The following is a 230,686-nucleotide window of genomic DNA, read 5'->3' as shown; positions in this document are numbered from 1 at the left end:
TAAGATCTATTTTTTGAAGTTGCGGTTAGCCGAAAGTTGAATGATCTTGGCTATAGCAGGATCTTCCTCATTGAGGATCTGTTCAAAAGCAGTACTTCCGAACAATTGATTAGCCATGGCCGCTTTGAGATAAAGCTTGAGAGTGGCTCTGTAATTGTTGAAGCGCATGTCAAAATTCTCCCGCCTCATAAAAGCCCGGAAATCGTCAACAGTAGCATCTGTAATTAATTCCCGCTGTAGAAAATCTTCATAGCTTAAGGAATTATAATATTTCCTGTCTTTTTCAAGAACCTCGAAAACGAATCCGTCCATATAACCATTGCGTAGCATTAGGTTAAGACTCTGCTTCTCAAAATTCGTGTCCTTTGGGATGAAAACATCGGGAATGATCCCTCCGCCACCATAGACTATCTTCCCACCCGGAGTTTCATATTGCAGAGAGTCGGCAACCTGGATGCTGTCTGCACTTATCAGCTCCCCGTTCTTGTAACGGTTGAGGTAGTCATTGTGGTACTCTTCGCTGCCGTTGTCATAAGGCCTTTGAATTGACCTTCCTGTGGGAGTATAGTACCTGGCTATGGTCAATCTCACGGCACTGCCATCTCCCAAAGCCATTTCTCTTTGCACAAGGCCTTTTCCATAGGATCTGCGTCCAACTATAGTTCCTTTATCATTGTCCTGCAGCGCACCGGCAATGACCTCACTGGCCGAAGCAGAATTTTCATTGATGAGAACATAGAGATCCCCCTTTTCAAAATCTCCTTCTTTGGTCGCGAAGGTTTTTTCAACAGCACCTTTTTTATTCTTGGTAAGAAGCACAAGCTTATCTTCCGGCAGGAAATCATCCACAATTTTTGTGGCTTCAGCTAAATATCCGCCGGGATTATCGCGAAGATCAAGAACAATTTGAGAAGCACCTTCTTTTTTGAGCTTAACTAATCCTTCCTTGAATTCCTTATAAGTGGATTCGGCAAAACGATTGATCTTGATATAGCCCAGGTCATTAGTAAGCATGTAAGCCGCATCTACACTCTTTAGGGCTACTTTGCCCCGCTTCACATCAAATTCAAGCAGGTCGGGGGCACCCTTGCGGTAGACCTTAAGAACCACCCGGGTATTTTCTTCACCTTTAAGTTTGCTGGTAATCGAATCTTCATTGATGTTGGAGTCAAAAAGTGGTTCTCCATTGGCGTAAAGGATCCTGTCGCCTCCTTTTATCCCAACCTTCTCACTGGGGCCGCCTTCCATGGTTTGAATAACGGCAATAGTATCATTGATGTTTCTAAAGCTTACTCCAATTCCAACAAAATCACCTTTCATGCTGGCGCTTAGCTGTACATATTCTTCCTGCGGGATATAGACCGAATGAGGATCAAGATCTGTAAGGATCTCGTTTACGGTTACATCGACGATACTGTCCATATCTACTTCGTCTACGTACTCATATTCAATGTAGTCGATTAGGCGGGCCAGCTTCTCTTTCTTCTTATTGGGCTTAAGAAAGGAGCCCGAGGTATAGCTGGTAAAATCCAAAGCAGCGCCTAGCAGCACTCCGAGAGCACAGGCAAATCCTAAGAGGAGTGGCAGATATTTTTTGTTGGTATCCTTCAACCGTCCAGTTCAGTTATTTGTTCTATTTCAACCCCTGCTTTCTCTAAAAAATTAAGTCCGGAGTTGTCCTTATAATCTATGTTATATACCAGGCGGGTAATGCCCGACTGGTGGATCAATTTGCTGCATTCCTTGCAGGGTGACATGGTGATGTAGAGAGTGGCTCCTTTGCAGGATTGAGTGCTTCCAGCAACCTTTAAGATCGCATTTGCTTCGGCGTGCAACACATACCATTTCGTATACCCATCTTCATCTTCACACGGATTTTCAAAACCGGTAGGAGTACCGTTATATCCGTCAGAAATGATCATTCTATCTTTCACAATAAGTGCGCCAACCTGTTTTCTATTGCAGTGGGAAAGTTTGCCCCACTCCCTGGCGATCCTTAAATATGCTTTGTCAAATTTGAGCTGCTTGGTTCTTTGCATAATTCAAAAATGCCTGCAATATAAGAAGCTTTTTAAGCTGCTGAAAACTTGAGCTTTACTAAATTATTGCAAGACTGAAATTAATCCAATAAAGGAAAGTTAAATTTTTTAGAGAGCAAGATAATTTTCTTTTAGAATAGGTAAAATGATACCAATTACAATAGCTGAAACTACAAGGATCCAGTCCCGCCTTGCTACCCGAAGCACATTTTGCAACAGGAAACTTAGCAGCAGCACCGCTATTACCACAATGATCTGCGCTGCTTCAATCCCCAGTGCAAATTCAAGTAAGGGCAAGAATACATCTTCGGTACCACTGGCAATCATCTTGAAATACGTAGAAAATCCCAGGCCGTGAATGATTCCGAAGAAGGCTGTAGTAAAATAAAGAACACTTATGTTATTTTTATTCTCTCTTTTTTTTGCGTTCAGGATATTGAAAATGGCAGTAATCAGAATTGTTATTGGGATGAGGAATTCAACCCAGGCCGTATCTACCAGTACAATTTCATAAACCGACAGGAACAGGGAGAGGGTGTGTCCAAGGGTGAAGATGGTCACCAGCCAAAAAACTCTTTTCCAGGCCAAAAAGGAATATGCAGCCACAAGAACAATAAGAAAAAGGATATGATCATAGGCATTCCAATCCAGAACATGTTCCAAACCTAACCTGAAGTATAACCAGAATTGAGACATAAAGAAAGCAGATAAAGGCCGAAAATACGAATTTCTCTTGAAGATGAAGAGATTTCATTTAATTGTCCTGGAGCGGTGAGATAATTAAATTCTTTAATTTTATTAGCGAATAGAAAAAATTATTACTTTTGCCGTCCAGTTGCCTTGGTGCCTGCCTGCCGGCAGACAGGCGCGCTGGAAAACGTTCTAGTATGTTTTATGTTTATGCCCTATCAAGTCTGGAGAAGAATTACATTTATGTAGGTCTTACCTCAAATCTTGCCAGAAGATTTGAGGAGCACAATTCGGGAAAAGAGAAAACAACAAAGGGGTTTCGTCCTTTTAAAATAATTTTTACCGAAATTTGCAATTCACGAATCGAAGCCAGAGCCAGAGAGAAGTACTGGAAATCTGGGATAGGTAAGGAAAAATTGAAGGAGTATCGTAACAATTGAAATATTGCCTTGGTGGCGGAATTGGTAGACGCGCTGGATTCAAAATCCAGTGACTTCGGTCGTGTGGGTTCGATTCCCACCCAAGGTACTTGTTAAACCTGTAAGTGTGTTGTTAATCAATACTTTGCAGGTTTTTTTATGTCGTGTTGACAAATATTTGACAAAGGAAATTAAAAGTACCTCCTTTTTTATGCGTTTGAATAACAATTGAACCGGATCTTAATTCCCCCCTACTTTCTATGTAAAAGAACATTATTTTAGGTGTTGCAATCTGTAGTGATGCAAAAAATAACCGTGGACACTAAGTGCCAACGGTTAAAAGTATGAAATGTATATAGCATTAATCTCCCTCGCTAAGAGAAAAACTGCCATCTCCATTAAAAGAGGTTAAAGTAATAGTGACAGACCAAATACCAGGAGACCCTGCTGATGTTACACCTGAAAAAGAATCAGGCTCTGTAGCGCCATTTAAGGATCTATCCAGAACAGTTTTGCCGTCTGAATCTTTTACTACCATTCTAAACACTCCACTGGTAGTAGCAGTAATATCTGCATTATAATCGGCTGTACTTAATGAATTAGCCCAGGTAAATGTTCTGGCAACACTTCCACCAGAACCCGTAAAATCCCCATTTATGTCCCCAAAGAAGTCGTCATCGTTGCTAACTAAGGCTGTTCCATTGACTTTAACTATTGCTTCAGTAGTATCGTCGTCACTACTGCAGCCAACCATAATAAAAGCGCTTAAGAAATAAAAAAATAGGAGGCTTGATTTTAAAATTTGCCTAATTTTCATAATGTCTATTTTGAAGTTAAGTTGCTAATATAATGGTTTACCATAAACGTGATAAAATTTTTTATAATCCTAGTTACTGATACCCCCCCCTCAGATTTTCTGTTGGAGTAAAATATTTATTAGGTGGCGATGTAATTATCCAATTGCTCCAGGTGTTTTAACCCCTATTGCCCCTTTTGTAGGCTAATATGTTAAAAATTTCTTTAACTGTTTGAGAATGAAATTGGTAATTCTTAATTTTATTGCAGATCCCCCATCTAAAATTTGTGTTTCCCCTATCTGAATATCCCTTGGTACGGCAAGGGATTTTCGTTTAAAACAAATGGTATGGACAAAGATGGAATGGTAAAGGATTATTTTAGAATACTAAAAATTTTAATTTTATTGGGGAGTGTATTTTTGGCTGCTTATGTAGTTAATATTCTCCTCGGGTAATTTTGGTATTACTTTTTGATGTAACTTTACCTCTCTGTGATTAGATTAAAAGGGGTGAGAAATAGGGGCTTGCCCCTTTTTTTGTTCTCAAATTTCCAGTGGCTTGTTTTTAAGTAAACAATGTTATGCGGTTTCAATCTCCCACTAAGAATTGAGATAAATTTATAATCTTGATAAAAGTTGATTAATCAATTCTTCGCGCGCGTAGTTCCCGAAAACCTTTAGTGCATCCTTAGTGCATTCTTTACATACAGGTTAAAAATAACCTTGTGAAAAACGTTTGATTAATCAAAAGAATAATTAAAAAAGATCATTAATGATTTTTCGCGCGTGCGTGTAGTTGTTAAAAAACCTTTATTTGCTTTAATAGAGTTTAACCGGGTGCAGTTCCTCGCGCGCGCGTGCGTACTGTTCGGATTTTATTTGAGGTTGCTAATATGCGTGAACAGATAGTCGAATATTACCCGCGTGAACAAATATGAGATGTTCTTTTTTATGCGTTGGAGAAACAATAAACCTTGCAGTAACCTTGTTGTAAACCCTCGCCCTATTCGCGCCCTTTTTTATAGAGTCCGAAAACTCTATTCTACTTTTTATCCTTAGTGCATCCTTAGTGCGCGAACAGATAACAAAGAAGTTAAGTTTTGTTAAGTAGTGTGCGCGCGCATTATGGCTCCTAAATATGCGCGAACAGATACCAATGAAGTCTTTTAAATATCAGGTTTTATCAGGTTCTTACATGCGAACAGATACCCATATTTAACAGGTTGTATAATACGCATGAACAGATAGGGAGATATAAGAAACCTTGCAATAAACTACAGTATAGGAATTTGCTGAAGTTGCCGTTAGTATTAAGGTTGTGCGGTGTTTTTGGTTTTAAAGACTTTGAAGTATAACCGGGTGTTGATCTTACCGTAATTCGCCGTAATTATCGGTATTAATTCGATATTTTAAACTGTAAATAAACTGTTATGCCGTTGCCAGTTCAAAATAATGTCTGCTCCTGGTATCTTCCAGGGTTGTTAAAGTATCGGTTTCTTATCTGCTTTGAGATCATTGAATAAATATTCCTTTCGTAATGGTTCGGGTTGCCTGTCAAAAGTTGATCTTTAAGAAAATTAAACTTTGCCGGGTTTGTCTGTTGAAGATATTTTAAACCTGTATTTGATAAAAGAAAACTATCTTCTTTTTGCATATCAATTGGCAACCTGGTAACCGGACAAATCTTTGTTTCTAATTTAGTGCGGTTTCCCCTTATATAATTAGGTGAATATGCACTATTATTTAGCGGTTTCTTTGGTGGTGAATATGCACTAAATTGGAGGGTTTGAATTTTCTTTAAAATAGTTTGCCTTAAATTCTTATGAATATCTTTTTCAGTTTCCCCTAAGAGGGATAAATACTTCTTTTTGTGATATGCAAAGTTGTTTCTGCTTCTTTTATTCTGAAGTATTTTATACCAAGTATGAGTATTTAAATACTCTTTTAACGTCTGTTTTTCTTTCCTGGTTAAGTTGGTGAAATCTGTATTATTATCCAGTATTAAAACCTCTGACAATTCTTTAAGTAATTCTGTTGCCAGTCTGTTGTAAATTTGCGGGTTTAGAAGATCGGTAATATTATAAATCCCTAATTTATTTATATACCTACTTTTTTTACTTTTTACTTCAAATCGGAAAGTATTACGGTCGGTGTATTCCGGGAATTGTAAACCTTTGGCGTATGCCTTAATTATCTTGTATGTATTCTCTTTTCCATTGCTTGTGGAGGTGTAACTCCTTTTGCTGTAAGAAAGTCGTCTGTCGGTCTTAAAATCGTTTTTCTGGTGGTAAGTAATAAATGTTATTAAATCTTCAATTTCCATTTCAGGGATAACATTAACCCCGAATTCTAAATTAACAACTTTCAATTTCTCAACCTCATCAATATTAAGAATATCAATAAATTCTTGAACAACTTGAATGCAATTCTTGACGGGAAAATCATTTGCATTGTGTTTGTTGTAATTGAAATAGTAATGGGGTCGAAATAACACTTCTAAATAATTAGTATAGAAGCAAAATAGAATTCCTTTGCATATCCTCGTTTCCTTTGTATAAACTTCTTCAAAATCAAAATGAGATAAATTTTCTTCTTTTGAGTTCCAGGTCAACAAAGAATTACAACGTATTTTTTCAATAATTGCCCTATTGGTTATCCTTACTTTTATAAAGTCTGGTATCATTTTAATTCTTATATTTGAGTGTTGGGTATGCATTGCCGTATAACCGAACATTTGAACACTTAAAGAGGGGTTATGCGCCCCTCTTTTTGGTTTTTGTCGGTTCTCATTGTGTGAGTGGTAAAACGCGGGTTAAATCGGCTGTAAAGAAGTCTTTGAAGTAATAAACCGTAGCCCGGCTTTGATCTTCTGTAAACCTTAAAATTAAAAGGTGCTTTTTATAATTGCAGTCGCCTTTGTACAGGTTTTCTGTTGAGGTCTTAAATAAACCTGTTATTGGTCTGCTCCAGTTCTTACCCTCTTTGATCTTTAACCAATAATCGGGTGTTGAACGTGCAAATTTGCGGTCTTTACTTATGTTTATTTTTTCAGATAATAAACAGTTGCCGTTGGTAACCTGGTCTAATTGGTAGTGCTTAACACTTGCATATTTTCCCGGGTTAATTTCTTTGAAGTGGTGAACGGTGGGTGTTGGAGTCGTTGCCATTTGTCCGGGGTTTTACAGTTCAATAATTGCCTGTTCTACTTCCGAACGTTTATAATAAACCCGGTTGCCTAACCCATGCCTTTTAAGTTTCCCGGCTTTGCCCCAGTTGTGAATAGTTGAAATATCAACTTTAAGCAATTTAGCAACCTCCGAACGGCTCAAATATTCCTCCGGGTTCCGTGGTTGGTATTGCTTTTTAAGGTCTTCTAATTGCTGTTTAACCCCTTTTAAAATAGCATCGATTAACTGCTCCGGGGTCGAGTTGTGAAGTTGTGTTACATTGCTCATTGCAAACTGTTTTAAAGATTAATACAGGTGCAATGATATTGTGAGAGAGGGGTGTGTGTAAAAGGTGTGCAAAGGAATTATTGCACAAATACTACTTCTTTAGAGATGAGATATAAGCAGTTATTTGTTGTTTTCTAACTTTGTCCGTTCTTGTGCCATTAATTCTATTTCGAATATTATCCTTATCATTTCCCAGGATATATGCCATTAACTGATATTTTTCACTGTCTTGAATATTCAGTTCATTAATTATTTCAGTAAAATTTAAAAATTCATTTGCTAACATAATTCGTTCTGAAAGGTTCATTTTTTTACCATTGAACAAACTACTTTTATTAGCAGGTAAAGGTTTTAGTTCCATTCCTTCCTCCAGTGGTCGTGCCATTCCAATTCCTTCAAAAAGAAGTAAATTGTGGTATAAACTTGCAAGTGCCATTGCTTCAATAAACCTCTTGATTTTCTTTATTTGTTTACGCTTTCCTCCTAACCGGGTTTGCCATACATATTCCTCATTCTCTAGTATATTTTCGTCTAACTCTACTAATTCTTCAGACCAAAAAATTTCACTTATGTAATTATAACAAAGGGTTTTTAAGGTTTCATTGTCATCGTGAAAGGTGTCTTCATGCAATATTGCTTCTCTTAAAAAGCCTGCTAAATTTCCGTCGTATTCTCCTATTTGCTCTTTTACTTTTTCCAGTTTTTCAGTTGTGAATTTGTCTTTGCTTTCAGGGTCTTTTTTCCGCAAAGCATAATTCAATCTGAGATTGTCAATTTTTTTATCAATTGCAAATCTTACTTCAGTCTCAACTATTTCTGTAATGATTTGAAGGCGGTCTAAAACCTCTTGAGGGGTTTGATAGGTCATTTGAACAGGGTTTAAATTGCGTTGCCATTGCTAATATAAAATAAAAAACCCCTTGCTAGGTGCAAAGGGTGTTGAGGTGTTTAGTCTTTATTGGTTTGACGCGTTTTTAATAATCTTTAACTGCGGTTCTTTGTCTTTGTGTATGGTTTCATAAAACTGCATAAATAAGTCCGCATTGAGGTCTTTATCTTCGCGCCTGTTGATATACTCTAAAAACATGCTTTCTTTAGAGTGTCCGGTTATTCCAATTAAAACGGCTGTTGGTATCTTCTTATAATAATTAGTTGCAAATGATCTTCTGAAGGTGTGAGAGGTAACTAGTTGCCATTTTTGATAAGTTCCAGTTTTTTTGCGCCCGGTCTTTTTGTCGTACTTCTTGCCCTCTATTTCTTCCTCTAATTTTGCCAGTTTACATACCTGCTTAATATGTTTGTTTAACTTCTGTTGTGAGATCGGGTAAGGAAAGTTATTTTCAACAATATCAATTACGTGCGGTGCAATTACTCCAACGGTAACGGCTTTGCCTGTTTTCTGTTGTTCAATATCAATATAAATGCGGTTGCCTTTGTACCTTAAATTGTCCGGGGTTAACCTCAACAAGTCGCCTGCTCTTTGTCCTATTTCACAACCTAATAACAACCAATTACGCGCGTTTTCCTGTGCTTCAGATTCTAATTCTGCTTCGCGTATTTGCTCCAGTTCTTCAAAAGATAAGGTAACTATATACCTATCTTCTTTTTGTTCCTTAAAACTCTTTATATGCTGTGCATAAGGATTAACTTGAATACCTGCTTTGTCTGCATCCGCACAAATTGCCTTCAGGTTTTCAATAAACTTTCCTGCGGTGTTGGTTGCGTAGTTTTCTGAATTGATTAACCATATAACAAATTTGTCAACAAAGGTTTTATTTATATCCTGAAAGTGTATTTTCTTTTTAATAACTGTTTGATACCTGGTTATCATTTTTAAAAAGGTGTTATAACCTTTAATAGTGCGTTCAGATAATCCTAATTTAGTCTTTCCTGCAACTTTGCGCGTATTGGCATTGTCGATTATATATTGAGTATGGTTGACTAACAAACTGTGATCTGTTTTTTTCACCCGGTTAAAACATTCATCTATTTTCTCTTTTAACCAGTAAACATCTATTAATTGCCCTTGCCCCTGTGCGGTGTTTACCTCATCATAAATGAAATCTTGAAGGGTGTTTAATTTACTGTAGGTCTTTTTATTTGCTTCTGAATTTTGCTTAGGTCGTTTTGTAACCTTGCTCCAGTCTTTTGGGTGTACTGTGAAACCTGAAGGTGTAGATATTACATTGCCCTCTTCTAACGAAACATAAAGGAAAATAGAAACAGGTTTACTTGCCTTACTGCGAAGTCTATAATTAACGGTTGCCATAAATATAAAGTATTGAACATTTGAACAATACTAATTTACTTTAATTTGTCAACTTGACAAATATTTGACAAAGGAAAGTTAATGACCATTAAATACTATTCCACTTCATTAATAACCTGTATTTCTATAAAACCTTATAAATACTGGTGTTTGGCTGATCTTATAATGATTTTTAAAAGGTTGAATAAAATTAAAAAATAGAAGGTTTCTATTCCCACCCAAGGTACAAAGGTCTCAAAAATGCTTTTTTTGAGACCTTTTTCTTTTCTGATAAACCGCGGATATCCAAAGAATCCGGTCCAGCTAATCTCCTTTAAAAAGGAATTAATTTCTAAATTTGCAGGACAACAACACAAACAACACACAATGCCTGAAGTAACTACCGCAGTTAAAATCTTTTCCTGTAAACAGAGTCTGGATCTCGCCGAAAGAATAGCCGAATCTTATGGTGCCAAATTGGGAAATGTCATCACCTCCACATACAGTGACGGGGAATTTCAACCCTCTTTTGAAGAGTCTATAAGAGGTTCCCGTGTCTTCATCATTGGATCGACCCATCCCGGTGCAGACCACCTCATGGAGCTATTGCTTATGCTTGATGCCGCAAAAAGGGCATCTGCAAGGCACATTACCGCGGTAATGCCTTATTATGGCTGGGCAAGGCAGGACAGGAAAGACAAGCCACGGGTCCCTATTGCCGCAAAACTTATTGCAAAAATGCTGGAGACAGCAGGTGCTACCCGCATCATCACTATGGACCTGCACGCAGATCAAATCCAGGGCTTCTTTGAAAAACCTGTCGATCATCTGTTCGCTTCCACTGTTTTCCTGCCATATCTCCGCAGTCTTAATTTAGAGAATCTCACCATTGCGTCACCAGATATGGGTGGTTCGAAAAGAGCCTACGCTTACTCCAAAGCCATGGAAAGTGATGTAGTGATCTGTTACAAACAAAGAGCAAAGGCGAACACCATTTCTCATATGGAATTGATAGGAAATGTTGAGGGCCGGAATGTGGTGCTGGTAGACGATATGGTCGACACTGCTGGAACCCTTACCAAAGCAGCCGATGTTATGATGGAAAGAGGCGCCCTTAGCGTGAGAGCTATTTGTACGCACCCGGTACTTTCGGGAGAAGCATACGAAAGGATAGAAAATTCGAAACTTCTGGAACTTATTGTGACCGATTCCATTCCGCTGAAAAAGGAAAGCAAGAAGATACGCGTGGTTACCTGTGCCGATCTGTTTGCCGATGTGATGAACAGAGTTCACAACAACAGGTCCATCAGCTCAAAATTTGTCATCTAAACCCAAAGTTAGATCTTAAAAGTAAGAAGTACGGGAGATTTAATGCTCAGTGCTCCCTGTTCATGCAGAAGTGGACACCCGGTAATTACTAGGCAAAAGTCCTGGTTCTTGACTCCTGGCTCCTGATTCTTTCTATATCATAAATAATTAGGGCCGAAGCTTTTATTAGCTCAAAAAAAGATTTACTTTTGCAGCCTAAAATTTTTAACAATGAAATCAATTACGATCAACGGATCTAAAAGAGAAAGCGTGGGCAAGAAAGCTACTAAAGCCCTACGTAATGCTGGACAGGTTCCTTGCGTATTATACGGGGGAGATGAGCCATTACACTTTGCAGCAAACGAGATTGCCTTTAAGGACCTCGTGTACACACCAGATGTACATACTGTAGAGATCGCTTTAGAAGGTGGTGAGAAATTTAATGCTGTGCTTCAGGACATCCAGTTCCACCCGGTAACAGATGCAATTTTGCACATCGATTTCTACCAGATCTTCGAAGACAAAGAAATTACCATGGAAATTCCTGTACACACTACAGGTGTTGCACGTGGTGTGAAAAACGGTGGGGTATTGAGATTCAACCTTCGTCGTATGAGAGTGAAAGGACTTCCAGGAAATCTGCCTGACTTTATTGAAGCAGATATCACTCCACTTAAGATTGGTAACAAATTATATGTTACTGCTCTTAAGAGTGATAACTTCAAGATCATGCACCCTGATAACACTGTTGTTTGCCAGGTTAGAACTTCTCGTAACGTTATCGCCGATACCGAAGATGAAGAAGAAGAAACTGCAGCAGATGAAGTACCTGCAACAGAGGTTAACGAAACCGAATAAGCATCTCATTTCTTATTCAAAATATAAAGCATCCCGAAATGGGATGCTTTTTTTATTTTTACCAAAAAGACATGCATGCTATCTTTCTTTGGTAGATTATTGGCAAAGCCACCTAAAGAAGAAATTTCCCCTATGAAAAAGTTTCTCATTGTTGGGCTGGGTAATATTGGCCCCAAGTACCATAATACACGTCACAATATTGGATTTAAAGTGCTGGATCACCTCGCAGAAAAAGAGGGGCTCTCTTTTGAATCCCAAAAGTTAGGTGACATTACCACCTATAAGTTTAAAGGTCGCAGCTTTATTTTACTGAAACCATCCACCTACATGAACCTTAGCGGAAAAGCAGTAAATTACTGGTTGCAAAAAGAAAAGATTCCGCTGGAGCATCTTCTGGTGATCACAGATGATCTCAATCTGCCCTTTGGGACGCTTCGGGTGAAGACCAAAGGAAGTGATGGTGGCCATAATGGATTAAAAGATATCCAGGCGCAACTGGGCACTACTCAGTACAACCGGTTTCGCTTCGGAATAAGTGATGAGTTCTCTAAGGGCCGGCAGGTAGATTATGTGCTTGGAGAGTGGGATGAAGAGGAGACAAAAAAGCTTCCGGAGAGACTGGATAAATCGACTGAAATAATCAGGTCATTTGGGACGGCAGGAATAAATAATACAATGAATACCTTTAACGGGAAATAGGAACAGACTTGAAAGAACACAAAGGAGCAAATGCTTTTAATAGCAGTCACCATACAGTAGTCACTATTGGCACCTTTGATGGAGTGCACGTTGGCCATCAAAAGATCATTGAGAGGCTGGTCAATACCGCAAAAGCCGGAAATCTTGAGTCGGCGATCCTCACCTTTTTTCCACATCCCAGGATGGTACTTCAAAAAGATGCCAATATCAAGCTTATCAATACCATTGAAGAGCGTAAAGAGATCCTTGAGAAAAGCGGCATTGATCATTTGATCATCCATCCCTTTACGCAGCAGTTCTCGCGACTAACAGCACGGGAATTTGTAAGGGATATCCTGGTGAATAAGCTAAAGGCAAAAAAGGTAATAATCGGTTATGATCATCGCTTCGGGCGCAATCGTACTGCCGACATCAACGACCTGAGGGAATTTGGAAAGGAATATGATTTTGAAGTAGAGGAGATCTCAAAACAGGATATAGAAGATGTGGCTGTGAGTTCTACAAAGATCAGGAAGGCGCTGCTGGATGGAAGAGTAGAAAGGGCCAATCGCTATCTCAGCTATCCTTTTGCCCTGGCAGGACCTGTTGTCAAGGGAAGAGGCCTGGGAAAAGAATTCAGCTATCCCACAGCAAATCTCCAGATAGAAGAGGAGTACAAGTTGATCCCCAAAAATGGTGTTTACGTAGTGCGTTCTGTCATTGACGGGCAGGTGGTTTTTGGGATGATGAATATAGGCACGAATCCTACTGTTGGGGGTACAGAAAAGACTGTCGAAACCTATTTCTTCAATATTGAAAAGGATCTTTATGGTAGGTATCTCTCAATACAGCTGCTCACACGGATAAGAGATGAGAAAAAATTTGATTCTATTGATGGATTAAAGTTGGCCATGAAGCAGGATGAAGCCTTCAGCCTGCAATTCATTCGCGACAACTATGCTGAATAAATGGCTTTTTACCCGAATAGATAATTCTGCACTTATAGTGTTCAGGATCCTTTTTGGGATTTTGCTGGTTATTGAAGCTGTAGGTGCGATCTTTACCGGATGGGTGCGAAGGGTCTTCATCGAACCCGAGTTCACTTTTAATTTCATTGGATTCGAATTTTTGCAGCCCCTTCCGGGGAATGGAATGATCTGGTACTATGCGGTGATGGGGTTCTTCGGGCTTTTGGTAGCATTGGGCTACAAGTACAGGTTCAGCATCTTTATGTATGCCGTCATGTGGGCTGCAGTTTACCTGATGCAGAAAACATCCTATAACAACCACTACTACCTTTTGATGTTGCTGTGTTTTCTCATGATCCTGCTTCCGGCACATCGCTATGCTTCAATCGATGTATGGCAAAAGCCGGGTCTTAAGAAAATAAGTATGCCATGCTGGGTGTGGCTTTTGCTGGTAATTCAAATGTTCATTGTTTACACTTACGCAGCAATAGCCAAGATCTACCCGGACTGGTTTGATGCCACCCTGCCGGGATTGCTTATGGCTGCACGAAAAGATTACTGGCTTATTGGAGAGTTTCTTCAGCAAACCTGGGTGCACTATTCCATTGCCTGGTTCGGATTCTTCTTTGATCTCTTGATCATCCCGCTATTGCTCTGGAAAAGGACACGTATTCCCGCATTTTTGGCAGCTATATTTTTCCACATCTTTAACTCCATAGTTTTCCAGATCGGCATCTTTCCTTATTTAGCGCTTGCTTTTATTCTGTTCTTCTTTCCCGCGAAAAAGATCAACCGTTATTTTCTTTGGAAGAAGCCATATTATTCGGCAGGAGAGATAGAGGTTCCGCCGCAGCGGAAATTAATAATCGGTTTTATGACTATATGGCTGCTGGTGCAGGCAGCTCTACCGGTAAGGCACTGGTTCTTTGAGGATGATGTGCTGTGGACCGAAGAAGGGCACCGGCTTAGCTGGCGTATGATGTTGAGGTCGAAGTCGGGGAGAATTCAGTTTAAAGTGGTCGACAAGGCAAGGCCGCAGGATACTCTTTTCATTCAAAACAGTAAATATCTATCCCGGAAACAGCAGCGGGCAATAGGTTCCAAACCCGACATGATCTGGCAATTTGCGCAGCATCTTGAAAAGGAATTTCAACAGGTGGGTAAAGAGGTTGAAGTTTATGTTGACAGCAAAGTAAGCGTGAACGGGAGACCTTATAAGCCATTTATTGATCCTAAAGTCGATCTCGCAGCTCAAAAATGGGATCATTTTGGCCATGCTCCCTGGATTTTACCTTCCTCAATAGATTGATGTTTTCGGGCTTTTGCTATTTTTGCTCTATGATTCCGGAAATGCCGTTTCGGCAAATCTTCAAAAAATAAGACTATGTTACAGGTAGCCAATATCAGGGCGAATAAAGAGGCATATATTAAGGCCTTAAAAAAGAGAAATTTTGATGCTGAAGATATTTTTTCTGAAGTGCTTGAACTGGATGAAACCCGTCGTTCCACCCAGGCTGAGCTCGATGAAAAACTAGCTGAATCTAACCGCCTTTCCAAAGAAATCGGAATGCTGTTCAAAACAGGAGAGCACCTGAAGGCGAATCAGCTGAAGCAACAAACTTCAGACCTGAAGGAATCTACCAAAGAACTATCTGAAAAACTGGCGGCTACCACTATGGAGCTTAACCGGACCTTATACAATATTCCAAACATTCCAAACGACCTCGTTCCGGCAGGAAATTCGGGAGAAGATAACGTTGAGGTCTTCAAGGAAGGAGAGGTGCCGCAACTTGCCGAAGGTGCCCTGCCACACTGGGAACTCGCCAAGAAATACGACATCATTGATTTTGAACTTGGCAACAAGATCACCGGTGCCGGTTTTCCTGTTTATAAAGGAAAAGGCGCCCGACTACAAAGAGCTCTTATTTCTTACTTTTTAGACAAGAATGTCAAAGCAGGTTATACCGAATTTCAAATGCCATTGATGGTCAATGAAGCTTCCGGTTACGGTACAGGACAGCTGCCCGATAAAGAAGGGCAAATGTACCATGTGACCGAAGATAATCTTTACCTTATCCCAACTGCCGAGGTGCCTATTACCAATATGTTCAGGGATGAAATGCTTACCGAAAGCGACCTGCCTATCGCCTGTACAGGTTATACTCCTTGTTTTAGGAGAGAAGCGGGTTCTTATGGCGCGCATGTTAGAGGACTAAATCGCCTGCACCAGTTTGACAAGGTGGAGATCGTAAGGCTTGAAAAGCCCGAGGATTCCTATACTGCTCTTGACAATATGGTAGAGCAGGTAAAAGATATCTTGAGAGACCTAAAGTTACCTTACCGTATCCTGAGACTTTGCGGCGGGGATCTTGGATTCACTTCGGCTTTGACCTATGATTTCGAAGTGTTCTCTACAGCACAGGATCGCTGGCTGGAAATTAGCTCATGTTCGAACTTTGAAACTTTTCAGGCCAACAGGCTGAAGTTGCGATATAAGAACAAAGAAGGCAAAAAGGAATTGGTGCATACGCTTAACGGAAGCGCCCTGGCTTTGCCACGCGTTCTCGCCGGTATCCTGGAGAATTACCAGACCCCTGCGGGAATAAAAGTGCCGGAGGTGCTGGTGCCCTACACAGGTTTTGATATAATTGACTAGAAGAAATCATTCTTTTATATTAGACCTCACAGGTTTCCAAAACCTGTGAGGTCTTTCTTATTTAGGAATAAATAGCTCTCTTTCAGGTTCTAAAAAGAGCATTTTCTTATCTTTATAAAAATTAAACCGGGATGCGCGACCTCTACTTCCTTCTCATCCTTCTCTTCACAGTTATTTCAGGCTATTCCCAGTCAGAACAACTGGCGAAGAACTATTTCGATCGCGGGGAGTTCGCAAAGGCAGAGAACATCTACGAAAAGCTGCTGAAGCAGGAACCACATAACGCTTCTTTTTTCTACGGCTTAATAGCCACCTACCAGCAGCTCGAAAAATACAATCAGGCAGAAAAACTGCTGAAGGACAGGGTGAACAATACCGCCAATGCGCCGCATTATTTGGTGGAACTCGGCCATAATTATGAGCTGCAGGGAAATCCTGCCCAGGCCGATCAATTTTATGCCGAAGCTTTAAGGGCTATAGAATCCCGACCTAATTATGCTTTTTCCATTGCCCGGTCCTTTGAGAAGTACAGCAAACTCGACCGTGCTGTAACGGCTTATGAACTGGGAATGAAAATGAATCCCGATGCCGAATACAATATCCAGCTTGCGAGGCTTTACGGGGAACAGGGTGAGATCGAAAAGATGTTCAGCAACTATATAGATGTGCTGGGGAACAATCCGAATCTACTGCCGGGTGTGAGCCGCATTTACGGGCAGTTCATTACAGATGATCCCGCCAATGAAGCGAATCTTATCTTTCGAAGACTGCTTCTTAAAAAGCTTCAGGAAGATCAGAATCTTTTGTTCAACAGCATGTTGAGCTGGCTGTTTGTGCAGCAAAAGGAATATCAAAAGGCATTTCAGCAGGAGAAGGCGATCTACCGCCGGTCAGATCAGGGCTTGGGTGCTATTCTTCGGCTTACGGTGATGGCGCGGGAAGAGGGGCAATCTGCAACGGCACTTGAAGTCCTGGACTTTGTTATTGCCGAAGCGCCCAATGAAGACCTGAAACTACAGGCGCATCAGCTTAGACTGAATATCCTGCAGGAGACCCTTCCGAAGGAAAAATATTCAGAAATAGAAACAGGTTATAATGCCCTTTTTGACACCTATGGAAATGGTTCTCACATGTTGTCCATTTACATCGACTACGCGAATTTCCTGGCCTTTAAGCAACAAAAAATTTCCAAAGCTGAAGAAGTGCTTCGCAATTTTCTGAACCGCGAGCTAAAGAAGCTGGAAGAAGCAGCTTTAAAAATGGCATTGGCCGATATTCTTGTGCTGGACGAGAAATTCAATCAGGCGTTGATCTATTACTCCCAGGTACAGAACCTGGTGGAAAACGATGTGATCGCACAGATGGCGAGATTTAAGGTGGCAAAAACGAGTTATTATAAGGGCGATTTTGATTGGGCTACAATTCAGCTGGATGTTTTAAAATCGGCGACTTCCCAGCTCATTGCCAACGATGCCATGGAGCTCAGCCTGTTAATAAGCGAGAATTCTCAGGAAGACAGCACCAGGACTGCCTTGAAAAAATACGCACGGGCCGATCTCCTGGCATTTCAGGAAAAGAACAGCAAGGCGATTGAGGTCCTGGATGCTGTTTTGTCTGATCACAAAGGGGAGAAAATAGAAGATGATGCGCTTTTTAAACAGGCAGGACTTTATGAGCAGGCCCGGGAATATGCTAAAGCTGAAAGAAATTATCTCGCTATTATAGAGCATTACAAAAATGGTATTTTAGGAGATAATGCGCATTTTCATCTCGCCGAGCTCTATGCCGAAAAACTGGAACAACCCGGAAAGGCGCAGGAGTTTTATGAAAAAATTATCTTTAATTACGCCGATAGTATTTACTTTGTCGACGCCCGGAAAAAATTCCGGCAACTACGGGGGGACGAGCTGGAGTAGAAATTTACCTGATAGCCCTCCTGCCACAAAATAATAAGCATCTTATGTATATCTACAACGTCACTATAAATATTCAGGAAGATATCCACGATGAGTGGGTGGAATGGATGAAAAAAGAACACATTCCTGATATGCTCAACACCGGAAAATTCACAAAAGCCCTTATGACAAGGGTAATGGTGAATGAGGAAATGGGCGGCGTGACCTATTCGGTTCAATATACTACCGAGAGCAAGCAGATGCTGCAGCGATATTACGACGAAGATGCCAAAACGCTGCGGAGCAAAACAGCTCCTTTTGAAGGGAAATTCGTAGCCTTCAGGACCGAATTGGAGATCATTAGCGAGCAATAACATACCCACCTTCCATGAAGAAAAACTACAAAAAGAAAGGTGGGAAACACCAAACCTCTGCTGCGCATGCGCCTCAGGAAGGAGATGTAAGAGCCAAGAAACACCTGGGCCAGCACTTCCTTACCGATGAATCTGTAGCCGAAAGAATAGCCGATACTTTAAGCTACAAAGGTTATCCTCACGTGCTGGAGATTGGCCCCGGGATGGGAGTGCTCACAAAATATTTACTCAGAAAGGAGACGGATGTTCATGTCATTGAAATAGACACAGAAAGCGTGGCTTATCTTCATGAGCACTATCCTGCACTCGAAGGAAAGATCCATGAAAAGGACTTTTTGAGGTATGACATCAGCGAAGTTTTTAAGCAGGATCAATTCGCCATCATCGGGAATTTTCCCTACAATATTTCTTCACAGATAGTTTTTAAAATGCTGGAGCTGCGGGATTATATTCCGGAATTTTCGGGCATGTTTCAGAAGGAAGTCGCAAAGCGGATCTGTGAAAAGGAGGGCAGTAAAACCTACGGAATTCTCTCTGTCCTCGTGCAGGCATTTTACGAAGCCGAATATCTTTTTACTGTGCCGCCTACAGTATTTAATCCGCCGCCAAAAGTGGACAGCGGAGTGCTTCGGCTTACCCGAAAAGAAGAGCTTTCCCTGCCTTGCGATGAGAAATTGTTTTTTAGGGTGGTAAAGACTGCTTTTAACCAGCGAAGAAAAACCTTGAGAAATTCTTTGAAGATCTTTGACCTGCCCGAAGATATTAAAGAAGATAGTATCTTTGGCCTTCGCCCGGAGCAGCTGAGCACTGCACGGTTCATTGAACTTACACAAAAGATCCAGCCACATGCAATTTGAGGTAAGCGAAGAATATATCGAGCACATTCAGCATCTCATTGAAGAGAAGCGCGATGCCGAGCTCCTGCAGCTGCTGGATGAGGTGCACCATGCCGATATTGCCGAGATCATTGATGAACTTGACCTCGACCAGGCTACCTATATCATAAAGCTGCTTGACAGCACCAAAACTTCCGAGGCTCTTATGGAGCTGGAGGAAGACGTGCGGGAACGCATTCTCGACAATCTTTCGGCAAAGGAAATTGCCGAGGAGCTCGAGAATATGGATACCGATGACGCTGCCGATATCATCGCCGAACTTTCTGAAGAACGAAAGCAGGAGGTGATCCAGGAAATGAGCGACGAGGAGCATGCCGAGCATATTGTCGAGCTGCTGCGCTACGACGAGAATTCTGCCGGGGGTCTTATGGCAAAGGAGCTCGTGAAAGTCAACGAGAACTGGAGTGTTACCGGCTCGCTGGCCGAAATGAAGGCCCAGGGCGAAAATGTTACCCGCGTCCATTCCATTTATGTGGTCGATGACAAAGGCAAGCTAAAAGGTCGGCTTTCCCTAAAGGATCTGCTGACCGCTTCTAGCCGGGCGAACATCAGTGATGTTTATATCGATAAGGTAGATTATGTTACCGTGCACACTAAAGGCGAAGAGGTGGCGCGTATCATGCAGAAATATGACCTGGAAGCTATTCCGGTCGTGGATGAAATGGGCCGCCTGGTAGGGCGTGTCACCATTGATGATATTGTGGATTTTATTCGGGATGAAGCGGAAAGAGATTACCAGCTCGCTGCAGGTATTTCTGAAGATGTGGAGGCCGATGATTCCATCCTGCGGCTCACCCGGGCGAGATTACCCTGGCTTATTCTGGCACTTTTAGGAGGTTTCGTTTCTGTGACCGTGTTAGGAACTTTCGATGCCGCCATGCAGGAGCATGCTGCCCTGTTCTTTTTTGTGCCGTTAATTGCGGCCATGGCAGGAAACGTGGGCGTGCAATCTTCCGCAATTGTTTTACAGGGTCTGGCCAATCAAAGCCTGAGTGGTTCTCTTTGGAACCGACTCATAAAAGAAATTCTGCTCAGCCTCTTGAATGGTGCTGCGCTCGCACTGCTGCTTATCATTGGCGGAATTTTCCTTTTGGGCTTTGACTTCTGGTTTGGATTAACCGTCGGAATTTCTTTGGTTTCGGTGATCGTGATCGCTTCTTTGATAGGGACCTTTGTGCCCATTATTCTGGATAAATTCGGGATAGACCCTGCGATGGCGACCGGTCCTTTTATCACTACCAGTAATGACATTTTTGGGATCCTTATTTATTTCACTATTGCCAAAATGATTCTGGGTTTTTAAGTGATTTGCCAAAGTTTTTAAATTCCTGGAAACAAAGTCTGCTCAAAACTTCAGTAACTCTAGATATTAACTTTGGTAAATCTGAAGTTGTGTTCAATTTGGACAAACAGATTTGCCAAAGTTTTCAGCTTTGTAAGCTTGAGTCTTTTTCTATCCTAATTTAATATTTTAAAGGACTTTGGTAAATCTGAAGTTGTTTTTCTAATGATATCAAATTTACCAAAGTAAACTCCCTCAAATTTTAACTTTAGCCGTATCACTCTTCTTCTTTTATAGGGAACTTTGGCAAATCTGAAGTTGTGTTCAATTTGGACAAACAGATTTGCCAAAGTTTTCAGCTTTGTAAGCTTGAGTCTTTTTCTATCCTAATTCAATATTTTAAAGGACTTTGGTAAATCTGAAGTTGTTTTTCTAATGATATCAGATTTACCAAAGTACATCCGCAGGAACCTTTGATTTAATGAAGGTGTTTCTCTTTCATTAATGAGAACTTTGGCAAATCTGGTAAAAAGAATTTGGTGCTTGTAATTTGGTATTTCGGGCTTGATCTCTTTCAGACTTTTATTTATTAATTTAGTTTCTTCTTAATACCTCACAAAAATGTCATTTTTAAAACCCATTGATCCAAAGGAAAAACTAACTAAATTCAGCAACCACTGGCATCCGCGGCAAATAGGAGTCGTGAACGATATGCAGGTGCTGGTGGCGAAGGTAAAAGATGAATTTGTTTGGCATCAGCACGATGAGGAAGACGAGTTGTTCCAGGTGTTGAAGGGAACTTTGTATCTTCAGTTTGAAGATCGAACAGAGACTGTAAGAGAAGGAGAGCTCATCATTGTTCCTAAAGGCGTAAAGCATTGCCCAATGACCAAAGATGGCGAGGAAGTTCATATTATGCTTTTCGAGAAGCTGAGCACCAAACATACCGGAGACGTAAAAGACAGCCTTACCCAATCTGACTATCCAAAAATCTGATTTTTCATGATCATTCTGCACGCCGATTCCAATCATCCCACATTGATCCAACAACTCGAAGCAGCCGGGCATCACAATATCGAAGCCTATGACCAAAGTGAACAGGAGATCCTGGAGAATCAGCATCTCTATGACGGGATCGTGATAAGAAGCCGGTTCCATATTAGCAAAGCCTTTCTTGATGCCGCACCAAATTTGAAGTTCATCGCTCGCGTAGGCGCAGGGCTCGAAAGTATAGATGTGGAATACGCAGAGAAACGCGGAGTAAAACTCTTTTCTGCCCCCGAAGGCAACCGAAATGCTGTTGGCGAGCACGCTCTGGGAATGCTGCTTTCCCTCTTCAATAAGTTGAATCAAGCCGACAGGCAGGTGCGGGAAGGTCTGTGGTACAGAGAAGCCAACCGCGGCGTCGAGCTGGAAGGGAAGACCATGGGGATCATTGGCTACGGAAATATGGGTAAGTCCTTCGCAAAAAAACTGCAGGGTTTTGATGTAAAGGTGCTCTGTTTTGACATTTTAGAAGGGGTAGGAGATGAGTATGCTGAACAGGTTTCTTTGGAAGAATTCAGGCGGGAATGTGATGTGGTGAGTTTACATGCGCCATGGACTCCCGAAACCAACCGAATGGTGGACAAGGATTTTATTGCGGCTTTTGCAAAGCCCTTCTGGCTGCTCAACACGGCCCGCGGCAAAAGCGTGGTGACAGAAGATCTTGTTGCAGCTTTACAATCAGGAAAGATCCTGGGTGCAGGCCTTGATGTACTGGAGTATGAAAAAGGCTCTTTTGAAAGCCTGTTTTCTGAAGGCGCCGAAATGCCACAGGCGCTGCAGGAACTGCTGGTGATGCCGAATGTGCTACTGAGTCCGCATGTGGCGGGCTGGACCGTAGAATCACACCGCAAGCTGGCAGATACCATTGCTCATAAGATTATCACGCATTTTGAAGGGAACAATTAGGACACCATTAATGGATCGTTTTTTCCCTTTGGTCATTGAGGAAATTGCTTTTTTCATGATTGTTCATTTTTTTGCTTGTCCAAAAAAACGAACCAAAAAAAGGACACTTTTTTGATAGGTGTTTCCAATTTTGCTCCCGCAAATTGGAACCGTGCTCCCCCGGCTAAATTTTCTCCAAGGCTTCAAAAATTTTTAACGCCGGGAAAGCACTACACTTACAAAAAAGAACTTCCATTACAATATTCCGGTTCCTATTTCAGGAGTGAATTCTATAAGATAATTATGCGTATTCCTCGGTTAGGCTTTTATTATCTTTAAATCGGAACAAATAATATTAGAGTATGAAAAAAAGAGTAACCGGCATTGGCGGGATCTTCTTCAAAACCAAAGATCCAAAAACAACAAAAGATTGGTACAACAAACATCTCGGCCTTAACACAGACCAGTGGGGGAGCACCTTCTGGTGGAAGGATAAAGAAGGTAGCGACTGCTCCACCCAATGGAGCCCTATGAAAAACGACACCGACTATTACGAGCCTTCAAAAAAGCAGTTTATGATCAACTATCGGGTGGAAAATCTGGAAGAATTGCTGGAGGAGCTAAAGAAAGAGGGCGTAGAGATCGTGGGAGAGATGCAGACCTTCGAATACGGGAAATTCGGGTGGATCATGGATCCCGATGGCAACAAGATCGAGCTGTGGGAACCGAATGATAAGGCTTTTTTATAGCAGCTTTCCTGCCACTTTCTTTTCGTGCTTCATGATCTCGTCATTGAGGTATTCCTGGAAAAGCCTTAACAATCCGTCTTCCTCGCTTCTAATGAAGTGCATCAATCCCAGGATCGCAAGCGGAAAGATGGCAAATTGTATGAAGAAAATTGGCCATTCAAACCGGAAAATTATTTGAAGAAAAACAACAAGCAATGGTAGAACGACCAACAGCGTAGCAAGGAAAGTTTTGCTTCTTGTTTTCAGTTCGATCTTCGATTTGGAATTTTCTATTTCACTCAGTTTCCCGTAAAATATGATCTCACTTTTGGTATTTGGCCGGTTTACATCCCACACCAAATTGCTTCCGAAGGAAAAATTCAAGCTGATGATGAAACTGTTGTCCGTCAACCAATGGAAGTGAAATCTTTCCGGATCCCCATTCAACACTTTCTTCAACTCCGCAGGTTTCATGGATATTCCCAGGTTCTCGGTCCTGGCTTTATAAAGGGAGCGAAGTTTCATTTTTTAATGATAGCTATGCTCCGGAATAACTCAATTTGTAGCATTGGAAAAAGAGGTTTAGCCTAAACGTAATTTTTATTAGGTACTCAAAAATGTCATTTTTGGGTGCTATTGTCAATTTCTGTTATTCGTAAATATGTTGCAATTAATTGTCTGATTCCACGGATTTTAATATTTGACCATTCTTTAGTTTCCATTCTGTCAGCCCATTTGCGCTTCTACCCATGACCACCGCTGCCGCAGCCGAAGGGCTAGAGAATAAGTAGTCTTCCTTAAAAACTAATTTATCGTCAATTCTTGTTATTATTTGATCATCAATAAGACTCTGTCTGAATTTTTTCCAGTTTTCAGGAAATGAATTGGTCAATGTAGTGGCAACTTCTGAACTTTTTAGAACTACAAATCCTTCATTTGTCATTTGACCTTTTGCATTAGCTCCTCTCGCAGCATCAATATAGAAAGTACTTTGTATTTGTTCTTCTATGGTTTGATCTTTTCTTAATTCTTCAAATATTTTAAAACCTAGAGCATTTACTAAAAGTTTTATATTATCTAAGAATTCTTCCATTTCTGCTTTATCAGATTCTGATATTACAGACTTAGTTGGATTGTTTCCGTTTTCAATATCATATCTATTAACCTTTCTTGCTATTTCATACAGTCGACTCTCCAAATATTTAATATGAGCTTTATTTAAATTTTCATCTTTACTAACGAATACTAAGGCTTCATTCCAGAAATCTTTTGCCGCCAAATGTTGGTTTAATCTTTTATAAATTCCTTCAGCTTCTCCTATGTATGCTAGTTCTTTATTTTCTGATTTGTCAGATTTTCCAAATAAAATATAAATACCAGTATTTTCTAACTCTGGTCTGTCAGATGATTCTTTTATTTTTTTTCTCGGAATCTTCAATGCTTTTCCTGTCCAGTTTGATAATTCGCATGTCATTCTTCCGTTAGGTTCTCCATCTACTAGAAATATTTTTATTGTTTTACCAAAGTTTTTCATCAAGGAATTTTTGTTGAATTAAAATTATGTGTGCTGCACAACGTCTCGTATATGAAAAGTAGGCGATTTAGAAAACGAAATTTTCAAGGAAGCAGAAAGTTTAATATGAACCAAAATCCTTGATGTTACTGCTATTCCGCCTATTTTTTATATACATTGTTGGCAACAGTTATTTCATTTTTTTGTCAATGGTTGTTTTCATTGCGTAGTAATCCATTTCATAACAAACTCTCCCTAATAAGATTGCAGGATTGATTCTGTGTTCATCTCCTAAAGCTTTTATTTTCTCATCATTTAGAGGAAGATGGTTCTCCAAGATATCTCGCCATATGTTTTTAGGAATTAATTTTTCTTGAGCGTAATTATCTGCTTCGCTCTCACATTTATCCAGATTTTGCTTTCTGGTTAAATCTATGAATTTTCTGTCCTTATCATTTCTTAAATGCAAATCAATATGTCCAATTTCGTGCATAATTGTAAAAGCAAAATTGTCAATACGATTATACCTTAAAGTCAAGGCTATTGCTGGATTTTTATCGGACCAAAATGAAAAACCGTCAATGGGTGTTTTCTCGAGTTTATCAATGAGGAGCATTTTAATTCCAAATTGGTTGAGTGCAGCTTTAACTCTCTCTGGTGTTCCAGAATTTTCATAGAAAATATTATTTAAATTTATGCAGAGTTGATTTAAATTATCAAAATTGAAAGTATTCGTTTTTTGGTTTTTAGCTTCATATTGAGCTAGTGAACTCCAAGCGAACATATTTTTCTCATCAATTTTTAATTTATCTGATTTACGATAGTACGCCAATTTGTCTTTAGAAAATGAAGATACTAAACCATCAATAGTTTCTACTTCATATATCTTTTTGATTGTTTTTATATCAATTTCGAGGTCATCAATTAAATAGTTCTGTTTTTTAAAATATCGAACTGGAACATATTCTTTTATAATGCTCCAGAGTTCAATATTTCTAACTCTCCTAATGTTTTTTTGCTTTACTCTTGCCTTATCAATTTCGTACTGAGACTGAAATTTCATCCAATAATCCGCTGAGATTCCAAGAATCTTTTCTAATAAAATTGCAATATCTGCGGTTACTGGTCTTTTCCCTTTGATGATTTCATTTAAAAATGATGGTTTTACGCCTAATTCCTTTGCCAAAGTTCTTTGGTTCATTTCAGGTGTAGCATCTAATTCATCCTTAATTAAAACTCCTGGGTGAGTCGCTTGTGCCGGTGTTAAAACTTTGTTGTTTGCCATCTTTCCCCTGTTTACTTGTAGTGATTACTCAATTCAACAATTGAGCAGATTGTAATACTATTAGGTTCTTCTCCTTCTAGTGCAGTTATAAATTCTACTCGATATTTGCCATCCACTCGAACAGATTCTATTCCCTTCTTATCTCCGATTAGTCGTTCGTAATTTAAACTCCTGATGGGATATAACTCTTCTGTATTTTTTGCAACTCTTAATTTATCGATCGTTTGTATATATTTTTTAATAACGTTGGGTTGAAACCTATGTTTCTTGCTTCGAGCTTTTCCATTTTCATATAGTTCTTTTAGGTATTCTTTCTCGAAAATTATTTCCATAGCTTTCTTTTATCATAATGCAAAGATATGCATAAAAACATAAAGTTCACTAAATAAGTGAACTTTTAGATGTTATTAGTTTTCAATTGTTGCCAGCTTGTTATACCACAAATAAACCTACTGTTTCCAGTTTCTGTTTACCGGTTAAACAAACTCACCTGTTAGTAAATCTATTAAATTTCTGTTAATGAAGTTTATGGAAAACCGTAAAGGAGCCGGTTCTCAACCAACAAGACGTTTTCAATTCTTTTGAGAAAGTATACGCAATCCTTTTCTTTTAAAAATATCCTAAAGCGCAGCTAACTTTTTCCCGGCGGGAATAAGGCCTTACCTTTGCAGCTTCAAAAAAGGCAATTTGAAGGATTATTTTTATTTTCTAAAAGGAAATTTCAGGACCGTAAGCTTTGGCTGGCTGCTCACGCTGCTATCGGGCTTTGGGCAGACTTTCCTTATTTCCCTTTACGTACCGGAGATCATCAGGTCCTTCCGTATTTCTGAAGGTGCTTTTGGAGCGATCTATGCCGGGTGTACGGTTGCCGCTTCATTTATCATGCTTTCCGTGGGGCATACCGTAGACCACAAACCGGTAAAAAAGGTAACAGCCTTTACCATCACCGCCCTGGCACTGTCCAGCATCCTTCTGGGGATTTCAGAAAGTATCATCCTGCTAATAGTTGCAGTGACGGGCCTCCGGCTTGCAGGTCAGGGACTGCTCACGCACATTAGTATGACCATCATGTCAAAGCAGTACGTGAACGACCGCGGGAAAGCCCTGAGTTTTTCCTCCCTGGGTTTTTCAGTGGGGGAAGCTATTTTCCCGTTGATCATCGCCTTTCTCATCAGCTGGTTCGACTGGAGAGTTGCAGCAATTGCAAGTGGGGTTGCTCTTTTGATCTACCTCGTACGCCTAAAATTCACCCGACTGGAATATTTTGATGAGAAGCTGTCCACAAAAGGAAGCCCATCTCCCTGGTCTTTATTAAAGGATTATAAAACTGTTGTTTTCGACAGGAAATTCGGAGTGATGATGCCTGCCAGCTTCATTTTAAGCTTTGGTGCTACTGCTATTTTCTTTTATCAGTATGTTTTTGTGGAGGACAAAGGCTGGTCGGTTCAATTATACGCCACCTTCTTTACCGTTTACGCAATAACCCGCTTTCTTTTTTCCCTTTTTGGAGGGGTATGGGTGGATAAGTACACAGCGAGGAAAATGTTCAGGTATTATTTGATCCCTATCAACCTGGGGCTGCTGCCTTTTGCTTTTATGGAAAGCATTGTGGGAGCCCTGATCTTTCTCGTCACCGCGGGAATCAGCATGGGAGTGGCAGGAACTGTAAAAACTGCTTTAATAGCCGAGCTTTACGGCACCGAAAAAATGGGAGTGATAAGAAGTGTCTTTACGATGTTTTCCGTCATCAGTACCGCTCTTGGGCCTCTTGTTGTCGGCTTATTAATGGACGCCGGAGTTGGGTTTGAATATTTGATGGGAGGGATCTTTGTGGTCATGACAATGGTTATCATTAATTCTCAGCGTATCAAATCCTACCAGGACCAGGAGCTATCTGCATAATGCTTTATGTTCGATACAAATCTTTTCTTGCTTCGGCAGTACGAGATTCAGAACCATATATGTATCTTATGAGAATTCCCCCACATAAGTAGGAACAATGGTGTCAAGTTTATCCACGTTTCATAAGACCGAATGTTCTTTTTTTGCATCGCCCAAAAAAAGAACCAAAAAAAGTCTAGGCTTACGAAAGCTTCTCTAAATTTTTCATTCGGTGGCTAAATTTTAGGAACTCGCTAGAATATATGTCCTTGCGATAATAATCCGTTTCGCTCAAACAGCCTAAAATTTTTAACGCCCTTCTCATTTCAAATTTTACGAAAAGCTTTCGTAGGCCGGGGAAACACGTGGTCCGGAATTGACGACTGCAGTTAAAATTGTTTATTGATGAATGTTAATTGATCAGGCCTCATTCTCACAAATCTGTTCCTGCTATCGCAGTTCCAGATTTACTACCATTAGCAATTTCTTTTAAACATTGATTTCTCCCTTCGGTCGTTAGAAATTCCATTCTGTTTCAGGATTGTTCATTTTTTTGCTGTGCATTCCTCTCCCTCCGGTCGTCGGATGCAATAAAAACGAACCAAAAAAAGGACACTTTTTTGATAGGTGTTTCCAATTTGCTCTCGCAAATTGGAACCGTACTGCCCCGGCTAAATTTTCTCCAGGGCTTCAAAAATTTTAACGCCGGGGCAGCACTACACTTACAAAAAAGGAATATTACGAGAAGAATTCTGCAATAGTTGAACCAAATTAACCGATCAAGACCGAGGGCCTATCGAAAATTTTAGCAACATTTTCGTAAGCCTAGATTTTTTGGTCCTTTTTCATCAATGGAAAAAGAACAGAACTTCTTTTTTACGAATCCTTCCATGTTTTCCGAAGTCTTACATTGATGGCTGAAACGCTGCCAACTGCTAATTGTTCATTGATCATTGAAACTCACGCCAGTGAATCCTCGATCTTCTGAACTCTTCCCACTTCCCCTGTTTCCAAGCGCACTTTGATCCCGTGGGGATGCATGGGAGATTTGGTCAGGATATCTGCCACGGTGCCATAGGTCAGCCTGCCCGATCGTTGGTCCTGCTTCTGCACTATGGCCACCCGTGTTCCCGGGCCAATATCTTTTCTCGTAGGTTTCATCGAAATGTCTAAAGTCTAAGGTCTAATGACGAAGGTCTACCGTCTACCATCTAAGAGCTACCGTCTAAAGTCTACCGTCTACCGTCCAATCTATTCCCTGCTCAGTTCGATCATAGCCGACTTGATCGGCTCTTCACCTTCTATAGCCTCAAAGGTCATGTTCTTCACAAGAGGATCGGCAAGTGACATGATGAGTAAAAAAGCTACATCGTCCCGCGGTATTTCTCCGCTGCTATCAAGTTTTTCAGCCAGTTTCACCTTTCCTGTACCCATATCATCTGTAAGAGCTCCTGGACGGATTATTGTGTAATCGAGGCCGCTGTCACGCAGGTGTTGATCGGCTGCTGCTTTGGCTTCGAGATAGTGCTCCAGCTTTTTGTGCTTTGAAGGTTCATCGGCTCCCATGGAACTCAGCATGATGAACTTTTTTACCTTCGCCTTTTTGGCTGCATCGATGACTTTAATTGCACCTTTTTCATCTACTTCGGTAGTCTTCTCAGGACCTGTATCCCCGCCGGAACCTGCGCAGAAGATCACCTTTTTGACACCTTTCAGAGCAGGGCTTAGATCCTCCTGTTCGAGGTCGGCATGTACCCATTTCACCTCCATGTCGTCAAAGATCTGCTTCTGCTCTTCCTTTCTTATCATCGCAATGGGCTCGAAACTCTGACTGTTATTAAGGATTTCGATGATCCTCTTTCCAGTACTTCCGGTAGCTCCAACTATTAATATCTTTTCCATTTTTTAATTTTTTTTCCTGAAACAGCAAGTTAAGCATCAAAAAAGCGAATTCCAACCCCGTACTTTTTGTATGCAATCAGATTTATTTCGGCATTTCCCCTTTTTTTCGCATCTCGGTCACTTTGCGCTCCAATTCCTGCTGTAATTCCTCCATCACAGGTCTAACTGTACTTTCAGGAAGATCGGCTATTCTTATATACATGAGTCCGTCTACCGCGTCGTTGAAGAGGGGATCAACATTGAAAGCTACTACCCTTGCATTTTGTTTGATGTATTTTTTTATGAGTACGGGAAGCCTCATGCTGCCCGGTTCGACCTCGTCGATGATCTTATCAAACTTGTTGAGATCGGCTTTGGTCTCATCAAAAATCATGTCCTTGTCTCCATCCTTCAGCTTCACCTTAAATTCTTTCTTCGGTCTCACGTACTGCGCCACATAAGGGTCGTAGTAGTGAGAGCGCATGAATTCGATCATCAATGACTTGGAGAAATTCGAAAATTTGTTGCTGATGCTTACACCTCCAATAAGGTACTTGTGCTTCGGAAACCTTAGAGTGCAATGCACGATTCCCTTCCAAAGTAAGAATAAGGGCATGGGCCGCTGCTGATATTCCTTGATGATAAAAGCTCTTCCCATTTCAATGGATTCGCTCATCATTTTATGCAGTTCGGGTTCAAACCTGAAGAGATCCTGCAGGTAGAATCCGTTAATGCCGAATTTTTCAAAGATCTCGGCTCCCATTCCCATCCGGTAAGCCCCTGCGATCTTATTAGCCTCATTGTCCCATAAGAACATGTGGTAATAATAATCGTCGAACTTGTCCAGATCGGTTGACATATTTGTTCCTTCCCCTATAGCTCTAAAGGTGATCTCCCGCAGGCGGCCAATCTCCTTGAGAATATTGGGGATAATTTCCTTTTTTGCCAGGAAAACCTCATAGTTCTTGCTTTCCAGCAGGCGCTTGTCCAGTTTGCGGCAGGTTTCTACCTCCCCGAGCATCAAATCTCCGCTGGTCTCCTCCACGATCTTCTTTGGTGGCTTCGGAATTTTAAAGTTCTTCGGGATACCCTTCAAAAATGGCTTTTTTTCAAAGGCATTTGCCAACATATAGGTTTTGCGACGCAGAAAAGCAGTAAGGGATTCCACAGTAGTGATATCTGCAACATCCTGGGGAGAAATGGCATTGCCTATCCTTACCTTGATCTTTCGCTTCTTTTGGGAAAGCATCTCGCTCGGTAATTTGGCAGTCCGCAAAATATCGCTCACCGATGCTAACCTGTAAAAGAAGGTGCTGTTCTTCGCGTGAAAATAAATTGGAATCACCGGCACCTTTGCCTTTTGAATAAGCTTCATGGCAGCAGGATCCCAGGGGCGGTCTACAATTCTACGTTCATCCCTGTAGGTGGATACCTCTCCGGCAGGGAAGATCCCCAGCGGTTTGCCGTCCCGCAAGTGCATAATAGCTTCTTTGAGGCCTTTGGTGCTGCTCTGTGCCTCTTTGTGATCTTCAAAAGGATTTACCGGCATAATATAAGGCTGTACCGGCTCGATGCGTTGCAGCAGGAAATTTGCAATAACCTTAAAATCCTCTCTTTGACTCAGGAGAAGTTTAAGCAGTATCATTCCGTCTATTCCTCCCAGCGGGTGATTGGAAATAGTGATGAAAGGTCCGGTTTTTGGAATTCTTTTGAGGTCATCTTCAGGAATTTCGAAATCGATCTCAAAAGCTTTTAGAATGGAATCAATGAATTGTGGCGCAGTCATGTGCTTCCGCTTTTCGTATTCCTTATTTATCACAGAAAGCTTGGTGGTTTTAAGTACCACCCAACCCACTGAAGTTCCCAAAAATCCGAACTTCTCCAAATTCATGACCTTTGCAACTTCTTTTGCACTAACTATTCCCATTCAGTTATATTTTAAAGCCAATAATCAGGGAATTGCAACTATCTGTACCGTTTCCCGGGTGGTTTGTTTCAAAAGGATCTTTTTTTCTCTTTCCAGCTCCTGCACCGCCTTTTCATCAAAGTGCCTTATGGTGTACAGAGAAACTCCGGTGTTGTAAGTGACCCTGAAAGTAGCCTTTAAATGACTTATCAACTTTTCTAAGTTATTAAATTTATTGTCAATGCATACTGAAAAGCTGATGGCCGAATTCTGTATGAGATCGACTTTGATCTGGTATTTATGGAATAAGCTGAAGATCTCGCTGATGTTCTTTTCAAGAATAAAAGAGAAATCCAGAGAAGATAAGGAAATTAGAACCTGATCTTTCTTGACTATAAAACATGGTATCTTCGGAAGGATAGGCTGCCCCTTTCTTACTGCCGTTCCGGGATTTGCAGGATTGAGGAAAGACTTGACAAAAAGCGGAATTTCCTTTCGCTGCAACGGCTGAAGGGTCTTGGGGTGAATGACCGAAGCCCCGTAAAATGCAAGTTCTATAGCCTCTTCATAGGATATATGTTCCAGTAACTGGTGGTCTTTAAAAACCCGCGGATCTGCATTCAGTACTCCCGGCACATCTTTCCAGATGGTCACGCTGTGGGCATTGAGGCAATAGGCGAAAATTCCGGCGGTATAATCACTTCCTTCCCTGCCCAGGGTAGTCGAAAAGTTGTTAGGATCTGCACCAATGAACCCCTGGGTGATGGTGAGATTTTCAGGATTTACTTTCAGCCTTATCTGCGCCTGAGTTTCCTCCCACTGTACCTGTGCATCACGGTAAGTGCTGTCTGTGCGAATGCAGAAACGGGCGTCTAAAAAGTCATTTTTGACACCTCTTGAAGATAAGTATTGGCTTACGATTGTGGTGGAAAGCAGCTCCCCGTAGATCACCACCTGATCATACACGAAGTCGTAGTTCGTAGAACGGTTGTGGTTCAGGAAATTCTCCAGTTCCTGAAACAATTCTCTCACAGCATTAAAAGCTGAATGCTCTTTATTTTCGAAGAGACCGAGCATGATCTCGCGGTGAAATTCTTTTACAGGTTGAAGAGCATCATTAAAATCGCCTTTTTGGAGGTAATCTTTTACAACTTCTTCCAGCGCATTTGTCGTCTTCCCCATGGCAGAAATGACCACAAGTTTTTCACCAATTCCCTCACCCTGCAGCACCCGAAGCACATTTTTCACCCCGTCGGCATCTTTTACAGATGCACCTCCAAACTTAAAGACTTTCATGAGTTTGTTTCCACATATTTAGTGATGCCATTCTCGTCCATTTGTACCGTATACCAGTCCTTAAGGATGTTAGCGCCGCTGCGATGGTAAAAGTCGATTGCGTGCTGATTCCAATCCAGCACCACCCACTCTACGCGTTTAAGACCTTGAGCTTTGGCATATTCGATCACCTTCCGGTAGAGGGCATTACCGAGTCCTGTTCCTCGTTTCTCTTCCCGAACGATGAGGTCTTCAAGGTGCAGTGTACGACCTTTCCAGGTGGAGAAGCGGTAGTAGACCAAAGCCATTCCTTCAATTTTTCCGTCGACTTCTGCAACAAAGACATTGAACAGGGGGTGCTCCCCAAAACCTTCTTTCTCGAGGGTTTCCACGGTGGTGATAACGGCATCGGGCTCTTTCTCAAAGGCTGCCAGTTCTTTAATAAGTTCCAGCACTGCCGGCATGTCTTCTTTTCGGGCGTCGCGAATAATTGTTTTCATTGCTGCGGTTTAGAGACAAAAATAGAGAATTGATTTTAAGATTAAATTACGAAAACGTTGTAGTGGCTTAATATTATTTGGTTTAGTTTTGTTGGGTAAAGCATACCTACTATTTCAATGGTCAAGAAAAATCAGACATTAGGCGAATTCATTATTGAAAATCAGGCAGAATTCGCTTACTCATCAGGAGAACTTTCAAGATTAATCAATTCCATAAGACTTGCAGCAAAAGTGGTGAACCACGAGGTCAATAAGGCCGGACTGGTTGATATTACAGGAGCTGCGGGTGAAACCAATGTGCAGGGGGAAGATCAGCAAAAGCTGGATGTATATGCAAATGAAAAGTTCATCCAAACCCTTACCAACAGGGAAATTGTCTGCGGAATTGCTTCCGAAGAGATGGAAGATTTCATCACCATTGCCGGACAAAATGGTGATCATAAGAACAAATATGTGGTTCTAATGGACCCTCTTGACGGCAGTTCCAACATTGACGTGAATGTTTCTGTAGGGACCATCTTCTCCATATACCGAAGAGTTAGTCCTATTGGCACTCCCGTGCAAATGGAAGATTTTCTGCAACCCGGGAATAAACAGGTAGCTGCCGGTTATATTGTTTACGGAACTTCAACCATGTTGGTCTACACCACCGGCCACGGTGTAAATGGTTTTACGCTCAACCCTGCCCTGGGTTCCTGGTACCTTTCGCACCCGGACATGAAATTTCCTGAAACCGGAAATATCTATTCGGTAAACGAAGGAAATTACATCCACTTTCCACGGGGAGTGAAGAACTACATTAAATATTGCCAGGAAGAAAAGGATAACAGGCCGTACACTTCGCGGTATATTGGTTCCCTGGTTTCAGATTTCCACCGGAACATGATCAAAGGCGGGATCTATTTTTATCCCACAACTTCAAGTGCACCAAAGGGAAAGCTAAGGCTGCTCTACGAATGTAATCCCATGGCATTTATTGCTGAACAAGCCGGCGGAAAGGCCAGTGACGGATTTAACCGAATCCTCGACATAGAACCAACCGAGCTGCATCAACGGGTGCCGTTCTTCTGTGGAAACACAGATATGGTAGAAAAAGTTGAAGAATTCATGGCAAAGGATCCTGAATAAGATCGGACTCCAAAAAAGAATTTCCGAAGGAAATTAAGTAAGTCTTGGCTCTTGGCTCTTGGCTCTTGGCTCTTGGCTCTTGGCTCTTGGCTCTTGGCTCTTGGCTCTTGGCTCTTGGCTCTTGGCTCTTGGCTCTTGCAGTGAAGCGGTCTACTTTTCCCTGTTCAGCAGATAGCGGTAATCTTCGAAACTCATTCCGCTAAAGATCTGCATAGAGCGTTTGATGATGCCTTGAGAAACTTCAGGAGAGAACCCCAGGCCAATGGCGTATTTCCGAAGTAGATCCTCTTCCTCCTCTTCAATATCGTGATCTGCATAAATGATCCTGAAAAGATCATAAAGTCGCTCCAGCCGCTTCTCCACAGAATTTGTAGGGTGAATAGGAAAGGAAGTTGGATTTTTCAGCACTTTCGAATACTCTTCTTCGCCAATGTCGAGTTTTCGTGCGAATCTTTTTAACTGCGCCTCTTCCCGCTCGTTAATAGGTCCATCTGCGGCTGCAAGATTGACAATAGCGGCGAAATGCCCAAGATTTCGAAGGTGCTCTCCGGTTCCAAAAAGATCTGAAAATGACATATAGCGATGTTTTACTCAAATATAGCAAATTGAACCCAGATTTTTTACGATTATAAAGGGTTTCCCCTGCCGGCCGGCAGGCGAGTGCTACAATGGCTAACCTGTCAAAAAAGGGGTTTTCAGTTCTAATTTTTTCCTAATGCCACAGCTGCCCTGTAGAAATATTCCTAACTTGAATTCATGCCACTCAAAAAGAGAAAAAATCCCCTGCTTTGCTTCAATGATAAAGGGATCTATTGCGAACCCGCGGGAGTATACCTTGATCCCTGGAAACCTGTTGATAAGGCGATCATTACTCACGGTCATGCCGATCATTCCCGCTGGGGCCATAAGCAATACATCACTCATCATACGAACGTTCCTATAATAAAACACCGTCTTGGGGAGATAGAAGTTTCAGGGAAGGAATACGGTGAGACCTTCACAATAAACAACGTAAAATTTTCCTTTTTCCCGGCAGGGCATATCATTGGTTCTTCCCAGGTGCGGGTGGAGCATAAAGGGGAAGTGTGGGTTTTCAGCGGAGATTACAAAACTGAAGATGACGGGCTGGCGGTGCCTTATGAACCGGTGAAGTGTGATGCTTTTATTACGGAATGCACGTTTGGGCTGCCGGCATTCAAATGGCTGTCGCAGGAGCAGGTGATGAATGACATAAACAGCTGGTGGCACCAAAATCAAGCTGAAGGCAAATCATCTGTTCTCTTCGGATATTCCCTCGGAAAAGCCCAACGGCTACTGAAGTTTTTAGATCCGTCGATAGGAAAGATCTTCACCCACGGGGCCATAGAGAATATGACCGAAGTGGTGCGGCCTTTCGCTGAACTTCCTGAAACCATCAGAATTACTAGAGAGACGAAAAAGGAAGATATCAAAGGCGGAATGGTATTAGCGCCGCCCAGCGCCCACGGCAGCACCTGGATAAGGAAAATGGTTCCCTTCGAAACGGGAATGGCCAGTGGCTGGATGGCTTTTAGAGGCGCCCGCCGCCGCAGAGCCGTCGACCGCGGATTTGTTTTATCAGATCACTGTGACTGGCAGGGACTTTTGTCGTCCATAAAAGCCACAGGTTGCGAAAGAGTGATCTGCACCCATGGATATTCCGAAATTTTCAGCCGCTTCCTCAACGAGCAGGGTTACGACGCCCGCACCGCCGATACGCAGTATGAAGGGGAGCTGGCAGAGATGAACTCCAAATCAGAGGATAGGGATGATGAGAACGAACAAGATTAGTACAGACCTCACAGGTTTTCAAAACCTGTGAGGTCTTGTAGAGGAATAGCTCCCTATCCTCAGGAGAGGGCGGGGGAGAGGATTATAAAAACTAAAAATAACCTGTAAAAGCTCCCTCCCTTGTTATAAGGGAGGGCCGGTACAAAAAATAAAATTTAAAATAATTAAGATGTTCCCTCCCCTGTTAGGGGAGGGTCAGGGAGGGGTCATGAACGAATTCGCAGCACTCATAAGAGAACTTGACAGCACCAACAAAACTACGGTGAAGGTGGCGGCATTGACGCGCTATTTTCAACGGGTGCCGAATAAAGACAAGGTGTGGGCAATCGCCATCCTCTCGCACCGCCGTCCGCCACGGCCGGTGAATACAACCTTGTTGCGCCAGTTTGCTGCGGAGCTGGCCAATATTCCGCTGTGGCTTTTTGAAGAATCCTATCACATTGTGGGAGATCTTGCTGAAACCATTGCTCTGGTCATTCCTCCGGCTGAAGATTCCAGTGAAAAAAGCCTCACCCAATACCTGGAGGAGATCATTGACCTGAAGTCGGCCACGGAAGCCGACAAAAAAGAATACCTGCACGAGAACTGGACAGCTTTGAATTACTACGAACGCTTCGTTTTTACAAAATTGATCACCGGAAGTTTTAGGATTGGGGTGAGTCAGAAGCTAATGACCCGTGCGCTTTCGAAGGCTACAGATATTGATGAAGATGTGCTGGCTTATAAGTTGATGGGAGACTGGGATCCGCAAAAGATCACCTTCCAAAAGCTCATTTTAGAGGAGAATGAAGAGGATTTTCTTTCTAAACCCTATCCGTTTTACCTCGCATACGCTATAGAAGGCGAACCCGGCGATCTGGGCGATCCTGCCGACTGGAGTGCTGAGCATAAATGGGATGGAATAAGATCTCAGGTGGTGATTCGGAACAGGGAGATTTTCGTGTGGAGCAGGGGAGAAGAACTCGTCACAGATAAATACCCTGAATTTTCCTCTTTTTTGGAGATCATCCCCGATGGTACGGTGATAGACGGAGAGATCCTCCCATTTCCGGAAGGAGATATCGGTACTTTTAACGATCTGCAAACCCGCATAGGCCGCAAAACAGTTTCTAAAGCCCTGCTGAAAAAGACTCCCGTGATCCTGAAGGCGTATGATATGTTGGAATGGGAGGGAAAAGACATCCGGACTTTGCCTTTTATGGAAAGAAGGAAGATCCTTGAAAAATTGCATGAGTCTGTCGCAACTGAAGAATCTCCTTTTCACCTTTCCAAAACAATATCCTTCAATAAATGGGAAGAGGCGACCGCAGAAAGGGAGCGGGCGCGGGAGGTGAAGAGTGAAGGTTTGATGCTAAAGCGCTGGGATTCTCCTTATCTCGTAGGAAGAAAAAAGGGAGACTGGTGGAAATGGAAGGTAGAGCCATTGACTGTTGATGCCGTGCTCACCTACGCCATGCGCGGCCACGGTCGGCGTTCAAATCTTTTTACAGATTATACATTCGCCCTCTGGCAGGAAGATGAGCTGGTGACCTTTGCCAAAGCCTACTCCGGATTAACAGATGCGGAATTCCGCCAGGTAGATGCCTGGATCAAAAGAAATACCCTCGAGCGATTCGGCCCGGTACGTTCCGTAAAGCCCGAGCTGGTTTTTGAGATCGCCTTCGAAGGCATAGCCGAATCCACCCGGCACAAAAGCGGAGTTGCAACAAGGTTTCCAAGGATATTGAGGTGGAGGAAGGACAAGAAGATAGAAGAAGCGAATACAATTGAAGAATTGAAGCAGTTGATTCCTAAGTGAGATCGTGCTGCGACGGACCACCCCGTCTGCCTTCGGCAGCCACCCCTCCTTGAAATAAGGAGGGGAGCTTTTCGGGAACAGCTTTGCTGTTCCCGTGGACAAAATGTGTGTATATCGAAATAGTAAAAAAGAAATAAAAACTATAAATAGTAGCACGAATAGCTCCTTCCCTTTTTAAGGGAACCTGCCTGCCGGCAGGCAGGGGTGGCTCCGCCGCAGGCGGAGACGGAAGGGTCCGTGCTGGAAACGGGAGCTTCTAAGAAGAATAAAGCTAATTATGAAAAAGAAAATCCACAACCGAAAACCCCTCGAACCCTACCGCAAAAAGCTCCGCCACTATGGCACCTCAGCCGAGGCCTACCTGTGGATGCATTTGCAGCAAAAGAAGCTTGAGGGAAGGAAGTTCAGGAGGCAACATAGTATTTTGAATTTTATTGTGGATTTCTACTGCTCAGAAGAAAGGCTGGTGATTGAAGTCGATGGCCAGTACCATATGAATCCCACAGCAGAGGAAAAAGATGCAGCCAGGACTAAAAAGCTGGAAGAATTAAATATGAAGGTGCTAAGGTTTGAGAACAGGAGTGTATTTGATAATTTGGAGTGGGTGCTGGAGGAGATAAAAATAAATTTCAAAAGCGGACCACCCCGTCTCCGCTCCCGCGGATCCACCCCTCCTTAAAATAAGGAGGGGAGCTTTTGGCTCCACCGTCGGTGGAGCTGGATAAGGAAACAATAGCTGGTGCTGCACTTGTGCAGCGAAACGGAAACTCAATTTGAAGCACCCTCAAAAGCTCCTTCCCTTGCTAAGGGAACCTGCCTGCCGGCAGGCAGGGGTGGATCCGGCGAAAAGCCGGAGACGGAAGGGTCCAACCGGAGACGAAATCATGAATAAAACCCAACTCATAAAACTTGCCAATGACTGGTTCAAATCCCGGTCCTGGAGATCTTTTGCTTTTCAAAAGGAGTCCTGGAAGGCATTTTTGGATGGTAAACATGGGCTCCTCAACGCACCTACAGGAAGCGGAAAAACCTACGCCCTCTGGATTCCTATTGTGCTCGATTACCTCAAGCAAAACCCGGATTATAAAACCAAACACAAACCCGGATTGAAAGCCATCTGGATCACGCCGCTGCGGGCACTTTCGGTAGAGATCGAGCAGGCGGCAAACCGGTTTGCACAGGAATTAGGAAGTCAGCTAACGGTGGGTATACGCACGGGGGATACCTCTCAAAAGTTACGTGCCGCCCAAAAGAAACAAATGCCCGACCTCCTTATCACCACACCCGAAAGTCTGCAGTTGTTGTTGTCCTCTAAAGGTTATGAGAAGACGTTCAAGGATCTGAACGCTATCGTCATTGACGAGTGGCACGAGCTGCTAGGAACCAAAAGGGGAGTACAGATCGAACTTGCACTTTCCCGATTAAAAACGGTCTCTCCAAAAATGAAGATCTGGGGCATCTCTGCTACCATTGGAAACCTTCAGGAAGCACGGGAGGTGCTGCTGGGACCTGGATCGGAGGCTTTTGAAAATTCAGTTTTGATACGTGCCGATATTAAAAAGAAGATCACAGTAAGATCTATTATTCCGGAGAAGATGGAGACTTTTCCCTGGCGGGGGCATTTAGGTCTGCACCTGATTGATGAGGTAGTGCCCATCATCCGGAAATCAAGAACCACTCTCCTCTTTACAAATACCCGTTCCCAATGCGAGATCTGGTTTCAGCGGATACTTCAGAAATACCCTGAATTTGCCGGGGAGCTGGCCATGCATCATGGGAGTATCAACAAAGAAACTCGCCTGTGGGTAGAGCAGGCGATAAGAGATGAGCAGTTAAAGGCGGTGGTGGCTACTTCCAGTCTGGATCTGGGGGTAGATTTCGCGCCGGTGGAGACCATCATACAAATAGGCGGACCAAAGGGTGTTGCCCGATTTCTTCAGAGGGCAGGACGAAGCGGCCACCAGCCGGGAAAGGAGAGTGTGATCTACTTTTTGCCTACACATGCCATGGAACTTATAGAAGCTTCAGCCTTACAAAAAGCAGTGAAGCATACGGTGGTGGAGGACAGGATTCCATACTTGAACTCCTTTGATGTTCTGGTTCAGTATCTCACCACCCTCGCAGTTTCCGACGGATTTCTTCCGAAGGATATTTTTCCTGAAGTCAAGTCTACTTTTTGCTACCAGGCGCTTTCCGAAGAGCAATGGGAATGGCTACTAAATTTCATCACGCAGGGGAGTCAGACGCTGCAGGCATATGACGAATATAAAAAGGTGGAGATCGAGGAGGACGGGCTGTTCAAAGTGAATAACCGGGCAATTGCAATGCGGCACCGACTACAGATCGGAACTATTGTGAGCGATGCGGTGTTGGCGGTAAAATTTCTGGGCGGCGGGTATATTGGTACTATTGAAGAATGGTTCATTTCTAAGCTCAATCCAGGGGATGTTTTCACCTTCGCGGGAAAGAACCTCGAGCTGTACCAGATCAAGAATATGCAGGTGATCGTGAAGAAGTCGAAGGTGAAGAATTCCCGCTTCCCCAGCTGGGCAGGTGGAAGGATGAGCTTTTCGGCACAAATGAGTGAGCTGCTCCGGGAGGAAATGTTCACTGCGGCTCTTGTCAGTTCGAGCGGAGTCGAGAACCCGGGCACCTCGGCTTCGCTCGGCACAGGCTCAGTCGAGAGCTCTACCGAACTTCAGGCCATGACCAATATCTTTAAAAGACAAAAAAAAGAATCCATTATTCCGAAAAAGAATGAATTCCTGATCGAAACCTTCAAAACCCGGGAAGGATATCACGCCATTTTTTATCCTTTTGAAGGCCGGTTTGTCCATGAAGCCATGGCCAGTCTGCTCGCCTACAGGATAAGTCTGCTGTCGCCCATTACTTTTTCACTGGCCTTTAATGACTACGGATTTGAATTACTGTCAGACCAGGAGATCGATATGCAGCAGGTCTTTGACAATGATCTTTTTTCCGCGGAATACCTTATGGACGACCTGCAGAAGAGTTTGAACGCCACCGAAATGGCAAGACGGAAATTTCGCGATATTGCGGTGATCTCCGGAATGGTCTTCACCGGCTTCCCGAATAAGATGATCAAAACAAAACATTTGCAGTCGAATTCCCAGCTGCTCTTTAGTGTGTTCAGGGATTACGAGCCGGACAATTTATTGTTTCAGCAGGCGTTTAGAGAAACATTCGAACATCAGTTGGAAGAAGGAAGATTAAGATTGGCCATGGAACGAATTTCGGAACAGAAATTGGTTTGGAAACAATGCAAAAAACCTACACCTTTTGCCTTTCCAATTATTACCGACAGGATGCGCGAAAAATTATCTTCAGAAAAACTGGAGGACCGAATCAAAAAAATGATGGCTCAATGGGGCGACCTGTAGCTTCAAAAATGACAAGAACACTTAGTCTTTATAACAACACTTTTATTCTTCATCCCACGGGCGCTATGTTTTGGGAGGAAGAAGACTTGCTGGTGATAAGTGATGTGCACCTTGGCAAGGTTTCGCATTTCCGGAAGTTTGGGAGTGCTGTACCACAAAAAGCAATAGCAGGGAATTTTCAAAAAATGGATGAAGTAATTGCCTTTTTTGAGCCCTCAAAAATTGCATTTTTGGGAGACCTTTTTCACAGCTCCCTTAATAAGGAATGGCTATTATTTGAAAATTGGCTGGGAAATATTTCTGCTGAAGTTATTCTGGTAGAAGGAAACCACGATATCATTTCTCCGCTGAAGTACGAAGCCCTGGGAGTCTTTCTTACTCCTGAAATCATCTTAAAAAATTTCCTCTTCACCCACCATCCGGAAGAAAGAGCCGGATATTTCAACTTTTCGGGACATATACATCCGGGAGTTAAGATCAACGGACTCGGCCGACAACAGCTAAAACTTTCCTGCTTCTTTAAATCCAAAGATCAATTGATCCTGCCCGCGTTTGGGGAGTTTACGGGAAAGCATATCCTCATTCCCCAGGGAGATGATGAGGTGTATGTGGTTACAAAGGAGGAAGTGATTTGTCTTAGTTAGAGAGCTGCGCTTCTGGAACCAAGAGGCAAGAGGCAAGACTTTTTCAAGAACCCCAAAATTGGGCTAAAGCCCTGTCATAATCCTGATCCTTTAACCATTGGCTGAAGCCAGTGGCAATTTATGAATTGCATCCGCCTTCAGGCGGAGGACCTTGGGAAAAAATGAATTTTTGAAAAGGTTAGGAGATTAATAGGAATTGCCTCCGCCTTCAGGCGGGGGATTAAAAGGATATATAAAAAGGGCTTTAGCTCAATTCTCAATCCTCAAATTTTTTGAAATTGTAATTCTTTACAAATTCTTCAGATTCCTCCTGAAATGATTTCTTCCTGTGATGCTCCTCCTGATTTTTAATATAATTTCTCACCCTCTCAAGATTGGATTCAGAAACAGAGATAGCAAAATAGTCATTCTGCCATTCAAATTTTTCAGCAGTTAATTTGTTCTTGTTGACCCAATGGGAAGATTCTCCTTTGATCAAATGGACCACCTTTTGAATACTTTGGTCAACTCCTAAAGAAACAAGGCAATGGCAATGATCTGCATATCCATTTACAAAGTCTACAAATATTCCTTTTGATCTGGCATTTTCTGCTATATGCTGCCACACTTTTTTTCGGAGCTCAGGAGAATTGAGATAGAGCATTCTGTTTTTGGTGCTCCAAACAAAATGGATGTAGACCTTTATGTGCGGCATGATAACTTGCTAATTGGCTGATGATGAATTTAATGAATTAATTTTAGACAAAAATATTGGGCTAAAGCCCTTTTGTACTTTTTATTTTTAATTCCCTGGCTGAAGCCAGGGGTAATTCATAGGATGGAGAAAATTTATTTGCAATGATGAGTTGCCTCCGCATGAAGGCAGAGGATCAGGAGAATTATTTCAAAGACTTTAGACAAATTTAGATTCTGTTATGGCAGGAAATTTTTAAACTGCTGCCTTGGAAATTTGGGCTAAAGCCCTTGTACATTTTTTATTTTTAATCCCCTGGCTGAAGCCAGGGGCAATTCATAGGTTGGAGAAAATTGATCAGTTGCAAATGCATAATTTGCCTCCGCCTTTAGGCGGAGGATCATAGGAATTGTGGCAAAGGGGCTTTAGCCCAAATGGTCGCTCTATAATCTTGGCTCTTGCCTCTTGTAGCACAGCGGTCTTGTTTCTTTTTTTAACTTCTGTTTAAAACTCCCCTCCTTTAAGCATTGAACTTTAAACTTTATCTTTGCCCCAAATTTTTAATTTTTGAGTAAATCTTCTATTGCCCAAAGCTTTGCACAGTCGGCTCAACAGCTGGAACTGGGGAAAGCCCTTGCCCTGTCGCGAACTCATGTTCAGCTAAAAGGCCTTGTCGGGTCGGCACTTTCCTTTGTAGTGGCCAATGCTTTTGAAGAAGCTGAAAAGCCCTTTCTGCTGATCTTCAATGATAAGGAGGAAGCTGCCTATTATCTCAATGACCTTGAGCAGCTGTTGGGTGACAAAAATGTGCTTTTTTACCCCGGAAGCTATCGCAGGCCTTACCAGCTGGAAGAAACCGATAATGCAAACGTGCTTCTTAGGGCAGAAGTTCTCAACCGCATTAATTCCCGGAAGAAACCTGCTTTAATAATTACTTACCCCGATGCCCTTTTTGAGAAGGTAGTAACGAGAAAGGAGCTGGAGAAAAATACGCTTAAGATCAAGGTTGGTGACGAACTTTCCATCGATTTTGTGAACGAAGTGATGTTCGAATACAAGTTCAAAAGAGTGGATTTTGTGACCGAACCAGGCGAGTTTTCGGTAAGAGGAGGAATCCTGGACGTGTTTTCGTTCAGTAATGATGAGCCTTACAGGATCGAATTTTTCGGCGATGAGGTGGAAAGCATTCGTACTTTCGATGTGGAGACGCAGCTGTCTACAGATCAGGTGAAGAAGATAACAGTGATCCCAAATGTGGAGCACAAGCGGCTTCAGGAGGTGCGGGAGAGTTTCCTGAAGTACATTTCAGATAAGACCATCATCTTCAGTCAGGATCCGGAATTGTTGTATTCAAGAATTGATAAACTCTTCAGCAAAGCTGTGGAAGCTTTCAAAGATCTTTCCGAAGAAATCAAGCACAACGAACCGGAAGAATTGTTCTGTAATTCGGCTCTTTTGAAGGAGCAGATGCAGGAGTATTCGCTGGTGGTAACCAACTCCAGCCAGACCCGGAAACAAGTTGAGGGTGACGCAGAGTTTCAGCAGATACAATTTAACACCAAGCCTCAGCCTTCTTTCAACAAGAATTTTGAACTGCTCATTCAGAATTTGCGGGAGAATACTGAGGGTGGTTATACCAACTATATTTTTTGTGTCAGCGAGCAGCAGGCCAAGCGTTTTCATGACATTTTTGACGATATGGAAGGCGGGGTGGACTACAAGACCGTGGTGCTTTCCATGTACCAGGGTTTTGTTGCCGAGGATCAAAAAATGGTGTGCTATACAGATCACCAGATCTTTGAGCGCTACCACAAATTCCATCTTAAAAACGGTTATGCCAAGAAGCAGGCGATCACGCTGAAGGAGCTTACTAATCTTGAAGTGGGCGATTATGTTACGCATATTGACCACGGAATTGGAAAATTCGGGGGGCTTCAAAAGATCGATGTTGAAGGTAAAAAGCAGGAGGCGATCAAGCTCATCTACGGCGAGCGTGATATCCTGTACCTGAGTATCCACTCGCTGCATAAGATCTCAAAATACAACGGCAAGGACGGGAAACCGCCCAAGATCTATAAACTGGGCAGCAACGCCTGGAAAAATCTGAAGCAAAAGACGAAGGCGCGAGTCAAGCACATTGCCTTCAATTTAATCGAATTATACGCCAAACGTAGACTGCAAAAAGGTTTTGCGTATGGTCCCGATTCCTATTTGCAACATGAGTTAGAGGCTTCCTTCCTTTACGAAGATACGCCCGATCAAAGCACCGCAACATCTGCCGTAAAAACAGATATGGAGAATGAACGGCCTATGGACCGCCTGGTGTGTGGGGATGTCGGCTTCGGAAAGACTGAGGTTGCGATAAGAGCCGCGTTTAAGGCTGTAGATAACGGGAAGCAAGTCGCAGTTCTGGTGCCGACGACCATTCTGGCATTTCAGCATTATAAGACCTTCACTGAACGCCTGAAGGATTTCCCTGTGACTGTGGATTATTTGAACCGTTTCAGAACTGCTAAAGAACGAAAGACTACTTTGGAAGAGCTGGAAAACGGGAAGGTGGATATTGTTATCGGGACCCATCAACTGGTGAATAAGGCTGTGAAATTCAAAGATCTCGGACTCCTGATTGTGGATGAAGAGCAGAAATTCGGAGTAGCTGTTAAGGATAAACTGAAAACCATTAAGGAAAATGTGGATACATTGACGTTGACAGCAACCCCAATTCCGCGTACGCTGCAGTTCAGTTTAATGGCTGCGAGGGATCTTTCTACCATTACTACTCCGCCGCCAAACAGGTACCCTATTGAGTCGCATGTGATAAGATTTTCAGAAGAAACCATTCGTGATGCCGTTTCCTATGAAATTCAGCGGGGAGGGCAGATTTTCTTTATCCATAACCGGGTGGAGAACATCAAGGAAGTCGCCGGAATGATTCAGCGGCTGGTTCCAGATGCAAAGATCGGGATCGGTCATGGGCAAATGGAAGGGAAGAAGCTGGAAACTTTAATGCTGAAGTTTATGAACGGAGAATTCGACGTGCTGGTTTCCACTACTATTGTGGAAAGCGGACTGGATGTGCCGAATGCCAATACTATTTTTATCAACAACGCTAATAACTTCGGACTTTCAGACCTGCACCAAATGAGGGGAAGGGTTGGCCGTAGCAACAAGAAGGCTTTCTGCTATTTCATAACTCCGCCATACTCTGCCATGACCGATGATGCCCGCAAGCGGATCACTGCATTAGAACAATTCAGCGAATTGGGCAGCGGCTTCAATATTGCCATGAAGGATCTTGAAATTCGCGGTGCAGGTGACCTTTTAGGAGGGGAACAATCAGGATTCATTAATGAGATCGGATTTGACACTTACCAGAAGATTCTGAATGAAGCCATAGAGGAACTGAAGGAAAACGAATTCAGGGATCTGTATCAGGAGCAGGAGACAGAGGATAAAGAATATGTGAAGGAAACGCAGATCGATACCGATTTTGAATTGCTGTTCCCGGATGATTATATCAACAATATTTCAGAAAGGCTGAACCTTTATACACAGCTTAACAACCTGAAAGCTGAAGAGGAACTTCAGAAATTTGAAGCCGAACTGGTGGACAGGTTTGGAGAACTTCCTGCAGAGGCGGAGGATCTTCTGAACAGCGTTCGCATCAAGTGGATCGCTTCGAAGATCGGACTTGAAAAAATCGTAATGAAACAGGGGAAACTTATCGGCTATTTCATTGCCGATCAGCAATCGCGATTCTACCAGAGCAAAGCTTTTACACGGGTGCTGCAATACGTGCAGACGCACCCTCAGAGCTGCACCATGAAAGAAAAGAATACCCGCAGCGGGTTGAGGTTGTTGCTGACTTTTGAAAAAGTGACTTCGGTGGATAAGGCGCTTAAAGTGCTGCAGCCGCTGGATGTGAAGGCGGAGGTTGAGGTGGAGGAAAAATAATACCTCTCAAAAATAATATTTTTGAGAGGTATTTAGTATGAATGCGGTCATTATAGGTTGTTGAACTGTTAAATCTCATCTTACCACTTTGACCAGTTACATATTAAGAAACCACTCTATTTTCCAGTTGTCATTCTCTTTTTGAAGTAGTATTAGAGAATTTGAGTAATCTGCTACAGAGCTTTGTTCGAGAAAGACTAAACTTAAATTCTTTTCTTTGTTAAATAATGGTTGGGATAATTTCAATTCAATATCATAACGATATTTAAGACAGTTTTCCACTTTGACCGAAAATTTTTCTTTTTCCCATTCAAATCCATTGGTAATTTGGCTTTTCATATACTCCAACTCTTTTTTGTTCATTATATTTTCAATAGGTACAGCACCGCCTGTAGGAGTCCATTCTTGAAAATTTGTGATCAATTCGAGGTCTATTGCATCGGTTAAAGGTTTCCCTTGCGTTGTTATTGAATTCAAGTTGTAGTCCAATGGTTTCGAGCATAAAACAAAATCCAAACCCTCATATTCATTAAGAACAGTTTCGACCACTTGATAAAGATCTTTGGATCCTGCAGTTTCTTTTTCAGCTCTACATGTAGAGAGGTTGAAAACCATAATTAAAACAAATATTTTCATAGTGTAAGAATTTAACAGGCTTTCTTTCCTGCAGGTGAAACTCCATTCACAGTCCTATTGTCTGTTTCAGCTGAAATTCTGTTTTTTATTCTATCTCTATCAGCTTGATTAGGCACAAGATTATTGAAAATTGTATTAGTCGTATTCGAATTATACAATCCTCCGTAGGCCAAATCTAAATAAAATGAATGAGGTAAGTTATATCCCAATTTTATTCCCATTTCTTGCAAGGCATTAGCTAAGATTGATCCGCAGCTTTAGAAGAGCTTTTTGTGCTGGATTGATTAAACAAAAGATCCAGAGCTTCTTTTTGAGAAACAGTTCCAGAGGAAAGATTTTGGGGTTCTATTTGAAAAATTTCTTCTTTTTGACATCCCGTCAAAATAATTGTAACAAAAATGAGCAGGTAAATTTTCTTCATATTATTATCTCTTTGAAGATTAATTAAAGACCTGCATTTAAGGTAGGGAGGCAGTGTCGTGATGCGACAAAAATGCAATAGATGAGGCAATTTGTTTTTTTTTTGAATTGTGCAAGAAAAAGATTACAAATTTTTTCTTATATGATAAAGGAACAAGAAAACCCGCAGCGGGTTGAGGTTGTTGCTTACGTTCGAGAAAGTCACTTCCGTAGATAAGGCGCTAAAGGTACTGCAGCCGCTGGATGTGAAGACGCAGGTAGAAGTGGAGGAAAATTAAACCTCTCAAAAATGACATTTTGAGAAGAGATTTTAAAAGACCTCACAGGTCTCAAAGACCTGTAAGGTCTCATTCTTAATTACTATCTAAATTCTCCCGCTCATTTGTGCCTTGAGTGGTGTTATGATACAACTTTTCCAATGGCACACTAGTTAGTCCGTGGACAACAGTAGATGCAGCTACAATAAGACTAGGAATGATCCATGCTTCTTCAAAATGGGCTTTGTCTTTTGAGATCATAGCATAATAAAGAGCAGCGACTCCAATTGGACCAAACCAGCCCATGATCAAGACGCTGTACAGCTTTTTTCGGTATTTGGGCATTACGGGCATAAGAAGTAATAAGGCGGGTAATCTTCTAAACAAAAGGATAGCAATTACAATCCAAACAGCCGTCCATCCCAATTCCTGCCACTCCTGCCAGGGAAGCATGAGGCCCAGGATGAAAAAAACCGGCACCGTAGTAAGACGTTCCATGGTTTCCTGAATTCTTTCTTCTTTAAGATCCTCGTTTGCTGTAATGTCCTTGGCAAATGCAAAACCACCGACAAAAACCGCAATTATCGGGTTCATCTTGAGGAGGTGAAATCCTCCAAGGAGGAGTAGCGCCACAGCTATGGAAAAGGAGAGCAGAGTTTTGGTGTTAAGATATCCGGCTTTATGGGTTTTTTTCATGAGAAGACCGCAGCTATAGCCAACAGCATAGGCGAGAATGGCGCAGAGGATACTTTGGTAAAGTAATATCTTTGTGAACCAATGGCCAAGATCCCCACCGCCCTCTGCACCCAATAAATAAAGAGCTAAAAAAACTATGGGATAGGCAAAACCGTCGTTTACTCCTGCTTCAAAAGAAAGGGTATCCCGCAGTTTGGCCGGCAAATATTTTTCGGCTTTTCTTCCGGTGACCAAGGTAGATGCAACCACGGGATCTGTGGGAGTCACTATGGCGCCAAGGAGGAGGCATTCAAAAATGGAAAATTCCGGAAGAAGAAAATAGAAGACTCCGCTGCCCAGCAACCACATTAAGATCATTCCAAAAATGACAAGATTGGAAAGGGAAGTGGCATTTTTTCGAAATAGGTGGCTGGGAAGTCTTAGAGCGGTCGCCATTAATGCCATGGCAATTGTGAACTGGCAGGCAAGTTCCAGGATCTGGAATTCAGTTTCAGCATCCGAGGATTTTATGACTTCCATTATATCGGGGCCAAGAATCACCCCCAATAACAGGGCAAGTAGTGGCTCGGTAACCGATATATTCTGGATCTTCTTAAAAAAAGCCCCTGCTAATATGATCAATAAACTAATGAAGAAAATGATGATCATCAAATCCATAAATCCTGTCTTTGCCGGTGTCTTTTAAAGATAAGAAGTACCTGCTCCTATTTCCTTAAGAATTCTTTAAATCTGTCGTCTCAATACCTGTTTTCATCGATCTGCAGCTTTAGAACCCTTAAAGTTCCCTTAAGAGTACGGGGCATTTTAATGCTTTCATTTATCTTGTATAGCAGCCATTTAAAAAAAATTACAGGAAGTACCTTTTAAATCTGAAGTCTAAAAATGAGACAACTTATTCTTAAAATTCCAAAAGGTAATAAAGAAGAAGTCTTTAAGGCCGTTGAAGAATTTGAAGGAAAGAATACCATTTTTCTTCCCAATGAAGTGCAGGATGTATTCATTCTTTTTTTGCCAAACAGAAAGGTAAATGATTTCCTGAAACGGATTGACGAATTTGAAGAACCCGAGATCAATTTAATTCCCAGGGGAGTGATCACCCTGTATCCCCCTGCGTCAGAATCTCCCGATCAGGTAGCCGATGTGCAGCCTAAGAGTCCGCTGGAAATTTATTTGGGAGGGATCCAAAGTGTTGGTTCTGTAAAAGGCTTGATCGGTTATTCCTTTGCGGCGGGAATTATTGTGTGGATAGGGTTGTATACCACAACTGTTTACCTGCTCGTAGCTGCAATGCTCGTAGCGCCTTTCGCAGGGCCCGCTATGAATGCGGCCCTGGCTACTGCAGCAGGAAAGATGCCGTTGCTCAAAAGCAGTCTTATGAGATACGGTCTTGCTATTGGGATTGGTATTATTGCAAGTTTGTTAATGACCCTCATTTTTCCTCTTAATACCCTTACCCCGCTAATGGTCGAGATTAGCCATGTGTCAAAAGTGGCAATTTTTCTGCCTCTTATTTCGGGATTTGCAGGGGCAATAAATATTATTCAGTCCGAAAGGGACAGCCTTGTGTCTGGAGCAGCAGTAGGGATTCTCGTTGCTGCTTCCCTTGCGCCTCCTGTCGGGTTGATTGGGGCGGGGCTCTATCTCATGGACTGGGAAGTGGTGTGGAGCAGTGTTTTTAGAGTCGTACTGCAGCTTCTGGGTATTCATTTTGCCGCCACCCTGGTTTTCTATTTCTTCGGAAAGGTTACACCTAGTGGTGTAAGGTTCTTAAAGGGAAATAAGATTCTTACCTATGTTACCAGTGCAATTGTATTACTGGGAATAGGTGGGATGATGTTCTGGCAATTCAGTCAACCTCCATTTCTGCGGAAAGCCAGCATGAATACCGAGCTCACTGAGGAACTTGATAAAAAACTTAATGAGCTCGACTATATCGAGGTAATAGCGAAGGATGTGAATTTTACAAATACAATGATCAAAGGTCATCCAACTGTGAGCTACAATGTCACCGTCCTTCCGAAGGATTCCACCTTATCTGAAGCTGTTTTGAAAAAAAGAATCATTGAACATCTAAAACAAAACCTTAGACAGCAGGGAGATAATATCTACGAGGTCTTTCAAATAAATGTAGCTGAAGATTAGAAAATAAGTCAAGATTAAAGCATGGATGATACTACTTTTTTATGGAATGGGATTCAGCCTATCATCAGGATCGTGATTGTGGGGGTGACTGCCTATCTTGCCATTGTACTTATTCTTAGAGTATCGGGTAAACGAACTTTGGCCAGTATGAGCGCCTTTGATTTTGTAATTGCAGTTGCGGTGGGCGCTGTCTTTGGTCGTACCCTTACCACAAAGAATTTATCCATTTCTGAAGCCCTTACCGCTTTTATACTTTTGGCGGTGCTTCAGTTCATCTTTGCCTATTTCGAAGGTAAATCTAAAACCTTTAAAAGGATCTTTAATACTACCCCAACGATTCTGTACTATAATGGACATTTTATTGAAAAGAATCTTCACAAGGAACGGCTTGATAAAAGCAAAGTCATTAGTGCCGCCAGGAAAAAAGGATTTGGGAGTATGGATGATGTTGCTGCTGTTATTCTCGAGATCGACGCTCAACTTTCGGTTATTGGAAAATCAAAAGAAGGAGAGTCTTCGACTTTCAGGATCTTTTAGATAAAAACGATCTTTAAAAATGTAGAAAAGCATCCTCTATATGCTCCAGCCTGGTACCGGCTTTGTTCTTGATGATCGCGACAATATCAAAACGCACTTCCACATCGAGCTTGTGTTCGTTCACAAAATGATCAATTGCCTTTACGAGCTGTTTGATCTGTTTTTTCTTCACAAAGTCCTGGGGATCTCCAAAGTCGGGGGTGCTGCGGGTCTTTACTTCCACAACCGCGAGAATATTGTCTTTGCGGGCAATGATATCGACTTCGGCTTTCTGAAAGATGAAATTTCGCGCCACGATCTCATAGCCGGTGGCCAGAAGATGGGCGACTGCCATTTCCTCACCACGTTTTCCTAATTCATTGTGCTGTGCCATAATCCTAAATATCCTTCCAAAAATGAGCTTCTAAAATGCCTTTTTTGGACCACCTGTTCCGGTGTTGTTAAACCGACTTCTATTCTTCAGGAGTTGGTCTCATTCTGAAGAATTATGGCTCTTACCTTCAAATCCAGGTTCATGATATCTTCGGGATCTGCTTCAATGATCTGGTCGCCGTAGAAACTTTGGGGAGGTGCGGCTACAGGTGCCAGGAAGACTCTAACATTAGAATCCTTCATTTTTCCATCTTTCCAGTCTACTGCACCACTGTAGTCCCAGCCAAATCCATAGAAATCTATAGGCCCACCATTGATCTTTTCAAGTTGGGCATAAGGAGTTCCTACTTGAATGCCTTCTTCGGTTTTCCAGCGGCCTTCATTTTCCACATAGATCTGGTGTGGTCTGTTCCGGGTCTTATCATCCCAAATAATAAGCAGCTCGTCATCTGTATTGGGATAGAGGATGCTATAGGCACGCTCCACTGTACCCTCTTCAAAAAGGTCAATTCCTTCAGATATTTCTGCTTCAGGGTAGATCTTCTGCAGGTCGTTCTTGCTGATCACTTTCGCCAGATTCTCCATTTGGAATTTTTCCGCAGAATCTGATGACATTTTTCGGCTTTTACATCCCGAAGTCAGAACTATAAGGGCAAGGATCAATAATTTTCTCATGCTAAGTTTTTTACTAAAATGCAGAACATTTGCCGCACCCGCACTGCCTTTTACTAAAATTTAACGTGTAATCGCCAGTACTTGCTTAACTTTACAGCCTTTAAATTTTCACATGAATTCACCAGAAAGATATACGATCACAGCGGCTCTACCTTACACTAATGGGCCTATACATATTGGCCATTTGGCAGGAGTTTACGTTCCTTCTGATATTTATGCACGTTTCCAGAGAATGCAGGGAAAGGATGTGGCTTTTGTGTGTGGAAGTGACGAGCATGGAGTGCCAATTACTATCAAAGCAAAAAAGGAAGGAGTTTCTCCCCAGGATGTGGTGGATAAATACCACAAGATCATCAAAAAGAGCTTTGAAGACTTCGGAATTTCTTTCGATAATTATTCGAGGACTTCAGCCAATATCCATCATAAAACAGCTTCAGAATTTTTCAGAAAATTATATGAAGAGGGAAAATTTACTGAAGAAACCACGCAGCAGCTATACGACGAAAAAGCTGAGCAATTTTTAGCTGACCGGTTTGTTGTAGGTACCTGTCCAAAGTGCGGGTACGAAGAGAGCTATGGAGATCAATGTGAAAAATGCGGAACCAGCCATAATGCTACAGATCTAATAAATCCTAAGTCGGCTATCACCGGCTCAAAACCTGTTCTAAAGGAAACCAGGCACTGGTTCTTACCTTTGGATCAATATGAAGGTTGGCTAAAGGAATGGATCCTTGAAGGCCATAAGAAGGATTGGAAACCGAATGTTTATGGGCAGGTGAAATCCTGGATCGATGATGGATTGCGACCAAGAGCCGTGACAAGAGATCTGGACTGGGGAATCCCGGTGCCTGTGGAAGGAGCGGAAGGTAAAGTTCTCTATGTATGGTTTGATGCGCCAATTGGTTATATCTCTTCCACTAAGGAATGGGCAGAAAAAACAGGGAGAGACTGGGAGCCTTACTGGAAAAGTGATGACACCAAACTTGTACATTTTATAGGAAAAGACAACATTGTTTTCCACTGTGTGATCTTTCCCGCAATGCTAAAAGCTGAAGGGAGTTTTGTGCTTCCGGAAAACGTGCCCGCAAACGAATTTTTGAACCTGGAAGGTAACAAGCTTTCCACTTCAAAGAACTGGGCGGTGTGGTTGCATGAATATCTTGAGGACTTTCCGGGTCAGCAGGATGTGTTGAGGTATGCTTTGACTGCGAATGCACCCGAAACAAAAGATAATGACTTTACCTGGAAAGATTTCCAGGCGAGAAATAATAATGAGCTGGTTGCCATTTTTGGAAACTTTATCAACCGGGTGGTGGTGCTTACCAATAAGTATTACGACGGAATTGTTCCAAAACCGCGTGATTTTTCTGAAGTAGATGAACAAACCTTAGCCGAACTTAAAGCTTATCCTGCAGTTATAGCCAGTTCCATAGAGCGTTACAGGTTTAGGGAGGCACAAGGGGAACTAATGAATGTGGCCCGTCTCGGAAACAAATATCTGGCAGATGAAGAACCGTGGAAACTAATCAAGACAGATGAAGAAAGAGTGAAGACCATCATGTATGTTGCTCTTCAAATATCTGCAGCTCTTGCGAGCCTCAGCGAACCTTTCCTGCCGTTCACTTCACAGAAACTTAAATCGATTCTCGATTATGGCCGCTCAACTTCCGAAGCGGTGATCCATACCAGCGGAATAACATTTGGAGAGGACGAAGAAAGCGAGTGGGATCAAATTAGCACCGGAAAAGAGCTTTTAGAGCCGGGACATGCAATTGGAAAAGCAGAACTACTCTTTTCTAAAATAGAAGCCGAACAAATTCAGAAGCAATTGGAAAAACTTGAAGCCACCAAAGCGGCAAACATAGCCGACAATAAAAAAGCCGAACCACAAAAGGAAACTGCCACTTTTGAAGACTTTTCAAAAATGGACCTTCGCGTGGGAACCATCGTGGAAGCCCAAAAAATGCCTAAGGCAAATAAGCTACTGGTATTAAAGGTAGACACAGGTTTAGATGTTCGTACCATAGTTTCGGGAATTGCCGAAAGCTTTAAGCCTGAAGATATCATTGGGAAAAAAGTTACCGTTCTGGTGAACCTTGCCCCAAGAAAACTCCGCGGGGTAGAAAGTGAAGGGATGATCCTTATGACCGAGAACAAAGAAGGTAAATTAGTCTTTGTCAATCCCGATGAAGATGGGGTGAAGGAGGGGACGGTGATTTCTTAGGAGCTCCATGTTTTATATAAAAGCCTTACAGGTTTCCATACCTGTGAGGCTTTTTTTTGCCTTTTCAGGTCATATCTTGAAAGGGATTAGAAGAAATACAGGAGGTAATTTACTCTCAAAAAGGAGCTTTTTAAATTGAGTTTCAGCATCTTAGCCTTATTGGATGCTGCTGGCATAATTGTTGATGATTTTCACCAATGAAGTTAATTTATAATAAACTTCATAACATTTATAGCCATCTAACCACATTTTATGAAGAAATTTTACTTTTTGCTGTTTGTTTTTTCTTTTGCCTTTCAGCCATTGACAGCTCAAAATTCCACTGAAAAATTACTTGAAGATTTAAAAGATTATCACTCTATTCCCAGGGAGGTTGCATATCTGCATCTCAACAAATCGGTTCTTCTTCAGGGGGAGCAGTTAGGATTTTCTGCTTATGTAGTGAATAAAAATGATCTCAAACCCTCTAAAGAGACTACCAACCTGTATGTACAGGTGAAGAATGAAGCCGGGGAAATAGTTAGGGAAAAACTTTTGCTGGTAGAAAATGGAGTAGCTTCAAATTTAGTGGAAATTGATAATACCTTCCCTACCGGGAATTATACCATCACAGCATTTACCAACTGGATGAGGAATTTTAACGAACAAAATTTCTTTACAGAGAGTTTTAGAGTAATAGAATCTAATCTTGCTCATAAGGCCGACAAAGTCGTAGAACAAGGTGTAGATGTACAATTCCTTCCTGAAAGCGGACATCTTTTAAGTGATGTGGTTAACAGTATTGGGATAATAGCAAAGGACCAAACAGGGCATGGGATAGCTAATGCTACTGTTGTTGTTAGAGATAGTAAGAACAGAGATCTTGCAAATGTACAATTGAACAGATTTGGAATAGGTAAGTTTTCAATGATCCCCGATCCACAGGAGAACTATACGGCAGTTGTTGTCCAGGAAAATAACGAAATTCCTGTCGCTTTCGACACACCGGTCGAGCAGGAGGGGGTCATTCTCACGGCCACTCAAAGGGGAAGGGAACTGCGCCTATTGGTTTCTACCAATACTAGCAGTTTGAAAAACATTCAGAAAAAACCGCTGACTCTTACCATTCAGAACCGGAGCCTGGTAGATGCTCACGAGATCGAATTTAGGGAAAAGAAGACTATTCCTGTGATTGTTGATATGAGTACTCTGGCATCAGGGATAAATATAATTACACTTTTTGATGAGGACCGTAATCCAATAGCCGAGCGTTTGGTCTTTAATCATCACGAGCTTCCGGTAATGGGGATGCCTAAGACTCAAATAACTTCCCTTCAGGATTCCCTGCAGTTAAGATTTCCCTTTCAGAAAGAAGAAAAGGTAAAGTTCAGTGTTTCCATCCTGCCCCAAAATACGGTTTCAGCTAACCGACATCACAATATCATATCTTACAACCTGCTGCAGCCTTATGTGCGCGGTACAATCGAAAACGCAGGCTGGTATTTCGAGGAAAATACAGAAGACAGGAAATTTGAACTGGATAATCTTCTGCTCACCCAGGGTTGGAGTAGCTATGACTGGAATAAAATCTTTAATTCTGAATTTAAGCTCAACCACAGGTTTGAGAATTATTTTGAATTAAGAGCTACTATACATTCGAGAGATGTTGATAAAAGGGAACTTCGATACCTGGTTCATGCGACAGCAAATAATAATCCTTTAGTTGCTGAAATACCTTCAGAAAAAGAAGCTTTTGTTTTTGATGGCTTTAGGCCCGTAGAAGGGGAGCAAGTCTATATTTCAAGAATTAAGAGAAATGACAACCTGGTTCCTGCAAAACTTGCATTGCAAAGTTTCCCTCAAAATTTCCCCTATTTCCAATTTGAAGGGGATCTTCTTGAACAGCAATTACAGTATGTAAAAAATTCAGGAAATGGACTTATGCAGGTTTTTAGGTTCGGGAATGAAATTGAAGAATTGGGAGAAGTCTCTCTGGAAGCGAAAGTTGACAGATTAAAGGAGCGCGAGAGAAAACTTGGAGCACATAGTTTTGGAAGTGCATATGTAGTTGATAATGATGATGTGGCCCTATACGGAACTTTGGCAAACCTGTTAAGAGCAAAAGGGGTAAGGGTATATGAAGCTGGAGGGAATTTTTCGGTGGCTACAATGTTCTCTAATACAAGTAGCTTTAACCGGGGCAATTCGGGAATTACTTCCGGCTCGGTATCTGCAACAGATAGTGGAATTATAGAGCCAGGTAAAGGTGCACCAACCTTGGGTGAATCTCAAAGCGTAGCTGTATATCTTGACGGGGTTCTACAATATGATCTAAGTAGGTTTTACCAGTACTCTCTGGTTGATGTAGATTATGTTGAGATCAATAAAACAGGAATGGGCAATGGCTTTATAGGAAATAAGGGCCACATTAAAATTTATACTGTACCCGGCTCCCGCTATGGGAACAGAGATCGAGACAGGATACAGGAGTTTGATCTTCCGCTTGCTTATAGTCTTAAGAAGGAATTCTATGTCCCCAGGTATGAAAGTACCACAGATGATTTCTTCCAGGCATACGGAATTATAGATTGGAAAGCTGGTTTGACATCTGAAAATGGCGAGGCTGTCAGTTTTAAAATTGATAGACCTAAAGTTGATTACCAGATCATCACCGAAGGCTTTACAGAAGCCGGGAAGTTAATTTATGATGTGGAAAAGGTTTCTATAGGGAAATAGGTTTTTCTATCTTAGGGCCGCATGCTCAAGATAGCCTATCATCCAATTTACGTGCTGCCATTGCCGGAAGGCCATCGCTTCCCCATGGAGAAGTATGAGCTGGTGCCACAGCAACTTTTGCACGAAGGAACGTGTTCTCAAAAGAACTTTTTTGAACCGGAATATCCCAATGAAGCCGATGTACTTGCAGTTCATGACAAAGTTTATGTGGAAGCTTTGAAAAACCAGACGCTTAGCTACAGGGAAGCACGCAAAATAGGGCTTCCTCTAAGTGAAAGGCTGGTGGAGAGAGAATTCATCATCACTTCGGGAACTATTAAGGCAGCTGAGTATGCGCTTGAAAACGGGGTAGCAATGAACATCGCCGGCGGCACCCATCATGCTTATACTAATCAGGGAGAGGGATTTTGCATGTTCAATGATCAGGCGGTGGCGGCGAGATGGCTGCAGCGGAAAAAACTGGCTAAAAAGATCCTGATTGTCGATCTGGATGTGCACCAGGGAAATGGCACGGCAGAGATATTTCAGAATGATCCTTCTGTTTTTACTTTTTCAATGCATGGCAAAAATAATTATCCTTTTAAAAAGGAGAAAAGCGACCTGGACATTGAGCTGGAAAATGGTACGGGAGCCGAAGAATATTTGGAGATCCTAAAAGAGAATCTGCCGCGACTTATTGAAGAACAGAAACCGGATTTCATTTTCTATTTGAGTGGAGTGGATATCCTTAAGACAGATAAACTGGGAAAACTCGGTTGTACCGTTGCCGGGTGTAAAGAACGAGACCGGTTTGTGCTTCAGACTTGCCATGATCTCAATATTCCGGTTGAGGTGAGTATGGGAGGAGGATACTCCCCTCATATAAAAGATATTATCGAGGCCCATGCCAATACTTTCCGGTTGGCGCAGGAGATATTCTTTTAAGGTGATTTTGGTGCAGGAATAATGCTGATGATCTCATGCACAGGGATCCACACCTCGAAAGAAAAAGGTTCTGGGTCTTCGGGGATGAGATCAACATCAAATGCGATATGATACAGAGATTTGTTCCAGGCCATGTAGGGAGTGCCAACAAGGAAAGTATCATTACCGGTGGAAACGAATTTGGTATGACTCATAATCAGTATTCTGGAGTCATTACTAGCCATCGGTTCTGTTTCATACATGAGGGTGGTATTATCCGGATCATTTGAAAATCCGAAGCCTTTGGTCATCACCCGCACGAATCCGTCAAAGATTTGCTCCTCAGTCATGCTATTTCACTTTTAAATTGATTTGTAATTAATTGATTATCAATATACAACAAAATGATTTATTTGAGATAAGACAATTTCAAGTAATTAGCAGTCCTCTTTTAATAGAAGAAATCCCGCTCTGCAGCGGGATTTCTTCTATTGTAAAAGGCCGATTTTCAGTTACTTTTTTCCGGAAGCTTTAATTCCCGGCAAACCACCTCGGTCACATATTTTTTATTGCCGTTCTTATCCTCATAGCTGCGGCTGCTCAATTTGCCTTCGATCTCTACTTCCCTGCCTTTAGGAACTTGTTGTTCTACCATTTCGGCCATCTTCCCCCAGGCAATAATATTATGCCATTGGGTGTCGGTGACTTTTTCTCCTTTGTAGTTAGTATAGGTCTCCCGGGTGGCAATTGAGAATTTTGCCAGCTTCTTTCCGGTGCTAAGAGTGAGGATTTCCGGAGCTTTTCCTACGTTTCCGGAAAGCTGCACGTTGTTCTTTAATGTGTTCATAATTGTATCTATTACGGTTGACAATTCATTACTTTCCAAGAAGCAGGATCTCATTGCACACAACTTCTGTTATATATCTCTTGATTCCATCCTTATCTTCATAGCTGCGGCTGGTAAGTTTTCCTTCCACGCCTATCTCTTTACCTTTTGGAACATAGTTCTCAATGAGCTCAGCGGTTTTCCCCCAGGCCACCACGTGGTGCCATTGTGTATCGGTGATCTTTTCTCCTTTGTTGTTCTTGTAGGTCTCGTTAGTGGCGATAGAGAATTTGGCAAGTTTCTTTCCCGATTCCATTGTGACGATCTCCGGTGCGTTACCTACGTGGCCAATCAACTGTACTTTGTTTCTTAAGTTATTCATGATGTAAAGAATTTAGTTTAGCTGAAAATCATTCGTTCATTTCAACAGGACAAACCTACCACCGGCTTCAACTCTTATTCGGTTGATACTGATTTGTTTTCGTTTACATCCGCTTGTAAGCATTTGTACACGGATATGACTGCAGATTTATTTTTCGTATTATTACACAACCACGCTTTTTCGCTAGGAGAGCTGCCAATTCACGAACTTGATGAACCAAAACGCTTTTTGGAAATATTACCGGGATTTTAATTTTTTCAACCTGAGCTTTTCTGTCCTTTCGGGAATTTTCTTTGGACCTGTTAGCGCATTGCTCATCTTCCTTAGCTTCGGAATGGGTATTGGCTATCTTGGATATAACTTCTTTAGGAAGGATGAGTATTATTTGTATTACAACCTGGGTTTCAGTAAATCCTATCTTATAAAAAAGGTGTGGTTGTTTAACCTGCTTTTCATGGGGCCTGTACTGCTAATTCTGTTCCTGTTTTTATGAATCGGCTGCAGGTAAATCACCTAAACAAGAGCTTCGGAAAAAGACAAATTCTGGACGAGGTTTCCCTGACCTTAAAAACGGGAGAGATTCTTGGCCTTTTTGGAAGGAATGGTTCCGGGAAATCTACATTACTTAAATGTATAATGGGTGCTCTGAAGGCTGATTCGTTAACGATGAATATTGACGGGGAAGAGATAAATTCTTCCGAAGTCATTCCGCGTCAAAAGATTGGATTTCTACCTCAGGATACTTTCCTTCCGAAGGAAATGAAAGTGCGGAATGTCATTCCGCTTATCTTTCCAAAAGGGGAAAATCAGGATAAGATTTTTTATTCAGCAGGGGTGGCGGCATTTGACGGAAAGATCGTCGGAAAGCTGTCTGCCGGACAACTAAGATATCTGGAACTTCTTTTACTTGCCCATATGCCGCATCCTTTCCTGCTCCTGGATGAACCTTTTTCAATGCTGGAGCCCCGGGGAATTGAACTGGTAAAGGAATTACTGTTTTCTCTTAAAACTACTAAAGGACTTTTAATCACAGATCATTACTACCGGGATGTTCTGGAAGTGGCTAACCGCAGTTTTGTGCTGAAGAACGGAGCGTCCTTTGAAGTGAAAAATGAACACGACCTGGTGAGTCATAAATATTTAAAAATGAGAAAGGAATGAAACCAGCATCGGCTAAAGAAATAAAGGATGAATTAAAGCATCTCGATCGGGGAGAGCTCCTCGAGATCGTGCAGCGCCTTGCCCGCTTCAAAAAAGAAAATAAGGAGCTGCTAACATATTTGCTGTTTCAGACTCAGGATGAGGAGAAATTCAAAGCCGATATAAAAGCTGAGATGGACAGGGAGCTCTCTGGGATCAACAGGAGCAGCTATTACTTCATGAAGAAAAGCATGCGAAAGGTCCTTCGGAATGTGAAAAAATTTAGCCGGTATTCCGGAAAGAAAGAGACAGAAACAGAGCTGCTGATCTATTACCTTCAAAAAATGCATAATTTCAAACCATCTGTCCACCGCAACAAAACCTTGCAGAATCTATATGAGAGACAGCTGGCTCTCGTAAACAAGAATATGGAGAAATTGCATGAAGATCTACAATATGATCTGAAATTAGAGCTGGAGAAATTAGAAGATTAGAATTTAGAAATACGAGTGTAGGACTGTATTTTCAGCTCAATTGATTATTTATTATTAAATTGATAACATGGAAAAAGGCTGTCTTGAATGTGGGGAAAAGATAGTGGGCAGGACCGATAAGAAGTTCTGCAGCGATCATTGCCGCAATGCTTATAATAACAACCTCAATAAGGATAGTAAGAATATGGTGCGCAACGTCAATAACCAGCTGCGCAAGAACTATAGGATCCTTGAAGAATTGAATCCCGATGGCAAAATTAAACTTCCCAAGTCAAAACTGGCAGCTAAAGGATTCAACTTCGACTATTTTACCAGTATATACACTACCAAAACGGGAAATGTCTACTACTTCGTCTATGACCAGGGTTATTTGCCGCTGGAAGGGGATTTCTATGCGTTGGTCAAAAGGATCTAATAGCCCCAGCTCTGTCCTTTAAGTAAAAGTGCTGCGCGTAAAACATCGCTTTGACTTAATTGCCCTACTAATTTGCCGTTACTCACAATAGGAAAACGGCGGAATTTATGTTCGATGAATTTTTTGGCAGCGTCCAGGACGTTCATATCGGCATCTATGGTAACCGCATTACAGGTCATTCTTTTCTCTACTGAATTATCATCCATGGGCATGTTGTAATAGCGACTATCGGAAATATGTTTCATGCAATCTCCTTCAGAAATTACTCCCTGCAGGTTATTGTCTTCATCAACCACACATCCTCCAGAAATTTTATGCTTAAGCAGCTGCTCCATGACCTCCATTACAGTCTGTTCTTTTCTGAAGGTAACCAGGTCTGTAGACATATAATCTTTAACACAAATTGGAGCACTTGCAGCTTTTTCCGGCTCTGCTCTTCTTCCCTGAAAGCTCTTGATTCCCATGGTACAAGTATTTGATAGTGAGTTTTTAAAATAGGAAATTAATCCAATTAGGAAAAGCGTATTGGCAATACTTTAAGAATTTAATAAAGATAGCTTCAGGATTTGAAAGGCTTTTAAATATATTTGAGCTATGTCAAAAAATATACAGGCTCTCTTTGCTCTAATTATAATAGTTTCAGGTGTCATCTGGAGCTTTAACGGCACCCGTCCCCAGGTAGATCTGGACCGGGAAGTCCCGATGGATCAATTTTCAACCGCCCGTGCTTTTGAACATGTGAAGGCTTTAGCCCGGGAGCCACATTATGTTGGCAGCAAGGCCCATGCTTACGCTCGAAATTACCTCGTAGATGAACTTGAGAAGCTCGGACTTCTTGTGGAGATGCAGGAGGGATTCACTTTAAATAGAGGAGGGACACTGGTAAGACCTCAAAACATTCTGGCACGAATAGATGGGAAGGGTAACGGGAAAGCATTACTGCTTATGTCCCATTATGACAGCGCCATGCATTCTTCCCCCGGAGCCAGTGATGCCGCGAGTGGGGTAGCGACAATCCTGGAAGGGATACGGGCTTATCTAGCTGCCGGTAGAATTCCTGAAAATGACATCATCCTGCTTTTTACCGATGCCGAAGAACTCGGCCTTAATGGTGCCGAACTTTTTACTAAAGAACATCCCTGGGCAAAAGATGTAGGACTGGCGCTAAATTTCGAATCCCGCGGAAGTGGAGGCAATTCTTTTATGCTCCTTGAAACCAATGGAGGAAATAAGAAATTGATCCAGCATTTTGCCGAGTCCGGTGTATCATATCCGGTCACGAATTCCCTTGCCTACAGCGTTTATAAAATGCTGCCCAATGACACAGATCTCACTGTGCTCCGTGAGCAGGGAGATATCGACGGACTCAATTTTGCATTTATAGATGATCATTTTGACTATCACACGGCTACAGATACTCCCGAAAACCTCGATATCAGAACTCTGGCTCACCAGGGAAGCTACCTAATGCCCTTACTCGAATATTCAGCCACGGTTCCTCTCGATGATCTTTCTTCGGAAGATGATATGCTGTTCTTCAATATTCCTGGTTTTCGCCTGATTAAGTACCCATATACCTGGATCCTTCCAATGTTGATCATAGCAGGAGTATTGCTCCTGGTCGTCATCATCTTTGGTATGTCTAATAGGAGGCTTGAGATAAAAGCCATGGTTACAGGATTTGTGCCATTATTACTATCCTTATTCCTTACAGGACCTATAAGTTATTTCTTCTGGCAGTTCGCCCTTTGGTTCTATCCGGAATATGCAGAGATGGAACATGGTTTTACCTATAACGGTTATTGGTACATAGGAGCGGTGATCTTCCTTTCCCTGGCTATTTGTTTTTACATCTATCACAAATTCCGGAAGCCTGATAATTCCTGTGAACTGATGGTTGCACCACTTATTCTATGGATAATTATAAGCGCTTTGGCAGCAGCCTATCTAAAGGGCGCGGCCTATTTTATCATTCCTGTGCTTTTTGGGATCATTCAGCTGTTCATCTTGGTGAATGATCCAAAGTGGAAATTACCTGCAGTGGCATTCCTGTGTCTCCCGGCTATTTTTCTTCTCATGCCATTTATTGTCAGTTTTCCGGTGGCTTTGGGATTGGGAATGCTGGTGCTTTCGGCAATTCTTATCACCTTGTTGTTCAGCTTGCTGTGGCCGGTGTTTGGAGCCTTCAGAAATAACCAGCTGTTCGGGTTCTTCAGCTTTATAGTCTTTATCGGACTTTTCATCATTGCTCATTTTAAAGCCGATTTTAACGAGGAGCGCCCGCGGCCAAACAGTCTTGTTTACCTGGTTGATGAAGACAAGGGCGTTGCTACCTGGAATACCTATGAGGAGGTGCTTGATGATTATACCGCTCCCTATTTTGATACTGCTTTAGAAGCCCCAGAGGAAGATTGGTTTGGTAGCAAGAATGGTAGCAGTTTTAGAAAAACAGCTCCTGCCCCTCCAATAATGCTTCCCAAGCCTTTCATTTCTATTGAAAAAGCAGTGATCGAACCTGAAGGACAGGACCTTTATAATATAAAAATAGCGCCTAACAGGCCCATCAACCGAATAGAGCTTTTTGCTGATAAGTCAATTAATTTCAAAAGCTTTAAAGCCAATGATAAGGTAGCCGGAGATCTGCGGCCGGGGCAAAGCAGTTTGCATGTTCACAAGAATCGCTGGCGGGACAGGTTCTTATCTTATTACGCAGTGAGCAAAGATACCTTACGCCTGGAAGTAAGCGTGGAGGAAGGCTTGCATCCCGGGATCACGCTCCTGGAAGCCTCTTACGACCTGCATGAGAATCCGCAGCTGAATGTGCCACCACGTTCTCCCGATATGATCCCTCGACCGTTTGTAGTAAATGATGCCATTGTAATGAAAACAAGTTTCAAATTGGAGTAGATTTGCAAAAGAACCAAAAAATCAGATCCAGGGGTCAGGACGATTTAATCGAAAATTGGAATTTGGTGCTTGTGTTTGAAATTTTTTAATCCTTAATCCTTAGACATTAAACCTTTAAAAAACATTTCCATATTAGGAACCGGATGGCTGGGATTACCCCTGGCAAAAATGTTAATTGCGGAAGGTATTTCAGTAAAAGGGAGCACTACTTCTAGAGATCGGCTGCCTGTGCTAAAAGATGCCGGTATTGAACCTTTTCAAATCAAGGTTGCTGCGGAAGGAGTTCAAGGAAATATTAGTGGGTTTTTAGCTTCGGCTGAAGTTCTCATAGTTGATTTTCCGCCCGGTCTTAGAAAAGAGCCACAGCTTGACTATACGGGGGCTATAGAGAAACTTGCTGAGGCCATAGAAACATCAGGTGTTAAAAAGGTCATTTTTGTATCCTCTATTTCAGTCTATGAGGCAACGGAGAGCTTCAGCATTTATACTGAAGATTCAGAAGCGAATACGACTTCGGCTTCCGGAAAGGAAATAATTTCGGCGGAAAAGACCCTGCTCAAAAACCCCATTTTTGACACCACAGTGATTCGCTTCGGCGGACTAATTGGCGCCGGCCGACATCCCGTGAAGTATCTCGCCGGAAGAAGCGGAATCTCAAATCCATTGGGTCCTGTGAATCTGATACACCTCAAAGATTGCCTGCAGGTCATAAAAAAGCTGCTCGAAAATGACATTTTTGGAGAGGTATATAATGCAGTCTATCCGCTCAATCCGCCACGGGAGAAGTACTACACTGAAAAAGCCCGGGAAGCGGGGTTGGAACTTCCTCAATTCGATCATTCAAAGCCTTCAGTAGGAAAAGTGATTTCGGCCTCTAAAGTGATGCGGGAGCTGGGGATGGAATTTTCGGCAGGAATTTAAACAGCTAACAATTATCAATAATCAATGATCACCTGTAGGCTCAATGTACGGCCTGAACTTATTTTATTCGGACAAATAATTCCTGCCTGCTGTATCCGCACGGATTACAAATCCGCGCCATCCGTTTCCCCAACTTTTCCAAAGTTTTAATAATTGTATAGGACTTTAAATCTGAATGATGGCATTTTGGTCTGTTAACTTTGGAAAAGTTCTAACCGGTTTGGAATTTGGTAAAAGTTTCCTGGCATTCTCCGATCACTAATTAACTAATCTCGAATTAACCAATCTCCAACTAACCAATCTCAAATTAACCCTTTTTGTAATCTGGTACTTGGGATATGAAGTTTTTTCCTCTTGATAACTTTTAAAATTTTATGAGTGGCACCGGCCGCCTGTTTTTTTAGATTTGAGGTTTCGAATAATACAGGAGAGCCGATGAGTGCATTTGTCATTAGTAAAAGAGACACCGGAAATTATAAATTCACTTTTGCCTCCCGAAAGGGAAAAACCATCTTCACCAGCATCGCCTGCAGGGAGAAATCTGATTGTGAGAAGATCATCGAGACCATCCAGGGAGATCTGGAATCTTTTACCTTTAGAAAGGCCAGAACAGGATCTGGAAAATATTTCTTCAGGATCACCCGCGGCGGACTCGTCCTCGCTACCAGCCGCAAATTTTCTACAGAACTTATGCTGCAAAAAGGAATAGACCAGTTCCTCAAATATGTCCCTGAAGCTGAAACTCTTGATTTTTCAATGAGTGAGGATGTGTTTGCCGAGCTGGAGGAGGAAGAGTAAAATTATATTTTACATTCCTCACCTGCCAGTTGTTCGGGAGTTGGATTATATGCGTTATCCCTTACCTCAAAACTATTCCACCCGGAGACGCTGTGCTCCTGAAGTCCGCAAAAATTTTGTAAAGAAGAGTTTGAAATAACTCTAAGGGAAATTTTAGTAGTGTCTCCCAAATTTTCAAGGCCATCAAGGTTAGTAAGACTATGATTGCTGACAAGTTTTAAGTCGCTGACTTCTTCCAAACCCGTTAACCCATTAAGGTTTTCCAGGCTTGGATTAGCGCCAATGGATATAAACTGCGCTTTCTTGAGTCCGGGCATGTTTATTGACGTAAGACTGGAATTTCCACCAATTTCCAGCCATTTGACTTCAGGAATATTAGCTAAGCCCTCTGTGTTAGTTACTTCTGTATTAGTGAGATGAACATATTCCACCTTACTTTTTATGTTACTCAACGCCTGGATATTATTCAGGTTATCGAGATCGGAAAATGAAAGAATGTAATAAACGGAGGTTATGCCTTCCAGCCCATGAAGTGACTCTATTAAAGGACTACCTCTTAATTCTATTGTCGTGAGATCTGCTGTTATACTTTGAAGTGCACTAATATCTACAAGTAAAGGATTATTGATGATAGTTAACCACGCATCTTTTTCCAGATTCAAATTTTCCAGACCATTTAGATTTTCAAGCTGCGTTCCTAAAAAGCTAAGATCTCCTCTAACGCTTTTAATTGAACTCAGACCATTTAGATCTACAATAGGATCTGTGGTAGATTCCCCTGTAAAAGAAAGATTTCCTGTAATTACTGTAAATTCATTTTCTGCGAAGGCATCCACTTCTGCCTGCGATGAAAAATTTTTTGAGCTGTTATAATACTTTTCTGCAGGTTCAGGATTCGTCTTTTCTTTTTCTTCCGAAGGGCCATCAGAACTACAGGAGAACAGGAAAAAAACGAGGAGCAGTGGAAGAAAGGGAATTTTCATAAGAATTAAGGAATAGCTAAAAATTAGTGGGTAATATAGGTAAAACTTGTTATTTTTAGAAAAATTCAAAAAATTTCATACATAGCCACTATTTTACTAATTATCAGTCTTCTGTAGAAGGTTTTTTTTGAAAATAAATGTGAAGTATCGAAATATAAAGGATGAAAACCTCACGTTATGATAAAATACTTTCATTTACTCCTTCTTATAGCTGTTGTTTTAGGGTGCAGTCCCGACGGTAGTACAGATGACGAATCCAATTCAAAAGCAGGAATTGAAAGCTTCAAGATTGAAATTACTTCTCCAATTCAAACAAGAGATTATTCTTTTCATCATCCTACAAAACCTTCTGGAGGTTATGAGGGAGTTTTTTCTAACCCTGCAGGGGAATTGACTTTTACGGGTGAGATTAATGTAACATTTAATAAAACCTCAGAAGAAACAGAAATACCCGATTTTGAGGTGCTATGGCGAAGTAGTATCGACGGTATACTGCACCAGGGTAAGGCAGGGGAAGGACTTCAAACAGATATTAAAAGGAAATTATCTAAAGGCATACATACCGTATACCTCGAAGCTTCTATTCCCGGCACCCGGTTTGCGGCTAAAGACTCCCTAATTTTATCTAACACAATAGAACTTAAGGCTGAAAGCACCGGGAAGTCAATTGCTCTTAAGTGGTCCAAATATGAGGGGCAGGATTTTCTATCCTATTTGATCTACAGGCAGGACCATACTCCAGTAGTTGAGATCCAAGATATCAACACTTTAGAATATATGGTGGCCGGAAGTAATTCTTTCATTGCTGAACATGAATACCAGGTTATCGTTCGCACCAGTAATAATTATGATCATCCTGTTGGGAGCAATATTTCCCTGCAACACCAGGGTATTTTCGTTAAATTCCCCCATTTTATCCATAAAATCATCAAGGATCCTCTGAGGTCGAAGGTGTATGCTATTGTAGGCCCGGAGTATTCTCACTACGATTCTACTACTTTTGGGCTTCTTATTATTGATGTGGGGGAGGAGAACTTTCAGATCGATTCCCACATTTTACAAGACCAAAAATTTGCCGATCTGGATATTTCACCTGATGGGCAAAATCTCTTCCTCGTACAGAAGAATGTTGACCAGATCACTAAGCTAAACCTGGACCGGCTGGAAGCCGAAACTTTCGTCACCAATACAAATGGATGGGGCTTTCATAAAATAGAAGTGGGTAAGGATAATACGCTTTATTGTCACAGAAATCCTCCAACATCTGGAAGCACGGGATTCTGGATCTTTGACGGCAATAATGGAGATCTTATTAGAAGTCAGGAATCTGTTTTGAGGCATGGAGATATTGAATACAATAGTTCTTTTGATGCCCTTTATGGAGGGGAAAGCAATACCAGTAACGGAAGAATGTACAAATACAATGTAACGGCAAATTCAATCGTTCAGGTAACTCCGTATCCCGTTTGGCCCGATGGAATAACTTATCCATGGTCGCATATATTCGTCTCCGATGATGACCAGTACATACTTTGGGAGAACTTTCAGCTGGATCCAAACCTTAATGTTATTCGGACTTTCGAAACTACCATGAAAATAAGCAGTCCCGGAAATAAGTACCTGTCAAATTATGAGGAGCTCTACGACTTCAACAGTCTTGAGGCGGTTTATAAGTTTCCAATATTACCAATTACAGACAGGTCTACAATGGTCTTTATGGATGATGAGACCGTGGTAATGGCCAGGGCAGAAAATACGGGAATGAATCAGGAGGAGTACACTTACTTTTTCAGGATAAACCTGTAGTATACAGGTGCTGATTAATATAATTGTGATCACAAAAAAAAGCCTCTATAAAGAGGCTTAAAAATGTAACTTTTCGAAATCCTCATCTGAAGAGATTTCAGGAGGGTAAGACTAAAAGGTAAAGAGCTACCTGCCGGCAATTATCTTATTCAAACATTTCCGTTTTTAAAATTATCATTTCAGAATTTCCATAAATTATAATGTGCTCACCATCTAAAGAGGTGATAAGACCGCCTCTAAATGAACCTTTATTTCTTTGGTCTATAGGATATTTGAAGATTGTGCCACCGGTGTTATAGTCAATAAGCTCTATACCTGTATCTGTGTCGGCATTTATTGCGTAGATATGATTCGGCAATTCAGGGTCATACGAAAAATCTCCCATATAAAAGGGAGCAGATGTTTTTTGGCTTAGGTACGACATATCCTCTGAGATGATTTGTTGACTATTGCTGCCGGAAACGTAGATCCTCTTATCCAATTTATTAGGTGTTATTCTCACTGCTCCTGCTCCACCATAATAAGTTTCCTGTAGGTCTATTTTCTCAAAAGATCCATTTGGGTTCAGGACGTTGATGTGGGAAGAGAAATGACTAATGGCATATAATTTTGAAGCGTCGTAATTAAGTTTAAAGCTCTGTAGCTGCATATCATCCTCAATTGTGCTGTTGGGTTCGGTCATTTCATCGGCATTTGAGCTGTCAATGAATCTCCATGTCATACCCGATATATCTCTGCTTACCAAGGAGATAATACCTTTTCCAGCCTTGTTAAAGCCAATAGAATATGGATTCGTATAAGGGTGATCTGGATGGTCTGAACTTCCCGGTTCAATATGTATTTCTTTGATCAGCTCTCCAGATTGGGAATAAACCTCTACTTTTTCTCCGGACCAGTTGGGAATGTAGATAAGGTCATTATGTGGATTAATGAAAAAATCTCCTCCATAAAAGCTGGTAGGGGAGTAGTCAAGACCTGTTTCAAACCTCATTTCCTGTTCATAGTTGCCTTCCTTTTCTGTAAACTTGTAGATGTAACTTGCCTCACTATTTTCTCCCACACGAATTGAAAGAACCCACAGGTTATTCTCCTTGTCAAGAAGGATTTTACGCACAGAGCCGGGGAAGCTGAACTTTTGCGAATAAAACCTTAGACTTACCAGATCTTCCAGCTTTCTATTGTCCTTGTCTATTATGGAATACTTATATTTAAAATCCCCACCCAGTGGGGTAGGACCTTTGGTAAATTTTATACCACGGTTGTCATTAAAATATTCAACATCATCTTCCTCTATGAAAAAAGAAGTGGTCTCCGTTCCACTCATGATGTAATTAAGCTTGACAGGTCTATTGAATAAAAGGAATTTTGCTTCGTTCATTCGTAGGGAGGCATCAGATCCGGTGTAAGCAATCAGCCTTAGGGAGGCCTCTTCCTGGGTTAGCTCGATGCGAAGTTTCTTGGTGGCATATTGGAACATCAAATGGCCTTCCCGCGGTTCCCCATCAAAGTTCTCCTCTACTTCCAACTGCAGGTCACCGTCTCCGTCGCCTCCGGTCACTGAAGGATTCACCCAATCGGGATGAGAAAGTATTTCCCATTTAACATTTGTGCTTATGGAAAGATCAAAGTTTCTTCCTGCCGAGGAGGAGTGAAGCAAAGTCTTATTAAGTTCAAAATATGGTTCTTCTGTTTCTTTTGGTTCATCTTTACTGCATGACATGAAAGTTATCAAGAGTAACAGGTAAAATTTTTTCATTAGGAAATTTTTCGACTCAAGAGGAAAGAGTGGTTTTGTTAAAAAAGCGAAGATAATTTTTATTAAAAGATAATCATCTTTTTTAGGTAACTAAAGGAAGAGAAACAGTTTTATAATTTAATCACCATATCTAATTTTGGAAAATGATTTATCCTTTGATCTTCTATTAGAAAACGCCTTATTATAGATCAAACACCTCCAAAGCCATTCCAGCGGGCCGAACCTGAAAAAAGTTAGCGATTGTTCAACTCATATTTCCTACCAAAGAAATGGGTTAGTTTTTTTCAGTAGGACTAAAGACAAAAAGATCTGTGCTTACATCGCTTACATAGATATTTCCAGAGCTACTAAAAGGATAAACTCCAAAGGCACCATTGAATCCATCAGCAGATTCTCCACCGATGGCTCCATTAGTGTCATAGGTATATAATAACTCCGGGTTCTTCGGATTGGTTACATCAAAGATTTTTAGGCCGGCACTATAGTAGGAGATATAAGCCAGGTTACCTACAATGTATAGATTATGTACACGTGAGGAATTGTCATGAATTTCTTCTACCTGCACCGGATTTGATACATTGCTAATATCCCAGATCACAACATCGGGACCGCCTTCAGAAAGAAAATCGTGTTGAGTTGAAGCTGCAAGTTCATTTGTTACGAAAAGGAAATTTCCGTCTTCTGTGGCCCACCCACTATGGTCAAACCCCTCTCCTGATTGTGCTGCACCTAAAAGTGTGGGAGCAGATGGATTGGTGACATCATAGATAAAAGTGCCCATGCGGCCGTGAAAATCAAACATTCTAGTCCCAATAACCGCCACGTCATGAGATTCTGATAATTCCGAGCTCCACACAAGTTCAGGGTCAGTTGGAGAATTCTTCAGGTCAAATATTGTTATTCCTCTTTCCTGCTCCTCGCCGTTTACCATCACATGTCTTCCTGAGAGATACAGATACCCCCTGTCATCGATAAAAATATTATGAGCAGAGGGGAAATTGCCCACGGCAACCGGATCGTTAGGATCTGAAATATCATAGATCATCCCGCTGTTTTCACCGGAGTGGTCATGGGTTCCATCCACCACATACAAATAATTCTGCCATACCTTCATATCAAAAGCAGGGTAGGAGGTTGTAGATACTATTTCAGGATTGTCGGGGTCAGTGACATCAACAATTGAAAAACTCCCGTTGCTGCCAATATTTCCTACTATTGCATATTCCTTCCCTGCCTGCTCAAACCCCCAGACATCTGTGATAGAAGTGCCCGGAATATTTATCTCTGATCTCAGTTCAAAAGAAGATATTTCACCTGTTTCTTCTTCGGCTTCTCCATTATCCTCTTTGGAACAACTTATAAGAAAGAAGAGTGTCGATAAAATTAAGATAGGAAGGTTTCTTCTGCTCATATGATTATTTTAATGTGTAATATAAATCTAATAATCAATACTTTGCAAGTTATCGACCCGGGAAGAAGATCATATCAATGAATTTTTCTGAAGATCTCACTTATCTTCTTACTGTCTTTTTTCATCAATGGGAACAATTTTTTATAGGTCAAACACCTCCAAAGCCATTCCAGCGGGCCGAATTTGAAATAAGTTAGCCAAAGTTTACTGTACAATACCTGGAAAGCAAAAACGGCTATGGCTATTGAGGGTGTTAAGCTCATCCTGATTTATTGATTTTCCGTTTAAAGATATCGTCTTTCAATTTATTCAGACTATCAGTGAAATTTACCTATGTCCTTTTAGAGGTGATTTTGGTAAATAAAAAGCCCCTCCAAAAGAGGGGCTTAAAAATGTCATTTTTGAAAGGTCTTACCAGATCTTCACACGGTTCTCAGGCTTCACATACATTGCATCCCTTTCTTCAATGTTAAATGCTTCATAGAAAGCATCAATATTTTGAAGCGGCACATACGCCCTGAATTCTCCCGGAGAGTGAGGATCTGTCTTGATCCTGTTTCTCAAAGCTTCTTCCCGCATTTTGGTTCTCCAAACTGTGGCCCAGCTCATAAAGAACCGCTGCTCCGGAGTGAAGCCATCGATCTTTCCGGGGTTGCCGTGCTCATTGAGGTGAATTTGAAGTCCGTCATAAGCGGCATTCACACCTCCAAGGTCACCGATGTTCTCACCAAGGGTAAATTTTCCGTTGATAAAAACAGAGTCAAGCACTTCGATAGCGCTGTATTGATCGGCCAGTCTTCCGCCTAAGGTTTCGAATTGCTCCAGGTCTTTTTCTGTCCACCAGTTGTTCAGGTTTCCGTCGGCGTCAAAACGCGAACCGCTGTCATCAAAGCCGTGAGAGATCTCATGGCCAATTACAGCACCTATTCCGCCGTAATTGACGGCAGCATCGGCCTTATAATCATAGAAAGGCGGCTGAAGGATTGCAGCAGGGAACACGATCTCATTGTAAGCAGGATTGTAATATGCATTCACGATCTGTGGTGCCATGAACCATTCGCTTTTATCTACCGGTTTACCCAGTTCCGCAATATCTTCTTCGGTTTCCCACTTTGCAATGTTGAGAAGGTTCTGGAAGTAGGAACCTCCATCTTCGGGTTGTTTGATCTCTACTGTAGAATAATCTTTCCACTCATCGGGATATCCCACTTTTATCACCGTCGTATTCAGTTTCTCCTTAGCTTTCACTTTGGTGCTGTCACTCATCCAGGCCAGTTGATCAATACGATTCTCGAAAGCTTTAACTACGTTTTGGATCATCTCCTCTGCCTGGATCTTGGCTTCGGCAGGAAAATGTTCTTCTACATATAATTTTCCAAGAGCCTCGCCTATGGTTTGATTAATGGTGGCAAGGGCACGCTCATTGCGAGGAAGTGGTTTTTGTGCTCCGCGAAGTGTCTTTTCGTAAAATTCCCAGTTCGCATCTTCGATCTCTGTGGTCAACATACCCGCTGCATCATTGAAAAGCGTCCAGCGCAGGTACTCCTTCCATTCTTCGACATTCTGTGAAGCAAGAGTTTTTTGAATAGCCTGCATATATTTTGGTTGTCTAACGATCACCGTGTCAACATTCTTAGCACCAATAGCTTCGAAATAACCGTTCCAGTTTACAGCAGGCACTGTTTTTTGAAGTTCAGCAACGGTCATTGGATTATAGGTCTTACGGGCATCGCGACGCTCTACTTTATCGAGACGTGGTTTTGCCAGCGCTGTCTCAAATTCAAGTATCATTTTTGCCTTTTTTGCCGCCTCTTCTTCTGAATCTCCTAAATACTGAAGCATTCTGGTGATGTGGGCAACATATTTTTCACGCTTGTCTTTGGAGTCGGCATCCTGGGCGATGTAGTAATCCCTGTCCGGCAATCCAAGGCTTCCGGCTGCAAGATAAGCAGCATTCATGTTGGAATTCTTCGCATCGGCACCAACGCCAAAGCTGAAGAATCCGCCACCGCCATACATTTGCATCTCCTGAAGGTAATTCTGAAGATCTTCCTTTGTCTTGATAGCAGCGATCTTCTCGAGGTAGGGACGTATAGGTTCAATGCCCTGTTCGTTTCGTGCTACAGTATCCATGATGGTCTTGTATAGGTAAACCGCCTTAGCCTGATCGCTTGACGCATCAAGATCTTCATTATTTACTGCATCTTCCAAAAGAGCTAGTGCATCTTTATCTGTTTTTTCACGAAGTTCATTAAAACTTCCCCACACAGTTTTGTCTTCAGGGATCTCATTAGTGTCAAGCCAGCGACCATTCACAAACCTGAAAAAATCCTGCTGTGGAGCAACAGTGGTGTCCATATTGGCAAGGTTGATGCCACGCGACTCTTCATTTTCGGCAAAATCTTTATCATTTTTACAGCCTGTAACTACTGCGGCAGTCAAAAATGGTAGAAGAAATGCTTTTGTTATTCTATTCATAAGTAATTTTATTGAGGGGCGAAAAATAAGAAAAATGATCAATATTTTCTCCTTTTTCAGCAGTTTAGCGGGATCTGATTTCTAACATCAAAGCTTTATCAAAAGCAGCTTTTAGAGAGGTGACTGTATCTACATTCTCGTTTGGAATAGCAATGGAAAGCACATAGTGTTTTACCTTCCACTCTCCATTTTCTTTAACTACTACACCCGATCCGCGGCAAATGCCCATTTGTGTGTCCAACAATTCATCGAACCAGGCAAGCTGCTCATCTTCGGCAACAAAAGTATTGCGCTCCAGAGTTGTAAAACTCCAGGCTTTCCCGCGGTCAAAATAGGGTTTCGACCATTCCATAAATTCTTGTTTGTTCCAGTTTTCGGTTGCGTCTGTACCTATAAAAACCGATTCTGGTGCCATCATGCTGAAGTAATGGTCAAAGTTAGCTTCGGCGGCAGCTTGATGCCACTCCTCAAGGAGTTCGTTTATCTGTTCTTTTTCCGATTGAGCCTGAAGGATGCTTCCGAAGAAAAGTGCGAGAATAAGAAAGCTGATTTTATTCATTTTTTGAAATTTTTGCTCAAGATAGGTTATTTCAAAACTTACCTCTCAAAAATGGCATTTTTGGAAGCATTTTTTAGATTTTACTTTATTCCCACTGAAGAAAATTTTCATGGTCCTATACTAAAGCGCTGTCTTGATTGAGAAAAGAGAGCTGCAAAATTTTTAAAGCTCTTCATCTTCAGATCCCAGTGCAGTAAAGTTTTTTATTGCTGCGTTTGGTTCGATGATGTTGTGGCCACTCCAAAAGTCGGGATTGTAAACTTTGAAGGTCTGGTATTCAAAATCGGCAGCGGCAGATAGTTTTTCAAGCTCTCCGGGAGCAAGAGTTTCATTTTCGAAAACTACCAGTTGAAGTTTTTGCACCTGACTGAATTTCAGTTTTACATCCAGGTCGAGCTCGTTTTGCTTTCGGCGGCCGGGAACGTGCTTGTTCTTTTCAATAATGGTAAGCGGCCGGTCGATCCCAACTGTCTCGCCGGTTTCACGTTCCACATAGCTGAGATTATATTTTCCGGCTTCATCTTTTACAAAGATCATTTTTCCGCGGTAAACATCATCGGCTGTACTTATTCCAAAGAGGCGGAATTTCTTTAGAGGCTTAACATTCTCATATTCCAAACGGTGAACCCCAAAATCGGAGGTATTGACATAGATCCTTCCCTTAAAATCTGATCTCCATTTAGGTTCAAAATCTATAACATAAACGGCTGCATTGTCTATCCAGGCATAGCCGTTGAGGATATACTTGTACCTGTTTGACTTGTCAAAAAGGTTAAATGTGATGTCTTCTTTCCAGAACATCCCCTTCATGAGACGTTGGACTCTGGCATCTGATGTTTTTGCCAGGTTCTTCTTACTGTCAAGTCTGGCTTTCTCCTTTTCCTCGGGCGTTTTCTCCTTTTTCTTTTCCTTTACAACCAACTCCTCCTTAAGTTCATCTTCGTCGATCTTTACACCAAGGATCCCCGAACGCACTTTTAGGTAAGAGCGATCTTTCAAGGTGTTCATGAAAAGAGAGTTGAGGTGATCTGTGAGTTCATCAAGGGACTGGGTGCTTTGTGGATTGTGAAGATTAGCAGCTTTGATGATCTGCAGTTTTTGGGAATCAAAATTTCCGTACATATCTGCCAGTACTTCCTTATAGGAGTCTGATGCCTTTGGGATCTGTGAAGAGATCTCGTTCATAAGTCTTTGGTCGATCCCGGCGATGGTGCTTTTGTCTACATCAAGATCAAAACGTCGCACATAGTTGAAATCTGACTGTCTTAAAAAGACTCTTTTCCTGCTGTTGTCGAAATTGTAGTTATTGGCAACTTCTTCTTTTACCTTCTCTATAATTTCTTTTGCTGAAAGATTCTTGTTCGAAAGAAAGACTTCTCCCAGCTCGATGGATTTGGGAATAAGGTAAATGACGCCTCCAGAAATTTTTCCCGGAGCGACTTCCAGCTGCTCATATCCCAGGGAGGAGACTTTAATAAGTTCCGGTAGCTTTTCATCTTCTGAATTATAGCTGAAGAAACCTTCGTCATTAGTAACCAGTCCACGATTCTCTGCGAAGATCACATTGGCATATGGAATTGGCTGTTTGTTTGTAGCGTCCAGGACCTGCGCCTTTACTTCCTGGGCTTGAATGAGGGAAGTTTGTAGAGCTACGAACAGTAAAAGGAGAAATCTCATAATGGCAGTTTATTCTAAGACGAAGATCTGTTAATAATGTTACAAGTCATAAAAAGTTTACTGCAGGATTAACAAAAAACTAACGAAAAAGAATTGGCAGCAGGAAGATCGGTTATTAAATTTAATAGAAAAGCCAACCTATGACAAGATCTATCTGGAAATCAACAGCTTCAAAAACAAATTTCCCTGCGCTTAACGGAAATATAGAAACCGAAATTGCCATTATAGGAGGTGGGATTACGGGAGTAACTGCAGCTTATCTTTTGTCCCGGTCGGGTAAGAAAGTAGTGTTGCTGGAGGCCGGTACCATTAGTGGAGGTACAACAGGGGATTCTACCGGGAACCTCTACGCAATGGTAGACAAACGTTTGCACCACATCCAGAGTAAATGGGATAAGGAAACTGCATCCAGGGTGGCAAAGTCGCGGGCACGGGCTGTGAACCTGGTTGAGGAACTTGTGAACGAGCATCAGCTAGATTGTAGTTTCAAACGGGTGCCCTGGTACCTGTTCAGCGAGACAGATAAGAAAGATAAAACCATAGAACAGGAAATAGATGCCGCGTCAAGTTATGGTTTGCCTGTAGAGGAACTGCATGAACTGCCGATTCCCGTAAAAGTGAGCAAGGCGATAAAAGTAGAAGACCAGGCACAGTTCAATCCGGCTGCTTTTGTTCGAGGTTTGGCAGAAAAGATAGATACTTCAAATTGCCAGATCTTCGAAAATTCCGAAGTACATCATATTGAAAAGGAGGAGGAGTTGGTGCTTTCAACTTCTTCCGGAACAGTGACTGCCAAAAAAGTCATTTTAGCGACCCATACTCCCAAAGGAATTTACGGTCTGCAAACAGCTCTTTATCCTTATAGAGAGTACGCAATTGCCGCTAAATTAAAATCGGGCGATTTCCCTGATGGGATCTATTGGGACACCGAAGCCGATTTTCATACCTCGCTCCGAACTTACAGTAAGGGTGCCGACAATTATGTACTTGTACTTGGAGGGCACCACAAAGTAGGACAGGAGGATAATTACAGCCGCTTTTTCAAGAAGCTTGAGCATAACGCGAGACGCTACTTTGATGTGGATGAGATCGAATATAAATGGAGTGCTCAACACTATAAACCTGCAGATGGATTGCCTTATATAGGGGAAAGTTCAGACGACAATATATATCTGGCTACAGGTTTTTCTACAGATGGGCTTACCTACGGAGTACTTTCTGCAATGATCCTCGATGATCAGCTAAACGACAGGGAAAATGAATGGAGGGATCTTTACAAAGCTTCAAGATTTACACCGTTAAAATCGGCTAAGAACTTCATCAAAGAGAATTTCAATGTAGCCAAGCAGTATCTAAAAGATTTACCCGGAAAAGCTGAAGCTGACTCCTTCAAGGAGATAGCATTAGGCCAGGGTAAAGTAGTAGAAGTTGACGATGAGAAATGGGCTGTCTATAAAGATGAAACGGGGAAGCTGCATTGCCAGTCGGCAGTTTGCACTCACATGGATTGTATAGTAGACTGGAATGACGCCGAGAAATCATGGGATTGCCCTTGCCATGGAAGCAGGTTCCAGGCTACGGGAGAAGTAATCGAAGGCCCTGCCTTTTCTCCTCTTGATAAACGAAATATGAATCCAAAAAAATAGAGCTATGGTTATTACCGCGGTAGTACTTATTGCCATTGCCGTTTTTCTTGGCGGCTATTTACTCACCTATGTACTTGATCATAAGATCCCGCCCAAGGCAATTGTTTTTGCTCACGGCGCCGCCGCCATTATCGGAATCCTGGTCTTGTTGATTTTCGCTTTGACCACAGAACGCCACCATAAACACTGGGATAGTTTAATTGTATTTTCTATCGCAGCATTGGTTGGATTCTATATGTTCTCGCGGGATCTGAGACACAAGAATGTTCCAAAATGGCTTGCAGTAGTTCACGGAAGCGTGGGACTCGGTGGGCTGGCCTGGATCCTCATACATGTTTTGCACTAAATATTTTAATAATGATACGTTGGACTTATCCTGTATTAGCAGTTTTTATTTTACTCGTTTTAAGTTTTGGGATCTTACTAACCATTAAGGAAGGTGTTGATGTTGCGGGTTTGGTAAAACCGCATCACGATCCTGAAGAAGGCAGGCTTACTCTGCACATGAAGAACACAACCCGGCTAAAAGGTGGTGCAACGGCGGTCTTCTCCCAGTTAACAGAGAGTATACCCTATGAGGAAGCAAGAACGGCTTCTTTTGTTCCTACAGCTGAAAACTGGAAAGAATTTGTGAAACAAAGTATAACTCCAGATCCGCAGGCCAGGCATGTAGTTGTTATTTCCACCGACGAAGAAAATGCGTTGGCATGGGCCCTTCCGGCCATCTTTTATGCAGCATATAATAATTCTCCGCTGGTGTTTAGCGATGAATTGGAAGCGAATCTGGATCTTCTGCAAGGCCGCAAGATCTTTGCTGTGGGGTCCGGTAACTTCAGGAACCTGGAGGGAATTGGTGAAGTTGTGGAGATTTCGGCCTCGAGTCCGGCAGAATTAGCAGTAGAAATAGCTAAGTATCGTGATGAAGAAACGGAATTCGGGTGGGGGAGAAAGCACGAAAGGCGAAATGGTTACTTTCAATACGTAGTCACAACTCCCGCAGATGCTTTAAACGGACTCGCTGCACTAACTTTGGCAAAATCCAACTCTGCAGCTCTACTTTATGCCGGCGATAATGGAGGTCTTCCGGCAATAACTGATTCTTACATCTGGTCACAAAGATCGGACTGGTTTGTTACACCTTCCGAAGGTCCATTCAGGCATTTTTGGGTGGTAAGTGACAGGTTGAGCTACAAAGGACAGTCGCGCCTTGATTTTTCAGTAGAAAAAGCACCATATGCAGATATGGGGGCAGTGGCTCTGGGACCAATGGAAGCAATAGCTATTATTTTCATTGCTTTAGGAATTGCAGGCGCCTTTTTTGTCCTTATCCATTCCTCTTATACATTACCCGAAGTGATGGCGCCAATAAAGATCGCCTGGACGCTGGGTGCAGCACTGGTACCAATCCTGGGGGTAATTCTTTACCTTAATGCATATCGTCGCCCGGTTTATTTTGAAGGGATGATGACCCGCTGGTTAAGGCCACCGGGAGTTCAGGCTGCATCGGCCACCATGATGGGCTTTGGCTATGGAGCTCCTGCAATGATCGCAGTAGCCTATATTTTCGCCTACTTTGGCTTTCCGATTTTCTTTTCCGAAGGGATCAATGACACAATATTTTGGGCGGGTGCAGGGATGCCGATTATGATGTTTGGGATGTACCTGGGAGCTTTGATTCTGGTGATCTTCCTGGTGCAGTATCCAATGAAGAATGCAATGATGGAAATGAAAGACGGAATGATCTTGCTAAAGGGCCTAAAAGTGGCATTTTTAAGTATGACTGCCGTAAGTTTGGGAATGATGACGGTAAGCTGGTGGATGATGATGAGCCATATTCCCATGATGCCGAAAGAAGATGATATCCTGTGGTTTGGAACACTGTGGATCGCATCTTTTGTAGGATTTCTTGTTGCATGGCCGCTGAATTCAATAATGATAAGAAAAAATATCAAGCATGGTAACCGCTAGAAGAACAATATTAACAGCTCTTATTGCATTCGTTTTCTATTCCTGCGGAAAATCTGAAGGTCCGCCGGCAAATACCAACCTGCCGTTGCAGGAAGAGGCCTCGGTAACCGCCTTTACAGTAAGGCTGCCGGGAGGTGATCCCGAAACACAGGCGATCATTTTGACACAGACCGTATATCCGGCCACAAGGGAAGACAATGCCGTTGGTGCTATTATCCTTGTGCCCCAGGATGAAGAAATAGCCTTCACCACCATGCATCGGGTAACTCACATGCCGGTCAATGCTCCCATGCTTTATCTGAATGAACAAGGTAATATTTCTGAAGCGACCTTTGCTGAAATGAAACGCCTGAAGCCGGACGGAGTAATGTCCGATGGCAGAAAGCAGGTCTATGCTGTAAATGTGCCTCCGGCTGAAGTAGAGCGAATTAGAGAAGAATTGGGATATGAGGTACGAACTTTCTATAAAAACAATCCCATAATTCTAGCTGAAATTCTCGACCGCTGGCAGGCAGCATTAAAAGCAAATCACCCCGATGAGGTGGTGATCTCCGCTATTGATCATCCCGATGGAATTAAACATGGAATGGGAGCTATGGGTTGGAATGCGCATATGGGTCGCGGATTCGCCTGGGTCTACAGGGACAGTGTACCTGCGGCTACAAAAGAGATCCTTCGCAGACGCTATGGAGATCACGGGGCGTATATGTATGTTACAGGAAATTCTGAGGTAGTTTCAGATAAGGTAGTAAAAGAACTTGGACGTTTTGGACTGGTACGTAGAGTTGCAGGACCGAATGTTTACGCATCCAATACAGTAAATGCCGGCTACAAAGGTTATGGTAGAAATTTTGGCTGGGGCTGGGGTTGGGCACCCCGTGGTTTTGGCTGGGGAATCGCACAGGCAGGGCACAACTACATCTTTTCAAATGCCGAAAATGTACTGGGAACAATTCCTGCTGCTGTTTTAGGGCACATGGGTAAACACGGCCCAATCCTCCTGGTTGAGCAGGATAAGCTGCCCGATGCAGTAGTAAAATATCTGGAAATGGTAAAACCCTTTCCGGCAAATCCACAAGAAACCATACTTAATTTCGGGTGGATCATTGGAAATAACGAGATCATTTCCCGGGAGCTGCAGTTGCAAATAGATGGTCATTTGTCACCATTTGATCAAAAAGAAACACCTACACAGATGACCGATACGACCGTTGTAAATTCTGAACTATGAAAGAAACCGAGAAAAGAGAAAAAGACTTAAAAGCGGGTTTCACGAATGAAGGTCCGCACGCAGTAATCTATAAGCCAATAATTCTCCATGCTGCTTTAATAGGGGCGTTAATTGTTGGCCTTGCTCTTGGCGTAGTGGGTTATTTAATAGCTGAAGGATCCTGGGCGATAGTAGACCTGGGCCAGCTCTCTGCACCCTTTGTAGGAACTACAACCATAACCTTTGCCGGTGTAGGTGTTGCTCTGGGAGGCTTGATTGGCAGCCTTTTTGGAGTTCACCGAATATTAAAGGAAGACAGAAGCAGGCGCTAGGAGGAAATTAATGTCCTATATATCAACCTCTCTAAAAAGCGGGATTGTTCCGGTACTGTCGGGTTCCAGAGATTCCTCAAATTCCTCATCCAGCTCCATCTCGAAATTTTCGGGTGTTTTGAGAAATAGTTCGTTTAGCTGAAGTTTAAAATTATCGAATTCCACTACGAGGTCTTCGGCTACTTCAAAGATCTCGTCTGGATTCTTCTGTTTTTTATTTGATAGTTGCTGTAGCACCCGCGCCTTTGTATAAAGCACATTCACCCGCGCCTCTACTGCATTGCTTCGCAAGGTGTCGGGTATTGAACTTTGAAGAGTTTCCATGATCTGCACAAGGTTATTGGAGGATCCCATGATCTCCTGTCCTGTGCTGCGCTCCAGATTTTGGATCTCATTCTGTGCTGTGGCATAAGCAATCCATTCCCCCGCTAATTGTCTCGCCTGGGGGAGTAGATTTACTGTACGATTGGAGTTAACTTCCAGTTGGTCGGAGAAGGAAGTCTTACTTTGTATAGGTGCCTTTTGCGAACTATTCTCCTTTTCGTCACAGGCGAATAAAGAAATGATCACAAAAAAGGAAAGTATTTTTCTCATTTTTTAAAGGTATGCTTTTAAAGGAAAAAATCTGCATTATTATTCTTCCGGAAGGTGTGATTTAAGGCTGCGGAATTTTCCATCTATCCCGAAATAGATATCTTTGCTTCTACTCGAAAACAGAAAACTTTTATGGCTTCAAAGATATTGATAATTGGTGCTTGCGGGCAAATAGGAACCGAACTTACTATGGCATTGCGTGAAAAGCACGGCAATTCAAATATTATTGCCTGTGACATTCGTGAGGGAAATGCAGAACTTATGGCATCGGGCCCTTTCGAAATAGCCGATGCTACCAATTACAATCAAATTGAAGATCTTGTGATACAGTATGAGGTGGATGAGGTCTACCTAATGGCAGCTATGTTAAGCGCCACTGCCGAAAAATTTCCCATGAAAGGCTGGCACCTAAACATGGATTCTTTATTCCATGTTCTTAACCTGGCAAAAGACGGAAAGATCGACAAGGTTTTCTGGCCGTCCAGTATTGCTGTTTTTGGGCCCACCACGCCAAAACACAATACTCCACAAACAACAATTATGGAGCCTACTACAGTCTACGGTATAAGCAAACAATCGGGGGAACGCTGGTGTGAATATTATAACCGAAAGTTCGGAGTAGATGTGCGCAGCATTCGTTATCCCGGGCTCATAAGTTATAAAACCCTTCCGGGTGGGGGAACTACAGATTATGCTGTGGAAATATATCACGAAGCTCTAAAAACGGGAAAATATACCTCGTTCTTAAAGGAAGATACCGAGCTACCCATGATGTTCATGGATGATGCAATTAGAGCCACAATCTCATTAATGGAAGCTCCCGCAGAGAATGTAAAGATCCGTTCCTCGTATAACCTTTCGGCTTTAAATTTCACTCCCGAAACTCTTGCGGCTTCTATAAGAAACCATATTCCGGAATTCGAAATATCTTACAATCCGGATTTCCGGCAGGCTATAGCCGATTCCTGGCCTTCAAGTATTGACGATTCCAGCGCAAGGGAAGATTGGGGTTGGAAGCACGAATTTGATCTTGACAAAATGACTTCCGAAATGCTGGAAGGGATAAAAGAACTACATCACGTATAGACACAAAAAAAGTCCTGCACACCATGCAGGACTTTTTGATAGAATAAAAACTAATATGATTAGCTGATAACACGCACTCTAGTTGCGGTCAATCCTTTTCTTCCTTCTTCTTCAACGTACTCAACTTTATCACCTTCGTTAAGTGTTTCACCATTTAACCCGGTAACGTGAACGAAGATGTCTCTTCCTGTGTCGTCGTTGGTGATGAATCCGTAACCTTTAGACTCATTGAAAAATTTAACTGTACCTTCCATTGTAAAAAAATAATAATTAATAAAGTACAAACATAATCTAATAATTGAAATGGCCCTTAATCAAATTGTTATTTATTTCTAAAAATTTTAAAATGTGGCAGTTACTCCTTTTTTTTGTCTTTCATTTTTTTCAGGTTTTCGTCGGAAAGAGTGTAATCTTTTAATTTTTTCCCTCTCCAGCGAAGCACCAGGAACATAGGTAAAAGGATAAAGACACTGGCCAATACCGTGAGTCCAATAATCCTGTCTCCTAAAACTTCGTCATTCTCGACCTGCATGATATAAAATCCTATGAGGAAGGAAATTCCTATTAAAATGGCAACTATTTGAGTTAGAATTCCTAATGTTTTCATACTGTAACTTCAATTAATTTTTGTCTGTATGCAGTCAATAACTTCGATTTTGAAACAAATCCAACATATTTATCATCTTTTACGACAGGCAGATTCCATGCTGTACTTTGCTGAAATTTGTTCATCACATCGCTCATCCTGTCCCTGTCAAGATAAATAATTTCGGGCGCACTCTGCATGATCTCGCTTACTTTAACTTCGTCGTATAAATTCTGCTGAAACATGATGGGACGCAAGTCATCCAGAAGAATAATTCCTCTAAAACCTTTATCGTCGTCTAGCACCGGAAAAATATTCCGTGAAGATTTTACTACCCCCTCCTTTATAACATCTCCAAGATTCATATTAATATTTAAAGGAACAAAATTCTTTTCTATCACCTGATTGATATTCAGCAGGGTCAAAACCGCCTGGTCCTTGTTGTGAGTTATCAATTCGCCACGGGAAGCCAGGTCCATGGTATAGACAGAATGTGGTTGGAATTGATTTGTGATCGCAAAGGAAATTGCGGCAGTGATCATAAGTGGTACAAAAAGATCATATCCACGGGTAAGTTCGGCAATAAGGAAGATCGCAGTAAGAGGGGCATGCATGATTCCTGCCATTAGACCAGCCATTCCTACCAAAGTAAAATTACTCAGAGATAGGGGAGTTTTCAAGATCCCCAGATTATTAAAGATCAAAGCAAAACAATGTCCCATGGCACTTCCCATAAAAAGTACAGGGGCAAATATTCCACCCACCCCGCCTGCACCAATAGTAAAGGCAGTGGCGATGATCTTAAAAATTACAAGACCTGCAAGCAGTAATACTACTACAAGAACATTATCAAGATATTCATCAAAGAGGTTGCTGCCCAAAGCGGCCAGGTAATCTCCTTTTAAAAGGGAATTGATCACGTCATAACCTTCCCCGTAAAGCGGCGGAATAAAAAAGACCAGAATACCCAGGCCTGCTCCCCCAACCAACAACCGGAACAACGGGGATCCAATCTTATCAAATCTTCCTGTGAGCCTGAAATAGATCTTAGTAAAGTATACAGAACAAATGGAAGCAACTATTCCCAGCAGGATGTAGAACGGTACTTCAGTAATATCAAATTCATCTGTTAAAGAATAATGTAAAAGGATGTCATTTCCGAAGAAAAAATAGGAGGTAAGGATAGCGGAAACCGATGCCAGCAATAGCGGGATCATGGAAACCAGCGTAAGGTCAAGGGCGAAAATTTCAATGGCAAAGATGATCGCCGCAATGGGCGCTTTGAATAAAGAGGACATGGCACCTGCAGCCGCACAACCTATGAGCAGGGTACGGGTTGCCTGGTTCATCTTAAAGATACGGGACAGGTTGGAGCTGATTGCCGCACCCGTTATCACCGTTGGTGCTTCAAGTCCAACAGATCCACCAAAACCAACCGTGACCGGTGCAGTGAGCATAGAAGCGTAAGACTGAAATTTTCTTATCAAACCTTTACGCTGGGAGATGGCGTAAAGTGTGGTGGGAATTCCATTCCCGATCTTATTTCTTATTCCAAACCTAACAATGATATAAGTAAGCAGCAGTCCTACCAGGGGGAAGATAAAGTAGAAGGCGTCGTGATACCTGACGATCAACTCTCCCTCCAGGAGCAACTGAATAAAGTGAGTGAAATTCTTGAGAACCACAGCCACAAGACCAGAAAGGAAACCAATTACTGCGCTAAGGATCAACAAGAATTGCCGGTGCGAAAGATACTTTGTCCTCCACAGCAAAAACCTGAGTAATAATGATTTCCTCTTTTTACCCGGCATGGTTGGTTATGTAATATGTCTATAGGTGCAGCTCTATTGCTATAGTGTCACCTTCAAATTTAGCTCTTTAAGTTGGTCTTGGCTAATTTGAGCCGGAGCATCGATCATCACATCTCTGCCTGAATTATTTTTTGGGAAGGCAATATAGTCTCGGATGGTCTCCTGACCGCCAAGTATTGCGACCAGCCTGTCAAAACCAAAGGCTATTCCACCATGGGGAGGAGCTCCGTACTGGAAGGCATCCATCAGGAATCCGAACTGTGCTTTTGCCTCTTCAGGTGTAAAACCAAGGTGATCGAACATCATCGCCTGGGTCTTTTTATCGTGGATCCTTATTGATCCGCCGCCAATCTCATTTCCATTCAATATAAGATCATAAGCGTTAGCACGAACTTTCCCCGGATCGGTGTCCAGTAACTTGATGTCCTCAGGTTTTGGGGAAGTAAAAGGGTGGTGCATTGCGTGGTATCGGTTCGTTTCTTCATCCCACTCTAAAAGTGGAAAATCAACCACCCATAGCGGCGCAAATTCATCTGCCTTGCGCAATCCAAGGGCATTACCTAAATGCATGCGCAGCGCACTCAATTGGGTTCTGGTCTTATGTGCATCTCCTGCCATTACCAGGATAAGGTCTCCGGCTTTAGCTCCGGTTCTTTCTGCCCATGCTTTAAGATCCTCTTCTGAATAAAATTTATCTACTGAAGATTTAAGACTCCCATCTTCATTGTATTTCGCCCAAACTAATCCGTTGGCGCCAATTTGCGGACGCTTCACCCACTCGATAAGCTTGTCAATTTCTTTTCTTGTGTAGGAAGCAGCACTGGGAACAGCGATCCCCACTACCAGTTCCTGTTGATCAAAGACATTGAATCCTTTATTCTTTGCAAGATCATTCAGTTCTCCGAACTCCATTCCAAAGCGAATATCCGGCTTATCATTTCCATATTTTTTCATGGCCTCATCATAGGTCATTCTTGGAAATTCAGTCACATCAACTCCTTTAACTTCCTTTATGAGGTGACGGGTAAAATCTTCAAAAGTGTTTAAAATATCTTCCTGTTCCACAAAAGCCATTTCGCAATCGATCTGGGTGAATTCAGGCTGGCGGTCGGCCCGCAGGTCTTCATCCCTGAAACATTTTACGATCTGGAAATATTTGTCCATTCCGCCTACCATGAGCAGCTGCTTGAAAGTCTGCGGGGATTGTGGTAAAGCATAGAATTGTCCTTCGTTCATGCGGCTTGGCACCACAAAATCGCGGGCACCTTCAGGCGTCGACTTGATCAACACCGGAGTTTCCACTTCAATAAAGCCTTTTTCAGCAAGAAATTTTCTCACCTCCATCGCCACTTTACTGCGGAAGATCAACTTATTCTTCACCGGGTTCCGGCGAATGTCCAGATACCTGTACTTCATGCGCAGGTCTTCGCCGCCATCGGTCTCATCTTCGATAGTGAAGGGCGGAAGTTGTGCAGAGTTCAAAATATTTAATTCGGAAACCAGGATCTCCACATCACCTGTAGGCATGTTGGGGTTCTTCGATACTCTTTCAATAACCTCTCCTAAAACCTGGATCACAAATTCGCGACCCAGCTGAGAAGCCTTTTCCATCATCTCTTTTGCAGTGCGCTCCTCGTCAAAAATAAGCTGGGTAACCCCATAGCGGTCTCTAAGATCAACCCATACCATAAAGCCTTTATCCCTGATCTTTTGCACCCATCCGGAAAGTTTCACTTGCTTTCCCTTGTCTTCTAATCTTAATTCCCCGCAGGTATGGCTTCTGTACATAAAATTGATCTTTTTTGAAGCAGCAAAAATAAGAAGTTATCGCGGGATTGCGTGAAGATTAGAAAAGTTATTGGCCAAAAGTTAATTCGGAAATGAAAGGGGAGTCAAAAATGACATTTTTGGGAAGTATTGTAGAAAAATTTCGGCCACGAATTCACGAATAATTATTTGTATTTCTCTGTTGATATCAAAAAGACCTGTCAAAGTTCTACGCCGGCAAGATTTCCGTATGTATTCTCTTTTGATTTCCACACGATGAAAACTTTGGCAGGTCTGGCAAGGAGGCAGAATTCGAATATTTGTTGGCGCGGATTTTTAATCCGTGACGAGTGAACCAGGTTCAGCCATTATTCTTTGTGCTCTTAATTTTTGTCTTTGTGAGCTTTGTGTGAAATCTTTTGTTTCCTGCATTGATTGGCGCGGACTTGTAATCTGGACGTGTAAAAACCGATATGTTGTCCCTACGGGACATTATGAAACGAATATTTTCTGTTCTACCCACATTTTGTCCCTACGGGACAGGTGGCCAAATAGAAATTTGATGTTGAACTCTTATGAAAAAGATCTGCCAAAGTTCAAAAAAGCAAGGTGCTGAATGTTTTTATTCTATCAATTCCACAGATTGAAAACTTTGGTGGGTCTAAACTATATCGTAATTGGATTTTGGTGCTTGAAATTATGGGGTTTAAAAAAAAGGCTGCACATCTCTGCACAGCCTTTCATTCTTATTCTATTTCAATCAGATTCTAGTGATGAATCTTTGTAAAATGCACCTCGTCATTAATAGCATTTAAGATGAAATTATCATCCAGGCCATTTACGATCCAGGTTTCGATCTTCGCTTTCTGCGTAATTGCAGCAGCCGAAACTTTTGAGCTCATTCCGCCGGTACCGTGAGTGGATTTGGTCTCACTCATCACCTCTTTTTTCAACTCTTCCAGGTCATTCACCTTGCGAATTGTTTCAGGGGTTTTAGCCTCAATAGATCCCTTTTTATACACTCCATGCGTGTTGGTTGCGATAATAAAAAGATCTACATCGAGCAATGCTGCCGTTTGTGCCGCAAGATTGTCGTTGTCTCCAAACTTGATGGCATCTGTTGAAGAAGTATCATTTTCATTGATGATAGGAATATAATCATTCTCCACCAGCACATTAACCGTATTGACTATGTTCTGCCTTGAATCTTCATTGCTAAAGTCGTTTGGCGACAATAAACACTGCCCTATCAATAATCCAAGTTCCCTAAAGCTCTCCTGGAATATACGCATCAAGTGAGGCTGACCAATTGAGGCCAAAGCCTGTTTTACATCTATATTTTCACCACTGCGCTCAAGGTTCACGAACTGCTTGGCGACGGCTACAGCGCCCGAACTAATGATCACAAATTCGTAATCATCTTTAAGATCGGCGATTTGGCGGCCTATATCTTCGATCTTTCCTCTCGAAATATGGTCGGTTTCTTTGGTTAGTGTATTAGAACCTAACTTTAAAAGTATCCTCTTTTTCTTTTTTGGAGTATCCATTTCTATGTTATTCTGTTCTAAAATTTTATCTAGTTTGTCCATTTCCGTGTATATACCATTTATTGGTTACTAAATGCTGAAGTCCAATAGGACCTCGCTGGTGTAACTTATCTGTACTTATCGCCAGTTCTCCACCAAGTCCCAGCTGGCCTCCATCTGTAAATCTTGTAGAGGCGTTGTGATATACTGCTGCATTATCCACATTCTGCATGAAGTTCTGCGCAGCTTTATCGTCTTTTGAAATTATTGAGGCCGAGTGTCCTCCTGAGTATTTGTTGATCTTGGCAATAGCTTCGGTAACCGAATCTACTTCCCCTATCAAGGCTTTGTAGTCAAGAAATTCCTCATACCATTCATCTTCGCTCTTTAATGTTCTTGTGCCATCAAGCTCTTCAAGAGAACGATCTGCAATGATCTCAACATTATGTTCTTTAAGAGTGTCTAAAAGTTCATTTATAAACTCTTTTTTATTAGGAAGCCCGGAATCGATCAACACCTTGTCCACTGCATTACAGGCTGAAATTTTTCCTGTTTTTCCGTTGAGAATTACGTCAAGCGCTGTTTTCGTGTCAGCGTTTTCATGAACATAAACAAAATTATTTCCACGTCCACTTACGATCACTTGAGCTGAAGAATTGTCTTTTACAAATTTTATAAGGCGCTCCCCACCTCGAGGGACGATCAAGTCAACTCTTTGAGAAGGATTTTTCAGAAATTCCTGGGTTTCCTCTCTGTTGAACTGAAGATATTCTACCCAGTTTGGAGAAATGTTGTTCTCCTCAAGGGCTTTATGCCATAGTTCGACGATCTTCAGATTTGAATTTAGAGATTCTTTTCCACCTTTCAGAAGGATCTTGTTACCCGATTTGAAGGCGATCCCTGCTGCTTCTACAGTCACATCGGGCCGGGATTCGTAAATGATCATTACCGTCCCAAAAGAAGCAGTTCTGTTGTAGACCTGCATTCCGTTCTCATGCTTGAAGCTGAATCTCTCCACTCCCACAGGATCTTCCTGGGAAGCTAAATGTTTTAACGAAGCGATCATTCCTTCGATTTTGGAATCATCCACTTTTAGCCTGTCTTCCATGGCCAGATCGTCACCTGAATAATTATCCAGATCGATCTTATTGGTTTTTAAAATGTTCTCTTTTTCCTGTTCCACAAGATTTGCCATTGAAATTAAAACGGCATTGCGTTCATCAATGGTTAACTGAGTGTTCATTCGTTGTTTTTTAATTAAACTTATTTTTCTCGCCTATAGGTGTCCAAACACTTTGCCATAGTCCGATTTAAATAAAAAACCTCCGGAATTACTCCGGAGGCTTCTAATATATAGGTGTCAAAAATGCCTTTTTAGGCAAGTCTTCTCTCTCTCCTGTTTCGCAATCTCACGCGCCCCCTGTTCACCAGGTAAAGCATAGCGGGCACTACCACGAGAGTAAGGAAGGTAGCGAAGATCAACCCAAAGATCACCGTCCATGCCAGTGGTCCCCAGAAGATCACATTATCACCTCCAATATAAATTTTAGGATCATAATCTGTAAAAAGTGAAAAGAAGTCAATATTTAAGCCTATTGCCAGCGGAATTAGCCCTAATACTGTCGTTATGGCAGTCAAAAGTACAGGCCGCAATCTTGACTTACCTCCTTCTACGATCATTTCATAATACTGCCCTTTAGTCAGCAGGTCTGTATTGTCGAGACCAAGACTTTCTTTTTTCCGGTCAATGAGGATCTGGGTGTAATCCACGAGTACTATGGCATTATTCACTACAATTCCCGCCAGGGAGATAATTCCCATCATGGTCATGATAATGATGAAATCCATCTGGAAAACGACCATTCCAAGGAACACACCTGCCAGGGACAGGAATACGGCCATGAGGATGATCAATGGCTTTGGGATGGAATTGAACTGTGCAACCAGGATCAACAGAATTCCGCCCAGTCCTATTAAAAGAGCTTTTAATAAGAAGGACATATTTTCCTGTTGTTTTTCCTGTTCTCCCGTGAATTGAAGGGAAATATCCTGTGGAAGTTCGTATCCGGTCAATTCCGTCTGCAGTTGTTCTACAATAGCATTCCCATTATAACCTTCAAGCACGTTAGAATAAATTGTGATCACTCTTTTCAGATCTTTTCGCTTGATCGCACTAAAAGAGGAGGTAAGTTCCTTTTTAGTTACTGAAGAAATAGGCACCTGCACTAATGCTCCGGTATTCTGGTTCTTGAAGGTCACCGGCTGATTGAAAAGTGCATTTTCGTCATACCTGAAATCTTCATTGAACCTGATGTTTATAGGATAATCCTCATCTCCTTCTTTGTAAGTAGAGATCTCTTCTCCATAGATGGCACGTCTTAATGTTTGTCCAACAGAAGTAGTAGAAACTCCCAGCTGCCCGGCTTTCACCCGGTCTACAGTGACATTGAGTTCTGGCTTGGATTTGTTAACATCTATTTGAAGTTCCTCGATCCCGGGGATATTGAGCTCCTGTATGAAATTCACAAGTTGTTCAGCTTCAATAAGCATTTGCTCGTAATCTTCCCCTTTTAGTTCAATATTTACAGGGTAACCTACAGGGGGACCTGCGGCATCTTTCTCTACAATAATTGAAGCCCCGGGGAAATCCTGCACTGCCTCCCGCACTTCAGAAAGTACATGGCTGCTCCTTACTCCGCGACGATCTTTAAATTCCCGCATTGATAAGGTAACTTTCCCTTTGTGCGGCATCGCATTTTGCTGCCCACCATCTGTCTGCGGATTACCGGCTCCCTGTCCCACCTGTGAGATAGCCGACTCTACCATATAATTATAGCCATCCTCATCTTCATATTTCTCAATGACGTCATAGATCTGTTTTTCGATCTGCTTGGTCACTTCATTGGTCTTCCTTATATCGGTTCCTTCAGGGAATTCGATATATGTGATGATTTGGTTAGGTTCATTTTCCGGAAAGAACAAAACCTTCGGCTGTACAATTCCAACAAGAATGAACGAGAGGATCAACATACCCAAAGTTCCGAAGAAAACCACGTAAGAATTTTTTCCTTTCAGGGAGAAGCGAAGTGTAGATTCGTACTGCCTCTCCAGCTTTTTTAGGGCCCGGTACTGGAAAAAATCCACCCAGGTGCTAAGGAAATATTTATAGAACCAAAGCAGGAGAGCAAACAGGATAGCTAAATTTCCAATGGCCCTGAAAGAGCCAAAATCCAGAATGAAGCCGGCGATCACCAGGATCAAACCTGTACCTCCTAAAATGGCACTTATGCGGATCAATTTTTTCTTTGTCAACTCCTTTTCTTCAGTCTTCATATATTCCGAAGTCAGCATTGAGTTGATAATGAGCGCCACGAAAAGAGAAGAACCTAAAACCACAGAAAGGGTAATAGGGAAAAAGATCATGAATTTTCCAATGGTTCCCGGCCACAATCCAAGTGGGAAGAATGCTGCCAGGGTAGTGGCTGTGGAGGCAATAATGGGCCATGCGATCTCGCCCACACCTTGTTTGGCAGCCTTGAGACGGGGTACGCCCTGGTCCATAAGACTGTATACGTTCTCAACCACCACGATCCCGTTATCTACCAGCATTCCAAGTCCCATAACCAGCGCGAAAAGCACCATGGTGTTCAGGGTAAAGCCCATGCTGGAAAGGATGATGAAGGAGAGGAACATAGAAAGCGGGATAGCGAACCCCACGAAAAGCGCATTCCTAAAGCCAAGGAAGAACATTAGCACCACGACCACCAGGATCACCCCAAAAATTATGTTGTTCACCAGGTCATCCACCATGTTTTGAGTGATGGTTGACTGGTCATTGGAGTAGGAGATATGAAGATCTTCGGGTAGGTAAGTTTCTTGCTCGTATTCAATGATCTGCTTGATATTGTCAATAGCTTCGATCATGTTCTTGCCGCCCCGTTTCTTGATGTCGAGCATCACCACAGGTTCCCCGTACTCCCTTGCGAAAGTAGTAGGTTCCTGTTCCTGAAATCGAATCTCGGCTATATCTCTCAAAAAGACATTTCCGTCCTCTCTTTTTACAATGATGTTATTAAGCTCTTCAGGATCTCTTACCTCGCCGAGGATCCGGATGTTCTTTTGTATTCCGCCGGTGATCACGTTACCGCCAGAGATGGTTTGGTTCTCCATGCTCACGGCGCTAATGATGTCCTGAAAGCTCACTTTTGAAGCCGTCATCTTATAGATATCAACGGCGATCTCAACTTCTTTTTCTTCGGCACCCCTTACCGAGGCTTCCTTGATCTGCGGAAGCAGCTCGATCCTGTCCTGTAAATACTCTGCGTATTCCTTTAATTTCTGAACCGGATAATCACCCGTTAGGTTGACATTGAGAATAGGCATTTCTTCTGAAATGTTCAGGTCAAAAACATTGGGTTCCACTTTGGCACCATTATCCAATGTTGGCCATGTAGTGGCTGCCTTTTCCTGATCGACCTTGTCTTTTACCTTCTGCTTTGCTGCATCTACAGAAATATCTTCGTCAAATTCAACAATGACCAGGGAGTAGTCCTGAAGGGTGGTGGAGGAGATGTCCTGTACCCCTGCAATATTGTTAAATTCTTCCTCCAGAGGTTCGGTGATGAACTTTTCAATATCCTGGGCCGAGTTCCCCGGGTTTACCGAACTCACATATATCTTGGTCTCAATGATCTCGGGGAAAGACTCCCTTGGCATGCTGTAATAAGACATGAGCCCGCCCACGAAAATGATGGCGATGATCACGTACACCGTCATGCGGTTGTCAATGGCCCAGGATGAGAGTTTAAAATCTTTATCTAACTTCATAGTTGTTTATAAAGTGCTGTTAGCAATTTTTACCTTTTCGCCTTCGCGAATGCCGCGTACTCCACTTATGATAAGCAGATCTCCTGTTTCCAGACCGGAAAGAACTTCTACAGAATCCTCATAGGATAATCCCGTTTCCAGGACTCTTTTTCTGGCAACTCCCGTAGAATCTGATTCCTTTTCAAGAACATATGCGACTTTCTCTCCTGTGGCGTTTGTCTGCACCACGTTCTCCGGAATAATAATAGCTCCTTCTGAAGTGTAATCATTAAGCTTCACGGTAGCAATAAGGTTTGGCTTTACATTCTCTGCTTCCTGCGGAACAGCCACCTGTATCTCAAAAGTGCGGTTGTTAGGATTGATGAAATTTCCAACCTGTCTAACCTCACTTATAAAGGAAGTCCCCGTAGCACCAATTTCTACCATCACCTCTGTGCCTTTCTTGATCTTGTTGAGGTAAGATTCCGGCACTGCGGCAGAAATGTACATGTCCTTTAAATTGATCAACCTGAATAATTTGCTTTGGCCGGGAGCAACAACTTCGCCTTCTTCAGAAAAGGCTTCGTCTATGATCCCGCTAAAAGGTGCTCTTACCACAGTCTTTGCCAGCTGTGATCTCATTTGGTTTACAGAATTCAGGATCGCTTCATAATTGGCCTTTGCTTCGAGGTACTGGATCTCACTACCAATTTTCTGTTCCCAAAGCCTTTGTTGTCTTTCGAAAGTAGTCTTCGCAAGTGCAGCCTGAGTTTCCATTTGTGCCAGCTGACTTGATAAGCCGCCGTCATCGATCCTGGCAAGAATTTGCCCTTTTTGGACCCTGTCTCCCTCGTCAACTTTTACATCAACAAGTACTCCTGAGAATTCTGGATAAATAGTAATGTTCTGGTCCGTTTCAACGTCCCCTGGTATTTCGACGTAGTGCTTAAACAGGGAATCTGAAACAGGCTCTACTTCTACCAGTGTAAAGTTAGAATTGACATCCATCTTTGCAATGGCCGCATCCAATTTTGCTATTTCGGCAGATAGTTCACTTTGGAGGGAACTGAGTTCAGCTTTTTTTGCTCTTATTTCGGAAAGGTCTCCACTTTCAATCACCTTTTCCACAGACTCTCCTTTTCCACAGGAAACCATTAGTAAGAGTCCCAATATTAATAAGCTTAATTTTTTCATTTTTGACTGTTATTAGTTTAATTAGTCTTCTTCAGAATAAGTTCTTGTGCTCAGCACATTCTCCAGCTCTACTTTGGCGTTGATCACTTCCAGCATTGCTTCCAATAGATTTTGTTGAGCAGTATAAAGTTGTCGCTGTGCCTCACTCAATTCAAAGCTGCTGGCCAATCCTTCAAAGAATTTGATCTGGTTCTTGTTCTCAATTCTTTTAGCAAGGGCAAGACTTTCCTGCTGAGTCTCAAAATTTTCAAGGCTAAACCTGTAGTCGGCTTTGGCGGCGTCTATGGCGAGGGAAACACGATTGGTCGTTTCTTCGAGATCAAGCATTGCCTGCTCATATTCCAGTTGTTTCTGTTTGGTGCGGGATGCTCTCATCCCACTGCTAAAAATGGGAATATTAAGGCTTACTCCCAGGATTGATTGATTGAAATATTCCTGGTCATCATTTAAGAAGGTAAAGGAGTCGCTAAAGCCTGAGGTTCCATAATTTAAGAACCCGGTAAGTCGAGGTAAGGCTTTGGCCTTTTCCAGCCTAACAAAGATCCTTGCAGCCTCGGCTGAGTTTTGAGCAATACGCACATCAATGTTCTCCTCTACAGGAATATTCTCCTCGAGCAATTGCTCATCATAGAATTGCAGGGCAAGGGTGTTGAGATCATCTGTTGGAACGACTTCCTGATTTACCGGAATTCCCAGCGCCATGTTGAGCAACTGGTAGGAAATGTTCAGCATTCTCTGGCTGCGGTTGAGGTTGTTCTGTAGGCTAAGACGGGTGATCTTTAGTTGCTCAACATCCTCTTCTTCTGCCAGCCCGTTCTCGTAGATCTTCTGAGTATCACTGAGATTTTTACTGATGTTATCCAGGTTGTTCTGCAGGATTTTTACCGTTTCACGCGCCATAAGTATGTTACCGTAAGCATTGATCACAGCCTTTCGAACTTCAAGATCGGTCTTGGTTTTGGCATTTTTGGAGATCTGTAACAGAGTCCTGGCCGATTGTACTCCTACTATATAAGAGCCGTCGAAAATAAGCTGGGACCAGGTTGCCGTTGCAGTAACGTTTTGCTTGGTTCCAAATCGTACAGGAATAAATCCCTCGGGAGCGTTAACAGGTTGATCATTTCTTTGAACATCGAAGTAATCTTCGACGACATCTATTGTTGCCTGGGTGTTATCAAAAGCCGCTGCCGGTAAAAGGGTTACAGGCTGTTTCAGGAAATTCTGGTAATCTATATTTCCGTTGATCTGCGGGAGACCCTGTGAGATGATTTCCCATTTCTGAGCCAATGCTTTTTCTACTTCTTTTTCAGACTTAATGGAAGAATAATTGTTCTCAAGTCCCAAAGCCACAGCCTCTTCCAGAGAAAGTGCGAGAGGTTGAGGTACAGGTTCCTGGGCAAAAGCATTAATGCAGAATAAACCGCTTAATAAAAGGACTAATTGTTTCATTTTATGCTGCTTTTGTTTAAAAGAGACTCAAGTTTTTTAAGGCCTTTAGGAGAGACTATGGCCCGTAAATGATATTCTAGGTGCATTTCTGTCAGCTGGTTTGTAGAGAATTCGGGTTCAGGAAAATGATCGTCATCTTTTATCCCAAGGATCCCGATAAAGTAGATTCGGCTAATGAATTCCACCGGAAGATCGCTGCGATAAACTCCTTTATCAATACCTTTTTTAAGATTTTGCCTGGTAAGCTCTTCCAGTACTTTTTTCTGCTTCTCCCTTATGCTAAAGTATATCTTAGGATAATACTTTTGAAGTTGATACTGGGGAGAGGACTTTTCGTTTTTTAGATTTTGACAGGCAAAATCTTTGATCTCAAAAAGCTCCTCTATTGCATCCTTCTTTTCCTCTCTTATTTCCTGAATTCCTGTGGAAATTTGATCAAAAACAAACAGAGCAGTTGCTTCTATCAGTTTTGTCTTGGTAGGAAAATGGGCATAAATAGTTTTTTTTGAAATCCCCATTTCTGCCGCGATCTCGTCCATAGTAACGCTTTTTACTCCCAGGGTGAGAAACATATCGGCGGCCTTGGCTAAAATTTGTTCTTTCACATTATTTACTTTGAGGGGCAAAGATACGAATGGAAACTTTAAACACAGTAAAAGTTTCCATAGTTTTTTTGTGTAGAATTTCTGAAGCCTTAAAAAAGCCTTATTTTCTATATGTTTTGGTATTTTAGCGGAAAATTCAAATATGCTCCCACTAGACCGCTATCGCGAAGAATTTGAGGAATACCTCTCCCGGAAAATTGTGAAGCAGGAACCTTCCAATTTATATGATCCTATGGTTTATATACTTGGCCTGGGAGGAAAAAGGGTTCGTCCTGTCCTGGTTCTAATGGCAGCAGAGATCTTTGGGAGTGATTATAAAAAAGCCCTTGATGCTGCACTGGCCATTGAGGTCTTCCATAATTTTTCTTTAGTGCATGATGATATAATGGACGATGCGCCTTTGCGCAGAGGGAAGGAGACCGTACACGAGCGTTGGGATATTAATACCGGTATCCTCTCCGGTGACGCCATGCTTATTAAGGCATATCAACTCTTCGAAAACTATTCGGGAGAAACCTTCAGGCAACTAGCTAAACTTTTTTCAAAGACGGCTATTGAAGTATGTGAAGGTCAACAGTACGACATAGATTTTGAGGTGCGGGAAAAGGTGAGCATTGATGAGTATCTTAAAATGATAGAATATAAGACCGCTGTTCTTGTTGGTGCTTCCTTAAAAATGGGAGCTATAGTGGCAAACGCCTCCGAAGAGGATGGTAACAGGATCTACGAATTTGGAAGGCTGCTGGGTATTGCCTTCCAATTGCAGGATGATTATCTCGATGCTTTTGGAGATCCCGATTCCTTTGGAAAACAGGTGGGTGGAGATATTATTGAGAATAAGAAGACCTTCCTTTATCTTACTTCTTTACAAAAAACGGCTTCCAGGGAAGCGGTTCAGCTAGAGCATTTATATTCGATCAATCCACCAGATCCAACTGCTAAGGTGGAGACGGTAAAAGGCCTTTTTGAGAGTAGTGGCGCAGCCGAACTTACGCGACTGGAGATCGAAAAGTACACCCAAAAAGCTTTTGCTGTTCTCGGGGATCTTCATATAAGCGAGGAGAAAAAGGAATTGCTATTTAAGTTTGGTAAAGGATTAATGAACCGACAGGTTTAGAAATAGACACTTACAAAAGGCATGAAAGCATTGGCATAGATGCTTTTTTCGCTGTCGTATAATACATCGTATCTCACTCCTACCGTCACGGGCCCTGTGTTATAGCCAAGCCCGAGAAAAAGTGCGGGATACCAGTAGTGATCGGAGATATTTGCACCATCCAGTTTAAAATCTCTTGAAACATAATGCTCTTCAAATTCTGCTGAAAGCTGAAGCGGATTAAAGGGGCGCAGTAATCCTATTACACTTCCTCCGGCGGTATAGGAAGAGTAGCGGGAAGTATTGTTGTAGGAGCCGGCAAGTCCTACCCCTGCGGAAGTATATTTATTAAAATCATAGATAGCTTTAGGGGCTACGAATCCACTGAAGTATCCGTTGGTAAAGTTCAGGCCAAGGCTTCCGCCAAACCTAACATCCTCCCAAAATGCCCTTTTTGGCACCTCAGTGTTCTGTGCAACTGCATAATAATGAGAAGAATATAATAACACTGCAAATAGCAAAAGCTTTTTTGTACTGCTAAGAAATAGGTTCATGATGTTAAAAGTTTTCGAAGTATAAGGTAAATATATTAAATGCTCCCGCGCTTCTTTTTTAAAAATTGTACTTTTGTAGCGTTTTACAAAAAAGAAACAGGTAGTTTCAACTTATGGACAAATTTTCATTTTTAAATGCCGCACATACAGCCTATTTCGCTGAACTATATGATCAATATTTGCAATACCCCGACAGTGTAGAACCCAGCTGGAGAGCCTTTTTTCAAGGCTTCGATTTTGGCCTGGAGTCTTCTCAAAATGGGCAAACTGTTGTGGAACATCCTCAAAGTGGTGAGCCGGTAGAGATCTCAGATTCAGTATTGAAGGAGTTTCGGGTGGTGAAGTTGATCGATGGATATCGTACCAGGGGGCACCTTTTTACAAGGACCAATCCTGTGCGGGAGCGAAGAAAATATCGTCCTACCCTGGAGATCCAGAATTTCGATCTTGACGAGAATGACCTGGATACGGTTTTTAACGCAGGTGAGATACTGGGCATTGGACCTTCCACTTTAAAGCAGATCATCAAACACCTTGAGAAGGTGTATTGTGATTCTATAGGTATTGAGTACATGTATATTCGGAATCCTGAGCAGGTAAAATGGATCCAGGATAAGCTCAACATCAATGAGAATCAACCTTCTTTTGATGCCGCGCAAAAAAAGCACATTCTAAGGAAGTTAAGTGAAGCAGTCTCTTTTGAGAATTTCCTTCATACTAAATACGTGGGGCAAAAGCGATTTTCCCTTGAAGGAGGAGAAAGTCTTATCCCGGCCCTTGATGCGATCATTGAAAGGGCAGCCGATCTTGGGGTGAAGGATTTCGTCATGGGAATGGCTCACCGTGGTCGCCTTAGTACCCTCACCAATATCTTCGGAAAAAGTGCAAAAGATATTTTTACCGAATTTGATGGGAAAGATTATGAGCAGGATATTTTCGATGGGGATGTGAAATACCACCTTGGATGGACCTCCTGCCGTAAAACCGACAGCGGAAAAGAGATCAACATCAATATAGCTCCCAACCCTTCCCACCTGGAAACTGTTGGTGCTGTAGTACAGGGGATCACAAGAGGAAAGCAGGATCGTCATTACGGAGACAAGAATGATTCTGTCCTGCCCATTATAGTACATGGGGATGCAGCAATTTCTGGTCAGGGAATAGTTTATGAGATCGTGCAGATGGCTCAACTGGAAGGATATACCACCGGGGGAACCATTCATATAGTAGTGAATAACCAGGTTGGTTTTACCACCAACTATCTTGATGGCCGTTCTTCAACCTATTGTACAGATGTGGCAAAAGTGACACTTTCACCTGTGCTTCACGTAAATGCAGATGATGCCGAAGCAGTGGTGCATGCGGTGTTGTTTGCTCTTGATTGGAGGATGACTTTTGGAAGGGATGTGTTTATTGACCTTTTAGGATACCGTAAGTACGGTCATAACGAGGGAGATGAGCCAAGATTCACTCAGCCTAAGTTATATAAAGCAATTGCCAGCCATAAGAATCCGCGGGATATTTATTCAGAAAAGCTAAAGGCACAGGGAATCATTGATGATGCCTATGTCCAGAAGCTTGAGGAAGACTATAAAGCTAAATTGGAAGAGAATCTTGAAGATTCAAGAAAAGAGGAAAAGACAAGGGTAACGCCTTTTATGCAGGATGAATGGGAAGGATTTGAACATGTAGATGAATCCGGAATGATGGAAGAGGTGGATACTACAATTGATATGGAGATCCTTACCGAAGTAGCTCATGCTGTTTCTAAACTTCCTGAAGATAAAAAGTTCCTGAGAAAAATTAAGAAACTGGTGGATCTTCGGCAAACCATGTTCTTTGAGAATAATAGCCTGGACTGGAGTATGGCCGAATTACTTGCCTACGGTACTCTTATTAAGGAGGGTTATTATGTGAGAATGAGCGGACAGGATGTGGAAAGAGGAACTTTTTCTCACCGACACGCCGTTGTGAAAGTCGAGGACAGCGAAGAAGAAATTATCCTTCTCAATCAAATGGAAGGAACTTCCTGTGACGCAAAAGAAGGATCATCCTGCGACCTGAATATCTATAACTCTCTCTTGTCTGAATATGCAGTTGTAGGGTTTGACTATGGATATGCGATGGCCAGTCCTAACTGCCTTACCATTTGGGAGGCACAGTTTGGAGACTTCAGCAATGGAGCACAGATCATGATCGACCAGTACATCTCTGCAGCCGAAGACAAATGGAAGCTTCAGAATGGTTTGGTAATGTTCCTGCCACATGGATATGAAGGACAGGGCGCAGAACACTCTTCCGGAAGAATGGAAAGATATCTGCAACTATGTGCTAAAGATAATATGTTCGTTGCCGATGTTACCACTCCGGCAAATATGTTTCACCTGTTGAGAAGACAAATGAAGGTGAATTATAGAAAGCCTTTGATCATCTTTACTCCAAAGAGTTTGTTGAGACATCCAAAAGTGGTGTCTACAAAAGAAGAATTTGCAAATGGTACATTCCAGCCACTTATTGATGACACTGAGGCTAAAGCTGATAAGGTGAAATCTCTGGTATTCTGTACCGGGAAATTTTACTATGATCTGCTTGAACGCAGGGAGGAATTAGGGCGTGATGACGTGGCCCTGGTGAGGATCGAGCAGTTGTTCCCTTTACCGGCAGAACAGATCAAAGAGGCTATTGCAAAATACAAGAATGCCGATGATGTGGTGTGGGCGCAGGAAGAACCCAGGAATATGGGTGCTTACAGTCACCTGTTATTACATCTTGAAGAATCCAAATCCTTCAGGGTTTGTAGCAGGAGATTTTATGGATCGCCGGCTGCAGGAAGTTCTGTGAGGTTCAAGAAGCGGCATGAAAAGGTTATAGAATCTGTTTTTGATAAGAACGCAGAAGTTACTGTTTAATAAATTTGAAAAATTGCCGGCAGTAATTCCGGCGCTAAAAAATAAAAAGAAGAAATCATGGCTTTAGAAATGAAAGTCCCTTCTCCGGGAGAATCGATTACCGAGGTTGAAATTGCACAGTGGTTGGTTGCAGACGGTGATTATGTTGAGAAAGATCAGGCTATTGCCGAAGTTGACAGTGATAAGGCAACACTTGAACTTCCGGCAGAAGCAAGCGGTATTATCACCTTAAAAGCAGAAGAGGGAGATGCCGTTGCTGTAGGACAGGTGGTTTGTTTAATTGATACAGATGCTCCAAAGCCGGGAGGTGGAGAAGGAGATTCAAAAGAAGTTGCAAAGGAAGAAAAAGAAGCTACTTCGGCTCAAGAAGAACAGCTTGAGTCTTCTAATAAGGATAACAGGAAAGCTGAAGCCAAAACAGAAACTCCTTCGAAGCCAAGCACACCTTCACAAAAGCAGGATACCTATGCCACAGGAAGTCCTTCTCCTGCAGCTAAAAAAATCCTTGATGAAAAAGGAATGGATGCAAAATCTGTACAAGGTACAGGTCGTGACGGCAGGATAACAAAAGAAGATGCTGTAAAAGCAAACCCGTCCATGGGAACACCGGGACAGGGAAAAAGAGGAGAAGAGCGCAAAAAGATGTCCATGCTTCGCCGTAGGGTTGCAGAGCGTTTGGTAGATGTAAAGAATCAAACTGCCATGCTTACTACTTTTAACGAAGTGGACATGTCGGCTATTTTCTCCCTGCGCAAGCAATACAAGGATGAATTTAAAGATAAGCATGGAGTAAGCCTTGGATTTATGTCTTTCTTTACACTTGCTGTGGTGAGAGCACTGGATCTATATCCCGGAGTGAATTCTATGATCGACGGGGATTACCAGGTGAAGTATGATTATAAAGACATAAGTATTGCGGTCTCAGGTCCTAAAGGTCTCATGGTTCCGGTACTTAGGAATGTGGAGAATATGAGCTTCCGCGGAGTAGAGGCCGAGATTAAGAACCTTGCGATCAAGGTGCGTGACGGACAGATCACGGTGGATGAGATGACAGGGGGGACATTTACTATCACCAATGGTGGAGTATTTGGATCTATGCTGTCGACTCCAATCATCAATCCTCCTCAAAGCGGTATCCTTGGAATGCACAACATAGTAGACAGGCCTGTTGCCATTGACGGTCATGTGGAGATACGACCAATTATGTATGTCGCACTATCCTATGATCACAGGATCATTGACGGAAAAGAATCTGTCGGTTTCCTTGTGGCGGTCAAAGAAGCCCTTGAAAATCCCGAGGAGCTTCTTATGGATAATGATGTTAAAAGAGCTCTGGAATTATAGGGTTCTAAAAATGATAAAAAAGAAAGGCAATGATCCCGAGATCATTGCCTTTCTTTTTTTGTTCTAGTACGAAATAAAGGTGTGGATATTAAGTACTAGAACAAAAACAATTAACAGCGCCAATAACGCCGGAAACAACGGCAGGTGCTTAAGGTTTAGAAAATTCATAGCGGTAGATTTTTTGGTTACCCTGAAGATAAACCAACAACTGCCGCTGCGAAATGGGGTAAAACCCCCATTTTTTAAAAATTATTTGAGAAACAGACTCATCGATTTGTAATCGATAATAGCTTTTCCTTTTTTTAAGATATCTGCACCTATTATTCCCTGTACCTTTTCAGCTTTGTGTTTCACCAGCGCGTCATTCACATGCCTTAGATCGAAAAGGACCAGATCCACTTTTTTCTTTTTCCAGCCTTTTATCTCTATCGCGTTTTTTTGAGCGATTTGGGTCATCATATTTGTAGCTCCCGCCCCAGCGGCCTTTACATCGCTGTCCTCTGCCAAAAGTTCGAAATGGGAAACGGCTTCAAGACCTACGCAGGTGCTGGATGCACCGGTATCTAAAATAAAATTGCCTTCGATCTTATTAATTTTTGCCTTTAGTTCCAGGTGCTGGGTGGCGGTATAGGTGAGGGGAATTCTCTTATATCCTTTTTCTTTAAGTAACTTCTTGAGAGATGCCATTCTTTTCTTTTTTGCCAAAGATAGCTGTATAAAATAAATTATTTTTGCATTTATGACAATTACAGATACTCACACTCACCTCTATAGCGAATCTTTTGATGAAGATCGCAGCGAGATGATCAAAAGAGCTATAGATGCCAATATTACCCGGTTTTTTATTCCGGCAATAGATTCAGAATATGTGGAAGCCATGTATGCTTTGGAAAAGGAGTTTCCGGAGCACATTTTTCTTATGGCGGGTCTTCACCCAACTCACGTGAAGGAGAATTACAAGGAAGAACTGGAGCTGGTGGAAAGACAGCTGGAGGAAAGGAAGTTCTATGCTGTAGGCGAGACAGGAGTGGATCTTTACTGGGATAAATCCACTCTGGAAATTCAGCAGCGATCATTTCGGTATCAAATTCAGCTGGCAAAAAAGCATCAGCTACCAATCGTGATCCACTGCAGGGATGCTTTTGATGAAGTTTTTGAAGTGCTTGAACGGGAGAAGGGAGAAGATCTCTTCGGAATATTTCATTGCTTTACCGGCACATACGAACAGGCTCAAAAAGCGATTTCCTATAATATGAAGCTGGGGATTGGGGGAGTAGTGACCTTCAAAAATGGCAAGATCGACCAGTTTTTAAATAAGATCCCGCTTAGTGAGATCGTCCTGGAAACAGACGCTCCTTACCTGGCACCGGTGCCCTATAGGGGGAAACGAAATGAAAGTTCGTATCTTGTAGAAGTGCTTGAAAAGGTTGCAGAGATTTACCAACTTTCCCCGCAGGAAGTAGCTGAAGTTACAACCCGCAACTCCAGAGAGATTTTTGGGATTTGAACAGAGCATCTGCTTATAATTTTGTTTTTTTGCTAACTCTAACTAATAATAAGTGACAAATTACGACGATATTCGGTTCTATGATGATGCAGAAGTGCAGGAGGCTCTAAAGAATTATGTGAAGCATCCTATGATAAAAGGACTTTTGCAATTTACCTTTCCAAATGTCACTTTTGATAAAATTGAGGAGAAAGTCCTTGGTTGTAATTCTATAAGGGATTTTCAAACCCAGATCATCTATCACACGGTTCAGAAAGTATTGAGTAAAAGCTCGGAAGGCTTAAGTTATTCGGGCTTTGATGCGCTTAGTAAGGATGAATCTTACCTCTACATTTCAAATCACCGGGATATAGTTCTGGATACGTCCCTTCTGAATTGTGTTCTTTATGAAGCCGACCTTAAAATGACAGCTTCGGCCATAGGTGATAATCTTGTGCAAAAGCCATTTTTGCTGGCTCTTTCAAAACTTAACCGCAATTTCTTAGTTAAACGGGGGCTTGGTCCCCGTGAAATGCTGAAGAGCTCACAAAAACTTTCAGAATACATTAAAAAACTTCTTCTGGAAGAAAAACGTTCTGTATGGATGGCCCAAAGAGAAGGGAGAACTAAAGATGGAAATGATCATACACAGCAGGGGGTGCTAAAAATGCTTGCCATGGCAAAGGCGGAGGAATCTTTGGCTGAATACTTTGGGAAGCTGAAAATAGTCCCGGTCGCTATCTCCTACGAATTTGATCCGACAGATGTTCTGAAGCTGCCTGAAATTCTGGCAAAAAGAATGGAGCAGATCTATATTAAGTCGGCTAACGAAGATTTTAAATCTATTCTCAAAGGAGCTCTGGGTAATAAAGGAAGGATACACATTGCTGCAGGGAAACCCATTACAACAGAGGTGCTCCAACAGATAGAAAGTAAAGCCGGCTCTGTGAACGAACAGCTTCAAAGAATAACTGCAGGTATTGATAAGCGTATCCATAAGAATTACAAGCTGTGGCCTGCAAACTACATAGCTTTTGATCTGCTGAACAACAGCAGCATGTTCCAGGAAAAATACGACTCTAAGCAAAAGAGACAGTTTGAAAGAAGACTTACAAGAAGGGTGAATTTTAAAAATGCACTTGAAGTGAACAGCTACCTTCTAATGTATGCAAACCCCGTAATCAACCAGAAAAACCTTCATGAAAACCAGCGCTAATATTCTCCTTATCTACACCGGGGGAACCATTGGTATGGTAAAGGACTTCGAAACGGGAGCCCTAAAAGCTTTTAATTTCGATGAGCTGTTGCAAAATATTCCTGAGTTAAAACTCCTGGAACATCACATAGATACTGTTAGTTTTGAGCGGCCAATTGATTCATCTAATATGAAGCCGGCCTTTTGGTTGCAGATCGCCGAGATCATTGAAGAAAAATATGAGAGCTATGACGGCTTCGTGGTTTTGCATGGAAGTGATACCATGTCCTATAGTGCTTCGGCTCTTAGTTTCATGTTTGAGAATCTTTCCAAGCCTGTGATCTTTACCGGCTCTCAGTTGCCAATTGGAGATCTTAGGACAGATGCAAAGGAAAATCTTATCACCAGTATACAAATTGCTGGCCTGCAAAAAAATGGAAAACCTGTTATTACAGAGGTGTGTCTTTATTTTGAATACAAGCTTTATCGCGGCAACAGGACTTCAAAGATAAACGCTGAACACTTTCAGGCTTTTGCCTCCCCGAATTATCCGCCTCTTGTAAATTCAGGTGTTCATTTGGCGGTAAATGACAGCGCTTTGTGGCAGCCAAACCACAGGCGAAAGATGAAACTTCATAAAGGTCTGGAGGATGAAATAGTGCTCATTAAGATCTTTCCCGGAATAAACAGGAGCCTGCTGGAGCATATTTTGGAAAAAGAAGGGCTTAAAGGTGTCATTTTGGAGACCTATGGTAGCGGGAATGCTCCTACCGAAGATTGGTTTGTTGAACTATTAAGGAGTGCAATCTTAAGAGGAGTGGTGATCGTGAACGTCACCCAGTGCATTGGGGGAAGTGTATCAATGGGACAATATGAAACCAGTACGCAGCTTAAGAAAATAGGGATAGTATCGGGCAAAGACATTACAACAGAGGCAGCTGTGGCCAAAATGATGTACCTTTTGGCAAAGGAACTTAGCCCAAAAGTTTTTAAGACAATTTTCGAAACTTCACTACGCGGGGAAATGTCGTAAAAAATAGGGCTGTTACTTGACCAGCTTCTGTTTTTTTTCGTTATTTGGCGAACTGTTTAGAAATATCTTAACAAGCACATTTAAGCAGGTATTTAGAGAGGTGGCCGAGTGGTCGAAGGCGCACGCCTGGAAAGTGTGTATACCCCACAAGGGTATCGAGGGTTCGAATCCCTTCCTCTCTGCTAGTTATTTTTATTTGAATAAATATTTATATCTTTAACCCGTTAACTAATTAAATTAAGAGAAAAAGTAATGAAAAGATTATTTTCAATTTTGGTGATCGCTACAATTATGGTGTTCGGAGCCGTAGATGTGAATGCGACAAATAACGTGAATGCCCTGCCGGCTACCATGGTGAACTTTGTTCAGGATGAAGATCAGGCTGTAGCTGAAGAGACCGAAGATGTTGGATTTCACCAGGAGCTTAAAAGGCGCTTTATCGAGGGTGGTCCTGGATTCATGGGAATCGTACTTCTTTGTTTGATCCTTGGTTTGGCGATCGCGATTGAAAGAATCATTTACCTTAACCTTGCTACTACCAATACGAAAAAATTAGCGCAGGATGTTGAGGACGCTCTAAATACCGGTGGTATTGAGGCTGCTAAAGATGTTTGTCGTAATACAAAAGGACCTGTTGCTTCTATTTATTACCAGGGGCTTGATCGTGCCGATGAAGGTACAGAAGCTGCTGAAAAAGCGGTTGTAGCTTATGGTGGTGTTCAAATGGGACTTTTAGAGAAAAACGTATCATGGGTATCTTTATTTATCGCTCTTGCTCCTATGCTTGGGTTCATGGGTACGGTAATTGGTATGATCGAAGCCTTTGATAGAATTGAAGCTGCTGGAGATATGCAACCTTCACTTGTTGCGGGTGGTATTAAGATCGCACTTCTTACAACTGTATTTGGTTTGATCGTGGCTATTATTCTTCAGATTTTCTACAACTACATTATCGCTAAGATCGACCGTATCGTAAACGATATGGAAGATGCTTCTATCACGTTGATAGATATCCTTGTAGACTACAAGAACAAAAGAAGAGTATAACAATACCAAGATTTAATTATGACCTTACATAAAATATTAAAATATATAGCGCTCGTTATCGGTGTTATTGGACTTATTCTTTGGGGAAGAGTTCTAATGGCCGGTGATGATGCTATAGAAAACTCAGCCGATGTACAGGCAAGTGTGGTAACTCCATTTCTGTATGTGGCGTACTTAGTGTTTGCAATAATTGTGCTTCTGGTCTTGTTCTATGTTATTAAAGGACTTTTTTCTGGAGACATTAAGAGAACACTAATGGCTGTTGGGGCCTTCATTCTGGTAGTGGTAATTGCATACCTGCTTACCGATGGAACTGAAACCCAACTTAGTGACGGAACTATGCTTTCGGCAAGTGCAAACCACTGGGTAGGAGCAGGTCTTGTGACCTTCTACTTACTGGCAGGAATTGCAATTTTGCTGATGGTTGTGTCCGGAATCAGAAAACTTATAAAATAAATTAGCTATGGCCAGACGATCTACACCTGAAGTTAATGCCGGTTCTTTGGCCGACATCGCCTTCTTGCTTTTGATCTTCTTCCTGGTGACCACAACTATTGAGACAGATAGCGGTATCAGCAGAAAGTTGCCTCCAATGCAGGATGAAAACGTGGAACCGCCAATTATCAAGGAAAAGAATATTTTCCAGGTAATTGTAAACCGCAACAATGATCTGCTTGTAGAAGACGAGCTAATGGAGCTAAAGGACCTAAGAGAAGCTGCTATTGCCTTTTTGGACAATGGAGGTGGAGTAGGACCTGAAGCTTGTGATTACTGCCAGGGGGCAGGGGATCCAACTTCCTCAGATAATCCCATTAAAGCAGTTATCATGCTTGTCAATGACAGACAAACCGAGTATGGAACTTATATTGCTGTCCAAAATGAACTTGTAGGAGCCTACAATGAATTACGTGACCGTACTGCACAAAGGCTTTATGGTAAGTCATTCACTCAAATGGAAGCAGACTACAACAGCGTTACATACACAGGGAATAAGGACAGGTTAAAAGAACAGCTTGAGGAAATTAGAGATATGTGGCCTCAAAAGCTCTCTGAAGCCGACCCTAAAAATTAATCGCGAAAAAAAGTAAATTATGGCAAAATTCAATAAGAAAAAGAGTAGTGAACTGCCCGCGATAAATACCTCGGCCCTTCCAGATATCGTTTTTATGCTACTGTTCTTCTTCATGGTTGCTACTGTTATGCGTGAGAATACTTTAAAAATTCAAAACGTACTTCCTTATGCAGACCAGGTAGAAAAATTGGATAAGAAGGATCTCGTAATGTACATCTACGCAGGAAAACCGAGTGCAAGATTTCAGCAGAGTTTTGGTACCGAAGCCAGAATTCAGCTAAATGATAATTTCGCTGAGGTGAGTGAGATTCAGCAGTTCATTTATTCCGAAAGAGAATCTAAGAGAGAGGAATTAGTTCCTTTTCTCACTACAGCACTTAAAGTAGACCATGAAACCAATATGGGACTGGTATCTGATATTAAGATGGAGCTTAGAAAAGCTGAAGCTCTTAAGATCAACTACACTACCCGTACCGGTGAAGCGTCACAGAACTTTGAATAATCAAATTCATTATCTTTATAGAATCCCCTTTCAAATCATTGAAAGGGTTTTTTTTTTGTAGGTCCTTTTCTTCAGCTTAACTTTATCTAAAATTTTCAATGAACCTGTCTCCAAAATGGCTTTTTTGTCTGTTGTTTCTTTTGTCTCCTTTGATGAGAGCCCAGGAGGTCAATAATATACCCCAGGTCATCGATAGTCTTTACCGGGAAGATCAGGTTTATTTTAGCTTTACTTATAATATAGTATCAGGCGAGCCTGCAGGGATAAGGAGTTCCCAGTTTTCGGGAGGATTTCATACAGGATTTATAAGGGATTTTCCCTTAAATGAAAGACGTAATGTGGCTTTTGGTGCAGGGCTTGGCTGGTCAATCGACACTTATGGACAAAATCTATATATAGGTAAAACAACAGATGGATCAGCAACACGATTCGAGGTGCTGGATAGAAATCGCATAGATTTTGATGTGAACCGTTTTACAACGCATTCCATAGATCTTCCTTTACAATTGCGATGGCGTACTTCAACACCCGAAACCTACAAATTCTGGCGTATCTATGGGGGAATTAGACCGGCATATATCTACTATTTCAGGTCCAGGTTTGAGCAATCGGGGAATACCTACAAAGAATCTGATGTTCCCGAACTTGAACGCTTAAGACTTGGTGCTACTTTTACCTTTGGCTACAACACCTTTAATTTCTCCTTCTACTACAGTCTTAATTCCTTCTTTAAAGATGCCCTGGTCAATGACACAGAATTGGATCTAAAGACAATTCAGGTGGGGCTCACCTTTTATCTGTTATAGCCAAAAAAACGCTACTCCAATTTGTGGAAGCAACCCTATGAGTAAACCTAACGTGAGTTCATTGCCTGTATGTGCATTATAATAAAGGCGGGAGGATGCAGTAAGACCGGTGATTGCAATTAAAAAACTTACTGTGTAGATAAGATTGAGGTTGAAATGCAAACTTAAGAAGATCAGGAAAATAGTGAGGCCACCCAGACCCATCATGTGCAGACTGGCCTTGATATTGGCTAAAAGTAAGAATAGGGCCAGTAATGCGGAAAGCATGATCCCAACAAAGAAGTAGTACAGCGCCGGATAATCGAAATTATTGAGAACATACTTCAGTACCACGAAATCGAGTCCCGCATAGAAAAGGAGTGGCCATCTTCGCTCCTTCAATTCCTGCATGTAATGATCCTTAACCTTTCCCAGTGTTTTGAGCATGTAGACATAAACAACAGGAATGAAAATGGTCATAATGGCCACGGCCAATAACTTGGCTTTAACCACCTCGAGAGGGAAGAACCTTGGAGTAACCAGGAAATATATCAAAGTGCCCGCAAAAGGCATCCAAACGGGATGAAACAGGAAGGAGGCGGACTTTAGAAGGAGCTTCATTAAATTTCCTTTCGAAGGCGGGCCACCGGAATGTCCAGTTGTTCTCGATATTTTGCTACCGTGCGGCGTGCAATGGGATAACCTTTTTCTTTGAGCATCTTTGCCAGCTTCTCATCGGTAAGAGGCTTCCTTTTGTTTTCCTCTTCTATGGTCATTTCAAGGATCTTCTTGATCTCCTTGGTAGAGACATCTTCACCCTGGTCATTCTTCATGGACTCAGAGAAGAAATCCTTTATGAGTTTTGTGCCATAAGGTGTGTCGACATATTTACTGTTGGCCACCCTTGAAACAGTAGAAACATCCATATCAATTTCATCGGCAATGTCCTTTAGGATCATAGGCTTCAGGTTTCTTTCATCTCCTGTGAGGAAATATTCCTGCTGATAGTTCATGATCGCACTCATAGTTACGAACAAGGTGGTTTGTCGCTGCTTGATGGCTTCAATAAACCATTTAGCTGCGTCTAGTTTCTGTTTAATGAACATCACCGCATCCTTTTGTGCCTTGCTTTTTTCCTTGGACTCTTTATAGCCCTTCAGCATTTCACTGTAATCTTTGGACACGTGCATTTCAGGAGCATTCCGGCCATTGAGACTCAACTCCAGCTCTCCGTCAACTATCTTTATGGTGAAATCGGGGATCACGTGTTCTACGGCACGGGTGTTCCCGGCATAGGCGCCTCCCGGTTTGGGGTTGAGATGTTCTATAACATCAATGGCATTCCTTAGTTCATCTTCCGAGATGTCGTGCTTCGAAAGTAGTTTTTGATAGTGTTTCTTGCTGAACTGATCAAAAGACTTTTCAATAATGTCTTTAGCAAGACTTACAGGTCTGGTTTGCTCCTTTCGATTTAACTGTATGAGCAAACACTCCTGAAGGCTTCTTGCGCCAACCCCGGCAGGATCCAGTTCATGAACATATTTCAAAACTTTCTCCACCGTTTCTTCATCGGTATAGACATTTTGGGTAAAAGCGAGATCATCTACTATGTCCTGAACAGATCTTCTAATGTATCCGCTTTCATCCACGCTGCCTACCAGAAATTCGGCTATTTCTTTTTGAGATTCATTCAGCCTAAGGGTGCTGAGCTGTGTCTTCAAATACTGGGTAAAAGAAGTTCCCGATGCATAGGGAACCTGCTTGTCCTCATCATCTGCACTATAATTATTGGCTTGTAAGCGATAACTGGGTATCTCGTCATCGCTTAGGTACTCATCTACATCAATTTCGGCTTCGATGCTCTCATTACCGGGATCATCATCCTGATAATCAGGATTTTCGAAATCCTCTTCGTAATCGTCTTTGTCTTCCTTTCCACCTTCCAGCGCAGGGTTCTCCTCCATCTCTTGTTTAAGCCGCTGCTCAAAAGCCTGCGTAGGGAGCTGGATAAGCTTCATCAACTGAATTTGCTGAGGGGAAAGCTTTTGAGATAATTTAAGGTTTAACTGCTGTTTTAGCATATAATTCCGGGCTTTTCATAAAAATAAAAAAAACAATCTACAAACGTAAACGAACGCAGATTGTTTATGAGTACTTTAGGATGAGAGAGGGCGATTAGAACTCGGCATTTAATGGAGTTCTTGGGTAAGGGATAACGTCTCTAATATTTCCCATTCCCGTCGCAAATTGTACAAGTCTCTCAAAACCAAGACCAAATCCGCTGTGAACGCAAGTTCCGAATTTTCGGGTGTCCAGGTACCACCATAGCTCTTTTTCATCAATATCCAGGGCCTGCATCTTATTTCTTAACACGTCAAGACGTTCTTCCCGTTGTGACCCACCCACGATCTCTCCAATACCGGGAAACAGGATATCCATGGCGCGTACTGTCTTTCCGTCTTCATTTAAACGCATATAGAATGCTTTTATGTTAGCCGGATAATCAAATAAGATTACTGGACACTTGAAATGTTTTTCTACCAGGTATCGTTCGTGCTCACTTTGAAGATCGGCACCCCATTCTTCAATGATGTAGTTGAATTTCTTTTTCTTGTTGGGCTTTGAATTCTTGAGAATATCAATGGCTTCTGTATAGCTTACCCTTTTAAAGTTATTCTCAATAACGAACTTCAGCTTTTCAGTGAGGCTCATTGGGCTTCTTTCAGCTTCAGGCTTTACCTTATCTTCATTTGCCAGGCGCTGTTCAAGAAAGGCAAGATCATCTTTGCAATTATCCAATACATATTTAAGCACGTATTTTATGAATTCTTCAGCAATGTCCATGTTTCCGGCGAGGTCACAGAAAGCCATTTCGGGCTCCACCATCCAGAATTCCGCCAGGTGTCTAGAAGTATTTGAATTCTCCGCCCTAAAAGTGGGTCCAAAGGTATAGATCTGTCCTAGTCCAAGCGCATAGGTCTCTCCTTCGAGTTGTCCTGAAACAGTAAGATTTGTCTCCTTTCCAAAGAAATCTTCTTTATAGTCAACAGATCCGTCTTCTTTTCGCGGAATATTGTCAAGATCAAAGGAAGTCACTTTGAACATTTCTCCCGCACCTTCTGCATCACTTCCCGTAATTATGGGAGTGTTTACATAATGGAAATTGTTTTGCTGGAAATAGCTGTGAATAGCAAAGGAAAGTTTGGAGCGCAATCTCATTACAGCCCCAAAGGTATTTGTCCTTACCCGAAGGTGTGCCTGCTCCCTAAGCTTCTCTAAAGAGTGTCTTTTTGGAGAGAGAATGGTGTATTTCACTTCTTCGGGATCTGCATCTCCAAGAATCTCAACAGTATTTACCTGGATCTCTACCTTCTGTCCGCTTCCCTGGCTCTCAACCAAAGTCCCAACCACCTTTATGGCGGCACCAACAGTGATGCGCTTAAGAGTGTTTTCATTTAGTTTTTCAAAATCAACAACACATTGCAGGTTATTGATGGTAGAGCCGTCGTTTAGAGCAATGAATCGGTTGCTTCTAAAGGAGCGAACCCAACCTTTAACTTCAACTTCCTGTAAATATTTAGTGCTTTCTAAAAGTTCTGCAACTTTTCCTGTGATCATCTTTTTCTATTTGGACAGCAAAGATAATTTTTCCGCACTTGCCTTACAAGTAATTAAATAAAGGCCTCAGCCAAAAAGAGGTGTCAAAAATCACATTTTTGGATCCTCTTTTGAAAAGTTCTCTTCCGAATCCTCTTCTTCAGGGATGATATCTATGGCAGGCTCCAGGAAAACATCCTTGTTCGCGATCTCCTTCTGAAGGGATAGCAACAGCGCCGGTAGCAGCAAAAGGTTCGACAGCATGGCAAATAATAGTGTTGCTGAAACAAGTCCGCCCAAAGCCACTGTGCCTCCAAAACTACTTATCATAAACACTGAAAAGCCGAAAAAGAGCACAATGGAAGTATAGAACATACTTACTCCTGTTTCTCTTAGTGCAGCATAAACAGATCTCTTGATCTTCCAATTATTCGCCTTAAGCTCCTGCCTGTATTTAGCCAGGAAGTGAATGGTGTCATCTACCGAAATTCCGAAGGCAATGCTAAAGACCAGGATAGTTGAAGGTTTTATGGGTACTCCCAGGAAGCCCATCATTCCCGCTGTCACCAGTAGCGGAAGCAGGTTTGGAATGAGCGATACCAGGATCATTTTCCAGGACCTGAACATCCATGCCATGATAAGAGCAATAAGGAAAATTGCAAGGCTCAAAGAAATGATAAGATTCCTTACCAGGTAATTTGTTCCCTTTTGAAAGATCAATGCCTTTCCTGTCATTTCGACCGAGAAACGATCTTCCGGAAATATCTCCCTGATCTTTGGCCACAGGTCCTCTTCGATCTCCTCCATTTCTTCTGTGCCAATATCCTTCATAAAGGTAGTCATACGAGCATAGCGCCCGGTGCTGTCAACAAAGGAAGTGAGCAGATTATCACCTGCTGCATCCAGTCCCTGCGCATACGGAAGTATGAAATTTCGCTCCTGAGAGGTCGGCAACTGGTAATATTTTGGATTGCCATTGTAGTAAGCCTGCTTTGAATATTTTACCAGGTTGACAATGGAAACAGGAGGGGAGAGGTCTTCTTCTTCAGCAAGTAACTCCTGCAGTTCATCCATTTTTCTTAGGGTGGGGAGTTTCATCACTCCCTGCTCTCTCTGAGTGTCTATCAAGATCTCCAGCGGCATTACCCCGTCGAATTCCTCTTCAAAGAATTTAATATCCTTGAAAAAAGCTGCTTCCTGCGGCATATCCTCCAACAGGCTTCCGGAGATCCTTATGGTGTAGATCCCGATGATACTTGCTACCAGCAAAATAATAGAAACTATAAAGATCCCGATTCTGTGATCTTTCACCATTCGCTCCATCCAGTTCACAAAGCCACCAATCCATCTTTTATTGAGGTGCTTGAGGTGCTTTTCCCGCGGCACATTCATGTAGCTGTAGATGATAGGAATTATGAGGAGGCTGAGTATGAAAATAGCTATGATGTTAATCGAAGCCACGATCCCGAATTCCTTGAGCAGCGTACTTTCAGTAAGAATAAAAGTTGCAAAACCTGAAGCTGTTGTAAGGTTGGTCATTAAAGTTGCGTTCCCGACTTTAGTGATCACCCGCTGCAATGACTTGGCCTGATTGCCATGCTTCTTAATCTCCTGCTGATATTTATTAATGAGAAAAATACAGTTGGGAATCCCGATAACAATGATCAACGGCGGAATGATTGCCGTTAAAACAGTGATCTCATAATGCAGCAGTCCAAGAACTCCGAAAGCCCACATCACTCCAATAATTACTGTGATCATCGAAATCACAGTGGCGCGAATACTTCTGAAGAAAAAGAAAAAGATCAATGAAGTCACCAGTAAAGCGGCGCCAATGAAAAGTCCTATTTCATCAATTATGGTTTGAGCATTGAGAGTGCGAATGTATGGCATTCCCGAAACAAAGACATTCATGCCCTGTTCCTCCTCAAACTGCTCCACAATTGGGATGAGTTCTTCAACAACAAAAGTTTTTCGTTTTCCGGTGTTGACTATTTCCTTGTCCAGGTAGATGGCTGTTTGAACTGTATTTGAATGTCTGCTGTACACCAGACCTTCGTAAAAGGGCAAATTTTCAAACAGTTCTTCCCGGTATTCCTGTACCTGTTGGGCATCTGGTTCTTCTTCGGCAATGAAGGGAACCATTTCAAAGCGACCGGGATCTTCAAATTTTTCCAGCTTCCGAAGATTTCCTATAGCAACAGTGAATTCAACTTCAGGAAAGCTGTTCAATTTTTCAGCAAGGGCATTCCAGGCTACAAACTTTTCAGGAGTGAACAAAGCCGAATCATTAACGGCAAGGACTATGACATTTCCTTCTTCTCCAAATTTATCAAGGAATTCCTGATACTGCAGGTTTATGGGATCATCATCGGGCAGGAGGTTAGCTTCAGTGAAAGAGAACTTCATATTCTTCCACTGTAGACCTAGAAAAACTGTACATGCGGCGATCAACACCAGGATAAGGATCCTGTTCCTTAGAATTGTGCGTGCAACAGTATTCCAGAACTCAAAGCCGAGAAATTTTGACATGGGAAAAAATTGTGATGCAAAGGTAAGAAAGCATCTGCTCTTTTTCCAATGTATGCCTTTTCCAAAAAAAGGTAGAAAAAAAACGGCTTAAAAAGCCGCTTTTTGAAAGGTATATTTGATAGGAGTTAGACCGTCATGATCTCTTTTTCCTTTACAGCAAGGATCTTATCGATCTTTTCAATATAAGTATCGGTAAGTTTTTGAATATCGGCTTCAGCAGATTTCTGAAGATCTTCAGAAAGATCCAGTTTTTTGATCTCCTGATTCGCATTCTTGCGGTCGTTTCGTACCCCGATCTTAGCATCTTCAGCTTCAGCTTTTGCCTGCTTTGCTAGTTCACGACGACGCTCTTCTGTCAAAGGAGGTACATTTATAATAACGCTGTCCCCATTGTTCATAGGATTAAAACCTAAATTCGCCTGCATGATCCCTTTTTCAATAGCCTGGATCATGCTCTTTTCGAAAGGTTGAATGGTAAGCGTACGGGCATCGGGAGTATTTACGTTAGCGACCTGGTTTAGCGGAGTTTGGCTTCCGTAGTAATCTACCTTCACGCTGCCCAGCATGGCAGGAGTGGCTTTTCCTGCTCTAATATTCAGTAGTTGTTTTTCCAGGTGAAGAATGGCTTGATCCATTGCTTCTTTGGTACTATCAATAACAAAATCTAACTCGTCGTTCATTTCTAAAGTTTAAAGTTTTAAAGATTGTTCTTAATCCTATCCTTCTAAAAATTTACTTTGGTACCTATTTTTTCACCGGTCACCACTTTTTCAAGGTTTCCGGGTTTGTTCATATCAAAAACTATTATAGGCAATTTATTTTCCTGGCTCAGGGTGAAAGCGGTAGTATCCATCACTTTCAAGCCTTTTGTAAGCACGTCATCAAAGCTAATAAAATCAAACTTTGTAGCTTTTTTGTCAATTTCGGGGTCTGCAGTGTAAATTCCATCTACGCGGGTTCCTTTCAGGATGACATCTGCGTGGATCTCGATCGCTCTTAGCACAGCTGCGGAATCTGTCGTGAAATAAGGATTTCCGGTACCCCCACCAAAAATTACCACGCGACCTTTTTCCAGGTGACGCATAGCTTTTCTTCTGATGAATGGCTCTGCAACCTCATTAATCTTTACTGCCGATTGAAGCCTGGTCTGGATCCCTGCATCTTCAAGAGCCGACTGTAATGCCAAACCATTGATAACTGTTGCCAGCATTCCCATATGATCACCTGTTACCCGATCCATACCTTTACTCGCACCTGCCACACCTCTAAAGATGTTTCCGCCGCCAATTACTATGGCTACTTCTACACCTCGATCTGTAACTGCTTTGATTTCCTTTGCATATTCGGCCAAACGTTCAGGATCAATTCCATATTGACGGTTGCCCATGAGAGCCTCACCCGAGAGTTTTAATAAAATTCTGTTGTAATGCATCTATGTGATTTGATGGGTTGTGCAAAACTAAGGAATTTATCCTATAGATAGAGACTGCTAAAAATCAAATTATTTGTAAAAGAGGGTTAAAGAAAAATATTAATTTCCGGCTGTCGTTATACCGCTAACAATTTTTGAAGAAATCAAGATGAATAATAGCCTTTTGAAATCCGGATGTGTTTTGATGCTGTGCCTTGCACTGTTTTCCTGTTCTGTTGACAGGGATGATGAGGCTTCAATTTTGGGCACCTGGATAGAAACGGCGCCTGTTGCCAACAGGACAACTTTAGTATTTACTGCCGATAACCGACTTACCCGTATAGACGGAGATGGAAATTCTGAAATTTACATCTACCGTATTGAAGACAAGACGCTTTACCTGAGCCTGGCTTCAAGCACAGGGGGAACTTCAGAAATATTTATTGAACTTATCAATACCAATAAATTAAAAACGGGAAATTTTTACCCTTCCATTCCGGAAGCTGAGACGGTTTTTATCATTTTTGAGAGGTATTGAAAAAGAGACAAGACCGCTTCGCTACAAGAAACAAGAGCCAAGATTTGTTTTCTTTTCTCTGGCAAATCAGGTTTTAAATACTCAGGCCAAAGCCCTTATGTTTTTCTTTTATTTTTCACCACCTAATGGCGATGGCATTTCATTCATTCATATCGAAAATCGAATAGTTCTTAACATGAATTGCCTCCGACTTTAGCCGGGGGTCCAGGAAATTAATCTTTAGGGCTTTAGCCCAATAATATCTTAACCCCTTCAAGGTTCAGAGCCCTGAAAGGGTTGAATAGCATCTAATCAAAAAACCCGCTCCTTTTCAGAAGCGGGTTTTTCTTATATTATTTCCGAAGGAATTATCCCAGAGCAACTCTTTCGAAAGCTACAACCTTAAGGTTTGCATCTTCAGATTTTACATATTCAGCAACAGACATTTTGCTGTCTTTGATGAAATCCTGGTTTACAAGAGTGTTGTCCTTGAAAAAACGCTTGATCTTACCTTTTGCGATATTGTCTAGCATTGCCTCAGGCTTACCTTCCTGTCTTAGTTGATCTTTAGCGATCTCAACTTCTTTATCGATCACAGTCTGGTCAACACCTTCTTCGTTAAGAGCAACAGGATTCATAGCAGCTGCCTGCATAGAAACGTTCTTTGCAACTTCTTCGGCATTATCGGTCTTTCCAGAAAGACCTGTAAGAACAGCGATCTTGTTACCGGCGTGGATGTATGATCCTACGAATGGCGCCTCAAGAGTTCTAAAGTCACCGATCTCGATCTTCTCACCAATTACTCCGGTTTGCTCAGTAAGTTTCTCCTGAACAGTGATCCCTTTGTAATCTTTAGCTAATAGTTCCTCTTTAGAATTTACATCTAAAGCAAGATCTGCGAAATCCTGAGCAAGTTGGACGAAAGAATCGTTCTTAGCCACGAAATCTGTTTCGCAGTTAAGGGAAACGATCACACCTCTTGTGTTATCAGAATTCACAGTTGCGATCACAGCTCCTTCAGAAGATTCTCTGTCGGCACGGTTTGCAGCAACTTTTTGACCTTTCTTACGAAGAATTTCGATAGCTTTATCGTAATCTCCTTCAGCTTCAACTAGTGCCTTTTTACAATCCATCATACCGGCACCGGTAGCTTTTCTCAATTTATTTACTTCTGCGGCGGTTATATTAGCCATAGTCTTAAATGTTTTTTATTAAAAGAATAAGTCGTTTAGCTGAATTCAATTGAAAGCAACCAAACGACTCATAGATTAATTATATGAACTTCTATTCTTCTTCGTCGTTGGACTTTGCATCGGCTAAAGTCTCTTGTTTAGACTTTAGTTTTACATCTTCCTGAGCCTCCTTCATATCTTTTTGATCTTGTGGATCTTTAGATACAGCTTCGGCTTCTACTCTTGGCTTTCTTGCCTTAGGAGCCTTTTTTGCCGGCTTGTCTTCTGAAGCGTCTTCTTCTTTACCTTCTTTTCCTGAAGCCTTTCTTTCTGAAAGTCCTTCAACAATTGAATCAGCAACGTAAGAAACAACTTTACTTATTGATTTTGAAGCATCATCGTTTGCAGGGATCACATAATCCACATCTCTAGGATCTGAATTGGTGTCAACCATTGCAAAAATTGGAATGTTTAATTTTTGAGCTTCTTTAACCGCGATGTGTTCACGAGTGATGTCTACTACGAATAGAGCACCTGGAAGGCGGCTCATATCTGCAATAGAACCTAAGTTTTTATCCAACTTAGCTCTTAAACGATCTACTTGTAAACGTTCTTTTTTAGAAAGCGTGTTGAAAGTACCGTCTTTCTTCATTCTATCGATAGAAGCCATTTTCTTAACAGCTTTACGAATAGTAACGAAGTTTGTCAACATACCACCAGGCCATCTTTCGGTGATGTAAGGCATGTTAGCTTTTTCGGCTTGTTCAGCAACGATTTCTTTAGCTTGTTTCTTGGTAGCTACGAAGAGTATTTTTCTACCGCTGGCTGCAATTTTGCTAAGAGCCTCCCCGGCTTCCTGCATTTTAGCAGCACTTTTATAAAGGTTGATGATGTGAATCCCATTGCGCTCCATGTATATGTAAGGCGCCATGTTTGGATTCCATCTTCTTGTGAGGTGACCAAAGTGTACACCTGCATCAAGTAATTCTTTTACTTCTACTTTGTTTGCCATTTTTGTAATAGTTTACGTTCTGTTGAGATAGCAACAATCAGGTGGCGATATGATATCAGGCCCTGACCGTTTAGATGCTAAACTAACCACCGGCACTTCGACTAGCTCAGTGTGACCCCGGAGTAACAACAAAAATCTTATGATTTAAATGAACTTTTTGGTGCATTACACACCAAACAATATTAACGTTTAGAGAACTGGAATTTCTTACGAGCTTTCTTCTGACCAAATTTCTTACGTTCAACCATTCTTGGGTCTCTTGTAAGTAGTCCTTCTGGCTTAAGAGTGCTTCTGTTCTCAGCATCCAACTCTACCATAGCTCTGGAAAGAGCAAGGCGAATAGCTTCTGCCTGTCCTGTAATACCACCACCGTAAACATTTACTTTGATATCAAAGTTCTCATTGTTTCCGGTCATGTTAAGAGGCTGACGTACTTTGTACTGAAGCGTGCTTGTAGAGAAGTAATCCTTAACGTCTTTTTTGTTTACAGTGATGTTCCCGCTTCCTGTTGAAACGTACACACGTGCAACTGCCGTTTTTCTACGGCCAATTTTGTGAATAACTTCCATTACTTAAGATCGTTTAAGTTAATAGTTTTTGGCTTTTGCGCCTGAACGTCATGCTCAGATCCTGCAAAAACTCTTAGATTACGGAAAAGATCTGCTCCAAGTTTGTTCTTTGGTAGCATTCCTTTTACTGCATTTTCCACAAGTCTCTCAGGACCTTTTGTGAATAATTCCGTTGCAGTTAAACTTCTTTGACCCCCAGGATAGCCGGTGTGGCGAATGTACTCTTTCGAGTCCCATTTCTTTCCTGTTAAGTTGATCTTTTCGGCATTGATAACAACTACGTTATCGCCACAATCAACGTGTGGGGTGAAATTAGCTTTGTACTTTCCTCTTAGTAGCTTTGCCACTATAGAAGAAAGGCGGCCAAGGGCCTGTCCTTCAGCATCTACAACAACCCACTCCTTATTTACAGTGGCTTTGTTGGCAGAAACCGTTTTGTAGCTTAATGTGTCCACACTAATTAAATTTACTTAATAATTAAACATTCCATTCCCTGCATAAAACAGGGGTGCAAATGTACAATTATAAATTTATAATTCAAATGCCGTAATTATTAATTTATTTTCCCTGAAGGTTCTGATTTTCAGGCCTATCAAAACTCTGTTTTTCCGGATGCTTTTTGGCTTAAAAAATCCTTCTATAAAGCAAGCACCAATTTTATTTTTGATTAATTCTCTAAATAGCTTCCATGGCTTTAACAAATCTGTAATTTTACTGCCCGAAAAAGGGTAAATTGAACATTTCTTCTTTTTTAGTGTCACAAACAACTTTTTACCTAGTCTTTATAGAAACTATATTATCCATGCTATTCAAGAAGATCTTCTATTTGCTTCTCCTTACATTTTCTTTTAATGCAGCCTTCCCTCAGGCAAGTACTGAGCCGGATGTGAAACTTCCTTTTGCCACGCGCACCTACACAACTCAATCTGTAGCAGGACTGGAAACCATTAAAATTGATGGGATCATAGATGAAGATACCTGGGACGCGGTAGACTGGACCTCAGACTTTGTCGAATTTGAACCTGATAATAATACTCCTCCCAGTTATCAGACAAAGATGAAGATCGTATATGATGAGAAGTATCTTTATGTCGCCTTTAGATGTTATGAGCCAAATCCCGAAAAGATAGTACAGCGTATGGGGAGACGTGATGATTTTCCCGGAGATTGGGTGGAGCTGAATATTGACAGTTATAATGACGATCGCACTGCTTTCTCTTTTACCATTTCTGCCAGTGGAGTAAAAGGAGATGAATTCATCTCCAACAATGGTAATTTCGACCCAAGCTGGAATCCAATCTGGTATACAAAAACAAATATAGATTCTGAGGGTTGGACTGCAGAGGTAAAGATCCCTCTTAGCCAGTTGCGCTTCAGCGGAGAGGAAGAACAGGTTTGGGGTATTCAGTCTACCCGGCGATACTTCAATAATGAAGAAAGATCTACCTGGCAACCCGTACCGGCAAATCCGGCAGGATGGGTGAGTTCTTTCGGAGTCTTAAAAGGATTAAAGGGAATAGAGCCTCAAAAGCAACTAGAAATCCAGCCCTACTCAGTTGGAAGAGTATCCTCCTATGAAGCAGAAGCAGGCAATCCCTATAGGACTGGAAATGATGGGGAATTTGCTGCAGGGTTGGATGCAAAAATAGGTGTTACTAACGACCTCACTGTAGATCTAACTATTAATCCGGATTTTGGACAGGTAGATGCCGATCCCGGTGCAGTTGCCCTCGATGGGTTCGAGATCTTCTTTGAAGAACGCAGGCCATTCTTCGTGGAGAATAAAAGTGTTTTCGACTTCAGGTTTGCTAATGGCCAGGACAACCTGTTCTTTTCCCGCCGAATAGGGCGAACGCCACAAGGTTCAGCTTTTGGTCCTAATGTAGCCTACGTTGATCAGCCGGTCAATACTACAATATTAGGAGCTGCTAAATTCAGTGGAAAAACAGAAAATGGCTGGACTCTTGGACTATTGGAATCTGTTACTTCGAGAGAATTTGCCGGAGTTCTAAATAAAGATGGGAGTGAAGAGGATGTTCTGGTTGAACCGCTTACCAATTATGTGGTTGGAAGGGTGCAAAAAGACATGAACGATCGCAACAGCTATATAGGAGGAATGCTTACCGCTACACATAGAAACCTGGAAGAAAACCTAACCTTTTTACATGCTCAGGCATATAGTGGTGGATTGGACTTTAGGCATTCCTGGAAAAAAAGAACCTATTATATAGAAGGTAATGCTGTGGTGAGTAATGTTAGGGGGAGTGAAGAGGCTATATTAAATACCCAGACTTCCCTGGTGCATCTTTTTCAGCGATCAGATGCCGGGCATGTGGAAGTAGATTTTACAAGAACTTCCTTAACGGGTACCGGTGGAAAATTGGAATTTGGAAAAGAGGGTGGTGGTAACTGGCGCTACAACATTGGTGGGAAATGGCTTTCTCCTGAGTTGGAGATCAATGATATAGGATTTTTAAGACAGGCAGATGATATTAGGCAGTATATAAACCTAAGACGGCTCTTCAACAAGCCCACCGGTTTTTTCAGAAAAGCTATGATCGGAATGGAGCAAATGACTTCCTTTGATTTTGATGGCAATCACAACCGCACTCATTATGAACTAAAGGGATTTATAAATTATAAGAATAACTGGTGGAGTGAAGGTGGAGCTGCTCACAAGCCACGCATTTTCATAAATACCTTCTTAAGGGGTGGTCCACGCTGGAGATTCAATGAAGAGAACTTTTTCTATATTTTCTCGGGAAGTGATCAACGCAAGAAAATAGCAACCCGATTTGGTTGGGTGCATTCTGAGGCGACACAAAATAATTTTAGTGTGGACAGATTTGAAGCCGGCCTGCGGTATCAACCTATCAATTCCCTGAGTATGTCCATGGATCTTTCATATCAAACCAACCCAAATAAGACCCAGTATGTAGCTGAACGTGCATTTAATGACGATGCCAGGTATATATTGGGAGCAATTGACCAGGAAACGCTTAGCGCCACTTTAAGAGTGAATTATAATATCAATCCCAATCTCACCATTCAATATTATGGGCAGCCGTACATCTTTAAGGCTAATTATTTAGATCTTAATTATGTTGTGGATGCTACAGCCAAAGATCTTGACCAGAGAGTAGCCCGGTATGGAGAAGGACAGATCACTTTTGAAGACGGCGTTTACAAAATAGATGAGAACAGAGATAACATTATAGACTATACCGTAAACAATCCTGATTTTGCTTTTGTGCAATACCGTTCGAACCTGGTGGCAAGATGGGAGTACATCCCGGGGTCAGAGATCTTTCTTGTATGGTCGCAGGGAATTACCGGCCTTGGAGACGTGAACAATAAGTTTACTGGAATAGTAGACAATCAACTTTTAAGACAAAAACCGCAGAATACATTTTTAATTAAAGCGACTTATCGGTTTATTCTATAGATTCTCTTAAACTAAAAACCCTCCAAATGGAGGGTCTTCTTTTATAGCTTAAATCGAAATGCTTCTGAAAAATGTCATTTTTGAAGGGTGCTTTTTCTGAAGGTTACAGGAAGAAGGTGAAAGGCACAACCTTTAAAAGGTTTTCAGGATTGATTTCTACGACTACATTTTTAAAATATAGACCTACCGTCTATAGACTACAGACTATCGACTCACCTAATGTGCTTCCAGCCAGTTCTCGCCCACGCCTAATTCCACCTCTAGCGGCACATCCATTTTAAAGGCATTTTCCATTTCGTGCTTCACCATTTTCTGAATGTCCTGTAACTCGGGGCGGTAAACATCAAAGACGAGTTCATCATGTACCTGTAGGAGCATTTTAGTTCTGTAATTGCCCTCCTGTAGTTTTCTGTGAATGTTGATCATAGCCAGCTTTATAATGTCGGCTGCACTTCCCTGGATTGGCGCATTGACGGCATTTCTTTCAGCAGCACCGCGCACAACCTGGTTCTGGGAATTGATATCTTTTAAATACCTCCTTCTACCCAATACGGTTTGGACATAACCATGCTCTCTTGCAAAATCGATCTGTTCACTAATGAAATTCCGCAGTTTTGGATAGGTCTTATAATAGGTATCGATAAGTTCCTTTGCTTCCCCTCTGGAAAGGTTGGTTTGATTACTGAGTCCAAACGCTGAAACCCCATATACTATTCCGAAGTTTACAGTTTTTGCATTATTTCGCTGTTCCCGGGTTACCTCTTCAATTGGAACATTGAAGACCTTTGCTGCGGTAGAAGCGTGGATATCCTGGTTTTGCTGAAATGCAGAGATCATATTATCCTCTTCACTTAATGATGCAATAATACGCAGTTCGATCTGGGAATAATCGGCAGCCAGGAGGATGTGATCTGCATCTCGAGGCACAAAAGCCTGCCTTACCTGTCTTCCTCTTTCGGTACGGATGGGGATATTCTGGAGGTTTGGATTGGTAGAACTCAATCTTCCGGTAGCGGCAACTGTTTGCACATAATCTGTGTGAACCCGGCCTGTGGTTTCATCCACCTGCAATGGTAAAGCATCTATATAGGTGTTCTTCAGCTTTACAAGTCCGCGGTAATCGAGCACCTGTTGAACAATTTTATGCTGGGGGGCGAGGGCAGAAAGTATTTCTTCTCCTGTTGAATATTGGCCCGACTTTGTCTTTTTTGGCTTTTCTACAAGTTTCAGTTTTTCAAAGAGGATGATCCCGAGCTGCTTGGGAGAACCAATATTGAACTCCTCTCCTGCGGTCTCAAAAATGTCATTTTCGAGCTGCTTTATATCCTTATCCATTTCTTCTGAAAGGCTGGAAAGGAATTCCTTGTTGAGCCTTATACCTTCCAGTTCCATATCGGCCAGTACTCTTACCAGCGGGATCTCGATCTCATTAAAAAGTTTTTCAGTGTTTGCTTCTTTGAGCTCCGGCGTGAAATGTTGTTTAAGCTGAAGGATCACATCGCTATCCTCTGCGCTGAATTCCGTTTGTTTTTCCAGTGGGATGTCACGCATTGACCTTTGGTTCTTGCCCTTGCCTAACAATTCCTCCACAAAAACGGGAGTGTAATTGAGATAAGTTTCTGAAAGTACATCCAGGCTGTGGCGCATATCTGGATTAATAAGATAATGCGCGATCATAGTGTCGAAAAGTTGACCTTTGAACTTAATGTCGTATTTGGCCAGGACTTTTATATCGTGCTTCAGGTTCTGGCCCACTTTCTCAATGTTTTCGGCTTCAAAGAAGGGTCGCAGTTTCTCCATTGTTTCCTGAGCTGCTGTGCGATTTTCGGGAACAGGTATGTAAAATCCTTTTCCGGTCTCCCAGGAAAAAGCTATTCCTATAATTTCAGCAGAAAGTGGATTAAGCCCTGTGGTAGTAAACTCAAAACACACACATTTTTGCTTCATCAAATTCTGAAGAAAAAGTTCGGTGGCCATTCCAGTCGCTACGCTTTGATATACGTGCGGTACATCTTTAATGGTCTTTCTTCCTGAAAATTTTTCCACTCCTTCTGAAGCTTCGGCTCCAAAAAGGGAAAATTGACCTGCTCCTGCCGGCTGTGCCTGGGCTTTTCCGGTTGCAGTGCTCGTCACCTGCGTAGGACGGGCCGTTTCTTCCCCGGAAAACAACTTGAGAAATTGCTCTTTTAGGCGCCTGAACTCAAGCTCTTCAAATATTTCCTGCACCTTTTCTGCATCGGGTACAGAGAGCTCATAATCTTCGGCATGGAACTTCACATCACAATCGGTCATAATAGCGGCCAGCTGCTTTGAGACCATTCCCTGCTCGGCATGGGCTTCAACTTTTTCCCGCATCTTTCCCTTCAGCTTATCTGTGTTTGCCAGCAAATTTTCCATGCTGCCAAACTCCTTCAGGAATTTCTTAGCCGTCTTTTCACCCACTCCCGGTAATCCCGGGATATTATCAACAGCATCGCCCATCATTCCCAGGAAATCTATCACCTGCTCGGGACGTTCCACTGCGAACTTTTTCTGAACTTCCGGAATACCCCATATCTCAATACCATTCCCCATCCTCGCAGGGCGGTACATGAAGATATTTTCGGAAACCAGCTGCGCAAAATCCTTATCGGGGGTCACCATAAATACTTTATAGCCCTCTTTTTCGGCTTGCTTTGCCAAGGTTCCAATAATATCATCGGCTTCACAACCCGGCAGTACGACCACCGGAATATGCATCGCCTTTAGGATCTCCTGGATGTAAGGAATGGCTTTTAAAATTGGCTCGGGAGTCGCATCCCTGTGTGCTTTATAGGCTTCAAATAATTCTGTTCTCGCTACACTACCTTCCTTGTCAAAACATACAGCCAAATGATCTGGCCGCTCACGGCGTATCACATCAAACAGCGAATTCATAAATCCCATAATGGCCGAGGTATCTAGTCCTTTTGAATTGACAATGGGGTTATTTATTAAGGCGTAATACCCTCTAAAAATGAGAGCGTATGCATCAAGGAGGAATAAGCGTTTTTGTTCGGCCATGGATAATTTTTTAAGAAGGCTAAAATTACGAAACTTCTATTAGACGTGAGATTTTAGATATGAGATGTGAGAAATTAATGCGCCAAAATACAGGCACCAACGTACAAGCACCAAGCACCAAACACCAAGGCCCCGACCTTTACCCGCCGAAGGATCTCAGTGAAGGAGGCCCAAACGTTGAAACTAATTTCGATATGTGCTGATTAGAAGATCTCAGGATGTTTGGTGACTAGTTAGTGTCAACTTATAAGGTCCAAATTCCATTTTTCGTTAAGCGAAACGGGCAACGGGTGACAACCTGCAACCTAAAGCAGAACAGTAATCCTTATTCCCTAAACCTTAATCCTTTCTAAATCGTTACTTCTGTTGCTTTATGCTTGAATCCGAAGAACATGATATAGCCGTAGCACAACATTACAAGGATAAGTGCAAGGTTGAACCCGAAGGAGTCTGTCAGGTACCCAAAGGCAGGTGGGATAATGGCTCCCCCTACGATCATGGTACAAAGAACTCCCGATCCCTGCGGTTTGTTATCTCCGAGTCCGTCTAGTGCCAGACTGAAAATAGTAGGGAACATAATAGAGTTAAAAAGACCTACGGCAATAAGCGACCACATAGCTACCAGTCCAACGGTAAGATCGGAGATCAACACAAGACCAATAGCGCATGCCGCAAAGAACATTAGCACTTTCGCCGGATTCAGAATTTTAGTGAGGTAGGAACCAATAAAGCGGCCTATCATAGCACCGGTCCAATAGAAGGTTACAAACACTCCCACCACGGCCATATCGGTCGAGGTAGTTACGCCAGAGGTAAGGATCCATTCGGCAAGAGTTCGCATAAATGGAGTTTCCCGAATTACATCAGGTAAATTAAGACTTAAGAAATAATTTACCATGTAAGATCCTATGGCAACTTCGGCACCTACATAGAAGAAAATTCCGAAAGCTCCCATAATGAGGTTTCTGTTCTTGAGAACTACGCTGTAATCGTTTGAAGCTTCGGTATCTGTTACCTTCGGTAGGTTTACAAAAAGAAAAACCAGGGCTATTAGAATGATAAATATTGCTATTCCCAGGAAAGGGGTTTGCACAGCAGCAGCTTCAGAAGCATAATATTTCAGCTGTTCAGCCTCGGTCATAAAAGCGATCTCATCTTTGGTCATTACCTTATCGCTAAGGATAAAAAGTGCACCCAGTGCCGGAGCGATCGCTGTTCCCAATGAGTTAAAAGCTTGTGACAAGTTAAGCCGACTGGAAGCTGTACTTGCCGGACCTAAAATGGTCACATATGGATTTGCCGCTACCTGCAGGATAGTGATACCTCCTGCAAGTATGAAATACCCGAGCATAAAAATTCCGAAGACCCGGTATGATGCCGCGGGCCAGAACAGCAGGCAACCTGCAGCCATTGTAAATAGACCCAGCACGATCCCTTTTTTGTAACCTATCTTAGAAAGCAGCCATCCTGCCGGAATGGACAGAAGGAAATACGCACCAAAAAAGGCAAATTGCACCATCCCTGCCTGGAAGTAGGAGAGGGTGAAAACCTCCCTCAACCTTGGAATTAACGAATCGACCAATACGGTGATAAAGCCCCATAAAAAGAAAAGGACGGTAAGGAAAATAAATGCAGTGCGATAGGATTTTTTCTGTTCCATTTTTAGATGTAAAATTTACTTGGGATATTTTTGTTCTCACCGGTCCGGTATTCCATATAGGAAAAACCTTTTTGGATACAGTAAGAACCTACTTCTCCATTTTTGTTGATAGCAATAAAAGCTGCCTGAAAGTCTTTATAGTTCGAATTTTGTTTAATAATACGCAAAATAGCAATTTCACATGCTTCTTGAGGAGATTTTCCCTGGCGCATTAATTCCACGATTAAAAAGGAACCTACACTTTTGAGAATTGCCTCTCCCATTCCTGTGGCTACAGCACCTCCAATTTCGTTGTCAAGAAAAAGACCTGAGCCAATGATAGGAGAATCTCCAACGCGCCCGTTCATCTTGTAGGATAACCCGGAACTGGTACAGGCGCCAGCTATGTCACCGTTTTGATCAAGGCACAGCATGCCTATGGTATCGTGGTTTTCAATATTTATGATTGGCTTATACTCTTTCTTTTTAAGCCATTCTTTATATGCCTTTTTTGAAGCTTCAGTAAGTAGTTCCTCTTGTTCGAATCCGTGCTTACGGGCGAATTGATCGGCACCTTCTCCTGCCAGGATCACATGCGGAGTTTCTTCCATCACCTTTCTGGCTACGGAAACGGCATGAGTATTATTTTTTAGATAGACCACAGCTCCTGCATTTCCTGAAGGATCCATGATACAGGCATCAAGCGTAACGTTTCCTTCTCTGTCTGGCGCGCCACCACGGCCAACAGTGGTGTTGCGAATATCGGCTTCTTCTATCATCACGCCCTGCTCAACAGCGTCAAGGGCCGATGCACCTGCCTCGAGCATTTCTCCCGCCTTGAGACTGGCGTTGGGAAAATTCCAGGTGGCAATACAAACAGGTTTTGATTTTGTCATTTTTGGGAGGTTTAGGTAATCAAGAAAAGGAGCAGCTACTGCCACTCCAATTCCGCTAAGGGAAGTATTCTTTATAAAATGGCGTCTTTTCAAGCTTGATAAGAAACAGGTTTCGATAGTTGGGGTGTAAATGTATGAAAACTGATTTATAAATCGGCCGATGGATTCCCGCGGCTTGAGCTTTTCATGATATCAATCATCTCCGGGAAAAACTTGTAGATAACCGGTCTTGAAAAGGAATGATCGTAAAAAGGCATTTTTGGGAGGCGGGATATTCAGTGAACCTCTTATAGCACTATAGATTATTCAATTAGCACCAAAATCTTTTGGCAAGGCTTTAGCTGTATCTTTGCAGCTTAATTTTTCTACATGCGCTGGATCATTTTTGTCATCATATATATCGTACTGGACCTATACGCTTACCAGGCTTTTAAAACCATTACACGTCATTCCTGGATCTACTTCATTTATCTGGCCCTCTCTCTAGGGGTGCTGGGATATTTGCTTTACCAGTTCAACGTGCCCGAAAAAGAGGGGTTAACCGGGGCGCGGAGCTATGCTATAGGTTTTTTTCTTGCTTTTTTTGTTCCGAAATTGATCCTTTTCATTTTGCTCTTTGGAGAAGACCTCGTGCGGCTGGTGGTTAGCGGATTCCAAAAACTCGCTCATACCAATGACGCCTATTCGTTGCCTTCGCGGCGGAAGTTTGTTAGTCAAATTGCCCTGGGGATCGCAGCAATTCCTTTTGCTTCCCTTCTCTACGGAATGTATCAGGGGCGTTACAATTACAAAGTGCTAAAGTATGTTTTACATTTTAATGACCTGCCGGAAGCTTTTGATGGCTATAGAATTACCCAGATCAGTGATATTCATTCCGGAAGTTTTGATAATGCTGAAAAGATTAAATATGGAATCGACCTAATCAATGAGCAACAGAGCGATGCCATCATGTTTACGGGGGATCTCGTGAACAATACAGCTTCTGAAATGGAGCCCTGGAAAAAAATGTTCGCCACTCTTTCTGCACCCGATGGGGTTTATTCGGTTTTGGGAAATCACGACTATGGAGATTATGTGAACTGGGGATCTGCAGCGGCAAAAAAGGCAAATTTGGATGACCTTAAAAATGTCCACCGGGAGATGGGTTGGAACCTCTTGTTGGATGATCATAAGAAAGTCACCCGGGGCAATGACTCTATTGCTATTGTAGGAGTGGAGAACTGGGGAGCCGGCTTTAAACAGGTAGGGGATCTCAATAAGGCTGCTCAGGACCTTTCAGAAGAAGAGTTCAAGATCCTGCTCTCTCACGATCCTTCTCACTGGCAGGAAAAAGTAAAGAAGGATAACAAAAAATTTCACATCACCCTTAGTGGTCATACCCATGGGATGCAATTTGGAATTGAAATTCCAGGGTGGTTCAAATGGAGCCCAGTACAGTACAGGTATGAACACTGGGCCGGTATCTATGAAGAAGCAGGGCGTGTTCTAAACGTCAACCGCGGCTTCGGATTTTTAGCTTACCCCGGCAGGGTAGGGATTTGGCCAGAAGTTTCAGTTATAGAACTTAGGAAAGGCCCCAAACCTGTATAAATCAAACTTTTGATTATATTTGAAATAAGCTGCTAAGGAAGCAACTTTCCGCAGCTCTTCAAATATAACCGTTATGTCAAAGTTTGGGGAATTAATTGACCTGCAGGTGCCGGTTCTTCTTGATTTTTATACCGAATGGAATGAAGCTTCTGTAGCTATGCATCCGGTTCTTAAAGATGTTGCTGCAGCTCTTGGCGACAAAGCCAGGATCATAAAAATAGACGTTGACAAGAACTCTGAACTTGCTGAAGCCTTGCGTGTCAAAGGCTTGCCTACTTTAATGATCTATAAGGAAGGGGAGATGAAGTGGCGGCAAAGTGGCGAGCAGGATGCCAATACTTTAATTGGCCTCATCAAAGAATACGTCTAGAACAGGTCTCAAAAAGGACATTTTTGATGCCTCTGTTTTCCGGGTGTTTTAAATTATACCTTCTGAATCTATTATTTATTTCTCATCACCTCAGAACAAATTTTTCCATTACAGCCTAGCTATATAAAAAGCTGAAACTCCCGATGCTTTGGAAGTTTCAGCTGATCTAAGGTTTTAAAAAGCTGTTTTTTCTATTAGTTCTTTGTTTTATCGGGATATGGAGGACGCTTAACTTCTTTAGGCGGATTTTCCTTTAATTGCTGCATTACTACTTCAATTGCCTTTTGAAGTTGAGGATCCTTTCCTGCAATGACTTCTTTGGGAAGTTGTTCTACCTCAATATCAGGGGCAACGCCTTCATTCTCCACTTTAAAACCTTCTTCAGTATAAAATGCAACGTTTGGCGCAGTCACAATTCCGCCGTCGATGAATTCAGGGTAGCCCAATACTCCTACGAGTCCTCCCCAGGTTCTTTTTCCGATGATAGTTCCCATATTGAATTTACGAAACATCCATGGCAGGTAATCCCCTCCCGAACCTGCGGTTTCATCAATAAGCATTACTTTGGGTCCTTGTATCGATGCACTCGGGGATTTGAGGTCATCACCATATCTAAAGTTCCAGTTTGCCTGGTGAGGTCTTTTTAAGAGATCGATATAATAGTCTGCCAGTTGGCCGCCCCCATTAAATCTTTCATCAATGATCACAGCCTTTTTATTAGCCTGTGGAAAGAAATAGCGTTTGAAGTATTCATGACCCGCATCGGCAGTGTTAGGAACGTAAACATAAGCTACCTGTCCATTGGTTGCTTCGTTTACCTTTTTGATGTTCCCTTCAATCCAATCCCTGTTTCTTAGAGCCCATTCAGAATCAATAGGGGTGACTTTTTCTGTTCTGGAATTGCTCATAGAGGGAGAAGAACTCACGGTGAGGTTGACCAGTTTGCCTGCTGTATTTTCAAAAAAGCGGAAAAGATTGTCATTCGCTGTTACTTCTTCCCCGTTCACTGCAAGAATGTAGTCTCCTTCATTGACATCCACTCCCGGTTCGGTGAGCGGCGAGCGCATGTCCGGGTTCCAATTCAAGCCGCCATAGATCTTTTTGATCCTGTATCTCCCGTTCTCTACTTTATAGTCGGCACCCAATAATCCTCCTTTAATATTCTCCGGTTCTTCAAAGTCATCGCCTCTGCTGGAGAATCTATGATGTCCAACTCCCAATTCGCTGAACATCCACTCCATGACCTGGTAGAGATCATCGCGTGTGGTAAGATGCGGTAGGAACTGGCCGTACTTTTCTTTCATGGCGTCCCAATCCACCCCATGCATTCCCGGATCATAGAAATAGTCCCTGTTCACTCTCCAGGCTTCGTTGAAGATATTCTGCCACTCGTCCCGCGGATCTATCTTCACCTGCACTTCTCCTAATGCCAAAGCAGGCTTATCGGGTTTCTTGCCCAAAGTGGCTATTCCGAACTTATTCTTCAGCTGGTAGAGTACCTTTTCTCCGTTAGCCGAGACTTCAAAGTTCGATGCAGGCATAATAAGGGTATCCTTCTTTTCCTTTAGATCATACTTTCTTAGGCTTCCGGGGACATTTTCATGATACGGAAACTGGAGGTAGTACAACTGACCTTCGGCCGGGGCTTCAAGATTGGTATAAGCTCCCGCCGGAACCGGAATATCAACCATCCGGTACTCCAGGTCTTCAAAATCTATTTTTAGAGGTTTGACCTCAGGCTTCTTATCTGCTTCTTTATCCTTTTTCTTCTTTTTTTCTTCTTCTTCCTGTTGCTGAATTACCTCTACGTCATTCTCCTTAAAAAAGGGAGAAACTACATCCTTCTGAAGGGTGACCAGGTACATTGAACTACTCATCTCCATGTCCTGGTTAGACTGGTCGAACCAGTTGACCACAGGCCCGGCATCTGTAGAAGCCAGCATGTAAAGATATTTTCCGCTTGGGTCGAATTCAGGACTCGTCACATTCGAGAAACCATCGGAAATTGGCCAGGATTTATTTTCTGAAAGTGAGTAGACAAAAGCCTGCTCAAATTGTGTGTTTGTAATTGTAGTGTAGGTGATCCAGTTGGAGTCATGCGACCAGTCCCCAAAGAGATCCCGAAATACTCCGGGAGTGTAGAGAACATCTGAAGCTATTTTTGCAACCCTGTCTTTGTCCCGGTTGTATACGTAAAGACTGCGGCTATTATCAACAAAGGCTATCTTCTTACTGTCCGGGGACCAGTGCGGATATGCATAAAATCCTGCACCGTCTAACTTCACCTTCTTTACTACTTTGTTCTCGCTTTGGTCGTAAAGATGTAAAGCGTATTCTCCTGATTCATCGGAGAAGTAAGCTATGGTTTTACCATCGGGTGACCAGGCAGGGAATTTTTCGTGAACTCCTGTGGTATTAGTAAGGTTCATAGGATCGCCTTTTTCGGCCGGAACGGTAATAATGTCTCCTCTATAATCCATCACAACCCTCGCAGCCGATGGAGAGATTGAGGCGCTGCGAACATATTGATCTCCACTTACGAACCGGGGTCTAAGTTCCAGGAGATCTGTAGCGATGCCTACAGTGATTTTTTGTGTCTCCCCGGTCTGTGGGTCGAGCCGGTGAAGGTAACCGGCCTGCTCGAAAATGATCTCATCTTCTCCTGCTGAAAGGTCTGTAACAGGAAAATCCTTAAAGTCTGTATGTTTTAAGACAGCGCCCTCGGCTGGGTCGTAACTGTATATATTAAATTCTCCATCCCGGTCACTTCGAAAGAAAAGTTTTCCATCTAGCCATTGCGGCCTGGTATCATTACTTCCGCCTGCCGGTTTTGGTACCTCTGTCACCTCATAGGTTTCAGGATCATAGATCCAGATCCTGGTAGTGGTTCCGCCGCGATAGTGTTTCCATTGTTCAAAGCGGTCGCCAAGAGGAGTGTAGGCTATTTTGCTGCCATCACTATTATAGCTGGCCCAGTTGGCATGAGGGATCTTTAAAGGTTCAACATTCCCGTTTTCGATATCGACCTGGAATAAACTGCTGTAACGGCTGGTGAAAACATCACGCTGAGATGCGAAGAGAACTTTGGAACCATCGGGTGTGAAATCCCTGACAGCATCGGGATAAGGGTGCCAGGTTAGTCTTTTTGGCACCCCGCCTTCTGTGGGAACGACATATACGTCTATATTTCCGTCGTATTCGGCACTAAAGGCAATAGTCCTGCCATCAGGAGAAAATACAGGACTTCTTTCTACGCCTTCATCTACCGTAAGACGTTTGGGATTTGAGCCGTCCCTGTTTGCCACCCAAAGATCTTCAGCATAAATAAAAGCGATCTTATCTTCACTAGTGGCTGGTTGGGAAAGCAGGCGGGTGTCCTGAGTATTTATCTGGGCATTGCCCACTATTGAAAATAAAAAGAACAGACTGATCGGAAGGTTGATAGGGAATTTCATAGATGCCGGTTTATTATATAATAAATGCACCTGAAGATAAAGAATTTTGTAGGAAAAGAGGTGTCAAAAATGCCATTTTTGACACCTCTACTTTGGTAGAATTTTTTTTACAGGGATTTAAAGTTGTAACCCAGCCCGGAATAATGCTCCAGTACCAGTGGTAGAACTTCTCTTAGGTTTTTTTCGGCTTTATGACTGTCGTGAAAAACGATGACACTCCCGGGGCCGGCATTTTTGATCACGTTATTATAACATCTCTCTGCCGAAAGCTTATGATCATAATCCATGCTCACAATGCTCCACATAACAATCTTATAGCCGAGCTTTTGCAGCTTTTTGGCCTGTACATTCCTTATCTTTCCGTAAGGGGGACGAAAAAAGGGATTTTTAAGGCTCCTTCCTTGAGGCAGCTCACGCTCCATAACCTCCTGTGCCCTGGCTGTGTTCTGAAGATATTCAGCAATTGGGGTTCTCCAGCCATCAAGGTGGTTGTACGTGTGATTTCCCACCACATGACCTTCAGCTAAAACCTGCCGAAAGATCTCGGGATGCTTTTCCACGTTCTCACCAATACAAAAGAAAGTGGCTTTCGCGTTATAGGCTTTCAGCTGTTCCAGTACCCATTCTGTAGCCCCGGGAACAGGACCGTCGTCAAAGGTGAGGTAAAGACTTTTCTCCCCGGCAGGGCCTTCCCAGATCCTGTGGGGGTAGATCCATTTAATGATCCTGGGGATACGTTCTCTCATCTTTTCTGACTCTTCCTACAGCGAATCCTGGATCTCCTGTGGTAAAAGCTCTGCTTCGGTAGCAGGTAATTCTTCAGATGCTTCAGGACTTCCGTAGAAATGCTGGAATAACATGAGATAACGGTTGAATTTATCTGCTTCCTCGCGGGCAAACTCTTCAGTGTCATTCAGGATCAACAGGTCGACAAGGCTTCTGTAGCGTTCGATATCTGTAACCACTTCGCTGCCACGGGCAAACTGCCTGTCCAGATCCAGTGAACTGTAATATGTGAGATTTTCCTGATATTTTTCAGCAACCTGTAAGTATAAGTCTCTTGCCTTTTCCCTTTCGCCTACTTCGTAATACCCCTGTATGAAAGGTTCGAGCAGGGTGTAATACCCAAAATACTCCACCGGCATCTTTTCCATCGCCAGGTCAAGAATGTCTTCTGCTTTCTCCATCTTACCTTCATTGATAAGAGCTTCGGCAAGACGTGCTAAATTGCTGCGGTACGTGATGGCATTTTTACGGGTTTCGGGATCGTAATAAAGATCTGGATCACCCGAGTTCCCCCAGTACCAGTTCATCACGATATCATACATCTTATCTTCATCTATGCGCCCCATGTCAAACGGGTTGCGCGGATTTACAGGAGTCTCAATTGGCACCAGTTTATAAGCCACTCCATCTAACTGAAGGTAGTCTTTCATCCATAGATAATCATCATCCCCAAAGCTGCCACCGGTAAAATAGATAGGACGTTTCCAGTCATTCCCAGCAATGATATCAAGCATTAAAAGCCTGTTCTTGTACAGTATATCTCCTGAAAGCTCAATGATGATCTCGTCAACAATTTCATCTGCATTTTGGGGTTTTACGATCCCATTTTCCAGAACGTTCTCCTTATTTACAGGAATCCTGATGTGTTTTGTGGGGAAGGTGCTTACACTTTGTCCGCTCATCAGTTCAGCATTGGTGCGGGGATCATCACTTGCAATCCAGTTCATCCAGGTCCCAATATCCATAGTATCCTGGGTGATGGGCTGGAACCAAACGGCATCTCTTGTTCCATACCTGTATTGCTCGTGTTGCAGCTGGCCGGGTATAGGTTCGCTTTCCCATGCCTGTCGCTTCATCTGGTCTATATACCAATCGGTTGCAAAGAGGCTGGTATTCACGATACGTACATCGGTGCGATAGCCTTCCACCTGCTGAGCGTACCAGAGGGCAAAAGTGTCATTATCTCCAATGGTGAATAGAATAGCATTTTCATCCAGGCTATCCAGATACATTTTTGCCATTGCAAGCGCAGTGTAGCGGTTAGACCTATCATGGTCATCCCAGTTCTCACTAGCCAGTACTCCCGGCACAGCAAGAAGTGAAATAGAGATAACTACAGGAACTGCGATCTTTGGTTTAAGATAATCTTTCAGCATGTCAAAAAGGGCATAAGCCCCAAAGCCTATCCAGATCGCAAAAACATAGAACGAGCCAACCAGGGCGTAATCTCTCTCCCGTGGTTCAAAGGGTCTCTCGTTGAGGTAAATTTTTAGGGCTATTCCCGTAAAAAGGAAAAACACCAGCAACACCCAAAAGCGCTTTTTATCCCGGCTGTAATGGAAAACCACACCTAAAATTCCTAAAATAAGTGGCAGGAAGTAATAGGTGTTCCTCGCCGGATTGTTCAAAGCATCTGTAGGTAAAAGATCCTGGTTCCCCAGGCGTGCCTCGTCGATAAAGTCAATACCACTTAACCAGTTTCCATCCTGATCTGTGTATTTCCCCTGAATATCATTCTGGCGACCTGCGAAATTCCACATAAAATATCGCCAGTACATGTATCCCATTTGATACTCAAACAGGTAATTCAAATTTGATCCAAAGGAAGGTTTTTCTATATCCAGGTACTCCCTGAAACGGCGTAGGAAAGAGTCATACTGCTCGTAATCTACATTCCCCTGATTAAAGTTCCTTTTAAATTCATTCACAGCCTTTATAAGCTGCTCTTCTTGTTGATATTCGGGTTTGATAGTGAAGTCAAGCGGTCCGGTAAACTCCATATAATTTGAAGCGTGTTCTGTACTCCACATACGTGGCAGGACAGCTTTGTGGTCATCATCGGTATTTTGCTTGGCATTTTTGTAATCGTTCACAATCACATACTTTCCTGCAGCTTCATCCTTCTCGTACTTAGGCTTATCGTCTATGTAAGGATTGTTTTCATCAAGTCCGCTGTAGATCTCGGTGAACTGTGGTCCGTAGAACAAGTGGGTTTCGGGATATTGTTCGCGGTTGTAATATGCAAGAAGCTCCCGTGCGTTGTTCGGGTTGTTCTCATTTATGACAGTATTGGCATTGGCTCTAATCGGTAGCATTACCCATGAAGAGAATCCAATAAAAATGAACAGGATGCACAGCAGTAAGGTGTTTAGCTGATAGTATTTCTTGCTTCGGGTATACTTGAGTCCGAAGTAAAAGGCTGCGATCAATACCAGAGCGGTAAATATAGTTCCCGAATTGAAAGGAAGGCCCAGCGTGTTTACAAAGAAGATCTCTGTGGCCGAAAACAGGACGAGCGAATAGGGTAAAAGTAGCTTAAAAATGAACATAAGTACCGCTACTACCACGATGTTGGCAATGATGAAATTCTTGACCGTAATCTTAGAGAAGTTCTTAAAGTAATAAAGGAAGCCAATGGCTGGAATGGTAAGAAGTCCCATAAAATGGACTCCAAAAGAAAGTCCTATAATAAATGAAATGAGGATCACCCAGCGGTTGCCTCTTGGAGCAAACATATCCCGTTCCCAAAGCAGTCCCAGGTAAAAAAGTATAGCCATAAGGAAAGTCGCCATTGCATAAACTTCGGCTTCCCCGGCATTGAACCAAAAGCTGTCTGTAAAGGTAAAGGCAAGGGATCCAACCGCGGCGCTTCCAAGAACAGCAGCTTTTTTTGAAGAAGAGATCTCAGTCACAGGTCCGGAGATCTTCAGCAGTAATAGAACTATTGACCAGAACATGAACAAAATAGTAAAGGCACTGGCAAAGACCGACATGAGGTTCACCATATAGGCTACCTGCGAAGGTTCACTGGCAAAAATGGAGAAAAAGGCGCCCATCATTTGATATAAAGGTGCTCCCGGAGGGTGGCCTACTTCGAGGTTTGAAGAAGTTGCAATATATTCTCCCGCATCCCAAAAACTAAGGGTGGGTTCTACGGTGAGCCAGAATGTGGTAAGTGCTATAAGAAAAACTAACCAGCCCAGAATTTTATTCCACCTGGTAAAGTTGAAATTGGTCATAGAAATGAGTTTGAGAACTGTGGCGAATTTAAGAATAATTAAGCTATTGTAGGAAGAACGATTTTCAAAAGAAAATATTTTGAAATTACAGCTGCATAAGGCTTTAGGCTTCCCGGAAGAGTAGCGAAAAGAGAGGTCTTAAAAATGCCTTTTTTGAAAAGAATTTTTTTTCTGTGTTTTACCGAAAGAATTCGAAAAAAATATTTGTACAAGCCAAAGTTTGTTTTAAATTTGCATCCGCATTACAGCAATGGCCTATGGTGTAACTGGCAACACGTCTGATTTTGGTTCAGAAGAGTCTAGGTTCGAGCCCTAGTAGGCCAACTGAAATGAAAAACCCCGAACTTTTGTTCGGGGTTTTTGTTTTTATAAGAATTAACAGGGCGGGAAGCCTGTCCCGGGTTGTCTACGACAGGAGCTTATAGTAAAGGGAAGACGTGGTAGGCCGACTAAGTGAGGCCCATCGAAAGTTGGTTTCTTTATGCCTTATCTATTAGGGCGAAATGGGGAAGGATTTTCCGGTAAGCCAATTGAATGAAACCCTTCGTATAATTTTTTATGCTGTAAGGCTTTATAGCCGGACTGTGTCTAAGTCTCGACCTTTTAATTTCTCACCTGCACCATAAAAAAAGCCCCGGAAGTACCGGAGCTTAGATCGTAAAGCCACATTCCAAAATTTTTCTATGCCACTTGAGACAGTGCTACCGGGATATGATTATAATAATTCAGGGAGCTTTGGTAAAAGTTAAGGCTTCTTTTATCTTTTTTTATGCAGGATGAAAGGAAACGGTCCAGATCCTGGCATTCGAAATTCACGGTTGTATACTGGTGATCTGAAACAGGAATCTCTGCTTTTATAGTTTGAAGTTTGTAATCTATCTCCACACGACGAGCCCCAAAATACATTTTTATGATGCCCTTATGCAGGGAACTGAATTTCTCAATTTCCGTTTCACAACTGGTACAACTGCTATGTATGAAATTTTTAAATTCTTCTATTATTTGAGAGGGTTGAAATGATGTCATGAGGCTGATTGGTTTTGGTTAATTATTCTTCTTAACACCGCCTAAATTAAGGCTTGAGGTGTTAAAAATGTTCTAACAAAATGTTGATTAGTAAAGAATTAACAGCTTCCCCCTTTCCTTGTGAAAATATTGGGAGATTTGAAGTGGTAAAAGATCTCTCTCTGCAAAAATTATTTTAACAGATGAGGGAAATTTTCTTTGTAAAAAAATCCTTCAGGAATTATTGTTAATGGGCGTTTAGAGGAAAAGTACTATCTTCAAAAAAAAGGAATTCGTGAGTAGGAAAAAAAAAATTATCTGGATCCTTGGAGTTGTGGCCGGTTTGGTTCTTTTAATGTTCCTGGCCAATTTTTTTGTCAAACAGAAAATAGAACAGGCACTTGATGATCGTTTCAAATCATCTGCGTACGACGAATTATCGGTAAATATCTTCCTTAATGAATTTAGTCTTGAAGGTGTGGAATTCGATCTGGATAGGTTAACTCTTACTGCTGAAAAGATTTCGGCGAGTGGGATTTCCTATTCTAAATACGTATTCAGCAATAAAATTGAGCTTGATGAATTGGAATTTACTTCACCTGAACTGCAATTTTTTCCGGCAGATTCTGCTAAAGAAAACAAATCGGGAAAGGATAGGGAAGTTCTTATTAAAAAAATTTCGGTACAAGATGGAAGTGTGAGTAAAAAGGCTAATGATACAGCCACAGCCAGTTTTTTTGCACATATACCAAAAGCGGTCGTTAAAGATGTGAGGTCAGGAATGCAATTGACAGAGCTTAAGGATTATCATGTTGAGGTCGATACAGCTTACCTAAAGATGAATCCAGAGCATTACATCGATGTGGGGAATTTCTCAGCCAATAATGGACAAGTGGATATTTCCGGTTTTAGGATCTTATCATTCTATCCCAGAAGTGAATTTGATAAGGTCATCCCTTATGAAAAAGATCAGATCAAGCTTCATGTAAAAAGGATTACCCTTGACAGTCTCTCCTGGAAAAAGCAAAGCGATTCTCTCTATCTCACTAATCCCACTATGGTTGTTACTGATGCTGATTTAAATGTCTACAGGAACAAACTTGTTAAAGATGATGCCACAACAAAGCCCCTGTACAGTAAAATGCTTCGGGAGCTGCCATTCTTGCTCAACTTCGATTTGGTAAAGGTGCAGAACAGCGAGATCATTTATGAAGAAAGAGCTAAAGAAGAAGGCGGCCCGGGAATTGTACGGTTTGCCGGGATCAATGGCGAAATTAGGAATCTGCACAATTTGAATTATCTCAAATCACAGCCCAGGATCACAGCCAATGCAGATTTTATGAGAGGCACCCCTGTGAGTATAGACTGGACCTTTCCGGTCTTTGACCCTCAGGACAAATTCCATATCTCGGGTCGCTTTGGGCGCCTGGAGGGTGAAGCTTTGGATCCATTTCTTGTTCCTTCCCTCAATGTGCAGGCCCGGGGAACCCTAAACGAGGTTTACTTTAACTTCTATGGGAATGACGATGTCATGCGGGGAGACTTTAGGATAGACTACAAGGATTTTAAAATAGAACTCCTTAATAAGAGAAAGAATAAAAAAGGATTCTTCAGTGCCATCGCCAATCTCTTTGTGGACAACAACCAGGAACCCGATGAAGGTGGAGGACAAGACGTGAGAGTAGAAAGAACCAAAGACAGGTCCTTCTGGAACTATGTGTGGAAAGGTCTGCGCGAAGGTTTGATCGATGCTGTAGGTCAGCTCTAAATAATATTATTTTCTGCTTCGGAAATATTCCATTTAATAGGATTATTTCCTATTTTTGCTGAAAATGATCCTGAATGAACTATGAGCGTATTAAGGAAAAGCTAAGTATCCTGGCCGATGCTGCGAAATATGATGTATCCTGTTCTTCCAGCGGAAGCAAACGAAAAAATACCACTAAAGGCCTTGGAGATTCCTCGGGCATGGGGATTTGTCATTCCTATACCGAGGATGGTCGTTGCGTTTCTCTTTTAAAGATCCTGCTCACCAATCACTGCATCTTTGACTGCGCCTATTGCGTCACCCGAAAAAGCAATGACATTAAACGGGCAGCTTTTAAGGTGCAGGAAGTAGTTGACCTTACCATATATTTTTATCGCCGAAATTATATTGAAGGCCTCTTCCTTAGCTCCGGAATCTTTAAAGATGCAGATTATACCATGGAGCGACTTATCCAGGTGGCAAAAAAGCTAAGGCTGGAAGAGAACTTCAACGGCTATATTCACCTCAAATCCATTCCCGGGGCAAGCGACGAACTAATGAGGGAAGCCGGGCTGTACGCGGACCGGCTGAGTGTGAATATCGAGATCCCAACCAAGAGCGGATTAAAACTATTGGCCCCCGATAAAAAGCATGAAGATTTCATCAAGCCTATGGAAAAGGTAAAAAATGAGATCGTGCAGTACAAACAGGAGAGCAGGCTAATAAAAAGTACCCCAAAGTATGCACCTGCCGGCCAGAGCACCCAAATGATCGTTGGAGCTTCGGGGGAGAGCGATCGCGATATCATGTATTCGGCAACCTATTTCTACAAAAAGTACAATATGAAACGGGTGTATTATTCGGGATACATACCTGTAGCCGAAGATCCCAGGTTACCGGCGCTGGGGAGTCAGGTGCCATTGCTCAGGGAAAACCGGCTTTATCAGACGGATTGGCTGCTGCGCTTTTACGGCTTTGACGTGAGGGAGCTGCTAAATGAGCAGAATCTAAACCTCGATCTGGAAGTGGATCCTAAACTCAGCTGGGCATTGCGAAACCGGCATCTTTTTCCGGTAGATGTGAACCGGGTAGAGAAGCAACTGCTGCTTCGGGTGCCGGGGATTGGGTTGAAATCGGTCAACAAGATCCTGCAGGCGAGGAAATTCCGGAAACTTAATTGGGAACACCTCAGGAATATTGGAATAGCCATGAACAGGGCGAAACATTTTATTACCTGCGATTCGAGGGAATTTGAAGTAAAAGAACCTTCCAGCGAGTATCTCAAAAATGTCATTTTAAGCACCTCTTCCGGAAAGTTCAGGAAAGAAATAGGATCTCAATTAAGCCTTTTTTGAGATGGACACCGAAGCTGTATTGACATATGATGGTACGATGTTGGGTTTTCTCACCTGCGTATTTTCAGCCTATGAAGAAAGGCTGAAAGTGATAGCAATTAAGCCTCCGGGAGAGCAGGCTACCCGGGATCTTGTAGCCCAGGCCCGGGAGATAAATACTGTACCCGACAAAGCAAAAAGGGTGTGGACTTCCCTGAAGAAAAAAGCTTCTGCTGCGGGGCTTAGGGATCTAAAATGGGCTTTTTTAAGTGAATTGCCGGGTATTGAAATGCACATGTTCAGCATGATTCGGTATGTCCTTGCAGAAAGTTTGCCGGTAGACAGAGATTTTTCACATCCGGCTGTTTTAAAGGTCTCTCAGGCAGCAAAAATGGTAGGAAGGGAAAAGCACAGGATGGAAGCCTTTGTACGCTTCAGGCTTACGAAAGACGCGATCTACTTCGCAGCTATAGAGCCAGATTTCAATGTGCTTCCCCTCATAAAAACACATTTCAAGAGCAGGTATGCAGATCAAAAATGGATCATCTATGACCTCAAGCGTAATTATGGAATAGCCTATGATCTTTCTGCTGTAGAATACATCACTCTTGACCTGGCTCCGGAAATCGGCATTTCGGGTGCTCCCGAGGCCTTTTTTCATACATCAGAGATCTCATTTCAGGAACTGTGGAAAGAATATTTTACCAGCACCAACATCAAAGGCAGGGCCAACCAAAAATTACATGTGCAACATCTTCCCAAGCGGTACTGGAAATATCTAACAGAAAAGAACCTTCAAAAATGACATTTTTGAGAGGTCTGCTGCGTGTCGATCTTCGGGATAAAAAGTTATGTTATTTTAAATGTTTAATCGACTGAAAGTAAGTATAGTCCATGGTTTATGAAGGAAAGCTGGTAAGAGTCACCTTGTTAAAATTCCCTAAAATTTTTAGGGAAAGCCAAATCTAATGGTAAGATTTGCGTTCTGTTTTCTAACACATAAAACCCAAATCTATGTTACTTAAAAAAATTTTTAAATCTACTTTGTTAAGTTTGTTTGCGATCCTACTCGTTGCCTGTTCCCAGGATGAGGAGGGGATGAACGAGGAAAAACAGCTGTCTTCTACAAAAATTTACATCACAGATTCGCCGGTTGATAATCCTGAGATAAAAGGAGTGTTTATCACAGTTGCCGAAGTACAGGTGAATGGCAAGGCCCTCGAGGGTTTTTCCAAATCTACTATCGAGATAAGCAGTCTTACAGAGGGTAAGACAAAGTTGCTTGGGAATGTTGACCTGGAAACAGGATCTACTTCAAACGTGGTGCTTATTCTTGAAGAGAATGCTTCGGGGAGCGCACCGGCCAATTATGTTTTGACTAATAATGGTGAAAAGAAAGCGCTTTTATCTTCGGTTGGTCGAATTGAAGTAAATGATAAGACAGAGATCCTGGAGGCTGAGCAGAATGAGCTAATTCTTGATTTTGACCTGCGAAAGAGCATTGTTCAAAATTCTGAAGGCAATTACTCTTTTGTTGGTTCAGGAAAACTCTCTAATAGTATTCGCGTGGCTAATCGCGCCAAGACAGGTACTATTGTAGGTAATATTTCCAATTATTCGGCTGCCGGGGCAGAAGCAGTAGTTGTATACGCCTACAGAGCCGGCTCTTATAGTGAAAGTGAAGCAGAAGCCGGTGGAAGTGCAGCAGCAGCTTTTTCTAATGCGGTTACCAGTACTGCTGTAGCCGAGGCGGGAGGAGACTTTTCCCTGCACTTTCTCGAAGAAGGGCAATATGAGCTAATTTTCGCATCTTATGAAGATGAGGATAACGATGGAAAGCTCGAGTTTCAAGGTCAATTAGACATGGATCTCACAGGAGAACTGAATCTTAATCAGGTAATGGTAGAATCAAACACTACCGTCAATTTAAACCTGGCTATTCAAGGTTTCCTCAACTTATAAAAATAGATACAAATCAGAGATTTAGGCTGCACCTTAAGTGCAGCCTTTTTTTTATCGAAGAGAAAAACCCTCAATAAGAATGTGGGGCTATGGCAGGCATTTTAAAAACGCCACTTTATATACCGTGAAATGGTGAAGACATCATCCTTCCATGCGACATTGGCAATATTCTACAGTAAAGAAGCTTCAAAAAATGACATTTTTGGGAGATATTGGAATTGAGACCTTTTTGACCTGATTAAGATCATATTATAGACTGAATGAGGCTGGTACTTTTGCATCTAATTAATAGGTATGAGCACATCTTTAATTCAGAAGTACAACGTTCCCGGCCCCAGGTATACCAGTTATCCTACGGTGCCCTATTGGGACGAAGCTGCATTTACAGTAGGAACATATAAAGAGCGTCTAAAAAAGTCATTTTTGGAGAGCAACAGTAAAGAAGGGATAAGCCTTTATATCCACCTTCCTTTTTGCGAGAGCCTCTGTACTTTTTGCGGCTGCAATAAACGTATCACAAAGCGGCATGAGGTGGAGTCGCCTTACATTGCGGCCCTGCTGGAGGAATGGGACCTTTATATGAACCTGCTGGAGGAAAAGCCGGTCATAAAAGAGATCCATCTTGGCGGCGGAACCCCCACTTTTTTCTCCCCCAAAAACTTAAAGATCCTTCTTAACGGCCTCTTTAAAAAATCCGACAGGGCAGAGGAGTTCGATTTTAGTTTTGAAGGCCATCCCAATAATACTAAGCAGGAGCATCTAAAATTGCTTTACGATCTCGGGTTTTCGCGTGTAAGTTATGGCGTGCAGGACTACAATATGGAGGTCCAGCGGGCTATTCACAGGTTTCAGCCATTCGTGAACGTGAAGAATGCGACAGAGCAGGCGCGGGAGATCGGCTATACTTCTGTAGGACATGATCTTATTTTTGGTTTGCCTTTCCAAACTGTGGATCATATTCGGGAAACTATTGAGAAGACCAAAGAATTGATGCCAGACAGGATCGCTTTTTACAGCTATGCTCATGTGCCATGGATCAAAGGCAACGGGCAGCGTGGATTTAATGAGGAAGATCTGCCCCCGGCTGCTGTGAAGCGGGAGATGTATGAAGTAGGAAAGCAAATGCTGAGCGAGGCCGGCTATGTAGAAGTGGGAATGGATCATTTCTCCCTAAAGACAGATTCGCTTTACAAAGCAATGGAGAATAAGAAGCTGCACCGTAATTTCATGGGCTACACTTCTTCTAAAACAAAAGTGATGATAGGTTTGGGTGTCTCTTCCATAAGTGACAGCTGGACCGGGTTTGCTCAGAATGTAAAGACCATTGAAGAATATTATGACCTCCTGGAGAAAAATGAACTGCCTCTTTACCGCGGACATATACTCTCTGCTGAAGATGAAAAACTCCGGAAACACATTCTCAATCTAATGTGTAACCTGGAGACTTTATGGAAAGAAGACGCTATGAAATTCCCTGAACTTCCTGGAGTACTCATTAGCCTGAAGGAAATGCAAGCCGATGGTCTCCTGGAATTTGGAGAGGAGCAGCTACTGGTAAAAGAAGCCGGACGGCCATTTATCAGGAATATCTGTATGGCATTTGACCTGCTGCTTCAAAGAAGTAAACCTGGAACGAGGTTGTTCTCGATGACGGTTTAACAGGATTCAAGCTTTAAGGTTCAAAATTTAAGATTCCTTCGTCTTTGCGAAGGAGTTTTTTTATAATTTGATGCTTAGAATTTGGAGATTCCGGTTATTTCTCTCTACTCATAAAAATGTTCAGGAACAGGTTGTGCGCCATATTTCTTGCACGGTTCTTTGCAATATTGGCTCTTTCCCCTTCAAATAATTCATCAATTGTTTGAAACCACAAATTCAGCCATTCTCCAAAATGTGCCTGTTCTATACTGTTGTTAAATTCTCTGTCCACGTCTTTATGGGCTCTCATGGGATTACCGCGAAATTTACTAACCATGAAAAGATTCGTTTCCCAGAAGTCGGTTAGTTTTTCGAGGTGGGCAGGCCAGTCCTCAATTGTATCATTAAAAAAATGACCAATCTTTTCATTTGCCCTTACCTTTATATAAAAAGAAGAAACCAGGAGATATACATCCTCCCGGTTTTGAATATCATTTTTCATGAGGTTTCTTAGTATCGCATCCAAACATTTATCAAAAGTAAGATACTGCTTAACGTCATACTAAAGATCAAGCTATTAAAAACAAACTTTGATCTCATCTGTGCCAATACCGATACAAGATAGGTGAGCGTTCCTACCAATACCAGGAATAACTGGAACATCTGCACAAAATCATGACCGTTCATTAAGATGACCATAGCTGCGGCAGCACCAAAACAGGTGGTAAGAACTATGGCTACAGCCGAATAACCTACGAACAGGTCGTCAAAATCTTTGTAAAGTGTGTTGTAAAGTCTCATACCCTTGTTTTTAATTGAAGGGTAAAATTAATGGGATAGGAGAGGAGAAGATATGATCGGGATCATAAAACAAGACATTCTTGTCTCTATTGAAGATATATAAGAGTCTAAAGATGAGATTTTAACGGAAGATCTTTCTCTTTTTGATCTGTACTTCTCCTTTTTTCTCAAGGGATTTAGAAGCTCTTATTACAGTTTCAACACGCAGCCCTGTTAGATCTGCTAGTTGTTGCCGGGTAAGGTCCAGGCGATAAGTGAACCGGCCTTCGACTTTGTTGATCTGTTTCAGATAATCTATGATTCGCAGGATGCGATGTTCAGGTTCCTGACTGGAAATTTCAGATACCATGATGGCTTTATAGTAGAGCCTTTTTGCAAGTGTTTCTGTGATCTTGAGATGAACCTTGGGATTGGAAGAAAGCAGCTCCAAAAATTGCTCTTTTGACAGCTGAAAAACTTCGGCATCTGAAAGGGCTTCAGCGTTTGCCGGGTACTTTACGTTTGCCAGGAGCGGAGGTTCCCCAAAACTCTGGCCAATAGAAAAGATGCCCTGGATGAACTCCTTGCCATCTTCATTGTAGTTGTTCATCTTAATTTCCCCTGAAGCAACCTGGTAAAAGTTATTGGCCGATTCCCCTTCCCGGAACAACTGGTCTCCCTTGGAAAAGGTAGCTTTTTTTGCCCCGTGGTTAAGCAACAGGTCTTCATCGATCATAGATCTACTGGTGAGAATTTACAAGCCGAACAAGATCTGCCTTAGGCACTACCCCTGATTGTCTCCATAGTTGCACACCTTTTTTGAAGAGCATTAGGGTGGGGACCCCGCGTACCTGGTATTTTTCGGCAAGAGATTGATTCTTATTTACATCGATCTTGACGATCTTCACTTTGTCGCCTAAATCGGCTTTTGTCTCTTTGAGGATTGGGGCCAGAGTTTTACACGGGCCGCACCAGTCGGCAAAGAAATCTACCAGAACAGGTTTATCGTCATTGATGATCTCACTAAAAGCACTTTTCATATTTTTTCTTTTTTAAGCATTTTAAAGGTACTCAAAAATGGCATTTTTCGAAAGCTTTTTAGCTTAACGGGTTTTATTTATGCGGTAATAAGCTTCCTCTTCCAATTCCTGCCTGTGATCTGGGTGAGCAATGGAAATGAGGGCTTTTGCCCGTTGTTTTAAGTTCTTTCCGTAGAGATTTACAACACCATACTCGGTGGCGATAAAATGTACATGGGCCCGGGTCGTGGTGACACCGGCTCCTTCACGCAAATTGGGGACGATCTTTGAAATTCCTTTGGCTGTAATGGAAGGCATAGCGATAATGGCCTTTCCACCTTCAGAAAGTGAGGCGCCGCGAATAAAATCCATTTGTCCACCAACCCCGGAATATTGATATGTCCCAATAGTATCGGCACAGACTTGCCCGGTAAGATCTATTTCTATAGCGCTGTTGATAGCGGTGACCCTGGGATTTCTTCTAATAATGGCAGTATCATTTGTATATGCCGCTTCTTTAAAATGCACTACCGGATTGTCATCAATAAAATCATATAGTTTTGAAGATCCAAGCGCAAAACAGGTAACAATCTTTCCGGTTTTTACTTCCTTTTCTTCTCCGGTTATGATCCCTTTCTCGATTAGAGGAAGAACTCCGTCGGAAAACATTTCGGTGTGAATTCCCAGCCGTTTATGGTTCATCAGGTTATTGAGCACCACGTTTGGAATACCCCCTATTCCCATTTGAAGGGTAGCGCCGTCTTCAACAAGTTCGGCCACATGTTTTCCTATCTGCTTTTCGATTTCTGAAGGAGCAACAGGTGCATGAGAATGAATAGGTACATCTGTTTCAACTGCAGCAGTGATCCTGCTTACGTGAATAATTCCGTCACCATGGGTTCTGGGAACCTGGGGATTGATCTGTGCGATCACCTTTTTGGCAGTTTGAATGGCAGGCAGAGTAATATCTACTGAAACTCCCAGGGAACAGAAGCCATGTTTATCGGGCGGGGACACCTGAATAAAGGCTACATCCAGAGGTAAAATATTCTTTCTGAACAAAAGATGTATTTCACTCAGGAAGATTGGGATATAAGCTCCATATTCGGAATTTACTGCATCACGAACATTGCCTGCCGCGAAACAGCTATTTAGACAGAACGAATCCCGGTAAGGCGGCTGAGTATATCGCGCAGGGCCTTCAGTATGAATGTGGAAGATCTCTACGTCCTTCAATTCGTTATGCCTGTTTACAAGTGCATCGATCAATACATTGGGGGTCATTGCAGCTCCCTGGAAGAACACTCTGTTTCCAGACTCTACGGATGTGACAGCCTCGGTAGCAGATACAATTTTCATAGAATTATTTTTTTACAAGAAGATTAAAAGCAATATCAATTTCATCTTTCACGACGATCATCCCAAATAGCTTTTTTGGAGCCTCCAATCCGAAGTCTTTAATATTGAGGTGCAGGTTGCCACTAAATTCTGCTATCACAGCATCTTTGACCGTGACAGGTACCTCATATGTTCTTTTTTCACCTGCAATTGTAATCATAACAGTAGCTACACCTTGAGCCGGGGAGGAGAGGGAGACTTTTTGCAATTCCAGTAAGATACGGGGATGTTTATTAGTCTGTAAAAGGTCGTGGAAATCCCTGTTTATTCCTTTACTTCCACAGTCAAAGCCTTTGTTCCTAAGAGCAAGTACTGCTCCTTTAAAATAGATTAGATCTCCTGTTTGATTATAACTCACTACCTGTGATTCTTCCAGGTGAGAGGTGTCAAATTCACATTGGAAAGCTGCAATGTTGGAATCACCTATAATCGTAAGGTTGCTGGATGGTAGTACTGTAACTTCTTTTTTTTGAAAATTTTGCGCGTGCATTATCCCACCGCACAACAGTACCGTCAAAACAAACGCAATTTTTTTCATTCTTTTCAATTTAAAAAAAATGGGGGAATCATCTTCCCCCATTTTCTGGCTAATTCAAACAATTCTTATTGATTAGAAGCTTATCACTGCTTCAATGTTAAATCCATTGAATTGTGCATCGTCATAAACTGTTCCGGCAGGATAATCGTTATACTGCTGGTTTACGTACTCAATCTTTGCAAGAACGTTTTTGGTCATGAACCATCCACCACCTACGTTGAAACGGTTAACTGAAACATCATCATTACTGGCAGTGTTGTATCGTGTACCTACGTAGAAATCTTCATCTTGTCCAAAGCGGTAGATAAGTTCACCTGCAAACTGATTCCAATCATCATTTTCAGTTGATGCATTTTCGTAGATTCCAAAGAACTCAAGTCCGCCTACTTTGATGAATGGGTTGATCATGAAAGAAGTAAGTTCTTCTCCAGTGGCAGGGTTTATTCTACCAGCTCTAAAATCACCCTCTATCACATTGTAGTATCTTGATCCTGCACGGTCACCACTGTAAAGGTATTGTGTAGCTCCTCTTGAACCAACAGGTCTAAATCCAGAGTGAAATACAGATCCTGTCAATCTAAATCTGAAATCTTCAGTAAACTGCTTGTCAAAACCAAGTTTTGCAAGGTATGAAGGATCTCTATCGCTTTCTAAAGAACTCTGGTTAATAGTACTGTTAGTAAAACCTACCATTGCTAACCAGGGACCGTTGAAATAATATACCTCTGCACCAACTTCTGTGGTAAAGGAATCCATTAAGTAGTTACCTACGAACGGGTTGTATAGAGCCATCGCGTTGTCTGACCTTCTAAAGTGAGCGTCACCGTAGTTGTTCTCCATGTGACCAATTTTAATCCTCCAGTTGTCCATAACACCGGCCAGGTCTTCGCTGATCCATTCCAGTCCATCGATTTGAATATATCCACCCTTCACGTATGCTTCAGTATGGTGTTGAGAAGAAAGATACGTTCTCAAGTGCATTCTTAAACCTGAAGCTAAAAGAACGTCAAGATCAAGGTTGGCAGTAGCAAGGTTGAAATTAGTTCCAAGTTCAGCAAGATCATCTTCCCCAGAAGAATTTTCCTGACGTAGTCCCTGTAGTTGAATTGTGGAAGCTCCACCTATTCTTACCTGCACACCATCAAAATCATAATCGGTGTCCTTTGTTGGTTCGAATTCAAGAAGCCCACGTTGATCTGGAGCTCTAAAGTTAGGAAGTTCTCTGTCCCAAATTGTCTTATCCTCTTCTTCTATAACCAAGACATCTACATCTTGTGCTTGTGCCTGAAAGCCCATGGCCATCAAGAGAGCAATACCGGAATATTTAATTAAATTTTTCATTTTGATAAATTAAAAGTTGATAGTTGAATTTTTGAAATTTGTTTTTGAATTAGAATTATTTAGTGAAAACAGTTTGAAATTTGATGTTTACGTCATCTCCCGTGGTAATAGTCCCAAACATAGCCGTTGGAGGATCCACTTTGAACTCGGTCATTTTTATCTTTTTGTTGCCCGTTAGAGTTATCTTGTCACCTGCAACCTTTGCATCGAATATTACTTCAACATTCTTTTTAGTTCCTGAGATAGTCAATACTCCATTGGTGGTGATCTTACATGATGTCTTAGAAGTACAATCAAGATTCTTTACGCTGGCCAATTCATAAGTGATTCTTTTATGATCATCTGTATTAAGAGCCTTGTAGGTGTTTTTATCCATTCCGCCCTTTCCGCTCTTTAGGCTTTCGGCAATTACAGCAAACTGTAATTGGTCAAGTTGCACCAATTGTCCGTCTTCCATTTGAACCTTCATACTTCCCTGGAGCTCTTTTGCATTCATCTCCCAGTCATGTATATTAGAGGTTCCCTCCACTTTCAAACTGGATGCTCCATTATTTACATTAAAGGTCTGAGCTACCAGCGGAGTGGCAGAAAAAACCATCATAAGAAAGCTTCCAATTACTAACCAAAGGTTCTTTGTTGTGTTCATGATATTTGTTTTTTATTATGATACAAAGATGGGGTACAAATGCCTGGTAGATTATGACGCGGGTCAGGTTTTGGTAAGATTCCGGTAACTGTAGAGTGTAATTTTATGATTACTTTCACAATGCCGGTCAAACCTTTATAAATGAAGGGATTAAGGATAAATGTGTCCTAGGAGAGCTTTAAAAAGGTGATGGCGCTCATATTTGAAGAGCTTTTAGGACAAACGAAGCTGTATGAGAAGAAACCTCTGGGCAATGAATAAGATTTTTTTAACTTTTCGTTAAGAAATTAGGAGTGGCAAAAGACAAAAATATCCGGTTTTCCAGGACGTGGCTGAAAAAAGAAAAGTTGTAACAGCGTTAAGTCTTTAATGGCAGCTGGCTGACGCTTCGACCAGGGTAATGGCGGGAGCAGGGGATAAGTATGGAATTCCCAGACCTAATCCTCTTAGAATAAAGAGGAGTCCTATTAAAAATACAAAAGTTGGAATCAGGCGCTGGATTTTATTTCTAATACCGCCACTTAACAGGCTACTAAAGAAAACTGCTGTAGTCATTAAAGGAATGGTTCCAAGCCCAAAGAGTAGCATGTAGAGGCTTCCCGATACCGTGCTGCCGGAAGCCACTGCACCAAAAACAGCCATATAGACCAGGCCGCAAGGCAAAAATCCATTTAGGAAACCTATAGTAAAGAAGGTATCGGGCGTTCTTTTCTTCAAAGCTGCCCCCATTGATGACTTAACTTTTCCAATAATCCGGTACAAGGGACTCGACAAATTGAATTTTTGAAGTTTTTTCGATGGCAGGAGGATGACCAGGATCATTAGCACACCAATCCCAATTGACAATTGCTGCTGAATGCCAAAAATATTCAGGCTCCTTCCTATCAGGCCAAAAGCAAGACCAATAATACTGTAGGAAAAGAGGCGTCCAAAGTGGTAAAGAAAGATCTGGAAAAACTTGAGCATTTTGTTTTTCCGGGAGACCGGCAGCATAAATGCAATTGGTCCGCACATGCCAATGCAGTGAAAACTTCCCAGTATCCCAAGTATGAACGCAGAATATAACATTAGTAGGTGATATCCTCTTTAAAATAGAATTTTTCGCCCCGGTATTCCCAGTCGATAATTATGTTCCAACGGCCGTCTATCAAGCGGTTATCAGGTACGAGCAATTGATGAGAGGACAAAGAAAGAGGAATTTCAGAGTCCAATTGCTTGTTCGACGGCCGATAAAGGAACACATATCCAAAAATGTCTGAAGGTGCAAGCTCTGCAGGAAAAGTGATCAGCATTCCATCAACAGTTTTCTCCAGGTTTATATTTTCTGATAATCTATCAGCATTTCGGGTCTTATCAAGTTGCTCCTCAAAAGTAAGTTCAGTCTTGTAGTACTCTTCCACCACCAGGTCGTGACTATAACTGTCATCGGTGATCATGGTGATCACGAAGTACATAATAAAAGCTATAAAACCTACAATTGCCATAACTATGGCTGTTCCCCAGGATATCTTCATGATCTATTTTTTAATTACAAGAAAGATGCTGTCTTCCTGCGGTTCTACAGAATGATATTCCCCTATGGGTATGATGTGCTCGTCAAAAAGAGCAAGTTTCACCCTTTTTTCACCTGCTATATAAGTAATGCCTCCTTTGATCACGAGGATCCTTGCAGGAATGTCGCTTTTATGTTCTTTGAGAATTACATCATTGTTAAGGCCAATAGCCAAAACATGAGAGCCTTCTTCCTGTTCAAATCTCCGTACCACCGGCTTTGTTGCGGTTGGTAACTCAGATATTATTTCCTTTACTAACATTCTTCCCACTTTTTATTATTTACCTAAAACTTCTGGGTCCCATAAAATTTGTGCTGGTAGTTTCAATAAGGCTATCTCCATTGTAGATGCCTATCTCAACCCTGTTTTTTTCACTTTCCAGCATTGCCTTGGAGATCTCAATAAATAATGTTCCTTCTGCAAGCCCTTTTTCGGGAACGATGATCTTGTCATGTGTGACAGATTCAATTTTACCATCATGAGACATCAACCTGAAATGCACGTTGTCAAAGCTGCCTGTGGTCTTATTGATGAGCTTAAAGGTGTAAACATTACTTATCTTATTATCATCTTTTGTCTCATAGAGCTGCCCCGGTAGTCGCAGAACAGTGGCTTCGACATCTGACCGTAGGAACAACATTCCGGAGAGGATCCCAACCAATACAACAAGTATTGCGGCAAAACCTTTCATTCTGGGATTAAGCCTGAATTGCTGCTCCTTTTCAATATTTTCTTCAGAATAGAACCCGATAAGCCCTTTTGGAAGGTCCACTTTTTCCATCATGGCATCGCAGGCATCTATACAGGCAGTACAGTTGATACATTCCAGTTGAGTCCCATTCCTGATGTCAATTCCCGTTGGGCAGACGTTTACACATTGAGAACAATCTATACAATCACCTTTTCCAATCTCCTGTCTGTTCTCGTTTTTCCTAAATTTTGCTCTGCCCTGGGTGCGTTCCCCTCTCTTATAATCATAGGCTACAACAACAGATTTTTTATCGAGCAAAACACTTTGGAGCCTTCCATATGGACAGGCTATGGTGCATACCTGCTCCCTAAACCAAGAGAAGATGAAATAGAAAACTCCTGTAAAGATCAATAGTGCAGTAAAGGTGCTGAGGTTCTCCAGTGGTCCCTCTGTGATATACTGCAGTAATCTTTTGCTTCCCACCAAATAGGCAAGAAAGACATTTGCGATCCCGAAGGATATGATAAAGAAGAGGAACCATTTGAATCCTTTCTTCTTCATTTTTTCTGAATTCCACTCCTGTTTATCCAGCCGCATCTGTGCACCACGATCTCCTTCTATCCAATACTCGATCTTCCTGAATACCATTTCCATAAAAATGGTTTGAGGACAGATCCATCCGCAGAAGATCCTTCCAAAGGCCGATGTGAACAGGGTGATGAACAGGACCATAATGATCATTGCGGTCACTCCAATGTAAAAATCCTGTGGCCAGAAAGGCTTCCCAAAGATGTGGAATTCCCGTCCCAGTATATTGAACAGCATGAATTGGTTTCCGTTGATATGAATAAACGGGGACGCAATTAAGAAAAGCAACAGGAACCACGTAACATACGTCCGGTATTTGTAAAACCTCCCATCGGGTTTCTTAGGGTAGACCCAGGCTCGCTTACCTTCTTCGTTTATCGTGCCTATCCTGTCCCTGAAGTTGTTCTCTACCTTTTCCAATTCCTTCTGCTTATCTTCTTAATGAGTAATTATTACTCTGTCCAGATCTCTCCTTCGGCTTCTTTCGGGTTAGCAGGTGTTCTTCCCTGCAGGCTTAAAATGTAACTTGATACTTTCTCTATCTCTGCAGGCTTGAGAGTAGATTTCCAGGCGATCATACCTTTACCTGCACGTCCTCCTTCACTAATGGTCTGGAAAACATTCTTGATTCCGCCACCCAGGATCCAGTGTTCATCTGTGAGGTTGGGGCCAATACCGCCACCACCATCGGCAGAGTGACAAGCCATACAGTTTACCTGGTATATTGCCGCACCTTCTTCCAGATCTCCAGGATCTGTTAAAAGTTCAACATTGTCTGCATCCACAAGATCGGGTGCTGTTTTCTTGTACTCTTCTAAGGCAATTTGGGCAGCGAGCATTTCCTGCTCAAATTCTGCCACCTGACTCTCACCACCCAGGATATGGTAGTAAGCCAAATACCCTGCTGCAAAGATTATCGAAATATAAAAGGAGTACAACCACCATGGTGGAAGCTTATTATCAAGTTCTTTGATGCCGTCGTAGTTGTGATCAAGTTCCAGCTCCCCTTCTTCGGAAATGGGACGGGTTCCTGCCATTTTGCGATAATTCCTTTTGAGATCATATTTTTCCATCCTCCTTTGTTGAGCTACCATATAGCGCTCTTTAGCTTCGGGTGAAAGTGACTGGAACATGATATTCTCAACTGCTCCCAGAATAACTTCAGCAGCTATGAGGAACAACAGGATCACCAATAATACGCCGCCAAGCAAAGGGTACTCAATAAAGGCGTAGTTATCGCCTGAGTCTACAAAATATTCTAGGGCTCCCGCAATGATGAGGAAAAGAACTGAAATCCTTATCCAGGCTGGAATTGCATGTCTCATAATTTCTGGTCGTTATCTGTTTCTAATGGGATTTGTTCTACACTGTGGATGTAATCTTTTTTGGCAGTGAAGACCCACCAAAAAAGTGCTACAAAAAAGAGGAAGAAAATGAGCAGGGAAAGGATCGGATAGATCTCTATCCCCGCTATGCTTTCCATATGTCCTTTTACGAATTTTAGCATGATAGTTAGTTTGAAGTTGTTGAATTCACCACATTAATATCTGTTCCCAGTCGCTGTATATAAGCGATAAGGGCAACGATCTCACGGTCTTTCATTTCCACGAATTCCAGCCCGTGCTCTTCTGCATAATTCTTGTCGGCTTCATAAGTGGCGACAAAATCTGGGTCGCTGTAAAGGTTCTGTTGGATTTGATAGGCTTGTTCCTCCATATGGGCCTGTGCATTTGCGATCTCAGCCTCGGTATAAGGAACTCCCAACTTGACCATAGCCTTCATTTTGTCTTCTGTTGAAGAACGGTCATGTTCATCTGTGATGAGCCATTTGTAGCCCGGCATGATCGATCCTGCCGATGTACTTTGTGGATCATACATGTGATTAAAGTGCCAGTTGTCTGAATATTTCTGACCAATTCTCATCAGGTCCGGTCCGGTTCGTTTACTTCCCCACAGGAATGGATGATCGTAAACATATTCTCCTGCTTTTGAATACTCACCGTAACGCTCGACTTCACTTCTGAATGGACGTATCATTTGTGAATGGCAGGATACACAGCCTTCTCTAATATAAATGTCCCTTCCTTCCAATTCCAGCGGAGTGTAGGGCTTCACGCTGGTAATGGTCGGAATATTGGATTTTACAAGGATGGTAGGTACTATCTGGATAATTCCACCAATAAGGATAGCGATCGTGGCAAGGATGGTAAGCTGTACCGGCTTGCGCTCCAGCCAGGTATGGAATCCTTCACCTACGAGTCTTCTGTTGCTTATCTTTTGTAAAGGAGCAGCTTCTGCCAGTTCGTCTGTAACTTCGGTTCCGGTTTGGATCGTTTTGTAAACATTCCACAACAGGATGAACATTCCGAAGATATACATACTACCTCCAATAGCTCTGAACCAGTACATTGGCATGATCTCGGTCACTGTCTCAAGGAAATTTCCGTAGACAAGGGTCCCGTCGGGATTGAATTGTTTCCACATAGAAGCCTGTACAAAACCAGCAACATACATTGGAAGGGCATAAAGGATAATACCTAAAGTGCCTGTCCAAAAGTGTGCATTGGCAAGTTTGATCGAATAAAGTTTTGTCTTGAACATTCTTGGAACAAGCCAGTAGACCATACCAAAGGTCAAGAACCCGTTCCAGGCAAGTGCACCAACGTGTACGTGTGCAATGACCCAGTCGCTAAAGTGGGCAATGGCGTTTACGTTCTTTAAGGAAAGCATTGGTCCTTCAAAGGTAGCCATCCCGTATCCCGTAATGGCAACTACCATGAACTTAAGAACAGGATCTGTCTTTACTTTATCCCATGCACCACGAAGAGTAAGAAGCCCGTTGATCATACCACCCCAGGATGGCATCAACAGCATTACCGAAAATGCCACTCCCAGGTTCTGAGCCCAGTCTGGCAAAGAAGAATACAATAAATGGTGAGGTCCTGCCCAGATATAGATAAATATTAAGGACCAGAAGTGGATAATAGATAGTTTATAGGAGTACACCGGCCTGTTGGCAGCTTTTGGTATGAAGTAGTACATAAGGCCCAGGAACGGAGTCGTAAGGAAAAAGGCCACAGCATTATGCCCGTACCACCACTGTACCAGTGCGTCCTGTACCCCTGCATAAACAGAGTAACTCTTGAACAATCCAACCGGGATAGCAAGGCTATTAAAGATGTGTAGGACCGCAACAGTGACAAATGTGGCAATGTAGAACCAGATAGCTACATAAAGATGCCTCTGTCTTCTCTTAAAGATCGTTGCGATCAGGTTCCAGCCAAATACTACCCAAACAACAGCAATAGCAATATCAAAAGGCCATTCCAGCTCTGCGTATTCCTTGGAACTGGTAAAGCCTAATGGTAAAGTAATGGCAGCTCCAATAATTATTAATTGCCAGCCCCAAAAGTTAATTTTACTCAGTATGTCACTGTACATTCTGGCCTTTAGCAGTCGCTGGGTGGAGTAATAGACCCCGGCAAAAATAGCATTCCCTACAAAGGCAAAGATCACTGCGTTGGTGTGTAATGGGCGTAAACGTCCAAAGCTCAACCAGGAGATCCCGTCGGTAAGATTAGGAAACAGAAATAAGAAAGCTAAAAGAAGCCCGACTAACATCCCAATCACTCCCCAAAAAAGGGTTGCGTAGAGGAATTTTTTTACGATTTTGTTGTCGTAGTAGAACTGTTGCAATTCCATTTTTTAATTGTCTAGATTAATTTTTACTCGGTTTTGTTGATTTCTCTTTTACAAGCTCATCCTCAAAAAGAATACGCACAGAAGGGGTGTAGTCATCGTCGAACTGACCATTGCGCACAGCAAGAATAAAAACAACGAAAAACACTACCGCTACAATAATGCTTATTGTAAGGAGTAAATAGATGACGCTCATACCTATTTATATATAGGGGGCAAAGCTACAGGCATTGATATTTGGTAAATATGATTTCGGTCAGGTTTGTCCAAATTGCTTCCGTAAAAAATTCAGGCATATATGATTAGGCTCATATTTCAATGCGAACCTAATTAAGACATTTGTGTCTGAAATAATTTTTTAATTCATCTGATCATGAAAAATCTGAAACACTTTAAAAAGAGATTTGTATATGTCTTCTTCCTTGCGGCAGTCGTAGCAGGATTACTTAGCGCCTGTGAAAAAGCAGTGGCTGCCAAAGAGGATCCTCAATTAATGAAAGTATATGGAGAGAGTGAAGCCGAATTAACTGCTCCTCCTATGGTTCCAAGACCCGTGGGAAAAAGAGCTGCTACCAAACTTATTGTAAATATGGAGGTAGTTGAAAAAGAAATGGAAATGAGCGACGGCGTTTCCTACGTCTATTGGACATTTGACGGAAGCGTTCCCGGAAGCTTCATCCGAACCAGGGTAGGAGACGAGATAGAATTCCACCTGAAGAATCACCCGGACAGTAAACTTCCGCACAACATCGATCTTCACGCAGTGACAGGACCTGGTGGTGGAGCTGAATCTTCTTTTGTAGCTCCGGGGCATGAAGCTGTTTTTACTTTTAAAACAATGAATCCGGGGTTATATGTTTACCACTGTGCTACCGCTCCTGTAGGGATGCACATCGCGAACGGAATGTACGGGCTTATTCTTGTTGAGCCGGAAGGTGGTCTTCCTCCTGTTGATAAAGAATATTATGTAATGCAGGGAGATTTCTACACCGAAGGCGAGAATGGCGAAAGAGGCTTACAGCCCTTCAGCATGCAGAAAGCTGTTGATGAGGATGCAGATTACGTAGTATTTAATGGAAAAGTTGGCGGACTTACGGGCGACAATGCTTTAACTGCCAAAGTTGGTGAAACTGTTCGTTTGTACGTAGGTAACGGTGGACCAAACCTGGTGTCTTCCTTCCACGTGATCGGGGAGATCTTTGATAAGGTTTACCTCGAAGGAGGTAGTATGATCAACGAGAACGTTCAAACCACTCTTATTCCTGCCGGGGGAGCTGCAATCGTTGAGTTCAAGGTGGAAGTTCCCGGAAATCTAGTGTTGGTTGACCACTCAATTTTTAGAGCATTCAACAAAGGTGCTTTGGGTATCCTCAAAGTTGAAGGTGAGGAAAATGAAGAGGTATTCGGTGGAAAGATCGAAGAAAAAGTTTATAACCCCGGAGTAACTGCTACCGAGGTGACCGAAGAAGCTTCTGAAACTGCACCTGTTGCCAGCACTTCTTTAGCCGAAAAAATGGAAAGAGGAAAACAGGTCTACACCCAAAACTGTCTTGCCTGTCACCAGGCTACTGGAGCGGGGATCCCAAATGCCTTTCCTCCACTTGCAGAATCAGATTACCTAAATGCCGATGTACATCGTGCTATCGAAGTAGTGAAATTTGGTTTGACCGGTGAAATCGAGGTGAATGGGAATGTATATAATAGCGCCATGCCTAAGCAGAACATTTCCGACGAGGATATTGCCAATGTATTGACCTATGTCTACAATAATTGGGGCAACGATAAGCAAGAGGTTACTCCCGAAATGGTGAAAGAAGTAAAATAATAAAGATGAAGACCTTAACCAGATTGGCAATTTGCATCGCTACAATGATCCAGAGCCAGGCTTATAGCCAGTCTGGTTCTATGGTCGAGGTTCTTGGAGGGGAGTTCCTTCCCCTCTATGGAACAGCAACAAAGGTTCCTGTTGGAGATTTTAAAATGGATGTCTATCCCGTGACCAATGCCGAGTTTCTGAAATTCGTAGAGGATAATCCACGGTGGAGAAAATCCCAGGTCAAGAAGCTGTTTGCTGATGATAATTACCTGCGAAGCTGGAAAAGCGATCTTAGTCTTGGCGAAGGAATGCTGCCAAATTCTCCTGTGACCAATGTTTCCTGGTTCGCAGCGAAGAACTACTGCGAGTGTCAGGGTAAGAGATTGCCTACCGTAGATGAATGGGAATATGTGGCCATGGCCAATGAGACCAGCCCCGATGCCCGAACCGAGAAATCATACAACCAGTATATCTTGAGCTGGTATGAAACTCCTGCTACCTTTAATAATCCCATAGGCGAGACCTTTAAGAATTACTGGGGCGTCTATGATCTTCACGGCCTGGTTTGGGAGTGGACGGCCGATTTTAATTCGGTGATGATAGGTGGGGAATCAAGACAGGACAGCACCGGCGATAATAATCTCTTTTGCGGGGCGGCCGCAGTTGGCGCTACAGATCTTATGAATTATGCAGCCTTTATGCGCTATGCCTTCCGCGGAAGTGTAAAAGCAAAATATTCAGTAAAGAACCTCGGGTTTAGATGTGTTCAGGATATTGAAAAAACAGAATTATGACCATGAAAAAAGTAGTTTTTATAATGCTATCAGTTGTTCTTTTTTCAGCATGTAATAATGCCGGAAAGAAGGAGGCGCAAGTAGAGAAAGAAATGGCAGTGAATACAGAGGAGGTGACGGGAGAGATCCCTGAACTTTCTATATATAACCTGCCCTCAACCTGGACCACTCAGGACAATGAGCATATTCAGCTTGAAGATCTGCGTGGCAACGTGCTGGTCATGGTTATGATCTACACCTCCTGTAAAGCTGCCTGCCCACGTCTTATTGCCGATATGCGGAATATCGAAAAGCAGGTGCCTCAAAAATACCTCGGAAAAACAAAATTCATCATGGTGAGCATAGATCCTGAAACCGATACCCCGCAGCGACTAAATGCCTTTGCTAAGGAGAACGAGATGATGGATGACCACTGGATGTTCCTTCGGGGTACACCTGAAGATACCCGTGAATTTGCCACTGTACTGGCGGTAAGCTATAAGAGGATCTCTCCAATTGACTTTTCCCACTCCAACATCATCAGCGTTTTTGATGAGGAAGGAGTATTGGTTCACCAGCAGGAAGGTCTTGGAGTAGATAATACCGAAACTGTGGAGGCTATAAATATGGAAGTTTCAAATTAAAAAGAGATTTTAGATCAGAACTAAAGGACTTTCAAAAATGACATTTTTGGAAGCCCTTTTTTTTGCTTTTAGAATAATGCCTCTATAAAGGTAATAGTTGAGGAAAGAACTGCTCAAGCAACCACACCAGCACAAGAAGCCAGATAATAACCACTAACGTACCGGCAAAGAAATTACTTTTACGGCTGAATTCCGTGGTCCTGGCCTTTTCCCGGCAGTAGGCCATTACCTGGATAGGTATGAATTTGAGGATAAGATAAATAAGCAATGGTAGCAGTATAAGGTTGTCCAACAAACCCAGCACCGGAATAAAATCGGGGATCAAATCGATGGGACTTAGTGCATAAGCTACCGTAAAAACGATAAGAGCCTTCACATACCATGGTACAAGATCTTCGGTAAGAGCGACCCGCAGGGCCTTTAGTTCCTGCTTCAGGTCGGCAGCCATTTTCTTTAGTTGTTCCCACCGGTGTCTCATTTTACCTGCATTTCCATATCTACCTAATCAATACCTGTTGCAAGAAATACTTCTCAAAAATGCCTTTTTTGAAACCCCGGATTTTCCTAGGATCTCTTGGCCTGCAAAGAAGTTTTCAATACGATCTTTTGTGCATTCAGATTTTTTTGTTCTCAAATGACATTTTTGGAAGCTTAGTTTTGAATTTCTTTATTGGAAATATAAGGACCTGAATCTTCGATAACAGAAATGAACTTGAAATATTGCTTTAAAAAGGAAGGTTGAGAGTTGGCCTTTTGGAGAAGTGAAAAACAACAAGAAGCAAGTAGGGGATTGCTTTCTCGTTGGCCCTCCCTGCCTTACGACAGGAAAACAAATAATTTAATCACTTTCCTAAAGTAGCAGTTTTTTGACATCCTTTCCAAAGTTTTGCTTAGAATTTTATAAGCAGGAAAGAAATTTAACATCCTGCTGCTACTCAGGTTTGAAAACTAAGTCCTGATTTTCTATTTTTTATTTGATCTTTCTACCAATAAGGTTAGTGCAAACCGTGGTAAAAGCAATAATTGAAATCGAACTTAATGGCATGAGAATAGCCGCGATCACCGGGGAAAGCCGACCTGTCACAGCGAAGTAGAGTCCCACAATATTATACAGAAAAGACAGGACCATGCTTATTTTTATCACTTTCATTCCTTTTTTAGAGGCTCGAATGAACTTTAAAAGGCTTCCAAACCTACTTGCATCAAGTATGGCGTCGCAGGCAGGGGAGAAGACATTCACATTTTCTGAAAGTGCGATCCCAACTTCACTTTTGGCCAGTGCACCTGCATCGTTGAGACCGTCACCTATCATTACTGTCTTCCTGCCCTCTTGCTGAAGGGAACTTATATAAGCGAGCTTGTCCTCAGGTTTTTGATTGAAGAGCATTGCAGTTTTGCCGGGGAGCATTTTTTCAAGTCTGGCTTTTTCGCCCTCATTGTCTCCTGAAAGAATTGAAAGATAATAATGCGGCGCAAGTCCAGAGAAGAGTTCTTCAACTCCTTCCCTGTATTCATTGAAGAAGATGTACCGGCCCTTATATTCATTGTTGGCGCTAACATGCACCGAAGTATTTAAGGAAGGAGCTGTAACTGTGCTTCCAACGAATTCAGCCGATCCCACTTTCATTGTCTGTTTTTGGTGTAAGCTCTCTATTCCTTTTCCTGTTATCTCGCGGAATTCTTCAGGCGGAGTAATATCATATTCAGCCAGCATGTCGTATAAGGTGCGGCTTAAAGGATGGTTGGATGCACGAAGCGTATTTTTCAGAAGAGATTCTTCTTCCGGGCTAAGTTCTAGTCCTTCATAGCTGATACTGCTTTTCCTGTTGGAGGTTATAGTTCCGGTCTTGTCAAAAATGAGACTATCTGCTTTTGCCAGCTGCTCAATAACTCCGGCGTTCTTCAGATAAAACTTCTTGTTTCCGAAGATTCGCAGGAGGTTACCCAGAGTAAAAGGGGTAGACATGGCGAGGGCGCAGGGACAGGCGATGATCAAAACCGCAGTGAAAACATTAACAGCGGTAGCAACATCCAAAAACGCCCAGAATGCCGCAGCCGAAAATGCGAGCAATAAAAGTACAATGGTGAAATATTTGCTGATGTGGTTGATAAAGGAAGTAAAAGAATCTTCTTTTTTTACCTGGAATACATCGTTGCTCCATAATTTGGTGAGGTAGCTTTGAGAAACAGATTTTAAAGCTTCCATTTCAATCATTCCCGAAACCTGTCGCCCGCCTGCAAATAGTTTATCTCCCGATTCTTTTTGAACAGCTTCAGATTCTCCTGTCACAAAACTATAGTCAATCCTGCCGTTCCCATTGATGAGAATTCCATCTACAGGAATAAGTTCCTCATTTCTTATTAAAATGCGATCCCCTTTTTCAATGTCGTGAACATGTATACTTTCTTCCTTTCCGTCGGAATTTATGCGGGTAATTCCTATAGGGAAGTACGACTTGTAATCCCTCTCAAAGGAGAGAAAATTGTAGGTCTTTTGCTGAAAGAATTTTCCCAGGGTAAGAAAGAATACCAGTCCGGTAAGGCTATCAAAAAATCCTGTGCCCCAGTCAAAGCTTATTTCTATGGTGCTTCGAATGAAAAGCACCAGGACCCCTAGCGCAAGAGGCACATCAATATTGAGAATTCCGGCTCTAAGGCCTTTATATGCTGAAATGAAATAATCCTGCGCAACATAAAAAACTACCGGCAGGGAGAAAGCGAACATGAGCCATCTAAATAGCCCTTTATACTGCTCCAGCCAGTATTCATTTACTTCAAAATATTCAGGAAAAGAAAGGAACATCACGTTTCCAAAGGCGAAACCAGCTACCCCAAGTTTATAGATGATGCCACGATTGATCTTTTTCTTTCCGGTCTCAGTGTCATCCAGGCTTATATATGGTTCATAGCCAATGCTACTTATGAATAAGACGAGCTCCTTTAAATCAAGTTTTTCAGAATTATAGGTGATACGGAGGGTCTTTTTCGGGAAATCAACCTGGGATGCAGTGATCTCTGGCTTGAGCTTGTTGAGGTTTTCCAGGATCCAGATGCAGGAACTACAGTGAATATGCGGAATATATAGGGAGATCACCTGTACGTTGCCGTCATTGAACTCCAGGAGCTTGTCGGCGATCTGCTCGTTGCTTAAGAAATCATATTTACCTTCATACTTCGCTGGTGCCGCACCCGGTGCAGCCTCCAAGTCATAATAGGAAGCAAGGCCGTTCTCTGAAAAAATTTCATAAACGGTCTTACAGCCGTTGCAACAAAAAGATTTGTCGTCAAAGGTGATGCATGACTTTATGGTATCACCACAGTGATAGCAAGAAAGTTCCTCCATAAAAATTGCTCGTTTCGTACCGGGTACAAAGGTTGAAAATGAGCAGGTTGGAAAATATGATTGTGGTCATATTTTAAACCATGACCTTCAAAAATGACATTTTTGAAAAGAAACCTTTTACGGGGCTATTCGTTATGTACCACTTGGGATCTGGAGTATTTTTCAATTTCAGAATTGACTTCGGCACCCAAAAGGATAATCAGGCTTGTAAGGAAAAGCCATAGCAGCATCACTACTACTGCCGAGATGGAGCCGTAGACTTCCCCGTAACTTCCAAAATTTTTGACGTAAAATGAAAATCCCCAGGAGGCAATGAGCCATAGAAAAGTAGACAGAATAGCCCCGGGAAGGACCCATTTAAAATCTGGCTTCTTTTTGGCGGGCGCATAGCGATAAACAGCGCCGAGGAAAAACACCACTATTGCTGCAAGAACAAGCCAACGCAGCCAGGAAATAAGACCTTTAATGGTAGATGGAAGTGGGATTTTGTCTACCATGGCCGGCCATAGTACAATAACCCCTAAACTTAGGATTACCAGTAAAACGGCTCCAAAAGTAAAGAGCAGGGTAAGCGCATTCTGTTTTATAAATCCGCGGTCATTAGATGTGTTGTATGCAATATCGATACCTGTAAAAAGGGATTTTGTGCCTTTGTTAGCACTCCAGATACTTAAGAGAATCCCTATAGCAAGGCTCCAGCTTAAGGCGCTGCCTGAAGTTGAGACCAGATCCTGCAGTTGAGCCTGTATGATCTCGAAAGCCTGCTGGGGCATCACCTGGGAGATCTTTTGCAGTTGCTCCTGAAGGCTTTGTGGGTCCATGGCCAAACCATATATAGAAACCAGTGCTCCAATGGCGGGGAAAACTGCAAGAAAAGCGTAAAAAGCAACTCCTGCTGAAACAATTGATACGTTGTCTTCACCAAACATGTCCTTGACTCCAACTCCTATGGATTTCCAGCCGGAAAAAGGGATTTCAGAAGGCTTATTTATTTTACGTTTTGGACGGTAAGTCTTGCTCATTATTTGCATTTTCTGAATTAACATTCTTAAAATAAGAAATTCATGTAGCAGATTTTCTAATATCTGCTATAAACATTTGTTAATCCTGAAACTCTCACTCCCGTTCAGCTACCTTTCCCTGCTTTTTAAAATGCCCAATTACAGAAGGAGCTGTGAAACCATGTATAATAATTGAAATAAGGATTATATATGCTGTGATCGCATATAATTCATTCTTATGATCAAAGTAGTCAAAACTAACAAAGGCCCAGGACAAATAAAATATTGACCCTATTCCCCGTATTCCAAAGAAGCTTATTGCCAGTTTGCTCTTGAAGTCACCTTTAACGCCGGCTAATCCTATTATGCCTGCTACGGGTCTTATTACCAGGACAAATAGGACTGCAAACAGAACTCCTTTCCAGTCTGTTAGTGCCAGCATGCCATTCATTAGGGAGCCGCCAAAGAGTAAGATGTATATCACCATGAAAAGGTGTTCCATTTCCTGTACAAAGTCATGTAATTTTTTCTTGTAATCCTGGTCCACTTTTTCATAGTAGCGAAGGGAAAAACCGGCAAAGAAAACCGCCAGGAAGCCGTACCCGTGAAGAAGTTCGGTCGCCCCGTAGGTCATAAAGGTGAGGGAAAGGGCTAAAAAACCGACAAAGGTCTTTACACCTGCATATTTATAAATGCGATCCATCAAGTGACCAATCAACCATCCTATAAACAAGCCACAGGCTACTCCTATAATTACTTTGAGTAAAAGTTTGTCCCATAACCAGTTAGTGAAGTTAAAGGCAGCCCAGCTTCCGGCTTGTGCCACCAATACTGCCAGGTAGGAAAAGGGATACGCGATCCCGTCGTTCAGGCCTGCTTCGGCGGTCAATGTAAACCTGATATCACTGGCGGGTTCTTCCTCCTCCATTGGGTCATCCAGTTGAACTTCAGCTGCCAGAACAGGATCTGTAGGAGCAAGAACGGCAGCCAGGAGAAGGCTGGAAGGCAGGCTGAGTAACAGAAAATATTGTCCCAGTAAGAAAGCAGAGATCATGCAAATAGGCATAGTTACAAAGACAAGGAGAAGGGGCTTCCGCCAGGCCCTAAGACTATAGTGAGCACCTATTTTTAATCCCGCACCCATTAAGGAGATTATTACCAGCGCTTCTGAGAAGTACATAAGGCTTTGATCTTCCCATAAAGGATCGGGCCAACCTAGTGGCAGTCCAATCGCAAAGAGTCCGAACCCGATAAGCAGTAGTAGTATTGGAGAGCTTATTTTGAGCTTTTCAGAAAAAGCAGGTAGCCAGGCCATAATAATGGTGGCAAAACCCAGACCTGCAAGGATCAAATAGTGTTCTTTCATTAAAGAAAAATAGGATTTATTACGTCCTGCACTTCATAAAGGAATGTTACTTCTTTAAGGTTATACAGTATAATTTAAATTTTTGGGATATTATCCAATGCAGAGGTAGGATTTTTTCCAAAAAGATCTAAATTTGTAAGTATGGGAACAGACGTATCACAAGAAATTAAAAGGTTCAAAGAGGTAAGAGATGAAAATAATTTCACTCAAACTGAATTCGCTCAGCTGCTTGGGATCAAAAATTCTACAGCCGATATTGAAAGAGGACGTACAAAACTTTCAGGTAAGGTAGTTGCCGAACTCCTGCGGCAATTCGGGATCAACCCGTTATGGTTGTTTGGAGAGAGCAATCAAAAATACCTTCAGGTCACAAAAGGCGATGTTAGTCCTAAAGTTGTAAGCCTTAACAGTGCAGAAGAAGAGAATATTGTACTGGTCAATGTGAAAGCTGCTGCCGGTTATCCGCATAATGTGCAGGATGTGGAGTGGTATCAACAGCTTCCGGCCTTTGATATTCCTTTACCCGAATATCGCAATGCCACGCATCGCGGATTCCAGATCGAAGGTGATAGTATGTTACCTAACTTCAGGCCCGGGGAATGGGTGTTGGGGAAAGCAGTACCAACTATTGAAGAAGCCAGCAACAACAGGATCTACGTGGTGGTGCTATATGATTCCGTGCTCGTCAAAAAACTTCAAAAGCTACCAGATCCTTCTAAATTACTCCTCATTTCGTTGAATGAAGAATATCTTCCAATAGAGGTAAAAGTAAATGATGTGCAGGAACTGTGGCAGGTGAACAGCAAGCTTACTTTTAATCTTGAAGCGCCTTCCGAGAGTAGCTTATTAAAGCAGCTGCAACAATCAATGGAAGATCTTAAAAGTGAATTCAAAACTTTAAAGCATTAAAAAACGGCCTGAGAATTTCAGGCCGTTTTCCAGGATCTTCAAACCCTGTGGTTAGAGTTGGTTAGTTGTCTTATTAAAGATCATCATCTTCATCGAAACCGGAATTTTCACCGGCTTTGTTCACCCTTGCGGGAGGAAATGAAAGATATTAAGAAAGCGAAACTTACAAGTATTAATAGAAGATACTCTTTATATCCTCGTTACAAAATTAATACTCATCTTCTATTTCTTCAGCTTCCTCTTCAAGTTCTTCATTTAATTCCATGTCATCTACATCGTCGGCTTCTTCTGTATCTCTACAGGAGACAAAAGATGTGCTGATTGAAAATAACAGGGCGAATAAGAAAATTAGCTTTTTCATGATTAGTGATTAGAGTTTAAAGGGGTTAGATGTCATCCTCCATGTCATCGTACTCGTCCTCTATTTCATCACCTCTATCTTCCAGTTCATCTGTAGCTTCTTCAATTTGATCTCCACGGTCGGCTTCATCGCGACAGGAAATGAAAGATGAACTTACACCGAAAAGTAAGGCGAAAATTAAAATTAATTTTTTCATTGCTATTGGTTTTTAGGGTTAGTTCTAACAAATTTATAGAAAGCTATTCATTATTAGTATTTTAGATGCTAAAGTTTTCCTAAAACAGCCTTAAAGCTGAAGGTTTAATAGGAATAACTTAATTGTCATCTCCGATTTTTTCAATCTCTTCGTCTATTTCTTTGTTGACTTCTTTGTCAACTTCTTTGGCAGTTCTCTCCAGGATACCTTCTCTTCCTTCTTCCTCCTTAACTTCCTTTTCAACTCTCACTTCACGTACTACTCTCTCTTCTTTTACTTCCTCTCTACAGGATACGAAAAGAATAGCGTTAAGGCTAAGGAACATAATAAACAACTTAAATTTCATAATGTAAATTTTAGGGATTTGAACAGCCAAGGTAGGAAACTTCTGCTTCTGCTACTCCGAATTTGGCAGCACTTTGGCAACTTTTCAAAAGGAGATTCTAAAATGAGGTCTCTAAAATGCCAATTTTAAAGATTAATTTATAAACGAGCCATCTCATTTAATGGATGGCTCGTTCTACTCGTGAAAAGAAAATATTTATTAGAATATTCCTTCAAGTGCTAACATTCCTCCCACAGCCGAGGCTACTGCAGATACCACTCCGGTAGCAACCAGCCACCAGGCAGCTGTTGCAGCTGCCTTCCGGGATTCTTCGGCAGCAATTAGAGCTTTTTCTTTAGCTTCGGCCATCTTTTCATTGACCTTGATCTGGATGTCGTAAGCCTTCTTCAGCACATTATCCCGTGCACTAACGATCTTTTCGGCTATAGGTTCAGCTTCAGAACGGGTGAGGGAAGTCCTGTTGGAGATCATAGTGATCATCTCCTGTTTGTTGTAATGTTCGAGCTTATACTTTAGATCTGGCCCGGCGCCTGACTCCTGAAAGATAGAGGTGAAATCTGCATAGATCCTGTTCAGGTCATTCTTTCCACTCTGGAACATGGATTTCACTTTTGCCTCGAGGTCCTGTTTTTTCTGCTGCGCATCTCCTTTTTTTGCTGCGGCTTTATTTTCCTGGTCATTAAAGAATGATTGTACCTTTTTAAGTACTTTTTCGGCCTGGGAGATCTTTTGATCTGCTTCTCTTTTATCCATGTCCTGAGATGCCAGAAGTTTTACCAGAGTATTGCGGTCAAACGCACTGGCCTTAGCTTTAGCAATATTCTTCGCTTCTTTTGGTTCGTTCAGGATCCTCTTAAGATCTTCCTCGAGTTTTTCAGGTTGCAATTCACCATTGTTGGTATTCTTTAAAGCGTCTTTTATTTTATCCTGATACTTATTTATCTGCTCTCTGTCGGCCGCAGTAAGATCTTCAATTCCTGCTTTTGCTTTTTCCTCGGGAGAGGCATCGCTTTTGGCAATATTCTTTATGCTGTTCACATGGTCTTTTATTGCCTCCTTATCTTCTTTGGAAAGAGAGCTTTTTTCGGCTTCTTCCAGGACAAGGCGCTTAACAGAATTAGGATAATCAAAATCTGCCTTTTCTGTAACCTGGATATCTGTGATAAGGTTTTTTATCTGCTTTTTCAGGTTTTGTATATCGATGCGCTGTGGCTGCAATTGTTGGATATAATCATCTACTTTTTTATCTACATCATGAGTAGAGAACAACTCCTCAAATTGCTTACGCATTTCTTTGGCTTCAGTTTTAGCCTTGGTTTTTGCAACCTCTTTTGCTACGCCGGCATCAGATCTGGTGAAAACAGAACCTGCAGATGATAAACTGCTTTTCACTGTTGAAGCCAGTCCACCCACTAAAGAGGTGATCATATTTACTTCCAGGTAAGTGACCACCATAAAAAAAGCAGCCCATATAACAAGTCCTAAGGTCGCTCCAATAAAGTTTGCACCAATAAGTCCCAGTTTTACTGCAAAAAGACTTGCAAAGAACAGTGCTATTGATGTGGTTACAAGGGTCCAAACTCCCAGGCCTGTAGAGACTTTTTGCCCTACATTCATTCCGTCATCATCGTCGTCATCATGTGGATGAGCTTTTTGACGGTCTTTGGCTGATTCGCTGTGACCTTTTTTTCGAATGTTGCCTACTGCCGTAATTCCACCGGCAACGGAAATTGCAGTCAACAACAATTGGAATCCTAGAGCCAACAGGACCCCCGCTACTACCGCAATAAAGAAATTAGTCTCTTCCAGGAGCACAGCAGCTCCCACTTCTTCCTGGGCGAAAAGATTCAGGGGAAATAAAATTGATAAAATTAGAATATACCTCTTCATAGCTGATATTTAATTGGTTATATTCTAATTTAAGGCTTTGGATGCTGGATTTTTTTTAAATTATTCTTAAAACCCGTCCATTTTAAGGATAACTTAATGTTTAGGAGGTGCAGTCCAATAGAAACAAAAAAAAATTAAGATTTGAGTAAAGGAAGCAGCTTTAAGTGGATATCTTCACAAGCTTGTTTTGAGAGAGGCTTTTCTCTATAGTCAATAACTCTGGCATAACTTTCGGCTGTTCTACGGTCGCTGTCATTAATAGAAGAGGTCACCATTACAACAAAAATTTTTTCCTTCTCAGGTAAGTTTTCTATCTGGTCGAGGAAATCCCAGCCGTTGAAATGCGGCATATTGATATCAAGAAAGATGAGAAGGTTATTGTCTGAAGTCCTGTGAATTAAAAAGTGCATCGCTTCTTCTGCACTAATAAAGTCTCTGACATTAGAAGGCAACTTACTTTTTTTGATAAGTACCTTGTGCAGAAACAGTACTACTGCATCGTCATCAATAACAATAACGTCTAAATTCATATAAGCAGGTGAAGCAATTTGGCGGGGGCTATCCTAAATTGCGGTTGACAATTTAACCTATTGTGTAATGTCAAAGATAGAAAAATTATTTTCTCAGACTTTTAAAACTGGAATAGCAGGCTCCTGAATTCCCATACTTTATAAATGAAAAGCAGGAAGAAAATGGCAGTAACCACAAATTCCATAAAGGTAGAAGCCAGCAGACCTATGAAGGAGCCTGAAGCCGCTTTGAGGGCTGTCCTGGAGTCGGCTTTGTTGAGGATCTCTCCGAGGTAAGCTCCAACAAAAGGTGCGATAAGAATAGCAAACGGAATTGGAATAAAGATCCCGACGAATAATCCTATAGTCGCTCCAAACATTCCTTGTTTACTACCTCCCAGGTATTTTGTGCCCAGGGCGGGGATAGCATACTGTAAGGCAAAAATGATAATGGTAACCAGTAGGGTTATTCCAAGATAAGTGTAATTCATGGGAACTACAGAAGTGAGATGGAGTACGAGGAGACCGGCCCAGCTCACCGGGATACCGGGGAGCATAGGAAGAAAGCTGCCAAGTATGCCCACCAGCATTAAAATTGCTGCCAGGCAAAGGAGAATGATGTCCATAGGGGTCAATTTTTGGCTAAGATAGAGAAAGGGCAGAAATAAAATTTTAACTAAATGATTAGTTTTAACTAAATATTTAGTTTAACTTAGCCTTATTAAGTGAAAATTTCATGAAACAATTGACAAAAGCTGAAGAAGAGATCATGCAAATCCTCTGGAACCTGAGAGAAGCTAACGTGGCTTCCATTATAGATGAAATGCCCGAGCCAAAACCTGCTTATAATACTGTTTCGACCATAGTTCGAATTCTCGAAAGCAAAGCTTTTGTAGACCATAGGAAGGCAGGAAAGGGTTATATCTATTTCCCTGTTGTTGAAAAAGAGACCTACACGAACCAAAGTATGAACAAGTTAATTGATGGATATTTCAATGGTTCATTCAAAAGTATGGTATCCTTTTTTATGAAGAAGAATAAAATGGATACTAAAGATCTTGAGGCAATCCTTAAGGAGATCAATAAAAAAGAAGACTAATGCTACAGTACATTTTAGAGACCATAGCTTTTCAGCTTATTTTCCTATTGGTTTACGAGCTGTTTCTGAAAAAAGAAACCTTTTTCACCTATAACCGGGCGTACCTTTTACTTACCCCGGTGCTGGCTTTACTGCTTCCATTGCTGAAGATCCCGGCATTGCAGGCTGCCATTCCTGCGGAAACTTTTGTAACACTTCCCGAAGTATTCTTAGGAGCCGGTTCTGCTGAAGCTACGTCTCAAAGCTTTGCCGGAACAAATGCCGAAGTACCTCAGGCTATTAATTGGTGGCTGCTGGTCTATGGCGGCGGATTCCTCTTTAGCCTTGGATTCTTCTTCAACAAATTCAGGATCCTTAGGCAATTATTTGCTCATAAACCGGTGGTGAAAACAGCCGAAATGAAGATCGTGGAGGTTCCAAATTCAAGGATCGCCTGTACTTTTTATAATACTATTTTTCTGGGAGCTCAACTTTCAGCAAAGGAAAGAGAGCAGATCCTTTCTCACGAGCTGGTGCATTTAAAACAGAAACATACGTTGGACCTGTTGTTCTTCGAGGTGCTAAGAATAGTTTTCTGGTTCAATCCCCTTATTTATATCTACCAGTCCAGGATCTCTGCGTTGCATGAATATCTCGCCGATGCAGGGGTAGTCAAAAATGTCAAAAAACAGGAATATTTCCAGCAGCTCTTAAATTCGGCTTTTAATACTGAAGATATTTCTTTCATCAATCAATTCTTCAGTCATTCAATCATTAAAAAACGAATAGTTATGTTGCAAAAAAACAGATCAAAATCTACTTCAAAATTCAAATTTTTGATCCTTCTGCCGCTCATGTTGGCTATGATGGTGTATGTATCCTGTAGTACTGCCAAAGGTCAGGAGAAAAGTGCCGCCCAATCTGAAGTATCTTCTGTAGCAGCCCCGGAAGCTAACGATTCCGGGGAACAAATTATAGACTATCCATTTGCCGTTGTTGAGCAAGTGCCGGTTTTTCCCGGATGTGAAGATTTGGCTACTCATGAAGAACAGAAGGAATGCTTTTCGCAGGGAATTAATAATTTCATCAATACCAACTTCAATACTTCACTTGGAAAAAAATTGGGACTGGAAGGTCTTACCAGAGTCTATGTGCGCTTTAAAGTTTCTGCAGATGGAGAAGTGACAGATGTAGAAGCCCGAGCTCCACATCAAGATCTTGCAGAAGAAGCAAAACGGGTACTATACTCTTTGCCTAAAATGGAGCCTGCAATGCATGACGGAAAAAAAGTTGCAGTCCTATACACTGTGCCAATTAACTTCATGGTTCCTAAGAACACTTCCGAAAAAGGAGATTCAGACAATTAGCATGAAGTTTAAAAGTATAATTATTATTTTTCTTTTCATAGCCATTAAAGCCGAAGCTCAAACTTCGGCTTTAGCTGTTGCCGACAGCCTTTATTCTGTAGGGAATTATTCCGAAGCTATTAAGGAACTGGAAAGATCAGACCAAAAGTCTGAAGCGGTACTGCTCAAACTTGCCCAGGCCCAAAAAGCAAACGGAAATATTTCTGCAGCTCTTGCTAGCTACAAAGCTGTCATGGAGTCCAATCCCGAAAAACTTTTAACTGCGGTGGAATATGCAAAATTGCTTTCCTCTACCGGAAACCTTCAGGAGGCAGATAGCATTTTCACAAATCTTGTGAAGAAACATCCCATGAATGCCGGGTTTCATTATCAGCTGGGCTTGATCCGGGAGAAGAGGAAAGATTCCACTGCAATGAGCCATTACAACATTACCATTCTGTTGCAAAAAACTCATCAACAAGCACTAATAAAGGTTGCGACACGTGCTCTTGCCGGGGGCAAATTAATACGTGCAGAGCGGCTGAGTAAACAGGGTCTTGAAACGAACCCTAATGGGATCGCTCTTCTGTCTATTCTTGCACAGTCTTATTATTATCAAAAGGAATACGAACAGGCCATTGAGCAATTCGAGAAATTAGTAGCTCTTGGTGCAGGCAGCGAGTTTGTCCACATCAAAACAGGTACAGCATATTTTCACCTGAAAAACTATGAAGAGGCGATTGCTCATTTCAATTCGGCGCTCAATTATGAGGATAAGAATCCGGAAACCCATTATAGCCTGGGGAAGCTATATGCTCTACAAGGTGAATATGAAAACTCTGAAGGACATCTACTACAGGCTCTCCTTTTAAAAGATGTGCCCGTGGACGAAGAACTCACCAGCATCGGGCTAACTTATAAGCTTCAGGAAAAGCCGGAAAAAGCACTGGTTTATTTCCAAAGGGCCGTTGAAGAAAACCCCGATAATGAACGGGCGATGTATGAACGTGCCATCGCGGCCGACTCTTACTACGAAGATCTTCAAACCCGGCTTAAGTATTACCAGGAATATCTCGAAAGATTTGAGGAGTACGGCAGCCGTAATCTGGTGCTGTTGGCGAAGCGCCGGGCAAAGGATTTAAGGGAAGAGATTCACATGAAATCTACAGCTTCAGGAACAAAGTAGAATTTTTTCGGCAAACTCCTTAAATTCACTATTTTTGAGAAGTTTCTGTCCCAATGAAGAAAACTTTACTCTTTGTCTTGATTTGTTTTCTGCTTTCCTCCTGCGAAGAATTAACTACCCGCAAAGTTTCTTCGGAAGAGATCCTTATTGAAGAAACCCGTGACTTCAACTGGCATGAAGTGGATAATTATCCAGCCTTTGCCGAGTGCCGTAATATTACTGAAGTTGAAGCGGCCAAAGCTTGTTTTGGGAACAAAGTCTCTCAATATTTTTATTCCAGGCTCGAAGCCAAAAAACCTGTGGTGACCGAGGCTCTGGACGATACACTTTATATTTATTTAAAGATTTCGGAAAAAGGAACGGCGGCAATAGATTCCATGGAAATTGATTCTCTAATAGTAAACCAACTGCCCGACATCAAAACCTGGCTTTCCGAAAGTGTTGATTCCCTCCCAAAGATCTATCCTGCCACAAAACGCGGAATTCCGGTGAAAACTACTTTCAGGATGCCGGTCGTGATCAAGGCGGAATGATCAGGAGAAACTAGAGCCAAGAGTCAGGAGCCAGGACTTAAAGTACAATTGCTTGGTGCTCTTCTTTTATCTTACCTGCTTTGTGTGAAATTTTCTAATGGAATTCAAAAAGCTTCCTTTCTGTAGTAATCGGTGAATAGGAAAATTTATTTAATGTTGCGTGTCAGTGCGAGCGATTGTAGGAAGCACGGCAATCTCTCGCTGGTATTAGATTCACCTGGAACCAAAGTGTGATAGATACTTCCAACTCCTAACTACCGTCTACCGTCTACCGACTACCGTCTACCGACTACAAACTATACTTATATCCTACAGTGAAATCAATAGGAAAATTCCCGTTTGTGTCCAGAACAATGGCAAAAATGTCATTGTATCCAAGGGTGATAAAGCTGTTTGATGTAATGGGAATGTCACTACCAATTCCAAAGCTAAAGGGCGCTGTAAACGTGAATCCGTTATCCTCTCTAATGGCCACTACTTCCCCGTTGTCATTGGTAATTGCAATTGATTCTTCAGAATAATAAAAGCTCGCCAGGCGCACATCAACATGCAGGTCAAAATGCTTTAGATAAAGAGCTTTGAACCTGTAATTAAGAGAAATTTGGGTTGCAGTATAATCATAATCACTTTGCCTGAAGCTGTGTCGCAGCTGCAAAAAAGCGGAGTGCCTTGGAGCAAGATTAGGATCGTAGAACTCATACTCCAGGCCGGCGACCGGTGCAAGTGCATTCTCAGGATTATCTGTATAGATGTTGTTAGAAAGGCCAGTAAATAAGCCAATCCGCTGTTTAATATTTTCTGTAGCTTCATTAAAAACGTAATCCTCCTGAACCTTGGAATTGTACGTGTTAACGAAATACCTTAGGCTGTACAGTACAAATTGCAAATCCTCTATTCTCATCTTTGCATCTGTAGTAAGCGCAGCAAGCTGTTCTTTATATTCCTGATCTCCATTTGTGTTCAGGAGTTCTACCATACGGTTACCCTTTTGCACGAAATAGCGATATTCGTGATCTTTTTCTGTCCAGTAAAGGCTTAGCGGTCCCTTAACTTCCCTGTTGAGCTGCAGGGTGTCCCTGTTAATAATATACACTTCCTGTGCAGCTGCGGGAAGTGCAAGGAAGAAGATCAAGCTGAAAAGAATAAGCCTTATTTTCTGCATTTTTTGGGACTCAAGAGAATTAAAGATAAGAAAAATTTCCAGCGGCAACCTATTTTTTAAAAGCTCTGTCCTTCCATCTGAATTCTGAAAACAGAGAACGAATTACCACCCAGCTGCTGAAAAAAGGGTAAACAATACTGCTTAAAAAGTAGCTTTTCACCACATGTTCCCTGTCAAAGAATTTGGCGCTGTTATAGATCAGGAGAAAATCTATATTGAATTTTATGATAAACATGAAAGACAGGATCCAGAGCGGTAGTGCCGCAACAATAGTACCTGCAGTCGCTATTACCAGCAAAAAGTTCATCAGGAAGACCAGAAGCCCCGTGCCTTTGGAGAAATTCGATTTATATGCAGCTGCTTTTGCTGCCCATCGCACCCGCTGGGAAAATAATGCAGTCCAGGTCTCTGTTGCCGCAGTCTGTACAATGGCTTCCGGAGATTTTAGAAAAACTGATTTTAAACCTTTCTGCCTGAATTTCTCCAGCAAAAAGATGTCATCTCCTCCTGCAAAATCCTGGTTTCCTTCAAAACCACCGACCTCCAAAAAGGCCTTTTTTGAGTAGCAAAAGTTTGCGCCGTTACACATAAAGGGCAGGCCGACTCCAAAGCCGCCGATTGTTGCAGCCTGCAGACTCAAAATATCCATTTCCTGAAAGCCTCTCAAAAATGACATTTTTGACACCTCTTTTTTTAGCGCTACCGGGGCAGCAATAGCTTTTGCATCTGTCTCCTCAATAATCGAGTTGAATTTTTCCAGCCACGCCTGCGGCACCACACAATCGGCATCTGTGGTTAAAATGTAATTATGTTCTGAAGCTGAAATCGCTAAGTCCAGTGCGTCCTTTTTTGGGCTTCCCGATTTTTGGATGTTTTGGAGTAGCCGAATGTTAAGCTGAGGATTTTCCTTCCGGAAATCTTTCCATAATTCAGCCGAATTATCGTCGGAAGCATCATCGACTGCCAGGATCTCAAACATTTCAGCGGGATATTTCAGCTTTTGTAGAGAATCAAATAGCGCCTGAAGATTTTCAGCTTCATTGCGGTATGGAATGACTATCGAAAATTGTGTTTTTGGAGCTGAAATTTTTCCGGAGAATTCTGGCACCTGGAAAAATCCGTAGAGCAGGAAGAGCATGGCCAGTGCGTAAAGCAGCGTAATAATTACTGCAGCCGCGATCATGTTATGGCGTGCTTGGCCTTTTTGTACCTAAGGACGTAATAACTTCCCGCAAGACCGGGAAGGCCGAAATTGAGGATCCAGACCGTAAGTACGATGGTAAGTACAATAATTTGTGGTACCTGTAAAAGTCCGAATATCCAAACGGCAAATCCGCCTTTAATGAAAGCATCAAAAATGATCATGGTGGGGATAATGGAAGCCAGGATATAAGTACTGAAAACAGCCGCAATAAGCAGCGGATATGATACGTCTACCTGGAACTGCAGCAGTAAAAAGTAGAATTGGTGGGTGAAGATGATGAACCTGACACTGGCAAAAATGAGCGTTTTCCACCTGATCTCTTCAGAAACCTTATGGAATGATTCTTCCAGCCTCTTAATGGAATATCCTTTAAGGCGTATCTTAAATTTTTTCATCACGAAGTAAAGGATGAAAGGCGCAAAAAGAAGTCCTGAGACCAGAATTATATTAAATACAGGCAATGCGAGATCTACAGAAGTAATGAGGAAAAGGAGCCCTGCTATTCCAAAGAAATAAGTAGCAAAAAGCTGGGCAGTATTTCCAAGGAAATTCAGGAATATGATCTTTCGCCATTCTGCCCGTACATAGTAGAGACATTTCGCTCCATATTCTCCAATCCGGCTAGGCGTGAAGATCGCCGCGGTAAAGGAAGCCAGGCTTTCTCTCATGGAACGCATAAAAGAATTATCTCTTACGTGGCTGCTAAGCGTTTGCCATTTTAAGATCTCAAAGTACCAGTTTGCTATTGAAAAAAGCACCAGAATTAAAATATTGGTAAAGGAGAAGATCCTGTAACGATCAAGGATATCTACAAAGCGGTCGAAGTCCATGCTCTCATCCCTGGTGACCCTGTACCAAATAAATGATACTGCGGCCAATACCACCAGGATCTTGAGAACTAGTGAGAAGAATTGATTAGCTTTGTGCGAGGTTATTCGCATGAATTTATTTAAGAACCCGATAACTGCCGGGCTTTTATTACCGGCACGTTTGAACCTGCAATATTACGAAGCTTTTGACTACCGAAAAAATCATTTTAGGCATTGACCCCGGAACCACGATCATGGGATTCGGTCTCATCAAGGTGGTGAATAAAAAAATGTCCTTTCTGCAACTCAATGAACTGCACCTTCAAAAATATGACGATCCTTACGTTAAGCTGAAGCTGATCTTTGAGCGTACCGTGGAGCTTATCGACACCTGGCACCCCGATGAGATCGCGATTGAAGCGCCTTTCTTCGGAAAGAATGTCCAATCCATGTTGAAGCTGGGTCGGGCGCAGGGAGTGGCAATGGCAGCAGGTTTAAGCAGGGAAGTTCCGGTAACCGAGTACTCTCCAAAAAAGATAAAAATGGCGATCACCGGAAACGGAAATGCCAGTAAGGAACAAGTCGCCGGCATGTTACAAAGTCTTCTTTCCCTCAAATCCCTCCCCAAGAATCTCGACGCCACCGACGGACTCGCAGCTGCTGTTTGTCATTTCTATAACTCCGGAAAAGTGGAAATTGGCAAGAGCTATTCGGGTTGGGCAGCTTTTGTGAAGCAAAATCCGGGAAAAATAAAATGATTTGAAGATGTGTGGATTTGAAGATTTGAAAATGATCTTCAAATTTTCAAATTACCAAATCATCAAATTAAAACAATGGCTGGAATTTATATACATGTGCCTTTCTGCAAACAAGCCTGTCACTACTGTGACTTTCATTTCTCGACTTCGGTAAAGAAGAAACCGGAGATGGTGGAGGCAATTTGCAAAGAATTGAAGCTGCGGAAGGATGAAATAAAGGATCAAGTGGAGACCATTTATTTTGGAGGCGGAACTCCGTCGCTGCTTTCTGCGGAAGAGCTAGCGCAGATCTTCGCAGTGATTCACGAATCTTATGAAGTTGCTGCTGATGCCGAAATCACTCTCGAAGCCAACCCCGATGATCTTACTGAGGAAAAGATAAAGATGCTTGCGGCTTCTCCAGTCAATCGGCTAAGTATTGGGGTGCAGTCATTTTTTGAAGCAGATCTTAAGTTGATGAATCGGGCGCACAATTCCGAAGAGGCTTTGGAATCCATAAGACTGGCGAAAGAGTATTTCGAAAATATTTCCATTGATCTTATTTACGGCATTCCGGGCATGAGCAATGAACGCTGGAAAGAAAATCTGCAGATCGCTTTGGATCTCGGCGTACCGCATATTTCAAGCTATGCATTGACGGTAGAACCTAAGACAGCTTTGAAAAGCATGATCGAGAAAGGCAAAATAGCTCCGGTAGAGGAGGAGCTGGCAAAGGAGCAGTATGAGATCATGACCGAATTGTTAGCATCTGCCGGCTTTGACAATTACGAATTCTCCAACTTCGGCAAATCTGGATTCTTCTCCCGGAATAACACCGCCTACTGGTTTGGTAAACCTTATTTGGGAATAGGTCCTTCTGCACATTCTTTCGATGGCTTCAACCGCAAGTGGAACATTAATAACAATACGCTCTACATCAAGGCCCTTCAAAAAGGGGAAATTCCGGCTGAAGTTGAGAAACTATCGATATCAGATCGCTACAACGAACTGGTCATGACGCGTCTGCGAACCAAATGGGGAATTGCTGTAGATGAGGTTGAAAGGAGCTTTAGAAGAAGATACAAGGATTACCTGCTTAGAGAAGCTGCGAAGTTAATTGATTCCGGTATGCTGGAATGGAACGACAACCGTCTCCAGGTTTCCAAAAAAGGCAAATTCTTAAGCGATGGAATTGCTGCAGACTTGTTTTGGGTGGAGGAGAATTAAATCTTTTTTAAAAAACGGAGTAATTTTGCAGGATCTTTTCTATTATCCCAAAAACCGGTAATAAAGATTTTAGGCGAATCACACTTGTAGATGATACTATAGTGCCTCAAAATTAAAATGCGGGACTCAGGAAAATTGGCAGGCTTACCTACCTCGGGATGGGTTCTAAGAATTTCGAGCCTTTCCCTGATTACGGTGTTTAATTTTCGTGAATAGTTGGTATTTCCATTTCGCTCGTTCCAGTACCGAAAGACTTGATCTCTCTGTCCTTTAGCCGTAAAAGTCCAAAGAATTTCTATTTCATCCATTCCTCGTCCTGTCTCATCAGATCTTTTTCAGAAATAAGCCTATTCTCGTTGATATCCACTTCACTCATTTGAAGCATCTCAATTTGATCAGAAGTTAAATTTATCTCTTCCTTCTCCTGAGTAGCGCTAAAAAGACCTTCAATGGCATTTAAAAGCTGTTCATTTTCGCTTACCATAATTCGATCAATCAGTCTACTTTTCAATTTTTGTATTGTTTTCATTGCCTTTGCTATTAAGTCCCGTCTAGTAAAGATAATAATTATTAGAGGTATAGATTTTAAATACCATTGACTAAACCTGGAAAGATTGTTCTTTGGGTAGTGAATATTAATAGTCAGAAAAACATTCTATTTTTACCACATCCCAAAGAAAATATTTTCAATGCAGGCAAGCATTCAGTATAATAACCAGACCTTCAAAATCGACTTTTCCAAACCCCTGGATATCTCCCTGAGTCTAAGAGGCGATGACAAGAATCCGGTGGCATGGTATTTAAAGGCGCCAAGGATAGAGCCGGTGCAGGAAGGGAACTGGGTGGGCAAAGTGAGCAAAGGTGCATCTGTGAATTTTAACAATATCCTTTTTAATCCGCATGGGCACACTACTCATACCGAATGTGTTGGGCATATTACCTCGGAATACCATGGCATAAATGACAGCCTAAAAACCTTCTTCTTTGCTGCTAAACTGATCTCTGTTGAGCCGGAAAAGTCTGGTGGAGATGAGGTGATCACAAAAGAGCAGCTAAAATCCCATTTTAGAGAGGGAGAGGCGCAGGCGGTGATCATTCGCACATTACCTAATAGCATCGCCAAGCGCAGCAAACACTACTCTCATACCAATTGGCCGTACTTACAGGAAGAAGCTGCAATTTACCTTCGGGAATGCGGAGTAGAACACCTGCTAATCGACCTTCCTTCTGTAGACCGGGAAGAAGACGGAGGAAAACTTCTGGCCCATAAAGCCTTCTGGAATTATCCAAAGCATACACGCTTTGAAGCCACCATTACCGAACTTGTCTACGTACCCTCACGCATCGAAGATGGCTTCTATTTTTTAAACCTACAACCTGCTTCTTTTGAAAATGATGCTGCACCATCAAAACCGGTGCTTTATAAACCCGAAAAAATATGAAAACAACTTTAAAACTGGAAGAGCTGGCTATGCTACTGCTCGGAATCTACGTTTTTGGCTTTCTCTACTACGACTGGTACTGGTTTTTAATTCTTTTCCTTGCACCCGATCTGGGAATGATAGGATATGCTTTTGGTAACAGAGCCGGTGCTTTTTTATATAATCTTTTCCACCATAAAGGGCTGGCGATTATGATCTATCTTTTTGGGTTCTTTTTCCTTATTCCCGTGATGCAGCTTATTGGCGTGATCATTTTCTCTCATGCTGCTTTTGACAGACTTCTGGGCTACGGATTGAAATATGAAGAAGGTTTTAAATTCACTCATTTAGACACTATAGGAAATTCAAAAGTGAATAAGTCCGGGAAAGGTTCAGAGCTCTCCTGATTTCTTATCTTTGAGCTATGGATGTTGAAGGCTTCAGAAATTATTGCCTCGCGAAGAAAGCTGTGACCGAGGAGCTGCCTTTTGGACCCGATGTGCTTGTTTTTAAGGTGATGGGCAAAATGTTTGCACTTGGAGCTTTGGAAAGCCTTCCCTTCAGGGTGAGCCTTAAGTGTGATCCCGAGAGAGCTATTGCTTTAAGGGATGAACATCCCGACCATATTGAAGGCGCTTATCATATGAACAAGAAGCACTGGAACAGCCTTGAGATTGAAATGCTTCCGCCGCAACTGGTGCTCGATTTGATCGAGCATTCTTATGATCTGGTGGTACAAAGCCTTCCGAAGAAACTTCAACAGGAATTAGATAATCTACAGAGTTAAAAATGCAGGATCCCACAACTTTTTATAATTCACAAATTGAGAAATACCGTTCCCATCTGCAAGCGGCATCACGTAAATTGGGCCTCTCGAGCCTTTTGAGACTACTCGTATTTTTGGCGATGGCTTATGCCGTTTATGCTTTTTGGGGAGATTTAACAGCTGTTGTAGCTTCTCTTCTTGTGGGGATCGGGATCTTTATTTTTCTGGTTTCCCGGCACACCGATCTGCGGTACGAGCGGGACAAATTTCAGGAGTTGTTCAATATCAATGAAACCGAACTTGAAGTTTTAAAGCGGAATTTTCAAACCCTGCCAACAGGAGACGAATTCGCCGATCCCCTGCACCCTTACAGTCAGGATATTGATCTCTTCGGAAGAGGTTCCTTTTTTCAGTATCTCAATCGTTCAGCTCTGGTAGAAGGTAAAGAAAAGCTTGCGCAGCTGCTGCTCTCCAATGATATTGATGATATTCACCTGAAGCAGGAGGCGATTAAGGAACTTGCTGAAAAAGCCGATTGGCGGCAAAATTTCTCGGCCATTGCGACCCTGGTCAAAACTGAGACACGAACCCTTACGATCATAGAATGGTTGGACCAATATAAAAATTTTGTCCCCCGAGTAATGAAGTGGTTACCGGTGTTATTTTCAATACTCTCTGCTATTATAATCATGGGTTTCATTCTGGATTATATCAGCGGGGTCTCTTTGGGGATCTGGTTTTTTACGGGACTGCTCATCACTGGGTTTTTTATGAAGCGTATTAATCTGCTTTCTGACAGTGTGGGCAAAGTGCAGGATACTTTTCACCAGTACTATCAGCTTTTGGCGATAATCGAAAATACTTCGTTTACTTCAGAATTGTTAAGGAAGAATAAAGATCTTATAGTTTCTGAAGAACAAAAAGCCTCAGTAATTCTGAAAAAATTTTCCAGAGCTATCGACTCCCTGGAACAGGGCAACAATATGATCTTCGGAATCATAGGAAAGGGTTTTATGCTTTGGGACCTGCGATATTCCTGGAAGCTGGAGCAGTGGATAGGTGAACACGGGCAGGAGGTTCAAAAATGGTTTCGCGCTATAGAATATTTTGATGCCTATAATTCCTTCGGAAACTTCGCCTTTAATCATCCATCATATGTGTTTCCCGAACTGCATCACGATTCTCATATTTCTGAAGCCACTCAGCTGGCGCACCCTCTCTTAGATCCTGAAAAGCGTGTTGCGAACGACTTTTCTATTGAAAAAGAGCAGTTCTTTATCATTACCGGAGCAAATATGGCCGGGAAAAGCACATTTTTGAGAACTGTAAGTCTGCAGATCTTGATGGGGAATGTCGGTCTGCCGGTTTGCGCTACCTTTTGTCATTATACGCCAATCAAGCTCATCACCAGCATGCGCACAACAGATTCGCTTACAGATGACGAATCTTACTTCTTTTCGGAATTAAAGCGGCTGAAGTTTGTTGTGGATCAGATCAAAACCGATCAGTATTTCATCATTCTTGATGAGATCCTGAAAGGCACCAACAGCACAGACAAAGCCATTGGCTCCCGCAAGTTCATAGAAAAACTGATCGGTTCCAATTCCACCGGAATCATCGCCACTCACGATCTAAGCCTCTGTGAAGTAGCCGAAGAACTGCCGCAGGTTAAAAATTACTATTTTGACGCCGAGATCATCAACGACGAACTCAATTTCGACTACCAATTCAAAAAAGGAATTTGCCAGAACATGAATGCCTCTTTCCTGCTGAAGAAAATGGAAATTGTCGACTGAAGGTAGAATTTAGAAGTACGAATTGGAATTAGACCTCACAGGTTTTGAAAACCTGTGAGGTCTGCCTTAAAAAAACCACAAGAGATGGCGCGGATTTGCAATCCGTGCCGAGAACCAATAATCTTGAATCCCGAATTTTAAACCTTGAATAATTAAATGGATTCACTTACTCAAATAGTACTCGGTGCCGCGGTAGGCGAGGCTGTGCTGGGCAGGAAAGTCGGCAATAAGGCGATGCTTTACGGGGCTATTGCCGGCACCATTCCAGATCTTGATGCGCTCGCAAGCAATTTTACGGACACTATAACTGCTATAGAAGTTCATCGGGGTTTTACACATTCCATTTTCTTTGCAGTATTGGCTGCTCCGGTTTTTGGCTGGCTCATTTCAAAGATTGAGAGGAAGAGTGGGGTTGGCTGGAAAGATTGGTCCTGGCTCCTGTTCTGGGGCTTATTTACACATCCTATTCTGGACTCGTTTACCACCTGGGGCACGCAGTTATTTTGGCCACTGGACATTCGCCTGGCATTTAAGAACATATTCGTTATTGATCCTTTGTACACATTGCCTTTCCTGATCTTTCTGATCCTCGCCATGCGACGGAAAAAAGAGGATCCAAAAAGGGCAAAATATAACCGACTTGGATTAATTGTTAGCACAACCTATTTAATGCTGACGGTGGTCCTGAAATTAATTGCTCACCAACAATTCGCAGAAGATATGGAGCGGCAGGGTATTTTCTATTCCCGCCTCGATACCCGTCCAACCCCATTGAATTCTATTTTATGGGCTGCAAATGCTGAAGCCGAAAATGATTTCCTCATTGGCTACTATTCCTTTTTTGACGAGGAGATGATAAGGTTTGAAGCAGTTCCAAAAAATCATCATTACCTGGGAAGTCTCAAAAATGATAAAAACGTTCAGCGTTTAATAGATATCTCCAATGGCTGGTATACCATTTCTGAAAAAGATGGTTTTCTGTACTTCAATGATCTGCGCTTCGGAAAGCTAAATCCGTCAGATGAGGAATCAAGTTTTGCTTTTAGCTATAAGTTAATCCCGGAAGATGGTACTATTAGAGCTGAAGAAGAACCTAAGCGTCCCGGAGATGCCAAACAGATCCTGAAGGATCTTTGGGAGCGCATTAAAGGAAATTAGGCTTCAGGAAAAATTCTTCGGAAATTATATATTTACAATTCAACAAAAACCTGATCATGAAATACCTTTTTTGGCCCTTTATATTCTCTCTACTTTTAAATTTTCAGGCACAGAGTCAAAATCCTTCCGAAGCTCTAAAACAGGTCATCGAAAAAGTAGATGAGCACAAAGGCTATGACCGAAAAGCTTTTCCTCTTGGGCTATACACCGAAGAATATTATAAAAAGCAGGCCGAATTTGCTCGTGAGAGGATAAAGGAACTGGAAAAGATCAATAAAGATGAGCTTTCTGAAACTGAAAAAATCTCTGCCGAGCTTTTGAGGCACGATCTTCAGGAAACGGTGAATTTCTATGAATATGAAGCTTATTTGAATCCGTTGCTTTCAGATGCCGGCTTTCATGTGAGTCTGCCTTACCACGTGCGGGATTTCAGTAATTACAAGCAGGTGAAAGACTACCTGAACAAGCTGAATGCGATTCCCGCTTATGTAGGTCAACACCTGGTTTTACTGCGGAAGGGAATCAAAAAAGGCATTTTACAGCCTGCTGTCATTTTTAAGGGTTATGAGGCTACGTACAATGACCAGATCGTAGAAGATCCAAAAAAAAGTTATTACTATTCGCCATTTTTGAAGCTTCCGGCAGTATTGAGTCAGCAGCAGAAAGATTCGGTATTAATTGCAGCTGAAAGAGCGGTTGCTAAGAATGTGATCCCACAATTCAGGCGTGTAAAGACCTTTTTTGAGACCGAATATCTTCCGGCGGCGCGGGAGTCTATAGGAGTTTCAGAAATACCGGGCGGCAGGGAATATTACCAGAACCGCCTGAACTATTATACCACGCTGGATCTTTCCGCAGAAGAGATCCATCAAAAGGGTTTGGAAGAAGTGGCACGGATCAATGCTGAAATGAAAAAGATCATTGCTGAAGTTGGTTTTGAGGGCAGTTTTGAAGATTTCATTCATTTTTTAAGAACCGACGAGCAGTTTTATGTCGAGACCGGAGAGGAACTTCTAAAGGAGGCGAGGGATATCTCAAAACGCATAGATGCCCAGCTTCCTAAATTTTTTAAAACATTACCAAGAAAACCTTATGGTGTAGCGCCGGTGCCCGATGCTATAGCACCCAAGTACACCACCGGGAGATACGTTGGAGCTAATGATGATACTCAACCCGGCTACTATTGGGTAAACACCTATAATCTTTCGAACCGGCCTTTGTACGTGCTGCCGGCACTTACTGCGCATGAAGCAGTGCCCGGTCACCACTTGCAGATCTCGTTGAATGGAGAGTTGGGAGATAGTATCCCGAAATTCAGGAGAAACTTCTATCTATCGGCTTTTGGAGAGGGATGGGGCTTGTATTCCGAAACTCTGGCAGAGGAAATGGGGATCTACCGCACTCCTTATGAGCGCTTTGGAAAACTGACCTATGAACAATGGCGCGCCGGCCGACTTGTAGTAGACACAGGGATCCATGCTTTAGGTTGGACCCGCGAGCAGGCAGTTGAATTCCTGCGCTCCAATACAGCACTTTCCATGCACAATATCAATACTGAAGTGGACCGCTACATCTCCTGGCCGGGGCAGGCAGTTTCCTATAAAATTGGGGAGATGAAGATAAGGGAGCTGCGAAAGAAAGCCGAAGAGGCTTTAGGAACAGATTTCGACATCAGGAAGTTCCATGAAGTGATCCTGGAACAGGGAACCGTGACGCTGCCAATCCTTGAGGAGCGGGTGGAGGCATACATTGAGAGGAGTTTAAAGTAATATAGACAGAAGATCGCTGCGCTGCCAGAATCAAAAACCAAGACTAAAAATTCGCGCCTTTGTGAAATAATTGTGTAGACCTCACAGGTTTTCAAAACCTGTGAGGTATGTTGGTACAGGAAAAGTTTACATTTACCCTTAAATAAAACCTCTCCATGAGCCTCGAACAAGATTTATTTCAAAGAAGCGGATCCCAGTGTGAATTCTGCAGTTCCAAAGAAGATCTGCAGGTATTCGCAATCCCCGATTCCCCTGCAGATGTGGAAAACCACATTCTCATTTGCGGAACCTGTAAGGAACAGATCGAAGATCCCGAAAAGATGGAACCAAACCATTGGAGATGTCTCAATGACAGCATGTGGAGCCCGGTTCCTGCAGTACAGGTAATGGCCTGGAGAATGCTCAACCGGTTAAAGGCTGAAGGCTGGCCACAGGACCTCCTGGATATGATGTACATGGAGGAGGAGCAAATGGCCTGGGCTAAGGCAGGACAAGCTACAGGAGAGAGTGCCGGCGTAGTGGTTCACAAGGACAGCAACGGAGTAACCATTGAGGCAGGAGATACAGTAGTGCTTATTAAAGATCTTCCGGTTCGTGGGTCGAGCATGGTGGCCAAAAGAGGAACTGCAGTGAGAAGAGTTTCTTTAGTTCATGACAATCCGGAGCAGATAGAAGGTAAGGTGGATGGTCAGCAGATCGTGATCCTTACCAAGTTTGTCAAAAAGGTATAAACAGAGGCGCGGAATATCTGCGTCTATGCTATTTAGTTAGAAACCTCACCAGTTTTCAAAAAACCTGTGAGGTTTGTTATTTTAACCCCGGTTATTTGAAATCCTTACCGTTTTTCCGGAACCACTGTCCTGAACCTGTACGCTCAGGTTTTTTCCGTTATTTTCCTGTACTGCCTTGAGAGCTTCTTTTCCGGAAACTTTATTGCCGTTGAGGTAGAATTCAGCCCCTTCTTCCATCCATTTTTTTACTGCTTCCTCGGGAGATGGAGGAGGTGGTGGGGGAGCGGGTAAATCATCAACTTCCGGTACAGGTGGGGGTGGAGGTGGCACGGGAATATCTCCGTTCTTAGAAACAGTAGGAGCCGGGGGTGGTGGTGGAGGGGGAGGTATTTCACCTTGGCTTCTCCTTCTTTCAATGATGACCTCACGTCTTTTACCCCTAATATCTTCTCTATCCTGTCTAAGAATTTTTTTCTCCTCTTTAATCATTTCCCTTTTCCTTCTTATCGCAGCTCTTTCTTCTCTTCTTTCCTTCCTGGTGGCAAGGCTGTCTCTTATCTCATCTATTTCTATAATTATGGTTTTGGTGACCTCCGGAAATTCTTCAGCTGCTTTTCTTTGTTCAGGTGTCATGAGGCGGTAAATGTGCCGCATTCGATCCAGCTTATCCTTTGTTATCGCTTTTTCTCCTGTTTCTGCTTTCATAGCTTTTGCCCAGGCGTTATACTCTGCCACCATTTCGGGAGTAGCTTTTTCCTGAATCATCTCAGAATCAGGAGTAATGGTATCAATAAGAACAGTTTCTCTGTCACTGAAACTGTAGAGTAGAATAGCCAGCAGAGGAAGGAAAATAAATGTTCTTCCTAAAATAGCTTTTTGAGAGGGTTGTTTTTTCATAACTGTAAATCGTTTTTTGATTGATTGATAATTGATTGAATTGACAAGCTTATTCTGTTCTTCCGATGAAAAGGAAAGCAGGATCTGTTGATAAAGACCAATGTTTTCTGCATTTTTTAAAGCCTCACTGTCCGCCAGGAATTCATGATTCAGTTTAACCTCCTTTTTTAGCAGGTATATTAGGGGAAGGAACCATAATAAAACCTGAAGAACTTCCATGAACAGAATATCGGCAGTATGTCTTTGCCTTACATGAGCAAGTTCGTGATCCATCACCTCCTGTGGAATTTGATCCTTCTCAAATTTGTCCCGGTTTAGATAGATATAGCTCCAGAAGGTATGGGGTATGACATGCTCTTTTAAAAGGACGTGAGTTGCCCCCGTAGCTTCTACTTTAGGATTATTCCTTGCCCGCTTAAGAAGAGATGTGAGATTTAAAAAAAATCTGCTTCCGAAGAAAAGAACTCCCAGAACATAGACACAAATTAGAAGTGCCTCAAAAAAGGGAAATTCAGCTGCTGTTTGAGTAAATGAAACTTCGCCGAAGGAGGATATACCTTCAGAAGAAATACTGACATATTCAGGAAAACTGATAAGTGGAATTCCGAAGGAAATTAATGGCACAGCAAGTAAATAAAACCTTTTAAAAAGGTGCATGTTCTCCTTTTCCAGCAACAGCTTGTAGAATAACAGCAAAATTGCGAGGCAGGCGACAGATTTTAGAAAATAGATCTCCATAGCTATTTGTTTTTGATCTCGCGGTCAATTAGGTTTCGTAGTTCTTCCAGTTCTTTCTTGCTGAGATCGGTTTCCGTCGTAAAGAAAGAGGCAAATTGCGATGCAGAATCGTTGAAGAAGTTCTTGATCATTCCATTCACCTGTCGGGAGAAGTAATCCTTCTTTTTGACAAGCGGGAAATATTCTCTTGATCTTCCGTACTGTTTATAGTCTACAAAATTTTTATCCTGCATCCGCTTTAGCAAAGTAGCTACAGTGGTTTGAGCAGGTTTTGGATCGGGATAGGCATCAATGAGGTCTTTCATGAAGGCCTTGTCCTTTTTCCAGAGGATCTGCATGAGTTGTTCTTCGGCTTTGGATAATTGCATTTGTTCTACAACATTAGATGTATATCTACAAATGTAGAATAAATATTTTATTCTACAAACATAGAAGTAGTATTTCCTGCAAAAAAAGACCTCACAGGTTCTGAAAACCTGTAAGGTCTATATTTCTAAACGAATCTGATCACCGGTCACTGACCACAGATCACTATTTCTCGGCTTGCTTCAGCTTTGTAAAATGCTTGTAGAAATAAGGGATCGTTTCAATTCCCTTTAGATAATTCCAAATTCCGAAGTGCTCATTCGGGGAATGGATTGCATCAGTATCCAGTCCAAAGCCCATCAAAATAGTCTTACTATTGAGTTCCTTCTCAAAAAGGGAAACAATAGGAATGCTTCCGCCGCTGTGCTGTGGGATCGGATCTTTTCCGAAGACTTCCGCGTAAGCATCATTGGCGGCCTGGTACTCCAAAGTATCGATTGGCGTGACATAAGCCTGACCACCATGGTGAGTGGTAACTTTCACCTTCACCGATTTTGGCGCCAGACTTTCGAAATGTTTGGTAAACAATTCGCTGATCCTTTTCCAGTCCTGGTTGGATACCAAACGCATGGAGATCTTTGCATAGGCCTTTGATGGAAGTACAGTCTTAGCACCTTCACCTGTATATCCTCCCCAAATTCCATTAACATCAAGAGTTGGTCTAATGGAGCCTCTTTCAAGGGTAGAAAAACCCTTTTCTCCCTGAACATCTTCAATATTCAGCTTCTTTTTATAGTCATCAAGGTTAAAAGGAGCCTCGGCCATTTTTGCTCTTTCGGCTTCGCTGTATTCTTTTACATTGTCATAAAATCCCGGAATAGTAATGCGGTTGTCTTCATCCTGCAGGGAGGCAATCATCTTGGACAAAACGTTGATAGGGTTTGCTACCGCACCACCATAAAGTCCGCTGTGAAGGTCACGGTTTGGACCTGTTACTTCAACTTCCATATAACTTAATCCGCGTAGGCCGGTAGTAATAGAAGGAGTTTCTTTTGCGATCATTCCGGTGTCGCTAATGAGGATCACATCGTTCTGTAACTTCTCCTTATTTTTTTCGATGAACCAGCCTAGATGTTCACTTCCTACTTCTTCCTCTCCCTCGATCATGAACTTGACATTGCAGGGAAGTTTGTCGTTTTTGGTCATGTACTCCAGGGCCTTCACGTGCATATACATCTGGCCCTTATCATCACAGGCTCCCCTGGCATAGATGGCACCTTCGGGATGAATTTCCGTCTTCTTGATCACCGGCTCAAATGGCGGACTCTCCCATAGATCAAGAGGATCTGGCGGCTGTACGTCATAATGACCGTAAACAAGCACGGTGGGTAAGTCTTTATCAATGATCTTCTCTCCATAAACAACAGGATGTCCCGGTGTTTCATGTATCTCGGCCACATCGCAACCTGCATCCAGCAGGCTCTGCTTAACGGCTTCGGCGGTGTTTAAAAGGTCATTTTTGTATTTGGAATCGGCGCTGATGGAAGGAATCTTTAGTAGTTGTATAAGTTCATCTATAAAGCGCTCTTTGTTGTTATCCACGTAGTCTTTTATGTCTTGCATTCTTTGTTTTTTGGTAAGAAAGTAAAGGTAAAAAATAGATTTTAGATATTAGATTTTAGAAGTGAGACTTGAGATAAACCCGAGACAATCTCAATACTTATATCTAATATCTCATATCTGAAAAGAAAAAATTTTGCCGGGGACAGCAAAAAATTTTCTTTTCCTATTTGCAGATTCAAACTTATACTTATATTTGCATCCGCTTACAACAAGCAAACATATTGAAATACCGACGCGGGCGTGGTGGAATTGGTAGACACGCTAGACTTAGGATCTAGTGCCGCAAGGTGTGAAGGTTCGAGTCCTTTCGCCCGCACAGAAAGCTCTTCAGAAATGGAGAGCTTTTTTAGTTTTAGGTTTTTTCAAATTCCTCTCTAAATATTTAATTAAGTTCGGATCCTGAGTTTATCCTGAGCGGTAGTCGAAGGGCCCGCACAGAAAGCTCTTCAGAAATGGAGCGCTTTTTTAGTTTACTATAATCTGGATTATAGATCTCTCTTACGCCTTTAGCCTTGCCTCAAACCTTGATTACATTCAGAAGATAACGGGAGTAACTGCAGTCTAATCATCTTCCACCATAAAGCACTCCCTTAATGCCTGAGCTTTCCCAACGCCTTTATTAACCGCTTTTGATTTATTAATTCATCTAAAGACTTTCGGTTACATCCCCCTGAAATTTTGGGCCTTTTAAGCTTTAACAAAAGTTTAGGAAAACCGCATCCTCTATTCCTTCGTAGGTATAAGTGAAATCAAAATTTAATTAATTAAAACTTTTCAAATTATGAAAAAGGGTAAACACGTTTTGGGAATCGGCTTACTGTTAGTAGCCGGTCTATTTTTAATCTCGGCAGATCACATTGATGCTCCCGCAGTTCAGGGAGGGACAAGTGACATCACCGATTTTTATGCTTTCCAGGGAGCCAATACCGATAATATGGTATTTGTTGCGAATGTTCAGGGACTATTGAGTCCTATGGCAACTGCAGAGGCCTCATTTGATGAAAGCGTTATGATCGAGTTCAACATCGATAACGATGGTGACTTTGTGGAAGACCTGGTCATCCAGGCAGTACCAAGGAATGGAAAAATGTACATTCTGGGTCCTGTTGCTCCAAAGCAAACCGGTCTCACCAGTACTTTAACCGCAGAGAGCGCTAAAGATGTTACTTCGGTGAAGATCACAGAATACGGGGAGGAGGCAATTACTGCTTCTAAAAGAGGAATCACTGCTTTTGCAGGACCTCGTGATGATCCATTCTTCTTCGATTTTGCACAATACAGCGCAATCATTGCAGGAGAAGCTTCAGGATTTAATGATCCCGGAACTGACACTTTCGCAGGTACAAACGTAATGTCTGTAGTGGTAGAAGTACCTAAATCAATGATAGGTAGTTCAGGAACTATAAATGCGTGGGTAGAATCAAAAAGAAAACAATAAACCAAAATTAAAACAATGAAGATTATGAAAATTTCAAATAGAATTTTAGGATTGGCTATAATGGCCGGAGCTTTAATAAGTTGCCAGACCGAAGATCTTCCCGGAAAGGGAATGGGGGTAGAACAGAATCCTAATCTTGCAGGTACATACGTGCAGGAAGATCAAATGGCACGACCAGCAATAAACACTGTGTTCGTCTCTTCGGGTAGTAAAGATGAATTTAACGTAACTGTACCGTCAGACCAAAACGCAGAGTTCCAGGAAATGTTTGAATCCAAGTTACTAGCTTTAAATCCTGGTTACACTACTAATGCTTTGGGTATGGATGCAGCAACTTTTACTGGAGCTTTAGCAACAGATGTTTTGAATGTATCCCTCGATGGAACTACAACCTTCTTTGACGGTACAAATGTGTTGACAGGGCGTGCTTTAGCCGATGATGTTATTACTGTTGAACTGTTACTGATCTTTGGAGGACCGGATTTTTCTGAAAATCCTGCATTTTCTGATGACCATGTCGATTCCAATGATAAGGAGTTCCTTACTTCTTTTCCCTACCTGGCATCGCCGCATTAGACCTCCTTTAATAGAGCACGCTTCCCCTGGCGTGCTCTATCTTTCTTATTCCACCAAAACCTAAAAATTAATAACCATGTTTAATAAGTATAAATTTTTATTAATCCTGTTGATGCTTGCTGTAGTAAGCTGCAACGAAAAACAGGGGCAGGTAACCCAGGTTGAAGATTATGACCCGTATCTGCAAGAAGATTCTGAAATTGCGGTAAAACAATTTATTAAGGACCACAATTTCTGGCAACAAAAACTGGAGAACAATCCCGAACAATTTCCCTATCTGGCACAACTGGCCTCATCTCAGGCCCGTCTTTTTGAGGTAACCGGAGAAATTGAATACCTGAAAAAAGCCGAAGAAAATCTTATCTCAGCTAATGAAGCAACCGGCTACCGAACTGCCGGTTATCTAAAAAGCCTGGCGCGAAATTATATTTCTCAGCATCGCTTTCGGGAAGCATTGGAGCTTCTGAATAAAGCCGAACAAACCGGAGAGAAGATCAACGGAACTCATAAAATGCTTTTTGATGTGCACATGGAATTGGGGAATTACGATACTGCCGAAGCATATCTTGAGAAGATCGAAGACCGTTCAGATTTTGATTTCCTTCTTCGATATGCAAAATGGAGCGATCATAAGGGAGACCTTGATACGGCAATTACCTATATGGAAAAAGCAACCGAAAAGGCTGAATTGACCGGTAAAAAAAACCTAATGCAATGGGCTTATACGAATTTGGCAGATTTCTATGGGCACAACGGGGAAATTGAAAAATCTTATCAGCATTTTCTGAAGGCCTTGGAATTGGACCCACTTAATGCTTATGCTAAGAAAGGAATTGCGTGGATCGTGTATTCACATGAAAGAAATCCTGAGGAAGCACTGAGGATCCTGGATTCTGTTACTAAGCAACATAAATCTCCCGACTATTATTTGCTGAAAGCTGAAATAGCTGAATACATTAATGACAGGTCTCTAAAAAACCAAAATCTCGAGTCATTCATGGCGGCGGTTTCTAATAAAAATTATGGGGAGATGTATAATGCCACTAATGCCATCCTTTTCGCCGAAGAATTTGCAGCCACAGAGGAAGCTCTGGAACTGGCAAAACAGGAGGTCGCTAACAGGCCAACTCCACAGTCTTATGATCTTTTGGCTTGGAGCCACTATAATAGTGGTAACTACAATGAAGCACTTCAAATTGCGGAACAGCATATAGTTGACCACACATTTGAACCTGAAGCACTTTTCCATCTTGCCAAGATCTACAAGGCTACAGGAAATACTGAAAAGGCAAAAGATCTTAAAAAAGAACTGTTGGACAGCGCATATGAGCTGGGACCTGTTGCAGAGCAGGAGATTAGGAAGATATAACCTCTAATTTTTTCAAGATGAAACTACGACATTTTACATATTTCTTGTTTTTGCTTTTCGTAGGTACCGCATCTTCACAAGAGGGTATAAAGTCGATCAAAGTGGAGATCGAATATTATGCGGAGGAAGAGAATCCTGTTGAATTTTTTAAGACAGCAGAAGATATTTATCAGTTGACACTGTTATCGGGTCAATTTAAAAACCTCGCCATCAACTTCCGTGTAAGGATGGAAGATGAATTAACTAGTGAAGAAACCTATGTTGTTCTTTCTGATGTCAGCTTTTTTGATTTTCAGTTAGGGCACAGATTAGGACCCCTCGCAGTCACCTGGTCGGTGGAGAACCTGCTGGGGTGGAATAACAGGGAATTCGCAATTGAAGGTTACCTGGAGGGAGAAGGAGTTACGAGTTCGGCCCAATTTGCCCATGAAGCGGACTTTATGTTAAGCACTGCTATAAACTATAGGTTTTAGTTTAAACTTTCTGTTTGTTTTGGTTGAGCGTCTGTCAAATTCTTGGCAGGCGCTTTAGTATAGGAGTAAATTAAAGCAAAATAAAAATAGGGAACGTAAGGATTGTAGGGTGAAAGAGCAGAACTTTAGGAGGTGGATTCAACCATCCCTATCGTATAGAGTTGATCCAGAGTAGGAGTTTCACTTCCACCGGCAGGTTCCAATGTAATACCAAAAGCTTCAGATTCATTTGGGTTTGGAATGCTAAAGATCTTGTTCTTGTCTTCCGAAAAATTATCCAGGATACCTAAACTGGTAGGAGAAAGGGGAGACATTTTTAGCGACCAAACCTGATAAACCTTTCCTCTTGGAGGTTCAGGCAAGCCCTGGGCATCAAGGTAAATATTTTCAGATTGTTTATTCCAGTATACCTTGGCATAAGATTCAGGAGAAATTGCCTGCCCCGCCAGGGGAACAGTAACTATGTCTTTGTCTCTTAAAACATTTAATAAATTCTGGGCTTCAACGTAACTGTTGTTTGCATTTTCGATCTGTTCTTCCAGAAGGTCATTATTTGTCTCCACGACCTGTATCTCCTCCTTTAAGGCATTCATCTCGTTGACGGTCCAAAGTAGAGTAACTCCAACCACAACTGCAGCAGCCCAGCCGGAATAGGTGATCCAGGGAGCACGGGAAGGTTTTAGGGGTACCACCCGGGTGCTGTCATCGTTTAAGTTCAGTTTTGATTTAATTGAAGGTAATATATAGCCGGAATCAGAAGGGGAAGCGGCGGCAGTAAGAGAAACTATAGAAGATTCGATCTTTAGCACTTCTTCCTCCACTTCGGGATGCTGTAACATCATTGCATGAACCTCCTCATTTTCCTTTTCAGAAAGAGCTCCTGCAACGTAAAGTTCCAGTATTCCAGATTCTATGTATTCTTTTACCTCCATTTATTCGCCAAGCATTTGACGTAACTCATTTATGCAATTTCTGTTCCTTGTTTTGATGGTGCCAATAGGCATTTTTAAGGTTTCTGAAGCTTCCTTCTGAGTAAATCCTTTAAAATAGAGCAGGTCCATGATCTCTGTACACTTTTTCGCCAGTTTTTTAACGTAGGATCTTACTCCAATTCCATCTGTGGAACTGTAACTATCTTCGTTTTCTATTATATCTACGAAATATTGGCTGTCAAGGTTTTTCTTTGAGTTCTTAAAGTCCTTGGAACGTATTTTATCAATGGCAGCATTGCGTGCGATATTAAGGAGCCAGGTAAAAAACCTGCCTTTTTTCGAAGAGTAAGATGCTGAGTTATTCCATGCCTTGAGAAAGACATCCTGCATGACCTCTTGTGCAATGTCATTATCCCGCACAATGTTATAGATAACTCCATGCATGCTTTCGCTGTACATAGCGTACAGGGACTCGAAAGCCTTTCCATCTTTTTTCTTAAAGTTGACTATAAGGGCGTTGAGCTCCATAAAAAGTTTTACAAGACGAATTTAGGAATTTAATTGATACTATTCCATTTTAAGATTAAAGATCACTAAAACAGGTTTCTCCGGAGTCAATTCTCTTTAGTAAAAAAATTAATTAAACGTAATTCTGAATTACTTCTACAGAAAAATTATTCAACTAAACTATTAGGTGCAACTAACTATTTAGTTATATTTGAGGAAAATCATTTTTATGAGAATCATTTACCTAGTTCCCGTTTTATTTTTTCAATTAAATCTTTTTGCTCAAAGTTCATCTGGTATTCAGAATAATTATGATGAGATCTTCGGGATCTCAAAGGAAGAATACCAGGGTCGGAAATACTTAAGGACCTGGGTAAAGGAACCTGATGCGGGAGATCCTCTTTCCGGCTTTGTAGATAGCAACAAACTTTTCCTGGAATATTGGCTTACAAATTTTACAGATCGTGAAGCCCTTCAGCAGTTGATGGAAATTGAGGGAGAGGAGAAGCTGCAGGACGAATTTTTATCATTTCTGCAAAAAGATGAACAGTTTAATTCTTTAATGGCAGACTTTTCAAAAAAGGTAAATAACCGGTCAATTATTGCAGATACAGTTTCAATGGACGAGCTGCTGAATGTTGCAGTAAAGTATTTCAATATTCTCGGAATTACAGAAGAAGGATCCTATAAAGGGAAGGTGTGTGCAGGATTGAATGGTATTACTGAAACGCTTTCAGAAAGAAAGCCCGTACTGGAAGCCTTCTGTTTTTCAGCTATACTTAAGAATCTGCAAGGGGAAGAGTACAATATGTACAATGAGTTTGTTGCTGCAATAAAAGAACTGTATAAACAGGAGCTTGGAGTAGAAAGAGACGCCAGGCTTCTTAGAGCGCAGGGTGCCATGTTCGCTATTATGAGGAATAATGAGCAGCTTAGGGAAATGTTAATTGCAGAATATGAAGAAAGAAAGGATTATTTACCTTTTATCCTGGAGTTCCAGTTAAAACTGATAAAATTTAAACAGACAGATCACTCCGGGAGAAGTGCTATAATTCTCAAAGGTCCGCCGCTTCCGCCTTTGATCTTCATGGGTAATGCGATAACATCAAAACCTTTTGCGGGTAATTTTTCCAAAGCAGTGAGGTTCTCAAAAGCTGGAATATTTTCTGAAAGCAGGATGACGTGGCTTTCGAACAATTCGGATTGACCATAGTCAATACTGGGTGTGTCGATACCTATGGATTTGATCTTTCGGTTGTTTACCAGCCACTTTGCAGCGTTCGGGGAGAGACCGGGGAAATGAAGTAATTTAACAGCTTCTTCCCCACGCTCCCTGGTGCCAAGATATTTCTCCTTATCAGGATAGTATTGAGAGTAGCCCGTTTGGAATAGAACGATACTGCCTTCTGGGATCTTGTTGTGCTGCTTCTCCCAAGCCAAAAGGTCATCTACGGAGATCTGGTAATCCTTATCCTTTAAAGCTCTTTCGGAAACATCAATTTTTACGGCCGGACCAATAAGATTTTCCAGCGGAATTTGTTCCACAGACTGTCTGCCTTTGGCGAAATGAATGGGAGCATCAAGGTGAGTTCCGCCGTGCTCGGCTGTGGTAAAGTCATAGGCTGAGTAGTAAAAACCCTTATCTGTATCTCCCATAAACACTGTGTCCAGGTCGAACTCTCTGGCGGTGACCCAATACACGGTTTCTTCCGAAAATTCATGAGTAAGATCTACTATTCGGGAATTGGAAAGCTGGGCAGATCCGGTAGTCATAGTTAACATACAGAGCAGAAAACTAAAAACAGGAAAGTGGAAAAAGATTTTCATTGTTGATCATTTTGTGAAGTGGTTAAGTGGCCTGGGAGTGACTTTAAAAATATTTGGGAGCAGTACTTAAATTTAGACAAAATATTGTAAGTCAGGGAGGTAAACCTGATAATTGTCATATGCTTAGTTCAAATATATCCCGAATTTTACGGATCCTTGATACCCAAAGCTTTTCAATTTAATGGAATACAAGATCTACATAGCAGGAGGTATTTTGACAATCTTGATCGTCGCCTTATACCTGATCATTCTGAACAGGAAAAGTAAATGATCCTGCCTTCAAAAAAGTTTGCTGAAGATCACTTTCTTTCGCTTATCCTTTCCATTTGACCTTTTATTTCCAGGTTATAGATAGAACAGCTATTTAATGCCTTTTTAAAGGGAGGTTCTTTATTAGGAGTTTTCGTATTTTGAGATCCTTTGGAAACTTAATTATCTCTTTTATGAAAAAATTATTGCCTTTATTCCTGTTCCTCCTCACAGGTGCTATCGCATCTGCCCAGAAAACCCCTATTGAACTTACAGATTTCTTTGACCTCGAATTTGTTTCCGATCCGCAGATCTCTCCGGATGGTGAAAAGATTATTTATGTAAGGAATTTTAAAGATATCATGACCGATAGTAATTACTCCAATCTTTGGATAATTAATTCCGACGGTACTCAGAATCGGCCGCTTACCTCGGGCAATCAAAGCGATCTTTATCCCCGCTGGTCACCCGACGGAGAAAAGATCGTTTTCCTTTCAAACATGCAGGACGAAAAAATGAAATTATTCCTGATGTTCATGGACAGCAGGGAAACGTTTCCTCTCACTAATACTTCCCAGTCACCTTCGAATGTAAGCTGGTCCAACAGTGGAGATCACCTGGCGTTTAATATGTTCGTTCCAAAAAAGCAGGAATCGATCATTGAACTTCCTGCAAAACCTGAAGGTGCAAAATGGAATGATGCCCCTGTTTATATAGATGAACTGAAATATCGTGGAGACGGGCAGGGATATCTCAAGTCAGGGAATGACCAGATCTTTGTTGTCTCTACAGACGGCGGTACTCCAAGACAGCTCACTTCTGAAGATGAGGACCTCGGAGCTCCTGCCTGGTCTGCCGATGATCAAAAGCTGTTCTTTTCTGCCAATCTCCACGAGGAGGCAGATCTGGAGCCGAACAACTCTGAAATTTATGAACTCGACGTCACTTCGGGAGAAATAAATGCACTCACCTCCAGATCAGGCCCGGATAATAATCCTGAAGTCTCTCCCAAGGGAGACCTTGTGGCTTTTACAGGCTATGATGACCAGTACCTGGGTTATCAGATCAATGAGGTCTATGTAATGGAGCCCGATGGGACTAACATCAGGGAACTTTCCGGAGAATTTGACAGGGATATTGAGAACATCAAGTGGGGCGGAAAAGGAAAAGGACTTTACTTTAATTTCAACGACCACGGAAAGACAAAGATCGGCTATATAGATCTTAATGGAAACACCAGGGTAGTTGCCGAGGACCTTGGCGGACTTTCCCTGGGTAGACCCTACAATGCAGCGGCTTTTTCAGTTTCTAATTCCGGAGAACTGGCCTATACCCTGGGAACACCGTTACATCCGGCAGATCTTGCTGTAAAGGACGGTAGAAATGTGAAGCGACTTACTAATCTTAATGAAGATCTGTTCTCATACCGAAAACTCGGAAATGTAGAGGAGATCACCTGGGAATCCTCCTATGACGGAAGGGAAATTCAGGGATGGATGGTTACTCCACCCGATTTTGACCCTAACAAAAAATATCCCTTCATTCTGGAAATTCATGGTGGACCATTCGCCAGTTATGGCTCGGTTTTTTCAGCAGAAATTCAGGCGTTTGCTGCAGCGGGATATGTGGTGCTTTATTCAAATCCGCGAGGGAGCAGTGGATATGGTGCCGAATTTGGAAATCTCATTCATCACGATTACCCGAACCACGACTACGAAGATCTTATGAGCGGGGTGGATGCGGTGATCAAAAAAGGCTTTATTGACGAGAAAAATCTTTTTGTTACCGGCGGTAGCGGGGGCGGAGTATTAACAGCCTGGATCATTGGAAAGAACAACAGGTTTAGTGCTGCCGTGGTGGCCAAGCCGGTGATCAACTGGTACAGTTTCGTGCTCTATGCAGATAATCCTGCCTTCTTCAGCAAATACTGGTTCCCCAATAAGCCCTGGGAAGATCCTTCAACTTATATTGAGCGTTCGCCGATCACTTATGTCGGCAATGTGACCACTCCAACCATGCTTTTGACGGGAGAGGAAGATTACCGGACTCCCATAGCCGAATCTGAGCAATTTTATACTGCGTTAAAGCTCGAAGGAGTGGATGCAGCGATGGTTCGCATTCCCGGAGCTTCACATGGTATAGCCAACAAACCCAGTAACCTGATAGCTAAGATAGCCGCTATCCTGGCCTGGTTTGACAAATACAGGGAATAAATACCTTTTTTGAGAGGTAAACAAAGGTTTGCTTCTATCAAAAATTAAAAGATCCCGCTCACGGCGGGATCTTTTATCTTTCTACTGCAACTTCATCAGGAAAGGAATAGCTTAATTCAAATAGATATCTCCTGTTACTGTACTTAAGGTCACTTTATTTTTCGAGTTCTTTAGGTCCTTCATCATTTCCTTTCCCATAAAGCCTTTCTTCTTTTCTGCTTCGGGATCATTGCCGTGGATGTCTCCCATTACAGTTTTCGCGGAGTAGGAGCTGCCTTTTATCGGCAGATTTATTTTACCGGTAACCGAATTCAGATCCAGGGTGCCTTGAAATTTTTTGATGTCAACATTTCCTACTACCAGGTCGATCTTGAAATCCCCCTGTAGAGCTTCTGAAGCCACACTGCCGGTAACACTCGACAATTCAAGGTTCACCCCTTTGGGAACAAAAAGAGTATAATAGATCTTCTGTTTTAGATCATTTCTTTGTCCAAACTGCTCATGGTAACCTTCTAAAAGATCTTTCATGTTTGAGCTGATCTCGATCTTCGAATCGCTGCTCTTCACTTGCAGCTCATATTGTTCGGTATATTTTTTATCTTGTGTATCTACAGAAGCTTCGATCCTTATAGAAGACTTATTCCACGTCTTCATTTCAATATCTGAAGCAAAAGCAAATTCTACAGTTACAGGCTGCCCTTTATAAGCGACTTCTTTTTCAACATTTCTTTGTGCCTGGGCGTTCAGTCCGATCAATACGATGAAGGTTAGTGCAAGTTTTTTCATTGTTCTGTTTTTTGATTGATTGATGATTTCTTTCTTTAAAGACGAGAGGAAATTATGAGTGTTGCAAATTTTCTTTTTTCGGGTGCATTTTTCCGATTTCCTGTTTCCGGTTCACTGTTGCGGGTTTGGTGTTCCGGGAGGTGAGTTGCGAGTTTGAGAAAATAGGTTGTAATCTTCAGAATTTCTGATCACTAAATCGCACTTCTAACCTCGTACTTCCCACTTCGTCCTTCTAAAACCGTACTTTTGCAGCGCTATGAAAAGATCCCTGAGTTACCTGTGGCCACTTACCAAAAACTACGATTCCCACTTCAGCGGAAAGCTGGAGGTAACATGGGTCAATGGTCGCAAAGTTTTGGACAGTGCCAATGCTAATTATTCCTACGGTGCACTGCAGGAGGTAATGGATCGCGGACTCGCACAAACCAATGCAGATCGTGCTGCCCCGGTCTTAGTGCTGGGACTTGGTGGCGGAAGCGTCATTCCCCTGCTTCGGAAGAAATACAACTATTATGGAAAGATCACTGCGGTAGAAATAGATCAGACCATTATTGAAATAGCGATCAATGAATTTGGGATCGAGGCACATCACCCCCTGGAACTGGTTTGCGCCGATGCTGAAGCATATGTTTCTTCTACTCCTGAAAAATTCGGATTAATAATTATTGACCTCTTTCTTGATCTGGAGGTGCCTGGACAATTCTTTTCTGAAGGCTTCTGGAAAGATCTGGCAGGTTTACTACAACCCGACGGGAAAATACTTTTTAACGCCGGAGTTAATTCTGCTCATGAAGCGGAGATCTCTAACCTGCTTAAAAATGACAAATTGGGATTGGATTTCCGGAAGAAGGAAGAGGTGTATGGGAGTAATACGCTGTTGTTGGGAGTGAAGCAGTAGCGGGAAATTCACCTGTCGTAAGAAGAAGGTAAAAGCTCCAAGAAAAAGTAAAAGGCTTAAGATTCGATTCAAAAATTGGTCCTTTGTATACAATAGCCAGGCCTTTTTCTCTATTGAGTTTTATAGAAAAGCTTTCCCTCGGTCTTCTGAAATTTTCTGTATTCTAAAAGTGCCAGGCTATCCATTTCGTTGCTAAAGGCAAAATTCACACACTGGTCAAAAATGGGTTTTCTTCCTTCATGATCCATGTACGTACTGCTTTTGATCTTTTTTGACAATTGTGCCCCTGTCTCCCTTGCCTTTTGAGTTTCACTATGGTGCAAAACCGCTACTGCCACAGCCAATCCCAGATCATTGTTCTTCCTGGTGAATTCTGAAAAATTTCCATTCGTAGCCTTTTCAATGCAGCCGTACAGAACTGCCTTCTTATAGGCCAGAACATATTGCTCTTTGGACGTTCCTTTATTTGCAGCATTCGGGCTGCCACAAGCTGAGAAGAGGATTAGAAAAGCCAAAAACTGCAGCCGTTTGAGCATTTTGATATTTTGGATTTTGGGATTTCCCTAAGTTAATTAAATCCATGGTTTGCGGTAATAATTTTTCTCGGTGTTTTTCTCAAAAGTTGGAGAAATATGTAAACTTCTCTACAACACAGGAGCCAAAAATGTCATTTCTGCAACATTTTGATTTTTGGCTAGTCTTTATAGTACAAAACGATTATTATGAAAGCTTCTTTTACATTCTTGTTTCTATTCCCACTTTACCTTTTTCTTTTTCTCAATATGATGTTAAGTAGCATTACTATTATTGAAGAGAAGAATGAAGAACCGGAAAAAATCATTGCGGAGAAAACTACTATTGCAGAAAATATCGACCTTTTTCTTCAGTCAAAAATAGAGGGCTATGGGATTCCCGGAATGGCCGTAGCAGTGGTTAGTGATGGGGAGCTGCTTTACAAAAGAACTTTTGGTCATGCCAACCTGGAGCAGGGCAAAAGGATGACAGATTCAAATCTCTTCCGGCTGCATTCGCTTTCCAAAGTTTTTGTAGTTACGGGAATTTTTCAGCTAATGGAGGAGGGAACCTTGAGTCTCAATGACAGGGTAGACCAATATGTTCCCGGTCTTCCTGAGGGCTGGGGAGAAAGAAAACTGAAGCACCTACTCACACATTCTTCAGGATTACCGGATATCAGGTTCTATGCAGATCTAAATGAGGAGGAGGCCCGAAAAAAGGTATTTTCAGAACCTCTTAGGTTTGAGTCGGGTGAGAAATTTGAGTACAATCAGACCAATTTTTGGCTTATCAACAAGATCGTGGAAAACACTTGTGATCAAAGCATTGAAGAGCTTGTGATCAACGGTCAATTTGGACCTGCCATGAAAGGAGAAGCTATATTTCTCAAGGGAAATACAAGCGCAGTAATACAGCAGGCAACCGGCTACTACCCTCATGAGAAGCACGGGATCGTACCGGATTCTTTTCATACGCCCGACTGGTTGTTTGGAGCTGCCGGATTGAACCTTTCTTTAAATGCCTTTTTGACATGGAATAAGAATCTAGATGAAGGAGCTTATATAAGCCCGGGCGGGAAAAAAGCGATGTGGACTCCTTTTTCCTATGCTGAAGAATTTCCGTTCGCACACGGTTGGGGATTGTATAAGGTCAATGACTTCAATTCTTTTGGTTTCACAGGAGGTGGGAAAGTCGGCTTTCGAAAGTTTCCAAAACAGGATCTTAGCATTGTCATCTTAACAAATGGATACGAGAAAAGCTTTAGAGTAGATGAACTAATTAACACTATTGCCGGATTCGTAAAACCTGAATTGGCAGATCACAACTTTCAGGAGCAAAACGAAAAGAGTCTTTAAAAACTTATTTTTGAGAAGTAATTTAAATTTACGTAGGGTTATTCTATTTCATCAACTGTATCTCAGTATTCTATAACCAGGGCCAGGATAGGACTGGCCAGTGCAAAAATGTTGATCTTTTGATGAGTTGAGAAACTGTCTTCAAGGATGAGGTTTTACTTTCCCATTTCACTCTGCTATTGGGACTTCTAGGAGGGTCTTCTTGAGGTTAGGAAGACCAAAGGCCCAATTATGGGTGCGAACAATACGATTACCAGGTGCACCAATTTTTCTAAAGGTTCATACCGGCCTTTGGTGATCTTTTTTAAGCTGAACCACAAAAGAATGATCTGGAGCAATATGAGCGTTACAAACAGAATGGGTAGCAATTGATAAAAAGTCAGGAACCATGAAAAATCCCTCTTTTGGTAGGTGTATTGTACACTGGCGTTTTCATTTTCAAACCGTATCCTGTCCACAAAACTTTCTGCCATACCCCTCTTTTCCAGCTTTACCAGGTAGGGTATTTTCTCATTGGTATAAAGAAGAACCTGTTGGTCATCTACTACTTCGATCCTGTTAACTTGTTCTTCAGGAAGGACTTCTGTCGTAAATTCTGAAGCTGATATTTCGTTAGAATCCTTTGAACAGGATACTGTAAGGAATAGTGCCAATACTAATCCGAGGCGAAAAATGTTGTTGTGCATTGAGATCTGATCTTTAGGATACCACAATAAACCTTCCGGTTGTAGGGGGAGCCGGAAAGCAATTTTGTTAACTAATTGAGTTAAATGTAAGAAAAATCTGGAAAGCTGCTGCTTAGAACAAACTTATTTTAATTTTTGTAGTTAAGAGTAAGGTTCTGCGGGTTCTACAGCCGTTTAGGAGGAGGAAATAAGGCGACGTGGGCGGTGGTCTTTTTTGCAACCGGTAAAGAGCAGGAACAGGGAAATTGAAAAAAAAGGAGGCTTTATGAGTTCCAAGATTGAAGAAGTTATTTTACGACATTGAGGGGTTTTATCTTAGATGCGATCTGTCATGTTAGGTGCTGCATTAACTCAGTTTTTTCTCGTAATCAAAGTACATGAAGGAAATATTCCTGATGCCACCATGGATCTTACAGTTCTTGCTGCCTCTCTCAAAGCCGGGGTGGTGCTTCAGGAAAATATCGGAATCCTCATTGATTAATTCTTCAGTGATCAGGACATAAACATTACTCTTAACGGAATTTTTCAGTAACCGGTGTGCTGCGATCACTGTCTTACCGTAAAGCTTATGAAACCCCGACAGTTTATAATCGGCTGTAGGGCCATAATGGGCAATAAGCTTTAGGGACAGGTCGATTTCCGCTCCAATTTCCTGGCTAAGTCGTTGAACCTCCTTATTAAAGTTCTTGAGCATAAGATCAAATTGATGCAATATTTCTTCCGGAGTAAATTTCTTTCCTTTTTTGAAAAACAGGATAGCATCCCCTTCGATCTCCGCTACCGTGAGGTTGAGAATATTACTTTTCATAATAGCTGAAAGCAGCCTGTATATGACCATATTTCCTATAACTTCATCTGTAGTATGGACAAATCGTGTAAAACCGCTGATGTCCGGGATGATCAAATTGGCATCCTCCACCACAATGCCGTAGGAGTCGTGCTGAATCTTTATCCGGCTATTCTTCGGCCGTTTATTTTGTAGTAGTTCTATGCTCATATATTAGTTTCCGCAATTCAAAAAGCTCCTTTAATTTAAAAGGTTCCTGTTATTCCTGCCCGACCAAGTCCCACATTGAAACGCCAGCTGATCTTGTCTTTTTGTGGTTCTTCGTAATTCCTATCTTCATCAAGGTAGTTATCAATCACATCTACAACTACTATGCTTATGGCCATTGACAATGCAACATCCGAAAACCAATGAGCACCTGACCATAACCTGGAAACCGGAGCGATCATCCCCACGGCATAAATTCCACCTTTTACAAAGGGATTGCTAAATTGTTTTCCAATAGCGTAGGCCGTTGTGAAGGAAAGAATGGTGTGTCCTGAGGGGAAACTGTGATATTTCCCCTCATTGCTAAAAGGTTTAAAGCTTCCTTTACCCTCTCCCGTTCTCGGCCTGGCCCTTCCGGTAATGGTTTTACTAAAGGTTTGAATAATACCGGCGGCAGAAGCGGACGAGATTAAAAGAACTCCGGTTTTTCTCACCTTCTCTTTACCTGTGAATAGCCCAACTAAATACACTGCGCCATTTACTGCATAGTTATTCTGGGGGCTGCCATAATACCAGCCAAAATCTTTTACAATACCGGGGATATCCTCCTCCTGCCTTCTGAACCAGTCGGTCGACTCCTGGTCTACAAGATAAAGTGCTCCGGTTCCTAAAATGATCGTACCGGCAACCAAATAGTCATCTTTTTCCCATTTAAGAGGCTGCGTATAGGTTTTTTTGACACCTCCCCACGCACTTAATCCGTCGTATTTTAGCAGCCCCCACCGAGTGGGCAGCTCATGGTGTTGTTCCTGGGCTATAGCTCCCAAAGAAAAAAAAAGGAGCACTGATGCAACCATTATTCTTTTGAATATGATTAACGGAAGCATAGGTACAGCTGTTATTAAATCGTTGTTCATCTTTATTGGGCTAAGAGGGCATATATCCTTTGCCTACCAATATTTAGTTGGCAGGTACAACCTTATTTAGCTGAAGGTACAGGTGGGTTTAGTGAAAGCAGGTTAGCTCTTTACCGGCTTCTTATCATTGGTGATTCCGAATTTCTTCAGGATATCTTCCATAAGGCACCACTGAGATAATGAGGACTGTAAAAGATTTACTCCCACAAAGGCAGTAAACCACAGCCAGTTGATGTTGACATAAACTGCCAAAAGCAGGCTTATAAGAATAAATGTTCCGGCGATTCCGCGAATGACTCTGTTTAGCATAATATTTAATTTTAAGCCGTTAATTGTTAATTGATCAATGCTAATTGATCATTGTTAAATAGATTGTTCTATAGGTAAGACCACCGCCCTTACAGGATTATTGGTCTCCAGGTTTGCATTATATTCTTTCAAATAGCCGAACAAGGCAGCAATTTTTTCTTCATCGGTAAAGGAGAAGATCATGAGAGATTCATTGCCTCCCTTTTCTCCCGGAAACCAGCTCTGAGTGGCGACCAAAGAACTTCCGTTCTTGTAGCCGTCGATCTCCGAAGAACTAAAGGCTTCAATATTTGCTTTTTTGAACAGCTTCAAAACATCCTTTTGAAAGTCTGCGACGCTGGTTACTATTAGTAATTTCATCTTCTTGTGTTTAAGGTTTAGGGTTTAAAGTTCAAGGTTGTCGGTTCCTTGCCCGCCGAAGCCTCTGGCGAAGGTGGGTAGGTTATCGGTTAAAGGCTCGTCTTCGATCTCTTTTTTCGTTTTTCCCCTCCCTAAAAGGAGCCGAAAAAAGTGATATGATATATAATTTTTGTTCATCCTTCGTACTTCTAAACTCGTACTTCGTTTTACCCCCCAACCCCCTGAAGGGGGAGAAGGGGCATTTATTATTCAACTATTTTGTCATGGGCACTTTCCGCCTCCCTTTAGGGCAGGGGTAAAGCGGAAAGTGCAACCCGCAACCGGCAACAGTTACATAACTTCTTTATTTTCTTTTTCTTCAATTACAACTTCAGATTGAACTTCCCTATCCTCATACTTCTTCCTCTCGATCATGTAATACACCAACGGTACTACCAACAGCGTAAGGAAGGTTGATACAATCGTTCCTCCCATCAGCGAGATGGCGAGTCCCTGGAAAATAGGGTCGAAGAGGATCACGAAGGCTCCGATCACTACCGTACCGGCAGTTAAGAGGATTGGTGTGGTCCTTACAGCTCCGGCTTCGATCACTGCCTGTTTCAGCGGAATTCCGTCTTCCAGTCGCAGGTTCACAAAGTCGATGAGCAGCACCGAATTCCGCACCATGATCCCGGCCAGCGCAATCATCCCGATAAAGGAGGTGGCGGTAAAGAAGGCGCCCATGATCCAGTGACCCAGCACAATCCCAATAAGCGATAACGGAATGGCTACCATCATCACAATAGGAGCTCTGAAGTTCTGGAACCAGCCCACGATCAAGATGTAAATGATCACGATGACTCCCAAAAATGCGATCCCAAGGTCACGGAATACTTCCAGGGTGATCTGCCACTCTCCATCCCATTTCACGGTATAGTCGTCTTCATATTGCGGCTGACCCAGATACAGGTCACTGATCTCATACCCGGCAGGCATTTCAATCTCTTTCAGTTTATCTTCCATTCCGAGGATGGCGTAAACCGGACTCTCCAGTTCTCCCGCCATATCGGCCAGCACATACACCACACGCTTCTGATTCTTACGATAGATGCTCTTGTCTCTAATCACCTCTTTTGGCGTTACCAGGTCGGCAATTGGTATCATTTGTCCCTGCTGGGAAGCGATATTGATCTGCATGATATCCTGAACAGAGGATTTTTCCTCCTCATCAAGGGCCAGTACAATTCCTACCCGCTGGGTAGCTTCCTCATCGTACAGCTGCGTGATCGCTCTTTCACCCAAAGCAGAATTTAAGGTGTAAACAATTTGCTGAGGTGCGATCCCGTAAAGCATCGCCTTTTCCTTATCGATCTCGAACATATATTCTTTTTGATCTGCTTCAACCATCCAGTCTATATCCACCACATCTTCAGTGTTGTGAAGAATAGTCTGGATGCTATCTGCAAGTGCGATCTGCGTTTCATAATCGGGTCCGTAGACTTCTGCGACTATAGTGGATAGTACCGGAGGTCCCGGTGGAACTTCCACCAATTTAATGTTGGCTCCGTATTTATCTCCAATCGCCTGAATATCGGGACGCAGCAGTTTCGCGATGTCGTGACTCTGCAGGCTTCGGTCGCCTTTAGGAAGCAGGTTCACCTGAATATCAGCAGTGTTGCTCGCTCCCCTCAGATCATAGTGTCGTACGAGTCCGTTGAAGGTGATAGGGGCAGAGGTTCCAATGTAAGTTTGGTAATTCACCACCTGCTCGCTTCCGCTCAGGTATTGACCTATTTCTTTGGTCACTACCGATGTTCTCTCCAAAGTGGTTCCTTCAGGCATGTCGATCACCACCTGGAATTCATTCTTGTTATCGAAAGGCAGCATTTTCACGGCTACATCCTTGGTAAAGAAAAGGGCTACAGAACCTAAAAGAAGCAAGGCGGTTAAACCAAGAAAGCCCCACCGGATCTTCTTGTTATCGATAAGCGGCTCTTCAAAGCGCTTATAGACACGGTAGATCATTGAATCCTCGATACCTTTTTCAGCCTCTTTTACCGGCTTTCCTTTCTTCTCTTTTTCACGCAAAAAGATGAATCCGAGATACGGAGTAATGGTAAGTGCCACGAACAGCGACAGGATCATTGCAATAGAAGCTCCAATAGGCATTGGGCTCATATAAGGTCCCATAAGTCCGCTTACGAAAGCCATCGGCAGTACCGATGCAATTACCGTAAAGGTCGCCAGGATGGTAGGGTTTCCTACCTCGTTGATGGCATATAGTGCAGCCTGTTTGAATGGCAGGCGCTTCATCTTAAAGTGCCGGTGCATGTTCTCGGCAATAATGATCGAGTCATCCACCACGATACCTGTTACGAAAACAAGGGCGAACAAGGTGATCCTGTTCAGCGTGTAATCCAGCATATAATAGCTCAAGAGGGTAAGGGCAAAGGTGATAGGTACCGACAGGAATACTACCAATCCGCCGCGCCATCCCATCGCCAGCATCACAACAAGTGTTACCGCTATAATAGCGCCTATAAGGTGCAGCAATAATTCGCCTACTTTGTGTGAAGCGGTTTCCCCATAGTTTCGGGTTACTTCCACATGCACATCTGCCGGAATAAGATTCGTTTGCAGGTGTTCTACCTTTTCAAGGATCACATCGGCGATCTTCATCGCATCTGCTCCCTTGCGTTTAGCGACAGATAAAGTTACCGCAGGATATTCCCCGGGATATTCCGAAGCATCTATTGCCTGTCCAAATCCAAAGTTTACATAGGATTTAGAGATCTCAGGCCCATCCTGTACCGTGGCAATTTGTTTCAGGTACACCGGTTGCCCGTTATTGACTCCCACGATTAGGTTCTCCACATCCTGAGGGGATTCCAAAAAGCTTCCGGAGCTAACCAAAACTTCACTGTCGTTGCGGTCAAAACTTCCGGAGGAAAGCTGCTGATTCGATGCCTGGATCTTTTCAGAAACACCAAGCATATCCACTCCGCTGGCAGCCATCCTGTCCTTGTCGAGCACCACGCGCAGTTGCCTGTCACGGCCGCCAATGGTATTCACAATGGAAACATCTTCCACCTTTTCGATCTCATGGCGCAGCTCGTTGGCCATTTGCCGCAGCTGGTAATCGTCATAATTTTCGCTCCACAGGGTAAGCCCCAGCACCGGAACATCGTCAATAGCCCGCGTCTTCACCAGCGGCTGAGTAACATTTGGCGGGAACTGGTCCATGTTCTTCATGAGCTCGTTGTAGAGCTTCACATACGAACGTTCAATATCCTCGCCCACGTAAAACTGCACGATCAACATCCCCTGTTCTTCCATAGAGGTAGAGTAGACATACTCCACACCCGGAATGTTGGAAACCATCTTTTCCAGGGGTTTGATAATGCGCTGTTCCACCTCGGTAGGGCTGGCACCCGGGTAGCCTACAAAAATGTCGGCCATGGGCACATCGATCTGTGGCTCCTCCTCGCGGGGAATGAGAAACGACGCATACACACCCACGATCATGAACACGATCATGAGCAACACCGTCAATTTCGAATTTATAAAGCCTTTGGCAATCTTGCCTGCTAATCCTTCTTTCATATTTTTTATAGTTGTTTGGGTTTATCCACCAAAGCTTTAGCGTAGGTGGACGTGACCTGTCGTAACTTTTACTCCTTTACACTAACTTTTGCTCCGTTGAACAATTTCCCGTCTGCCGAAACTATATAGGCCTCATCAGGGTTGAGTCCGCTAAGAACTTCTACACGGTCTCCGTAAGTCCTTCCCAGTCTTAACCATCTCAGCATCGCTGTATTCTGCTGACTCACGGTGTAAACCCCTTTCAGGTCACCGCGGGTAACGATAGCTTCTGTAGGGATCATTACCGCTTCCGCAGTGCTTTCCTGCTTCTCTACCGGAAATCTCACCGTAGCATACATCCCCGATTTCAAATCAGCTTCAGTATCTTCAAGAGCTACTTTTACTAAATATTGTCCGCCGGTGTTACTGGCCGATGTACTTACTTCGGCAACAGTTCCCGGAACAATCTCATCAACAGATTTTACGATCACATCGACATTGGTGCCGGTTTCAATCTTGGAAATACTTGATTCCGGAACTCTCGCAGTTACCTCAAAATTCCCTGGTGCCTCAATGGCTAAAAGCGGCTGACCCGGATTGGCCATGGTACCTTCCTCGGCAAATTTGTTAGTGATCACTCCGCTAAAGGGAGCGCGAATATTTACATAAGCGAACTGTGAATTCACCTCATTTCTCATTTGTTTGGCTGCTTCCAGTCTGGCCTGCGCCATCTCGAAACGGGCGGTCTGGTCGTCCATCTCTTTTTGAGAAGCCGACTGCTCTTCGAAAAGTGCTTTGAAACGTTCGTAATCTTTTTTAGCGTTGTTAAAAGCGGCTTCAGCTTCGGTGATTCCCGCGTTTACCTGGGCGCGTTTTGCCTGTAGGTCGCTGTTATTGATGGAAACCAATAGCTGGCCTTTATTCACTTTGTCTCCCACGTTCACGTGGATATCATCTATAAAGCCCATCATACGGGTGCTAAGGGTGGCGCTGTTCACAGCTTCGATCTTTCCACTGGCAGTGAGAAATCTATCTCCCGCCCCCGATGGTGTTTCCACCTGCACGGGTACTACGGGACCTTCATTCACCGCCTGTTTTTTATCATCGCTCCCACAGCTCGTCGCGAATAATCCCAGGGAAGCTAATGCTATTGTGTATATTGTTTTTTTCATCTCTTTTGGTTCAGGGTTTAAAGTTTAATGTTCAAGGTTTTTTCGGTTGTCGGTTTTCGGTTGTCGGTTTTCGGTTGTCGGTTGTCGGTTGTCGGTTGTCTGTTCTCGGTTATCGGTTGTCGGTTGTCGGTTTTCGGTTGTCGGTTTTCGGTTGTCGGTTCTCAGTTGTCGGTTTTTTAATGAACCCGCAACTCGTAACCCGCAACAACTCATAACTCACAACTGACAACTCACAACTCACACCTGTCATTTTTCACTACTCTCCGTTAAAAACTCCACATACGCTACTGCATAATTATATTCATACACCGTCTGATAATACTCCAGTTGTTTTTCAGAAAACTGAGTCTCGGCTCCTAATAGATCTGTGGTTTTTTCGAGGCCTTGCTCATAGCGATTGTTGCGAATTCGCAGGGCTTCTTTGGATTGCTCCAGGGCCAGCCTGGTAAGGTTCAGTTTGTTCTCTGCATCCTTTAATGCACGGGTAGCGCGGTTTAGTTCCAGCTGACTCTGGTGCACGTGTTGTTCCAGTTCCAGTTCTGCCTGCTTGAATTCGGCTTTAGATTGCTGGGTTTTTCCGAAGCGTTTGCTTCCGTCAAAAAGGTCCCAAGTCAGGGCGACTCCGGCAATGTATCCATTAGCGTCTCCCTGGAAGATCTCGTCATCATAAAGCTCATAGCTTCCAAAGGCATTAAGGCGTGGCAAAAATGACATTTTTGAGGCGGTATACATTTTCTTGCGCGCCTCGGTTGCCAGCTCCATGGCCTGAATATCGGCACGGTCGCCTGGGAGGGCAGGAGTGGTAATTATATTCATTTCCACACTTAAGGAATCTTTAGGCAGCAGCACTACGTCAGGAGATTCACCCATAAGGAACATGAGGTAATCGCTCGCGTTCTGCACATTGCTCCTGGCGTATTGTAACTGGTTGTTCACCTCGGTCACTCGAACTTCCACCGCCAGCACATCAGATCGCTGCAGGTATCCCTGATTAAAATTGTTCTCGGCCAGTCTCAGGTTGGCCTCCGCTGTTTCCAGCGCCTGCTCCAGCACGGCTACCGCTTTGTGAGCCAGCTGCAACTGCATATAGGCTTTTTCGGTTTCGAGTTTCATGGCGTCCCCGGTGCGCACGTTCTTTAACTCGGTAGCCTGCATCTTGTTCTTCGCAGCGCCGCGCTCCCAGAAGCCGTCCAGGTTTATAAGCGGCTGCTGAACTTCCACCTTGGTAGCGAAATTGTCGATACGGTCGGGGTTATTGAGTCGTGCCGGATCGAAATCATTTTGGGTGACGCTCTCCTGGTTCAGTTTGGAACCAAAGGCCATAAGGGGATTATTAGTGGTCATCCCGGTATGGGAGACGCTTATGTTGGGTAAAAAGACCGCGTTGGTCTGCCGGTACTGCGCACGGGCTGCCAGGAACTCCTGTTGGGAGATCTTTAGCTGACTGTTATTCTCCTGTACTCTTTGCAGCACTTCCTCTTTTCCAATGGATACTGTTTCCTGGGCTTGTAAAAGGAAGCCGAAAAACAGCACGGGAATAAAGAATAAGGTTCTTGTTCTCTTCATCTCTTTAATTTTTTGATGAAGCAAAAGTACCTTTAGAGTATGCAGTGGTCAGTAACTTTTGTTACCTACGGGTGTAGCATTTGTTACAGAAGAAGTGGGAAATGAAATTTTTTTGGAGGGTGATTTAAAAAAGTAGATTGCGGGCTATTCAGGTCGAATGAAAACAGAGCCGGTTAAGTAAAGAACCAGTAATCGGCGACTGGTCTCTTGCTCCAGGAAGCTAGTCTTTCTTTTATCTCTGTTTTTCCTTCCGGAGATGCTACTACGATCATTATCTGAGGATCTTTTAAAGTCAAGACCTCTTCATAATGCTTTAACTGAACTCCATAGATATCCTTGCCTATCTTTCTGCGATTGTCACATACCCAGTGGAACTCATCATCATATGACTGTAAAAGTTTGGCCATGTCCTTACCATTCTTGCCTGCTCCCCACAGTACCAAAGGTCTTGAGCGATCTCTGTCAAGCTTCTGGAAAAAGCGCAGCTTGAGATCAAAATAGCGGTTATCCTCATATTCTTCCCAGGTGCGCGAGATCCTGTTCGATCGATCCCTCCAGTAATGCAGGATGCGATCTATTCCAACAACATTAAGACCCAATTCATAGAACCGGAAACACAGGTCATAATCTTCGGGATAAACCACGGGATCAAAAGCTCCAGCTGCATCGAGATCCTCTTTGTGAAGGAGCCAGCAATGGGAGGGGATCACGCACTCTCTATAGATCTCCCGGTAATGGGTGTTGGTTCGGGCAACTTGATTCAGCCAGTTTTCATATTTAATGAATCCTTCCCCAACCTCTCCCTCATCTACAAAATGCTCTGTTCCTCCCGCGATCACAGTTCCTTTTCCATTTTTAAGCCATTCGTCTACCAGTACTGTCAGCTTGTAGGGAGGCATCTTATCATCGGAATCCATCCTGTTGATCAGGCTGCCTTCAACCTCCCGGTATCCTCTTTGCAGCGTAGGGATCAACCTGGGTTTGTCACTATTGAAAATCCGAATTCGGGAGTCCTTCGCAGCATATTCTTTTAAGATCTGCGGACTTTTATCTTCGGAATGATCATTTACTGCGATAAGTTCCCAATTATCATAGGTTTGTGCTATTATAGAATCCAGACATGCGCGTAAGTAGGGAGCAGTATCTTTTACTGCCATTATTATACTAACAAGGGGCTTGTTGGTCATTGAGCTGAGAAGTTTTTACGGGTGCAGACGATGTTTTGTACTTTAAACATCTGTTGTGGGCATCCGAATCTTTCTAGAGGAAACAAAGATGATTATTTCCTGTCAAAAATGCCATTTTTAATTGGTCTCATGAGAGATTTGAAAATGTGGGGTAAGTTGGGAGACGGTAGTCAATAGTTAGTAGTTGAGATTTGACTTCGATTAAGCTGCGCTTTCTAAGTTGCGAAAAAGCTCCATCGAAATGACATTTTCAGGAAATCATAAATCGCAGTCATAAACCCGCCGGAGCTGTTTAATGGAGGAGGGGCAAATTTCAATGGTTAATAAGTGATTAGAGATTGAGGAAAGGTTGTTCTGCGAAAGTCTGCGTGATTGCGGGAAAAGAGGTGGTCAGTGCTCAGTGATCAGAAAAAATCGGAAAAATGTAAAGCAGTAATTTCTTTATGAAGCCGTGGCTTTTTTCCAATCAACAATGATCAATAAACAATTGGCAGAGTTCCTTTGCAACCTTAGCGGTTGAACTTTGCGGTCTTTGAGCGAAACTTGACCTAAACCAACAAAAAACCCGCCCTTTAAAAAAAGCGAGTTTTTACTATAAAATTAATTAACGCTATCTTCTTTCCATAGCCTGAACATCAGCTGGCAGGCCGCTTAGTTCAGGTTCAAAGATCCATAGTTCAGACTGCATTCCATCTGTGGTTTCACCCCATTCTTTCATAAATGCTTCCCAGCTATTCGCACCATAGAGCTCTTCATAGGCCTTCACGAACTTAGACTCTTGACCCATCCAGGCCATATCATCAAAGAAAAAGACTATGGAAAGGTCGCGGCCATCTTTGGTCGAAGACATTTCATTCGTATAGACGCCATAGGTCATATCGGGTAATTTTTCTTTCATCACTCTGGCCACTTTTTCCATTGAGGCCATTACCCCTTCATTCTTAAATCGCTTGACATCATAAGTATCCAATAATAATTTATCCACTTTAAAATCTTTCGGGAAATTTGAAAGCTGATTGTGGAAACGCCAGTAAGATTGATCGGAATCTGTTGTTATGTATTGAACTACATTATTGACCCAGTCGTCATCATGCGCCTTATCTTCAGGTCTTTCATCCATGGCACTCCAGGGCAGGGGGCCCATAACCCACATGTACTTTCCAACATTGGGTCCGCTGGAAATATAGTAGACCCTGGCACCATAAGGATCTGAAGCGTGAAATCTTTTGTTGTGTGCCGCCATACCCTCTTCAAATTTCGTGATCTTGTCGGGCTGTGGGGTGAGAATGGCATTTTCAAACACCACATATTGCTGATTGTTTTGCTCGGGGTTTTGGGCCAGTACCATTAGAGGAATTAAGAATAACCAATACACTACTTTTTTCATGACTTATGTAATTAAGATTTCAAAAACTAAAAACTAAAGGGGAGTACCAGTGAGGGAAGAAGTGGTAATTTAGGAATAAAAATCTGATTAACAGGTGTTTGTGTTAAAAAAAGTTCAGGTTTTAGTTAAGGATTCTGTCAAGTCAATAGACTGTAGACGGTAATGTCTTTAAAAAGTAAAGAATGGTCAATTAGTGATTGGTTAATTTTGGGAGTGGTTATCGGCGAGAATGGAGAAATTTGTTTTCCTCCAAGCTGAGCTTTCTCAGTCACAAAACTCTTTCAACGACAATATATTCCAGAATTGAAGCACCATATTTCAAAATGAGAATAAAATCTTCGTCTTTTTAATATTTGACTTTGCGGCCTTTGCATGAGATTGGTTGGTCGCAAGGGCCTGTCGATAGCGGTCCGACTGCTAAAATTAGTAGTATTCGAACTTTGTTTGCCATTTTCCACATTAATTTTAGCACTTCTCCTCCCATTCTTGTTTAAAAAGTGAAAAAGTCTTCTATTTACTAGCAAAATGTTAAGACGTTCATGTTCCAGGTTTTTATAGATTTTAAAAATATTGATGATTTTATTCCAAATCTGGCGAGGGAGTTAGATGAAGAGTATCAAGAAACTTTTGCTGAATTTTCTCTTTCTTTTCCTGCTACAAGAGGGGACGGCTTAATAAAAGGCATGCAATTTCCTAACGGTATAGCCTTATACCATTTTTCCTGCACCTTTAAAGAGGACACAGAGATCTCTACAAAGCATCTGGTCATTAACCCCATTAGGATAGTTCATTGTCTTGAAGGCAATGTCACCAGCTCTGTTACCGGTAAAACTCATACACTACACCCACACCAATATATCATAGTATCACCAAAAGCAGATGAATATCATACGCTGCATTTTGAAAAGAAGGTAAAATACCAGTTTTCCTTTCTCGAAATTAATAGAAGTGCATATGTGAAGAGCCTGCCATACGAGATCAATAATACAGATCCACTTTTCTATAACCTGTTCCACAATTCAAATATCCTCGACGGGCAGCTTTTGCCTTCAAGTTTTAGCATTTCAACATCAGAGGCTATAAAAGATATCCGGGATTGCAATTTGTATGGTCTCCCACGGACCAATTTTTTGGGTGGTAAGGCGCTCGAAATGCTTTCCAATACGCTAAAGACCTATCAGGAAGACGTAATTCACGACAGGCGCAAAGGTCTTACCGAACTGGAATATAAACTGGTGAGTTCGGTAGCCGATGAGATCAACAACAACATTGGAGAAAAGAAAAATAACAATGAACTGGCAACAATGGTGGGGATGAATGTGAATAAGCTGCAAAAGTGTTTTCAGCAGGTTTATGGCAAAACCCTCAATGAATACGTGCGGGATGTCCGTCTTTCGCGGGCCCTGGATATGCTGCAATCTAAAGAGCACAATATTAACGAGGTAGTATATGCCGTTGGACTAAATAGTCACAGTTATTTCTCCCGTCTTTTCAAAGAGAAATATGGAATTTCTCCCAGGGACTTGCTCATAACTGAGAATAAAGCCGAAAATACTGTCAAAAGTGACAGTATTTAGTTAATAAGGCTAAAGAATAATTCCGGAAATCTACATTTTTGACCCTTAACTGTTAGTGAGATAAAATGGAGCTTTTCCTTTGTGTCTGGGCCGTGTTAACTGTATTGTGTGCAATTCTTTATTTTCTTGAAAAGAGGAAGTAAGTTAAAGACTCCAGGAGCTTCTAAGGTTCTTTTTAGAGGGAATTATATTTCGTTTGCTGTTAAAGAATTGTCCAGGAGTAAAGGCTTATCTTGAAAGGGCTAAGGTCTGTTCCAGGACAGAATTTGATTTCTTCCTGCTCTCAACCCACTCTTTTTGCCCCGCGCCTTAATAAGGATTTTCGACTTGTATTCCTCTTAATTCCTTAATTTGAACCTGTAATTCTCAAGTAAAACTCATGAACATTAGAAAGGTCCTTTTCTACTTCATTATCTTGATTAGTAGCGTCGTCATAATTGCCAGCCTGCTTTCGCTCATCTATGACTTGCCCTACTGGTATTCAAAAGTGCTGGATTTCCCGAGGCTGCAGTACTGGATACTTGCTATAATTTGCCTGGTGATCTTTACTTTACTTACCAAGAAATGGAAATGGCTGGCCATCCTCCTTATTTCGGGTTTAGTTGCGGCTATAGCAATACAATCGGTCAGAATATTTCCCTATTGGTTTGGCAGTAAAACGGTTCCGGACGCACTTGAAGGTTATTCAGAAGAAAATACGGTCAGTATTTTACTTTCCAATGTCCTAATTGACAACCGGGATTCTGCTAAGATCATTAAAGCTGTGAAAAATGCTGATCCCGACATATTTGTGGCAATGGAAGTGGATCAAAGATGGCTGGATGAGCTTCTTGTGCTGAAGAAGGATTTTCCATATTACATGGAACAGCCTAATGATGAGGCTTATGGAATGGCTTTATATTCTAAACTTCCGCTGAAGGAAAGAGAAATAAAATATCTTAAACACGAAAATGTACCGTCTTTTCATGCAAAGGTGGAGTTAGCTTCAGGCAAAGAGTTCATGCTCCATGCTGTTCACCCGGTGGCCCCGATGCCAAGTCATAAGTACCCCGACAATGTAGGAGAAGCCGAGGTTTCGCTATTAAAAGTTGGAGATTTTGTTGCAAATGAGGAAATCCCTTCCATAGTAGCAGGAGATTTTAACGATGTATCCTGGTCTCAAACTGCCAGGCTTTTTGGGCAATCTGGTAGTTTAGAAAATGTGCGGATAGGCCGCGGACTTTTCAATACTTTTGATGCAACTTCCATGATAATGAGATGGCCTCTTGATCATTTCTTTGTAACAGAAGAATTTTATCTTTCAGACCTTAGGAGATTAGGGAACATAGGGTCTGATCACTTTCCACTTTATGCCAAATTTGTACTGCCAGATTAGGAGAACCTTTAAAATAGAAGATGTAGCCTCCTGAAGAAAAAACTCTCCCCGTTGCCTTTTTGGCTCCTGCCAAAAGAAATGGAATTCCGGTAGGGCTGATGGCAATCATATTTTAAACTTTAATCCTGCTTTTAATTTGCAAGGAATTCAGTTTAAAAAATCCTCTCATGGGAAAAGTTAAGAATAGGTGGTTAATTGCCGCATCTGCTGTAGGTATTCATATTTCTATTGGTTCGGTCTATGCCTGGAGTGTTTACACCAAGCCTTTAATTGAAAAGTTTGGTTGGGAGTTGGCCGATACCCAGTTCACTTTTAGTCTTGCAATTTTCTTTCTGGGGATCTCTGCTGCCTTTTTGGGGCATTACCTCGAGAAAAAAGGGCCCCGAAAATCGGGTTTACTGGCTGCTATCTTCTTCGGAGTAGGGATTGCCGGGTCGGGACTGGTCATTTTTTTAGAGTCTATCTATTTGCTCTACATATTCTATGGGATCTTTGGAGGTATAGGTTTGGGGCTTGGCTACATCACTCCGGTCTCGACTCTTATAAAATGGTTTCCCGATAAACGTGGCCTCGCAACAGGTCTTGCCATCATGGGCTTTGGTTTTGCAGCGCTTATTAGTAGTCCGGTAATGGTTTATCTTATTTCGGCCGTAGGCATTGCTAATACTTTCTTCATCATGGGGAGCATATATTTTGTGATCATATTTTTCTCGTCCCTGTACCTTGCGCCACCGCCAAAAGGCTGGGTGCCTGAAGGTTTTAAAGATTCAGAAGCTAACGCTAAGAAAAAAGTAAAGGAAGACCTTTCACAGCTAACAGCCAATGAAGCTGTTAAAACCAAACGTTTCTGGTATTTGTGGCTTATGCTTTTTATCAATATTTCCTGCGGAATCGCTATTATTTCAGTTGCTTCTCCAATGGCCCAGGAATATGCAGGAATGACAGTAGTGGCAGCAGCTACTATGGTGGGGATCATGGGACTGTTCAATGGGGCAGGCCGAATTGGATGGGCCAGTTTTTCAGATTATATTGGAAGGCCGGCAATGTATACCATCTTTTTTGCCATACAGATCATAGCTTTCTTCCTGTTGCCAACGGTCACCAATGCGCTCGTATTCCAGGGGCTAATATTTGTGATCCTGTCCTGTTACGGTGGGGGTTTTGCGACCATACCCGCTTATATTGGAGATATGTTTGGAACTAAGCAATTAGGTGCCATCCATGGCTACATGTTGACTGCGTGGGCGGCAGCGGGTATGGCAGGACCGTTATTTGCTGCATGGACAAGAACAATATCTGATAATTACAATGTTACTCTCTACTTTTTTGCGGGTATGCTTGTGGTTGCTCTTGTATTTTCCCTGTTGATTCGGCTGGATATAAAAAGGCTAAGAGAACTTAAAACGGAAAAGATCCCAACACCCGAAGCAGTTACTCCTGTACTGGAGACTGTAGAGGGTTAATTATATAATCAATAATCTTGCGTCAATTATGGAGCGGGAAACCGCTCCATACCTTTTAATTTCTCTTCAGAACATCTCTTCGCTCGTCTTTTGAAGATTACTTATTAATGAGCTTAAATAAGAAAATTATCAACTAAAACGATTGAAGTTCCAATGGCAGGTGAACAATTTTAAATCCTGATAATTGTCATGTTTTATACTGGTTTTGTGACGGTAATTTGCATTAAAATAAAGTGAAGAGGTAAAGTCAAATGCTTAACCAGGTCTCTTCAGAAAATGTAAATGTCATGCTAAAATTATCTCAGGAAGTACTCGAGTTCCGTGAAGGAACCTGGAACAGGAAGATCGATGTCAGGGATTTTGTGATCCTAAATGTGACCCCTTATTACGGTGATGATTCATTTCTTGTCGGTGCTACAGAAAGAACAAAGGAATTGTGGCAAATCTGTTTAATGGCCATGAAAGAGGAGCGAGTAAGAAATGGCTGCAGGGCTATAGATACCGAGGCCATTTCCAGTATTACCAGTCATGGTCCCGGATATATCAATAAAAATCTTGAGGTAATTGTGGGTCTGCAGACCGATGAGCTTTTAAAAAGAGCCATGAAACCCTTTGGGGGAATTCGTGTCGTGGAAGGGGCAGTGGCCGAAAAAGGTCAGCAGGTAGCGCAGCGTGTTAAAGATGTCTTTTCTTATACAAAGGACCACAACAACGCTGTGTTTGCTGCCTACGATGATGAGATAAGAAATTATCGTTCTCAGGGGATCCTTACCGGCTTGCCCGACAATTATGCCCGCGGAAGGATCATTGGTGATTACCGCCGCCTTGCCCTTTATGGAATTGACCGCCTTATTGAAGCTAAGGAAGAGGACAAACGACTTGTAGATGGTGAGATGACCGAGCACAAGATCCGTCTTAGAGAAGAGATCACAGACCAGATAGTTGCTCTAAAGGATATCAAAACAATGGGTGAAACGTACGGACTGGATCTTGGCAGGCCGGCACAGAATGCCCGGGAAGCCGTACAGTGGGTTTACATGGCCTATCTTGCAGCTGTTAAAGAGCAGGATGGTGCAGCCATGTCTTTGGGAAATGTGTCTTCTTTCCTTGATATTTACATTGAAAGGGATCTTGATGCAAATCTAATTACCGAAGAACAGGCACAGGAATATATCGATCAATTCGTGATGAAACTGAGAATGGTGCGTCACCTTCGACCTGAAGCTTATGATGAGATCTTTGGAGGTGATCCTACCTGGGTAACCGAAGCTATTGGTGGTCAATTTGAAGATGGAAGAACCAAAGTGACAAAAACCTCTTTCAGGTTCCTGCAAACTCTTTACAACCTGGGAGCTTCTCCCGAACCAAACCTTACAGTACTTTGGTCACAGGACCTGCCGGAAGGATTTAAAAAGTTCTGTTCTCAGGTTTCTATAGATACATCATCTATACAGTATGAGAATGATGACCTGATGAGACTTGTTAGAGGTTCTGATGATTACGGGATTGCATGTTGTGTCTCCTACCAGGAAATTGGCAAGAGAATTCAGTTTTTTGGAGCCCGTGTAAACCTTCCAAAGACCCTTTTAATGGCAATTAATGAAGGCCGGGAGGAGAACTCAGGTCAGACTATACTTGAAGATATTCCTGCTTCACAAAATGAATATCTCGATTATGAGGAGGTGATGTCTCAGTTTAAAAAAGCGATGACACAGGTAGGCAGGGTCTACTCCAAGACCATGAATATCATCCACTACATGCATGATAAATATTACTACGAAAAGGCACAAATGGCTTTCATAGATTCCGATCCCGGAATTGATATGGCCTACGGTGCTGCCGGAATCTCTATCATTGCCGATTCCCTTTCTGCTATTAAGTATGGAAAGGTAAAACCTGTTCGCAATGAAGAAGGGTTAACCGTTGATTTCAAAGTGGAGGGAGAATACCCGAAGTTTGGGAACGACGATGAAAGAGTAGACAGTATCGCCCGCGAGATCACCCGTTTCTTTTCAGAAGAACTGGCAAAATACAAGTGCTACAAAAATGCAGTTTCCACGCTTTCCCTGCTTACCATTACCTCCAATGTGATGTACGGTAAAAAGACCGGCGCCACTCCCGACGGAAGAAAAGCAGGGGAAGCATTTGCTCCCGGTGCCAACCCTATGCACGGCAGGGATGAACATGGAGCCATTGCTTCCATGAACTCTGTGGCCAAACTGGATTACCGCGATGCTCAGGATGGGATCTCCAATACCTTCTCTATTGTTCCTAAATCATTGGGTAGCGACAGAGAAGTGCAGACCGAGAACCTTACCGGTTTACTGGATGCTTATTTCGCACTCAACGGGCACCACCTTAACGTGAACGTGCTAAACCGCGAAACTTTGATGGATGCTTATGAGCACCCCGAGAATTATCCGCAGTTGACCATCCGGGTGTCTGGATATGCAGTGAATTTTATAAGACTGTCAAAAGCGCACCAACTGGAAGTGATCGCGAGGACCTTCCATGACAGAATGTAGTTTAAGTGTTGTTTTGGAGGCATCAGGTATCTCATTTTTTCTTATTTGGGACTACCTGATGCTTTTTTTAGAATTTTTAAAGAAAAAGTAAAGGCATGATCAAAGATGGTTTACTAGTTCAACAGGAAGTACGACAACTTAATGCCGAAGCTTCAGAAGAAATTAGGATACACTCCATTGAATCCTTCGGAACACATGACGGTCCCGGAATTAGAATGGTGGTATTTGTACAGGGTTGCCAGTTCCGCTGCCTGTACTGTGCCAATCCCGATACTATGGACGTGAAGGGAGGGCATTTTGTGGAGCTTGATGAGCTGGTGAACAGGGCGGTAAAGCAGAAACCGTATTTCCGGAAAAATGGGGGAGTAACGGTTTCCGGAGGCGAACCATTGTTGCAGCGATCTATTCTGAAAAAACTTTTTGATCGGCTGCACAAGGAGAATATTCACACTGTGCTCGATTCTAATGGGCGGCTTATAGACCAACAGGCTAAGGACCTGCTTGACGTTACCGACCTTCTAATGCTGGACGTGAAACACTTCAATAACGAATGGCATAAAAAACTCACCGGATTATCAAACACGAACACCTTTAAAGTAGCCGAATACCGGGAGTCAACAGGCAAACCAATGTGGTTAAGGTATGTACTGGTGCCGGGATGGAGTGACCAGGAAGAGTACCTGCATGAACTTGGGCAACATTTCGAGAACTATAAGAACATAGAGCGAATCGAGATCCTGCCATATCACCGCCTGGGGGTGCATAAATGGGATGCTCTTGGAATGGAATACAAGCTGAAAAATGTGCCGCCACCCGATGCTCGAAAACTTGAAAATACGGCTTCGATCTTTAGGAACTACTTCCGGGATGTGAGGGTGAATTAAATCAAGAGATCTTGAAAGGTAAAGGATCTACTTTACCTTTTCGATCATTTTTCCCGTGAGGAAACCATCAAGCAACTCTGCAGCAATGAGCTTTCCTGAAGGATCTCTCAAAAACCTGATGGCCGAATCCCTCTGTTCCATGAAAAATTGATTTTGAGACTGAGGTTTTAAATGCACTTTTTGAGGCCCCATCTGTACTAAGGGCTATCCTGCCATGAAAAGAAGCGAAAAAACAGCAAGGGCAATGCCTATGGAAATCAAAGTAGGTTTGACCCAGCTTTTCTTTTCATATTCGATCTCACTGCCCAGATACTTGTTCCAAAAGAATTCATTGAGAATTGCTGCTCCAATCACGTTTGCTATAACATTTAGAGAGGGGGAAAGATTGAAAGCTGTCATAATTATCGCTGTTGCAATAATATATCCAATTGCGAACAAAAGTACCCATGCTGCAGCAGCCTGTTTTTCCAGCCTCCGCAAGTTTGAAATCAAAAGGGCAGCAGCAAAAATTGTGGAGAAGAGAATGGAAAAGCTTAAAATAAGCCTCTTAGAGTAGAGTTTAGGCAGCTCTTGTTCAAGTTGGGCTACAATATTTGTATCAGATTCCTGAGTATTGAATTCCATTTTGGGTGCAGTTTATATGTGCGGCAAAAATAGCAAAAATGAGAGCTTTTTTTGTTGATTTCGAGTAATCTGCTGTAGTTGGTTCAAAAATTTCCTAAATTTAAAAACCTCCCTACAGATGAAAATCCTCAAATGAAAAAGATCCTGGCTATAACTCTTCTTGTGCTCCTTCTCGCAGGGGGAGTCATTGTTTATATTTATTACCCGCGGCTCAACCTTATAACAGGCTTTGCCGCCAAAAATATGTGCTCTTGTGTCTATGAAGCAGGCCGAGATCCCGAATCTGTTGCCGCGCAAGACAACAACTTTGAACCGGTCCACCTCAGTGAATTTGAGTTGCAAAGGGAGAAAAAAGCTGCATCTTCAACTGTTTTTGGGTTAAAAGAACGAATAGCTGTACATAATAAAGGCTTTGGATGTATTCTCTTGCCCGAAGGGACTGACAGAGGTGACCTACCGCCGGAAAAACCTCAGCGTGTGCAGCCACCTCTGGCTTCACCTTATCCCTACGGAAACAGAAAACCTCTGGATACGATCTTCACTGAAGTAGATTATGACCAACTGGAATTAGCTCTCAAAAATGCCTTTTTTGAGGAACATGAAACAAGAGCCGTAGTGGTACTGTATAAGGGGCATCTTTTGGCTGAAGCATATGCGCCGGGCTTTGATAGAAATACAAAGCTTTTAGGCTGGTCAATGACCAAGAGTATTACCAGCGCCATTCTTGGGATCCTGGAGAAAAAGGGCCGTATTGCTCTTGAGCAGGATGACCTCTTTGAGGAATGGAAGGGGGACCCGAGAATTCAAATTACGGTTAGTAACCTGCTGCATATGAACAGCGGACTCAAATGGGAAGAGGATTACACCAAAATTTCTGATGTTACTAAAATGCTTTTTCTCTCAGAGGATATGTCCCGGGTGCAATTGACTAAGCCACTGGTGGGGGAGCCCGGGGTGTTGTGGAATTATTCTTCGGGAACTTCTAATCTGCTTTCGGGATTTATCAGGGATGAATTTTCTACTTATCAGGAGTATCTGGATTTTTGGTATAGGGAGCTAATTGATAAGATCGGGATGTATTCAATGACCCTGGAAACAGATCTCGCCGGAAATTATGTCGGTTCCTCGTATGCCTGGGCTACGCCGCGAGACTGGGCGAAATTCGGGCAGCTGTATCTCAACCGGGGCAAATGGAATGGAGAGCAGATCATTGATGAAGATTGGATCGATTATACGGTGCAACCCGTAGCGGGTTCTGAAGGACAATACGGAGCTCATTTCTGGCTCAATGCAGAAGGCTTCTATCCGGATATTCCTCGGGATCTGTTCTCGGCCAATGGTTTCCAGGGACAGCATGTTTTTATCATTCCTTCCAAAAACCTTGTTGTTGTTCGCTTCGGACTTAAAGAGCACCCCGATTTCGATGTTAATGTCTTTCTAAGGGAAATTGTTGCTGCGGTAGAGTAGTATTTCCATCTCCTTTAAAGAACGAAACTTTTTAAAGATCTTTAAATGAAGGTTAATTAGTCCTTCTTCAGCTATGCTAAAATTCTGCTAAAACATGCCTTCCCTTAAAATTTGATTAAGTTTCCCACGTTTGTAAAACAATGATATTAAATCCGGAAATATGAAAACTCTAAAGCTTTTAAGTATACTTGTATTAGGCCTGCTTACCTTTTCTTCCTGCTCAGGTGATGACAATGGGGGAGAGACAGGTACAGAGGTAGATCTTAATCTTACCGCATCCCGATCTGATAATCATGTTAATACCGCTGCTTTGCCGCAGGCAATACTCGATTATATAACTACTAATTATCCGAATAACACGATCAGGAAAGCCGAAATTGAAGATAATAATAATTACGAGGTAGAACTTAATGACGAAACCGAATTGGTTTTTGATCAACAGGGGAATTTCCTTGGGATCGACGACGATGGAGATGATGATTTCGGGGATGAAGATATTGCAGTTAGCGATCTTCCTGCCGCTATACGAGAATTTGTAAATACTCATTTTCCGGGGGCCAGTATTGAGGAAGCCGAAAGAGAGAACAATGGGAATTTTGAGATCGAACTGTCCAATGATGTGGAACTTATTTTTGATGCCGACGGTAATTTCCTGGGGCGTGCAGAAGATGATGATAATGATGACAGCGATGACGAAGACATTGCGGTTGATGATCTTCCCCAGGCAGTGAGAGATTATATTGCTGCCAATTACCCGGATAATAGCATTATAGAAGCCGAAAGGGAAGATGATGGTGGTTACGAGGTTACCTTGAACAATGGAGTTGAACTGGAATTTGATGCTGAAGGTAATTTCTTAAAAGCTGAAGATCACAATGGAGATGACGACGATGACGACGATGATGATGATAGCAGTGATGACTAAACAAAACCCGAATTAAAGGAAGAAGCTGCAGATATTCTGCGGCTTTTTTTGAGGAGGATATTTTCTGAAAAGCCAACAGCTGTAAAACGGAATGTGATATTTCTATTCTTTTGAATAAAGTCTTGATCTCCTGAATTCTTAAAACCAATCGGTCCCGGATCTTCTACTGATTTAAAGCTTCCCTTGATTACTCACACCTTATCTTTTCCTCCAGCACCAGATGTTGAGCGGCGGCCGTGAATTCCTTCTGCATAATATGGTTTGTCCAGTCCACTAAAAGGGAGTCCATTTCAAGCTGGGTAGCATCTAAGGATGCAGATAGGCCGTTTTCCCAAAGTATGCGGAAAGAAAGAACTCCATATTTTTCCATAATGTACTTTATAAAACTTCCCGCCTGCAGATGTGGTTCTGCTTTAGAAAAATCGAAATCCAGCTCCAGTTCGGTAAAGTCAAGGAGCTTGTTTTCCAGTGCCATTTTTGCGGCCCAGGCATGCAGGTCTTCACCCGCGCAATCTCCGCCAGTATAAACAGCCACACCTTCACTTAACCAGGAGGCTGCAGGATCGCCCCAGCTGCGCCAGGAGTACAGGTGACCCAGCTCGTGCTGTAAAGGAGGATCTATATCTTCATTTTTGAGATAGAAAATGCCATTTTCTTCAACCACTGCTCTTCCACCTGAAGCCATTCCGAATAACCCCGACACTTGGTCGCTGTTTTCGAGAAAGATCAATCGTGGTGGTTTTTCCTGTTTCACCACCTGTAAACGCTCCATAACCAGCTGCCGGGCTGTTTCAGTCTTTTTTGCTAATTCCGGTAATCTTTCGGCTGCATAGGAACCTTCAGGAGCATATAAGCTGAAGTTTTCTGATTTATGAATAATCCAGTTGATCTCATTGCATGAAAGAGTAGAAGAGATCAATCCTTCATCTTCAGTTTTTCCGCAGTTAATGAAGAATACCGGAAGAAGAAGAAAAAGATAGCTAAAATATGCCCTTTTTGAGATCTTAGTTTTTGTCATCTCTTACCGGATAAAGTGGTCAGTACTTTTTGAAGTTCCTCTGGCCTCTGCGTACCCAGACAAAATTTCCTGCCGTCTTTTAGTTCTACTGCAAG

At 42.3% G+C, this 230,686-nt stretch carries 212 protein-coding genes, 4 tRNA genes and 1 pseudogene (2 of these 217 running past the window's edge); 97 read left to right on the top strand and 120 right to left on the bottom strand.

Annotated features, from left to right (window positions below):
- Nucleotides 1-3: the 3' portion of an FAD-dependent oxidoreductase gene (locus ACXYMT_RS01570; RefSeq protein WP_459057335.1), read on the top strand. The gene continues 606 nt to the left of window position 1, outside the view; the window shows 3 of its 609 coding nt (coding positions 607-609); its start codon lies off the left edge, out of view; it ends in the stop codon at nucleotides 1-3.
- A gap of 3 nt (nucleotides 4-6) precedes the next feature.
- Here ACXYMT_RS01570 and ACXYMT_RS01565 read toward each other — a convergent pair whose 3' ends face one another.
- The 3 genes from ACXYMT_RS01565 to ACXYMT_RS01555 form a co-directional block, all read right to left on the bottom strand.
- Nucleotides 7-1,611, bottom strand: a complete 1,605-nt coding sequence (locus ACXYMT_RS01565; protein ID WP_459057334.1) for a S41 family peptidase — start codon at nucleotides 1,609-1,611, stop codon at nucleotides 7-9.
- Entirely contained in the window at nucleotides 1,608-2,039 is a 432-nt protein-coding gene (locus ACXYMT_RS01560; RefSeq protein ID WP_459057333.1) for a deoxycytidylate deaminase, read from the bottom strand. The genes ACXYMT_RS01565 and ACXYMT_RS01560 overlap by 4 nt, the downstream gene beginning before the upstream one ends.
- A 108-nt stretch (nucleotides 2,040-2,147) precedes the next feature.
- Nucleotides 2,148-2,735: a HupE/UreJ family protein gene (locus tag ACXYMT_RS01555; RefSeq protein WP_459057332.1), complete on the bottom strand. Its 588-nt coding sequence runs from the start codon at nucleotides 2,733-2,735 to the stop codon at nucleotides 2,148-2,150.
- Nucleotides 2,736-2,926: 191 nt separating this feature from the next.
- Between ACXYMT_RS01555 and ACXYMT_RS01550 the strand changes: the two genes are divergently transcribed.
- Nucleotides 2,927-3,169 (top strand): GIY-YIG nuclease family protein, encoded by a 243-nt coding sequence (locus ACXYMT_RS01550; protein WP_459057331.1) that lies wholly within the window; start codon nucleotides 2,927-2,929, stop codon nucleotides 3,167-3,169.
- Nucleotides 3,170-3,175: 6 nt separating this feature from the next.
- Nucleotides 3,176-3,257: transfer RNA gene (locus ACXYMT_RS01545), tRNA-Leu, on the top strand.
- 252 nt (nucleotides 3,258-3,509) lie between these two features.
- On the opposite strand, the gene ACXYMT_RS01540 is transcribed toward ACXYMT_RS01545, so the two are convergent.
- From ACXYMT_RS01540 to ACXYMT_RS01515, 6 genes are all read right to left on the bottom strand, one after another.
- Nucleotides 3,510-3,965, bottom strand: coding sequence for a hypothetical protein (locus tag ACXYMT_RS01540; protein WP_459057330.1), 456 nt, complete (start codon nucleotides 3,963-3,965; stop codon nucleotides 3,510-3,512).
- A gap of 1,423 nt (nucleotides 3,966-5,388) precedes the next feature.
- Entirely contained in the window at nucleotides 5,389-6,627 is a 1,239-nt protein-coding gene (locus ACXYMT_RS01535) for a hypothetical protein (RefSeq protein WP_459057329.1), read from the bottom strand.
- A 103-nt stretch (nucleotides 6,628-6,730) separates the two neighbouring features.
- Entirely contained in the window at nucleotides 6,731-7,111 is a 381-nt protein-coding gene (locus tag ACXYMT_RS01530) for a hypothetical protein (protein ID WP_459057328.1), read from the bottom strand.
- Nucleotides 7,112-7,123: 12 nt separating this feature from the next.
- Complete coding sequence (locus ACXYMT_RS01525) at nucleotides 7,124-7,399, bottom strand: helix-turn-helix domain-containing protein (protein WP_459057327.1); 276 nt, start codon at nucleotides 7,397-7,399, stop codon at nucleotides 7,124-7,126.
- Nucleotides 7,400-7,490: 91 nt separating this feature from the next.
- A complete protein-coding gene (locus tag ACXYMT_RS01520) occupies nucleotides 7,491-8,267 on the bottom strand; it encodes a hypothetical protein (protein ID WP_459057326.1) in 777 nt (258 codons plus the stop codon).
- A gap of 87 nt (nucleotides 8,268-8,354) precedes the next feature.
- Nucleotides 8,355-9,668, bottom strand: coding sequence for a tyrosine-type recombinase/integrase (locus ACXYMT_RS01515; RefSeq protein WP_459057325.1), 1,314 nt, complete (start codon nucleotides 9,666-9,668; stop codon nucleotides 8,355-8,357).
- A gap of 366 nt (nucleotides 9,669-10,034) precedes the next feature.
- Between ACXYMT_RS01515 and ACXYMT_RS01510 the strand changes: the two genes are divergently transcribed.
- The 13 genes from ACXYMT_RS01510 to ACXYMT_RS01450 all read left to right on the top strand — a co-directional run bounded on the left by ACXYMT_RS01510 (nucleotide 10,035) and on the right by ACXYMT_RS01450 (nucleotide 23,243).
- Nucleotides 10,035-10,976, top strand: coding sequence for a ribose-phosphate pyrophosphokinase (locus tag ACXYMT_RS01510; RefSeq protein ID WP_459057324.1), 942 nt, complete (start codon nucleotides 10,035-10,037; stop codon nucleotides 10,974-10,976).
- A 210-nt stretch (nucleotides 10,977-11,186) separates the two neighbouring features.
- Complete coding sequence (locus ACXYMT_RS01505; protein ID WP_459057323.1) at nucleotides 11,187-11,813, top strand: 50S ribosomal protein L25/general stress protein Ctc; 627 nt, start codon at nucleotides 11,187-11,189, stop codon at nucleotides 11,811-11,813.
- A gap of 75 nt (nucleotides 11,814-11,888) precedes the next feature.
- A complete protein-coding gene (gene pth / locus ACXYMT_RS01500; protein WP_459057322.1) occupies nucleotides 11,889-12,512 on the top strand; it encodes an aminoacyl-tRNA hydrolase in 624 nt (207 codons plus the stop codon).
- Between the two features lie 8 nt (nucleotides 12,513-12,520).
- The gene (locus tag ACXYMT_RS01495; protein ID WP_459057321.1) at nucleotides 12,521-13,459 is read left to right on the top strand and encodes a bifunctional riboflavin kinase/FAD synthetase; all 939 of its coding nucleotides are present in this window, start codon (nucleotides 12,521-12,523) and stop codon (nucleotides 13,457-13,459) included.
- Nucleotides 13,449-14,768: an HTTM domain-containing protein gene (locus tag ACXYMT_RS01490; RefSeq protein WP_459057320.1), complete on the top strand. Its 1,320-nt coding sequence runs from the start codon at nucleotides 13,449-13,451 to the stop codon at nucleotides 14,766-14,768. The genes ACXYMT_RS01495 and ACXYMT_RS01490 overlap by 11 nt, the downstream gene beginning before the upstream one ends.
- A 75-nt stretch (nucleotides 14,769-14,843) precedes the next feature.
- Nucleotides 14,844-16,115, top strand: a complete 1,272-nt coding sequence (gene serS, locus ACXYMT_RS01485; RefSeq protein WP_459057319.1) for a serine--tRNA ligase — start codon at nucleotides 14,844-14,846, stop codon at nucleotides 16,113-16,115.
- Between the two features lie 131 nt (nucleotides 16,116-16,246).
- Nucleotides 16,247-18,031, top strand: coding sequence for a tetratricopeptide repeat protein (locus ACXYMT_RS01480; RefSeq protein WP_459057318.1), 1,785 nt, complete (start codon nucleotides 16,247-16,249; stop codon nucleotides 18,029-18,031).
- Between the two features lie 44 nt (nucleotides 18,032-18,075).
- The gene (locus ACXYMT_RS01475) at nucleotides 18,076-18,384 is read left to right on the top strand and encodes a DUF4286 family protein (protein WP_459057317.1); all 309 of its coding nucleotides are present in this window, start codon (nucleotides 18,076-18,078) and stop codon (nucleotides 18,382-18,384) included.
- Nucleotides 18,385-18,398: 14 nt separating this feature from the next.
- Nucleotides 18,399-19,241: a 16S rRNA (adenine(1518)-N(6)/adenine(1519)-N(6))-dimethyltransferase RsmA gene (gene rsmA, locus ACXYMT_RS01470; RefSeq protein ID WP_459057316.1), complete on the top strand. Its 843-nt coding sequence runs from the start codon at nucleotides 18,399-18,401 to the stop codon at nucleotides 19,239-19,241.
- Nucleotides 19,231-20,583, top strand: a complete 1,353-nt coding sequence (mgtE, locus tag ACXYMT_RS01465) for a magnesium transporter (protein WP_168137321.1) — start codon at nucleotides 19,231-19,233, stop codon at nucleotides 20,581-20,583. The genes rsmA and mgtE overlap by 11 nt, the downstream gene beginning before the upstream one ends.
- Nucleotides 20,584-21,183: 600 nt before the next feature.
- Nucleotides 21,184-21,558, top strand: coding sequence for a cupin domain-containing protein (locus ACXYMT_RS01460; protein ID WP_459057315.1), 375 nt, complete (start codon nucleotides 21,184-21,186; stop codon nucleotides 21,556-21,558).
- A 6-nt stretch (nucleotides 21,559-21,564) separates the two neighbouring features.
- Nucleotides 21,565-22,515 (top strand): 2-hydroxyacid dehydrogenase, encoded by a 951-nt coding sequence (locus tag ACXYMT_RS01455; protein ID WP_459057314.1) that lies wholly within the window; start codon nucleotides 21,565-21,567, stop codon nucleotides 22,513-22,515.
- Nucleotides 22,516-22,856: 341 nt separating this feature from the next.
- Entirely contained in the window at nucleotides 22,857-23,243 is a 387-nt protein-coding gene (locus ACXYMT_RS01450) for a VOC family protein (RefSeq protein WP_459057313.1), read from the top strand.
- Here ACXYMT_RS01450 and ACXYMT_RS01445 read toward each other — a convergent pair.
- The 4 genes from ACXYMT_RS01445 to ACXYMT_RS01430 form a co-directional block, all read right to left on the bottom strand.
- Entirely contained in the window at nucleotides 23,238-23,747 is a 510-nt protein-coding gene (locus tag ACXYMT_RS01445) for a hypothetical protein (protein WP_459057312.1), read from the bottom strand. The two genes, ACXYMT_RS01450 and ACXYMT_RS01445, sit on opposite strands and share 6 nt — an antisense overlap.
- A 145-nt stretch (nucleotides 23,748-23,892) precedes the next feature.
- Complete coding sequence (locus tag ACXYMT_RS01440; RefSeq protein WP_459057311.1) at nucleotides 23,893-24,756, bottom strand: GIY-YIG nuclease family protein; 864 nt, start codon at nucleotides 24,754-24,756, stop codon at nucleotides 23,893-23,895.
- A gap of 169 nt (nucleotides 24,757-24,925) precedes the next feature.
- The gene (locus tag ACXYMT_RS01435; protein ID WP_459057310.1) at nucleotides 24,926-26,020 is read right to left on the bottom strand and encodes a HigA family addiction module antitoxin; all 1,095 of its coding nucleotides are present in this window, start codon (nucleotides 26,018-26,020) and stop codon (nucleotides 24,926-24,928) included.
- Between the two features lie 11 nt (nucleotides 26,021-26,031).
- Nucleotides 26,032-26,352: a type II toxin-antitoxin system RelE/ParE family toxin gene (locus ACXYMT_RS01430; protein WP_459057309.1), complete on the bottom strand. Its 321-nt coding sequence runs from the start codon at nucleotides 26,350-26,352 to the stop codon at nucleotides 26,032-26,034.
- Between the two features lie 355 nt (nucleotides 26,353-26,707).
- Here ACXYMT_RS01430 and ACXYMT_RS01425 point away from each other — a divergent pair, with 355 nt between their 5' ends.
- Nucleotides 26,708-27,922, top strand: coding sequence for an MFS transporter (locus ACXYMT_RS01425; protein WP_459057308.1), 1,215 nt, complete (start codon nucleotides 26,708-26,710; stop codon nucleotides 27,920-27,922).
- A gap of 939 nt (nucleotides 27,923-28,861) precedes the next feature.
- Here the strand turns inward: ACXYMT_RS01425 and ACXYMT_RS01420 are convergent.
- The 5 genes from ACXYMT_RS01420 to ACXYMT_RS01400 all read right to left on the bottom strand — a co-directional run bounded on the left by ACXYMT_RS01420 (nucleotide 28,862) and on the right by ACXYMT_RS01400 (nucleotide 33,463).
- Nucleotides 28,862-29,062, bottom strand: coding sequence for a YwbE family protein (locus tag ACXYMT_RS01420; RefSeq protein ID WP_168137331.1), 201 nt, complete (start codon nucleotides 29,060-29,062; stop codon nucleotides 28,862-28,864).
- A gap of 90 nt (nucleotides 29,063-29,152) precedes the next feature.
- Nucleotides 29,153-29,803, bottom strand: a complete 651-nt coding sequence (locus ACXYMT_RS01415; protein WP_459057307.1) for an SDR family oxidoreductase — start codon at nucleotides 29,801-29,803, stop codon at nucleotides 29,153-29,155.
- Between the two features lie 82 nt (nucleotides 29,804-29,885).
- Nucleotides 29,886-31,709, bottom strand: coding sequence for a GNAT family N-acyltransferase (locus ACXYMT_RS01410; RefSeq protein ID WP_459057306.1), 1,824 nt, complete (start codon nucleotides 31,707-31,709; stop codon nucleotides 29,886-29,888).
- A gap of 24 nt (nucleotides 31,710-31,733) precedes the next feature.
- Nucleotides 31,734-32,984, bottom strand: coding sequence for an aspartate kinase (locus ACXYMT_RS01405; protein WP_459057305.1), 1,251 nt, complete (start codon nucleotides 32,982-32,984; stop codon nucleotides 31,734-31,736).
- The gene (locus ACXYMT_RS01400; protein WP_459057304.1) at nucleotides 32,981-33,463 is read right to left on the bottom strand and encodes a GNAT family N-acetyltransferase; all 483 of its coding nucleotides are present in this window, start codon (nucleotides 33,461-33,463) and stop codon (nucleotides 32,981-32,983) included. The genes ACXYMT_RS01405 and ACXYMT_RS01400 overlap by 4 nt, the downstream gene beginning before the upstream one ends.
- Before the next feature lie 117 nt (nucleotides 33,464-33,580).
- Between ACXYMT_RS01400 and fbp the strand changes: the two genes are divergently transcribed.
- Nucleotides 33,581-34,591: a class 1 fructose-bisphosphatase gene (fbp, locus tag ACXYMT_RS01395; protein ID WP_459057303.1), complete on the top strand. Its 1,011-nt coding sequence runs from the start codon at nucleotides 33,581-33,583 to the stop codon at nucleotides 34,589-34,591.
- 150 nt (nucleotides 34,592-34,741) lie between these two features.
- Here fbp and ACXYMT_RS01390 read toward each other — a convergent pair whose 3' ends face one another.
- Nucleotides 34,742-35,167 (bottom strand): tellurite resistance TerB family protein, encoded by a 426-nt coding sequence (locus tag ACXYMT_RS01390; protein WP_459057302.1) that lies wholly within the window; start codon nucleotides 35,165-35,167, stop codon nucleotides 34,742-34,744.
- A 180-nt stretch (nucleotides 35,168-35,347) separates the two neighbouring features.
- Here ACXYMT_RS01390 and ACXYMT_RS01385 point away from each other — a divergent pair, with 180 nt between their 5' ends.
- The 5 genes from ACXYMT_RS01385 to pdeM all read left to right on the top strand — a co-directional run bounded on the left by ACXYMT_RS01385 (nucleotide 35,348) and on the right by pdeM (nucleotide 42,243).
- Complete coding sequence (locus ACXYMT_RS01385) at nucleotides 35,348-36,400, top strand: ligase-associated DNA damage response exonuclease (protein WP_459057301.1); 1,053 nt, start codon at nucleotides 35,348-35,350, stop codon at nucleotides 36,398-36,400.
- A gap of 208 nt (nucleotides 36,401-36,608) precedes the next feature.
- Complete coding sequence (locus ACXYMT_RS01380; RefSeq protein WP_459059130.1) at nucleotides 36,609-38,198, top strand: ATP-dependent DNA ligase; 1,590 nt, start codon at nucleotides 36,609-36,611, stop codon at nucleotides 38,196-38,198.
- A gap of 277 nt (nucleotides 38,199-38,475) precedes the next feature.
- Nucleotides 38,476-38,877, top strand: a complete 402-nt coding sequence (locus ACXYMT_RS01375) for an endonuclease domain-containing protein (RefSeq protein ID WP_459057300.1) — start codon at nucleotides 38,476-38,478, stop codon at nucleotides 38,875-38,877.
- A gap of 205 nt (nucleotides 38,878-39,082) precedes the next feature.
- Complete coding sequence (locus tag ACXYMT_RS01370) at nucleotides 39,083-41,599, top strand: ligase-associated DNA damage response DEXH box helicase (RefSeq protein ID WP_459057299.1); 2,517 nt, start codon at nucleotides 39,083-39,085, stop codon at nucleotides 41,597-41,599.
- Nucleotides 41,584-42,243: a ligase-associated DNA damage response endonuclease PdeM gene (gene pdeM / locus ACXYMT_RS01365; RefSeq protein ID WP_459057298.1), complete on the top strand. Its 660-nt coding sequence runs from the start codon at nucleotides 41,584-41,586 to the stop codon at nucleotides 42,241-42,243. The genes ACXYMT_RS01370 and pdeM overlap by 16 nt, the downstream gene beginning before the upstream one ends.
- 256 nt (nucleotides 42,244-42,499) lie before the next feature.
- On the opposite strand, the gene tnpA is transcribed toward pdeM, so the two are convergent.
- Complete coding sequence (tnpA, locus tag ACXYMT_RS01360) at nucleotides 42,500-42,937, bottom strand: IS200/IS605 family transposase (protein WP_459057297.1); 438 nt, start codon at nucleotides 42,935-42,937, stop codon at nucleotides 42,500-42,502.
- Between the two features lie 546 nt (nucleotides 42,938-43,483).
- Between tnpA and mfd the strand changes: the two genes are divergently transcribed.
- Nucleotides 43,484-46,870: a transcription-repair coupling factor gene (mfd, locus tag ACXYMT_RS01355; RefSeq protein ID WP_459057296.1), complete on the top strand. Its 3,387-nt coding sequence runs from the start codon at nucleotides 43,484-43,486 to the stop codon at nucleotides 46,868-46,870.
- A 96-nt stretch (nucleotides 46,871-46,966) separates the two neighbouring features.
- Here mfd and ACXYMT_RS01350 read toward each other — a convergent pair whose 3' ends face one another.
- The 3 genes from ACXYMT_RS01350 to ACXYMT_RS01340 form a co-directional block, all read right to left on the bottom strand.
- Nucleotides 46,967-47,506 carry a hypothetical protein gene (locus ACXYMT_RS01350; protein WP_459057295.1) on the bottom strand — a complete coding sequence of 180 codons (540 nt, stop codon included), beginning with the start codon at nucleotides 47,504-47,506 and terminating at the stop codon, nucleotides 46,967-46,969.
- A gap of 238 nt (nucleotides 47,507-47,744) precedes the next feature.
- Nucleotides 47,745-47,927 carry a hypothetical protein gene (locus ACXYMT_RS01345; protein ID WP_459057294.1) on the bottom strand — a complete coding sequence of 61 codons (183 nt, stop codon included), beginning with the start codon at nucleotides 47,925-47,927 and terminating at the stop codon, nucleotides 47,745-47,747.
- Nucleotides 47,928-48,279: 352 nt separating this feature from the next.
- Nucleotides 48,280-49,536: a cation:proton antiporter gene (locus ACXYMT_RS01340; RefSeq protein WP_459057293.1), complete on the bottom strand. Its 1,257-nt coding sequence runs from the start codon at nucleotides 49,534-49,536 to the stop codon at nucleotides 48,280-48,282.
- A 225-nt stretch (nucleotides 49,537-49,761) separates the two neighbouring features.
- Between ACXYMT_RS01340 and ACXYMT_RS01335 the strand changes: the two genes are divergently transcribed.
- Together ACXYMT_RS01335 and ACXYMT_RS01330 are read left to right on the top strand one after the other, a co-directional pair.
- Nucleotides 49,762-51,021, top strand: a complete 1,260-nt coding sequence (locus ACXYMT_RS01335) for a DUF389 domain-containing protein (RefSeq protein WP_459057292.1) — start codon at nucleotides 49,762-49,764, stop codon at nucleotides 51,019-51,021.
- A gap of 21 nt (nucleotides 51,022-51,042) precedes the next feature.
- Nucleotides 51,043-51,558, top strand: a complete 516-nt coding sequence (locus ACXYMT_RS01330) for a DUF421 domain-containing protein (RefSeq protein ID WP_459057291.1) — start codon at nucleotides 51,043-51,045, stop codon at nucleotides 51,556-51,558.
- 13 nt (nucleotides 51,559-51,571) lie between these two features.
- Here ACXYMT_RS01330 and ACXYMT_RS01325 read toward each other — a convergent pair whose 3' ends face one another.
- Nucleotides 51,572-51,931 (bottom strand): YraN family protein, encoded by a 360-nt coding sequence (locus tag ACXYMT_RS01325; protein WP_459057290.1) that lies wholly within the window; start codon nucleotides 51,929-51,931, stop codon nucleotides 51,572-51,574.
- A gap of 86 nt (nucleotides 51,932-52,017) precedes the next feature.
- On the bottom strand, nucleotides 52,018-52,605 hold the full coding sequence (locus tag ACXYMT_RS01320; RefSeq protein ID WP_459057289.1) for a hypothetical protein: 588 nt from the start codon (nucleotides 52,603-52,605) through the stop codon (nucleotides 52,018-52,020).
- Nucleotides 52,606-52,717: 112 nt separating this feature from the next.
- Here ACXYMT_RS01320 and metG point away from each other — a divergent pair, with 112 nt between their 5' ends.
- The 3 genes from metG to ACXYMT_RS01305 all read left to right on the top strand — a co-directional run bounded on the left by metG (nucleotide 52,718) and on the right by ACXYMT_RS01305 (nucleotide 58,468).
- Complete coding sequence (gene metG / locus ACXYMT_RS01315) at nucleotides 52,718-54,829, top strand: methionine--tRNA ligase (RefSeq protein ID WP_459057288.1); 2,112 nt, start codon at nucleotides 52,718-52,720, stop codon at nucleotides 54,827-54,829.
- A 252-nt stretch (nucleotides 54,830-55,081) separates the two neighbouring features.
- Nucleotides 55,082-57,544 carry a hypothetical protein gene (locus tag ACXYMT_RS01310; protein ID WP_459057287.1) on the top strand — a complete coding sequence of 821 codons (2,463 nt, stop codon included), beginning with the start codon at nucleotides 55,082-55,084 and terminating at the stop codon, nucleotides 57,542-57,544.
- Nucleotides 57,545-57,565: 21 nt separating this feature from the next.
- On the top strand, nucleotides 57,566-58,468 hold the full coding sequence (locus tag ACXYMT_RS01305) for a histone deacetylase family protein (protein ID WP_459057286.1): 903 nt from the start codon (nucleotides 57,566-57,568) through the stop codon (nucleotides 58,466-58,468).
- Here ACXYMT_RS01305 and ACXYMT_RS01300 read toward each other — a convergent pair.
- The 3 genes from ACXYMT_RS01300 to ACXYMT_RS01290 form a co-directional block, all read right to left on the bottom strand.
- Nucleotides 58,465-58,797: a hypothetical protein gene (locus tag ACXYMT_RS01300; protein WP_459057285.1), complete on the bottom strand. Its 333-nt coding sequence runs from the start codon at nucleotides 58,795-58,797 to the stop codon at nucleotides 58,465-58,467. The genes ACXYMT_RS01305 and ACXYMT_RS01300 overlap by 4 nt on opposite strands.
- 158 nt (nucleotides 58,798-58,955) lie before the next feature.
- Complete coding sequence (locus tag ACXYMT_RS01295; protein WP_459057284.1) at nucleotides 58,956-59,294, bottom strand: single-stranded DNA-binding protein; 339 nt, start codon at nucleotides 59,292-59,294, stop codon at nucleotides 58,956-58,958.
- 28 nt (nucleotides 59,295-59,322) lie between these two features.
- Nucleotides 59,323-59,655 (bottom strand): single-stranded DNA-binding protein, encoded by a 333-nt coding sequence (locus tag ACXYMT_RS01290; protein WP_459057283.1) that lies wholly within the window; start codon nucleotides 59,653-59,655, stop codon nucleotides 59,323-59,325.
- A 211-nt stretch (nucleotides 59,656-59,866) separates the two neighbouring features.
- Here ACXYMT_RS01290 and ACXYMT_RS01285 point away from each other — a divergent pair, with 211 nt between their 5' ends.
- From ACXYMT_RS01285 to ACXYMT_RS01270, 4 genes are all read left to right on the top strand, one after another.
- Nucleotides 59,867-60,148 carry a hypothetical protein gene (locus ACXYMT_RS01285; protein ID WP_459057282.1) on the top strand — a complete coding sequence of 94 codons (282 nt, stop codon included), beginning with the start codon at nucleotides 59,867-59,869 and terminating at the stop codon, nucleotides 60,146-60,148.
- Nucleotides 60,145-60,816, top strand: coding sequence for an ABC transporter ATP-binding protein (locus ACXYMT_RS01280; protein WP_459057281.1), 672 nt, complete (start codon nucleotides 60,145-60,147; stop codon nucleotides 60,814-60,816). The genes ACXYMT_RS01285 and ACXYMT_RS01280 overlap by 4 nt, the downstream gene beginning before the upstream one ends.
- Nucleotides 60,813-61,289 (top strand): hypothetical protein, encoded by a 477-nt coding sequence (locus ACXYMT_RS01275; RefSeq protein ID WP_459057280.1) that lies wholly within the window; start codon nucleotides 60,813-60,815, stop codon nucleotides 61,287-61,289. The genes ACXYMT_RS01280 and ACXYMT_RS01275 overlap by 4 nt, the downstream gene beginning before the upstream one ends.
- A 67-nt stretch (nucleotides 61,290-61,356) precedes the next feature.
- Nucleotides 61,357-61,704, top strand: coding sequence for a hypothetical protein (locus ACXYMT_RS01270; protein ID WP_459057279.1), 348 nt, complete (start codon nucleotides 61,357-61,359; stop codon nucleotides 61,702-61,704).
- Here ACXYMT_RS01270 and ACXYMT_RS01265 read toward each other — a convergent pair.
- Entirely contained in the window at nucleotides 61,701-62,168 is a 468-nt protein-coding gene (locus ACXYMT_RS01265; protein WP_459057278.1) for a CBS domain-containing protein, read from the bottom strand. The two genes, ACXYMT_RS01270 and ACXYMT_RS01265, sit on opposite strands and share 4 nt — an antisense overlap.
- Nucleotides 62,169-62,298: 130 nt before the next feature.
- On the opposite strand from ACXYMT_RS01265, the gene ACXYMT_RS01260 reads away from it, so the two are divergent.
- The 3 genes from ACXYMT_RS01260 (at nucleotide 62,299) to ACXYMT_RS01250 (ending at nucleotide 66,330) form a co-directional block, all read left to right on the top strand.
- Nucleotides 62,299-64,611, top strand: a complete 2,313-nt coding sequence (locus ACXYMT_RS01260) for a M28 family peptidase (RefSeq protein WP_459057277.1) — start codon at nucleotides 62,299-62,301, stop codon at nucleotides 64,609-64,611.
- A 105-nt stretch (nucleotides 64,612-64,716) separates the two neighbouring features.
- Complete coding sequence (locus ACXYMT_RS01255; RefSeq protein ID WP_459059129.1) at nucleotides 64,717-65,532, top strand: NAD(P)H-binding protein; 816 nt, start codon at nucleotides 64,717-64,719, stop codon at nucleotides 65,530-65,532.
- 435 nt (nucleotides 65,533-65,967) lie between these two features.
- On the top strand, nucleotides 65,968-66,330 hold the full coding sequence (locus tag ACXYMT_RS01250; RefSeq protein WP_459057276.1) for a DUF1508 domain-containing protein: 363 nt from the start codon (nucleotides 65,968-65,970) through the stop codon (nucleotides 66,328-66,330).
- Between the two features lie 2 nt (nucleotides 66,331-66,332).
- Here ACXYMT_RS01250 and ACXYMT_RS01245 read toward each other — a convergent pair whose 3' ends face one another.
- On the bottom strand, nucleotides 66,333-67,313 hold the full coding sequence (locus ACXYMT_RS01245; RefSeq protein ID WP_459057275.1) for a hypothetical protein: 981 nt from the start codon (nucleotides 67,311-67,313) through the stop codon (nucleotides 66,333-66,335).
- A 177-nt stretch (nucleotides 67,314-67,490) separates the two neighbouring features.
- On the opposite strand from ACXYMT_RS01245, the gene ACXYMT_RS01240 reads away from it, so the two are divergent.
- On the top strand, nucleotides 67,491-69,119 hold the full coding sequence (locus ACXYMT_RS01240; RefSeq protein ID WP_459057274.1) for a hypothetical protein: 1,629 nt from the start codon (nucleotides 67,491-67,493) through the stop codon (nucleotides 69,117-69,119).
- 145 nt (nucleotides 69,120-69,264) lie between these two features.
- Here the strand turns inward: ACXYMT_RS01240 and ACXYMT_RS01235 are convergent, their stop codons facing one another.
- From ACXYMT_RS01235 to ACXYMT_RS01205, 7 genes and pseudogenes are all read right to left on the bottom strand, one after another.
- On the bottom strand, nucleotides 69,265-70,875 hold the full coding sequence (locus ACXYMT_RS01235; protein ID WP_459057273.1) for a hypothetical protein: 1,611 nt from the start codon (nucleotides 70,873-70,875) through the stop codon (nucleotides 69,265-69,267).
- Nucleotides 70,876-70,992: 117 nt separating this feature from the next.
- A pseudogene (locus ACXYMT_RS01230) lies at nucleotides 70,993-71,112 on the bottom strand (DUF418 domain-containing protein); the annotation flags it as partial.
- Nucleotides 71,113-71,149: 37 nt separating this feature from the next.
- Nucleotides 71,150-72,286, bottom strand: coding sequence for an LVIVD repeat-containing protein (locus ACXYMT_RS01225; RefSeq protein WP_459057272.1), 1,137 nt, complete (start codon nucleotides 72,284-72,286; stop codon nucleotides 71,150-71,152).
- 74 nt (nucleotides 72,287-72,360) lie between these two features.
- Complete coding sequence (locus tag ACXYMT_RS01220) at nucleotides 72,361-72,549, bottom strand: DUF418 domain-containing protein (protein ID WP_459057271.1); 189 nt, start codon at nucleotides 72,547-72,549, stop codon at nucleotides 72,361-72,363.
- A 148-nt stretch (nucleotides 72,550-72,697) separates the two neighbouring features.
- The gene (locus ACXYMT_RS01215; RefSeq protein ID WP_459057270.1) at nucleotides 72,698-74,764 is read right to left on the bottom strand and encodes a M13 family metallopeptidase; all 2,067 of its coding nucleotides are present in this window, start codon (nucleotides 74,762-74,764) and stop codon (nucleotides 72,698-72,700) included.
- Between the two features lie 64 nt (nucleotides 74,765-74,828).
- A complete protein-coding gene (locus ACXYMT_RS01210; protein WP_459057269.1) occupies nucleotides 74,829-75,323 on the bottom strand; it encodes a nuclear transport factor 2 family protein in 495 nt (164 codons plus the stop codon).
- Between the two features lie 162 nt (nucleotides 75,324-75,485).
- Entirely contained in the window at nucleotides 75,486-77,000 is a 1,515-nt protein-coding gene (locus tag ACXYMT_RS01205; protein ID WP_459057268.1) for a peptidase associated/transthyretin-like domain-containing protein, read from the bottom strand.
- A 140-nt stretch (nucleotides 77,001-77,140) separates the two neighbouring features.
- Here ACXYMT_RS01205 and ACXYMT_RS01200 point away from each other — a divergent pair, with 140 nt between their 5' ends.
- From ACXYMT_RS01200 to ACXYMT_RS01180, 5 genes are read left to right on the top strand one after another with little or no spacing between them, the layout of a single operon-like run.
- The gene (locus ACXYMT_RS01200) at nucleotides 77,141-78,646 is read left to right on the top strand and encodes an FAD-dependent oxidoreductase (protein ID WP_459057267.1); all 1,506 of its coding nucleotides are present in this window, start codon (nucleotides 77,141-77,143) and stop codon (nucleotides 78,644-78,646) included.
- A gap of 4 nt (nucleotides 78,647-78,650) precedes the next feature.
- Nucleotides 78,651-78,992: a hypothetical protein gene (locus ACXYMT_RS01195; protein ID WP_459057266.1), complete on the top strand. Its 342-nt coding sequence runs from the start codon at nucleotides 78,651-78,653 to the stop codon at nucleotides 78,990-78,992.
- An 11-nt stretch (nucleotides 78,993-79,003) separates the two neighbouring features.
- A complete protein-coding gene (locus tag ACXYMT_RS01190) occupies nucleotides 79,004-80,614 on the top strand; it encodes a DUF4396 domain-containing protein (protein WP_459057265.1) in 1,611 nt (536 codons plus the stop codon).
- Nucleotides 80,601-81,845 carry a hypothetical protein gene (locus ACXYMT_RS01185; protein WP_459057264.1) on the top strand — a complete coding sequence of 415 codons (1,245 nt, stop codon included), beginning with the start codon at nucleotides 80,601-80,603 and terminating at the stop codon, nucleotides 81,843-81,845. The genes ACXYMT_RS01190 and ACXYMT_RS01185 overlap by 14 nt, the downstream gene beginning before the upstream one ends.
- Nucleotides 81,842-82,156: a hypothetical protein gene (locus ACXYMT_RS01180; RefSeq protein ID WP_459057263.1), complete on the top strand. Its 315-nt coding sequence runs from the start codon at nucleotides 81,842-81,844 to the stop codon at nucleotides 82,154-82,156. The genes ACXYMT_RS01185 and ACXYMT_RS01180 overlap by 4 nt, the downstream gene beginning before the upstream one ends.
- A 15-nt stretch (nucleotides 82,157-82,171) precedes the next feature.
- On the opposite strand, the gene ACXYMT_RS01175 is transcribed toward ACXYMT_RS01180, so the two are convergent.
- On the bottom strand, nucleotides 82,172-82,750 hold the full coding sequence (locus ACXYMT_RS01175) for a hypothetical protein (RefSeq protein ID WP_459057262.1): 579 nt from the start codon (nucleotides 82,748-82,750) through the stop codon (nucleotides 82,172-82,174).
- Nucleotides 82,751-82,882: 132 nt separating this feature from the next.
- Here ACXYMT_RS01175 and ACXYMT_RS01170 point away from each other — a divergent pair, with 132 nt between their 5' ends.
- Entirely contained in the window at nucleotides 82,883-83,836 is a 954-nt protein-coding gene (locus ACXYMT_RS01170; RefSeq protein ID WP_459057261.1) for an NAD-dependent epimerase/dehydratase family protein, read from the top strand.
- A gap of 59 nt (nucleotides 83,837-83,895) precedes the next feature.
- Here ACXYMT_RS01170 and ACXYMT_RS01165 read toward each other — a convergent pair whose 3' ends face one another.
- From ACXYMT_RS01165 to ACXYMT_RS01120, 10 genes are all read right to left on the bottom strand, one after another.
- Nucleotides 83,896-84,090 (bottom strand): cold-shock protein, encoded by a 195-nt coding sequence (locus ACXYMT_RS01165; protein WP_324720441.1) that lies wholly within the window; start codon nucleotides 84,088-84,090, stop codon nucleotides 83,896-83,898.
- A gap of 101 nt (nucleotides 84,091-84,191) precedes the next feature.
- On the bottom strand, nucleotides 84,192-84,443 hold the full coding sequence (locus ACXYMT_RS01160; RefSeq protein WP_459057260.1) for a hypothetical protein: 252 nt from the start codon (nucleotides 84,441-84,443) through the stop codon (nucleotides 84,192-84,194).
- The gene (locus ACXYMT_RS01155; RefSeq protein WP_459057259.1) at nucleotides 84,440-86,233 is read right to left on the bottom strand and encodes a chloride channel protein; all 1,794 of its coding nucleotides are present in this window, start codon (nucleotides 86,231-86,233) and stop codon (nucleotides 84,440-84,442) included. Before ACXYMT_RS01155 ends, ACXYMT_RS01160 begins: the two co-directional genes overlap by 4 nt.
- A gap of 39 nt (nucleotides 86,234-86,272) precedes the next feature.
- Nucleotides 86,273-88,021 (bottom strand): aspartate--tRNA ligase, encoded by a 1,749-nt coding sequence (gene aspS / locus ACXYMT_RS01150; RefSeq protein ID WP_459057258.1) that lies wholly within the window; start codon nucleotides 88,019-88,021, stop codon nucleotides 86,273-86,275.
- Between the two features lie 746 nt (nucleotides 88,022-88,767).
- Nucleotides 88,768-89,589: a glutamate 5-kinase gene (gene proB, locus ACXYMT_RS01145; protein WP_459057257.1), complete on the bottom strand. Its 822-nt coding sequence runs from the start codon at nucleotides 89,587-89,589 to the stop codon at nucleotides 88,768-88,770.
- Nucleotides 89,573-90,769 (bottom strand): glutamate-5-semialdehyde dehydrogenase, encoded by a 1,197-nt coding sequence (locus ACXYMT_RS01140; protein WP_459057256.1) that lies wholly within the window; start codon nucleotides 90,767-90,769, stop codon nucleotides 89,573-89,575. The genes proB and ACXYMT_RS01140 overlap by 17 nt, the downstream gene beginning before the upstream one ends.
- Before the next feature lie 131 nt (nucleotides 90,770-90,900).
- Nucleotides 90,901-94,353: an efflux RND transporter permease subunit gene (locus ACXYMT_RS01135; RefSeq protein ID WP_459057255.1), complete on the bottom strand. Its 3,453-nt coding sequence runs from the start codon at nucleotides 94,351-94,353 to the stop codon at nucleotides 90,901-90,903.
- A gap of 6 nt (nucleotides 94,354-94,359) precedes the next feature.
- Nucleotides 94,360-95,526, bottom strand: a complete 1,167-nt coding sequence (locus ACXYMT_RS01130) for an efflux RND transporter periplasmic adaptor subunit (RefSeq protein WP_459057254.1) — start codon at nucleotides 95,524-95,526, stop codon at nucleotides 94,360-94,362.
- A gap of 21 nt (nucleotides 95,527-95,547) precedes the next feature.
- Complete coding sequence (locus tag ACXYMT_RS01125; protein ID WP_459057253.1) at nucleotides 95,548-96,975, bottom strand: TolC family protein; 1,428 nt, start codon at nucleotides 96,973-96,975, stop codon at nucleotides 95,548-95,550.
- Nucleotides 96,972-97,580, bottom strand: a complete 609-nt coding sequence (locus ACXYMT_RS01120) for a TetR/AcrR family transcriptional regulator (RefSeq protein ID WP_459057252.1) — start codon at nucleotides 97,578-97,580, stop codon at nucleotides 96,972-96,974. Before ACXYMT_RS01120 ends, ACXYMT_RS01125 begins: the two co-directional genes overlap by 4 nt.
- 142 nt (nucleotides 97,581-97,722) lie before the next feature.
- On the opposite strand from ACXYMT_RS01120, the gene ACXYMT_RS01115 reads away from it, so the two are divergent.
- On the top strand, nucleotides 97,723-98,697 hold the full coding sequence (locus tag ACXYMT_RS01115; RefSeq protein ID WP_459057251.1) for a polyprenyl synthetase family protein: 975 nt from the start codon (nucleotides 97,723-97,725) through the stop codon (nucleotides 98,695-98,697).
- Here ACXYMT_RS01115 and ACXYMT_RS01110 read toward each other — a convergent pair.
- Nucleotides 98,694-99,230: an alpha-ketoglutarate decarboxylase gene (locus tag ACXYMT_RS01110; protein WP_459057250.1), complete on the bottom strand. Its 537-nt coding sequence runs from the start codon at nucleotides 99,228-99,230 to the stop codon at nucleotides 98,694-98,696. The genes ACXYMT_RS01115 and ACXYMT_RS01110 overlap by 4 nt on opposite strands.
- 113 nt (nucleotides 99,231-99,343) lie before the next feature.
- Here ACXYMT_RS01110 and ACXYMT_RS01105 point away from each other — a divergent pair, with 113 nt between their 5' ends.
- Together ACXYMT_RS01105 and odhB are read left to right on the top strand one after the other, a co-directional pair.
- Nucleotides 99,344-102,139 (top strand): 2-oxoglutarate dehydrogenase E1 component, encoded by a 2,796-nt coding sequence (locus ACXYMT_RS01105; protein WP_459057249.1) that lies wholly within the window; start codon nucleotides 99,344-99,346, stop codon nucleotides 102,137-102,139.
- A 57-nt stretch (nucleotides 102,140-102,196) separates the two neighbouring features.
- The gene (gene odhB, locus ACXYMT_RS01100) at nucleotides 102,197-103,483 is read left to right on the top strand and encodes a 2-oxoglutarate dehydrogenase complex dihydrolipoyllysine-residue succinyltransferase (RefSeq protein WP_459057248.1); all 1,287 of its coding nucleotides are present in this window, start codon (nucleotides 102,197-102,199) and stop codon (nucleotides 103,481-103,483) included.
- A gap of 249 nt (nucleotides 103,484-103,732) precedes the next feature.
- On the opposite strand, the gene ACXYMT_RS01095 is transcribed toward odhB, so the two are convergent.
- A complete protein-coding gene (locus tag ACXYMT_RS01095) occupies nucleotides 103,733-104,170 on the bottom strand; it encodes a retropepsin-like aspartic protease (RefSeq protein ID WP_459057247.1) in 438 nt (145 codons plus the stop codon).
- 52 nt (nucleotides 104,171-104,222) lie between these two features.
- On the opposite strand from ACXYMT_RS01095, the gene ACXYMT_RS01090 reads away from it, so the two are divergent.
- From ACXYMT_RS01090 to ACXYMT_RS01050, 9 genes are all read left to right on the top strand, one after another.
- Nucleotides 104,223-104,990 carry a TatD family hydrolase gene (locus ACXYMT_RS01090; protein ID WP_459057246.1) on the top strand — a complete coding sequence of 256 codons (768 nt, stop codon included), beginning with the start codon at nucleotides 104,223-104,225 and terminating at the stop codon, nucleotides 104,988-104,990.
- A 52-nt stretch (nucleotides 104,991-105,042) separates the two neighbouring features.
- Nucleotides 105,043-106,185: a 1-acyl-sn-glycerol-3-phosphate acyltransferase gene (locus ACXYMT_RS01085; RefSeq protein ID WP_459057245.1), complete on the top strand. Its 1,143-nt coding sequence runs from the start codon at nucleotides 105,043-105,045 to the stop codon at nucleotides 106,183-106,185.
- Nucleotides 106,169-107,197, top strand: coding sequence for an asparaginase (locus tag ACXYMT_RS01080; RefSeq protein ID WP_459057244.1), 1,029 nt, complete (start codon nucleotides 106,169-106,171; stop codon nucleotides 107,195-107,197). The genes ACXYMT_RS01085 and ACXYMT_RS01080 overlap by 17 nt, the downstream gene beginning before the upstream one ends.
- A 94-nt stretch (nucleotides 107,198-107,291) precedes the next feature.
- Nucleotides 107,292-107,379 (top strand) — tRNA-Ser (locus ACXYMT_RS01075).
- A gap of 70 nt (nucleotides 107,380-107,449) precedes the next feature.
- The gene (locus tag ACXYMT_RS01070; RefSeq protein ID WP_324720459.1) at nucleotides 107,450-108,244 is read left to right on the top strand and encodes a MotA/TolQ/ExbB proton channel family protein; all 795 of its coding nucleotides are present in this window, start codon (nucleotides 107,450-107,452) and stop codon (nucleotides 108,242-108,244) included.
- Between the two features lie 18 nt (nucleotides 108,245-108,262).
- Nucleotides 108,263-108,700: a hypothetical protein gene (locus ACXYMT_RS01065; protein ID WP_459057243.1), complete on the top strand. Its 438-nt coding sequence runs from the start codon at nucleotides 108,263-108,265 to the stop codon at nucleotides 108,698-108,700.
- Between the two features lie 7 nt (nucleotides 108,701-108,707).
- Nucleotides 108,708-109,316, top strand: a complete 609-nt coding sequence (locus ACXYMT_RS01060) for an ExbD/TolR family protein (RefSeq protein WP_459057242.1) — start codon at nucleotides 108,708-108,710, stop codon at nucleotides 109,314-109,316.
- A 19-nt stretch (nucleotides 109,317-109,335) separates the two neighbouring features.
- Complete coding sequence (locus tag ACXYMT_RS01055) at nucleotides 109,336-109,818, top strand: ExbD/TolR family protein (protein ID WP_459057241.1); 483 nt, start codon at nucleotides 109,336-109,338, stop codon at nucleotides 109,816-109,818.
- A gap of 98 nt (nucleotides 109,819-109,916) precedes the next feature.
- Nucleotides 109,917-110,624: a porin family protein gene (locus ACXYMT_RS01050; protein WP_459057240.1), complete on the top strand. Its 708-nt coding sequence runs from the start codon at nucleotides 109,917-109,919 to the stop codon at nucleotides 110,622-110,624.
- On the opposite strand, the gene ACXYMT_RS01045 is transcribed toward ACXYMT_RS01050, so the two are convergent.
- From ACXYMT_RS01045 to pyrH, 6 genes are all read right to left on the bottom strand, one after another.
- Nucleotides 110,619-111,224 carry a hypothetical protein gene (locus ACXYMT_RS01045; RefSeq protein WP_459057239.1) on the bottom strand — a complete coding sequence of 202 codons (606 nt, stop codon included), beginning with the start codon at nucleotides 111,222-111,224 and terminating at the stop codon, nucleotides 110,619-110,621. The genes ACXYMT_RS01050 and ACXYMT_RS01045 overlap by 6 nt on opposite strands.
- Nucleotides 111,224-112,684, bottom strand: a complete 1,461-nt coding sequence (gene rpoN, locus ACXYMT_RS01040) for an RNA polymerase factor sigma-54 (RefSeq protein WP_459057238.1) — start codon at nucleotides 112,682-112,684, stop codon at nucleotides 111,224-111,226. The genes ACXYMT_RS01045 and rpoN overlap by 1 nt, the downstream gene beginning before the upstream one ends.
- 94 nt (nucleotides 112,685-112,778) lie before the next feature.
- Entirely contained in the window at nucleotides 112,779-114,221 is a 1,443-nt protein-coding gene (gene asnS, locus ACXYMT_RS01035) for an asparagine--tRNA ligase (protein ID WP_459057237.1), read from the bottom strand.
- Between the two features lie 90 nt (nucleotides 114,222-114,311).
- Nucleotides 114,312-116,732, bottom strand: coding sequence for an efflux RND transporter permease subunit (locus ACXYMT_RS01030; protein WP_459057236.1), 2,421 nt, complete (start codon nucleotides 116,730-116,732; stop codon nucleotides 114,312-114,314).
- A gap of 125 nt (nucleotides 116,733-116,857) precedes the next feature.
- Nucleotides 116,858-117,412 (bottom strand): ribosome recycling factor, encoded by a 555-nt coding sequence (frr, locus tag ACXYMT_RS01025; RefSeq protein ID WP_459057235.1) that lies wholly within the window; start codon nucleotides 117,410-117,412, stop codon nucleotides 116,858-116,860.
- A 44-nt stretch (nucleotides 117,413-117,456) separates the two neighbouring features.
- Nucleotides 117,457-118,164: a UMP kinase gene (gene pyrH, locus ACXYMT_RS01020; RefSeq protein WP_459057234.1), complete on the bottom strand. Its 708-nt coding sequence runs from the start codon at nucleotides 118,162-118,164 to the stop codon at nucleotides 117,457-117,459.
- 148 nt (nucleotides 118,165-118,312) lie between these two features.
- Here pyrH and ACXYMT_RS01015 point away from each other — a divergent pair, with 148 nt between their 5' ends.
- Nucleotides 118,313-118,681, top strand: coding sequence for a hypothetical protein (locus ACXYMT_RS01015; protein WP_459057233.1), 369 nt, complete (start codon nucleotides 118,313-118,315; stop codon nucleotides 118,679-118,681).
- A gap of 347 nt (nucleotides 118,682-119,028) precedes the next feature.
- Here ACXYMT_RS01015 and tsf read toward each other — a convergent pair whose 3' ends face one another.
- The 5 genes from tsf to ACXYMT_RS00990 all read right to left on the bottom strand — a co-directional run bounded on the left by tsf (nucleotide 119,029) and on the right by ACXYMT_RS00990 (nucleotide 122,174).
- The gene (gene tsf, locus ACXYMT_RS01010) at nucleotides 119,029-119,853 is read right to left on the bottom strand and encodes a translation elongation factor Ts (protein ID WP_459057232.1); all 825 of its coding nucleotides are present in this window, start codon (nucleotides 119,851-119,853) and stop codon (nucleotides 119,029-119,031) included.
- 91 nt (nucleotides 119,854-119,944) lie between these two features.
- Nucleotides 119,945-120,844, bottom strand: coding sequence for a 30S ribosomal protein S2 (rpsB, locus tag ACXYMT_RS01005; protein WP_459057231.1), 900 nt, complete (start codon nucleotides 120,842-120,844; stop codon nucleotides 119,945-119,947).
- Between the two features lie 182 nt (nucleotides 120,845-121,026).
- On the bottom strand, nucleotides 121,027-121,413 hold the full coding sequence (rpsI, locus tag ACXYMT_RS01000) for a 30S ribosomal protein S9 (RefSeq protein ID WP_324720748.1): 387 nt from the start codon (nucleotides 121,411-121,413) through the stop codon (nucleotides 121,027-121,029).
- On the bottom strand, nucleotides 121,413-121,868 hold the full coding sequence (gene rplM, locus ACXYMT_RS00995) for a 50S ribosomal protein L13 (RefSeq protein ID WP_168024532.1): 456 nt from the start codon (nucleotides 121,866-121,868) through the stop codon (nucleotides 121,413-121,415). The genes rpsI and rplM overlap by 1 nt, the downstream gene beginning before the upstream one ends.
- 75 nt (nucleotides 121,869-121,943) lie before the next feature.
- Complete coding sequence (locus ACXYMT_RS00990; protein WP_459057230.1) at nucleotides 121,944-122,174, bottom strand: hypothetical protein; 231 nt, start codon at nucleotides 122,172-122,174, stop codon at nucleotides 121,944-121,946.
- A 41-nt stretch (nucleotides 122,175-122,215) separates the two neighbouring features.
- Between ACXYMT_RS00990 and ACXYMT_RS00985 the strand changes: the two genes are divergently transcribed.
- Complete coding sequence (locus tag ACXYMT_RS00985; RefSeq protein ID WP_459057229.1) at nucleotides 122,216-124,858, top strand: DUF5916 domain-containing protein; 2,643 nt, start codon at nucleotides 122,216-122,218, stop codon at nucleotides 124,856-124,858.
- A gap of 216 nt (nucleotides 124,859-125,074) precedes the next feature.
- Here ACXYMT_RS00985 and polA read toward each other — a convergent pair whose 3' ends face one another.
- The 3 genes from polA to ACXYMT_RS00970 form a co-directional block, all read right to left on the bottom strand.
- The gene (gene polA, locus ACXYMT_RS00980) at nucleotides 125,075-127,900 is read right to left on the bottom strand and encodes a DNA polymerase I (RefSeq protein ID WP_459057228.1); all 2,826 of its coding nucleotides are present in this window, start codon (nucleotides 127,898-127,900) and stop codon (nucleotides 125,075-125,077) included.
- A gap of 349 nt (nucleotides 127,901-128,249) precedes the next feature.
- Nucleotides 128,250-129,560 carry a sugar MFS transporter gene (locus tag ACXYMT_RS00975; RefSeq protein WP_459057227.1) on the bottom strand — a complete coding sequence of 437 codons (1,311 nt, stop codon included), beginning with the start codon at nucleotides 129,558-129,560 and terminating at the stop codon, nucleotides 128,250-128,252.
- A 2-nt stretch (nucleotides 129,561-129,562) separates the two neighbouring features.
- Nucleotides 129,563-130,528 carry a N(4)-(beta-N-acetylglucosaminyl)-L-asparaginase gene (locus ACXYMT_RS00970; RefSeq protein ID WP_459057226.1) on the bottom strand — a complete coding sequence of 322 codons (966 nt, stop codon included), beginning with the start codon at nucleotides 130,526-130,528 and terminating at the stop codon, nucleotides 129,563-129,565.
- Nucleotides 130,529-130,804: 276 nt separating this feature from the next.
- Between ACXYMT_RS00970 and ACXYMT_RS00965 the strand changes: the two genes are divergently transcribed.
- Nucleotides 130,805-132,025, top strand: a complete 1,221-nt coding sequence (locus ACXYMT_RS00965) for a metallophosphoesterase (protein WP_459057225.1) — start codon at nucleotides 130,805-130,807, stop codon at nucleotides 132,023-132,025.
- A gap of 73 nt (nucleotides 132,026-132,098) precedes the next feature.
- On the top strand, nucleotides 132,099-132,395 hold the full coding sequence (locus ACXYMT_RS00960) for a thioredoxin family protein (RefSeq protein ID WP_459057224.1): 297 nt from the start codon (nucleotides 132,099-132,101) through the stop codon (nucleotides 132,393-132,395).
- 194 nt (nucleotides 132,396-132,589) lie between these two features.
- Here the strand turns inward: ACXYMT_RS00960 and ACXYMT_RS00955 are convergent, their stop codons facing one another.
- The 3 genes from ACXYMT_RS00955 to ACXYMT_RS00945 all read right to left on the bottom strand — a co-directional run bounded on the left by ACXYMT_RS00955 (nucleotide 132,590) and on the right by ACXYMT_RS00945 (nucleotide 139,875).
- Nucleotides 132,590-135,850: a S41 family peptidase gene (locus ACXYMT_RS00955; RefSeq protein ID WP_459057223.1), complete on the bottom strand. Its 3,261-nt coding sequence runs from the start codon at nucleotides 135,848-135,850 to the stop codon at nucleotides 132,590-132,592.
- A gap of 107 nt (nucleotides 135,851-135,957) precedes the next feature.
- The gene (locus ACXYMT_RS00950) at nucleotides 135,958-136,596 is read right to left on the bottom strand and encodes a polysaccharide deacetylase family protein (protein WP_459057222.1); all 639 of its coding nucleotides are present in this window, start codon (nucleotides 136,594-136,596) and stop codon (nucleotides 135,958-135,960) included.
- Nucleotides 136,597-136,611: 15 nt separating this feature from the next.
- Nucleotides 136,612-139,875 carry a protein O-mannosyl-transferase family gene (locus ACXYMT_RS00945; protein WP_459057221.1) on the bottom strand — a complete coding sequence of 1,088 codons (3,264 nt, stop codon included), beginning with the start codon at nucleotides 139,873-139,875 and terminating at the stop codon, nucleotides 136,612-136,614.
- Nucleotides 139,876-140,126: 251 nt separating this feature from the next.
- On the opposite strand from ACXYMT_RS00945, the gene ACXYMT_RS00940 reads away from it, so the two are divergent.
- A tRNA-Gln gene (locus ACXYMT_RS00940) sits at nucleotides 140,127-140,199 on the top strand.
- Nucleotides 140,200-140,556: 357 nt separating this feature from the next.
- Here the strand turns inward: ACXYMT_RS00940 and ACXYMT_RS00935 are convergent.
- Entirely contained in the window at nucleotides 140,557-140,901 is a 345-nt protein-coding gene (locus tag ACXYMT_RS00935) for a hypothetical protein (protein WP_459057220.1), read from the bottom strand.
- A 274-nt stretch (nucleotides 140,902-141,175) separates the two neighbouring features.
- Between ACXYMT_RS00935 and ACXYMT_RS00930 the strand changes: the two genes are divergently transcribed.
- The 5 genes from ACXYMT_RS00930 to hemN all read left to right on the top strand — a co-directional run bounded on the left by ACXYMT_RS00930 (nucleotide 141,176) and on the right by hemN (nucleotide 147,582).
- A complete protein-coding gene (locus tag ACXYMT_RS00930; protein WP_459057219.1) occupies nucleotides 141,176-142,648 on the top strand; it encodes a hypothetical protein in 1,473 nt (490 codons plus the stop codon).
- A 74-nt stretch (nucleotides 142,649-142,722) separates the two neighbouring features.
- Complete coding sequence (locus ACXYMT_RS00925; protein ID WP_459057218.1) at nucleotides 142,723-143,982, top strand: putative DNA modification/repair radical SAM protein; 1,260 nt, start codon at nucleotides 142,723-142,725, stop codon at nucleotides 143,980-143,982.
- Nucleotide 143,983: 1 nt separating this feature from the next.
- On the top strand, nucleotides 143,984-144,766 hold the full coding sequence (locus ACXYMT_RS00920; RefSeq protein ID WP_459057217.1) for a TIGR03915 family putative DNA repair protein: 783 nt from the start codon (nucleotides 143,984-143,986) through the stop codon (nucleotides 144,764-144,766).
- Between the two features lie 209 nt (nucleotides 144,767-144,975).
- Nucleotides 144,976-145,923 (top strand): DUF4382 domain-containing protein, encoded by a 948-nt coding sequence (locus ACXYMT_RS00915; RefSeq protein ID WP_459057216.1) that lies wholly within the window; start codon nucleotides 144,976-144,978, stop codon nucleotides 145,921-145,923.
- 294 nt (nucleotides 145,924-146,217) lie between these two features.
- Nucleotides 146,218-147,582: an oxygen-independent coproporphyrinogen III oxidase gene (gene hemN / locus ACXYMT_RS00910; RefSeq protein WP_459057215.1), complete on the top strand. Its 1,365-nt coding sequence runs from the start codon at nucleotides 146,218-146,220 to the stop codon at nucleotides 147,580-147,582.
- Between the two features lie 94 nt (nucleotides 147,583-147,676).
- Here the strand turns inward: hemN and ACXYMT_RS00905 are convergent, their stop codons facing one another.
- From ACXYMT_RS00905 to ccoS, 16 genes are all read right to left on the bottom strand, one after another.
- Nucleotides 147,677-148,063: a group III truncated hemoglobin gene (locus ACXYMT_RS00905; protein WP_459057214.1), complete on the bottom strand. Its 387-nt coding sequence runs from the start codon at nucleotides 148,061-148,063 to the stop codon at nucleotides 147,677-147,679.
- Between the two features lie 8 nt (nucleotides 148,064-148,071).
- The gene (locus ACXYMT_RS00900) at nucleotides 148,072-148,362 is read right to left on the bottom strand and encodes a hypothetical protein (RefSeq protein WP_459057213.1); all 291 of its coding nucleotides are present in this window, start codon (nucleotides 148,360-148,362) and stop codon (nucleotides 148,072-148,074) included.
- A 121-nt stretch (nucleotides 148,363-148,483) separates the two neighbouring features.
- Nucleotides 148,484-149,077, bottom strand: a complete 594-nt coding sequence (locus ACXYMT_RS00895) for a Crp/Fnr family transcriptional regulator (RefSeq protein WP_459057212.1) — start codon at nucleotides 149,075-149,077, stop codon at nucleotides 148,484-148,486.
- A gap of 4 nt (nucleotides 149,078-149,081) precedes the next feature.
- Nucleotides 149,082-149,381 carry a thioredoxin gene (gene trxA, locus ACXYMT_RS00890; protein WP_459057211.1) on the bottom strand — a complete coding sequence of 100 codons (300 nt, stop codon included), beginning with the start codon at nucleotides 149,379-149,381 and terminating at the stop codon, nucleotides 149,082-149,084.
- Between the two features lie 63 nt (nucleotides 149,382-149,444).
- Nucleotides 149,445-150,719 carry an acetyl-CoA hydrolase/transferase family protein gene (locus ACXYMT_RS00885; protein ID WP_459057210.1) on the bottom strand — a complete coding sequence of 425 codons (1,275 nt, stop codon included), beginning with the start codon at nucleotides 150,717-150,719 and terminating at the stop codon, nucleotides 149,445-149,447.
- A gap of 4 nt (nucleotides 150,720-150,723) precedes the next feature.
- A complete protein-coding gene (locus ACXYMT_RS00880) occupies nucleotides 150,724-151,296 on the bottom strand; it encodes a YceI family protein (protein ID WP_459057209.1) in 573 nt (190 codons plus the stop codon).
- A 72-nt stretch (nucleotides 151,297-151,368) separates the two neighbouring features.
- Nucleotides 151,369-152,637 (bottom strand): hypothetical protein, encoded by a 1,269-nt coding sequence (locus ACXYMT_RS00875; protein WP_459057208.1) that lies wholly within the window; start codon nucleotides 152,635-152,637, stop codon nucleotides 151,369-151,371.
- 55 nt (nucleotides 152,638-152,692) lie between these two features.
- Nucleotides 152,693-153,283 (bottom strand): YceI family protein, encoded by a 591-nt coding sequence (locus ACXYMT_RS00870; protein WP_459057207.1) that lies wholly within the window; start codon nucleotides 153,281-153,283, stop codon nucleotides 152,693-152,695.
- Nucleotides 153,284-153,649: 366 nt separating this feature from the next.
- A complete protein-coding gene (locus ACXYMT_RS00865) occupies nucleotides 153,650-154,351 on the bottom strand; it encodes a sulfite exporter TauE/SafE family protein (protein WP_459057206.1) in 702 nt (233 codons plus the stop codon).
- Complete coding sequence (locus ACXYMT_RS00860) at nucleotides 154,351-154,797, bottom strand: FixH family protein (protein ID WP_459057205.1); 447 nt, start codon at nucleotides 154,795-154,797, stop codon at nucleotides 154,351-154,353. Before ACXYMT_RS00860 ends, ACXYMT_RS00865 begins: the two co-directional genes overlap by 1 nt.
- Before the next feature lie 3 nt (nucleotides 154,798-154,800).
- Nucleotides 154,801-155,097: a cupin domain-containing protein gene (locus tag ACXYMT_RS00855; protein WP_459057204.1), complete on the bottom strand. Its 297-nt coding sequence runs from the start codon at nucleotides 155,095-155,097 to the stop codon at nucleotides 154,801-154,803.
- Between the two features lie 19 nt (nucleotides 155,098-155,116).
- Nucleotides 155,117-156,535, bottom strand: coding sequence for a cytochrome c oxidase accessory protein CcoG (gene ccoG / locus ACXYMT_RS00850; RefSeq protein ID WP_459057203.1), 1,419 nt, complete (start codon nucleotides 156,533-156,535; stop codon nucleotides 155,117-155,119).
- A gap of 32 nt (nucleotides 156,536-156,567) precedes the next feature.
- Nucleotides 156,568-157,440, bottom strand: coding sequence for a cbb3-type cytochrome c oxidase N-terminal domain-containing protein (locus ACXYMT_RS00845; protein WP_459057202.1), 873 nt, complete (start codon nucleotides 157,438-157,440; stop codon nucleotides 156,568-156,570).
- Entirely contained in the window at nucleotides 157,437-157,622 is a 186-nt protein-coding gene (locus ACXYMT_RS00840) for a CcoQ/FixQ family Cbb3-type cytochrome c oxidase assembly chaperone (protein WP_459057201.1), read from the bottom strand. Before ACXYMT_RS00840 ends, ACXYMT_RS00845 begins: the two co-directional genes overlap by 4 nt.
- Nucleotides 157,623-157,627: 5 nt before the next feature.
- Entirely contained in the window at nucleotides 157,628-159,817 is a 2,190-nt protein-coding gene (gene ccoN / locus ACXYMT_RS00835) for a cytochrome-c oxidase, cbb3-type subunit I (protein WP_459057200.1), read from the bottom strand.
- Nucleotides 159,818-159,833: 16 nt separating this feature from the next.
- Entirely contained in the window at nucleotides 159,834-160,010 is a 177-nt protein-coding gene (gene ccoS / locus ACXYMT_RS00830) for a cbb3-type cytochrome oxidase assembly protein CcoS (RefSeq protein ID WP_324720780.1), read from the bottom strand.
- A 177-nt stretch (nucleotides 160,011-160,187) separates the two neighbouring features.
- Here ccoS and nirK point away from each other — a divergent pair, with 177 nt between their 5' ends.
- Genes nirK through ACXYMT_RS00815 form a run of 3 tightly spaced genes read left to right on the top strand, consistent with a single transcriptional unit; the run spans nucleotide 160,188 to nucleotide 163,047 of the window.
- Nucleotides 160,188-161,639: a copper-containing nitrite reductase gene (nirK, locus tag ACXYMT_RS00825; protein WP_459057199.1), complete on the top strand. Its 1,452-nt coding sequence runs from the start codon at nucleotides 160,188-160,190 to the stop codon at nucleotides 161,637-161,639.
- 5 nt (nucleotides 161,640-161,644) lie between these two features.
- Nucleotides 161,645-162,424: a formylglycine-generating enzyme family protein gene (locus tag ACXYMT_RS00820; protein WP_459057198.1), complete on the top strand. Its 780-nt coding sequence runs from the start codon at nucleotides 161,645-161,647 to the stop codon at nucleotides 162,422-162,424.
- Between the two features lie 2 nt (nucleotides 162,425-162,426).
- A complete protein-coding gene (locus ACXYMT_RS00815; protein ID WP_459059128.1) occupies nucleotides 162,427-163,047 on the top strand; it encodes an SCO family protein in 621 nt (206 codons plus the stop codon).
- An 82-nt stretch (nucleotides 163,048-163,129) separates the two neighbouring features.
- Here ACXYMT_RS00815 and ACXYMT_RS00810 read toward each other — a convergent pair whose 3' ends face one another.
- The 4 genes from ACXYMT_RS00810 to ACXYMT_RS00795 all read right to left on the bottom strand — a co-directional run bounded on the left by ACXYMT_RS00810 (nucleotide 163,130) and on the right by ACXYMT_RS00795 (nucleotide 168,757).
- Nucleotides 163,130-163,525: a YkvA family protein gene (locus tag ACXYMT_RS00810; protein WP_459057197.1), complete on the bottom strand. Its 396-nt coding sequence runs from the start codon at nucleotides 163,523-163,525 to the stop codon at nucleotides 163,130-163,132.
- 492 nt (nucleotides 163,526-164,017) lie between these two features.
- Nucleotides 164,018-166,390, bottom strand: a complete 2,373-nt coding sequence (locus ACXYMT_RS00805) for a heavy metal translocating P-type ATPase (protein WP_459057196.1) — start codon at nucleotides 166,388-166,390, stop codon at nucleotides 164,018-164,020.
- A gap of 125 nt (nucleotides 166,391-166,515) precedes the next feature.
- Nucleotides 166,516-167,412 carry a YihY/virulence factor BrkB family protein gene (locus tag ACXYMT_RS00800; protein ID WP_459057195.1) on the bottom strand — a complete coding sequence of 299 codons (897 nt, stop codon included), beginning with the start codon at nucleotides 167,410-167,412 and terminating at the stop codon, nucleotides 166,516-166,518.
- A 94-nt stretch (nucleotides 167,413-167,506) separates the two neighbouring features.
- Nucleotides 167,507-168,757 carry a cation:proton antiporter gene (locus tag ACXYMT_RS00795; RefSeq protein WP_459057194.1) on the bottom strand — a complete coding sequence of 417 codons (1,251 nt, stop codon included), beginning with the start codon at nucleotides 168,755-168,757 and terminating at the stop codon, nucleotides 167,507-167,509.
- 141 nt (nucleotides 168,758-168,898) lie between these two features.
- Between ACXYMT_RS00795 and ACXYMT_RS00790 the strand changes: the two genes are divergently transcribed.
- The gene (locus ACXYMT_RS00790; RefSeq protein ID WP_459057193.1) at nucleotides 168,899-169,666 is read left to right on the top strand and encodes an XRE family transcriptional regulator; all 768 of its coding nucleotides are present in this window, start codon (nucleotides 168,899-168,901) and stop codon (nucleotides 169,664-169,666) included.
- Between the two features lie 208 nt (nucleotides 169,667-169,874).
- Here ACXYMT_RS00790 and ACXYMT_RS00785 read toward each other — a convergent pair whose 3' ends face one another.
- From ACXYMT_RS00785 to ACXYMT_RS00760, 6 genes are all read right to left on the bottom strand, one after another.
- Nucleotides 169,875-170,027: a hypothetical protein gene (locus ACXYMT_RS00785; RefSeq protein ID WP_324720788.1), complete on the bottom strand. Its 153-nt coding sequence runs from the start codon at nucleotides 170,025-170,027 to the stop codon at nucleotides 169,875-169,877.
- 25 nt (nucleotides 170,028-170,052) lie between these two features.
- A complete protein-coding gene (locus ACXYMT_RS00780) occupies nucleotides 170,053-170,223 on the bottom strand; it encodes a hypothetical protein (protein WP_459057192.1) in 171 nt (56 codons plus the stop codon).
- Nucleotides 170,224-170,341: 118 nt separating this feature from the next.
- Complete coding sequence (locus ACXYMT_RS00775; RefSeq protein ID WP_459057191.1) at nucleotides 170,342-170,569, bottom strand: hypothetical protein; 228 nt, start codon at nucleotides 170,567-170,569, stop codon at nucleotides 170,342-170,344.
- Nucleotides 170,570-170,767: 198 nt separating this feature from the next.
- Complete coding sequence (locus tag ACXYMT_RS00770; protein ID WP_459057190.1) at nucleotides 170,768-172,459, bottom strand: hypothetical protein; 1,692 nt, start codon at nucleotides 172,457-172,459, stop codon at nucleotides 170,768-170,770.
- 134 nt (nucleotides 172,460-172,593) lie between these two features.
- A complete protein-coding gene (locus ACXYMT_RS00765) occupies nucleotides 172,594-172,989 on the bottom strand; it encodes a response regulator (protein WP_459057189.1) in 396 nt (131 codons plus the stop codon).
- Nucleotides 172,990-173,090: 101 nt separating this feature from the next.
- The gene (locus ACXYMT_RS00760) at nucleotides 173,091-173,594 is read right to left on the bottom strand and encodes a DUF456 domain-containing protein (RefSeq protein WP_459057188.1); all 504 of its coding nucleotides are present in this window, start codon (nucleotides 173,592-173,594) and stop codon (nucleotides 173,091-173,093) included.
- Nucleotides 173,595-173,704: 110 nt separating this feature from the next.
- Between ACXYMT_RS00760 and ACXYMT_RS00755 the strand changes: the two genes are divergently transcribed.
- Genes ACXYMT_RS00755 through ACXYMT_RS00740 form a run of 4 tightly spaced genes read left to right on the top strand, consistent with a single transcriptional unit; the run spans nucleotide 173,705 to nucleotide 177,111 of the window.
- Nucleotides 173,705-174,067 carry a BlaI/MecI/CopY family transcriptional regulator gene (locus ACXYMT_RS00755; RefSeq protein ID WP_459057187.1) on the top strand — a complete coding sequence of 121 codons (363 nt, stop codon included), beginning with the start codon at nucleotides 173,705-173,707 and terminating at the stop codon, nucleotides 174,065-174,067.
- Entirely contained in the window at nucleotides 174,067-175,413 is a 1,347-nt protein-coding gene (locus ACXYMT_RS00750; RefSeq protein WP_459057186.1) for a M56 family metallopeptidase, read from the top strand. The genes ACXYMT_RS00755 and ACXYMT_RS00750 overlap by 1 nt, the downstream gene beginning before the upstream one ends.
- A gap of 1 nt (nucleotide 175,414) precedes the next feature.
- Entirely contained in the window at nucleotides 175,415-176,578 is a 1,164-nt protein-coding gene (locus tag ACXYMT_RS00745; protein WP_459057185.1) for a tetratricopeptide repeat protein, read from the top strand.
- A gap of 53 nt (nucleotides 176,579-176,631) precedes the next feature.
- On the top strand, nucleotides 176,632-177,111 hold the full coding sequence (locus ACXYMT_RS00740; protein ID WP_459057184.1) for a hypothetical protein: 480 nt from the start codon (nucleotides 176,632-176,634) through the stop codon (nucleotides 177,109-177,111).
- Between the two features lie 289 nt (nucleotides 177,112-177,400).
- On the opposite strand, the gene ACXYMT_RS00735 is transcribed toward ACXYMT_RS00740, so the two are convergent.
- The 3 genes from ACXYMT_RS00735 to ACXYMT_RS00725 are packed head-to-tail and all read right to left on the bottom strand — an operon-like array spanning nucleotide 177,401 to nucleotide 180,418.
- Nucleotides 177,401-178,273 (bottom strand): hypothetical protein, encoded by an 873-nt coding sequence (locus tag ACXYMT_RS00735; protein WP_459057183.1) that lies wholly within the window; start codon nucleotides 178,271-178,273, stop codon nucleotides 177,401-177,403.
- A 49-nt stretch (nucleotides 178,274-178,322) separates the two neighbouring features.
- The gene (locus tag ACXYMT_RS00730; protein WP_459057182.1) at nucleotides 178,323-179,456 is read right to left on the bottom strand and encodes a glycosyltransferase; all 1,134 of its coding nucleotides are present in this window, start codon (nucleotides 179,454-179,456) and stop codon (nucleotides 178,323-178,325) included.
- Complete coding sequence (locus ACXYMT_RS00725) at nucleotides 179,453-180,418, bottom strand: hypothetical protein (RefSeq protein WP_459057181.1); 966 nt, start codon at nucleotides 180,416-180,418, stop codon at nucleotides 179,453-179,455. Before ACXYMT_RS00725 ends, ACXYMT_RS00730 begins: the two co-directional genes overlap by 4 nt.
- A gap of 74 nt (nucleotides 180,419-180,492) precedes the next feature.
- On the opposite strand from ACXYMT_RS00725, the gene ruvC reads away from it, so the two are divergent.
- Nucleotides 180,493-181,044, top strand: coding sequence for a crossover junction endodeoxyribonuclease RuvC (gene ruvC / locus ACXYMT_RS00720; protein WP_168137463.1), 552 nt, complete (start codon nucleotides 180,493-180,495; stop codon nucleotides 181,042-181,044).
- 75 nt (nucleotides 181,045-181,119) lie between these two features.
- Complete coding sequence (hemW, locus tag ACXYMT_RS00715) at nucleotides 181,120-182,250, top strand: radical SAM family heme chaperone HemW (RefSeq protein ID WP_459057180.1); 1,131 nt, start codon at nucleotides 181,120-181,122, stop codon at nucleotides 182,248-182,250.
- On the opposite strand, the gene ACXYMT_RS00710 is transcribed toward hemW, so the two are convergent.
- Together ACXYMT_RS00710 and ACXYMT_RS00705 are read right to left on the bottom strand one after the other, a co-directional pair.
- Complete coding sequence (locus tag ACXYMT_RS00710) at nucleotides 182,247-182,558, bottom strand: type II toxin-antitoxin system RelE/ParE family toxin (RefSeq protein WP_459057179.1); 312 nt, start codon at nucleotides 182,556-182,558, stop codon at nucleotides 182,247-182,249. The genes hemW and ACXYMT_RS00710 overlap by 4 nt on opposite strands.
- The gene (locus ACXYMT_RS00705; protein ID WP_459057178.1) at nucleotides 182,546-182,761 is read right to left on the bottom strand and encodes a hypothetical protein; all 216 of its coding nucleotides are present in this window, start codon (nucleotides 182,759-182,761) and stop codon (nucleotides 182,546-182,548) included. Before ACXYMT_RS00705 ends, ACXYMT_RS00710 begins: the two co-directional genes overlap by 13 nt.
- 178 nt (nucleotides 182,762-182,939) lie before the next feature.
- Between ACXYMT_RS00705 and ACXYMT_RS00700 the strand changes: the two genes are divergently transcribed.
- From ACXYMT_RS00700 to ACXYMT_RS00670, 7 genes are all read left to right on the top strand, one after another.
- The gene (locus ACXYMT_RS00700) at nucleotides 182,940-183,692 is read left to right on the top strand and encodes a cyclase family protein (protein ID WP_459057177.1); all 753 of its coding nucleotides are present in this window, start codon (nucleotides 182,940-182,942) and stop codon (nucleotides 183,690-183,692) included.
- Nucleotides 183,689-184,078, top strand: coding sequence for a DUF4260 domain-containing protein (locus tag ACXYMT_RS00695; RefSeq protein ID WP_459057176.1), 390 nt, complete (start codon nucleotides 183,689-183,691; stop codon nucleotides 184,076-184,078). Before ACXYMT_RS00700 ends, ACXYMT_RS00695 begins: the two co-directional genes overlap by 4 nt.
- Before the next feature lie 17 nt (nucleotides 184,079-184,095).
- A complete protein-coding gene (locus tag ACXYMT_RS00690; protein ID WP_168137469.1) occupies nucleotides 184,096-184,458 on the top strand; it encodes an MmcQ/YjbR family DNA-binding protein in 363 nt (120 codons plus the stop codon).
- A gap of 2 nt (nucleotides 184,459-184,460) precedes the next feature.
- On the top strand, nucleotides 184,461-186,233 hold the full coding sequence (locus ACXYMT_RS00685; protein WP_459057175.1) for a MutS-related protein: 1,773 nt from the start codon (nucleotides 184,461-184,463) through the stop codon (nucleotides 186,231-186,233).
- 156 nt (nucleotides 186,234-186,389) lie between these two features.
- Entirely contained in the window at nucleotides 186,390-187,391 is a 1,002-nt protein-coding gene (locus ACXYMT_RS00680; RefSeq protein ID WP_459057174.1) for a metal-dependent hydrolase, read from the top strand.
- A 56-nt stretch (nucleotides 187,392-187,447) separates the two neighbouring features.
- Nucleotides 187,448-189,160: a DUF885 domain-containing protein gene (locus tag ACXYMT_RS00675; RefSeq protein ID WP_459057173.1), complete on the top strand. Its 1,713-nt coding sequence runs from the start codon at nucleotides 187,448-187,450 to the stop codon at nucleotides 189,158-189,160.
- A gap of 155 nt (nucleotides 189,161-189,315) precedes the next feature.
- Nucleotides 189,316-189,891, top strand: a complete 576-nt coding sequence (locus ACXYMT_RS00670; RefSeq protein ID WP_459057172.1) for a PhnA domain-containing protein — start codon at nucleotides 189,316-189,318, stop codon at nucleotides 189,889-189,891.
- An 81-nt stretch (nucleotides 189,892-189,972) separates the two neighbouring features.
- Here ACXYMT_RS00670 and ACXYMT_RS00665 read toward each other — a convergent pair whose 3' ends face one another.
- From ACXYMT_RS00665 to ACXYMT_RS00655, 3 genes are all read right to left on the bottom strand, one after another.
- Nucleotides 189,973-191,526, bottom strand: coding sequence for a M56 family metallopeptidase (locus tag ACXYMT_RS00665; RefSeq protein WP_459057171.1), 1,554 nt, complete (start codon nucleotides 191,524-191,526; stop codon nucleotides 189,973-189,975).
- A gap of 2 nt (nucleotides 191,527-191,528) precedes the next feature.
- A complete protein-coding gene (locus ACXYMT_RS00660; RefSeq protein WP_459057170.1) occupies nucleotides 191,529-191,894 on the bottom strand; it encodes a BlaI/MecI/CopY family transcriptional regulator in 366 nt (121 codons plus the stop codon).
- Nucleotides 191,895-192,057: 163 nt separating this feature from the next.
- Nucleotides 192,058-193,455: a dipeptidase gene (locus tag ACXYMT_RS00655; protein WP_459057169.1), complete on the bottom strand. Its 1,398-nt coding sequence runs from the start codon at nucleotides 193,453-193,455 to the stop codon at nucleotides 192,058-192,060.
- Nucleotides 193,456-193,689: 234 nt separating this feature from the next.
- Between ACXYMT_RS00655 and ACXYMT_RS00650 the strand changes: the two genes are divergently transcribed.
- From ACXYMT_RS00650 to ACXYMT_RS00630, 5 genes are all read left to right on the top strand, one after another.
- Nucleotides 193,690-193,771: transfer RNA gene (locus tag ACXYMT_RS00650), tRNA-Leu, on the top strand.
- A gap of 465 nt (nucleotides 193,772-194,236) precedes the next feature.
- On the top strand, nucleotides 194,237-194,893 hold the full coding sequence (locus ACXYMT_RS00645; RefSeq protein WP_459057168.1) for a DUF4331 family protein: 657 nt from the start codon (nucleotides 194,237-194,239) through the stop codon (nucleotides 194,891-194,893).
- 24 nt (nucleotides 194,894-194,917) lie between these two features.
- Complete coding sequence (locus ACXYMT_RS00640; protein WP_459057167.1) at nucleotides 194,918-195,469, top strand: DUF4331 family protein; 552 nt, start codon at nucleotides 194,918-194,920, stop codon at nucleotides 195,467-195,469.
- Nucleotides 195,470-195,545: 76 nt separating this feature from the next.
- A complete protein-coding gene (locus ACXYMT_RS00635) occupies nucleotides 195,546-196,838 on the top strand; it encodes a tetratricopeptide repeat protein (RefSeq protein ID WP_459057166.1) in 1,293 nt (430 codons plus the stop codon).
- 17 nt (nucleotides 196,839-196,855) lie between these two features.
- The gene (locus ACXYMT_RS00630) at nucleotides 196,856-197,311 is read left to right on the top strand and encodes a hypothetical protein (protein WP_459057165.1); all 456 of its coding nucleotides are present in this window, start codon (nucleotides 196,856-196,858) and stop codon (nucleotides 197,309-197,311) included.
- Between the two features lie 125 nt (nucleotides 197,312-197,436).
- Here ACXYMT_RS00630 and ACXYMT_RS00625 read toward each other — a convergent pair whose 3' ends face one another.
- The 3 genes from ACXYMT_RS00625 to ACXYMT_RS00615 all read right to left on the bottom strand — a co-directional run bounded on the left by ACXYMT_RS00625 (nucleotide 197,437) and on the right by ACXYMT_RS00615 (nucleotide 200,523).
- Nucleotides 197,437-198,243: an anti-sigma factor gene (locus tag ACXYMT_RS00625; RefSeq protein WP_459057164.1), complete on the bottom strand. Its 807-nt coding sequence runs from the start codon at nucleotides 198,241-198,243 to the stop codon at nucleotides 197,437-197,439.
- Nucleotides 198,244-198,771 (bottom strand): RNA polymerase sigma factor, encoded by a 528-nt coding sequence (locus tag ACXYMT_RS00620; protein WP_459057163.1) that lies wholly within the window; start codon nucleotides 198,769-198,771, stop codon nucleotides 198,244-198,246.
- 1,008 nt (nucleotides 198,772-199,779) lie between these two features.
- Nucleotides 199,780-200,523, bottom strand: a complete 744-nt coding sequence (locus ACXYMT_RS00615; protein ID WP_459057162.1) for a cyclase family protein — start codon at nucleotides 200,521-200,523, stop codon at nucleotides 199,780-199,782.
- A gap of 497 nt (nucleotides 200,524-201,020) precedes the next feature.
- Between ACXYMT_RS00615 and ACXYMT_RS00610 the strand changes: the two genes are divergently transcribed.
- Complete coding sequence (locus tag ACXYMT_RS00610; protein ID WP_459057161.1) at nucleotides 201,021-203,039, top strand: S9 family peptidase; 2,019 nt, start codon at nucleotides 201,021-201,023, stop codon at nucleotides 203,037-203,039.
- Nucleotides 203,040-203,150: 111 nt separating this feature from the next.
- Here ACXYMT_RS00610 and ACXYMT_RS00605 read toward each other — a convergent pair whose 3' ends face one another.
- Nucleotides 203,151-203,825, bottom strand: coding sequence for a DUF4097 family beta strand repeat-containing protein (locus ACXYMT_RS00605; RefSeq protein WP_459057160.1), 675 nt, complete (start codon nucleotides 203,823-203,825; stop codon nucleotides 203,151-203,153).
- Between the two features lie 256 nt (nucleotides 203,826-204,081).
- On the opposite strand from ACXYMT_RS00605, the gene ACXYMT_RS00600 reads away from it, so the two are divergent.
- On the top strand, nucleotides 204,082-204,723 hold the full coding sequence (locus ACXYMT_RS00600; protein ID WP_459057159.1) for a spermidine synthase: 642 nt from the start codon (nucleotides 204,082-204,084) through the stop codon (nucleotides 204,721-204,723).
- A gap of 110 nt (nucleotides 204,724-204,833) precedes the next feature.
- Here the strand turns inward: ACXYMT_RS00600 and ACXYMT_RS00595 are convergent, their stop codons facing one another.
- The gene (locus ACXYMT_RS00595) at nucleotides 204,834-205,259 is read right to left on the bottom strand and encodes a hypothetical protein (RefSeq protein ID WP_459057158.1); all 426 of its coding nucleotides are present in this window, start codon (nucleotides 205,257-205,259) and stop codon (nucleotides 204,834-204,836) included.
- 186 nt (nucleotides 205,260-205,445) lie between these two features.
- Here ACXYMT_RS00595 and ACXYMT_RS00590 point away from each other — a divergent pair, with 186 nt between their 5' ends.
- Nucleotides 205,446-206,594, top strand: coding sequence for a serine hydrolase domain-containing protein (locus ACXYMT_RS00590; RefSeq protein WP_459057157.1), 1,149 nt, complete (start codon nucleotides 205,446-205,448; stop codon nucleotides 206,592-206,594).
- Nucleotides 206,595-206,782: 188 nt separating this feature from the next.
- Here the strand turns inward: ACXYMT_RS00590 and ACXYMT_RS00585 are convergent, their stop codons facing one another.
- The 10 genes from ACXYMT_RS00585 to ACXYMT_RS00540 all read right to left on the bottom strand — a co-directional run bounded on the left by ACXYMT_RS00585 (nucleotide 206,783) and on the right by ACXYMT_RS00540 (nucleotide 218,733).
- Complete coding sequence (locus tag ACXYMT_RS00585; protein WP_459057156.1) at nucleotides 206,783-207,280, bottom strand: hypothetical protein; 498 nt, start codon at nucleotides 207,278-207,280, stop codon at nucleotides 206,783-206,785.
- A 346-nt stretch (nucleotides 207,281-207,626) separates the two neighbouring features.
- Nucleotides 207,627-208,277 carry a DUF2652 domain-containing protein gene (locus ACXYMT_RS00580; protein ID WP_459057155.1) on the bottom strand — a complete coding sequence of 217 codons (651 nt, stop codon included), beginning with the start codon at nucleotides 208,275-208,277 and terminating at the stop codon, nucleotides 207,627-207,629.
- Nucleotides 208,278-208,312: 35 nt separating this feature from the next.
- Complete coding sequence (locus ACXYMT_RS00575; RefSeq protein ID WP_459057154.1) at nucleotides 208,313-209,191, bottom strand: phosphatase PAP2 family protein; 879 nt, start codon at nucleotides 209,189-209,191, stop codon at nucleotides 208,313-208,315.
- 102 nt (nucleotides 209,192-209,293) lie between these two features.
- Nucleotides 209,294-209,500 (bottom strand): YgaP family membrane protein, encoded by a 207-nt coding sequence (locus ACXYMT_RS00570; RefSeq protein WP_459057153.1) that lies wholly within the window; start codon nucleotides 209,498-209,500, stop codon nucleotides 209,294-209,296.
- Nucleotides 209,501-209,554: 54 nt separating this feature from the next.
- Nucleotides 209,555-209,860 carry a hypothetical protein gene (locus ACXYMT_RS00565; protein WP_459057152.1) on the bottom strand — a complete coding sequence of 102 codons (306 nt, stop codon included), beginning with the start codon at nucleotides 209,858-209,860 and terminating at the stop codon, nucleotides 209,555-209,557.
- Between the two features lie 330 nt (nucleotides 209,861-210,190).
- Entirely contained in the window at nucleotides 210,191-213,442 is a 3,252-nt protein-coding gene (locus tag ACXYMT_RS00560; RefSeq protein WP_459057151.1) for an efflux RND transporter permease subunit, read from the bottom strand.
- 68 nt (nucleotides 213,443-213,510) lie between these two features.
- Nucleotides 213,511-214,593 carry an efflux RND transporter periplasmic adaptor subunit gene (locus ACXYMT_RS00555; RefSeq protein WP_459057150.1) on the bottom strand — a complete coding sequence of 361 codons (1,083 nt, stop codon included), beginning with the start codon at nucleotides 214,591-214,593 and terminating at the stop codon, nucleotides 213,511-213,513.
- A gap of 246 nt (nucleotides 214,594-214,839) precedes the next feature.
- On the bottom strand, nucleotides 214,840-216,159 hold the full coding sequence (locus ACXYMT_RS00550) for a TolC family protein (protein WP_459057149.1): 1,320 nt from the start codon (nucleotides 216,157-216,159) through the stop codon (nucleotides 214,840-214,842).
- Between the two features lie 173 nt (nucleotides 216,160-216,332).
- Nucleotides 216,333-217,346: a glycosyltransferase family 2 protein gene (locus ACXYMT_RS00545; protein ID WP_459057148.1), complete on the bottom strand. Its 1,014-nt coding sequence runs from the start codon at nucleotides 217,344-217,346 to the stop codon at nucleotides 216,333-216,335.
- 610 nt (nucleotides 217,347-217,956) lie between these two features.
- A complete protein-coding gene (locus tag ACXYMT_RS00540; RefSeq protein ID WP_459057147.1) occupies nucleotides 217,957-218,733 on the bottom strand; it encodes a hypothetical protein in 777 nt (258 codons plus the stop codon).
- 539 nt (nucleotides 218,734-219,272) lie between these two features.
- On the opposite strand from ACXYMT_RS00540, the gene ACXYMT_RS00535 reads away from it, so the two are divergent.
- The 5 genes from ACXYMT_RS00535 to pflA all read left to right on the top strand — a co-directional run bounded on the left by ACXYMT_RS00535 (nucleotide 219,273) and on the right by pflA (nucleotide 226,557).
- Entirely contained in the window at nucleotides 219,273-220,310 is a 1,038-nt protein-coding gene (locus ACXYMT_RS00535; RefSeq protein WP_459057146.1) for a helix-turn-helix domain-containing protein, read from the top strand.
- A 379-nt stretch (nucleotides 220,311-220,689) separates the two neighbouring features.
- Entirely contained in the window at nucleotides 220,690-221,685 is a 996-nt protein-coding gene (locus tag ACXYMT_RS00530) for an endonuclease/exonuclease/phosphatase family protein (RefSeq protein ID WP_459057145.1), read from the top strand.
- Between the two features lie 167 nt (nucleotides 221,686-221,852).
- Nucleotides 221,853-223,148, top strand: coding sequence for an L-lactate MFS transporter (locus ACXYMT_RS00525; protein WP_459057144.1), 1,296 nt, complete (start codon nucleotides 221,853-221,855; stop codon nucleotides 223,146-223,148).
- 287 nt (nucleotides 223,149-223,435) lie between these two features.
- Nucleotides 223,436-225,673, top strand: a complete 2,238-nt coding sequence (pflB, locus tag ACXYMT_RS00520) for a formate C-acetyltransferase (protein ID WP_459057143.1) — start codon at nucleotides 223,436-223,438, stop codon at nucleotides 225,671-225,673.
- Between the two features lie 95 nt (nucleotides 225,674-225,768).
- Nucleotides 225,769-226,557: a pyruvate formate-lyase-activating protein gene (gene pflA / locus ACXYMT_RS00515; protein WP_459057142.1), complete on the top strand. Its 789-nt coding sequence runs from the start codon at nucleotides 225,769-225,771 to the stop codon at nucleotides 226,555-226,557.
- A gap of 204 nt (nucleotides 226,558-226,761) precedes the next feature.
- Here pflA and ACXYMT_RS00510 read toward each other — a convergent pair whose 3' ends face one another.
- The gene (locus tag ACXYMT_RS00510) at nucleotides 226,762-227,181 is read right to left on the bottom strand and encodes a hypothetical protein (protein WP_459057141.1); all 420 of its coding nucleotides are present in this window, start codon (nucleotides 227,179-227,181) and stop codon (nucleotides 226,762-226,764) included.
- 132 nt (nucleotides 227,182-227,313) lie between these two features.
- Here ACXYMT_RS00510 and ACXYMT_RS00505 point away from each other — a divergent pair, with 132 nt between their 5' ends.
- Together ACXYMT_RS00505 and ACXYMT_RS00500 are read left to right on the top strand one after the other, a co-directional pair.
- On the top strand, nucleotides 227,314-228,648 hold the full coding sequence (locus ACXYMT_RS00505; protein ID WP_459057140.1) for a serine hydrolase domain-containing protein: 1,335 nt from the start codon (nucleotides 227,314-227,316) through the stop codon (nucleotides 228,646-228,648).
- A 160-nt stretch (nucleotides 228,649-228,808) separates the two neighbouring features.
- Complete coding sequence (locus ACXYMT_RS00500) at nucleotides 228,809-229,573, top strand: PepSY-like domain-containing protein (RefSeq protein ID WP_459057139.1); 765 nt, start codon at nucleotides 228,809-228,811, stop codon at nucleotides 229,571-229,573.
- Between the two features lie 187 nt (nucleotides 229,574-229,760).
- Here ACXYMT_RS00500 and ACXYMT_RS00495 read toward each other — a convergent pair whose 3' ends face one another.
- Both ACXYMT_RS00495 and ACXYMT_RS00490 read right to left on the bottom strand, forming a co-directional pair.
- Nucleotides 229,761-230,591: a hypothetical protein gene (locus tag ACXYMT_RS00495; RefSeq protein WP_459057138.1), complete on the bottom strand. Its 831-nt coding sequence runs from the start codon at nucleotides 230,589-230,591 to the stop codon at nucleotides 229,761-229,763.
- Nucleotides 230,588-230,686 carry the 3' end of a hypothetical protein gene (locus ACXYMT_RS00490; RefSeq protein ID WP_459057137.1) on the bottom strand. 333 nt of this gene lie beyond the right edge of the window, so the window shows 99 of its 432 coding nt (coding positions 334-432); its start codon lies off the right edge, out of view; its stop codon occupies nucleotides 230,588-230,590. Before ACXYMT_RS00490 ends, ACXYMT_RS00495 begins: the two co-directional genes overlap by 4 nt.

The sequence above is a fragment of the Salinimicrobium sp. CAU 1759 genome (assembly GCF_054482715.1).
This window is presented reverse-complemented; position numbering and strand designations above follow the sequence as displayed.

Bases quoted from the DNA above. Each gene is read 5' to 3' on its own strand.
- ACXYMT_RS01560 (WP_459057333.1), bottom strand. From the start codon at position 2,039: ATGCAAAGAACCAAGCAGCTCAAATTTGACAAAGCATATTTAAGGATC.
- ACXYMT_RS01555 (WP_459057332.1), bottom strand. From the start codon at position 2,735: ATGTCTCAATTCTGGTTATACTTCAGGTTAGGTTTGGAACATGTTCTG.
- ACXYMT_RS01550 (WP_459057331.1), top strand. From the start codon at position 2,927: ATGTTTTATGTTTATGCCCTATCAAGTCTGGAGAAGAATTACATTTAT.
- ACXYMT_RS01540 (WP_459057330.1), bottom strand. From the start codon at position 3,965: ATGAAAATTAGGCAAATTTTAAAATCAAGCCTCCTATTTTTTTATTTC.
- ACXYMT_RS01535 (WP_459057329.1), bottom strand. From the start codon at position 6,627: ATGATACCAGACTTTATAAAAGTAAGGATAACCAATAGGGCAATTATT.
- ACXYMT_RS01530 (WP_459057328.1), bottom strand. From the start codon at position 7,111: ATGGCAACGACTCCAACACCCACCGTTCACCACTTCAAAGAAATTAAC.
- ACXYMT_RS01525 (WP_459057327.1), bottom strand. From the start codon at position 7,399: ATGAGCAATGTAACACAACTTCACAACTCGACCCCGGAGCAGTTAATC.
- ACXYMT_RS01520 (WP_459057326.1), bottom strand. From the start codon at position 8,267: ATGACCTATCAAACCCCTCAAGAGGTTTTAGACCGCCTTCAAATCATT.
- ACXYMT_RS01515 (WP_459057325.1), bottom strand. From the start codon at position 9,668: ATGGCAACCGTTAATTATAGACTTCGCAGTAAGGCAAGTAAACCTGTT.
- ACXYMT_RS01510 (WP_459057324.1), top strand. From the start codon at position 10,035: ATGCCTGAAGTAACTACCGCAGTTAAAATCTTTTCCTGTAAACAGAGT.
- ACXYMT_RS01505 (WP_459057323.1), top strand. From the start codon at position 11,187: ATGAAATCAATTACGATCAACGGATCTAAAAGAGAAAGCGTGGGCAAG.
- pth (WP_459057322.1), top strand. From the start codon at position 11,889: ATGCTATCTTTCTTTGGTAGATTATTGGCAAAGCCACCTAAAGAAGAA.
- ACXYMT_RS01490 (WP_459057320.1), top strand. From the start codon at position 13,449: ATGCTGAATAAATGGCTTTTTACCCGAATAGATAATTCTGCACTTATA.
- serS (WP_459057319.1), top strand. From the start codon at position 14,844: ATGTTACAGGTAGCCAATATCAGGGCGAATAAAGAGGCATATATTAAG.
- ACXYMT_RS01480 (WP_459057318.1), top strand. From the start codon at position 16,247: ATGCGCGACCTCTACTTCCTTCTCATCCTTCTCTTCACAGTTATTTCA.
- ACXYMT_RS01475 (WP_459057317.1), top strand. From the start codon at position 18,076: ATGTATATCTACAACGTCACTATAAATATTCAGGAAGATATCCACGAT.
- rsmA (WP_459057316.1), top strand. From the start codon at position 18,399: ATGAAGAAAAACTACAAAAAGAAAGGTGGGAAACACCAAACCTCTGCT.
- mgtE (WP_168137321.1), top strand. From the start codon at position 19,231: ATGCAATTTGAGGTAAGCGAAGAATATATCGAGCACATTCAGCATCTC.
- ACXYMT_RS01460 (WP_459057315.1), top strand. From the start codon at position 21,184: ATGTCATTTTTAAAACCCATTGATCCAAAGGAAAAACTAACTAAATTC.
- ACXYMT_RS01455 (WP_459057314.1), top strand. From the start codon at position 21,565: ATGATCATTCTGCACGCCGATTCCAATCATCCCACATTGATCCAACAA.
- ACXYMT_RS01450 (WP_459057313.1), top strand. From the start codon at position 22,857: ATGAAAAAAAGAGTAACCGGCATTGGCGGGATCTTCTTCAAAACCAAA.
- ACXYMT_RS01445 (WP_459057312.1), bottom strand. From the start codon at position 23,747: ATGAAACTTCGCTCCCTTTATAAAGCCAGGACCGAGAACCTGGGAATA.
- ACXYMT_RS01440 (WP_459057311.1), bottom strand. From the start codon at position 24,756: ATGAAAAACTTTGGTAAAACAATAAAAATATTTCTAGTAGATGGAGAA.
- ACXYMT_RS01435 (WP_459057310.1), bottom strand. From the start codon at position 26,020: ATGGCAAACAACAAAGTTTTAACACCGGCACAAGCGACTCACCCAGGA.
- ACXYMT_RS01430 (WP_459057309.1), bottom strand. From the start codon at position 26,352: ATGGAAATAATTTTCGAGAAAGAATACCTAAAAGAACTATATGAAAAT.
- ACXYMT_RS01420 (WP_168137331.1), bottom strand. From the start codon at position 29,062: ATGAAACCTACGAGAAAAGATATTGGCCCGGGAACACGGGTGGCCATA.
- ACXYMT_RS01415 (WP_459057307.1), bottom strand. From the start codon at position 29,803: ATGGAAAAGATATTAATAGTTGGAGCTACCGGAAGTACTGGAAAGAGG.
- ACXYMT_RS01410 (WP_459057306.1), bottom strand. From the start codon at position 31,709: ATGGGAATAGTTAGTGCAAAAGAAGTTGCAAAGGTCATGAATTTGGAG.
- ACXYMT_RS01405 (WP_459057305.1), bottom strand. From the start codon at position 32,984: ATGAAAGTCTTTAAGTTTGGAGGTGCATCTGTAAAAGATGCCGACGGG.
- ACXYMT_RS01400 (WP_459057304.1), bottom strand. From the start codon at position 33,463: ATGAAAACAATTATTCGCGACGCCCGAAAAGAAGACATGCCGGCAGTG.
- fbp (WP_459057303.1), top strand. From the start codon at position 33,581: ATGGTCAAGAAAAATCAGACATTAGGCGAATTCATTATTGAAAATCAG.
- ACXYMT_RS01390 (WP_459057302.1), bottom strand. From the start codon at position 35,167: ATGTCATTTTCAGATCTTTTTGGAACCGGAGAGCACCTTCGAAATCTT.
- ACXYMT_RS01385 (WP_459057301.1), top strand. From the start codon at position 35,348: ATGCCACTCAAAAAGAGAAAAAATCCCCTGCTTTGCTTCAATGATAAA.
- ACXYMT_RS01380 (WP_459059130.1), top strand. From the start codon at position 36,609: ATGAACGAATTCGCAGCACTCATAAGAGAACTTGACAGCACCAACAAA.
- ACXYMT_RS01375 (WP_459057300.1), top strand. From the start codon at position 38,476: ATGAAAAAGAAAATCCACAACCGAAAACCCCTCGAACCCTACCGCAAA.
- ACXYMT_RS01370 (WP_459057299.1), top strand. From the start codon at position 39,083: ATGAATAAAACCCAACTCATAAAACTTGCCAATGACTGGTTCAAATCC.
- pdeM (WP_459057298.1), top strand. From the start codon at position 41,584: ATGGGGCGACCTGTAGCTTCAAAAATGACAAGAACACTTAGTCTTTAT.
- tnpA (WP_459057297.1), bottom strand. From the start codon at position 42,937: ATGCCGCACATAAAGGTCTACATCCATTTTGTTTGGAGCACCAAAAAC.
- ACXYMT_RS01350 (WP_459057295.1), bottom strand. From the start codon at position 47,506: ATGAAAATATTTGTTTTAATTATGGTTTTCAACCTCTCTACATGTAGA.
- ACXYMT_RS01345 (WP_459057294.1), bottom strand. From the start codon at position 47,927: ATGAAGAAAATTTACCTGCTCATTTTTGTTACAATTATTTTGACGGGA.
- ACXYMT_RS01340 (WP_459057293.1), bottom strand. From the start codon at position 49,536: ATGGATTTGATGATCATCATTTTCTTCATTAGTTTATTGATCATATTA.
- ACXYMT_RS01335 (WP_459057292.1), top strand. From the start codon at position 49,762: ATGAGACAACTTATTCTTAAAATTCCAAAAGGTAATAAAGAAGAAGTC.
- ACXYMT_RS01330 (WP_459057291.1), top strand. From the start codon at position 51,043: ATGGATGATACTACTTTTTTATGGAATGGGATTCAGCCTATCATCAGG.
- ACXYMT_RS01325 (WP_459057290.1), bottom strand. From the start codon at position 51,931: ATGGCACAGCACAATGAATTAGGAAAACGTGGTGAGGAAATGGCAGTC.
- ACXYMT_RS01320 (WP_459057289.1), bottom strand. From the start codon at position 52,605: ATGAGAAAATTATTGATCCTTGCCCTTATAGTTCTGACTTCGGGATGT.
- metG (WP_459057288.1), top strand. From the start codon at position 52,718: ATGAATTCACCAGAAAGATATACGATCACAGCGGCTCTACCTTACACT.
- ACXYMT_RS01310 (WP_459057287.1), top strand. From the start codon at position 55,082: ATGAAGAAATTTTACTTTTTGCTGTTTGTTTTTTCTTTTGCCTTTCAG.
- ACXYMT_RS01305 (WP_459057286.1), top strand. From the start codon at position 57,566: ATGCTCAAGATAGCCTATCATCCAATTTACGTGCTGCCATTGCCGGAA.
- ACXYMT_RS01300 (WP_459057285.1), bottom strand. From the start codon at position 58,797: ATGACTGAGGAGCAAATCTTTGACGGATTCGTGCGGGTGATGACCAAA.
- ACXYMT_RS01295 (WP_459057284.1), bottom strand. From the start codon at position 59,294: ATGAACACATTAAAGAACAACGTGCAGCTTTCCGGAAACGTAGGAAAA.
- ACXYMT_RS01290 (WP_459057283.1), bottom strand. From the start codon at position 59,655: ATGAATAACTTAAGAAACAAAGTACAGTTGATTGGCCACGTAGGTAAC.
- ACXYMT_RS01285 (WP_459057282.1), top strand. From the start codon at position 59,867: ATGAACCAAAACGCTTTTTGGAAATATTACCGGGATTTTAATTTTTTC.
- ACXYMT_RS01280 (WP_459057281.1), top strand. From the start codon at position 60,145: ATGAATCGGCTGCAGGTAAATCACCTAAACAAGAGCTTCGGAAAAAGA.
- ACXYMT_RS01275 (WP_459057280.1), top strand. From the start codon at position 60,813: ATGAAACCAGCATCGGCTAAAGAAATAAAGGATGAATTAAAGCATCTC.
- ACXYMT_RS01270 (WP_459057279.1), top strand. From the start codon at position 61,357: ATGGAAAAAGGCTGTCTTGAATGTGGGGAAAAGATAGTGGGCAGGACC.
- ACXYMT_RS01265 (WP_459057278.1), bottom strand. From the start codon at position 62,168: ATGGGAATCAAGAGCTTTCAGGGAAGAAGAGCAGAGCCGGAAAAAGCT.
- ACXYMT_RS01260 (WP_459057277.1), top strand. From the start codon at position 62,299: ATGTCAAAAAATATACAGGCTCTCTTTGCTCTAATTATAATAGTTTCA.
- ACXYMT_RS01250 (WP_459057276.1), top strand. From the start codon at position 65,968: ATGAGTGCATTTGTCATTAGTAAAAGAGACACCGGAAATTATAAATTC.
- ACXYMT_RS01245 (WP_459057275.1), bottom strand. From the start codon at position 67,313: ATGAAAATTCCCTTTCTTCCACTGCTCCTCGTTTTTTTCCTGTTCTCC.
- ACXYMT_RS01240 (WP_459057274.1), top strand. From the start codon at position 67,491: ATGATAAAATACTTTCATTTACTCCTTCTTATAGCTGTTGTTTTAGGG.
- ACXYMT_RS01235 (WP_459057273.1), bottom strand. From the start codon at position 70,875: ATGAAAAAATTTTACCTGTTACTCTTGATAACTTTCATGTCATGCAGT.
- ACXYMT_RS01225 (WP_459057272.1), bottom strand. From the start codon at position 72,286: ATGAGCAGAAGAAACCTTCCTATCTTAATTTTATCGACACTCTTCTTT.
- ACXYMT_RS01220 (WP_459057271.1), bottom strand. From the start codon at position 72,549: ATGAGCTTAACACCCTCAATAGCCATAGCCGTTTTTGCTTTCCAGGTA.
- ACXYMT_RS01215 (WP_459057270.1), bottom strand. From the start codon at position 74,764: ATGAATAGAATAACAAAAGCATTTCTTCTACCATTTTTGACTGCCGCA.
- ACXYMT_RS01210 (WP_459057269.1), bottom strand. From the start codon at position 75,323: ATGAATAAAATCAGCTTTCTTATTCTCGCACTTTTCTTCGGAAGCATC.
- ACXYMT_RS01205 (WP_459057268.1), bottom strand. From the start codon at position 77,000: ATGAGATTTCTCCTTTTACTGTTCGTAGCTCTACAAACTTCCCTCATT.
- ACXYMT_RS01200 (WP_459057267.1), top strand. From the start codon at position 77,141: ATGACAAGATCTATCTGGAAATCAACAGCTTCAAAAACAAATTTCCCT.
- ACXYMT_RS01195 (WP_459057266.1), top strand. From the start codon at position 78,651: ATGGTTATTACCGCGGTAGTACTTATTGCCATTGCCGTTTTTCTTGGC.
- ACXYMT_RS01190 (WP_459057265.1), top strand. From the start codon at position 79,004: ATGATACGTTGGACTTATCCTGTATTAGCAGTTTTTATTTTACTCGTT.
- ACXYMT_RS01185 (WP_459057264.1), top strand. From the start codon at position 80,601: ATGGTAACCGCTAGAAGAACAATATTAACAGCTCTTATTGCATTCGTT.
- ACXYMT_RS01180 (WP_459057263.1), top strand. From the start codon at position 81,842: ATGAAAGAAACCGAGAAAAGAGAAAAAGACTTAAAAGCGGGTTTCACG.
- ACXYMT_RS01175 (WP_459057262.1), bottom strand. From the start codon at position 82,750: ATGAGAAAAATACTTTCCTTTTTTGTGATCATTTCTTTATTCGCCTGT.
- ACXYMT_RS01170 (WP_459057261.1), top strand. From the start codon at position 82,883: ATGGCTTCAAAGATATTGATAATTGGTGCTTGCGGGCAAATAGGAACC.
- ACXYMT_RS01165 (WP_324720441.1), bottom strand. From the start codon at position 84,090: ATGGAAGGTACAGTTAAATTTTTCAATGAGTCTAAAGGTTACGGATTC.
- ACXYMT_RS01160 (WP_459057260.1), bottom strand. From the start codon at position 84,443: ATGAAAACATTAGGAATTCTAACTCAAATAGTTGCCATTTTAATAGGA.
- ACXYMT_RS01155 (WP_459057259.1), bottom strand. From the start codon at position 86,233: ATGCCGGGTAAAAAGAGGAAATCATTATTACTCAGGTTTTTGCTGTGG.
- aspS (WP_459057258.1), bottom strand. From the start codon at position 88,021: ATGTACAGAAGCCATACCTGCGGGGAATTAAGATTAGAAGACAAGGGA.
- proB (WP_459057257.1), bottom strand. From the start codon at position 89,589: ATGGACAAACTAGATAAAATTTTAGAACAGAATAACATAGAAATGGAT.
- ACXYMT_RS01140 (WP_459057256.1), bottom strand. From the start codon at position 90,769: ATGAACACTCAGTTAACCATTGATGAACGCAATGCCGTTTTAATTTCA.
- ACXYMT_RS01135 (WP_459057255.1), bottom strand. From the start codon at position 94,353: ATGAAGTTAGATAAAGATTTTAAACTCTCATCCTGGGCCATTGACAAC.
- ACXYMT_RS01130 (WP_459057254.1), bottom strand. From the start codon at position 95,526: ATGAAAAAATTAAGCTTATTAATATTGGGACTCTTACTAATGGTTTCC.
- ACXYMT_RS01125 (WP_459057253.1), bottom strand. From the start codon at position 96,975: ATGAAACAATTAGTCCTTTTATTAAGCGGTTTATTCTGCATTAATGCT.
- ACXYMT_RS01115 (WP_459057251.1), top strand. From the start codon at position 97,723: ATGCTCCCACTAGACCGCTATCGCGAAGAATTTGAGGAATACCTCTCC.
- ACXYMT_RS01110 (WP_459057250.1), bottom strand. From the start codon at position 99,230: ATGAACCTATTTCTTAGCAGTACAAAAAAGCTTTTGCTATTTGCAGTG.
- ACXYMT_RS01105 (WP_459057249.1), top strand. From the start codon at position 99,344: ATGGACAAATTTTCATTTTTAAATGCCGCACATACAGCCTATTTCGCT.
- odhB (WP_459057248.1), top strand. From the start codon at position 102,197: ATGGCTTTAGAAATGAAAGTCCCTTCTCCGGGAGAATCGATTACCGAG.
- ACXYMT_RS01095 (WP_459057247.1), bottom strand. From the start codon at position 104,170: ATGGCATCTCTCAAGAAGTTACTTAAAGAAAAAGGATATAAGAGAATT.
- ACXYMT_RS01090 (WP_459057246.1), top strand. From the start codon at position 104,223: ATGACAATTACAGATACTCACACTCACCTCTATAGCGAATCTTTTGAT.
- ACXYMT_RS01080 (WP_459057244.1), top strand. From the start codon at position 106,169: ATGAAAACCAGCGCTAATATTCTCCTTATCTACACCGGGGGAACCATT.
- ACXYMT_RS01070 (WP_324720459.1), top strand. From the start codon at position 107,450: ATGAAAAGATTATTTTCAATTTTGGTGATCGCTACAATTATGGTGTTC.
- ACXYMT_RS01065 (WP_459057243.1), top strand. From the start codon at position 108,263: ATGACCTTACATAAAATATTAAAATATATAGCGCTCGTTATCGGTGTT.
- ACXYMT_RS01060 (WP_459057242.1), top strand. From the start codon at position 108,708: ATGGCCAGACGATCTACACCTGAAGTTAATGCCGGTTCTTTGGCCGAC.
- ACXYMT_RS01055 (WP_459057241.1), top strand. From the start codon at position 109,336: ATGGCAAAATTCAATAAGAAAAAGAGTAGTGAACTGCCCGCGATAAAT.
- ACXYMT_RS01050 (WP_459057240.1), top strand. From the start codon at position 109,917: ATGAACCTGTCTCCAAAATGGCTTTTTTGTCTGTTGTTTCTTTTGTCT.
- ACXYMT_RS01045 (WP_459057239.1), bottom strand. From the start codon at position 111,224: ATGAAGCTCCTTCTAAAGTCCGCCTCCTTCCTGTTTCATCCCGTTTGG.
- rpoN (WP_459057238.1), bottom strand. From the start codon at position 112,684: ATGCTAAAACAGCAGTTAAACCTTAAATTATCTCAAAAGCTTTCCCCT.
- asnS (WP_459057237.1), bottom strand. From the start codon at position 114,221: ATGATCACAGGAAAAGTTGCAGAACTTTTAGAAAGCACTAAATATTTA.
- ACXYMT_RS01030 (WP_459057236.1), bottom strand. From the start codon at position 116,732: ATGTCAAAATTTCTCGGCTTTGAGTTCTGGAATACTGTTGCACGCACA.
- frr (WP_459057235.1), bottom strand. From the start codon at position 117,412: ATGAACGACGAGTTAGATTTTGTTATTGATAGTACCAAAGAAGCAATG.
- pyrH (WP_459057234.1), bottom strand. From the start codon at position 118,164: ATGCATTACAACAGAATTTTATTAAAACTCTCGGGTGAGGCTCTCATG.
- ACXYMT_RS01015 (WP_459057233.1), top strand. From the start codon at position 118,313: ATGAATAATAGCCTTTTGAAATCCGGATGTGTTTTGATGCTGTGCCTT.
- tsf (WP_459057232.1), bottom strand. From the start codon at position 119,853: ATGGCTAATATAACCGCCGCAGAAGTAAATAAATTGAGAAAAGCTACC.
- rpsB (WP_459057231.1), bottom strand. From the start codon at position 120,844: ATGGCAAACAAAGTAGAAGTAAAAGAATTACTTGATGCAGGTGTACAC.
- rpsI (WP_324720748.1), bottom strand. From the start codon at position 121,413: ATGGAAGTTATTCACAAAATTGGCCGTAGAAAAACGGCAGTTGCACGT.
- ACXYMT_RS00985 (WP_459057229.1), top strand. From the start codon at position 122,216: ATGCTATTCAAGAAGATCTTCTATTTGCTTCTCCTTACATTTTCTTTT.
- polA (WP_459057228.1), bottom strand. From the start codon at position 127,900: ATGGCCGAACAAAAACGCTTATTCCTCCTTGATGCATACGCTCTCATT.
- ACXYMT_RS00975 (WP_459057227.1), bottom strand. From the start codon at position 129,560: ATGGAACAGAAAAAATCCTATCGCACTGCATTTATTTTCCTTACCGTC.
- ACXYMT_RS00965 (WP_459057225.1), top strand. From the start codon at position 130,805: ATGCGCTGGATCATTTTTGTCATCATATATATCGTACTGGACCTATAC.
- ACXYMT_RS00960 (WP_459057224.1), top strand. From the start codon at position 132,099: ATGTCAAAGTTTGGGGAATTAATTGACCTGCAGGTGCCGGTTCTTCTT.
- ACXYMT_RS00955 (WP_459057223.1), bottom strand. From the start codon at position 135,850: ATGAAATTCCCTATCAACCTTCCGATCAGTCTGTTCTTTTTATTTTCA.
- ACXYMT_RS00950 (WP_459057222.1), bottom strand. From the start codon at position 136,596: ATGAGAGAACGTATCCCCAGGATCATTAAATGGATCTACCCCCACAGG.
- ACXYMT_RS00945 (WP_459057221.1), bottom strand. From the start codon at position 139,875: ATGACCAATTTCAACTTTACCAGGTGGAATAAAATTCTGGGCTGGTTA.
- ACXYMT_RS00935 (WP_459057220.1), bottom strand. From the start codon at position 140,901: ATGACATCATTTCAACCCTCTCAAATAATAGAAGAATTTAAAAATTTC.
- ACXYMT_RS00925 (WP_459057218.1), top strand. From the start codon at position 142,723: ATGAACTATGAGCGTATTAAGGAAAAGCTAAGTATCCTGGCCGATGCT.
- ACXYMT_RS00920 (WP_459057217.1), top strand. From the start codon at position 143,984: ATGGACACCGAAGCTGTATTGACATATGATGGTACGATGTTGGGTTTT.
- ACXYMT_RS00915 (WP_459057216.1), top strand. From the start codon at position 144,976: ATGTTACTTAAAAAAATTTTTAAATCTACTTTGTTAAGTTTGTTTGCG.
- hemN (WP_459057215.1), top strand. From the start codon at position 146,218: ATGAGCACATCTTTAATTCAGAAGTACAACGTTCCCGGCCCCAGGTAT.
- ACXYMT_RS00905 (WP_459057214.1), bottom strand. From the start codon at position 148,063: ATGAAAAATGATATTCAAAACCGGGAGGATGTATATCTCCTGGTTTCT.
- ACXYMT_RS00900 (WP_459057213.1), bottom strand. From the start codon at position 148,362: ATGAGACTTTACAACACACTTTACAAAGATTTTGACGACCTGTTCGTA.
- ACXYMT_RS00895 (WP_459057212.1), bottom strand. From the start codon at position 149,077: ATGATCGATGAAGACCTGTTGCTTAACCACGGGGCAAAAAAAGCTACC.
- trxA (WP_459057211.1), bottom strand. From the start codon at position 149,381: ATGAAAAGTGCTTTTAGTGAGATCATCAATGACGATAAACCTGTTCTG.
- ACXYMT_RS00885 (WP_459057210.1), bottom strand. From the start codon at position 150,719: ATGAAAATTGTATCTGCTACCGAGGCTGTCACATCCGTAGAGTCTGGA.
- ACXYMT_RS00880 (WP_459057209.1), bottom strand. From the start codon at position 151,296: ATGAAAAAAATTGCGTTTGTTTTGACGGTACTGTTGTGCGGTGGGATA.
- ACXYMT_RS00875 (WP_459057208.1), bottom strand. From the start codon at position 152,637: ATGAAAAATTTAATTAAATATTCCGGTATTGCTCTCTTGATGGCCATG.
- ACXYMT_RS00870 (WP_459057207.1), bottom strand. From the start codon at position 153,283: ATGAACACAACAAAGAACCTTTGGTTAGTAATTGGAAGCTTTCTTATG.
- ACXYMT_RS00865 (WP_459057206.1), bottom strand. From the start codon at position 154,351: ATGTTATATTCTGCGTTCATACTTGGGATACTGGGAAGTTTTCACTGC.
- ACXYMT_RS00860 (WP_459057205.1), bottom strand. From the start codon at position 154,797: ATGAAGATATCCTGGGGAACAGCCATAGTTATGGCAATTGTAGGTTTT.
- ACXYMT_RS00855 (WP_459057204.1), bottom strand. From the start codon at position 155,097: ATGTTAGTAAAGGAAATAATATCTGAGTTACCAACCGCAACAAAGCCG.
- ACXYMT_RS00845 (WP_459057202.1), bottom strand. From the start codon at position 157,440: ATGAGACATGCAATTCCAGCCTGGATAAGGATTTCAGTTCTTTTCCTC.
- ACXYMT_RS00840 (WP_459057201.1), bottom strand. From the start codon at position 157,622: ATGCTAAAATTCGTAAAAGGACATATGGAAAGCATAGCGGGGATAGAG.
- ccoN (WP_459057200.1), bottom strand. From the start codon at position 159,817: ATGGAATTGCAACAGTTCTACTACGACAACAAAATCGTAAAAAAATTC.
- ccoS (WP_324720780.1), bottom strand. From the start codon at position 160,010: ATGAGCGTCATCTATTTACTCCTTACAATAAGCATTATTGTAGCGGTA.
- nirK (WP_459057199.1), top strand. From the start codon at position 160,188: ATGAAAAATCTGAAACACTTTAAAAAGAGATTTGTATATGTCTTCTTC.
- ACXYMT_RS00820 (WP_459057198.1), top strand. From the start codon at position 161,645: ATGAAGACCTTAACCAGATTGGCAATTTGCATCGCTACAATGATCCAG.
- ACXYMT_RS00815 (WP_459059128.1), top strand. From the start codon at position 162,427: ATGAAAAAAGTAGTTTTTATAATGCTATCAGTTGTTCTTTTTTCAGCA.
- ACXYMT_RS00810 (WP_459057197.1), bottom strand. From the start codon at position 163,525: ATGAGACACCGGTGGGAACAACTAAAGAAAATGGCTGCCGACCTGAAG.
- ACXYMT_RS00805 (WP_459057196.1), bottom strand. From the start codon at position 166,390: ATGGAGGAACTTTCTTGCTATCACTGTGGTGATACCATAAAGTCATGC.
- ACXYMT_RS00800 (WP_459057195.1), bottom strand. From the start codon at position 167,412: ATGAGCAAGACTTACCGTCCAAAACGTAAAATAAATAAGCCTTCTGAA.
- ACXYMT_RS00795 (WP_459057194.1), bottom strand. From the start codon at position 168,757: ATGAAAGAACACTATTTGATCCTTGCAGGTCTGGGTTTTGCCACCATT.
- ACXYMT_RS00790 (WP_459057193.1), top strand. From the start codon at position 168,899: ATGGGAACAGACGTATCACAAGAAATTAAAAGGTTCAAAGAGGTAAGA.
- ACXYMT_RS00785 (WP_324720788.1), bottom strand. From the start codon at position 170,027: ATGAAAAAGCTAATTTTCTTATTCGCCCTGTTATTTTCAATCAGCACA.
- ACXYMT_RS00780 (WP_459057192.1), bottom strand. From the start codon at position 170,223: ATGAAAAAATTAATTTTAATTTTCGCCTTACTTTTCGGTGTAAGTTCA.
- ACXYMT_RS00775 (WP_459057191.1), bottom strand. From the start codon at position 170,569: ATGAAATTTAAGTTGTTTATTATGTTCCTTAGCCTTAACGCTATTCTT.
- ACXYMT_RS00770 (WP_459057190.1), bottom strand. From the start codon at position 172,459: ATGAAGAGGTATATTCTAATTTTATCAATTTTATTTCCCCTGAATCTT.
- ACXYMT_RS00765 (WP_459057189.1), bottom strand. From the start codon at position 172,989: ATGAATTTAGACGTTATTGTTATTGATGACGATGCAGTAGTACTGTTT.
- ACXYMT_RS00760 (WP_459057188.1), bottom strand. From the start codon at position 173,594: ATGGACATCATTCTCCTTTGCCTGGCAGCAATTTTAATGCTGGTGGGC.
- ACXYMT_RS00755 (WP_459057187.1), top strand. From the start codon at position 173,705: ATGAAACAATTGACAAAAGCTGAAGAAGAGATCATGCAAATCCTCTGG.
- ACXYMT_RS00750 (WP_459057186.1), top strand. From the start codon at position 174,067: ATGCTACAGTACATTTTAGAGACCATAGCTTTTCAGCTTATTTTCCTA.
- ACXYMT_RS00745 (WP_459057185.1), top strand. From the start codon at position 175,415: ATGAAGTTTAAAAGTATAATTATTATTTTTCTTTTCATAGCCATTAAA.
- ACXYMT_RS00740 (WP_459057184.1), top strand. From the start codon at position 176,632: ATGAAGAAAACTTTACTCTTTGTCTTGATTTGTTTTCTGCTTTCCTCC.
- ACXYMT_RS00735 (WP_459057183.1), bottom strand. From the start codon at position 178,273: ATGCAGAAAATAAGGCTTATTCTTTTCAGCTTGATCTTCTTCCTTGCA.
- ACXYMT_RS00730 (WP_459057182.1), bottom strand. From the start codon at position 179,456: ATGATCGCGGCTGCAGTAATTATTACGCTGCTTTACGCACTGGCCATG.
- ACXYMT_RS00725 (WP_459057181.1), bottom strand. From the start codon at position 180,418: ATGCGAATAACCTCGCACAAAGCTAATCAATTCTTCTCACTAGTTCTC.
- hemW (WP_459057180.1), top strand. From the start codon at position 181,120: ATGGCTGGAATTTATATACATGTGCCTTTCTGCAAACAAGCCTGTCAC.
- ACXYMT_RS00710 (WP_459057179.1), bottom strand. From the start codon at position 182,558: ATGGATGAAATAGAAATTCTTTGGACTTTTACGGCTAAAGGACAGAGA.
- ACXYMT_RS00700 (WP_459057177.1), top strand. From the start codon at position 182,940: ATGCAGGCAAGCATTCAGTATAATAACCAGACCTTCAAAATCGACTTT.
- ACXYMT_RS00695 (WP_459057176.1), top strand. From the start codon at position 183,689: ATGAAAACAACTTTAAAACTGGAAGAGCTGGCTATGCTACTGCTCGGA.
- ACXYMT_RS00690 (WP_168137469.1), top strand. From the start codon at position 184,096: ATGGATGTTGAAGGCTTCAGAAATTATTGCCTCGCGAAGAAAGCTGTG.
- ACXYMT_RS00685 (WP_459057175.1), top strand. From the start codon at position 184,461: ATGCAGGATCCCACAACTTTTTATAATTCACAAATTGAGAAATACCGT.
- ACXYMT_RS00680 (WP_459057174.1), top strand. From the start codon at position 186,390: ATGGATTCACTTACTCAAATAGTACTCGGTGCCGCGGTAGGCGAGGCT.
- ACXYMT_RS00675 (WP_459057173.1), top strand. From the start codon at position 187,448: ATGAAATACCTTTTTTGGCCCTTTATATTCTCTCTACTTTTAAATTTT.
- ACXYMT_RS00670 (WP_459057172.1), top strand. From the start codon at position 189,316: ATGAGCCTCGAACAAGATTTATTTCAAAGAAGCGGATCCCAGTGTGAA.
- ACXYMT_RS00665 (WP_459057171.1), bottom strand. From the start codon at position 191,526: ATGGAGATCTATTTTCTAAAATCTGTCGCCTGCCTCGCAATTTTGCTG.
- ACXYMT_RS00660 (WP_459057170.1), bottom strand. From the start codon at position 191,894: ATGCAATTATCCAAAGCCGAAGAACAACTCATGCAGATCCTCTGGAAA.
- ACXYMT_RS00655 (WP_459057169.1), bottom strand. From the start codon at position 193,455: ATGCAAGACATAAAAGACTACGTGGATAACAACAAAGAGCGCTTTATA.
- ACXYMT_RS00645 (WP_459057168.1), top strand. From the start codon at position 194,237: ATGAAAAAGGGTAAACACGTTTTGGGAATCGGCTTACTGTTAGTAGCC.
- ACXYMT_RS00640 (WP_459057167.1), top strand. From the start codon at position 194,918: ATGAAAATTTCAAATAGAATTTTAGGATTGGCTATAATGGCCGGAGCT.
- ACXYMT_RS00635 (WP_459057166.1), top strand. From the start codon at position 195,546: ATGTTTAATAAGTATAAATTTTTATTAATCCTGTTGATGCTTGCTGTA.
- ACXYMT_RS00630 (WP_459057165.1), top strand. From the start codon at position 196,856: ATGAAACTACGACATTTTACATATTTCTTGTTTTTGCTTTTCGTAGGT.
- ACXYMT_RS00625 (WP_459057164.1), bottom strand. From the start codon at position 198,243: ATGGAGGTAAAAGAATACATAGAATCTGGAATACTGGAACTTTACGTT.
- ACXYMT_RS00620 (WP_459057163.1), bottom strand. From the start codon at position 198,771: ATGGAGCTCAACGCCCTTATAGTCAACTTTAAGAAAAAAGATGGAAAG.
- ACXYMT_RS00615 (WP_459057162.1), bottom strand. From the start codon at position 200,523: ATGACTACCGGATCTGCCCAGCTTTCCAATTCCCGAATAGTAGATCTT.
- ACXYMT_RS00610 (WP_459057161.1), top strand. From the start codon at position 201,021: ATGAAAAAATTATTGCCTTTATTCCTGTTCCTCCTCACAGGTGCTATC.
- ACXYMT_RS00605 (WP_459057160.1), bottom strand. From the start codon at position 203,825: ATGAAAAAACTTGCACTAACCTTCATCGTATTGATCGGACTGAACGCC.
- ACXYMT_RS00600 (WP_459057159.1), top strand. From the start codon at position 204,082: ATGAAAAGATCCCTGAGTTACCTGTGGCCACTTACCAAAAACTACGAT.
- ACXYMT_RS00595 (WP_459057158.1), bottom strand. From the start codon at position 205,259: ATGCTCAAACGGCTGCAGTTTTTGGCTTTTCTAATCCTCTTCTCAGCT.
- ACXYMT_RS00590 (WP_459057157.1), top strand. From the start codon at position 205,446: ATGAAAGCTTCTTTTACATTCTTGTTTCTATTCCCACTTTACCTTTTT.
- ACXYMT_RS00585 (WP_459057156.1), bottom strand. From the start codon at position 207,280: ATGCACAACAACATTTTTCGCCTCGGATTAGTATTGGCACTATTCCTT.
- ACXYMT_RS00580 (WP_459057155.1), bottom strand. From the start codon at position 208,277: ATGAGCATAGAACTACTACAAAATAAACGGCCGAAGAATAGCCGGATA.
- ACXYMT_RS00575 (WP_459057154.1), bottom strand. From the start codon at position 209,191: ATGAACAACGATTTAATAACAGCTGTACCTATGCTTCCGTTAATCATA.
- ACXYMT_RS00570 (WP_459057153.1), bottom strand. From the start codon at position 209,500: ATGCTAAACAGAGTCATTCGCGGAATCGCCGGAACATTTATTCTTATA.
- ACXYMT_RS00565 (WP_459057152.1), bottom strand. From the start codon at position 209,860: ATGAAATTACTAATAGTAACCAGCGTCGCAGACTTTCAAAAGGATGTT.
- ACXYMT_RS00560 (WP_459057151.1), bottom strand. From the start codon at position 213,442: ATGAAAGAAGGATTAGCAGGCAAGATTGCCAAAGGCTTTATAAATTCG.
- ACXYMT_RS00555 (WP_459057150.1), bottom strand. From the start codon at position 214,593: ATGAAAAAAACAATATACACAATAGCATTAGCTTCCCTGGGATTATTC.
- ACXYMT_RS00550 (WP_459057149.1), bottom strand. From the start codon at position 216,159: ATGAAGAGAACAAGAACCTTATTCTTTATTCCCGTGCTGTTTTTCGGC.
- ACXYMT_RS00545 (WP_459057148.1), bottom strand. From the start codon at position 217,346: ATGACCAACAAGCCCCTTGTTAGTATAATAATGGCAGTAAAAGATACT.
- ACXYMT_RS00540 (WP_459057147.1), bottom strand. From the start codon at position 218,733: ATGAAAAAAGTAGTGTATTGGTTATTCTTAATTCCTCTAATGGTACTG.
- ACXYMT_RS00535 (WP_459057146.1), top strand. From the start codon at position 219,273: ATGTTCCAGGTTTTTATAGATTTTAAAAATATTGATGATTTTATTCCA.
- ACXYMT_RS00530 (WP_459057145.1), top strand. From the start codon at position 220,690: ATGAACATTAGAAAGGTCCTTTTCTACTTCATTATCTTGATTAGTAGC.
- ACXYMT_RS00525 (WP_459057144.1), top strand. From the start codon at position 221,853: ATGGGAAAAGTTAAGAATAGGTGGTTAATTGCCGCATCTGCTGTAGGT.
- pflB (WP_459057143.1), top strand. From the start codon at position 223,436: ATGCTAAAATTATCTCAGGAAGTACTCGAGTTCCGTGAAGGAACCTGG.
- pflA (WP_459057142.1), top strand. From the start codon at position 225,769: ATGATCAAAGATGGTTTACTAGTTCAACAGGAAGTACGACAACTTAAT.
- ACXYMT_RS00510 (WP_459057141.1), bottom strand. From the start codon at position 227,181: ATGGAATTCAATACTCAGGAATCTGATACAAATATTGTAGCCCAACTT.
- ACXYMT_RS00505 (WP_459057140.1), top strand. From the start codon at position 227,314: ATGAAAAAGATCCTGGCTATAACTCTTCTTGTGCTCCTTCTCGCAGGG.
- ACXYMT_RS00500 (WP_459057139.1), top strand. From the start codon at position 228,809: ATGAAAACTCTAAAGCTTTTAAGTATACTTGTATTAGGCCTGCTTACC.
- ACXYMT_RS00495 (WP_459057138.1), bottom strand. From the start codon at position 230,591: ATGACAAAAACTAAGATCTCAAAAAGGGCATATTTTAGCTATCTTTTT.